This is a genomic window from Microbulbifer sp. THAF38 (assembly GCF_009363535.1).
In the GTDB taxonomy this organism is placed as follows: Bacteria; Pseudomonadota; Gammaproteobacteria; order Pseudomonadales; family Cellvibrionaceae; genus Microbulbifer.
Window position 1 is genome coordinate 862094 of the sequence record NZ_CP045369.1, and the last position, 230686, is coordinate 1092779.

Genomic DNA, 230686 nt, shown 5'->3' on the forward strand with positions numbered 1-230686 from the left:
ACATTGGTCGCCAGTGGCGACCAATGTCTGTTGGTGGACTGCGGCTTTACCATCAAAGAAACCGAGCGACGCATGTCGCGGCTCGGTATGTCTCCCGCTGATCTCGCGGCAATACTGGTAACCCACGAGCACAGCGATCACCTTTCCGGTGTCGCACCGCTTGCGCGCAGGTATGGCCTGCCGGTGTATCTGACCCCCGGAACTCTTCGCGCCCGTGATATCGGCAAGTTGCCGCAAGTGCATCTGATCGAAGGGCATCAGCCATTTGTGCTCGCAGATATTCAGATAACACCGGTAGCTGTGCCTCACGATGCCAGAGAGGCCGCACAGTATGTATTTCGCAGTCGCGGCAGCAGTCTGGGCCTATTGACGGATCTCGGCACCGTAACTCCCCATGTTGAATCCCATTTTGCCGGTTGCGATGCACTGGTCCTGGAAGCCAACCACGATCCGCAGATGCTGGCCCAGGGGCCATATCCCCCCTCTCTGAAGCGACGTGTGGGCGGTGCCTACGGACACCTGAGTAACCAGCAGGCTGCAGGATTTCTTCAGCGTGTGGGCTATGAACAGCTACAACATCTGGTGGTTGCCCACATTAGTGAAAAAAATAATACCCTAGAGCTCGCTCGCTCGGCATTGGCAGAGATGGTGGAGAGTGTCGAGAACTGCATTTTTGCCTGTCAACAGGATGGCTTTGACTGGCTTACCGTTGAAGCTCGAGGCTAATGGGCCCTAGCGTATTAACTTAATTACCTCTCGATAATAGCGATAATTTTTTGCTCAACAGCGCCACCATAAGCGCTGATGACTTTGTAAGGACAGGGGCAGTATGGAAACCTTACTCGTATATTTAGTGGTGGGGGCTGCGGCTGGCACGATCGCCGGCCTGTTTGGAGTCGGTGGTGGTTTAATCATCGTACCGGCCCTGGTATTGGTTTTTACCGCAATGGGGATCTCCCCGGATATCCTCACTCACATGGCGGTGGGAACATCTCTTGCAACGATCATTATCACCTCTATCAGCTCCGTGCGCGCGCACAATAAGAAGGGCGCGGTGGATTGGCGCTTATTTTGGGTGATGACTCCTGGAATCCTTCTCGGCTCCTGGCTTGGAGGGGTGACAGCGGAGTGGCTACCCGGTGCCTGGCTGCAACTGTTAATTGGCGTCTTCGCAATCATTATGGCCATTCGCATGTGGCTGAGTGGCTTACGGCACAACGGGGTGGAAGAGGGGGAAGGCAATCTACCTGCTGCACCCATAATGACTATATCTGGTGCGGGGATTGGTTGGGTTTCGGCAATCTTCGGTATAGGTGGTGGCTCCCTCACAGTGCCATTTCTTTCCCGTTGCAAAGTGCGAATGCAGCGGGCAGTGGCCACATCTGCAGCTTGCGGCTTACCCATTGCTATAGCGGGGGCTCTGAGTTTTGCGGTGCAGGGTTGGAATAATACTCTGCTGCCGCAATGGAGCAGTGGCTTTATCTACTGGCCTGCCTTTTTAGGTATTGTGGTGACCAGCACGATTTTCGCCCGACTCGGTGCCAACCTTGCCCACCGCCTCCCGGCAAAGTGGTTGAAGCATGGATTTGCGGTGTTGCTTTGTGTCATTGGTGGACGTTTTATTTGGCTGAATAGTGGCTTATTGGCCCTGTAAAGTTTGGCCTGTATGTTTTGTCCGCTTTCCGGCTTGGCCTCATAGGGATAGCTAAACTGAAGCAACATGGAAATGTTGTTTGTTTACCTATTACTCGGTGCTATAGCGGGTACGGCAGCGGGTCTCCTGGGGATTGGCGGGGGGCTGATCATCGTCCCGGCGCTGGTGCTGATTTTTTCCGCGATAGGTATATCTCCCGAAGTACTGACCCATATGGCTGTGGGCACCTCTCTGGCAACCATTATCATCACTTCAATAAGTTCGGTTTGGGCTCATAACAAAAAGGGCGCCGTGGATTGGCATCTATTTTGGGTGATGACTCCAGGAATACTTTTGGGGTCTTGGCTGGGGGGCGTGACTGCGGATCTGTTGCCGGGTGCCTGGTTACAGCTGTTGATCGGTGTCTTCGCCATAGTTATGGCTGCACGAATGGGCTTGAGCAGCTTGCGCCCCACCTCTCAACAGGAGACTGATGATCACTTACCTGGTTCGTTGCCCTTGATCAGTTCAGCGGGATTCATCGGATGGCTCGCAGCCATTTTTGGTATTGGCGGAGGGGCACTGGTAGTTCCTTATCTATCGCACTTCGGTGTCAAAATGCAGCGTGCGGTGGGTACCTCCGCGGCTTTTGGTCTGCCTATTGCTCTTTCAGGTTCGCTGAGTTTTGTTGTGCAGGGGTGGGGCAATAAGTTATTGCCGCATTGGAGTAGTGGCTATATCTACTGGCCGGCCTTCCTTGGGATTGTTCTTACCAGTGTACTCTTTGCCAAGTTTGGAGCGAACCTGGCTCACAGAATTTCCGCTAAACGACTGAAGCTGTGCTTTGCCATATTGCTCTGCATTATCGGGATTCGTTTTATTTGGCAAAACTTCAATCTGTTAGTGGGGCTGAGCTAGAGCTACTTCCGAACTTATTAGTGCTCGATGGGTGACGAAGAGGGCTTCTTCATTGATTGGTGTTTGAGGGGGGGGATATCAGAAATAAAAAAGCCACTGTAAAAGCAGTGGCTTTTTGTTGTGATGATGGTTTCCCTTAGCGGATACCGCACATACCTTTTTTCAGCAGCGGTGAGATAACAATCATCAGTACACCGACACCAAGGCCCCACCACATCAGGTACTCATACAGGTTGGTATAAGTTGTCAGGGTAGAAGCGAGATCGGTGCCACCTTCCTGAGGGACAGCGGCCATCTTACCGATACGGGTAGCTACAGTTTCAGACAGTGCTGTCGCCAGGAACCAGGTACCCATGCTCACACTCACCACCTTGCCGATGGACAGCTTGGTAACCGCGGAGAGGCCAACAGGAGAAAGGCAAAGCTCACCAGAGGTGTGCAGTAGGTAGGCGAGTACCAGCCAGATCATCGCTACTTTTCCAGCCTCTGTGGGGTAAGCGGCACCCAGTACCAGAGCGCCGAAGCCCAGGCCAGCTTGGATAATACCCAGCCCGAATTTTACCGGCGTGCTCGGTTCCCAGCCGCGCTTGCCCAACCAAACCCACAGGGAGGCGAAAGGAATGGCCAGCAGCATGATAAAGCCTGCGTTGAGCGAGCCAAACATGGAAGCGCGCACTTCACCGTCACCAATAGAGCGGTCCAGTACACGGTCTGCATACAGGGTCATAGAACCTGCGGACTGCTCGAACAACGCCCAGAAAACGATGGTAGAGGTAATGAGGACCATGAGTACTACGGTGCGGGAGAATTCCTCACTATAGTGGCGAACAAAGCCGTAACCAATGAAGGCTACCAGCGCGAGCAACATGCCACCCAGCCATAGATCTTCCCCACTGAAGGCCCAGATCAGACCGAGGCCGGCAGTCAGAGCGGCCATACCGATAGCGATAAAATCTGTGCCCTTACTATCTTTGTACAGCATGGAGAATAGGATCAGGCCGACGATGGCGACGATCAGGAGGCTGTTCTGAGCGAGGTGAACCATCGGCTCACTTTGTACTAGGAACCATACTAAGCCTAGGGAGAGAATGCCGCCCAGATAGACTGCCCACTCCTTGTTGATGGGGCCGAAGGCTTTTTCTTTAAGCACTTCAGGACGGCTGGGTTCTGCCAGGCCATCCAGATATTTCTGTCCCCAAAGAAAGGTGATCAGGCCGAAGACCATACCGATACCGGCGAGGCCAAAACCGTAACCCCAGCCGTAGGTTTCACCCAGCCAACCGCACAGCAAAGTGGCGAGGAAGGAGCCCACATTGATGCCCATATAGAAGATGGTAAAACCTGCGTCGCGACGGGAATCATTTTTAGGGTAGAGCTGACCGACAATGGTGGAAATATTGGGCTTTAGGAAGCCAACCCCCACAGTAATCAGTGCCAGGGCCATAAAGAAGACTTTGAGGGCTACCACATCCTGAATAATGACGTTTTCAGTGAGGGTAGTGCCTGCCGCAATCACGCTGCCATCATTCAAAGTAATGGCTTCGGAAAGAACTGTGCCTGCTGCATAGGAGATAGCCTGATGGCCTTCCACAGCCATTAACAAGTGGCCGAGACATAGCAGGACACCACCAAATAGTACCGCCTTGCGCATACCCAGGTAGCGGTCGGCCAGTAGGCCACCGATCAGAGGCAGGGCGTATACCAGGCCGGCATAGGCGCCGAGTACGTCGTAACCCGCACTATCGGTAAAAAGGTGATACTTGGTGAGGTAGAGCAGGAGCAAGTACTTCATCCCATAGAAGGAGAATCGCTCCCACAGCTCTGTAGCAAAACAGATATAGAGCCCTTTCGGGTGGCCGAGCAATTCGCCCGAGCTCGGAGAGGCCGCCGTGGTGACGTCCGCGACATTAGAAGACATAGAAGTTCCTCTGTCTGTAATAGTTATTGGGGAACCTCCGCCAGCCGCTCACTCGAAAAGGACGAGATCGAACAGACTGCTCCAAGAGCTTCCAGTACAACGGGCAGAGTTTACCAGCTGTCTAAATTCCAGGCGAACCGTTGTGGAACAATTTAGAGAAATGGTAATCAGGTGCTTCCATTGGGGGCTGATAAGTGGTAAATCCTGTATAAACAAGAATTTCAAGGGGAAAATAACAATGAAAGCCCCATTGTTGCTAAGTCTGTTCCTGTTGTTGAGTGCTTGCGCCAGCTTGCCACCCGATGAACATCGGCCAATTAGCCTTGAAGACGCCCTGAGCGGTGAGGTTTTACTCGGCAGATCCGTTACTCTGGAGGAATTGCCCCAAGAAGACCTCCTGGGATTAGATTCCGATTTGCGGGCCTACCTGCAGGAATTGGCTCCCAAGGCCAGTCCGCAAAGCCGCTTAGCGGCATTGATTCGGGCCTTTGAGCAACGAGACTTTACCGTCGAGTACGATGAGAGTAGCACCCTAACGGCTATGGAAACCTATCGCCAGGCGCGCGGCAACTGCCTGGCTTTCACTCTGATGATGGTAGCGATGGCCAGGGAATTGGGGGCTGAGGCTTCCTTTAATCAGGTGGAAGTACCTCCCGTTTGGAGTCACGATGAGCCCGAGACCTTTATCGTTTACCGCCATGTGAATATGGTATCGGAAAGCTCTCGCGGTCGCCGCGTAGTCGATTTCAATCTTGCAGCCTATGACCCCGCCTACGATCAGCATATCCTGGATGACACAACGGCCTTTGCTCTCTACTACAGTAATCGCGGGGTTGAGTTAATGCGTGAAGGAGAGAGAGAGCAGGCCTTTTTATATTTGCGCAAGGCTCTGGAGCTACGTCCGCAGAGAAGCGATTTATGGGCCAATTTGGGGGCTATGTACAGCCACTTCGGTTTTTTAACCGAGGCGCAGCAGAGTTACCAGCAAGCCCTGCATTTAAAAAGCAGCAACCTCGTTGCAATCAGTAATCTGGAGCGGCTTTACCGACACAACGGCCTGCAAGCACTTGCCGATGAATACGCCAAGCGTGCCCGCTACCACCGGGAACGCAATCCCTATTTTCTCTTCTACCAAGCGCGAGATGCCTATGAGCAGGGAGACTTCAAGCGGGCCGAACGCCGCTTGCGCAAGGCTGTAATGCGCCACGAAGGCGATCATCGCTTCCACTTCTTACTCGGGTTGACCAGATATCAGCTTGGGGAAATGTCGGCATCAAGGGAGAGCTTTGAAGAGGCCTTCTCGCTGGTGAGGAACTCTTCTACTGCTAATGCTTATGAGAGGAAGTTGAAGCTGTTATTTGAGGGAGGGTAACCGTTGCCAGCCTAATCGGTGACCAACAACCTTGCTATACGGAAAGTATGCTTAGTCGCGATAGTCAATATAAGACTTTTATCATGGTAAGCATTTTTTTTTTGTTTTGGGTGATTTTTTATTGAGGGAATGGAGAGCTGGCTCGTTCTGTCTAGTGTTGGGAGCTGAAGTAGCCATGGGGGTGGTTGCTTCATGAGTAAACTCAAACCTATCTAGTAGGCAGATAGCCCTACCTTAGAGAGAGACAAAACAATGAAAAGGAATATCCTTTCGTCTGCAATCAAGACAGCACTTGGAGTATCTGTAGTCCTTGGGGCAACCGGCCAAGCTTTTGCCCAGCAAGCCGCGGATGCAAACGACGCAACCCTAGTTGAAGAAGTGGTGGTAACGGGTTCGCGCATTACCCGATCCAATCTGGAAGCTTCTACGCCGATTACAACCGTAAACTCTGAGAATATCGAATTCTCTGGCATGGTAAACAGCGCCGATGTGTTGCGTAGCCTGCCTGCGGCTGGTGTATCAGGTATTACTGGCAACAGTTCAAATTTTGCAACTGCTAACGGCGGTGTTAACACTGTTAACCTGCGTAACCTCGGCGAAGATCGTACTCTTGTTCTGGTCAATGGTCGTCGCTATGTTTCTGGTGTGGCCGGTACCTCTGCTGTCGACTGGAATACCATTCCCACTGAGTTGATTGAGCGCGTAGAGGTTATCACTGGTGGTGCTTCAGCAATCTATGGTTCCGATGCCTTAGCGGGTGTGATCAACGTTATCCTCAAAGATGATTTTGAGGGCGTTAGCATCACTTCCTCTCATGGCGAAACCGTAGAGTTTGGTGATGATAAAACAGACCGCTTCAATCTTACTGCGGGCAGTAATTTTGCGGACGGCAAAGGTAACGCCGTAGTCTCTCTGACTTACACCGATCAAAAAGGTATCTTGGCTCGAGACCGTAAGAATACTAAGGTGGATGATCTCGCGCTTTGTTATTTCACCGGCGAAACTGCCGATTGTGATAAAGAACAAGAGCCCTACTACTCTTCCTACTCTGAAAATGGGCGTTTCTTCCTGCCCTCAAATGATAAGGTGAACTGGACTGTAGACAACGGCGAAGTGGTCGATTGGGATGGTGATAAGTACGGATTCAACCGTCAGCAGTTCCGCCGCTACTCAGTACCTACTGAGCGCTATCTGATCAGCTCTAATCTGTCCTATGATCTTAGTGACTCTCTGGAGTTGTTTGTTGAGACCTCCTTTGCGCGCACTGAAACCCAGACCGAAATAGAACCGTATCCGTTTGATGCTCAGGACGCTCTAAATATCGACGGCATACATATTGACAATCCTTATATGCCTGCAGAGCTGCGTAATCTTGCGGTTGCAGCAGAGGATGAGTATGTTTCCTTCGTTCGACGTACTACCGAGTTGGATCAGCGTGGATCCTATGCTGAGCGTCAGACTTTCCGTGGCTTAATCGGCCTGCGTGGTGAGATTAATGACTGGAACTGGGATGCCTACTTTGGTCAGGGCCAGATGCAAGATAGCCAGCGCAGCACTGGGCAGATTAACGTTTCCAACTTCCGCAATGCCTTAAATGCGGAGCTGGATGTAGAGAACAACCTGATCGTTTGTGCGGACGAATCTGCAAGAAAAGAAGGTTGTGTGCCGATCAATGTGTTTGGTTATGGCTCTATCTCTCCAGAGGCTGCTGAATATGTAAGCGCTGTATCTATGCGCGACCAGAGCACCAAGCAAACCATCGGTGGTATTAATATTAGTGGTGAGTTGCTGGAGCTCCCTTCTGGTCCTTTGAGCCTGGCTGCAGGTCTTGAGTATAGAGATGAGTATGCAGCAGATTTGCCTGATGCCCTCACTCGTTCAGGGCAGAATGGTGGTAATAGGGCGCCGGCTACAGAAGGCGGCTTTGATGCAACTGAGCTGTACGTGGAAATGGAAGCCCCGATCCTCTCGGGTCTGCCTGGGATCCAAGAGTTGAGTGTAGGCGCGGCGTATCGCTTTTCTGATTACGATACTGTAGGTAGCACCGATGCTTATACCGCTCGTGTTTCCTGGATTATTAATGACGACCTGCGTGTTCGTGGTCAATATGCCCGAGCGATGCGGGCACCTAATGTAAATGAGCTGTTTGGTGCTGGTGGTGAAACTTTCCGCACCATTAAAGACCCCTGTGATGGCGTAACAGCTGATGCTACGGGTACTGTTGCTGAAAACTGCCTTGCCGTTCCCGAGATTGCTGCTCGCGTTGCCGAAGTAGGTGTTTTCGAGCTAAGCCAGCCTGAGATTCAGGGAACCGGTGGTTTCGTTGGTGTTGGCTCTGAAGACCTTGAAGCTGAGACTTCAGACAGTTATACCCTTGGTGTGGTTTTTGATCGTGATCTGGGAATCGGTAGCCTGAGTGTTTCCGTTGACTGGTTTGATATTGAGATCGAAAATCTGATTGACACTGTTGCAAGACAGTCTTCCTTGGATTTCTGCTACCAATCAACTACAGGTCCTAACGAGTTCTGCGGAAATATCGATCGTGACTCTGAAGGTGCGGCTAATCAGTTGGGTGAGCTTGTTGGTGTAAACTCAAAGTTCCTCAACGAAGGTACCCTTGAAACCGAAGGTGTTGATGTTCAGGTTCAATGGGGTATGGAACTCGGGGCAGGCCAATTAGACTTGTCTCTGAATTATGCTCATGTTCTTGAGTTTACTGAGACTAAGTTTGGTGTTGAGGAAGAGCTTGTAGGTGAAGTTGGCTACTCTGAGAATAAATGGATTGCAACTGCCAATTACTCCCTGGATCGCTTAATGGTTCAGTGGGAGACTAACTTCATCGGCGATGCTGTACCTAGTAATAGCGATGAGTTCTTCAAGTTTGATGTTGGTAGCTTCGTAACTCATGATCTCTACGCTTCCTATCAGTTTACAGATAGCATCAGTGCAAACCTGGGTATTAACAATATCCTGGATGAAGAGGCTCCTGTAATTCTGTCTGGTGTTCCAAGCAATATTACTGGCCACGATACTGCGTCTGATGTTTATAACGATATTGGTCGTAGTGCATTCGTGGGTGTACGCATGGATTTCTAATAATCCTTGATAGACTCACCTAATAAAAGCGGGCCGCAAGGCCCGCTTTTTAGTTTGTTTAATTTTATTTTCCCTCCTTCTTTAAACCTCTTGGTTTCAAGCCGCCTCTTTACCCTCTAAAGATTGAAGGCATTCATAATTATCGGTTGTTTAATGGGGCTTCTAGCTCCCCCTTCCAATTGCTTGTTATTAATTGACTGCTCTCTTTATATTTATTAGTGTCTTTTTTGCCATATGTGTCTTTTTTTATTTTGAGGTATAGCCGATATTATTGAGGTTTTTTAGGGTTAAAACGTTTTAGAGTTTGTTGGGAATAAAGTGACTACTTGGGGGTAGTAACTTTCTACATAGTCAATAAAGACAACAGACAATAAATCCAACGATCTCTAGAGAGGATTGACAATGAAAAAGAGCCTTCTATCAGTGGCTGTGAAAGGAGCTATAGGTTTCACTGCAGCTGCGATCATGGTTCCTGCCATGCCTGCTTTTGCTCAGCAAGATGCGGAAATGGTTGAAGAGGTTACAGTGACCGGGTCGCGGATTGAGCGTGCCAATGATGTAAGTGTCAGCCCTGTTACTACGGTGAGCGCCGAAGATCTCAAAGCAACTGGCATCGTTCGTGTTGAGGACCTAATTAACGATTTGCCACAAGTTGCCGCCACACAAACGGCAGGGCAGGCGAATGGGGCGACGGGTACTGCAACCGTGTCTCTGCGTGGCCTTGGCGCTGAACGTACTCTGGTTTTGATCGATGGCCGCAGAATGCCGGCAGGCTCTCCTCTTGAGGATGGCTCAGGTGCAGACCTTAACCAAATTCCAGGGGCTTTGGTTGAGCGCGTTGAAGTTCTGACCGGTGGCTCGTCTGCGACCTATGGATCAGATGCAATCGCAGGTGTTGTCAACTTCATCATGAAAGATGATTTTGAAGGTGTTCGCTTCGAAACACAGACTAGTGTTTATCAGCATAACAATGACAATAGCGGAATGCAGCGTCTGGTGGAGTCAAATGGCTTCGATGTAGCAGATGGCAATGTTACCGATGGTGAAACTAACGATTTTTCATTGATCATGGGTGCAAACCTGGACAATGGGCGCGGTAACGTTACGGCGTATGCGAACTATCGTAAGATTGACGCCGTTCTTCAATCCGATCGCGATTATAGTGGTTGTAGCCTCAAGGGCAATGCCGATAACTTCGAGTGTGGCGGTTCCTCCACTGTACCCTGGGGGCGTTTTACTGACTTTGGATCAAATAAGGGCGATACAACTGAAGGCTTTGATTACAGTCTCGATGGTAATGGCGGACTTACGGAATTTAGCCAGCTATATAACTATGGCCCATTAAATTATTTCCAGCGGCCGGATGAACGTTGGACAATGGGTGCTTTCGGCCATTATGAAATTAATGATCATGCAGAAGCTTATGCACAGCTGATGTATACCGATGATCGGACCGTTGCGCAAATTGCCCCTTCCGGTGCTTTCTTTGTTACGAGCGACCTTTACTGCGGTAACCCGCTACTCTCAGATGAGCAATTTGAAGCCTTCTGCGGTGTTTATGGCCTTACAGAAGATAATTACGTACGCGATTTAACTGTTGTAAATACAGATGATAAGACTGGCGTACAGACTAAAACGCCAGGTGCTCTCTACATTGGTCGTCGAAATGTAGAAGGTGGCCCTCGCCAGGACGATATGCGCCACACTTCCTTCCGTGGGGTATTCGGTTTACGTGGCGATATTAATGATAACTGGAACTACGACGTATATTACCAATTCTCAGAGGTAAGCTTGGAGCAGACTTATTACAATGATATGTCTGTAACTAATATTCGCCGAGCGCTGGATGTTCGCACTGATGATCGAGTTAACGAGGATGGCGAACCAGTTGCTGAAACCTACGGCCAACCAGTATGTCAGTCCGTTATTGATGGGTCAGATCCCAACTGTGTGCCCTGGAACGTTTTTGCTGAGGATGGCGTAACCCAAGAGGCCATCGACTACTTGGTACTTCCTCTTTACGCGCGTGGCACAACTGACCAGGAGATTCTTTCAGGCTATGTAACCGGCGATTTGACCGATTATGGTTGGAAACTGCCAACAGCGGAGAATGGTATTGCGGTTGTTATGGGGCTTGAAAGCCGTCGCGAAACCCTAAACTATTCACCGGATATGGGCTATCAGAATGGTGAAGGTGCTGGTCAAGGTGGCCCGACCTTACCTGTAGATGGTTCACTGAGCGTCAAAGAAATTTTTGGTGAAATGAATGTTCCTCTCGTTAGTGGCATGCCGGGTGCCGAATACTTAGGCTTGGAATTGGCCTATCGCTATTCTGATTATTCAACTGACGAGCAAACTAATACCTACAAAGTTGCTGCTGATTGGCAGCCAATTGATGACCTCAAACTCCGTGCTAGTTTCCAGTCAGCTGTTCGTCATGCCAACATCCAAGAATTATTTCGCGCACAGTCTATTCAGTTATTCGATATGGACTACGATCCATGTGGTTCACGCACAAAGTCAGATGGTACCGTAGTTGGCCCAACTGCTACCCTAGAGCAGTGTATGAATAGCGGTATTACTGCTGCAACTTTTGGTAATGCGATCGACTCTCCCGCTGGCCAGTACAATTATATTGGTGGTGGTAATTCTGAGCTATCTCCAGAAGAGTCTGAGACCTTCTCACTTGGTTTTGTGTACTCTCCGACTTTTGTTGAAGGTCTAACTCTTAGCATTGACTACTTCAACATTACTGTTGATGAGGCTATTGATTACATTAAGCCAGAGACCATCCTTGATAAGTGTCTCGAGAGTGGTGACGAAATGTTCTGTGGAGCGATCAACCGTGGGGGCAATGGAAACCTGTGGATTGGTACTGCGTCGATTACCGCTGTTGATGTAAATATTGGCTACTTTGAAACTGAAGGTTTCGACATCAATGCTAATTATGGCTTCGATGTTGGTAGCTATGGCGCCGTGGACATGAACTTCATCGCAACCTACTTGACTAAGTGGGATCAGCAGGAGTTCGACGGTCAGCCTACCGAAGAGTGTGCGGGCTACTGGAATGGCTCATGTGGTACACCAACACCTGATTTCGTTAGCACGCTGAGAGCTACTTGGTCCACTCCTTGGAATGTAGATATCAATGGAAGCTGGCGTCATATTGGTGGTGTCACAGATTTAGGTGAGAATAATGCAGACTTTGATTCAATTAATTACTTCGACCTCTCTGCCGCCTGGGTAGCTTCTGATAACGTAACTATCCGTAGTGGTATCAATAATGTCTTTGATAAAGAGCCGCCACTAACTGCTGATGCTGGTTCCAGTATTTTTGGCAACGGAAATACATTCCCTGGAATCTATGACGCCCTGGGTCGTTATGCTTTCTTAGGCTTGACCGTAGACTTCTAAATATCTTTATTTAGATAACTGATGTCAAAAAGGCGCGACTAAATGTCGCGCCTTTTTTATGGGTAAATAATTAGTTACTTTAAAAAACGCTTGAGGTTTAAAGGCGTTAAGTACTCTAAATAATTGTTGCTCCGATTCACAGAAGATAAATAAATTGGCTCTCTTACCTGCCAAATACTTGCCGTCTTTACATGGTTTCTTCGTTGGAAAAACTCTAAACAATTGGGGTCCCAACATAACCCCAGAAAATTAAGCGCGCTGCCAATTGCAGTCCTGGGATTGGTCACTAAGTCTTCATACTGTATTTGATACAAATCACCAGGAAATAAGCTCTCCCAATATTTCATCAATCGTATATGCTCCGAATAAAAATGGGCAATTTGCTCAAGATCGAAGGAGTAATTCAGGTTTTTATTGAGTTGCTGGAAGTATATGGATATGGCGTTGTCAAGTAGATTGCGTCTTGTCCAAATTATCTTGGATTTTGGGAATGCTGTTTTTATTAGTCCAATGTGAAGAAAGTTTTCCGGTCTTTTATCGATAATAAATTGCTCGCCGGAGACTATCCCTCCAATTTCTTCAAAGTAATCTTTAGAAATTTTAGTGAAATAGTTACTATCCTTTTTGAGTACCGACTGTGGGTAGCCTCCTCTCATTTCTTCGATTTTTCTTACAACAAAATCTCTCTCGCCAGTAGATAAAATACAACTATGGCCGCATAGCATTTGTTCTAGAAGAGTTGATCCGGAGCGAAGCATTCCGCAAATAAAGATTGGAGTAGATTTATTTTGGCTGTGACGTACTGTAAACCATTCCTTAGAGAATGTGTTTATTAAGTCGTCAGTTAATTTTTCTTGCTCTATAGGGTTGTAATAGATTGTTCTCTTTCTTCCTATATTGTTAGCTTGGCTAATACAAGAAAACGCTTTACTAAAGAGCTGGCAGTCGTCATATAGTTTCCCTAGAGCAAAGTATAATTCTTCATTCTCTGCGTCACTCAAATTCTGGCTGTTTAATAAAACAGATATGTTTTTAATGCGAGTATCTGATTGATTTTTCGCGGTATACATATGGGCCATTCTAGCAAGGGCTAGACTGTTTTTGCTGTCTATTGATAGTACTTCTTGATAAAGGGGAATAGCCTTTTTCTTTTCTCCGGACTCTTCATATATGCCTGCAAGATTTAATAGGGCTGGTGTATGCATTCCGTTCAGTTCTAGAGCTTTCTGGAAGCTCTCTATTGCTTTGTTTTCCTCTCTTAATTCGGAGTAGATAACACCAATATTTGTATAGACTTCTTCTTGAGCCGAGATATCTTTATTAAGGGATTTTTGATATGTTCTCAGTGACTTTTTAAGATCTCCTGACAACTTTAAATTATATGCTAAATTGAAATAGATATCGGGTGAGCACTCTGGTTCATTTTCGATATATTTTTCGAGCGACCTTATAGCTTTGTCAGTCTCGCCTAAAGACTCGGATAAATTATAAAGCTCAAGCCAATAAAGAGGTTCCTCTTTTGATTCTAATGCCAGTGATTCTAGGTGGTTAATTGCTTTGTGAGCTTTACCTGCCCTTAGGTTTATTTGGTAAAGTTCTTTTAAGATAAGAGATTTTTCATTCTTACTGATGGAAGGTGTTAGCAACAATTCCTGCAATTTTTTTTCGGCGATTGAGAACTGATGCTGACTTGCGAGCTTTCTAGTCTCCTGGACTTTTTGTAGAAAAAATTCTTTCATGAAAAAATATGAAATAATAAAAAGCGCCTTCAAAATAAGGCGCCTTGAGGAAATTAAACAAAGTTATCTATTCAATCCAAAAGTGGATTGTTACCCTCCTTCTGGATTGCCAAGCACTCCTTTTCGGTTCTGCTTGCTAAGCATTTTCGAAGACTCATGTGACATTTTTTTCCACTCTTCAGCTGACATACATGTCTTTTGCTTAAATCGTGACCCTGTGATTGCTCGAGATTTACAGATTAATTGATTGCTAGTGTCTTCAGTTAAATTGCGCTGTGAGGTCTGAGCTGACTCATTGCCGGTAGTGTTTACCTGCTGCTTATAGCTTGAATCATTTGCGCAGCCGGTTAGTAATCCAAGCCCCAAAGCAGAGATAAATAGCCCTTTGTATTTCATACGATATATCCACTTATCGAAGATCAATCCATCCATCACCTTCATAAAAGGTGAATGTAATAATGTTACCTTTTGTTAAATCAAATATCATCCAATGGCTGACAGAAATATAAGGTAAGAGGGTATTTTCTTAATACAAGCTGATATTTAATTGTTGCGGATTATCCCAAGATGGTCATAAAGAGCTGACGCGTCCCTTTAATTTTTTGTCATTCACTAGCAACCTAGTGGAAGCACTGGCTGATTGTACAAAAAGTCTTGGGTTAGATGAATTCTAGATTGCCTACCAGAGGAGAAGGTTTAACCTGTTTGTTCTTCAATTACTGGTTAGGGTAAAGTGTGACCATCCAGTCAGTTTTTTGGCGGTTTATCTTGCTAAGAAAGGAGGTAGTGATAAATGTGGCTAGTATGTCATTTCACCAAGCTATCATGCTTCAGTGATTAGATCCTAGATTGCCAACATAAGTGACACACGTTTACCCGCCAAAAATTCCAGCGGGCTCAAGTAATTTAGTACTTTCCTAGGTCGAGTATTGATTCGAAACACTGCGTCATCAATACGGCTTTTTGGTATCTTGCCAATTTCCACTCCTTTTGGGAAGAAGCGCCTCAAAAGGCCATTAGTGTTTTCGTTCAGCCCGCGTTCCCAAGAGTGGTAAGGTTTCGCAAAATATATTCTGCATCCTAGCTTCTGCGCAATCGATTGATGACCTGCAAATTCTCCTCCATTATCGAAGGTGATGGTTTTACAGATGGCCTGATATGGCTTCAACATCTGCTTGATCGCCCGGCTCACTGTTTTCTTGCTCTTATTTGGGACTCTGCGAGTGAGCAATAATTTGGAAACTCGTTCAACCAGTGTCACCAGATAGCCATCTTGACCATAAACTGTATCGCCTTCCCAGTGACCGATCTCAGTGTTTTCATCGACAATCGCAGGTCTTTGATCAATATCTATGCGCTCTGGAATAAGCTTTACGCCTGCCTCGGAACCTGCCCGTTTCTGATAAGGTTTGGCTTTCCTTGGCAGACGTGACCTCCAGTTAAGTCGACTGACCCAGCGGTAAATTGTTGAACAACTAACCGTTTTCGCACACCTCTCAAGCTGCATTCGCCCAGCGATTTGTTCAGGACTTGCATTTTTCAGCTGGTGGTCGATTTGTACCTGCATGGCAAAGTCGAGCTTGGTATGTTTAATAGCTCCGTGCCGTCGTTGCAGTGCCTGACGGTGGGCACTCTCGGCACAGTAAGGGCTGTAACGACCAAGCTCACGAGAGATAGTCTTATTGGATCTATTGAGGCGTAGTCCAATGGCTCGGGCTGAATAGTTCTGCCCATTAAGGACCTCAATCTGGTATCGTTCTTTCAAGGTCAGCTGGTTGGTACGGGTTCCCATGAGGTTCCTGGCTTGTTTGTGTGGAAGCTTACTAGCCTACAACCAGCTGGCCTCCTTCGCTATCGCCAAGTGTGTCGGTTATTGTGAGAATCTAGGGATAAGTTCCTTCGGTAACTGTAGCATTAAAAACCGTAAATCATCCCCACTTAAAAATCTCCTGGCCTAAGCGCTGATAACCCTTTCGTATGTTGAGGCTCTCCCGCCTCTTTGTCTCTCCCCCCATATGAGCTGTGAGCCCTCTTGTTGGCTGTGAAAAAATTGAGATAAAAATTTTTTATCAATAAAAAGCCTAGTTAAGCAAAAAAACTGTATTTCTGCCCCATCTACCAAAATCTAGAGGCTAAATTGTTCGATATTTGCCCAACTTTATCATTGGTGCAGGTTCCCCAACCTTCTCCTGCTGGACAAATATTAGTCAACAATAGTTCCAAAATTCATATTATTCATTTAAAGTCAGTTTAGACAGGTTGTCAATTATGTAATCAAAAGCCACAAAAGCACCTTAAGTATAAAAAGGTTCCACTATGATCAAGACCAAACTGAGCGTTGCCATTGCAGCACTGGGCACCATCGCCAGCTCTGGCGTTTTCGCCCAGGAATCTATTCCCGGACCAGAGGTTGAGGAAGTAGTTGTTACCGGTTCCCGCATTGCGCGTGACCCTCTATCCACTACTGGCCCAATCACTTTGGTTGACTCTGAAGCTATCCAGCGTTCCGGTGTGGGTACCATTGATGAGCTGCTTAACCAGCTTCCATCCATGGGTACTACCGGTATCAATGCCAACGACAACAATGGCGGTGCTGGTCTGTCATTTGTGGACCTGCGTAACCTAGGTTCTGCACGTACCTTGGTACTGGTTAATGGCCGTCGCTTTGTATCCTCCAGCTCTGGCGTAAGCTCTGCAGTGGATATGAACAATATCCCGGTAGATATGATCGACCGTATCGAAGTTCTGACCGATGGCGCCTCCGCCGTATATGGTTCTGACGCGGTAGCCGGCGTAATCAACGTGGTCATGAAAGATTCTTTCGATGGGGTTCGCATAAATGCCCGCGCTGGCGCGACCGAAGCTGGCGGCGGCGAGAATGGTGAGCTGTCCATTACCTTTGGTAAGGAATTCGATCGCGGCCAATTCATTGGTAACGTTACCCACAGTCAGCGTGACGAAATCACTTACAAAGACCGTGATTGGGCAGGACTGCAGAGCTCTATGTCCTCTACCGGTAATATCTTCACCAACTACGGAGCATTCAGTGTCGGTGAGGATGGAAAGACACTTGGGGATTATTCTAGCTATGACATTGGCCAGTATATGTGGCTGTCAGGCGCTATGGAACGTACCAGCCTCACCGGTAGCGGTACTTTCTCTATCAATGACTACATCGAGTTTTACGGTGAAGGTTCTTACACCCTAAAAACCACCAACCAACAACTGGCCGCTCAGCCAATGTATGCGGGTAATGGTTTTAATCTCACTGCCGACCATCTGTCCGATGAGGTTCAATCGCAACTGTCTGAAGCTTGGCAGGAAGCAGAAGATGCCTACCAGATAGAGCTCGCTGCATATAACGCCGCATTGGCAGAGTGGGAATCCCAAGGCAGCCCTAAAGACCTTGAACCTTCCAAGCCAGTAGCGACTCACGGAGACACATGGCAGGACGGTTTATCTGATGTCCGCCTGCGCCCAGTTTCAGGTGGCACCCGTGACTATGAGCAGAAGACCGAAACCTACCGTCTTCTCGGCGGTCTACGCGGTGACCTGGCGAATGGCTGGGGCTGGGATACCTTCCTGAGCTACGGCAAAAATGAAGGTGAAAACACCACTAACAATTCCTACAATAAAACCCTGCTCCAGCAAGTGCTTGATGGAAACAGCGGCATTGCTGAAGAGAACATTCAGTTCCTTGGTGGTATGAGCGATGAGGTCATCGACTACATCAGCTATACCGACCGCGAAGATAATGAGTATGAAATGCTCAACTTCGGTGCCAGCCTGACCGGCGACATTGAAGCCATTCAGTTCCAGGGCGGCGCATTGGGTTTTGCCTCAGGCATTGAGTACCGTAAAGAGTCTGGTGAGTTCACCCCAAGCGAAGAGACGCAAAGTGGTGCAACTTTCGGTAACCAGCAGGATGCCACTTCTGGCGATTTCGCTGTAACAGAGGTATTCGCAGAGTTTAACCTGCCAATCCTGGCAGGCCTTAAGTTCGCGGAAGAACTGTCCCTTGACGCGGCGATACGTTATTCGGATTACGACACCTTTGGCGGCCAAGCTACATATAAGCTCGGTGCTGTATATGCGCTAACAGAAAACCTGCGTTTCCGCGGCAGTGTTTCTACTGCATTCCGCGCTCCAGGTATCTACGAGCTGTACAGTGGTACTGCCCAGAGCTACAGCTATCTGATCGACCCATGTGATACCAGCAGCAACAATACTGCGGGGCAAGGTAGTAACTGTGATATGGTCAGCGCCGGCTTCAGCCAAGCTGGTTCCCAGGTACCCACCAATATTGGTGGTAACCAAGACCTGCAGCCGGAAAAATCCAAAAGCTACACTGCTGGCATCGTTTGGACTCCGAGCTTCACCGAAGATCTGTCCATCACCTTGGATTACTTCGATATCCGAATTAAGGACGCTATCACTTCTGCCGATACACAGAAGATTTTGGACGATTGTTACCGCGATGGTATCAGCTCAGCCTGTGAACTGGTTCGCCGTGGCGACAGCGAGCAGATTGAGTACCTGGAAGGTTCCCTGCAAAACATTGGCGAAATTAATACCAAAGGTCTCGACCTGGATATAGTGCAGAACTTCCACTACGACACCGGCAAACTGGCTCTGCGCGCTCAGGCAACCCACCTGCTGGAGTACGAGGAATTTAACTCTGAAACTGGCGAAACTTCTGACTATGTAGACTACATAGGAACAAGTAGCAGTGCCTATACCAAATGGCGCGGCCTGGCCAGCGCAACCTGGTATGCTGACAACTGGGACTTCGGTGCCGACGTACAGTACATCGGTGATGGTCACAGCCCTTATGTAAATGTCCCCTCCCACACCTACCTGAATTTGAAGGCGGGTTGGGATGTGAACGAATCCATGCGCTTAACCGCTGGTATCGACAATGTGACCGACCGTGACCCGTCTTACACTTCAACCTATGACGATGTAAACGGCACTTACGACTTCCAGGGCCGCTATGCCTGGGCTGGAGTTACTTATCAGTTTTAGAAGCTTTCATAAATTTGAATAATCCGGGGGCTATTCAGCCCCCCTTTTTTTTCTAAATTTTTTCTTCAGCGCAATGCACAATTAGCAGTTATTTCATGTGACTAAATGAAAAAAAGCACTATAAAAGGATAAGAGACTATGTCATCCAATTACAAACGGCTGTTATTTTCCTTTTATATTGAAGGCCTCTCAATTTTCTAGCGACGGGAATACCTTCTGAACTTTCTAGCATCCTGCGTTGAGGCTCTTTTTTCTATTCTTCCTGTGCGGACAGATAAGGTCAACTCCCCAACTCAACAGGCTGTCTCGAAGGGGGGCTGAATCCTTAGCCCTGTCATATATTGAGCAATGAATCTTTGTGCTTTTATACAGTATATCAAGTAATTTTTGTAAGGAATTTATGGAAAGGCTGACGTAATGGAGTATCCTCGTGATCGGCTGCCATCGCCCACTTTGAGCCCCTATCTGGTTTGGGTTTCCCAATTTTATCCCCCTTTTGTTTACTGGTAAAAATCTGTCATTAAATAAGATCTCCTTCTGATCAAGAAAGGGTTGTTGGTCTAGTTACTCCAGAAAATTTATTTACGATCGCAGCCAAACTACGTTTTCCTCCCCCAGTTGAAGCATTTTTCAGCAAGTACTAAGTGATGGATAGTGAGAAGAAATATATTTCGGTCGTGTTCCAGAGCAGAAAACCCTTAAGGCGCCTTTAAAACATGCTCTATTATTGCTGGCCTTTTGGCCTCCTACTCCTCGTTTGGGACCGGAAATGCAAGGATCGATCAAAGCCCATTGATCCATGATTAATTTAGATTTGAATTGGCTCATAACTGCTGGTTTTTTTATGTGCAGCTGTGTGCGAGAGTGGCCGATTTCAAATTGTGGAGCAGCTCTAACAGTTCTGTAATTACTTCTGGGAGTGAGCGGCTTTTATAGGGTTGTAAATATGGTGCCGTTAGTTCTCGTTATTTAGGTAGTATTTCATCTGTGTTTCTCTTGGTTAGTAGAGAATCTGACACTATCAGTTGAGCCCTTCATTACCAATTGTACTTATTATCCGAAATCAAATAATATTAATTTTTGGTGGTTTCTTTTTAATAAGCTGTGTAATTTTAGAAGCTGTATTTCATTACATATAGGTTGCTACGACCCTCCCATATTTGTGTTGTCATTAACTTTCTTGCTTGAATTGCAATGATGATTTTTCGCTCCTAAACAAGTAGTAAGCACCATTTGGGTTTTTAGTGAAGGTTGAGGAGTAAATATATTAAGGTGATATCTGGGGTTGGATGGATACACATATACTTGTGGCTGATTTACTAAAGAACTTTACAGTCTAAGTGAAAAACTACTGTACCAATACCTTCCAGTCAGATCGTAAGAACGATAGTCATAATTATTCTCTGCTGCTGTTATAGCGAGAGGAGGGGGGATGTTAAGCAGGTTGTTGACCCCAATTGCGAGTCGAAACCTACCTGAAGGGTTGAAAGAGAGTTGTGCATCGTGGCTAAACCAACTGTTTATATCGTGAGTCACGATTTTATCGTTGTGAGCGAAGGTTTCTTCTGTGCCGCCGACAAAGTGTACGGTATAGCCGGCCTTCCACTGGTTGTTACTCCAATAAATACCCGCATTGGCTTTAAACTCTGGCAGTGAGCCTGCGCCGCCGGTTGTGGTATCTACAAAAGTGCCTGCCAACTCTTCTTCAGGTAGTCCGGGGGCTCCTTGGTTTAGGTAGTTCAACATATGGCTTAAGTTCATTGCCAAGTTGAGCTGCCCAAAATCATCCATGGGTAGCTCATAACGGAGCGAGATATCATAGCCGCGGATAGTTCTGCGGCCTTTATTGATTCTTGTGGCGAGAATCTTAGTGATTTCACCGCGCTCATCTCTGAGTACTCTGTCACTGAATAGCCCGGCATAGGCATTCTGTTCAACCAGGAACTGTGGGTTACTGCCAATAACATCTTCCTGCTGGATGTTAAAAATTTCGAGTGCAGCGCTTAACCCCTCTATTTGTTCCGGCGTCCAGGCTAGGCCGGCGGTAAGGGTTTTTGAGGTTTCAGGCGTGAGGTTGGGGTTGCCCCCAAACTCGGTAAGATATTGGATTCGCGCATTATCGGTTTGGGAGGAGCAGCCAGTAAGGCTGGCTGAGCTGTTACTTGTACAGGGGTCAAAGATAAACACCTGACTTTGGTAGCCCTGTTGGTACATGTCGGTAAGGGTGGGGGCCCTGAAGCCGCTGGCGTAGCTAATCCTTAGATTTATGTCATCTAAAATCTGCCAGCGGATAGCGAGCTTGGGGTTGTAAGTATTGCCAAAGTCACTATAGCTGGATAAGCGGATTGCTCCGTCTAGCCAGAGTTTTTCTTCCTGGATTGGGATTGAGACTTCCGCAAAGGTTTCTTTAATAGTACGTGAGCCTTGGGTTGCGCCTGGGGCGTGCCCTCCAATATAGGAAAGGCCGTCCAGGTCATTAGAGTCGCTGGTCAGGGCCTCATGCCTAAGCTCAAATCCTATCGCGGCTAAAATTTCTCCGGATCGGTTTTCCCCTAGGGTTCCGTCTGAGATAAAGGTGAGGGATTCCATTCGCGTGCGACTGTTAGTTCTGCTTACCCCTCGAATAAATTCCAGCTGTTCTTGATCAATACTGCCGCTGGGGCCGAGCAGGCTTATAGGAATACAGCCATTGCTAGTATTACAGCTAGCAGGTCCCTTCAGGCCCTGGGAGAGTGCTAGAGGGTTTATAAGATTGCTGAGCTTTTCAGATTTTTCTGTTCTCTGAAGAGAGGTGTTAAGTTCCCAGTGCCAAAGGTTGCGAACTCCTTTGATTCCTGCGTTAAGCCTCCAGGAAGTGGTGCGATTTTCTTGGATGCGTGGGCCCAGTTCCGTAACGCGCCTCCTAACATCTGTAATTGTTTGGTTGAAAGGATTGTAAATATTGTCTGCCGCTATTGTCAGATCACCGTTATCGAAACGAGTGAAGACTGGGGAGGGCGCCTTGGTCGATTCTCCAGAGGCGTGTAGGCCCATCACTTCCGTATATATCAGGGTGTTATCTGAGAGGTCGAAGTCGGCAGATAGGTACGCGGAGTTACTTTGGAGTGGGGTGACGGCGGAGGTATAGTCGTTGTAATCGTAGCGGTCTTCCAGGGACCAGTCCCGATAATCCCTGGGGGTTGTAGCTGTTAAAGTTGTGCTGCTATCAAGGGCGATAAACCCCTCGGGAATGGCTGACGAACGCTTATCTGTGCCGCCAAAATTACGGCTGTCAGCGGACTCTGACAAACTGCGGTCGCGGCTCATTATTGAGCCTTGCTTGTATTGCGCAAGGCTGAGCATTACATGGCTGCGTTCACCATGTCTTCCCCAGGTTAAATTGTGTGATTCAGTCTCACGATCACCGGCTTCTGACTGCCCGTAGTAGCTATCTATCGATAAGCCTTCGAAGTCCTTGCGAAGGATGATGTTGATAACTCCAGCAATAGCATCCGAACCATAAACCGCAGAAGCGCCATCTTTTAAGATCTCTACGCGCTCGACCAGGGAGAGGGGAATCGTGTTGAGGTCGGTGGCCTCTCCATTATATCCATCGCCAATAATGCGGCGGCCATTAATTAACACCAGGGTATTACTGGCGGGGAGATAGCGAAGAGAAACTATGGCTGTTCCGTCATCCTCCTGGCTTACCGAAGTGCTGGTGGAGTTTCCGGATACTGCCGGCAGAAATTTGAGCATATCGGCGACAGTTTGCGCTCCAGTGAGTTCAAGTTGCTCTCTGCTGATTCTGTCGATGGGGGCGTAGCCATCTAGCTGGTAATGTCGCAAATGACTGCCGGTGAGGCTTTGCCCGGTAACCGTGATCTCTTCAGGAGGCGAGCTGAATTGTTGTTCAGCTTTAGGAGTTGAGTTCTTATCCGGGATAACCGCATAAGAGGTTGGGCCTATACGATGATAAGAGAATGGGAGGTCTTTTAATAATTGCTCAATCGTTGCTTCAAACTGACCCTGCTCGGTGTTTAGTGTCTGCTTGGGTAGTTTAAATAAGGAAGCTGAGGAGGTTTGTACCAAAATAGAGATTTGGCAGTGTCTTCCCAGGAAGATAAGGGCCTCAGGCAGAGAGCTTGCGGGAAGTTCGATGCTGGGCTTTGGGCACAGTGCGCTAGCTGCGCTATTTGCCGATAGCAGAAGTGCTAAAAAGGTTGTAACCCAGTGCCTTGCCGTCAAGAGGTTGCCCATTTTTATTGCGTTCAGAGCACAAAATTTCGCTGAACGGTTGTATCTATTGTTTTTGCGGGCGGGGAAGTGGTTATTTGCTCAATAATCGACCGCCATTTGGGACGGTTATAACCTAGTTGTGCTTGGGAGACAAGATAGTCAGGTTGTTATTGCTGTGATCTTGCTGAAGATCTAAGGCAGTGGTAATGGCTTCTAGTGTGTTATCTGGGTCGGATACGGCAAATGTGCCGGACACTAAACGGCTCTCAACTTGTGGGGCAGCGACGACCGGAACGGCTAGATAGCGGTTGAGCTCTTGCAGGGCTTCTTTAAGGGGGGTTTTCTCAAATACTAGGATGCCTCGGGTCCAGTCTGTTGCCTGTTCTGGTGAGGTGTGCTGGATTTGGGTGAGGCCCAGGGTAGATACGCTGACCTTTTGGTTTTTGACGAGGGTGACGGACTCGGGTGTTAGGCCGGGTGTTTTTTCCGCTTCACTGACGGAGACCTTGCCTTCTGTCACCGATACCCGGGTATTCTCCGGGTTCAGCTCCACATTAAATTCGGTTCCCAAGACGCGAATATTTGCACTGCCGGCGGCCACTGTAAATGGACGAGCAGTCTGGCGGGCCACGTCAAAAAAGGCCTCTCCACGAAGAAGCTGTGTCTGCCTCTCTTTGCGGCTAAAGTTCACGCGGAGTTCACTATTGGAGTTCAGTTTTATTTCAGACCCATCTGCAAGGCTAACAGTGCGAATCTCGCCTAACTGCGTTGTATATATTTGTTGGTCAATTTTGCCGTTGCCTAACCATTGCAGGCCTATCCAGACGGCGAGAAAAGCGCCGCAGCTAGCGAGCCCACCGCCAATAAGCCATTGTGGCAGGCCCCAATTAGCACTCATAGCACTCTGTGCTTTTCTCGATTTCCGCGCTTCTCTCGATTTCTGCGTTTCTCGACTATTTTGGGGTGGGGAACTCGGTACACTCTCGGGGAAGAGCTGATCGACTGGCATATGGGCGAGAGCACCCAGGTCGCCCCAGAGTTCTACCACCTCATCGAAAGCTTGGCGATGGGCTTCCGTGGCTGCCAGCCAAGTTGCGAATTCGCGCTTTTCCGCGTTACTCATAGCCTCTGAGCGTAAACGGGCAACCCAAGCACAGGCCTGGTCCAGGCACTCATCGCTTGTGTGATGTTGGGGGTTGCTGTTCATACTTGCTCTAGTAGTTAGGAGTTAAATAGTGCTTTAAGAGTGGGACTCTCGTCTCAAAATTTAAGGTATCTTACTCAAATTTGACCGACTTATACGATACTGGCGAGTGTAAAGGGCTTCCTACGAAATAATTGCAATACCAGGGCTCTCTTTGGCAGCAAATAATTCTGAAAGTGCCTCGCTTTACAGGTTTGGCCGGATCTTTAAGTTCGCTCTTGCACACTGAGACGGCTGAGGAGGAGCCCCCCTCAACAAAAAATGATGGGCTTATGGAGTGGCATTATGAGCTCTAGGAGCTGGGGTCTACTTTGCGCCTGCAGGCTTTTAGGGCCTGTAGAATATATTTCTCAACGCTGCTTACTGAGATATTCATTTCATGGGCAATCTCGCTGTAAGAGAGTCCACGCGTTCTGTGTAGTAGGAAAGCCTGTCGACACTTCAGTGGCAATTTGTCCATTGCCTCGTAGATGGACTGCAGTTGTTGGCGTGCAGCCAGCACCCGCTCTGGAGATTGGTGGTCGGCGTGATCATCGCTATGAGACTCGCCCTCCAGCGAGGCTTGCTGGTTGAGGTACTCCATATGCAACTTGCCCCGGCGCAATTGATCTACCGCGAGGTTGTTGGCGATTTGGTAGAGATAGGCGCGGGGATTCTCCAGCTCCTTTTCATCGCTGAGCTTTTGCAGGCGCAGGTAGGCGTGTTGGGCAATATCCTCGGCATCGTCTGGACTTTTGACAATGCGTGCGACAAAGCGCACCAAGGCTTGGCCGTGCTCGGCAAACAGCCTCTCCAGAAGCGTCTTCCTGGCTTTATTCATTGCGTATTGCGTTCCCCGTCCCAGGCTCGCTTTATCATTGTGAATTGTTTGTTCTTAGTGCGAGCTGGCGCAGTTATATCACAAGGATGGCTTGGGCTTCGAGTGGCGCGAAACGATCTCTTGGGGTGATAGCTTTCTATCCGCTATGCCTCGTCGCCTATGCCGGTATAATGGCGCCCGCGCCAAGAGCGCGTGAGATATAAGTTGGCAGAGGTGTGTCGAGCACCGGAGACTGGATGAGCTATCAAGTACTGGCACGTAAATGGCGCCCGCGTCTTTTTAAAGAGATGGTGGGGCAGGAGCACGTGCTTCAGGCACTGATCAATGCCTTGGATAACGGCCGGCTGCACCACGCCTACCTGTTTGCCGGCACTCGGGGAGTGGGGAAGACCACAATTGCCCGAATTCTGGCCAAATGCCTGAACTGCGAGGAGGGTGTCAGCTCTGAGCCCTGCGGGCAGTGCAATGCCTGCAATGAGATAGCCGATGGCCGTTTTGTCGACCTGATCGAGGTGGATGCGGCATCCCGTACCAAGGTGGAGGATACCCGCGAATTGCTGGAGAACGTCCAGTATGCTCCGACCAGAGGGCGCTACAAAGTCTATCTGATCGACGAAGTGCATATGCTCTCCAACAGCTCCTTCAACGCTCTGCTGAAGACTCTGGAAGAGCCGCCTCCCCATGTGAAATTCCTGCTGGCTACCACAGACCCGCAAAAGCTGCCGGTAACCGTGCTGTCCCGCTGTCTGCAGTTCAAGCTCAAGAATATGAGCCCCGAGCGGATTGTCGAGCATCTGCGCTTTGTACTGGGTGAGGAACAGGTGCCATTTGAAGAGGAGGCGCTCTGGCAGCTGGGCCGTGCGGCCGATGGCAGTATGCGCGATGGTATGAGCCTCACTGACCAGGCTATCGCTTTTGGCGGTGGCAAAATCAGCGAGGCCGAAGTGCGTGGCATGCTCGGCAGCATTGATACCGGCTTGGTGTGGAAGCTACTAAAGGCCCTGGCAGATGAAGATGCGGCGGGGCTGTTTGCCGCTGTCGCTGAGCTGTCCCAACAGGCCCCGGACTTTGGTGCCACCCTGGCGGAGCTCTCCGATAATCTGCACCGTCTGGCGGTCGCCCAAATTTTACCCCAGTCGGTGGATAACGCCCTGGGCGATGCCGAGCGACTGCGGGAACTTGCCGGTCGAATAGCCCCGGAGAATATACAGCTCTACTATCAAATGGCCCTGCATGCCCGCCGCGACCTCCCCCTGGCCCCAGATCCGCGCAGTGGCTTTGAGATGGCGCTACTGCGTATGCTGGCTTTCCGTCCGCAGGGCGTAGCGACAATTCCAAGGGCCGAATTGCCTGAAACGGCTGCTAGTGCGGAAGCTCAGACAGCTCCTAGAGAGCAGGCGCCGCAAGCGCCTATCGAACAGGAGAATATTAGCGAAAAAAAGTCTGAAACTGTGTCTCAGCACTCCGAGAGTGCTGTGGCTGTGAAGACACCAGAGTCTCAGGCTGAAGAGGTTGCGGTCGAGCCATATGAAAGCCCCGTTCAGAGTCCAGGATTGGACAGCGGGTATACGCCGCCTACATCTGAAGAGCTTGAGCCCCAGCAGTCTCAATACCATGCGGAGCAGGCCAGCGAGATTGCGATGGATACCCAGACGGCAATAGCTGAGCGGCCGCTAGAGGCTCCCAGTGCTCAGCCCTCAAGCTCGCGAGAGGGGGTACTGGCTGAACTTCGCCAGCGCGTTGCGGAAGTGGAAGCCTCTCCCCCTGCGATAGAAAATCCGGCCCCTACGAGAACAGAAGCGGTTGCTAAGGTTGCTGAAACATCGCCGGCACGCCTTGATGCACTTACACCAGGCAGTTGGCCGGCACTCTATAAGCAGCTGGGCGTCAGCGGCATATTGCACTCGATCGCGCAGCATCTGGAGCTAGTGGGGCGCCAGGACAATATACTTTCCTTTACCCTGGACGAATCTTTTAGCAGTCTCTATGACGAGGTGCATCAGCGGCGTCTGGGGGATTTGCTGGGAGACTTTTTCCAGCAGCCAGTTATTGCACAGATTCAGGTGGGGCAGGTACAGGGCAGTACGCCGGCGCGTTTGGCTGCGGCGACTCGCGATGCGCGCCTAGCAGCAGCTCGGGATGCCCTTACCTCAGACCCTCTGGTTCAGGAGCTTCAGTCCGAGTTGGGGGCTGAGTTAGTGTCAGATACCGTCGAGTCCCTGGCGAAGGCGGATTGATAGAAATTTCGATTGCTCGGTGTCTAACCGGGCTCACACATAATAGAGATAGAGGTTACCTATGAAAGGTTTGGGCGATCTGATGCAACAGGCCCAGAAAATGCAGGCCGACATGCAGGAAAAAATGCAGAAGGTACAGCAGGAGTTAAATGAGCTACGCGTGTGCGGTGAATCCGGCGCGGGTATGGTCAAGGTCACCATGAATGGCCGGCACGACGTTATCTCTGTGGAAATCGACCCTTCATTGCTTTCCGAAGACAAAGAGATGCTGGAAGATCTTTTGGCAGCGGCGGTGAATGATGCTGTGCGCCGAGCTGAGGAAAAGGCCCAGGAGTTACAAAAGCAGCAGGTGGGTAACCTCGCTTCCGGCATGAATCTGCCGGAAGGCTTCAAGTTTCCATTTTAAGGGGCAGAGCCCGGTTGTTTAGCCTTATATGTTTAGTCCCCTAATCGAAGAGTTGATTCGCGCGCTGCGCTGCCTGCCCAGTGTGGGCCCTAAATCGGCACAGCGCATGGCGATGTATCTGCTGGAAAAGGATCGCGACGCTGCAGAGCTACTGGCGCGCAGTTTGGCCCAGGCGGTGGAGAAAGTTGGCCGCTGTCAGCAGTGCCGTACGCTGACCGAAGAAGCCGTGTGCACCCTGTGCAACAACAGTCGCCGCGAACAAACCTCTCTCTGTGTCGTCGAAACTCCGGCTGATGTATTGGCGATTGAGCAGGCCGGTAACTACCATGGCCGCTACTTTGTGTTGCATGGTCACCTGTCCCCGATCGATGGTATCGGCCCTGCGGATCTTGGTATGGATCTGCTGGAGCGCAGATTGGCCAGTGAGTCGTTACAGGAGTTGATCGTCGCCACCAATCCCACAGTAGAGGGGGAGGCGACAGCCCAGTATATCGCCGAGCGCGCCAAAGCGCAGGGAGTGACTGTCAGTCGTATCGCCCATGGCGTTCCCATCGGTGGTGAGCTGGAATATATCGACGGCGGTACCCTGGCACACGCCTTTAATAGCCGCACCGCCTTCTTCCCCCCAGCAGAGTAATCCCGATGGTTGAAATAGATACCACTCCGCGCTGGGTGGACTCCTGCGAGCAGTTGGCGGCTTTGTGCGCGCAGTGGCGACAGCAGCGTGCGGTGGCACTGGATACCGAGTTTATGCGCAGTCGCACCTTTTATCCTCAGCCCGCCCTGGTGCAGGTTGGGGATGGTCGGCACTGCTACCTCATCGATAATCTCGCCATTGAAGACCTGCAGCCGTTGCGTGATCTGCTGCTGGATACAGCTGTTACAAAAATTATGCACAGCTGCAGCGAGGATTTGGAAACTCTGGAGCGTCTGCTGGGGGTGATCCCCGAGCCCATTTTTGATACTCAGATCGCCGCGGCGATTAGTGGTATGGGGGCGGGCCTCGGTTACGCCGCCACCGTGCGCGAACTGTTAAATATTGAACTGCCGAAGAGCGAGACCCGCTCCGATTGGTTGCAGCGCCCTCTCAGTGATGCGCAGAAAACTTATGCCGCACTCGATGTGGCCTGGCTGCCAGTTCTCTATGGTGCCTTGCTGAAGCGCCTGCAGGAGCAGGGGCGGGAGTCTTGGTTGGTCGAGGATTGCGCAACGCTGGTAGAGACTGCGCGAAGCCCACAATCCCCTGAACTTTATTACCAGAAAGTGAAGGGGGCCTGGCGTCTGCGTGGCAAACAGCTGGCTGTGTTACAGGACCTCTGCACCTGGCGGGAGTGTGAGGCGCGAGCCCGAAATATGCCGCGCAACCACCTGCTCAAGGAAAATCTCTGTATGACTCTGGCCCAACAGCTGCCGCGGCATAAAGGTGCCTTGAGCCAAGTCGGCCTCGAGGGGCGCGCACTGCGAGAGCATGGCGATACGCTGTTGCAGTTAATTGCCCAGGCCCTGGAGCGCAGCGACTTGCCGACGCGTTTGCCGCAACCGCTCAACCGGCAACAGGGGGAGCTGTTGAAGTCACTGCGTAAGGAAGTTGCCAGTATTGCGGAGTGCGAAAAGCTGCCTGCAGAAATCCTGATCCGCAAAAAAGAGTTGGAAGCCCTGGTTCTTGCCCCTGATCCCCAATTGCAGGGGCGTCTCTGTGGTTGGCGCGCCGATGTGGTGGGCCGTCCCCTGCTTAAAGTTCTGCGACATCTGCGCAAAGAGGAAATGAAGTGAAAGTTCTGTGTGATATTTATCGCAGCCCTAATAAAGAAGAAATGTATTTGTACGTCGATAAGCGTGAGGGGACTGCGCGGGTGCCTAAGAATCTATTGGAATTGTTCGGCAGCCCTCAGCATGTCACCACTATGCTGATGACTCCAGAGCGCAAGTTGGCGCGTGCAAATGCCGACAAGGTCCTGCAAGAGATGCGTGTGCAGGGTTACTATTTGCAGATGCCACCGATAGCCGATTCTGAAATGCGCGAGATCGCAATAAAGAACAGCAAACTGCAACGCTGAGTCAGATTTATGGCACAACTGCCTTTTTGGCGGCGTAAAACACTGGAGCAGATGACCGAATCCGAATGGGAGGCACTCTGCGATGGCTGTGGACGCTGCTGCCTGCACAGCCTGGAAGATGAGGAGACCGGTGAATTCTACAGCACCAATGTCGCCTGCCGTCTGCTGGATACAGATTCCTGTCGCTGTAGTCAGTACCAGCGGCGCAAGGAATTGGTGCCCGGATGTGTTCAGTTGCGGGTGCAGGATATAGGCCAATACACCTGGCTGCCGACTACCTGTGCCTATCGTCGCCTGGCTGAGGGGCAGCCACTACCCGAGTGGCATCCGCTTGTCAGCGGCGATAGGCAGTCTGTACATAAAGCGGGTATGTCTGTACGTGGCAGTGTTATCAGCGAGGAGCTGGTTCACCCGGATGATATGGAAGAACATATCGTCACTTGGGTGGAGGCCGGTTAAGCCGCCGAGGCTTTGCCATTGCTTCCTGCCCCGGGCGGGAAATATAGAGTAAATAAAAAATGTCTGAAGATTTTCAAATTGCCTGGTTTGTTTATGCCGGTTCGACCCTGGTGTTGCTGGCTGCTGGTTGGTGGTTTATGCGCAACTGGCGCTGGAGTTGGTTGCGCCGGGCCTTTTTGCTGGTATTGGCTGCGGTATTCCTGGTGCCGGTAAAAATACCGGTGGCCGAATCAGTAGCTATGCCTGTATTACCTCTGTATCTCTACCAACTATTATTTGAAGAAAATGGAGCAGCGCCGGAAGTGACCGCAAACCTGGTGTTTGCCGCGGGCGGTGCTTTGGCGGTAATGGTCGTGTGGGGGCTGGTTTCACTGCTATTTAAGTTTCGTCGCGAGCGCCGCCGTCGTTTCGATGAAGACCCATACTTCAACGAACAGTAATGGGATTTTGCATCCAATCCTCTCTAGAATCCTGGGCCTGTCGCCACTAGGCCCACGCCCTTTATTCACCTGGTTATCAAAGGCGTTACTTCCTTTCTCTAGCATCTCTATTGACGGTGACAGCTGCTATATCTATTAAGCTGCTTCCGTGCTTGGCGCGAGGCCAGACGAACCGGCTTAATGATCACAGCCCAATAAACAAACCCACCGCCGGAAAATGATGATTTGTACTTTTCCCAGGGTTTTTAACTGTTCGTTGGAATGGGTTGTTTATTGGTATGCCGGATTCACTACAGATAATGCTTATATAAAGTGCCCTTGGCGTGGATTTCCGCCCATATTCATGGCGCAGGCTGCCAGATGGCTGAGGAACCCTGATGCTCGACCACCTGCTGATTCTCACTGCGGTAATGCTGGTATCGGGCATTCTCGGTGGGCTGGTGAATTATTATCAAATGCTGTTTACGGAGGAGGATCCGGCCGGTCTCGCCCGCTGCCTGATTATGGGGTTGTGTGGTGCCTTGATGGTGCCGATTTTCCTGAAATTTACCCAGAGTGATCTGTTGATCGAAATTCAAGGCGACCCCTCGCGCCTATTGATCTTTACCGGCTACTGCCTACTTGCCGCTATCGCCTCCCGTATGTTCGTGTTTAATGCTGCGCGCCGCCAACTGCGCGATGCCAGTATCGCCCGCGCCCGGGTGGAAAACCTGGAGCAGGAACTGCGCACCATGCAGCTGGAAATGATGCCCTTACTAGAGCATGAGATAGAAGGGGATCTGGAGCAGGGGCCGGCACTGGATTTCAATCAGATTCGCAAGTTAGACGACAATGCTCTGCAGGTACTCAACCTGCTTAATGGCGGCGAGTGTGTGTTTCGCTCCCTGAGTGGCATGGTGCAGGATAGCGGTATGGAGACCAATTCAATCGCCCGCGCCCTCAACAGCCTGTTGGTGCTGGAAATGGTGGGCAAAATCCACAGTCACCTGGGCATTCGCTGGTATATCACCGGTAAGGGGCGTCAGGTAGTACACCGCCGCAGTACCCAGATGGCTTGATGCCCGACTGTTAATCCCCCTTCTAGTGCCTACTCGGGCTGGTCATCCAATTTGATCGTTCCCGCCTCGCCACTCGCCCCGTTGTTCAATTATCATTCGCTAAATCTGAAGATAGCGTGATGACAGGATTGGAGTAAGCATGAAATTTACCGGTACCGATAGCTATGTAGCTACCGAAGACCTGCAAATGGCGGTTAACGCAGCCGTCACCTTACAGCGCCCCCTGCTGATCAAAGGCGAGCCGGGCACCGGCAAAACGCTGCTCGCGGAACAGGTTGCCGAGAGCCTCGGGCTGAAGTTGATCCAATGGCATATCAAGTCCACTACCAAGGCCCAGCAGGGACTCTACGAGTACGATGCGGTATCACGCCTGCGGGACTCCCAGCTGGGAGTGGATAAGGTTCACGATATCGCCAATTACATCAAGCGCGGCAAACTGTGGGAAGCCTTTGCCGCGGAAGAGCGTGTGGTGTTATTGATTGATGAGATCGACAAAGCGGATATCGAATTCCCCAACGATCTGCTGGTGGAACTGGACCGCATGGAATTCTTCGTTTATGAAACTGGAGAAACCATTAAGGCCAAACACCGCCCCATTGTCATTATTACCTCGAATAACGAAAAAGAGCTGCCGGATGCCTTTTTGCGCCGCTGCTTCTTCCATTACATCAGCTTCCCCGATCGCGATACTATGCGCAAAATTGTCGATGTTCATTACCCTGAGATTAAAGGGCAGCTGGTCGCGGAAGCCATGGATATCTTTTTCCAATTGCGCGAAGTGCCGGGTTTGAAGAAAAAGCCCTCCACCTCTGAGCTGATTGATTGGTTAAAGCTGTTGATGGCCGACGATATTCCCGAGGAAGTGCTCAAAGATCGCGATAACAGCAGCGCCATTCCTCCGCTTTATGGGGCCTTGCTGAAGAATGAGCAGGATGTCCACATGCTTGAACGCCTGGCATTTATGGCGCGCCGCGACAACCGCTGAGTGGGTGTGTTGCCTTTCATCAGGGGTAAATGAGTGCCCCTGATGATATTCCGCTCGGTATGGCCGAGTATCTTTTTCCCTGTGCTGACCGCGAATTACTATGCTGATTGGCTTTTTCCTGAATTTACGCCGTTATAAATTACCGGTATCCATTACCGAACTACTAGCTCTGCTTGAGGCTTTGCAGCAGCGCCTGGTGTTTACTGACATGGAGGAATTTTATTTTCTCGCTCGTGTCTGCCTGGTGAAGGATGAAAAACATTTCGATAAATTCGACCGCGCTTTTGAGGCTTATTTTAAAGACTTGGAAACCCTGGACGACATCGTCGAGCAAATGATCCCGGAAGATTGGCTCAGGGCGGAATTTCTCAAGCAGTTAAGCGAAGAAGAAAAGGCCAAAGTCCAAAGCCTCGGTGGTTTGGAAAAGTTGCTGGAGGAGTTTAAAAAGCGCCTCGAAGAGCAGAAAAAGCGTCACAGTGGCGGCAACCGCTGGATAGGCACCGGTGGCACCAGCCCCTTCGGTAATAGCGGCTATCACCCGGGGGGTATTCGGGTGGGAGGAAAGGGGCGCAATCGCTCGGCATCCAAGGTTTGGGAAAAGCGCCAGTTCAAAAACCTGGATGACAGTATCAGCCTGGGAACCCGCAATATCCAAGTGGCCCTGCGCAAGTTGCGTAAATTTGCCCGCACTGGCGCGGCGGAAGAGTTGGACCTGAATAACACCATTTCCTCCACCGCGCGCAATGCAGGCTTGTTGGATATCAAGATGGTGCCCGAGCGACACAACGCAATAAAAGTGCTGATCTTTTTCGATGTGGGCGGTTCCATGGACCCCTATGTGCGGGTGTGTGAAGAACTATTCTCTGCTTGTCGCTCGGAATTTAAGCATCTTGAGTATTTTTATTTCCACAATTTTGTCTATGAGCATGTGTGGAAAGATAACCAGCGGCGCTATAGCGAGAATACGTCTCTGTTGGAAGTACTGCGCACCTATGGCAAGGACTACAAGGTAATCTTTGTCGGCGACGCTTCCATGGCACCCTACGAAATTACCAGTCGCTTTGGTAGTGTCGAGCATATGAATGAAGAACCCGGGGCAGCCTGGATGGAACGTATCACCGATACTTACCACAATCTGATCTGGCTAAACCCAATTGATGAGGAGTATTGGCAGTATACGCCCAGTATAGGTATGACCCAGCGTCTAGTAGATGGCCATATGTATCCGATGACCCTTGAGGGATTGGATCGGGCGATTTCCTATTTAGTCAAAGGCCGCTAATAGCCGGGTTGATGAAGGTTCCTTGCAAGAAACTCTAGTCTGAGGGATTTTAGCCAAGGAATTATCTGCAGGCGGCACGCTTTTGTGCCGCCTAATCACTTTAGGGTTAATAAAGTATTATTTTTTATTACCACTAAAGTGTTTTGGGGGCGTTCCCTCGTGATCCGCGGTGATGCTGATTTCTTCTCTGGTGGTTTCTCCCACCGTGACATGCACCTCTTCGGCACCGTGCATCCAATCCACCAGCTTTTCTCGAATCAAATACAAAATAAAACCAGCCACGATGGCCGTGAGTGCGACACCGCCGAAAGTGGCGAGTGGACCGGAAACGCCCACTAATTTACCGATTTCTGCCGCCCCCTTATTGGCGATGCCGATAAACGCAAACCACAAACCCATCATTAGGGATAAGTAGCGTAGGGGAGATAATTTAGTTACGACAGAAAGCCCGATAGGCGATAGACACAACTCACCAATGGTGTGAAAAATATAGGCAAAGACCAACCACCAGATACTCGCTTTGATAGTCTCGGAATCGCCGATTTGTAGTGCCGCGCCGCACATGGATAGAAAACCGATCCCGAGAAATACTAACCCCAAACTGAATTTAGCCGGTGAACTTGGTTCGCGGTCGCCCATACCCACCCAGATACTGGCCATAATCGGTGCGAGGATAATAATAAATAGTGGATTGACCATCTGCAGCCAGCTAGCGGGAATCTCCCAGCCAAAGATATTCAGGTCGGTGCGGTATTTGGCAAACAGGTTCATTGACCCGGCGGCTTGCTCAAAGCCTGCCCAAAAAACCACGATAAACACACCCAGAACCAGAATGACTTTAATGCGATCCCGCTCTTCCTGTGTGAGTGGACGATGTTTACTCTCTTCCTCGTCTTTTTTATTTTTCAGTTCCAGATGAGCGGAGGGTTCTACACCTATTTCTCCCAAGTAGCGTTTGGCTTGGGTCATTTGCAGAATCAGGCCCAGCAGCATACCAATGCCTGCAACAATAAAGGCGAGCTGGTAGTCCACCTTCTCCCCAATCCAGCCTACAACCAAATAACCGAGAATAGAGCCCAGGTTGATGCCCATATAGAAAATGGTAAATGCAGTATCGCGGCGATGGTCCCCCTCCTCGTAGAGGTCTCCGACCATAGTGGAGATATTCGGTTTGAAGAAACCATTACCGATAATGAGCAGGGCCAACCCCAGCCACAGCAAATAAATCTCACTACCATTTGGTAGCCAGGCGTGAGGAAAGCCCAGGGAGAATTGCCCCAGCATCATCAGGGTGCCGCCGAACATAATGCAGCGGCGCTGGCCCCAGCGGTTGTCCGCCATCCAGCCGCCGATAATCGGAGTCAGATAGACCAGCATGGCGTACCAGCCCAAGTAGCTCAGGGCTTTGGACTGCAATTCAGTATCGGTGAGCTGTTCCCAGCCAAATACTGCGGCAGTGGCGGCGGAGGTCAGGTAGAAGACAAAAATACCGCGCATGCCATAGTAGCTGAGACGCTCCCACATCTCGGTGCCAAACAGCAGGAATAACCCTTTGGGGTGGCCAAACAGCTGTCCTGCGCTGGCGGGGGGCTTGGGTTTGATCTCTTGCATAGTACTGCCCGCAAGGTGTGACCCGGAGACGTTGTGCTGCCACCAAGGGCAGTGCGCCTGTGAATATAGTCGCTATCTGGACCAGTATAGTTGAGCGCCACCAAGGGATTTTCAGCCCTGTGGCAAAGTGGGGGTATAATCCCGCGTTTGCCACTTCTGTACGAATCATGAGTCACACCGAAGCAGAAAAAAGCCTGGGCGCTCTGCAGGCCCGTATCTCCAGTTGCATGGGGCGGGACCGCTACCATTTGCATCGAACCCTTAAGAACGTGCGTCGGCGCCAGAAGGAGGGCAAGCCGGTCGATCGTATGCTGGCCCAGCTGGAGCAGCAGTTACAGGCGTCTGAGGCGCTAGCGGAAGAGCGCCGGCGGAAGCTGCCGGAAGTGCAGTGGCCTGAGGCCTTGCCGGTGGTGGCGCGGCGTGAGGAAATCGCCGAGCTGATCGAAAAGCACCAGGTTGTCGTTATCGCCGGTGAAACCGGCTCCGGTAAAACCACCCAATTGCCAAAAATCTGTCTCACCCTGGGGCGGGGTATCTATGGCCAGATTGGCCACACCCAGCCGCGCAGGATTGCCGCACGCACAGTGGCCAATCGTATCGCTGAGGAATTGCAGCAGTCCCTGGGGGAATCTGTCGGTTACCAGGTTCGCTTTACCGATCACAGCACCGAGCATACCCATGTCAAATTGATGACCGATGGTATTTTGCTGGCTGAAATTCAGCGCGACCCCCTGTTGAATAAATACGACACGCTGATTATTGATGAGGCCCACGAACGCAGTCTCAATATCGATTTCCTGCTGGGTTATTTAAAAACCATTCTGCCCAAGCGCCCGGATTTAAAGCTGATAATTACCTCGGCCACTATCGACCTGGAAAAGTTCTCCAGGCACTTTAATGATGCGCCGATTATTGAAGTTTCCGGCCGCACCTATCCTGTGGATATTCACTATCGCCCAGCGGCCGACAGTGATGCAGACCTCAGCGAACAGGTTGTCGCTGCAGTGGAAGAGTTGCTGCACGAGGAGAAATCCAGCAGTCGGCGCGGCGGGGACATACTGGTATTTATGAGTGGCGAGCGGGAGATCCGCGAGTGTGCCAAAGCCCTGCGGGATGCGCAGATTGCCCAGTTGGAAGTACTGCCCCTGTATGCGCGCTTGAGTCTGGCAGAACAGGCCAAGGTCTTTCACGGTCATAAAGGCCGCCGTATTGTGCTTGCCACCAATGTGGCGGAAACCTCTATTACGGTGCCGGGCATTCGCTATGTGATCGACCCGGGTACAGCGCGCGTCAGCCGCTACAGTTATCGCAGTAAAATCCAGCGCCTGCCGATAGAACCGGTTTCCCAGGCCAGTGCCAACCAGCGTGCCGGCCGCTGTGGTCGTGTCAGCGCCGGTGTTTGTGTGCGCTTATATGAAGAGCGGGATTTTGAGCAACGCCCGGAATTTACCGATGCGGAAATCCTACGTACGAACTTGGCTGCGGTAATCCTGCAAATGTTGCAGCTGCGAATCGGCGATATTAGGGAGTTTCCCTTTGTCGATCCGCCCGATCCGCGCCTGATCAATGACGGCTATAAGTTATTGCAGGAATTACAGGCGGTGGATGACCAGGGCAGGGTGACCAAACTGGGCCGCGCATTGTCCCGCCTGCCGCTGGACCCACGATTGAGCCGAATGTTGCTGGCCGGAGCGGATAATGGCTGTGCGCGTGAATTATTAATTATTGTCGCCGCCCTGGCCGTGCAAGACCCGCGTGAGCGCCCGGCGGAGAAGCGCCAGGCCGCCGATGAAAAACACCGCCAGTGGCAGCATGAACAGTCCGATTTTCTGTCCTTTGTACAGTTGTGGGATGCCTTCGAAATCCAGCGTCAGGAGCTGAGCCAAAACCAGCTGCGTAAGTGGTGCCAGAAAAACTTCCTCTCCTGGCTGCGTATGCGTGAGTGGAGAGATATCCACCACCAATTGCGCGTAGCTTGCCGGGATCTTGAAGTTAAAGAAAATAAAGAACCGGCAGAGTATGAGGCGATTCATCGAGGCATAGTCGTGGGCTTGCTCGGTAATATTGGCGTTCGCGACGAAAACAAGGAATTTATCGGTTGCCGCAATCGCCGCTTCCATATTTTCCCTGGCTCTGGTCAATTTAAAAAGCCGCCGCGCTGGGTGGTTGCTGCCCAGTTATTGGAAACCAGCCGTCTGTTCGCCCACACCGTTGCGAAAATAGAGCCTGACTGGGTAATGGCTGCTTCCCAGCACCTGGTAAAACGCAATTATTTTGAGCCCCACTACGATGCTCGCTCCGGGCAAGTGATGGCTTTTGAAAAGGTTTCTCTGTACGGCCTGGTGCTGGTGGAAAAACGACGCATCCCCTACGGTAAGCTGGACCCGCAAACCGCACGGGAAGTCTTTATTCGCCAGGCATTGGTGGAACAGCGTTATCGCGGCAAGGGCCGTTTTTATAAACACTACACCGACCTGCTGAAGTCCCTGGAGGAGTTGGAAGCCAAGTCCCGCCGCCGGGATATTTTGGTGGACGACGAAGTGGTTTACCGCTTTTTCGATGAGCGGGTCCCCGCGGATATCGTCAACCTCGCCGGGTTTGAGCACTGGCGCAAGAAAGCCGAAGCCAGCGATCCACAGCTGCTGTTTATACCCCGTGAATTGTTGATGCAGCAGAGTGCGGATCATGTGGGCGAAGCGCAATTCCCCGATGAGTTACAGGCGGGCGGTATTATTTACCCGCTCAGCTATCACTTCGAACCGGGCAGTGTGGATGACGGTGTCAGTATCCAGGTACCGGTTGCGGCGCTGCACCAGGTGCCCGCCGCTCGACTTTCCTGGCTGGTGCCTGGAATTCTGCGGGATAAATGTATCGCCCTAATAAAAGCCCTACCCAAACAGTGGCGCAAATACTTTGTGCCGGTACCGGCGGCTGTGGATAAGGCCCTACCGCGACTGCGCGCAGACAATACTCCGCTATGGCAGTCGCTGGCCCTGGAGTTGCAGCGTCAGACCGCCCAGCAGCTGCCTGAAGATGCCTGGCAATCAGCGGAACAATCCCTGGAAGATTTCTACCGCTTCAATATCCAGGTTTTGGATGAGTCGGGTAAGTTGCTGGACCAGGATCGCGATCTCTCAATATTACAGGCGCGCTATCGCGACCGGGTGCAGCAGGGACTGGCGGATGCGGGCGATAGCTTCGAGCGGGATGAGATTACCAGTTGGGATTTTGGTGAGCTGCCGGAAACCCACACCCTCGACCAGGGAGGGCTCAAGGTACGTGCCTATCCAGCATTGGTGGAGGGCAAAGAGAGCGTTTCCCTGAAGTTGCTGGACAATCCCGCCGAAGCGCGGCGTTTGAGTCGTGCCGGAATTTGCCGTTTGGCCCTGTTGCACCTGCCTGAGAAAGTGAAATATCTGCGTAAGGAGTTATTGCGCGGCAAGGAGTTGGGGCTCTCCGCCGCAGATCTGGGGCGTCGCGAGGAAGTGGCAGACGATATTTTGTTGGCCGCTGCGCGCGAGGTCTTCTGGCCGCAGGAAAACTGGCCACGCAGCGAAGCTGAGTTTCTGTCAGCACTGGAGAAAGAGGGTGACTTGGTGGGCGTGGCCCAGGAGATTGGCGACCTCTTGGTCAAAGCTTTGGGTCAATTGGTCCCCCTGCGCAAGCAGATCAAACAGCAGAAGAACCTGGCGGTCGCTATGGCCGTGGGGGATATCCAACAGCAGCTGGCCGGGCTCTTCTACCGGGGAGTCTTATTCGATACACCGCTGCAATGGCTGCGCCAATATAGCCGCTATCTGAAGGCAATCGCCGTGCGTCTGGAAAAGGCGGCGCTCGATCCAAACCGCGACCGCAAGCTGCAAGTGGAATACCACAAGGTCGCCGAATCGTTCGATGACCAGATAGAGAGGTTCTCAAGGAGAGAGTTGGCGTCAGAGCCCGCTCTGGTGGAGTACCGCTGGATGCTGGAGGAATTCCGTGTCAGCTTGTTTGCACAGACGCTAAAGACCCTGATGCCAGTCTCGGCCAAGCGTCTAAGCAAGGTCTGGACAGAGATTGATGGCAAGGAACTGTTTACTTGACTAGTGCCTGTGAGTAGAGCCTGGGCACAGTTCACAAAAAACTTTGTCGTCTTGTGTAATATTTCCCTCACTGGTCCGACAGATCAATGAAGGTCGTCAAAGTCGCAGTGCGCTACCGAGTGCACTTTGGCTGTGGGCCGGTATTCACAATACGACGGTTTCTCGCTGCGCTTCATTATACTGTCGCGGGACATAGAAAAAGTCTTATAGAGTTTTATTACACAGGGTATTAGTTAGGAGATTTTTTATGAACAAGAAACATCTTTCCCCGGTAGCAGCTGCCGTTGGTGCAGCCTTTATTGCAACTGCGGCCATGAATGTGTCTGCGGCTAACAGTACTGCGAATCCTTTTGCTGCTGAAGACCTGACCTCTGGCTACAACCTGGCACTGGCCGATCACGGTCACGATAACAAGGATGAAGAGGGTAAGAAAAAAGAAGGCAAGTGCGGCGAAGGTAAGTGCGGCGAAGGCAAGAAAAAGGAAGGTAAATGCGGCGAAGGGAAATGTGGCGAAGGCAAGAAAAAAGAAGGTAAGTGCGGCGAAGGCAAGAAAAAAGAAGGCAGTTGCGGTAGCTAATATTCCGCTGCACGAGATTGGGGCGGCGCTGCCGAAAAAGGCCGCCCCAAATACTTTCCATGACCAATAGAGGCAAATAGCGGTGCGCAATTATCCAGTGGAGGGTGCCGGTCTCGGACTGCGCCGCTCTATGATGGGAGAAGAGTTTTCGCCGGACAAGGTGGATTTTTTTGAGGTGGCGCCGGAAAATTGGATCGGTGTCGGCGGGCGGCTTGGCCGCTGGTTTCGCCAACTCAGCGAACGCTATCCTTTTATTTTGCACGGTTTGTCTCTGTCTATTGGCTCTTCTGATCCGCTGGATATGGAGCTGCTCGCCTCAATCAAGCAGTTTATTCGCGATCACAATATCCGTTCCTACAGCGAGCATCTGAGCTACTGCTCGGATCAGGGCCATCTCTACGATTTATTGCCTATCCCCTTTACTGAAGAAGCGGTGATGTATGTCGCCGAACGAATTCGCATTGTGCAGGATACGCTCGAACAGCGTATTGCCATGGAAAATGTTTCCTATTATGCGGCGCCGGGCCAGGAGATGAGCGAGCTGGCATTTTTACAGGCGGTCCTGCAAGAGGCGGACTGCGATCTACTGCTCGACGTCAATAATATTTATGTGAATTCAATCAACCATCGCTATGACCCCCTGGAATTCTTGCGCGGACTACCCTCGGAGCGAATGCGCTATGTGCATGTGGCGGGGCATTTCGATGAGGCGGATGACCTGAAAGTGGATACGCACGGCGCTGATGTGATTGATCCGGTGTGGCAGCTGTTAGATAAAGCCTATGAAATACACGGTGTTATGCCCACCCTGCTGGAACGCGACTTTAATATCCCACCCCTGCCGCAATTGCTTGAGGAAGTGGAACAGATCAAGGGCATCCAGGCCAACCATCAAGTAGAAGAGAGCTATGTCCTCAGTCGCCGATAAGACAGCCGGGTTTCAGGGTTTACAACGGGCATTTGCCAAACATTTGCGCGCCCCTGAAGATGTCGAGGCGCCAAAAGATATTGAGGATCGGCGCGTTGCCATCTACCGGGACCTGATTTATAACAATATCGAATCTTTTATTGCCGGTGGTTTTCCCATACTGCGCAGCCTCTATAGCGATGAGCGCTGGTACGACATGGTGCGAGATTTTATTCAACACCATACCGCCAAAAGTCCCTACTTTTTGCAGATCAGCGAGGAGTTCCTCACTTACCTGCAACAGGAACGGGCGCAGCGTGAAGGGGACCCAGCGTTCCTGTTAGAACTGGCTCACTATGAGTGGGTGGAGCTGGCGCTCGATGTCAGTACCGAAGAGATTCCCACGGGGTTGGATCGCCAGGGAGATCTGCTGACCTCTGTACCGGTGGTATCACCGCTGGTTTGGAGTCTCAGTTACCGCTTTCCTGTGCACCGTATCGGTCCCGCTTATCAGCCCCAAGAGCCGCCTGAATCCCCCACCTTTTTACTGGTTTATCGCGACCTCGGCGATGACGTCAGTTTTATGGAAATCAATGCGGTAACCGCGCGTTTATTGCAGCTGGCTTCTGCGGGGGAAGCCACCGGAGAACAACTGTTGGCGCAGATCTCTGATGAGCTGCCCCAAGTCGATAGCGAAGCGCTTTATGGCTTCGGTCTTGAGCTACTGCAAAAGCTGCTGGATAAAGGTGTTATCGCAGGTCTTCGCTCCCTGGCGTGAGAATAGCTCGGCTAGCCCGTGGATTTTTGGCGTAAATTACCTTTCTGTGACAGCCTGTGCTTGCCTGAAACTGCGCCATCTTTGATGAATCCCAGCTGCTATGCTGCCGAGGGTGGTTTACATTTTGTGGGGGCGTTAGAATCCCTGACCTTGAAATTTGATAAATAAGAGGAGCAGGGTTTTGCTAGGACGCAGAGATTTATCGCCCTGGTTGATGGCCGCAATGCTGGCCATTTCCCCAATGGGCGCAATGGCGACACAGGACCCGTTTGGAGACGCGGTCACCCCCTCGGTCCAACCTGAGGCGGTTGAACAGAATGGTACTGCTACCGGTGACACTAATGGATCACTGGTTGATGAATATGGCTTTGATCCCGCCGAAGAGTTTGGTGGTGAGGAAGGAGAAGACTTCTCCCTGCGAGACCCCTGGGAGGGATTTAACCGCGCGATATTCAGCTTCAATGATGGTGCGGATCGCTATGTCCTAAAACCGGCGGCTGTCAGTTATCGGCAGATTACCCCGATTTTTATGCAGCAGGGTGTTAGCAATTTCTTCAGCAACCTGGGTGAAGTGACGAATACTTTTAACGGGGTGTTGCAAGGCAAGTGGGGCCAAGCGGGCAATGACGCCGGCCGTCTTTTGATTAACACCACGATCGGTATTGCGGGTCTTTTCGATGTTGCCAAGCACATGGGCTTGGAAAAGGGCGACGGTGAGGACTTTGGTCAGACCTTGGCAGTTTGGGGTGTGCCTTCCGGGCCTTATCTGGTGCTGCCGCTGTTGGGCCCCTCTACCGTGCGGGATACGCCGGCCAAGGTTGTGGATTACTACACCAATCCACTGAATTATGTTGAGCACGACCCCACGCGCTATACCCTTAGAGCCACCGATATTATCCAGAGCCGCGCCAGCCTGTTGCAGGCGGAATCCCTACTGCAGGGTGATCGCTATGTCCTGCTGCGCGATGCCTATCTGCAGCGCCGCGACTTCTTAATCGTGGATGGTGAAGTGGATGTGGATACAGAGACTGAAGCCGCCGAAGCCATCGACCAGGGTGAAGTCGAAGAGTCTAGTGATTACTGAGCACCAGCGAGTAAAACACCTCCCTCCAAGAGCCTGCCATGGCCGGCCCCAGTAGCCTGTTACTGACCGATGATGAGCGCTCCCGCAACTTTTTGCGTGGAGCGCTTTCGCGTCAGGGGCTCTCGGTTGCAATAGCCGATAGCGGCCAGCAGGGCATAGAGCAATTCTCTCCCGAACTCTTTCAACTGGTCGTTGTAGACCTGCTCCTGCCCGATATGGATGGGCTGGAGGTGTTGCGCATAATCAAACAGCGATCCCCTGGTACTGCGGTTGTGATGATCGCGGAGAAGGGGGAGTTACATGAAGTGCTGCAGGCTATGCGTCTGGGCGCCTGCGATTATCTGATCAAACCCATTCAGCAGGCCGTACTGATCGACAAAGTCATCTGCCGTATCACCGGTGAAGAAAACCTCGCCCAGCAGAATCTCGAGTACCGCAAAACCCTAGAGCAACGCAACAGCGAACTGCGCGATCATGTGGAAATACTGCGCCGGGACCAGGAAGCCGGTCGCCTGTTACAACAACACCTGTTGCCCCGCAGCCCTTTCTTTTATCCCGGCGGTGTCGAGGCCGCTTACCGTTTGGTTCCCTCCCTCTATCTGAGCGGCGACTTTGTGGATTACGGTCTGTTTGGGGAGCGTTTTGTCGCGTTTTACCTGGTGGATGTCTCCGGGCATGGCGTGTCCTCCGCGCTGGTTACAGCGCTGATAAAAAACAGTGTGATGCACCGTTTGCGCGAACGCCCGCTGTTCGCCCAGCTGGAATCCCTGGGGGCGGATCTGCTGGAAGTTCTGGAGCTTATTAACCGCGAGCTGTTATCCACTGGCATGGGTAAGCACGCCAGCATGTTTATTGGTGTGGTGGATACCGCCGCTAGCCAGTTGCACTATGCGGTTGCCGGGCAAATCCCCATGCCGGCGCTCGCCAGTGCCGCTGGCGCCGATTGGCTGCCGGGCAAGGGGCGACCACTGGGGATTTTTAAACAGGGTGATTGGCAGGTAATGCGTGCGGAACTGCCTTCCAGCTGGCGGCTGGTGGCCTGTTCCGATGGTGTATTGGAATTGCTCGAAGGGGATTTACTGCAAAAAGAGGCGCAGCTACTAGCGCTTATCGACACAACTGGGGGTGAGCTGAAGGCACTGTGCGAAGGCCTGAAAGTAGATACTTTTGGCGCATTACCCGACGATATTACAATTCTTACCCTGGCCCATGGTTAGCGGTGTGAATTTGTCGACTAAATAGTCGAATTTCGTGCCTTAGCACTCTTGTCAGTCCGCACGGTCAGGAGTAAGCTCCGCCCACTTTATGCACAAAGATGCAGAGGCGGCAAAACCGTCACAAGCGTCTTTGCTCTACCAGTGAACTATCGCCATCCATGCGCACTTTCATCCTCTGAGTGTGTTCGGGTGAGCCAGGGGTTGTTATGCAGTCCGGGCAAATTATGGTTGGAGCCCACCAGGGCGTTTACATCATTAAATTGATGGGCGATGTTCGCCTCAACCTATGCACCTCGTTCGATAGCTTTATCGACAATATGTTTGCACGCAATGACTTTGCCGGTGTGGCCTTCGATCTACACGGTGCGGAAGGTGTCGATAGTACGACCCTCGGCCTGATGGCCAAGATCGCGATTCGCGCTCAGGAGCGCGGCTGCCAAAAGCCCCTGGTTTTCGTTACAGACAAAGGTATTCAACACCTATTGGATGCAATGGGTTTCGATTCCCTGATGGAAATCAGTGATGAGAAGCGCGATTTCTCTGTGGAGACCAAGCCGCTGGTGTGTAAAACCCCGGATGAGTGTGCCGCGCGGGAGAAGGTGCTGGAGGCCCACCGGGTACTGATGAGCATGAACGAGCAGAATGCGGAAACCTTCCGCGATCTGGTGCATTCGCTGGAGCGGGAGTGCAGCTCCTACGGCAAGCCCTCCGCACACCTGCACTGAAATTCAACGCACAGCCTCCACTCGAAAGCCGCCGATTTCCCAACCCCCGCCATTCAGCTGTCCCGCATATCCCTTGCTTCTGCCCGTGCGCGGGTAAACAGCCCATGGGGAAGATAAATTAATTCGGAAACCCGGCGGATCAGATGCTCTTCAAAAGCTTCGATCACATCGTCGGAAAAAGCCACCTGCCACATCTGCCGAACCAGCAGGTATTTGTCTCGCTCGCTGAATTGATCGTTGACTGCCTGAGTGAACTCAAACAGGGAAGTGGCCCGCTCCCTTTGGCCAATGGCCTCATCGATAATCTCTGCCGCCTCAGGGTTGCTCAACGCGTAGTGTTGGCACAGCAATTCAATCAGCGTGTCGCGCTCGCGTGGGTCGAGCTTTTGGTCGACGGTGGCCACCTCAACCAGCAAGGCGGCACTGATCATGCGCACGTCTTTTTCATCGTGCATTTCTACATCGGCATTGTTGCCAATCTGTTCGAATAGCTTACGGATTTGTTGCAGCATCAGTTTCCCGGCGTCCCATAACTTGGCTCTGTAGCAGCATTTCGAGCCGCTCCTGATCTTTGACAAAATTGCGGATACCCTCGGCCAGCTTCTCTGTGGCCATGGCATCGCTGTTGAGTTGGTAGCGGAAGGCCGCTTCGCTGAGTCGCCCCTCTGGACGCGGCAGCGGCTCGTTGACTGTGGGGAGTCCACCGACCAACAGCCCCTCGCTGTCTTCCAGAGACTGCAGCAGCTGCGGGCTGATGGTCAGGCGATCACAACCCGCCAGCGCTTCAATTTCCGCCGTGTTGCGGAAGCTGGCACCCATCACAATGGTGTTGTAGTCCCGCGACTTGTAGTAATGGTAGATATTGCGCACGGACAGTACGCCGGGGTCTTCCTCGCCACTGAAGGCCTTTCGGTCCCCGTTGGCCAGGTGCCAGTCCAGAATACGTCCCACAAAGGGGGAGATCAGGGTTACGCCAGCCTCGGCGCAGGCAATGGCCTGGCTCAGGCAGAACAGCAGGGTGAGATTACAGTGAATGCCCTCCTGCTCCAGTATTTCTGCAGCGGCTATCCCCTCCCAGGTGGCGGCGATTTTAATCAGTACCCGCTCACGGGCTATCCCCTCGCGTTCATACAGGGCCACAAGGTGTCTGGCATAGTCAATGGTGCTGCGGGTATCGAAGGACAGGCGCGCATCCACCTCTGTGGACACCACCCCGGGGATCAGCTGCAGTATTTCGCTGCCGATACTGACCGCCAGTTTGATCGCCGCCAGGCGTGCCGTTTCCGAGGGATTGGCGCCGCCCTGGTGGTTAACCGCCCAGTCCAGCGACTCTCTGATCAGGCCCTTGTACTGGGGCAGCTGGGCAGCCTTGTAGAGTAGAGAGGGGTTGGTGGTGGCGTCCTGAGGGCGATAGCGGCGGATGGCTTCGATATCGCCAGTATCTGCCACTACCTGGCTGCGCTGTTTGAGTTGTTCCAGTTTATTCATTGCGATTCCCTCGATGATTATTGGCTTCCCTTTCTCTGAAACACTAGCCTTCCAACTTAAGCCGCCTGGGTGACCAGCGACAAGGCTTCTTCTACAACCTCTGGCCCCGCGTTTTTCTTGTGGGCATTTTCACTGAGATGGCGGCGGAAACGGCGTGCTCCGGGCAGGCCCTGGAAGAGCCCGAGCATATGCCGGGTAATATGGTTGAGGCGCTGACCGCCCGACAGCTCCCGCTCGATATAGGGCAGCATCTGCTCGACGACTTCCGTCGCGTCGGGCCCTTCACTCTCCCCGAACAACACGCTGTCCACCTGGGCAAGAAGCGCTGGAGTCTGGTAGGCGGCACGACCCAGCATAACACCATCAACGCACTGCAGATGTTGCAGGCACTCCTCCAGGGAGTTAATGCCACCATTAATGATGATTTGCAGCTGTGGATAATCCTGTTTCAGCTGGTAAACCATGTCGTAGTTGAGCGGGGGAATCTCCCGGTTTTCCTTGGGGCTTAGGCCCTGCAGCCAGGCCTTGCGCGCATGGACGATAAAGGTCTCAGTGCCGATCGCTGCCTGTGTCTCCACAAAGCGGGTCAGGCCCGGATAGTCCTCCATATCGTCAATGCCGATACGGTGTTTGACCGTAACAGGAATCGATACCGCCTCGCGCATAGCGCTGAGGCCCGCCGCCACGATATCGGGCTCCGCCATCAGGCAGGCGCCAAAGCGCCCGGACTGCACACGGTCACTGGGGCAGCCACAGTTGAGGTTGATTTCCGCATAACCCCACTCCTGGGCAATCCGCGCACACTCCGCCAACTCCCGGGGATCGCTACCGCCCAGTTGCAGGGCAACAGGGTGCTCGGCGGCGTCGAATTGCAGATGGCGCTGACGATCACCGTGCAGGATCGCCCCGGTGGTTACCATTTCGGTATACAGGCGAGCGCGCTTGCTCAACAGGCGCCACATATAGCGGCAGTGACGGTCACTCCAATCGAGTAGTGGCGCGGTACAGAAGCGGTGGGGGCTGTAATCGGACATAAACTGCGGTGTAAAAAAGAGTCATAAAATCAGAGTAGCCGCCCATTATATGGGATGTAAAACCGAGACCCTAAGGAGACTTTTCAGGGCCTTGTGAAACTTCGCTTGCGAGGTGGTTTTTTTCGCTTGCGAGGTGGTTTTTATAGGGGGCGTTAAAGATTGCGCTCGCGCTCAGAAGTGCTGGTGGCCTTGCTGCTTGAAGAGGTGTTTTGGCGGGGAGGGCCTTTATCCTGCAGAGTGGCTTGCAGCTTTTTGGCCAGTTTGCGTGCGGTGGCGCGGTAGCTGGTGAGCTTGCCCCCGGCGACGGCCAGAATGCGCGGCTTGCGCTCATTGTCACAGCAAATCATCGACTCCCGCGACCGGGCAAATGGGCTCTTCTCCGCTTCTGGCAAAACTCGCAAGCCGGCAAAGCTCTCGCAAATATCCTCCGCCTGTAAACCGCGGGTCTGGAAAAAATGCTGCTGCACGGTGCGCAGCAGGTAAGCCTCCTCTTCTACGGTGGGCACTACCTCCCGTGGATCGCCGAAGAAAGGGCGCTCTGTAGTGCCCACCAGGGTCTTGTCCTGCCAGGGCATGACGAACACCGCGCGGTGGTCCTCGGCTTCCACATAGAAGATCTTGTTACCCAGGGACAGTGGCAGCAGTATGTGGGTGCCTGCCACAAGGTCGATGGGAGGGAGGGGCACTGGGGGTGAACAGCGTGCATTGGTGGTGGCTACCCAGGGCCCGCTGCAATTGACCAGCGCGCGGGTGTGTAGCGTATTCAGCTTGCCATCGGCCACGTAATCAACCCGCACACCCTCATCGGTGACTTCCGCTCCTACCAGGCTGCCGGGGCAGATGATTTGTGCGCCGTGAGCAATTGCCGAGGCAACCACATCGCGGGTCAGTGCGGCGTCGTCTGTTTGCGCATCGTAGTAGCGAAACACCGCGAGTAGATCTTCCCGCTTGAGGCCTGGCAGGGTAGCCCACTCCGCTTTGGATAAAGCGCGAAAACGCGAGGCCTCACTGCCGATACCGGAAAGCAGTGCATAGAGGCTGAGCCCCAACCTCACCATCCATGGCGGCCGCTTGCTGTGACGGTAGACCGGAATATAAAAGGGCACCATGCGCACTAACTGGGGTTTATTTTCCAACAGCCAGCTGCGTTCGCGCAGGCACTCGTAAACCAAGCGGAACTGCCCGCTCTCCAAATAGCGCAAGCCGCCGTGGATCAGCTTTGAGGAACGCGAAGAGGTGGCTGCGGCGATACCCAGCTGCTCCAGTATCACTACCGAGTGGTGTTCCTTGGCCAGGGCCTCAGCGGTACCCGCGCCAAGTATTCCCGCGCCAACTACCAGGACATCAAAATCCGTAGACATCACTCGCTTCCCGAGAGCGCATCAACAGCGGCAGGTTGCCGGTGAGGATATGGTGCGCTCCCCGCTTGCGCCAGAGTACGGCCTCTTCGGCGGAATTGATTTCGTAGACCACCCATTGCCAGGGGCCCGGTGGTAACTCCTCACAGTCGATAAAGCTATCGCGGATCAGCAGAAACTCCGGGGCCAGAGTGACAATATCCGCAGACAGGCAGCGCGGCACACTGCTGATCTGCAGGGCCACCCTGTGCCAGCCCATATTGCGGGCAGCCCGGAGGCTACGGCAATCCTGGGTAAGCAGGGCGAAGGACTCGCGCTCATTGCGCATTTGCTCCAACAGCTTCTTTACTGCGGCGGTAAAACCCAAATTGGCGATATTGGCTGCGGAGATGCCCACAAACCAATCCAGGTGCCGGTGGCAACTGGCCCAATCCACCACCTGTATAAAGGAATCGATGGCCAGGCGGCTGAGCTGGGAATCCCTCAGGTCGTGAAAGTAGTGCTCGCGCCTGTCATTGGGGAGCGGCAGGGTATCTTTGTGATAGCACCAGGGGGTGCCATCCAGGCTAAAGCGGACATCGCACTGAATGGCACAGGCGCCCAGGTTATGGGCAGCCTCAAAGGCGGCGATGGTATTCTCCGGGTGGCGGGTTTTGTCGCCACGGTGCGCGATTAGCATGTGAGTCAAATCCGGAAAGCAGGCGTTATTGTCGGCTGGATATAGGCGCTTTGGCGCTCTGTAACCCAAAGGTCAATGGCCCAGGGTGGAATCGGGTCTTACAGGAAAAATAGACGGTGGAGAGGGCGTTGCAAGTGGAGTGCCGAGGAAAATTGGATACGCATTGAGCCTTGGAAATCCGTGATTGACGGGAGCCCGGCTGGCAGCGCTAACTTCCATAGCTAAAATTAGAAGGTATCGCTCTTTTGTTGTCTGTACGGATGGTGTTTGCCGTACTGTAAAGAGGTATGTACCGCCTATGAGCAGTTTCAGATTGGGCGCGGTTTTGCTTTTTGGCTGGTTGGCTGGTGTTTTTATCGTGCACCCTGCAGCTGCCAGTAGTTCAGCTTCTGCGACGGCGCAGATTACGCTAGTTTTTTCGCCGAATGCGACTTTGCGACAGGCGGAGCGGGGTACTCACCGCGAGTTATGCTTGCGAAATCTCCCGGCTAAGCACATCAGTGTGACAGCCCTGGCGCAGGATTTCAGTAGGGGGCAGCAGGCACTAGATTTTGGGGCTAAACGGTGTCTGACTGAGGGGGATATCAAAGGAGTTTCAGAGTTGATAATCAGCGCAGAATAACTATCTTGCTCATGTGCCTGTTTTAAAAGAAGTAACCAACATTTCACCAGTGTAAAATGTCGGGTTTAGAATAAGCGTCTCTCAAAATACTCGGTCACTTATGAAAAAACTATTCATTGCATTTGTATTGCTGATTGCCCAGCCGGTAATGGCTGCCATGTCTGTGGATAAAATTGTCCTCTATTTGGAGGATGGTCCCAGCTCAAGGGATGATGTCGTAGTCAGTAACCCAGATGAAGAAACTCTTTATGTACAGACGGAAATTTTTCGTGTGGATAATCCCGGCAGGGAAAATGAAGAGAGAATTCGGGTGATCAATCCCGATGAATTCAAACTCCTGGTGAGCCCATCGAAAGCCGTGTTAGCTCCAGGAGAGAGAAAGCGCTTTCGCCTGATGGCGCTCGATCGCAACCTGGAGGAAGAGAAAGTCTACCGCGTGACTTTCAAGCCGGTTGTCGGCGAAATTAAGACAGAGCAAACCGCACTGAAAATTCTTGTGGCTTACCAGGCGCTGGTTTTTGTCCAGCCAAAAGGCGGAGCCTACAAAGTTGGGTTGGAAGAAGAAAACGGCTCTTATCGTCTCACCAATAACGGCAATATTAATGTTGAGGTGGTGGAAGTTCGCCATTGCTTTGCCGAAGGGGAGTGCGAAAAGCTCGAAACCTCAGGCAGGCTCTATGCCGGTACCAGTATTGAAGTGGCGGATGTGCCAGCCAATGGCGAGCTGGAAGTGTTACTACGCGGCCAAAACAGCGAAAAAATCCGCTTTCCACTGAAGGGATAAATCTAATGGGAGGCAGTGAGGCATAAGATTCTGGCCTTACTGCTTCTTTTTATTTTGTTTGTTGCTCTAAAATAATTCTTAAGAGTGGTTCTTTAAGAGCGTTTTTCAGCTTCTAGCAATCAGTCATTGGCTGGTAACGGTTACCGTTAGGACATCTGAAAAGTAGGTGCCTCTGGCATGTTCCCAGCTGCCGGCGGGGATAGTTACAAACAGCCTGGCATTGTCCGTTAGGCACCGTCCGGGGGCTCTGTTTGGAAGGGTGCCCCGAGCTTGCTCAACACTCAGTGTTCTGGCACCAAGAGTTTGATTCATATCGTCGGTAAAGGAGGCTGCATAGGGCAGACTCTCCATTGCACCATTGAGCTGAAACATTTTTGCTCCTCTGGCGCCTGAAGTAATTCCATTTCTACTCGTTAAATTAACCAGATAGTTACTAAAGCCTACCCCATCGATACAGAAATCTTCGTAGCCGGTAATATCCTGCCCAGAAGAAAAGCTTGCATTAGTAATCTGAATATTTCTGAGGTTTCTGATACTGATACTAGGTTCAACTTCCATTTCAATATCAAAATTCACTGTTTGAGATTCGGTACTTTGTGAATTGATATATTGCATCACTTCCATCTGGAAGTTGCCATAGTAAAAGTTGGACGTGATTGCACTGGCAGGGTTGATATTCACGCTTAGGAAATTACTCAAATCGTTGAGGCTGCCTGGATACTGCTTACTGAATATATCCGGGCGTAAAGGGGTAGGCACACTGTTCCTTGAGGAGAAAGAAAGGGATATATCCAGTGGTTCCCCTGTGTCGGAAAACAATTGAAACTTTCTGCCGATCTCGGGGATAACTCTTATAGCAAAGGGCTGGGCATGACCGTTTCGATTGCTGCGGAGCGTGAAATCCACTTCTTTCTTATATGCTTCATAGTTGACAGTATGGCGCCCCTGTAGATCGCAGGTGCGCAAATAAATGTCCCCGGTACAGGCCGCCAACGAAAAATTGGGTTGCACCATGGTGAATCCCGCAGTCAATATTGCCAGGTAAAGTGGCTTGGGGGTAGGGAACTTTTTATTGCTTTTCATTGTTTTTGCTGACTTCAAAGGCTGGGAGACAGTAGGCGTCTGATTGCTGTAGCGTCCCTAAGTTGATCCAGTTTTCCCCGGAATCCTCGACTTCAACACTAATACTGCAGTTAAGCCATTTGACCTCCAGGGTAGATTGACCCTCCATCTCAATAGGGACTTCCAATTGAAAGACACCAAATTTATCCGTTGTGACTTCATGCTCACCGATAGAAACAAGCGTCTCAGGGATGCCGTTACCAAAAGAAGTTAACCTTCCCATAATGACGTAGAGTGATTGAATGCTGTAGGTGCTCTCGGAAACATTTCCCGGGTACAGAGTGATAAACTGGCTTTTTTCCTTGAACTCAAAAAAACCATCATCCAGTGGTCGCAAGGTGATATCGTAGCTGTGGTATGGGAGTAAGTTGATGACCGATTTCTTGCCCCCTTTTGCGTAACCGTGGCGGGAACCATCCACAAGCACTTCAAAATCATTATTTTCGCTGCCATTTATATCGACAATAATAGCACTTTCATAAGCCCGTTCTCCTCCCCAGGCAATCTGCTTGCCAGTGGCAATAATGTTTGTACTAAAGCTACCCAGAAAGTTGGTGGTGCGATTGCTGCCATCCTTACTGTAATTTACCGCCGAGTTGATAAACCCCTGGCGGCCGGAAAGACGGGTGCGGCTTTCCAGGTAATAGCCATCATCAGTATTTTCAACCCCCAGGGCTTGTTCCACTTCCGCAGACCATAGTTCCCTATCGTTCCAGCGGCTTTCAAAACTCAATCTATGTGGGGTTTCTATTTGATCGTTACCGAATTCTCTAAGGGCCGTGGCAGAGTGTTGCCATTGGTCAGCGTAGTACCTGAGCTGAAAATCGATGCTTGAATAGGTTTCATCGCCTGACTTGTTGTAAGAAAATATGACATCGCCGAACCAGTTTCTTTTTCTGATCAGTGAGCGTCTATAGGCCAGCGTGGTAAATTTACTGATGTTATTTGAGTAGGGCCCACCGGGAAGATTGTCAGAATAAATTGCCGTTGTTCGGCTTCTTTCGTTGTATCGAAGTGAGAGGCTGCCGCCAAAAACTGCACTTTGCATACCGATAATTTTCTGGGAAAAATTATTGCGCAGTAGTGGGTATTCATCCTGAGGGTATAGATGCTTATTTCCATACAGCTTGCTAATGGAGGCATTTAAGGTGACGAAGGGGAGTTCGAGTAGCCCTTCCATTTTATAGCCTTTTTGTCCTCCCCGGCCTAGCAAAAAATTCGGGGAGAGTTCCAGCCGACTCCCTATCCAGCGTGCGCCCAGTTCCAGGGATTGCTGGTTTTCCGTGGCAGAAATAGTACTGAAAAGCGCGATATTGTCAGAGACCCTGCGGCCCAAATAGGCCTGTACAAGACCTTCGTTATAATAATCTGGCAGGCCGCGATGGCTGCCTGATTCTGTGGGCATCCCGGCGAGTAGGCTCCAATGCCACTCTCCCGGTGCGGGCAGATAGAAATCTTTAGCAAAAAATTCGGTGAAACTGGTAAGAAGGCGGCCCGACTCATCAAACGTGCGCACTTCAATCTCATAGGCCCCACCGGGAAGACCTGATGTATCGAGCAGCCGGTTGCCAGCATCCAGTAACTCGGAGTGAACCAGGCGGTTTTCCCGGTAAACCTCTACCCGACCGCGCACCGGCATATTAATTTCCACCTGCGCGCCTTCCTGGTAGGAGAGGTCCGTACGGGTTAACCTGGAGTTGCGGAACTCCACACCGAAAACTGATCGTGAGGTATTGAAATAGCCGAAATTGCCTTGGGGTTGAAAGAGTCCTGCAGAATAGTGCTTACCACGAAAATCTTTGGCCCAATACAGGTTGCTAACCTGGTAGCCCTGTTCATCTGAATAGTGCCACTGGCTGCGAACTGCCTTCTCACCAAATCCAATAATCGTATTGCCATTAAAAGTTGTGCGGTAGCTATTGTCAGTTTCGTCAGAATAATTGCCAGCCCAGGCCGCACCCAGGTTTTGTATCAAGGAAAACCCGCTGCTCGAGGGCGGTAAGTAGGGGTCGGAAATTGCCACCTGTTGCGGCAATAGATCTGGCGCGAAAAAAGCATCTACACGATAAAGGTCGTTGTTGTAGATAACAGCAAAATCCTTAGGGGTCAGAAATCCACAGTCGTCTTGTGCAGCGTTTTGGCAAATTCGATCTGAATTTTTACTCTGGGGTTGTTGAAGAAGTTGTTCCACCCGCTCCGGATTTAGGGGGAGTGGTAGTAATTTCAAGACTGCGGATGGGTCATGAAATTCGATAAAAGTGGGATGCACAGTAATTTGCACGGCACCAATCATCTGGCCGCCATAGAAGAGGTCGGCCACAACCATCTGTGGTTTGGTGAGATCCTCAAAACCCGCCGGTACATTGGTTGTTTTGGGGTTGATCGACTCTTCCGAGTGAACTACTACCTGCCAGGCTAATACAGGCAATAACAACCAGCGAAATTTTCTGGCGGGTTTTTTTCTTACCATAAAGGACTATTACCAGAATTGGGGATTGGTTTCTTGATTAGTTATTCTGACGTTACTGTGATTGTTAAGGTGTCAGTATATTCGGTGCCACTTAGAACCCTAGCGTTCTCCCAGTCCGCATTTAAAATCGTCACCTCGAAAGTAGAATTTTCCGGCACACCATTTCCATTGCAGTTACCTGGATCTTGGATGGCTTGTCCGGCCAAGGCGGTTCCCTCGGTAGTGGGAGTAAAGCCCCCATTGGTTACATTTTCAAAGCCGACTTGATAGGGAATGTTTATAGTGCCATCCGTTAGTATGTATTCGTTAGTGCCATTCTCGCTCTCAAAGAGAATTTCGAAAGTGGAGAATCCAATGCCACGAATACAAAAAGATTCCCAATCAACGGCATTCTCGCCTGAATCCGGGTCGGTAATGACGAGATCTTCGAAACCGTTAATACTAATAGTAGGGGTAAACCTCAATGTTACTTCAGTATCGGCGCTTTCGTTGACAGCCAGTGCTATTGGGGTTCCGAGAGGAAGTAGGAGGGCCATCGTCATGGGGGCGACACGGCGTAATAAAATGCGGTTCATTATTGATATCCTTTAACCAAGTGTGAAGAGAACAGCTTATAGTTGACTTTGCGGTTAAAAGAATAGGAAAGATTGCCCATTAGGCCAGTGGAGAATAGTGAAAACCTCTTAATTTTTTCGTGAAAATACACCAAGAACTTTGAGATGTTTTTTGTGGCAGGCGTGTGGAAGACGTGTGACTGGAGTGTGGCCGGTAACGCGTATTAAATTGCGGTTATCTAAGAGTTTTTATTTGTAAAAGCGATTTATTTGTCATTCAAATGCCGGCGTATATTTTTTTGCTGAAATTTAAAGTGAGTTGAAAAAAAGCGCTGGAATTAACCATTAGCCAGCGGAATATTATGGATTATATAGTTTATTGTTGTGCCAGATACTTAAACCTGAGGGGTTCACTTGGATAAATAACCTGTCACTGGCTACTAACCGTGACGGTTAATACATCGGTATAAATGGGCTCCCCGGCCTGCTCCCAGTCTGAGGGGGCAACTGAGATAGTCACTCTGGCGTTGTCGCTGATACAGGCTTCATTGGATTGCCTTACAAAAGACCCCGGTATATCGCCCTGGTTATTCGGGCTCTTGGCGTTACTGCCATTTAAATCATCGGAGAAGCTGACCGAATAAGCCATGCGCTCAGCGGCGCCTTTAAGGGCATAAGGGGAAATCCCGCTTCCTCCAGTACTGCCATTGCCGCTGGAAAGATTGACTGTATAGCGGTCGAAACCAATGCCTCCAATACAGAAATCCTCCTGCCCCTCAATCGCCTGACCAAAAGAGATGCCCGAATTACTCAGGTCAATATCCCCCAGATTGCGAATGACAATATTGGGCTCCACCTCCAAAACAATATCAAAGTCTACGGTTTCGCTACCGGTCAAGAAGACAAGGAAGTATTGCTCCAGGGTGAGCTGGAAACTTCCGGTGTATTGGTTGGAAGAGGGAGTCTTGGTGTTGTCAATTTCCACTAAAAGGGCGGCGTTGGTATCGTTGCTACTGCCGTTAAAAGGGCCTGCGAGATTATTGAGGGTGAGCGACTGTGCATCGCTATTGCTGGGGTCTAAGGTAAAGGCAATATCCAGGGTATCGCCATTGTCGGCAGTCAGTGTAAAGGTGTTACCACTCAGAGGCGCAAGCTCGGCATAGTAAGTGTAAGCGCGGCCACCGAATGAACTGCGGCTGCGCAAGGTAAAGGCAATCTCCTTGGTATTGGATTGGTAATTCAGATTGTGTGTACCGCCAAGGTTACAGGTGCGTAAGTTGTCATTACTGGAGCAACTTTGGGCCTGGGCCGGCATATGGCAAGAAAGAAAAAGAAAACCCAGCCACAGGAGTTTGCCGAGAAGGTCTTTAACGTTGTGCACCGATTACCTCCGCGGTGTATTCCATTTGGCAGTTTGCCTCGGATTGCTCAATGGTACCGATATTCAGCCAGTTCTCTCCGGAAGACTGAAGAGTTATGGGAGCACGGCACAAATCCCAGGTTAATTCCTGGGAGCGCAGGCTTTTCTGGTTTGTATGGATTTCCAGCTGGAATACACCGTACTGGTCGGTAATGGTACTGTGTTCGCCGATGGAAAGCCGGGTGTTTGCTAAGCCCTCTCCCATATCGGTAAGGCGCCCCAAAATGAGCCGCTGTTGCTCTATCTGATAGGTTGTAGAGTTCACATTGCCGGGGTACAGGGTAAAGGTTTCGCTCTGCTCGCGGTAATCGAAGAAACCGTTATCCAATGGGCGCAGGGAGAGGTCATAACTTTTAAAAGCGGGTAAGTTGATGACAGACTTTTCACCGCCTTTGGCATAACCGCGTCGGGTGCCGTCCACTAACACTTCAAAATCCTGCTGATCACTCCCATCAATTTCAATAATGACTGCGCTTTCCAATGTGCGCTCGCCGCCCCAGGCGAGGGTATTCCCCGTTGCAATCAAATTGGTGCTGAAACCGCCCAGGTAATTGAAAGCCTTGCCGGTGTTATCGCTATTAAAACCCAGGGTGCTGTTTAAATAACCGAAATGACCGGCGAGATAGCTGCGACTCTCTAAGTAGCGAGTCTGTGTACTTTTCTCCGCGGAAAGCTGTTGCTCAAATTCCGCGGCCCATAAGTCTCTATCGTGCCAGCGTGTTTGCAGGGCCAACCGCTGTTCGCGACCACTGTGGTTGCTGCGTTCACTATGTAGATTTGCACTGTGTTGCCAGTGTTTGGAGCGCCTCCGGAATTCTACCTCCAGGCCGGTGTATTGTTGTTCATCGGCCTCACTGTAGGAGAGGGTCGCGCTGCCGAGCCACTTTGCGCTTTTGAAAATATTGCGCTTAAACGAGAGTGTGGTGAGTTTGCGTGCACTTTCCAGCCGATCGGCCTGCTCTCCGGGCAGTAAATAGTAGGAGCTATCCCGCTCGCGCAAACGCAAAGCCAGTTGCCCCCCAAATAGACTACTCTGCACAGCCAGGCTGCGCTGTGAATAACCGTTGGGCAACAGCTGCAGGCTGTTCGGCTCATTAAATACCCTGGCGTTATCCAGCCTGGTATCAATGGCGCTCAGTGTGGCGAAAGGCGTTTTCAACAGTGCTTGAACCCTGTGGCCACTGCGCCCATCGTCGCTGGTCACTAGGCTCGGTGAAATTTCAAAATAACGCCCTACCCAGCGGGTGCCGACTTCATAAAGTTGTTGCTCTTGGGTTGAACTCGTCGTTGCAAAGAGCCCCAGATTACTGGTGAGCCGGCGGGCAATAGACCCTTGCACCAGCATGTCATCGTAGCGCTCGGGTAGCGTTTGCGTATTACTAAAGGTCTTTGCTGGCTGGCCCGCGTGAAAACTCCAGGACCACTCCCCAGGAGCGGGCAGCAGGGAATCCTTGGTAAAAAATTCCGTGTGACGGTGCAATGCCCGGCCCATCTCATCAAAGGTGCGCACCTCGATTTCGTAGGCGCCGTGGGGCAGGGTGCTGGTATTAAGCAGGCGGTTACCGGCCTCCAGCATTTCCGTGTGAATCAGTCGCTTATCCCGATAAATTTCCACGCGCCCGCGCACCGGCATATTGATTTCAAGCAGCGCGCCCTGCCGGTGTTTGGTGTCTGTGCGACTGAGCTGTGAGCTGCGTAATTCCAGTCCATATAGTGTGTTTTGGCTACCGAAATAGTGCCAGCCACCCTGGGGTTGTAATAAACCAATCGAGTAGGCTTTTCCGCGGTAATCCCTGGACCAATGCAGCGCACTAATTTGGTTGTGCTGCTCTGTGGCGGCGGACCAGCGGGCGTGCAGGGCGCTCTCGCCAAAGCTGACGATAGTATTACCATTTAAAGTTGCGCTGTGGCTGTTGCCACCGAGATCACTTTCCACCCCACTCCAGGTGCCGTTGAGGTTTTGCACAATGGAAAACGCACTGGTAGATGCAGGGAGATAGGGGTCAGTAATGGCCGCCTCTTGCGGCAGCAAGTCTGCGGAAAAAAACAGGTCGAGCCGATAGCGGCTCTCGTCGTAAATCACTGCTACTTTTTCGGGCAGCAGGTAGCCACAGTGTTTTTGCCTGGCCGAGCGACATACATACTGCGAATTTTTGGGCAAGGGTTTGCTGATTGCTGCCAGTACCGCCTCTCTATCCAGTAATGCTGGCAGCAGCGGGAGTAATAATTCGGGCTGGTCGAAATGAATATGGGTGGGGTCAGCGGTAATCTGCGCTGCGCCTATATAGCGGCCACCATAGTAGAGATCCGCCAGCAACTGCTGCGGTTCAGTTAGCGTATCAAAACCTTCCGGTGCAGAGGTTTCCAGCAGAAAAGTGGCTGCTGTGGCTGCAAAGGTATTGGCGTGAATGGCTTGCGCCAGGCAAAAAGCCAGCGCATGCCATCGATTAAGACTTCCTGCCATAAACTGCAATCGGTTTGGCTGGAAATCCTATCCGGCCACGCCAAAAAATTATTCAGAAGCGACGGTGATCAGCAGGGTATCGGTATAGTCGGTACCATTGAGGACGTCGCTGGTCTGCCAATCGCCATTGGCAACAGTGATCTGGAATCTGGCGTTGTCAGAACCACTGCAGGAGGCGGCGTTGCGCGTTTGCCCGGTGACTGCCTGACCTGCGTTGACCGCGGTAAAGGTTCCGCTGGTGCTGTTATCAAAGCCTACGCTGTAAGGCACTTCAAGGCCTGCGCCGTCTGTCAGGGTGAATGCTGGATCGTTGTTGTCATCATCGCTTTCGAAGGTAATGCTGAACGTGGGGAAGCCAAAACCGCCAATACAAAAATCTTCGCTGGCAACCGCATCGGAACCCAGCGCGGGATCGGTAATTGAAACATCACCAACTGCAGCAATTTCAATAGTCGGGGTAAAGCTAAGAGTGATATCACTGCTGGCGCTATCTTGAGCCGCCATGGTGGCTGCCGAGGTGCTGAAAAGGATGCCTGCTGCGACGGCAGAGACCAGTGAACGAACTACATTTTTGTGCATGGCGTATCTTCCTGAGCCGTTGGTTATCGTTCTGTGAAAAGCTGCTCGCGAAGATCCTGCACGGGTCAGGGGTACTGCGTTAGTCAAGCTATTCCGTCTTTATGGCGGAAATGATACTTTTTTTGTGATTTAAGTCACGCCATTTGTGGGGATTTTTTGGTTTGTGGCGTCTAAAAGATCTTCTTCATGGCTTTTCTACGCCTGTGCCCAAGGCCCGGCCAGCGCTATAATCCCGCGCCTTAAGTGTCCTTTATTCACCTTCAATCAGGTTTGTCATGACCGTAAGAACCCGAATCGCACCGTCTCCAACCGGTGATCCCCACGTTGGTACTGCTTATATCGCCCTGTTTAATCAGTGTTTTGCCCGCGCCCAGGGTGGCCAGTTTGTGTTGCGTATCGAAGATACCGATCAACAGCGCAGCACCCCGGAATCCGAGCAGGCGATTCTCGATAGCCTGCGCTGGTTGGGATTGGACTGGCAGGAAGGGCCGGATGTCGGCGGTCCACACGGTCCTTATCGGCAGAGCGAACGCGGTGATATTTACAAAACTCACTGTGATGAACTGGTGCAGAAGGGGCATGCCTTCCACTGCTACCGCACTGCCGAAGAATTGGAGCAACTGCGCGAAGAGCTGCGCGAGGCCGGCCGCACTTCACTGAAGCCCAGCGACCTGGCATTGCCGGAAGAAGAGGTGGAAAAGCGCCGTGCCGCCGGTGAACCCTACGTCGTACGCATGAATGTGCCGGAGAGTGGTACCTGCGTGGTGGAAGATCTGCTACGCGGCTCTATTGAGATCGACTGGGCTCAAGTGGATGCGCAAATTCTGCTCAAGTCCGATGGTATGCCCACTTACCACTTGGCCAACGTAGTGGACGATCACCTGATGGAGATCACCCATGTGCTGCGTGGCGAAGAGTGGATTAACTCGGCGCCCAAACACAAACTATTGTACGAATATTTTGGTTGGGAAATGCCGGTGCTCTGCCACCTGCCGCTGCTGCGCAATCCGGACAAAACCAAACTGTCCAAGCGCAAGAATCCTACCTCGATTCTTTATTACCAGCGCGCCGGCTTTATGCCTGAAGCGCTGCTCAACTATTTGGGCCGTATGGGCTGGTCCATGCCGGATGAGCGCGAGAAGTTTTCTTTAGAGGAAATGCTCGAGCACTTCGATATCCACCGCGTTTCCCTGGGCGGCCCGGTGTTCGATGTGGAAAAACTATCCTGGCTGAATGGCCTGTGGATTCGCGAACTGGAAAACGAACAGCTCGCCGATCGCCTCATCGACTGGATGTTTAACCGCGAGAATCTGCTCAAAGTACTGCCCCATGCCCGCGAGCGTATGGAGACCTTTGGGGACTTCGCACCGCTGGTGAGCTTCCTCGCCGCAGGCAAGCTGCCGCTCACCGAAGAGAGCTTCAGCGGCAACAAGCTGGAATTGGAAGAGCAGAAGAAGTTACTGCAATTCACCCTGTGGCGCCTGGAAGCCCTGCGCACCTGGGATCGCGATAGCATCTTCCAGGGTGTGAAGTCCCTGGCCACGGCCATGGAGATCAAGCTCAAAGACTTCAACGCGCCCCTGTTTGTCGCCATCAGTGGCACCACCGCCTCCTTCTCCGTAATGGACGCCATGGTACTGCTGGGCCCCGACCTCAGCCGCGCCCGCCTGCGCCAGGCCATCGACGCCCTGGGCGGTGCCGGAAAGAAAGTCCTCAAACGCTGGGAAAAGGAGTACGCCTCACTCCCCTAAGCGCTTTACAGCCCCCGGCAGGGGGCTGTGCCGGTCCGGCTGTAACTAATTGATTAAAAAGTTATTTTTTCTGTTGACAGGCGCCTAAACCTTGCTAAAATGCGCCTCGCTTTCAACGGAAACGTTAAGCAAAAAGGATTTGGGGCTATAGCTCAGCTGGGAGAGCGCAACACTGGCAGTGTTGAGGTCAGCGGTTCGATCCCGCTTAGCTCCACCAAATTATCGTTGTAAATCAACGACCTAGAAACCCGCTCAAGTAGCGGGTTTTTTTGTGCCTGAAATTTAAGTCCCTATTAAGTCCAAAACTCGGTTAGAACAAAAAGTGGGTAATTTTTTGCGTGTGACCCCTGAGTCGGCATAAGGTTAGTCAGCTTTATCGTTAATTGCCAGGCTCGTGCTTGCGGTGTAGAGTCGTTCAGTTAAATTCTACAAAAAGAATAAAAGGCGTACTTTCGACATGGATGCAGTTGCATACGCGGATGGGGATCACTGTGTCAGGTGGAGTGGAATTGGCTTTGCCTATGGTGAAGAGTTTGAGCAATTTTTGCACGGCCCTGCGGCGAGTCGATTAAACGATAAGGAATGCTGAAAAATTCAGTAGCCTTATTAAGGCCGCTATACCCTGGGGCGTAATAGAGATTGGAGCTTAGGCATATATACAAGGTTATACCTAAGCTAATTATTATTGGCGTCGTTAATGCTGCCTAGAATAGAGGTAGCTTTGTGAGCTTCTTATCTGTTTATCTGTCGCCACAGAATCGATACTCCGCTTATCAATTGGCTTCCAAAAATAGAATACTCCTCATTTTGATAATTGATGTCCAGTTGGTTAATAGTCAGAGGAGTAGTGGAGGGTAATTAAAGGTCTTAAGTATATCGTCCTCTTTTCCATAACTGATAGATACTCTCAATAGTCCTCTGCACATGCAGCTGCCACTCCATAGGGAGCTGTGAATAAAGTTTCGCTATTAGCGGAGGAAAGGAAATTTCCAAAAGTGGTGCAGGTTCTCCACCCCATACACTTCCGCCAAAGTAATCCCCACCGCCTCACACCAGGCCGGTAGTTACTCCGCCGCTAACTTCTGTTTGCCTGTTTCCATTTTCGAAACTTGAGATGGTGCCAGCCCCAGCTGCTTGGCCAACTGTGCGATCGTCATCCCCTTCAATTTCCGTGTATTGCGCAGGCATTTGCCCAGGTGTCCCGGCCTCAAATATCTAGCCATATTAGGTACTCCCGTAATAGCAAATTTTCGATTTTCGAAACAAAACTGCATTTTGCATTGCTAAATTAGAAATAAGTCAGAATACCCGTTTGTAAGCTGATAAATAGTTAGTAGTTTCCCGGTGTTTGTCGCCAAAAGACCGAATAAAACACTGCAGACCTTTGCGGCTAAAAGTCGCCGGGGCGCTTGCCTCTGGTGGTTAGGGTTTGTCGTTCCTACAAGTAGAGCATGCCTTTAACCGCTCACGTTCAACAACTTCACCACGTCAATAACCTATGTGCCGGCCTGGAATGGGTGTCCCGATCAGATGGCAGTAGCGGCTGGCAGGTCGTAGATTACTGGAGATACTAACGTGGATCTGACGGGGGTGGTTATGCAAATGCTAAGCGCGCTGAATGGGGTTTATTGAGATAATTAAGCCACCTAGCTTGATTCGACCATCAAGGATCAAAAGCACCATCATGTATCCACAGGGAAAAAGTTACTAACCTTTTGACTTTTATGGAGTTTGCAAATAGATATATAGTAGCGAAAATCACGGGATATGATGCGGCTGCAATAAATCCACTTATGCACGCTGGTGCCAATTGTCAGTAAGCTAATGTTTCTATAGGATTTTTTTGAATCGTTGCTGAATGAAGCCTATGGATATAGTGGTGGGTGATATATTACAGCTGCTTTTGAATACACTGTTAGGTGCCCAGAGGAATTATGAGTGTAAATCTAGAAAAGCACCGAAGAATGGAATTGCGGAAGGCTACGGGAACCCGTGTTATTAATCCGCCTGAGCCGGTTCCAATCTATCGTGGTCCCGAATATTTGGTGGCTCATGCATGCTTCAATTGCCGAAAAAGTTACAAAAGACCTGTTGAGTGCTCTGGTAAAAAGGCAGCTCGATGTCACCCTTGTCCAGATTGTGGCGAATGTATGCATGAGATGGGGCGTAGCTTTAAGGCACCAAAGGCAGGTGATAAGAGGCAGTGGCGTAAGGTGCAAATTCTATTCGCTGCGGGGTTCCGGTTTATCAGATGCGGTTCCCATGAGGGCGCCAAGCTACCTGCCGAGCTAAGTGAACTAGAAGGTTTCTTAATCAATAATCGAGTACACCCGCTAAAGGTAGCAGCACCTAACAAGCTAATGTTGCCGGACGGTTACCGCGGTGCGGCAACCGCCGCAAATTAGAGCGTTAAATGGTCTTTATGAACAACATATACGAAGCCCCCAAGAGTGACATACTCGAAGACAGTTCGCTAAGTAAGCATTCAAAGTCCGTAGTATGGATTCTCGTATGTTTTTGCGTTTACGAGTTTTGTGCGTGGTTTTTAGTGCCTTTTTTAAACGGTGCAGTTGCCAACGCATTGGTTTTCACGGGAATAGACTACTGGTCGTTGCGCTTGGTATTTGACCTGGTTCATTCACTAATTTTGTTTGTATTGTGCGTTATCGTCTTTTCTAAGCTGTCACGTCGAAGGCCTGTTGTGTTGGCGACCACCACTGCACTTATTGGGTTTGGTGTCTTTATTACGGAGCTTGGTGGTTTTGATTGTTTAGGAAACTGCGGACTGCCACTGTGGTATGACATGGCTGGGTTCGTTAAGTACCCAGTATTCGCTGCCGTCGCACTTCTGATTTCAAAGCCATTTAACAAAGCAAGTCACTAACTCGTCGCTGCGCTGCTCGAGGGCAAAGGCCACAACGCGGCGAGCCGCTGGCCTTTGCCGGTGCTTGCGGCGTTATCAGTCCGATTGGGTCCGTATGAAAATAGAACTTGAAGAATACAATCCAGAATGGGAGAGCTCATTTGAGAAAGAAAAGGTATTTCTCAAGGATAAACTTGGCGGGTGGCTATTTGGATCAATTGAGCACGTTGGAAGCACGTCTGTAGCGGGTATGTTGGCTAAGCCAATAGTAGATATCATGTTTGGAGTTAAAGATCTTGAAAGTACTAAAGGAGCCATTCAAGTTCTTTCAGATAATGGCTATTGCTATTATCCGTATAAAGCTGAAGTCATGCACTGGTTTTGCAAGCCTACTCCAGATCATCGGACACATCATTTACACTTGATTCCCTACAAAAGTGAGCTTTGGATACAGCGCATAAAGTTTAGAAATATACTGAGAAACGACAAAAATATAGCAAAAGAGTATAGCCTTCTAAAGCAAGTGCTTGCCAAAGAATTGGCATATGACAGAGAGTCATATACCGAAGGTAAGTGGCCCTTTATAAAACGTGTGCTATCGACCCACTACTAACCAGGAGTTGCACCGGACCGTCAATGTTATGCATATTTGTGTTGGTTACTTCGCTATTGTTTTTACACAGGGAAGCACAGCTTTATTCGAAGGTGCGCTGGGCTTTACACATTATGAACAAAGCAATTTTATCCACAGTAACTTTTGCCATATACAGCGTAAATAATTTAGTATTCGCTTGCACCAAGGAAAGCCCATCTATAGAAGACCTGTCTTCCAAGGAAGGTTTGTAAATTGTTGGGCCGTTACTAGTTTCTGAAATTTTGAGACGCATATAGAAAAGGCGTAAAGAATTGGGGTTAAATCCCATATTAGAATCCAAATTTATTTCAGGCACCAAGAAAAAGAAAAAATTTGGTGATAATATCTATTTCTTTAAAGAGTCACTCCGTGGTTATAATATGGCTGGTTCTACCTTAGAGAGAAGTGGTTGTGCCATTGAATTTTTGCCAAGCTCGGTGAGCTAGAGAAGTTTAACAAGTACATGCGGGCCTTTGGCTTTTCGCGGGATGGCTTATGCTACGCTTAAGCCGCCCCTGTTGTAGTCATTATGTATACCCAAGGAGGGTAAGTTGCGTAATTTTATTTACATATTCCTAGCTTCGATCAATGTTATTAGCTGCGTTACGGTTCCTGCACCCTCAGATAAACAGACCGCACGTTGTGAAATTTCAACAAACCGCCTAACCCTCAAAGTTGTTGACCTTGCTGAGGCTACCGACAGCTACTACTCCCTTGAGGGGCTCATAGCTTCACCAATATTGGTTCCTACAACAGCAATTTTGTCTGGTGCATATGTACTAGCACATAATACTTACCGCTTGGGCGAGGAGAAGATTGTCTGTGGATAAACATAACAAGTAGCTTAAATTCGTTCCGGCCACAAAAAATGTGGCCTCTACCGGACTTGCTAACGCCCGCCGTTTAGCGAGACGTAATGCTTCTAATTAGGGTGTGGGTATAAATGTACGTCAAAAGAATAGTAAGGTCTCTATTTAATATTATTACGTGGGCCTGGTTTTTAATTCATGGTACGTTTTCCGCCCACGCCTTTGTTTTCTCACAGAATGTTAGAGATAGGGTTTATGTAATTGAAGCCCCTTTGGTGTATAAAGTACTTAATCCAGTCGCAGGAGATTCGCTAGGATTTACACTCCCTTTCGTTGGCGTTGCGTATATAAATAAGCAAGCTGTTCAGGATGCCGATACTCCATTACCTGGCGTTATCTCGCATGAAGCAAAACATATTGAGCAATTCTGGCAGTTAGGAATTCATCATTTCGGAATAGAGAAGTGGAAGCTCGAAGGTATGGCTGAATATGTCCGCGGAGATTCAACTATTAGTCTTTGCGCCTCTGGGGTAGAGGGGCTCCATGATCGTATAAAGTATCGAGATTATCATATTGCCGTAAAATACCTAATTGAGGTTGAGGGTCTAAGTGAAGATCAAATATACAACTACTCCGATTATCCTTTAGGGGTGGCATCGGATTGGATTAATGCTGAAATTTGCAAAAAAGCATAACAAGTGGCTATGGTCCCTTGTTAAGTATTTAAGACATTTTCTCATTCCAGTAATTGTTGTTTTTTACCATCGTATTGAGGCTGGTAAGTTGCTTCCTCATACATGTGATAAGGGCTACTTTTTTTGGTTTACCAGCAGCGACCAGGCGCTCATACATTGGCTTTAATTTAGGGTGGCATTTTATTGCTGACACCATAGAAACAAACAAAACCGTGCGTACACGATGTCGCCCACCTCGAATATAACGTTTACCCTGGAAGCTACCGCTATCACGATTCACGGGGCGATACCCACAATTGCCGAAATCTCTTTGCGGTTCAAATTGCCCAGCTCAGGAAGTTCGCTCATTAGCGTGTAAGCCAGTACATTGCCGACTCCTTTAGCGCTTAATAAGAGATCGCGTTTTTGTCGCCACTCGGCAACACTGTTAACAAGTTTATCAAGTTGCTTATCGATCCCTTCTAGCTCTTTCTTGATGGCTTTTAAGATAGCCTGAATGGGCTTATGAACAGACTTAGGCATTCTCTTGAGACGATTCTTTTGCATTGTGCTCATTTCTAAGCACTGGTTCCTGACCGTCAGCAAATCACTGATATTTCTGAGTTTTTCTGGTTTGATTGATGACAAACTTGGCTTCATAGCTTCACCAAAATGTGCGATATCAATTGCATCTAGCTTATCTGTTTTGGCGAGCCGCCTCGCTGACTTTGCAAAGTTTCTTACTTGCGAAGGATTGCAAACAACTATCGGCAGCCCCGCTTTATGAGCAGCACAGACGAATTCTAATTCTAGTCTTCCTGTGGACTCGATTAATACTCTTTGAGGTTTAAGCGGTTGTAGTTGTTTGATGGTGTCTTTAACACCTTCTTTGTTATTGGTAACACTAAAGAACTGGCCAGTAGGTCTCACATAAATATCGAGTTGTTTCTGCTGGTATCGATACTGACATTGATCTCTTGAGGTTCCATAAGATAAGCTATCTCCGCCTTGCTATTCGGGCTCGAGGCCCACATGACTATTCGAGTTATGCCTAGTGAGTGTCTGTCACGTTCATACTTGTTATCGGTCTTTATGAACCGGCTTAGCAGCGAACTGAGACAAACAAGGCCTTCGGTGGCCGCCGAAGGTGGGTCTCAATTTACCCGTTAGCGAAAAGGATTTTCAACATCAGAATCAGACAAGAACAACCATACAAGGCGTTGCAGCAGGAGGTCCAAAGCTGTGCGCTTTTTGTGGTCGTTGCGCTTATACCACAAAGTCCACCCAACTTTGGCCGCGGCTGAACGCGGCGTTATGGCAGGAGACAAGAATGAAGATATTTATAATAATTTTTGCAGCGCTTGTAACTGCATGTAGCGGAATTACATTCAATACAAACTTGAGATCGTATGCAAAAGATAGGGTGATAACCACTGCGGTAAAAGAGTACTCGCCCATTGAAATTTCTAAGTATGATGCTGTGATATTAGGTTTTGTTGACACTTCATATTGCCAAGAGCGCATAGATGAACCAAAGCCGAACAAGCGTGCTTTGGTAAACGATCTAAAAGTAAGAGCTCATAGCTTAGGAGGTAATGGCGTCGTTGTAGAGGCTTGTGGTAAAGCCTCAAGTGGAATATGCAATCAGTACATGGAGTGTCGAGGTGTTGCATACTTTGTACCTGAGCGACAGAGCAGACCATAATAATACGCTACAAGGCGACGGCTTACTTTGTGTGGTGACTGCATTCCCATTTTCGTGCAATAAAGCGCACATAGCAAGCCGCCCCTGAGCATGGCGTTGTCAGTAAAATTATTAGATATCTCGTCTTACTAATTCTTTTTTGCAGTGCATCCGTGAATGCCATTAACGTTGAGCAATAGTAAATGACTGTCCTTCATTGGCAAGAGATTACTTAGGTGTTGTTTTTAGTCCTAAACCGAGAAAGAAAGGCTGGTACTACGTTGCTAAAGGGAATGCAATGGATATATGCCCAAAGTTAATGAATGGAGTTCGCATAGTTGATTATAAAGAGGGTTACTGTAAAAACTATAAGCCAATTCACCTTAAAGAATGTGAGTATTTGAAGATTTTTATTGTCAAAGATTACATCAATAGTAGACTTCATAACAAGTTACGGCAGGTTGTTCCTGCCCTTCGGGCGAAACCTTGAAACCTTCCCCCATGGAGTAGACGCCTACCTTTTGAATATGGTAGGTGTTAATTGTGGAGGGGGTGGTTAATGCGTCAGTGCGCTATCATCGGGGAGAGAGAGGATTGTGGCTGGAGAACAGCTGTTTTCCTTTAAAATTTAGTAACTTACATTTTTGTGTGCTGAGGATTGGCAGTGTTGTGTTGTGGTCAAGTCTAACCGGACACCTCTTTAAGCACATTTTTCAAATTCGATAGGGGTTATATACTCCAGTGATGAATGTATCCTGCGTGAGTTGTAATAAGCAATATAGGCCCTCACATCGGCTATCGCATCTTCCCTTGTCGGATAGATATTTCCCGTCAGCCATTCTCGTTTTAGGCTGCTAAAAAAGCGTTCAGTCGGTGCATTGTCCCAACAATTTCCCTTGCGGCTCATTGAGCACACCATACCATGCTGTTTCAACTGCGCTTGGTAGGTATGGCTGGCATACTGACTGCCTCGATCAGAGTGGTGTAGAAGACCCTTTGGCGGTGTACGCAAATTAACAGCCATCATCAATGCACGACTTACCAGGGCCGTTTCCATCTGGCGATCTAGATGCCAACCAACAATCCTACGTGAATAGAGATCAATCACTACCGCCAAATACAGCCAGCCCTGTGCAGTCCAGATGTACGTGATATCAGTAGTCCAAACTTGATTTTTAACACTTGGTGAGAACTCCCTATTCAAAAGGTTTTCCGCGGTAGGTAGTTGGTGTTTGCTGTCTGTCGTCAGTGTAAATCGCTTCTTGCGTTTTACTCTCAAACCTAGCTTTTTCATTAGTTTGCGGACACGATAGCGACCAATTTTAAAGCCTTCTTTGCGTAACAGTTTCATTAACCGACGGCTTCCGAGACTCTGTCGAGATTCAGAAAATAAGGCCTTCAAACGATGGCATAGTTTCCATGTCTGGCTATCTATTGAGCTATTACTACGCTGATACCACCCGTAATAGCTACTCTTATTTACCTGCATCACTCGGCAGAGTGTCCTAACTGGAAAGCTGCCTTGCTGTTCTTTAATAAAGTTGTACTTTACTTCATTTCTTTCGCAAAGAAAGCGCTGGCCTTTTTTAGGATTTCTTTCTCCATCCGCAACTGCTTGTTTTCGCGTCGTAACCGGTCCAATTCTGCGCGCTCGCCGACATCCAGCCTTTCTCCGCTCTCTTCCTGCTTCAGCTCTTTTATCCAGCGTCGCAGATTGTTGGCAGTGGTTCCTACAGCCTCTGTGGCTTTAGAAATAGAATATCCCTGCTCAGAGACCAGGGCTACGGCGTCTTTCTTGAACTCCGGCTTGAATTGCCGGCGTGTACCTTTCGTTGTCATACATCACCTCGCTTGGTGTTTTTACCATCTTAGCGAAGTGTCCGGAAGTATTAGACCACTACATTGAGGTCAGAGGGTTCGATCCCGCTTAGCTCCACCAAATTTTCCTTGTCTATCAAAGGTTGCGAGAAAAAACTCACAGCTTCTTACCAAGTAAATACAAACTCGCAAGAAAGAAAAAAGGGCCTTTAGGCCCTTTTTTTCGCCTGAATTTTATCCTTTCAAAACCCCTATCTCATTTGATTCTTTACTCACGGCGGATGTTGAGTTTGCCATGCTTGACCTATCCATAGAGTTACTCTCTGTACCCTAACCTAAAAAGAAGAATCAAAAGCAATGGTAATTTCTTAAGCTGAATTCCCAGGCGCGGCTAATGAGTTTGCCAAACTGTTGGTGCGTTTTTAAATTAAAACTTAGATGACTGGCGGCGAGACTGCCCGTTGTGCTTCGGATTTATTAATTGTTTTGCGAAGGTGTTCACCTTGCAAGTGTTTCTCAAAGTTCAGCTCGCAAATATCAGCGCGGCGCATGGTGGTTAGCATGCTGATACCCATAGCAACCTGTAGCGCTTCATAACCTAATTCCCCTGTCTTTTCATAAATGGTCCAGTAAGCTTCCAGAGTTAAGCGTTGACGCTTTTTAACGAGCTTTCCTTTTTCCAGCAGGCGGGGGCGATCATCGGCAGTGGCAAACGGGTTGCTTTCGAGTTTGCACAAGCCTTCAGTCATTAAGAAATTAAAGAATTTATTAAATTCTGCGCGGCGTGCATGCTGCTGATGAAAGGTAAGGGATTCCCGCCACTTGCGCAGATCCGCTAGCTTTGCTTTGTGCACTGGGATGGATTCAAAGTCCTCGCCAAAGGGCTTTAGGGCGTTACAGTGATTGCGCCAGTAGTTTTCTCTATGGCGTGGGTCCGGGTAGAGGTTGTCCGGCAATGCTATGTCGCTCACCATACGGGGTTTTTTTGGTCTGGCCATTTCCTTGCTCGACTACTGCTTTATCTGTTCTCAGTCCTTGCCTCTTTGAGTGAATTCTTGCTGCCTATAAACTACTCTGATCGGTTTGTTCTCATCCGCAGAATGGAAAATTTTTGTTTTTGACCCATCCATGCCACTGGCATTAGTGCCCTCTTCATCGATTTCCTAAATGCACTCAATGTGAATGTTGGTGATTTTTGGGTTGTATAACTGGAGCTGCAGGACGTAAGTGGTGCTGGGCCGCCGCTCACCATCACCCTAGGATTGGTTCGAAGATATCAACTCCCTAGCTTTTCTAATGTGGTAAGTCTCGAGCGCATCTCATCAATCAGATACTGACCTATGAAGAAATGGTTAAACTCTTGCTGTCCAGAGCTCCCAGAGTGTATTGGTACTTTTGTTCCAAGTATCGATCTCATCACTTTTTCATCTATTTATTATTGGTAGCTTTACTTCTAGAGGAGCAGTATGAGAGGAGCTGTAGGGAGGCGATAGTCTAGGGCATGGCTTAGAGTTATCGGTTAGAGACCTCCTGGGGGGCTTCTTAATATTTCCGTGCTGCTTTTGGCTTCCAAAGTGGTTCGCTATCAAGGGCATAGATGTTACAGAATTATTTAGAGGCACCCTAGATATGCTTTCAGGCTAAATCTTTATGAGCCTATTGGTATATATCGCTGAGTGCTGTATGAAATAAATGCAAAGCGTATGAAGAATATACTAAACGTGGTCATTGATTGACCCGACTATTACTAGTTTATTAGTAGAGTTGATGTGTGAGTGTTTACTTAAGCAGTTTTGGATGATCACCTTATATAAACCTCGTTTTATCTATTGGTGTCAGGCACTAGGCATTCGTTGAGAGTGGCATTCAATCTGTGTAAGTTTAGTGGTTAAGTGAAGACTAGAATTGGGTGAGGTGTACGTAATGGCGCGTAATTAATTTGGTATGACGAAATTTGGTGGCTGCGATAGGATGCTGCGCTGGTCAATTAGGCCGCTGGCGTATTCAGGAAGAGTCATCTTCTCTCTCTGTGAGCTAAGGTGCTCGCACAGCAAAAATGAGTGAAGCTCAAATAAGCACCACTCGGCTAAGTGAAGTAATTCCTTCCAAGTAGGTCTGAGTTAATTATCCCAGTTCCAGGCATGTGCTAAAAGAGAACTGGCTCACAATTGTCCAAGAAAAAGCTGCTATGGGTCCAACAACTTCACGCTCTGTCTGGCAGATCCAGCGAGATGTGATCTTCGCGTTACTTGTGCGCGAGATGAAAACTCGATTCGGTAAGTGGAAGCTGGGTTATGCCTGGGTGTTGCTAGAGCCGGCCATGCATATCATGGTTTTGGCAACACTCTTCAGCTTCCTAGGGAGGGAATTCTACCCGGGGATCCCCACAGTGCTCTTTATGCTCGCTGGTATAGCCCCATTTTTATTCTTTTCCCACTGCTTTAGTAAATCTATGGCAGCGGTGGACTCCAACCGCGGTCTATTCAACTATCGCCAGCTGCGCCCCTTTGATGCGGTTATGAGCCGGGTAATGTTGGAATTTGCTGTCTATCTGATAAGCCTGATCGCGCTACTGGGAATATTAGCTTGGGTGGGTATATCCGCGACTTTTAATAATTTTCTGCTACTGATTGCGGTGAATCTTCTCTACCTGTGTTTCTGTTTTGGTATGAGTTTGGCGCTCTGTGTAGCCGGTGCCAAATACCCGGAGGCGGGCAAGTTTGGACCACTGATTCTGCGACCGCTGTACTTTATGTCAGGTGTGTTCTTTTCTTTGGAGCAGGTACCTGAGCAATACCATCCGTATCTCGCATGGAATCCTTTGCTGCATGTCATTGAGCTTACTCGTGAGGGGCTGTTTAGCAGTTACCACGGCATGTTTGCCAACCTGCCATACCTGACATTCAGTTCATTGGCAATGCTTGGCTTTGGTCTATTGGTTTACCGCAGCCAGTGGCGAGACTTGGTGCGCAGCAAATGATCGAATTGCGTAACCTGACCAAGTCATTCCGCACACCGAATGGTCGCAAGGTGTTGTTCAAAGATGTCAATGCCGTTTTCCCGGAAGGTAAGAATATTGGCATTCTCGGAAGAAATGGTGCCGGTAAGTCAACCCTGTTGCGAATTATGGGCGGGATCGATTATCCAGATTATGGGCGGGTTATTACCAACGAGCGTATATCTTGGCCCATGGGGCTTGCTAGCGGTTTTCAGGGCAGTATGACTGGCCGTGAGAATGCCGAGTTTATTTGTGGTATTCATGGCATCTGGGGAAGGAGCCGGCAGGCAGTATTGGATAGGGTCCAGGACTTTGCCGAGATTGGTGATTACTTCAATGCGCCGGTAAAGAGCTACTCCTCCGGCATGCGTTCCCGCCTAGCGTTCGGTCTGAGCATCGCCGTGGATTTCGATTGCTATCTAGTGGATGAGGTGATGTCCGTTGGTGATGCGCACTTTAAGCATAAGTGTGAACAGGTTATCGCCGAAAAGCGTAAATCAGCCAAATTTATTATTGTTGCTCACGCCATGCCGCAACTGAAAAAGAATTGTGATGTCGGTATTTACCTCGGCCCGGAAGGATTACAGATTTTCGATACCGTAGATGAGGCTATTGAACTTTATCAGCAAGGGATACCCAAGGCCAAGGTGCAACAACAGAATAGAGCCGAACAGGCACTTAAGGCATAAGTCAAAATGGAAACAAATACGCAACCTGTCTCAGAGCAAAAAGCTAAGCCCAATAGTGGCGCACTAAAAAGAACGGCTGAGGTTGTAAAAGGTATGTTTGCAGGCTTTGCTGCGAATGAACCACCATCGGAACCTGGCCATTCGGGTATTCGCGCATGGCGTGGATTACTACTGTGTGTTGGCTTACCCCTGCTTTTGGTATCCGCCTATTACCTTTTCTTTGTTTCGGATCGTTATGTGAGTAGCACTCAGCTGATTGTGAAAGATAATGGCTCGAGTCAAGGAATGTCATCTTCCCTTGGCTTCCTTTTGCCAGGTGTAGGGGCCGACAATCAAGATGCTTTCCTAGTAGTTAACTATATTCAGTCCTTGGATATGGCTGTATATCTGGATAAGACATTGCAGTTGAGTAGCTACTACAAGAGCGATCGCTACGATATCTTCTCTCGCCTTGACTCCAATGCTACCCAGGAGGACTACCTGGAATACTATCGTGAGCATATCGCCATTGGTCACGATGAGTCGACGGGTATTATCACAATAGAGATACAGGCTTTTGAGCCTGAGTTCGCGCGCAGTCTGGTTGAGACTGTTACCCAGAAATCTGAAGATTTTGTCAATGCTATCAGCAATCAACTTGCTGACAAGCAGGTAGCTTTTGTGCGCAGTGAGCTCGAGTTGGCTCAAAGTAAATTGCGTGCCTCTAAGCAGGAAATTCTCGATTTCCAAAACCGTAACAAAGTTGTAAGCCCACAAGAGCTAACAAAGGGGATCAGCGGAATTATTCAGGGGCTCGAAGCCAAGCTTGCCGAGCTGCGCGCCAAACTGACGGCGGCCAAAACCTATCTAAATCCCGACTCTTCTCAGGTTGTCTCAATGCAGGCTGAAATCAGCGCGCTGGAAGAGCAAATAGCCGCAGAAAAGGAACGCTTGGTTGGTGTTTCAGATGCACAGGGGGAGCAGCGTCTTAACAGCCTGAGTGCGCATTTCCAGAATTTAGAATTGAACCTTCAGTTTGCCACCGATGCCTACGCAGCATCACTAAAAGCATTAGAAACTGCCCGAATGGAAGCCTCAGGCAGACTTAAACACTTGATGGTTGTAAGCCAGCCTTCTTTAGCGGAGAAAGCAGAATACCCGCGTAAGCTTTATAACCTAACCAGCTTAGCCATTATTCTGCTACTGATCTATGGCATTGTGAAAATGTTGATATCCAGTATTCGCGACCACAGGATTTAATCCTTTTCTTGCTTGCGAGTGTAAGACTGGTGAGCAAGGAGATAAGTGGCTGCCTAAAAGCGCTAGTTACCCAGATAATGCAAGGCAAAGTCTGGATATTAAAAACAGAGACTCAAAAGAAAAGATCGAAAAAATGATCGTGAGAAAACTTAAAACCCTTGGGGTATTACTTGGTTTATTGTCTGGTGTTGCGCTGCCGAATGCTCAAGCTCTGGAAACTCAGCTATTGGAAAAGAATGATTCTACTGAGCTTCCTCAGCCAAGTGCGCCGGTCTTTGGTCAGTCTCTGTTTCAGGGGGCCTTCAAAGATCAACCGTTTAGTGGCTTCAACCCAGATTATCGCATAACCGTCGGCGATCAAATTAACTTGCAACTGTGGGGTGCCTATAGCTTTAGTGCAACTCTTGCGGTGGACCCACAGGGTAATATTTTTGTACCGGAAGTGGGGCCAGTACATGTGGCCGGCGTAAAAAATGGCGAACTCAATGACTTTGTATTACGCCATGTAAAAGGTGTATTCAAGAAAAATGTACGAGCCTACGCAAACCTGGAGGCCAGCCAACCGGTCAAAGTATTTGTAACGGGTTATGTCAAAAATCCAGGGCTATTTAATGGCTTTTCATCAGACTCCATTCTCTATTATCTCGATAGTGCGGGCGGTATAGATCATAAAAGTGGAAGCTTTATAGATGTGAAAGTAATGCGTGGTGATCAGCTACTGCAAACGGTCAATCTATATAATTTTCTTACCGACGGCAGCATGCCCGCATTGCAGCTACGCAATGGTGATGCCATTGTTGTTGGGGCGCGTAATGGAGCCGTTTCAATCGAAGGCGCGGTGCAACAGGCTGCGCAGATAGAATTTACCGGCCCTTACACTCAGTTAGGGGAAATGCTACTGGTCGCCAAGCCGGACCCCCAGGCTAACTTTGCCCGTATTACTCAGGTAATTGATGATCAGCAGCAAGCCAGCTATCTGCCATTGGCAGAAGCCCTGAATACCGCGTTATACCCAGGCGCTAGAGTCGAATTAGTTCGGGATAACGATATCAAGTCCATATCCGTAAGTGTGAGCGGTGAGCTGGATGGACCCGCAAGCTATGTACTCCCCTACGGCGCTACGCTTGAAGATCTACTGTCACAGCTCGAGTTTCGCGGTAATGCTGATCAGTCTGCAGTGCAGTTATACCGAAAAAGCGTGGCTAAGAAGCAGCGCGCTGCACTAGAGCGCTCCCTAGACGCTTTGCAAATGGAAGTACTTACCCGCCAACCAAACACTGAGCTGGAAAAAGGGGCTCAGTCGGAAAACGCCGCCATGATTCAAAAGTTCATTGCTGAGGCTCGAAAAGCACAACCTCGAGGACAGGTGGTACTGGCTAATAACCCCAAGGCCGGAGATATGTTGCTGGAGGATGGTGATAGGTTAGTGGTACCACTTAGGAACTCCACGGTTTCAGTGGTGGGTGAAGTGATATTTCCAACTTCACTGGTATTTAATGAACGCCATACATTGGAAGACTACATTGAAATGGCTGGCGGTTTCTCCAATAGCGCGAATCAAGATGAATTAGTAATTCTACATTTAGATGGCACCATCAGTCGGGTTAAAGAGAGCAAGTTCGATAATCGTCTGAAAGATACTCTGCGCCCTGGTGATGAAATTATGGTGATGCCAGAGGTGCGCTCTAGTGAGTTGCAGGTGACTAAAGATGTCACAGAAATTCTTTACCGTATTGCCGTAGGCACAGCGGCAGTACTGTCTTTCTAAGGGTACCGGGTAATACTTCTTCTCCAGATCTTTGAATATAAAAGTTTTGGAGATGCTGGAAATAGTGGGCGACTCATTGAGCTCCAAGGAGAAAAAGATGATTACAAAGGGAAGTTCAACCAGAAAAGGAATTATTCTGGCGGGTGGTTCCGGTACGCGTCTATACCCCCTTACCAAGGGGGTTAGCAAGCAGTTGATGGGGGTATACGACAAGCCAATGATTTACTACCCGCTAACAACACTCATGCTGGCGGGTATCCAGGACATACTGATCATCACCACACCAGAAGAGCAGTATCTTTACCAGCGCCTACTGGAAGACGGCTCTCAATGGGGGGTTAACATCAGCTATGCGATACAGCCGAGCCCAGATGGCCTCGCGCAAGCTTTTATCATTGGTCGTGAGCATGTGGGTAACAATAAGAGCGCTCTGGTATTGGGTGATAATATTTTTTATACCCAGCACTTTAGTCAGATATTACAGCGTGCAGATGCGAATGAAGAGGGAGCGACAGTCTTTGGCTATCGCGTCGCCGACGCAAGGGCCTATGGCGTTGTAGAGTTTGATAGGGAAGGCAAAGCCGTTAGCTTAGAAGAGAAACCAGCTCAACCAAGATCTAACTACGCGGTAACTGGCTTGTATTTCTATGATAAGCAAGTCTGTGATTTGGCAAGAGAAGTTCAACCAAGCCCCCGCGGTGAGTTGGAGATCACCGATATTAACAATATCTACCTTGAGCGAGATCAATTGAATGTTGAATTATTGGGCCGTGGCAGCGCTTGGCTGGATACCGGAACCCATGACAACCTGCTTGAGGCTGCACATTTTGTTCAGACTATGGAGCGTCGCCAGGGGCTGAAAATTGCCTGCCCGGAAGAAGTGGCTTACCGCAAGGGCTTTATCTGTGCTGAACAGCTGGAAAAGCAGGCTCAACCGCTGTTAAAGAGCGGCTATGGTGAATACCTAATGAATTTGTTGTTGGAATCTGGGGAAGCACCTCCTTTCACTCAGCAGCGTTTGGCCGCTGCTCTTTGAATGAATAGAAAACCCTTCGTTCCACTTTTTGAAGAAAGAAGAAAAGAAGCAGTATGAAAGTAATAGAAACCGCTATCCCCGACGTGAAAATCCTGGAACCAAAAGTCTTTGGTGACGAGCGTGGTTTCTTTTTCGAATCCTATCGGCAGGATTTATTTAACCGTGAATGTGCAGAAAGGATCTTTGTCCAAGATAACCATAGTAAGTCTACCCAGGGAATTCTTCGTGGGCTGCACTACCAAACTCAGCAAACCCAAGGCAAGTTGGTACGTGTAACGAAAGGCGAAGTTTTTGATGTGGCGGTAGATTTAAGAAAAAGCTCCCCAACTTTTGGTCAATGGGTAGGAGTCACCCTCTCGGCAGAAAATAATCGACAGCTTTGGGTCCCGGAAGGCTTTGCTCACGGTTTCTACGTCACTAGTGCCGAAGCGGAGTTCGTCTATAAGTGCACTGATTACTATGCGCCAGAGTATGAGCATTCCATTCGCTGGGATGATCCAGAACTGGCGATTGAATGGCCTTTGGTAGATGGAAAAGCACCTCAACTCTCTACTAAAGATACCGCGGGAAAAAGCCTAAAAGAGGCTATTCCTTTCCCTTAGGACCTGCAGCAGAAAATCCTAGATCACAATATTCGGCTCAAGAGTTTTTTCCTGACATAAAAAGCTTGTGAATCAGTTAAGCAAGCTTGTAGTTTCAGTCAGAGATGTCAAAACACTAGCTAGTGCCTCCTAATTCAATGTGAATAAGTCAATGAAAATTTTAGTAACTGGTAAAGATGGCCAGCTGGCACAAGAGCTGCAAAAACGTATTCCGGCTGGTATAGAGCTGATAGCACTAGACAGAAACGATCTAGATATCACGAGTGCGGATCAGGTCATACAGGCAATGACTCACTATAAGCCCGCCGCAATTATTAATGCGGCTGCCTATACCGCGGTGGACAAGGCGGAATCAGAGAAAGCGCAAGCCTACGCTGTTAATGCCACAGGCCCGGAAAATTTGGCTAAAGCCTGCCGGGAGATGGGGATACGTTTGATTCATATCTCCACAGATTTTGTATTTGATGGCCAGAGTTCTACACCCTATCAGCCGCAAGATGTGGTTCGTCCATTAGGGGTATATGGAGAAAGTAAGGCTGCTGGTGAAGCAGCCGTGCAAAGCATATTACCCCAAGCGGTTATTCTGCGCACTGCCTGGGTTTATAGCGCCCATGGAGCCAATTTTACCAATACTATGCTTCGCCTTATGAACGAGCGAGACGAGCTGGGGGTTGTAGCTGATCAGATAGGAACTCCTACAAGTACTCAAACACTGGCCGAAACTATCTTCATGGTAGTTAGCAATCCTGAAATAAGTGGTATTTATCACTGTACGGATGCTGGTACCGCCAGTTGGTATGATTTTGCCGTGGCTATCTATGAAGAGGCCAAGGATCTTGGTCTGTTGGTCGATGAGGTAAATGTAAAAATACGGCCAATAGGCACTGCCGACTATCCTACTCCTGCGGCAAGGCCAGCATATAGTGTTTTGGATAAGTCAAGCTTGGTGATGGATTTGAATTTTGAATTACAACACTGGCGCCAGGTATTACGCCGAGTTTTACAAGAAAAGGCTGGCTCTTAAAGAAGGACCCCACAATCATTCCAGAGTGTTAGCGTGCATCTAGAATTATTATCGAATAGGTGTCGGCAAGGCACATAGACTGAATAGAAATAGAAAGCATTGAGGGGCTAAGGGTATATCTTTGTAAAGGTATGGCTTTAGTATCCAACTCTACAAAAGTAATGGCAGAAACAAATGAGTAACTTGCTGGTAACCGGTGGCGCCGGTTTTATAGGTGCAAATTTTATCCACTACTGGATGAAAACTTACCCCCAAGACAAAGTAATAGTTCTGGATGCATTAACTTACGCCGGTAATAGAACTAATCTGGAACCAGTATCGGAAAATAGCAACTTCTATTTTTGTCAGGGAAATATTTGCGATACATCTCTGGTAGAAACCCTTCTTAAAGAGTATAGAATAGACACGTTGGTGCACTTCGCAGCAGAAAGCCATGTAGACAGGTCCATCAGTGGCCCAGATGCCTTTATTGAAACCAATATTATCGGTACCCATAGCCTACTCAAGGCGGCAAAAAAAATCTGGTTGGACGAGGGAGTCAACAAAGACAACCACCGCTTTCACCATGTTTCCACAGATGAAGTTTACGGAACTCTGAGCCCTGAGGATCCCGCATTTAGCGAGACTACACCCTACGCTCCCAATAGCCCATACGCGGCTAGTAAGGCTGCTTCAGATCATTTAGTACGAGCTTATCACCACACTTATGGGCTAAATATTACTACGAGTAATTGCTCCAATAATTATGGCCCTTATCACTTTCCAGAAAAACTGATACCCCTGGTTATCACTAATATTCTACAAAATAAACCATTGCCAATTTATGGTGATGGCCAGCAAGTTCGCGACTGGTTGTATGTAGAGGACCATGCGCGAGGTATTGATTTGGTAATCAAAAAAGGACAATTGGGAGAGTGTTACAACATAGGCGGTATTAATGAAAGGGCAAATATCGATATCGTTCAGTTGATTTGTGAGCGGATGAACTCTGAATTTGCCGAAAATCCGGACCTCGCTGAGAAGTACCCCAAAGCGGTATCTGCAATAGCAGGGAAAGCACAGAGTCTTATAACCTTTGTAAAGGATAGGGCCGGGCATGATCGTCGCTATGCCATAGATCCTCAAAAATCCAATTCTGAACTTGATTATCAACCACGGGAGAGTTTTGCAACCGGTATTCGTAAAACACTGCGATGGTATCTAGAGAACGACGGCTGGTGGCAGGCTGTGATGGATGGTAGTTATCGACAGTGGATAGAGCAGCAATACTGCAACGCTGAGAGAGTGTGAAGATAGATTATGGGAATTAATATAAGAAAGCGTTTTAAGGCTGTTCTAGATACGGCGGAAAAAACTTTTTCAGAACAAGTGCAAGTATGGGTAGACATTTGTGGTGTTGTCGGTGGAAAGCATCTTTTGATCCAGGGGTGGGCCTTTCACCCCGAACATGAATCCCTGGATTTTCACCTAGAATATATTGGTAGCGAAGAAGAGTCCGATACTCAGAATATTGAGGATATTAAATATTACACTCTTCGAACCACTAGGCTAGATGTAAATAAACATTTCAACTTCGAAGGTGATAGCTGCTGGGGTTACAGCTTATTGGTTGAGTGGCCCTATGATAGAGCAGTGGATAACAAATTACTGTGCATGACCGTAAGTGCAAACGGCCAGGCCAAAGAGATAGAGCTAAAACCTTTTATAGAGTTAAGTGGTGAAGCGTTATTTGGCCACTGTATGACATGGCGCACCGGAGAAAAGGCAGAATTGCTTAGTGCCATGTTTGAGAGCATGGGCAATAAGGTTTTTGAGATCCCAGGCTTAAAGAAACTGGAGGAGGGACAGCTCAAGACCCTGGTCGACTGGCATTGGGACAGTATCTTAGCAGTACCCGGCCATGGACTGTTTCTTTCTGGATGGCTGCTTGATGGTCAGCGGGATCTGGCAAGTTTAGTGTTGCGGACTACAGATGGTAGCTATAGCAAAAATTTACTTGAGGAATCTGCACGCTTTGCACGCGTAGATGTATTAGAGGCTTTTCCTGGCAGAGCTGAACCTAATTATAAAGCGGGCTTTTTTACTTGGGTTCCTATGCCTCACCTTATAGAGAGAGCTGGATTGGAGCTGCTGTTCTTCACTAAAGAAGGTCACCTGGGCGTTGTTCCGCTTCAGCAGACTAATATTCGCGAGGATATTACCCAGGCTAGTCAGCAAGTATTGGTGAACTTCAATGTAGATGGCAGGGAATACCGGGACAATATGCGTAAACATATTGGTCCGGCATTGTCAGCGCTCTGGGTTAATCGACGCTTTCTTCTAGAGGAACCAAAAGTAGAAGTATTACAGTTCGGCCAAAAAGTAAAAGAACCCAAGCGAAGTGTCATAGTGCCACTGTATGGACGCTATGATTTCCTGCTACATCAGATAGCTCAATTTACAGAAGATACCGATTTTGCCGAGACAGAGCTGATTTACGTTCTAGATGACCCTCGTCTCTATGATGCATTTATACCTTTTTGCTATGACACCAGTAAGTTGTTCCCAGTAAACTTTAAGGTGATATATGGTGGCCGTAACTTAGGTTACGCAGGAGCTAATAATCTCGGTGCGCGTTATGCCAGCGCAGATAAATTAGTGCTACTTAATTCAGATATTATCCCCAGTAGCAGCGGCTGGATTTCACGAATTGAACAACAAGCATCTTCACTGGAAGATGTTGGTGTGGTTGCACCAAAGTTGGTTTTTGATGATGGCACAATCCAACATGTGGGAATGACTTTTTCCAAAAGTGCACAATTTGGTAATTTGTGGCTGAATGAACATCCGGGTAAGGGAAATCCAGAGTGGCTGGTAGATATTGATTCTGTTATGGAATCACCAGCAGTGACAGGCGCTTGCATGTTTATTAGCAAAGCCTTGTATGATTTGGTGGGTGGCCTGGATGAAACCTATGTACTCGGTGATTTTGAAGATTCTGATCTCTGTCTGCAGTTGAGGAAGGCGGGCTACCGTCACTATGTACTTACCGATGAAAAGCTCTACCACCTGGAGCGTATGTCACAAAATCTGTTCGAGAACCGTGACTGGAAATTTAAGATCACTCTATATAATGCCTGGCAACACACAGAGCGCTGGGGAAGCCTGATTGAACAGCTGGTTCGTTAAGGAATTATCGATGACTGAACACAGAATACTGATTGTTTCCCACGGTCACCCCGATCATAGCAAGGGTGGTGCAGAAGTGGCTGCCTATAATCTGTTTAAGGAATATGAACGACTGGGCTTGGATACAGTTTTTCTGGCACGAAGCGACCAGCCTTCCCATGGGGGTTCCGCCTTTTCTACGATTAATTCGGACAAGGAAATTCTATTTCATACCCATATGTCCGACTTTTTCCTATTCCAGTCTGGCTGTAAAAAGCATGTATGGCAGGAATTTCGTGCACTACTTGAACGCTACAAACCCACGGTAATACATTTTCATCACTACATACATATGGGGTTGGAGTTAATACGTGAGGTAAGGAATACACTGCCGAATGCACGTATTGTTGTAACCTTGCATGAGTACTTGGCCATCTGTGCTAATAACGGCCAAATGGTTAAACCGGGTAAGCAGATGAAGCTCTGCTATAAGTCATCTCCTACCGACTGCGCACGCTGTTTCCCCGAACGTTCTGCTGCGGACTTCTTTCTGCGAGAAAAATATATCAAATCCATTTTCAATTTAGTGGATATGTTTGTCTCCCCTAGCTATTTTCTGATCGAGCGCTATAAAGCTTGGGGGATTCCCGAGGAAAAAATGGTGATGATTGAAAATGGTCAGCCGGAGATTGAAGCACCAGCAGCGCGCCAGCTAACAGAAGGGGAGGGCCGCGGCCGTTTTGCTTTCTTTGGCCAGATCAATCCATTCAAAGGTGTGGACGTGCTGCTGGAGGCCTTTAGGCTATTGCCAGAAGATATTCAAAAGAAGGTGCATCTTGATATTCATGGTGCAAACCTGGAGGGGCAAACAGAGGCGTTTCAGGAAAAAATCCATGGTCTGCTGGAAGACCTCGGTGATTTGGTTACTTTACACGGCTCCTATGAGTCTCATGAGATCGGTCGCCTGATGGAGCAGGCTGACTGGGTGATTATTCCTTCGGTATGGTGGGAGAACTCACCGATGGTAATTCAGGAAGCCTTTAACCACGGTCGCCCGTTGATCGGAAGTGATATTGGTGGAATGCAGGAAAAAATATTAGATGGAGTTACTGGAATTCATTTCAGAAATCGCAGTAGTATCGCATTATCAAGAGAAATTGTTAAAGCGTCTTTAGATTCTAAGCTAAGCCTTGCAAAAAATATTGTAAAACCACTCACTATTTTTCTATGCGCAGAAATGCACTTAAATGAAGTTTATGGGAGTTAACTTGAAAACCATATATTTGCATATAGGCCATGAAAAGACTGGTACTACTTCCATTCAAAACTTTTTAGCGGAAAATAGATCGGCTCTTGATAGTGAGGGTTTTATATATCCAGAGATCGGATTTCAAAATGAAGTTCATTCATCATTAGTTAACTCAATACATAGTTTGGATAATGGTAGGGAGCTTGAATTTGCTCCTCCAGGATATGGTGATCCAGATAAAGAGTGGGGTGAATTGATCAAGCTAAAAAACTGCGATGTCGAAAATGTGATTCTAAGTTCAGAGCACTTTATATCTCGTCTTAGAGTTAACGGAATTAATTTTGTAAAAAGTTTTTTTGAAAAAAATTTCCAAGAATATAAGATTAAGATCGTAGTTTTTTTAAGGAGACAGGATGACTGCTTTACTTCAAGGCTTAGTACTTTGGCTAAAGCGGGTGCATCTCAGCCTTATGATTTTTGGTTAAAAGAAGTGTTAAACAAAGGTGTTTACTACGATTACAGTAAACTTCTGAGGCCTTGGGTTGACGCCTTTGGAAAAGATTCCATAGTCCTTTCTCCATATAGGAGGGATGTAAATGTTGTTCAAGAATTTTGCAATTTGATTGGGTTTTCTTGTGATGACATTCCAAGCCCGGAAAGAAAAAACTCTTCTTGGGACCCTCTGACGACAGAGATTGCATTTATTATTAATAATTTATGTAAAGACATGAAGCCTTTCGAGAAAAGAAAAAGATTGAATCATGTCAACAAGATTATATTGGGAAAAAACATCAATAATGGAATCTTATCCAGAAAATTGATCTCTAGTGATCTGGCAAGAAATATTCTTTCCGTTTACGAGGATTCAAATTTATATATCTCCAAAGAATTCTGTTCTGGCAATGATATATTTTGTGCTGAAGTTAATAATGAGGATTATTATGGTGAATTTGGTTCATTATCTCATGATGACGCCATTAAAATAATCTTCAAATCTCTGCTCTAGCATCAGTTAACATGAAAATATATTCAATCTAAGCTTGGAATTAAAATGACAATTTTGTGTGTTTCGACTGCTAGTGGTGATGCAAATTTATTAAGGCAGCAAATACTTACATATAATAAATGTTTCGATGGCGATGTTTTCCATATCGTGCACCTGAGTAATGAGTTTAATGATCGACTGGATGTAAATCCAATAATAAAGAAGTCAATTCTAGATCTTGGAAATATTCATCTCTTTAATAGGGTGAAAACAGCATATGGTGTGATATTTCATGCAATGCTTCAGTGTGTTTTTGAGGCTATAAGGCTGGGTGTGCAGTTTGATTATGTTTTATTTCATACAAGCTCTGATCTAATGGTTGGCAGTGGGGTTAATAAATACATAAGGAAGTTTGACATAGGTGCAGCTAAGCCACATTTCATGGCTCGGAATGGATTCTGGTATGATAAGGCAGTAAATTACAAAAAATCAGAATTGCTATTGACTGCATTAGACTCGGATAAGCGTTATAAGGCTAGAGCTGAAGGGTGTTTTTTCAGGAGAGATATATTTTTTGAATTAATATATCCTCTGTTAACATACTACGGCACCATTGAGTTTGACGAGCTTGCTTCGCACCCTGTCGAAGAAGTGGAGTTTGCATGGGCAATAGAATTTTATTGTGCAAGAAACAATGTAAAGCGTGTCGATAACTTGGTTAAAAACTTGGAAGGGCATAAAAGGATCGCATGTGTGAAAGATGTTGACTCTATTGTACATGAAGATGGAGTTTTTGGCCTGAAGAGATTTAGTTCCAATAGGTTTGATGCAGCTCGAACCCGAGTTTTTGAGTTGTTAGGTTTGGATAAAGATGACTTATGAAGTTTTTAATGAAATTAACTTTTTGATAATTAGTAATTAATAAGTTTTTTTAACTGAATTGACAGGATTCTTCACTTCAGTGATTTGGGTGTATTTGGGTTCGGAATGAAAAATTATATTAGGAAGAGTTTCTGTAAGGGGGGAAGGTAGATGATGATACTAGATTGCACGCTAAGAGATGGCGGGTATTATAATAGCTGGGATTTTGATCCCAATATCGTAAATTCTTACCTCGCTTCCATGTCACAGGCAAAAGTGGATTTTGTAGAGTTAGGGTTACGGTCATTCCCAAAGAACGGTTTTTTGGGCCCTTTTGCATATACAACAGAATTGTTTCTCGAGAGCTTAGAATTGCCTGATGGCCCGGTTTACGGAGTCATGGTTGATGCAAAGACAATTCTTTCTGCCGAGATTCCAGTGATTGAAGCTATCGATAAACTTTTTATCAATAAAGTCGATAGCAAAATTGGTCTGGTTCGAGTAGCGGCTCATTTTAATGAGGTTGAGGCGTCAGGCGAGATTGTTAAGGCTTTGAAGGAAAAAGGATATATAGTTGGTTTCAATCTTATGCAGGCTGGCGGTAAACCTTGCGATGTAATCGCCGAAAAGGCGGAGTTAGCAGTCAGTTGGGGTTGCTTGGATGTTCTCTACTTTGCCGACTCGCTTGGGAATATGGATAGCGATGAGGTATTCAGGATTATCACCGCATTGAGGCGGCATTGGGATGGTGAGCTCGGCATACATACCCACAACAATATGGGGAAGGCGCTGGATAATACGATTGCAGCCCATAACAAAGGCGTTACTTGGTTGGATGCAACGGTCACAGGGATGGGCCGAGGTGCCGGTAATGCTCAAACGGAAAATCTGTTGGCAGTGCTGAACAAAACCAATGCGCCATATGCTCCAAAGCCGGTTTATGATTTGGTCGTCAGGCATTTTGGCCTGATGCAAAAGGAATACGGTTGGGGAAGTAATCTTCTTTATTTTCTTGGTGCACAGAATGATGTACATCCAACCTATGTACAAAATTTATTGTCAGATGAGCGATATGGTCCAGACGAAATTGTAGGAGCGATCGATTATCTAAGTAGTGCAAATGCCTCCTCTTACGATGGCAAGATACTCGAACAAGCGCTGCAATTGAGTGCAATTAGCAATGAAGTGGGCGGGTCGGATACGTTGTTGAATGCGTTTTCCGGTCGTGAAGTTCTTATTGTCGGTAGTGGCAATAGTGTTAACCGGTACAACTCTGGAATATCCGATTATATCCGAGATAGAAAGCCTGTCGTATTGGTGATCAATCTAAATGGCGATATAGATGAGGATTTGGTTGATTATATCGTTATCTCCCATAACTCTAAATTCCTTGCAGATAAAGAAAAGTATCAAAATTCTGATAAACCAATAATTCTTCCACGTCAACGCTTCTCTCCTGAAGATATGGAGGTTTTAAATCCTTATTCAGAAATTATCGATTATGGGTTACAGGTTGAGAGTGGGATTTTCGACTATTCCGAAACACATTGTGTAATTCCGCTAGAGTTGACTGCGGGCTATGCGCTTTCGATTGCTCTTATTGGTGGTGCTAAGGCAATAAGCCTAGTCGGATTTGATGGTTACGACAAAGGAGATAAGCGGCAACAGGAGATGATCGATTTAATGATGGCTGTGCATGACAAGCACAGTGATGACATTATTTTATCATTGACACCGACTACTTATCCTATAAGCGAAGGATCTATTTATGCACCATCTATTTGAATATGATCTTTATATATTCGACTGTGATGGCGTAATTCTGGATTCAAATGCATTGAAAATTCAGGCGATGGATCGGGCTTTGACCGGATATTCTGAGAGTGAAATATCCAGTTCCCTGGATTATTTTGCTAAGAACTTTGGAAAGTCACGCTATCATCACGTAGAGTTTTTTTTACGTAATGTGATCAAAGTTTCTGAGAGTGATTTTTCAGATCGCTATAGCCAGGTATTAAATCTATATGCAAGAGCTTGTGAAAAATTGTATCTTTCAGCAGCCATTTGTGACGGATTTATTGAGTTTATTTCAAACCTTGGGATGCCATGTTATGTGGCTAGCGGCTCAGATCAAGATGAACTCCGGCAAGTGTTTGCCAAGAGAAAATTGAGTAAATATTTTATAGATATACTCGGTTCTCCAGAAAAAAAGGCCAATAATGTAAGAAAAATATTATCCGAATCAAAGGGCAAGGCTCTGATGATTGGTGATTCTTTAAGTGATCTAGAAGCTGCTAGAGAATGTGAAATCGATTTCCTTTTTGTATCGAAATATTCGGCATCACCTGAAGCCGTAAGATCATCAAGCTTATTTTCGGAAACTGAGGAAATTTTGTCTTTTTCGAGCTTGACCAGTTAATTTGGTAGTTTATAAATGAATTATGCAGTAATAATACCTGCGCGCTATAAGTCAACAAGACTGCCAGGTAAACCTCTCCTTGACATCTTGGGTAAGCCTATGATTCGTCGTGTTTGGGAGCAGTGTGTATCGGCGGTGGGAGAGGAAAAGGTCTATGTCGCTACGGATGATGACAGGATTTCAACTTGCTGTCGTGAATTTACCGATAATGTCGTGATGACAAGCGACAACTGCAAGACTGGCACTGATAGGGTTTTTGAAGCAGCAAGAATAATAGGACATTTAGACTTTGTAGTTAATGTGCAAGGAGATGAGCCTTTAATAAACCCTGATGAAATCTCGTGCATCATTGAAAAGTATATGGAGTGCCCTGGAACTATCGTAAATGGTATGGCCAGAATTGGCTCAGAGAATGAGTATATTAGCAATACGGTTCCAAAGGTCGTTTTTAGAGCGGATGGTCGACTTTTATATATGAGCCGCGCTGCCATACCTTCCAATAAGTCGGGCAAATTTAATACTGCTTGGAAACAAATTTGTATATATGCATTCCCGATGAATGCTTTGTCTGAATTTGCTTTGAAGGAAGAGAAAACTTTCTTTGAGAACGAAGAGGATATAGAAATTCTCAGATTTTTAGAGATGGGATACGATGTGACAATGGTTGAAGTCGAGGGAAATAGTATCGCTGTAGATACACCTGATGATGCAGTAAGGGTTATCGAAATATTGACAAATAACCCGACTTGCATTGTTTAGGTTTATTGGCTGCCAAATATTTTTTGGCAGAGTTTTAACTCAATTTTTAGGTTGCCCATGAAGGCTGTTATACCTGTTGCAGGGCTAGGGACAAGGATGCTGCCTGCGACTAAAGCTATCCCCAAAGAAATGCTGCCTATCGTCGATAAACCACTTATTCAGTATGTGGTCAATGAAGCGATTGCGGCTGGTATAAAACATATTGTACTGGTTACTCACTCCAGTAAGAATTCTATCGAAAATCATTTTGACACCAGTTTTGAGTTGGAGGCGACCCTAGAGGCCAGGGTCAAGCGTCAGCTGCTGGATGAGGTGCGATCCATCTGCCCGAAAGACGTTACCATCATGCACGTGCGGCAGGGTGAGGCGAAAGGCCTGGGGCATGCGATCCTATGTGCCCAACCAGTGGTCGGAGATGAGGACTTTGCGGTGCTACTGCCGGATGTCATTATCGATGATGCAGCCTCAGATCTTAGTCGCGATAATTTAGCGCAAATGTTATTTCGGTTCGATCAAACCGGTGTTAGTCAGGTGATGGTGGAACCGGTGCCGCAGGAAAAGGTACATCAATACGGGGTAGCGGATTGCCAGGGGGCTACATTATCCCCAAATACCTCGCAGCCAATGACGGCTATCGTGGAAAAACCACCAGTGGAAGAAGCACCATCAAATATGGCTGTGGTTGGGCGCTATGTATTATCACGCAAGCTATGGCCACTGCTTGAACAGACATTACCGAGTGCCGGTAATGAAATACAGCTCACTGATGCTATTGCCGATTTGATAGCCCAGGAAAGCGTCGAAGCCTACCGTATGGTCGGCAAAAGCCATGATTGTGGTTCTAAGCTGGGATATTTAAAGGCAAATGTTGAGTATGGCTTACGCCATCCAAATTTAGCTAAGGAATACCGAGCTTATTTAAACACGTTGATGCTATCTGAGAGCAGGGTTTCCAATGGTAAGCTCAAAATTTCACAAGAAGCTGTAGCATGATGGAGACTGAGTAGCAATGGTTAGAAAAGTATTGGTTACCGGGGGCGCTGGCTACATAGGCTCCCACACCTTGGTGGCATTGCAAGAAGCAGGTTTTGAGGCTGTCGTCATTGACAGCCTGTGCAATAGCTCCGAAATAGCTTTACAGCGGGTACAAAGGATTACCGGTAAACCCGTGAGATTTTATCCTGGTGATATCAGAGATCGCAGACTGCTAGATCAAATACTTACTGAGAATAAGATTCATTCAGTGATTCACTTTGCTGGGTTGAAAGCTGTAGGAGAGTCTTCGCAGAAGCCGATCGACTACTACCAGAGTAATGTCGCTGGTAGCCTGGTATTGCTAGAGGCTATGCAGGAAGCTGGAGTCAAGCGATTGGTTTTCAGCTCTTCGGCTACCGTTTATGGCAGTGAGGCTCCGGTGCCCTACGTGGAAACTCTGCAAACTGGAAACACCAGTAACCCATATGGCACCAGTAAATGGATGGTGGAGCAGATATTGCAGGATGCCGCCGCTGCGAACCAAGAGCTTTCTGTGGCACTCCTTCGGTATTTTAACCCTGTTGGGGCCCATCCCTCGGGACTGATCGGGGAAGACCCTCAGGGAATACCTAACAATCTGTTGCCGTATATCGCTCAGGTCGCGGTGGGAAAGCGCAAAGAGCTGTCGATATTTGGTGATGATTATCCCACATCAGATGGTACCTGCTTGAGGGATTACCTGCATGTGATGGATTTAGCAATAGGGCATGTTCGAGCCCTGGAATGGATAGAAGATAAAGTAGGCACAGAGGCATTCAACCTAGGAACAGGTAGGGGAATCTCCGTTCTCGAAATAGTTCGTGCCTTTGAACAGGCCTCTGGCGTACCAATACCCTATACAGTAGCGCCACGCCGTGCAGGCGATCTGCCAGCCTTTTGGGCTGATGCCTCCAAGGCAAAGAGCGAATTAGGATGGGTTGCAGATTTAGGGCTGGAGCAAATGATGGTAGATACATGGCGTTGGCAAAGGGAAAATCCGCAAGGTTATAACGCTACCCACTCTGAGAGTTAGCTAGTAGTCCCAAAGAGAGTATTTACCATTTGGCGTCAAGTAGAGAGATGGTAAGAGAAGGCGTAAAATAATTACCACTTGCCAAACTGATTTTGTAGTAGGAAATCATATCTGGATGTGGCTAATCTGGGCAGAGTATGTGCACCTATTTATGTAGAATACTCGATCCATGAAAAGAGAATAACTAGTCGCTTAGATTATAAACAAGATAAGTATTTTACGAGGATTTTGTTAATTTCCTCTATATGATTACAACGATATTAGGATATGAATAAAGAATAGATAGTACTAATCCATGGCTTTTGCCCGTTTGTGGATGAGCTTGACAAGCTTAACTTAAATAGATAGTGGTATGATATTTTGAGTCCAATTGTGTTTGTGCATATCCCAAAAACTGCGGGTACCAGTTTTCGTTTGGGGGCTGATTCTTTTTTTGGGAAAGAAAATGTCTGTCGAGACTATGGGGAAAAGGCAGTAGAAACCAGTACGATTGTCAGAGAATGGATTTCTAGTGACAAAGATGGATGGTTATTTGCAAGAGACTTTGAAAAGCAGGGCTACCAATTTCTTACAGGGCATTTTCATGCGGCAAAATACATAAGTATTTTTGATGCTAGTAGAATGATCACTTTTCTGCGAGATCCAATACAGAGGATTGCCTCCGAATATAATCATTTTGTGAGGAATAATGGTTATGAGGGGAGTTTTGAAGACTTTTTCCGAAGCCCTCAAAATGTTAATCGTCAGCTACGTCTCGTGGGTAAGAATAACTGGGCCGAGTTTGGGTTTATTGGGTTTGTAGATGCTTATCAGGACTCCTTAAAGTTACTCAATAGAAAATTTGAAATTGATATTCCTCAACTGCATGAAAACGTTGCAGAAAGTGAAGTAGTTAAACCACAACAGCTAACAAAAGACCAAATAGAAGAGTTACAAATTCTTAATGCAGAGGAGTTGGAATTTTTCAGCAGTGCTCGAGCGCAGTTTGACTGGCGTCTTCGCCTTGCGTGCGCTGATGAAAGCTATGTGTCAGGTTGTGTGACTCATGTTGAAATGGGAAAGCTAAGAGGTTGGGCAATCTCCGAGGATATTAATAACGCAGTATTAATTCAGGTCAAAGTTGATAATGAGATTATTGGGGAATGTAAAGCTAATGAATTTCGCCCCTATTGTAGGGCACGTGGGCTTGGTCGGGCGGGCTTTATAGGCTTTTCGTTTGAGTTTTCTAGAGAAATAAATGTTGGCTCTGTAGAGTGTGTTGTGGCTAACACACAGCAGCCTCTATTAAATGTATATAGTTGATGGTTTCATTGCTTAAGAAATAAAAGATGATAATCTGATTTTATGTGAACTTGAGAGTAAGGTTTTCTTGGCGCCTACCTAGTAGAATTTTGGCTCATAAAATATAAATTCATGGTGAGGCTTCTATGATAAAATGTTTTAAAAAATATTTTACTAGAGATACGATTTTAATCATATAGTAAGCTACTATGAAATTTTCAAATTTTTGTAGGATGGGTGTACATGAGTGCACCTTGAAATCAAGACGCTATTATTTTGATAATCTAAACCCAGCGTATTTGAAAGCGACGAGTAATTTGACCCTAGGAGTAAAGAGGTTGTCATTTCTGGGTTAGATTAAATCGCTATGAGGTTAACCCCCGTTCTGGCGATTGTCTCAAGTTTGGATTGCGAATAATAGATTTAAAACTATTTTTATAAAGTTTTTTTACCAAATTGGTCTTGTAGGTTGTGTTGAAGTTTTTAAAGTCTTTGTTTCATATTAATTTATCCCCAAGGCTAAAACCTGAAGTGGCAATTGAATGCGTTGATGATGCAAAGACAGTTTTTGACTGGTGCTCCAAGGGGAGTGATCCTCAATTTTTACTAAAAAATCATACCCTCAATGCCGGTTGGTATATGGTGGAAATTGAACTTAGACATGACCAACCTTGCGCAGATTCAAAAATATACGTTGATTACGGTGAGGGATTTAATGAGGATGATAGTTTTTCTATACCGATAAAATTTGGAAGAATTACTAAGCGCCTTATTTATCTATCATCTCCAGTGCAGGCACTGCGTTTTGACCCGCTGGAGACTGCTGGGATGTTTACCATTCGGCATTTTCATTTTGTTAAACTTTTTCCTTTTTTTGCAAAAGATAGACTATCTCAGCGTCTAGTTAACATGCATTTTAAATTTCGTAATATGAGTAAGGAAAGTGCCTTAAAGCATATTTATGAAGAGTCCAATAAGAAAGGATGTGGCTGGCAAGAATTAGCATTAAATTACTATGAAAAAACTTTTATTAAGAAGCGCCAGGTGAGAGATTATGCTGAGTGGATAGAAAAGGTTGAAATTAATAATCTAAAATCCCGAAAATATTATAATGAAGAGGTAGGGAGGGATGTTCAACCTCTTATCTCAATTATTCTACCTACATTCAATTCAAATATTGATTTATTGAAGGAGTGCATTGAATCCGTAATTAATCAAACTTATGGAAAATGGCAATTATGTATCGCCGATGATGCTTCCCAGAGCTCAATGGTAAGAGATTGTTTGAAAAAGTATCAAGAGTTAGATCCCCGTATTTATGTAGATTACCGGAAAAACAATGGACATATTTCTGCTGCTAGTAACAGCGCTTTATCATTGGTAAAAGGTGACTATATTGCCCTGTTGGATCATGATGATATCTTGGCACCAAAAGCACTTCAAAGAGTTGCAGAAGAAATTGTACAAAACCCGCAGGCTTTGCTGCTATACAGTGATGAAGATAAAGTTGACAAATATGGCGAACGTTATGACCCCCACCTTAAGCCAAGTTGGAATCCAGACCTGCTACTTTCACAGAATTATATCTGCCATCTAACCATAATTAAAACACAATTAGTGAGTCAAGTTGGCGGTTATCGAATTGGTGTTGAAGGCAGCCAGGATCATGATTTATTGCTGCGCTGTATGCCATACCTTGAGTCCAATAATGTGGTGCATATCCCTGAGGTACTCTACCACTGGAGAGCTATTAGTGGATCTACAGCACAAGAGAGTAGCGCCAAGAATTATGCCGCTACAGCGGGCTTGAAAGCCGTTTCCGATTACCTGAAACGTGAAGACCTAAGTGCAACAGCCGAGCCCGGAACTGTACCAAATAGCTATCGGGTTCGTTGGTCCATTCCCGAGCCAGCTCCGTTAGTGAGTCTTCTAGTCCCAACAAGAGACGGCATTGATATCCTTAAGCCATGTATTGAGGCTATTCTTTCCAAAACCAACTACTCTAATTTTGAATTGATCATTTTAGACAACCAAAGTCGCTGTAAAGAAACATTGCGTTTTCTTGAAGAGGTTACAAGCTCCGATTCACGGGTATCTGTCCATCGTTGGGATCATCCATTTAATTATTCAGCTATTAATAATTATGGAGTGGGCATAGCAAAAGGTGAAATTATTGGATTGATAAATAATGATATAGAGCCGATTAATGTCCTTTGGTTGACGGAGATGGTAAGTCAGGCAATGAGACCTGAAATTGGCTGTGTAGGAGCTAAACTTTACTACCCAAATGATACGATTCAGCACGGTGGTGTTATCTTGGGTATTGGTGGAGTTGCTGGGCATTCTCACAAATATTTTTGCCGTAATGATTATGGTTACTTTTCTCGGCTGCATTTGGTGCAGAACCTTTCTGCAGTAACAGCTGCGTGCCTTCTATTACGTAAAGAAGTATTTGAACAAGTGGGAGGCCTGGACGAAAAAAACCTAGCGGTAGCCTTCAACGATGTAGATCTTTGCCTAAAAGTACGTGAAGAGGGTTATCGAAATCTTTGGACACCATATGCTGAGCTTTACCATCATGAGTCCGTATCTCGGGGTGCTGACAATACTGTTTCTAAGCGTCGTCGTGCGCAAAGAGAAGCGGAATATATGCGTAGCCGGTGGGGTGAACAGTTAGATTCAGACCCTGCTTATAATCCCAATCTAACTTTGGTGCATGAAGATTTTTCATTAGCATGAGGAAGATACCGCAGAGATCGTACACGAAAATTATTCTTTTGCGGTATAACTTATTACCTCTTTAAAGTCCTTTTCCTTTGTAGAATACTATTGGATAAGGCTGTTAGTGTTTTCGTTGCTCCCTCTTTCCCAGAATGGAAATGGGAGCAAAATAAATATCGGTATATAAACCCTTTACAATTCTTTCATGACCAAAGAATCCAAGACCATTGTTGAAGGTATTTGTGTTGAGTTCCTCTTTGAAGCTCATCATATGACTAATTACTGCTTCATCCAACAAGTATGATCTTTTACTTGTGAATCGAACAATAACCGCAAAAAACGTCTTACGTTCGACCATAGTCAACAAAGCTCCGCCTCGCCCCTAGCCTATAACGGTATTACCTTCCTTGTCGCCAATCCTATTCATGCTGTCTAGTACGGCTGGTAGATCATTTAGTACACTTTGTTTTTGATCTTTCTTTGTCGATTATTCTTAGCGTACCGCTTGCGACAGGGTTTAGGTGCAATCCTAAGATACTTGTATAAGCCTCCACCATTTATTTGATCTCAATAAATCAGAGGGTAAATCATCTCGTGATGGAGCGATAACCCCGAATGTCTCTCTAAATAGTTGACTGTCTGTAGGGCTTAACTCTTTCAAAGCTAGGGTGTCTATTTTCATCAGACGATATAGGTCACTTTATCTGAAGTTTACTATTGCCGGCGCCTCAGATCCGCAAGGTTATGTATTTCCCAATAGGATATCCTTGTAAACCGGTATCGAGATGTAGCTTTATACAGATCATCGAGAGCGTATTTTCAAAAATTCTGTAATTGCTCTCTGGGAGTGTTAGATTTTTATCGATCTGTAAATCTAGTATCTTTTCTTAAGTTCCTATTAATAGAAGCTCACCAGTGTTTATATATTTAGTTCAAAGGTGTTTTTTGTGCCAACGTCCTAGATACAAATCAAATTAGATCTTAATGATGACCCTCCCTATATAAGATGAAGGTACAGATTAAGACTGGTTAAGAGAGTGTAATAAAATCCATAAATAGTACTTGTGTTAGGATATGGTCTTGCCGATGTTAGGCTAATGGATAATTTTCGCGACACAGTGCGATTGAAATAAAATTTTACAGAGGAATAGTGCGTCAATTTATTTTTGAGGTGGTATTTTCAGGAAGATTAGCTATAAATAAATGTAAGTTTAGCATTGTTCTCAATAACAAGATTTTTTTATCATTTATAATCAATAAACTCCTACTATGAGACCTTCACCTACAAGAACAATTTGGCAAATACAAAGAGATGTAATTTACGCCTTGCTTGTACGTGAGATGAAAACTCGCTTTGGTAAATGGCGCTTAGGGTATGCATGGGCACTCCTTGAGCCAGCTCTACATATTATGATGCTGGCTGCAATCTTCAATTTTCTTAAAAGGGATTTTTATCCAGGTATTCCAACAACACTATTTATGCTTGGTGGTATCGCACCATTCTTATTTTTTAGTCATTGCTTTTATAAAGGAATTGCTGCTGTGGCTTCAAATAGAGGACTATTCAACTATCGTCAGTTACGTCCTTTTGATGCTGTGCTCAGCCGTGTATTGTTAGAGTTTTCTATCTACATATTGTGTATGATTACACTACTGATACTTCTAGCATGGTTTGGAATCAGAGTCGAATTCGGTGATTTTCTACTACTTGTAGAAGTTAATATTCTGTTCTTTTTTTTCTGTTTTGGCTTGAGCTTAGCATTATGTGTTGCTGGCGAACGGTATCCAGAGCTATCAAAAATACTACCATTAATTGTCCGGCCTTTATATTTTGTTTCAGGAGTTTTTTTCTCGTTAGAGCAGATACCAGTTGAATATCATCCATATTTAATCTGGAATCCTTTAGTGCATGTAATTGAGTTAACTCGAGAAGGGCTTTATGCAAATTATGATGGAAAGTTTTCAAATTTTAATTACTATATATTTACTTCAATAGGCACGCTTACCCTGGGGTTATTGATATATCGTGCACATTGGCGTGATTTGATTCGAAGCCAATGATAAAGCTTGAAAATATAACCAAGTCATTTCGTTCACACAGTGAACGAAATATCCTTTTTGAAAATGTCAATGTTGTTTTTCCTGAAGGAAAAAATATAGGAATTCTGGGTCGAAATGGTGCGGGTAAGTCCACACTATTAAGAATAATTGGTGGTATTGATTACCCAGACTCAGGTCGAGTAATAACAGATCAAAGAATATCCTGGCCTATGGCTCTTTCAGGTGGCTTTCAAGGAAGTATGACTGGAAGAGAAAATGTAGCATTTGTTTGTGGAATTCATGGTATTTGGGGTAATAAGAAGAATAAGGTGATGGATTTGGTTAGAGAATTTTCTGAAATTGGTAACTACTTTGATGCTCCAATTAAGAATTATTCTTCAGGTATGCGCTCACGTCTGGCTTTTGGTCTCAGTATCGCTGTAGATTTTGATGTGTATCTGGTAGATGAAGTGATGTCTGTAGGTGATGTGCACTTTAGAAGTAAATGTGAAGAGATAATCTCTGAAAAACGAAAGTCATCTAGCTTCATAATAGTGGCTCATGCAATGCCAACTTTAAGGAATAATTGTGATGCAGGTATATATATCGAGAAAGGAAAGGTAAGAATCTGCCAATCAGTTGAAAAGGCTATCTCCCTATATCAAAAGGGAGTGCCTGAGCCGTAAATAAATGTTAATAAATTAACAAACGTACTGACTATATGAACTATGAATATAGATGTTAAAAATAATATCGTGTACAGTGAAACCATTAAACATAGATTTGGTTTTAGTCTGTCAAAACTGAGAGAGTTTTTAAAAAAAAATATATTTTTGTTAAATAAAAAAAATATATTTTCCAGAAGTTTATTTATCATAAAAAGCTATACTTTCCTTTTTTTTGTTCTATTACCTTTACTGCTTGTTGGTACGTATTATATTTTTTGGGTTTCTGAACGCTATGTGAGCTATACACAAATAATAGTAAAAGATACGGCCTCTTCTCAGGTTTCTTCTTCAGCAATGGGTTTTTTAATACCAGGTATGGGTATTGATAACCAAGATGCTTTTTTAGTAGTGAATTATATCCAATCTTTAGATATGGCTCTTTATCTCGATAAAGAATTAGCATTATCAGAGTACTACCAGAGTAACACCCACGATATATTTTCTCGATTGGGAAAGGATGCAACACAAGAAGAATATTTAAAGTATTACCGAAATCATATATCTGTAAGGTACGATGAAACTACCGGAATAATCGCAATTGAAATACAGGCTTTTGATCCAACATTTGCGCATAAACTCGTCGAAACAATAACTTCAAAATCTGAGAGTTTTGTAAATTCAGTAAGTAATCAACTTGCTGAAAAGCAGGTGACATTTGTTGAAAATGAAGTTGAACTTGCACAGAGTAAGCTGCGGTTTACTAAGCAAGAAATTCTTGATTTCCAAAACAATAATAATGTAGTTAGCCCAGAGGAATTAACAAAAGGAATAACTAGTATTATTCAGGGGCTAGAGGCCCGCCTGGCTGAAGAGAGAGCAAAACTTACAGCAGCTAAAAGTTATTTAAATGCGAATTCATCACAGATAATATCGATGCAAGCAGAAATTGGAGCTTTGGAAAAACAAATTGAGCTTGAGAAAGTTAGATTAGTTGGCATCGGTGATGAAAAAGGAGAGCAACGTCTTAATACTTTAGGGGCTCACTTTCAAAATTTAGAATTAGATTTACAGTTTGCAACAGATGCCTACGCAGCCTCTCTAAAGGCATTAGAAACTGCACGTATGGAAGCTTCTGGAAAGTTAAAGCACTTGATGATAGTTACTCAGCCCTCCCTTGCTGAGGAGCCTGAATATCCACACAAACTCTATAATATGATTAGTCTAATGATAATACTATTATTCTTGTATGGTATTGGAAAAATGCTGAATGCCAGTATTCGAGATCATCGGATATGAATTATGCCTTGAATTGCAAAAATCTCTGCTCAAGAAATAAATTTCTATTTAAAAATATTTTAGGTGTGATTAGTACCATGAATAGTATAAAAGTAATAAAAAAAGGGGTGCATCTTTGTCTGTTGGGAATACTGGTTTTTAGTGAGGCATTTGCTTTGGAGACTCAACAGATAGATGAAATTGATTCTACCGTCCAAGCGAATAAAAAAATAATACCAGTGTTTGGTCAATCTCTTTTTAGTGGATCTTTTAAAGATCAGCCATTTAGTGGTTTCAATCCAGATTATAGAATTACCATTGGTGATCAGATCAATTTACAGCTTTGGGGTGCTTATAGTTTTAGTGCAACCTTGCTTGTAGATCCCAAAGGTAACATTTTTGTTCCAGAAGTTGGACCTGTACATGTTGCTGGAATCAAGAATGGTGAATTGAATGATTTTGTCCTTCGTCATGTGAAACGCGTCTTTAAGAATAATGTGCAAGCATATGCAAATCTTGAGGCCAGCCAGCCGGTTAAGGTGTTTGTAACTGGCTATGTGAATAATCCTGGCCTCTATAATGGGTTTAGCTCAGATTCAATTCTTTATTATTTGGATAGTGCTGATGGTATAGATCCACAGAGTGGAAGTTTTGTGGATATAAAAGTGATGCGTAATGGCGAGTTAATACAGCGGATTAATTTATATAATTTTATAGTGGAAGGTGTAATGCCTGCTCTACAACTACGAAGTGGTGATGTGATAGTGGTCGGCGCTCGTAAAGGTTCCGTTTCTGTTGAGGGAGCCGTTCAGCAGGCAGCACAGATGGAATTTACTGGACCATATACTCAGCTTGGTGAGATGCTGCTTGTAAGTAAACCTGATCCACAGGCAAATTTTGCTCGTATAACCCAGGTCGTGGATGGCGTTCAAGAAGCAATTTATTTATCTTTGAATGAGGCAATGACTACTCAGTTATATCCTGGAGCCCATGTTGAGTTGGTTCGTGATAATGATGTGCATTCTATCTCAATACAGGTTTCTGGTGAGCTGGATGGTCCCGCAACCTACGTTTTACCATACGGTTCCACATTGGAAGATTTATTAGATAAGTTGCGATTTCGTGAAAATGCTGATAGAAACTCTATTCAGCTTTATCGTGAAAGTGTTGCAGAGAAGCAGAGTGCAGCACTTAATAGATCTTTGGATGCGCTACAGATGGAGGTTTTAACGCGGCAACCCAATACTGATATGGAAAAAAATGCACAAAAAGATAACGCCTTAATGATACAAAAATTTATTAAACAAGCTCGAGAAGTAAGTCCCAGGGGACAGGTTGTAATTGCAAATAATCCTAATGCAACTGAGATGATATTAGAGGATGGGGATCAATTAGTGGTACCCTTGAAGTCGTCAACGGTATCTGTTGTGGGAGAAGTAATCTTCCCAACCTCTCTCGTGTATAACAAAAAGCTCACCTTGGATGACTATATAGAGCTGGCAGGTGGTTTTGCGAATAATGCTAATCGAGATGAGCTAGTCATCTTACATCTTGATGGCACAATAAGTCGTATAGATGATAAAGATTTTGATAATCGACTTGGAGATCGTCTACGACCCGGCGATGAAATTATGGTAATGCCTAAGATACGCTCAAGTGAACTACAAGTCACAAAAGATGTTACCGAAATTCTTTACCGCATCGCTGTTGGAGCAGCGGCGGTTCTTTCTTTCTAGAAATTTGAAAGATATCAATATAAGGCGTTCTATATATCTAATATTATTAGGATTAATATTTGTGATAGTTGAAAGGATATTTAGTTTGTTGATTAATACCTGATCTTTATAGCAACTCACTAAAACCTAAATCTAATAGGAGGAATTGTGAGTACGACTGATACTGAGCGTAGAGGTATTATATTAGCAGGTGGAACTGGCTCGCGACTGTATCCACTGACAAAGGGTGTGTGCAAACAATTGATGCCAGTATACGATAAACCAATGATTTATTACCCGCTAACAACATTAATGTTAGCAGGAATTCGAGAAATTCTGATTATTACTACTCCACAGGATCAGTACTTATTCCAAGCGTTAATGGGAGATGGCTCGCAGTGGGGATTAAACTTAAATTTCGCAGTACAGTCATCCCCGAAAGGAATTGCTGAGGCATTTATTATCGGGCGTAGTCATATTGAAAATCATCCTAGCGCTTTGATTTTGGGTGATAATATCTTCTATGCACACCAATTTAGTGATCTATTAAACAGAGCTAACGCAAGATATCAAGGAACTACGATATTTGGTTACCGAGTTGCTGACCCCAGTGCATATGGTGTAGCTGAATTAAACAAAAATGGAAAAGTCATCAGTGTTGAAGAAAAACCAGTAGAACCTAAATCAAATTATGCAATCACTGGTTTGTACTTATACGATGATCAAGTCTGTGAGCTAGTTAGAGAAATTAAGCCAAGCAGTCGTGGGGAGCTAGAAATTACTGACCTAAACAAAATTTATCTTGATCGTGGCGAGCTAAATATTGAATTAATGGGGCGCGGGTCTGCATGGCTAGATACCGGTACTCATGATAACTTGCTTGCAGCCGCACATTTTGTACAAACTATTGAACGCCGACAAGGGCTTAAAATTGCATGCCCAGAAGAAGTAGCTTTCCGTAAGGGATTTATTTCTGCTGATCAACTTAAGAGTCAAGCTAGGCTATTAATGAAGAGTGGTTACGGCGAGTATTTGATGAGGCTGCTGGATGAATCTTTGAGAGATCATGCATTTGGTCGTTAAAGACTAGATTACATAGTAAAACTGAAATTATTCACATAGAAGATATTATATAAGAGAGTTGACTGGATGTTTTCTAAGGCAAAGAGAAAATTGATATATTAAATTACTTTTAGTAACTTTAGTCTAAGTATTTCATTTTCCGAGCTTGGCTAAAAGTTTTAAATCAACGTTTGCCCCGGAATACTTTAGGCTTAATATATAAAATTAATGAAATGCAAAAAAATGGCACGTTTTTAATTGGACATTAAGCGTTCAAACTGATCTACTAAAGAGTCACACATCGGCAAAGAAACATCAAATATATACGTTGCACTAGGACTTTTGATTTGTATCTAGAATGTAGATGATAAATCAATAAATAACAGCATTAAATGATACAATGAAAATGCTATAAAAATATGGTTGTCTATACCGTAATTTCATAGAAAACAAAAGTTTTACTGTTAAATCAATTCAAGATTAATATTAGATGTCTACACATGCTGCCATAGATGATTAGTATAAAGGGTGTTGGCCTTGTAGAAAAATGATTTGCTGTATATTTATCAAGAGGTTTTATCAAAGGTTATTGCATTGTTCACTGTAATAATTTTGAAATGTGCTTTTGCCAGGTTAATTTATGATGGGCTTAATAAGCCTTAATCGAATTTAGTTCTCATTTTCTATCAATAATTCTTGGTATTAATATAATGGATGAGAAGTATCAAGTTCAGTTACTGAAGGAATCACCGCTCTTTGATGCTGATTGGTATAGATCTCAGCATTCTGACGTAGTAGGTATTAAGCTTACACCTGAACAACATTATCTTCGGTATGGTTGGCGAATGGGAAGAAGCCCCTCGGCATTATTTTGTGGTGTTAGTTACCTAGAAAAATATCCTGATGTAGTTCAAAGTAACGAAAATCCTCTCGTTCACTATTTACGTTTTGGCAGACGTGAAGGTAGAGAAATCAAGTCAGTCAAACAAATTAGAAATAATATAAAAAAAGATATAGGTGTGGATTTAGGGAAACTGTTTTCACCTGACAGTGAAGAAGCACAATTTGAATTAAATATCCCCTTGATTAATCAACTAAAAGAAACTCAACATCTTCTTGAAAAATATGTTCGGCGTTGTCATGAACTAGAATATCAAATTATAGATGAGAAGTTATAAGTTTTCTTTATGTAAAGGAATACGTAAATGAAAGTACTTATTGTATTTGGGACACGACCTGAAGCCATAAAAATGGCTCCGCTGGCTTTGAAGCTTAATAGTGATGCTAGATTTAATGTGAAGGTATGTGTTACAGCACAACACAGGGAAATGTTAGATCAGGTACTAAATCTATTTGAATTGAGTCCTGATTATGATCTAAATCTGATGAGACCTGGACAAGATCTGACAGATTTAAGTACAGATATCTTGAAGGGTATGCGTAAGATATTGGAAGTAGCAAAGCCAGATATTGTGCTGGTACATGGTGATACTACAACAACTTTTGCAACTACTTTATCTGCTTATTACCAACAAATTCCTGTCGGGCATGTAGAAGCAGGATTACGCACAGGTAATTTATATTCCCCCTGGCCAGAAGAAGCAAATCGAAGACTTACTGGATCTCTAGCAGCTCTTCATTTTTCTCCAACAGAAACATCGAAGAAAAATTTGCTAAATGAAGGGATTAGTAAAGATAAAATATTTGTGACCGGTAATACGGTAATTGACGCACTAATGCAGATTGTAAATAAACTTGATACAGATCAATCGGCTTTTAATAAAATACATGAAAAACTGAAATTTATTGATGAAAATAGAAAGATAATTTTAGTAACCGGACATAGGCGAGAAAGCTTTGGTGGAGGATTTGAACGTATATGCCAAGCATTAGCATTAACAGCAAATACACATCCTAATTGTCAAATAATATATCCGGTTCATCTGAACCCTAACGTGCGTGAGCCTGTTAATCGGTTATTAAAAAACATTAGGAATATATGCTTAATTGACCCTTTGGAATACCTGCCATTTGTTTATCTCATGAATAAATCGAATATTATTCTGACCGATTCTGGTGGTATTCAAGAAGAAGCTCCTTCATTGGGTAAGCCAGTACTTGTGATGAGGAACACCACTGAGCGTCCTGAAGCTGTTGAAGCTGGAACTGTAAAACTGGTCGGAACCAAGATTGATACAATTACTAAAGAAATCACAACACTACTTACTGATAGTGCAGAATATAAAAAAATGAGTTTTTCCCACAATCCATATGGTGATGGTGAGGCATCTAACAGAATTCTGAAAGCATTAGTCGATTACCAGAAATAAATAAACATAGAGTGAGAGAAAAAGATTTGAGACTTTTTACAGGTTAGTGATAAGTATTTATATAAGGATATTTATGAAATTCGAAACTATTTCAATCATTGGGTTGGGTTATATTGGGTTGCCAACAGCTGCAGTAATCGCTTCAAGACGCAAGAAAGTAATCGGTGTAGATGTAAACCAGTATGCAGTGGATACCATCAATAGTGGTCATATCCATATTGTTGAGCCTGAATTAGATATGATTGTACATGCAGCAGTGACAGAAGGATATTTACAAGCTAAGAATAAGCCGCAACCAGCAGATGCATTTATGATTGCAGTCCCAACCCCCTTTATATCGGATAAAGAAAGCAGACATCATAAGGCAGACCTTAGTTATATTCATGCGGCTTCTAAAGCTTTGGCTCCAGTGTTAAAAGCTGGTGATCTAGTAGTACTTGAGTCTACTTCTCCTGTGGGAACTACAGAGAAAATGTCTGCATGGCTTGCAGATGCCCGTCCCGACTTAACCTTCCCTCAGACACATGGGGAGGATTCGGACATCCGAATAGCCCACTGTCCAGAACGTGTACTACCAGGATATGTGGTTCGAGAGCTAGTGGAAAATGATCGTGTAATCGGTGGTATGACAAAAAAATGTTCTGAATCGGCAAAGGCGCTATACCAAATTTTTGTGGAGGGTGAATGCTTTGTAACCTCGGCAAGAACGGCTGAAATGACTAAGCTTACCGAGAATAGTTTTCGGGATGTGAATATTGCTTTTGCAAACGAATTATCAATAATCTGCCAGAAGTTAGATATAAATGTCTGGGAGTTAATTTCCCTTTCAAATCGTCATCCAAGGGTAAGTATTCTTCAGCCTGGAGCTGGGGTTGGTGGTCATTGTATTGCGGTGGACCCATGGTTTATTGTGGATTCCTGCCCTAAGGAGACACGATTGATAAGGGCTGCGCGTGAGGTAAATGATCATAAACCCAAGTGGGTGTTACATCAGGTTAATAATTCTATAGAGCGGATACTAGGGGAAAACCCTGGATATACTAGTCGTGATATTACTGTTGCTTGCTTGGGGATTTCTTTTAAGCCTAATATTGATGACCTTAGGGAAAGCCCTGCGCTGAATATAGCAAACGCCATTGTGGATTTTGGGTGCCAGGTACAGATTGTGGAACCTAATGTAAAATCCCTACCTAAAGCTCTGAACCATTCTAATGTTGATCTAGTCCCTATAAATCTATCATTAGATAAAGCAGATATAGTTTGTATTCTGGTCAAGCATGACGAATTTTTTGAACAAACAAATATTCTAGCCAACAAACAAAATGTTATCGATGCTGTAGGACTTCTAAGTTGACTCCAGGGTAGACGAATTTACTACATTTATCATTTTTTTAACCGTGGGCAGAATTTGATATGGATGTATTGTTAAAGCATGTTGAAGATCTTATCGATTATTCAATAAATGAGACGTATATCCCAGTACATGAAAGGATAGCCTACATGGTTAGTCATGGTCAAAGCTATGCGAGTAATGGGTATTCAGTTAGAACACAAGTTATCGCCAAAGCATTAAATGATAACGGTTTGGAAACATTATGTTTTGTTAGGCCAGGTAGGCCTTGGGAGCTGGGTGTAAAAAAAGGTTCAATACCGCCAGAAAAAGTAGTTAGCGGTGTTAGGTATATCCATAGCCGGTGGCAAAATGACCTATCTCCCATTGAAGAAAGAAGTCACCTAGAAGCTTGTGTGGCTCGTTTTATGGATTTATTTAAAATATATAGACCTTCGGCTGTATTGGCTGCTTCTGATTATATCATTGGGTTACCAGCATGGATTGCAGCTAAACGTCTAGGGTTACCATTTTATAATGAGGTTAGGGGCTTCTGGGAACTTTCTAAAGCTACAAGGAAAGCAGGCTATCATAATTCTCTAGATTTCAAAACAGAAATTGAGCGCAATACCTATGTAGGAATGCAGGCATTAAAGGTATTTACGCTCAGTGAGAGAATGAAAGTAGAGCTGGTTTCCCGAGGATTAGATCCACATAAAATATCAATCATACCTAATGGAATTGGTGAGCAACCAAAGACGATGGGTATGGATTCAAATTTTAGGGAGAGATTGGGCATAAATTTGAATGATAAAGTAGTGGGTTATATTGGTAGCTTCGCCCCTCATGAAGGGCTAGATACTCTTATTGATGCCTGTACTAAGTTGAATGAGCTGGGCAAGAGGTTTAAATTGTTACTAGTAGGAGATTACCAGCCATTAAATGAAGCGATATGCTCACAGAAGAAAATAGCTAATGAGCCTTGGCTTATACAAACCGGTCGAGTACCGCATGAGGAGATTGCTAAATATTACTCATTGATTGATACAGTGGTAATTCCGCGAAAAAAATTACCGGTATGCGAATTAGTTTCGCCAATAAAATTAGCTGAAGCCATGTCTTATGGTAAGAGAATAGTTGTTTCAGATGTTGCTCCTCTGCTAGAAATTTCAAAGAAGAATGAAGAAATTATTGTGTTTGAAGCAGGGAATTCTAAGAGCTTAATGAGCTGTATCTTACGATCTCTGAACACTTCTTCTATCAATACTTATAAATTTCCAACAATGAAGGAGTATGTAAGAGTACTAATTGATGAGTTACGAAATGAATATATAAATCCACCTTTGCCCAAAGGTTACTTAGATAAAGCAACAAAACCGATAAATACCCAAAGTCTTATAAAACAAAATAATTGCATTGAAGAATTGGTTACTGAATCATGTGATTCTGATGTAAGGATTAACCAAACAGCTTATATAGACAACAATAAAGTTAATTATTCAGATAAGCAAGTGTCACAATCTGACATTGTTAAGTATAAAATACTAAATCATGAAATTAATTTTGAACCAAAAAAATATGAATTGAATTCTTCTGATAAACTGCTACTTTTAAAGGAACAAAAATTTAAGCTGAAAAATAATTGTAAAAAGAATATAGCTGAAATAAAAATTAATGTTTCTGGATCGGTTTTAGAATTATCGGCTGCAGTTTTTTATCGACTAAAAAGCAATCAGACGACCAGGAAGGCAGTAGTATTACTTGACTTCATAGATAAATCAGGGAGTAAGATAAGCAATATTCCAGGGCTAGGAGTTTCTGCTGCATTCAATCAACATTTTCGTTATTTGAACTCTAATAATAAAACATCCCCTGATGAATTTAAAGATATAGTAAAATTAAAAATTCCTGATAGTGTGGAAAAAATCTCTATCGACCTTTCCAGTCTGGGTCTCAAGCCTGATGAGTATATAGATATAAGAATTCATGGACGTTGTTACATTAAAAAGGGTAAAGAAAAGGAAAAATTAGATTTAGTCCGACATCAGCGTTTGCCTCCTGCTATTGTATCCGACCCTTTTCGAAAGCGCTCTATTTCTGACTTAATAGTTGCATGTGTACTTGATGAATTTTCAGCTGAATGTCTCTCCCATGAAGTTAAGCTGATTGCCCTGACACAGGAGCATTGGCAGACCCAATTGGAGTCAAACCCTCCTGATTTTCTTTTGATCGAAAGCTGCTGGAAGGGAAATGATGGAAATTGGGGAACAATTACAAAAGGTAGTGGTGGTGGAAAAAAATTAAGTGGTTTACTAAGACATTGTAATAAAAAAGGTATTCCCACTGTATTCTGGAATAAGGAAGACCCTCCACACTATGATAAATTTGGGCCTATAGCGAAATTCTTTGATTTAGTTCTCACCACAGATGTAAACATGGTGCCATATTACAAAAGAGATTATGGAATTGATGCCTTTCCTTTATCATTCGCTGCGCAGCCAAAAATCCATAACCCAATCCCATATATTAATCGACTAGAAAAAGCGGTATTTGCTGGTTCCTATTACAGCGATAAACCCAAACGATGTGAAGACTTCAATCATATTCTTGAACAGCTTGAAAAAGCGAGCATCGATTACGATATTTATGATCGTAATTATAATAAAAATATAGAAAAATTTACTTTCCCAAAAAAATACAAAAAAAATATTCTAGGAAACCTCATACCTTCAGAGGTATGGAAAGCACATAAAGGCTATAAGTATCAAGTAAATATGAATTCAGTCCAGGACTCTGAAACCATGTTTGCTCGTCGTGTATATGAATCACTAGCATCTGGAACGCCGGTAATCAGTAATTCTTCTATTGGCGTAGAAAAATTATTTGGTGATGTAGTTATTTTATCAAATGGTAGGCAATCCATAGTAAACCAGCTGAAAGATCTGGAAGAATCACCTGCAGATTATCGTGATTTAGCGCGCCGCGGAGTTAGAATGGTGATGCGAGAGCATACCTATGGCCATCGTATTCAGAAACTCTGTGAGTTAATTGGCATTCAAGTAGAAGTAGCCCTTCCTAAAGCAATATTAACTGTTAAGGCCAATAATGAAGGTGATGTTAGCAGAGCCAAAGAGGTGTTTTTCAGTCAAACTGCGCCAAACAAACATTTATTCATTGAACTTGATAATTTTGATTCTTCTTATAGGTGGTTAAATTCATCTTCCTCATCTATTACCTATGCAATGGAATTTGCACAAAAATTCTACAAGGATGACAAGCAATTTTATGGTGGTGAAAAGGTACTTAGTTATAATCTAAATGAAAAATTACCGGCAGAAGCTTTAGAAGATTTTATATATTGGGGGGAGATATAAGTTATGAGAAAAAAAGTTTTATTATTATCCTGGCATTTTCCACCATATAAAAGCTCTTCTGCTTTCAATCTATTCAAGCGTCTAAAAGATACTGGCTATGAATACGATGTTTTGCAAATTCAGAGAAAAGATAAGCCAGATAATGAGATAATGTTTCGGTACGCTTCTAGCCGTTTCACCCGGTATGAAATTCAAGTTCCTTCAGAAAATGCACGAGATCCTGAAGCTCGAGCTCACTTCGTAGAAAAAGTTTTAGATATCTATAACTGTCTCAAAGAGCATAATCATTATTCAGTAATGGTCTCGCACTCTCATGAGTTTGTTTCGCATATTGCTGCAATGCGGATTAAGAAGAGCGATCCTCAGTTATCCTGGGTAGCTTCATTTGGAGACCCAATTGCTGCAAATCCGTATAACGATTGCTACAAGTTTCCAATGTTAGATGAAGATATCCGAGCAGAAGAGCAGGTACTTCAAATAGCTGATCGTATAATTGTTACAAATGCATATCAGCAGGAAATTGTTTCTACTACACAAAGAATACCATTAGAGAAAAGCAAGTTCTATATACTACCACATTGCTTTGATGAGCGTATGTATCATAGGGAACCCCAAGGCTGTAGAAGCGATTACAGCGAACCAAAAATTTTCCGATTTAGACATGTTGGTATGTTGTATAAATATAAACGAACCTCATTACCATTTATTTTGGGAGCACAACGTTTGCTTCAAATCCATCCAGAGCTTAAGGGCTGCTTTACACTGGAATTTTATGGTGCTAATGATCAATTTATTAAGTCTGCATCAACCTATGGATTAGAATCTATTGTTAGCTTCAAAGGCACACTTAACTATTTAGAAAGCTTGAAAGTGATGACTAATGCTGACTGTTTGTTATTACGTGATGCAGATTTCAGTGATCAAGGGTTATTAAATAGTCCATTTTATCCAGGGAAATTAGCTGATTACCTTGGCGCCAAAAGGCCAATTTTGGCTGTTACTATGGCTAAGGGCTGTGTCCCGGATATGCTCTCCAGGCTAGGGGGCATATCATTAACAGAAGATGATGTAGACGGTATTGCCGACGCTATGTATCGCGCAATAAAGGGAAAGATTACTATCGATCATAAAGAAGCTGAATACTACTCACATAAAAATACTATCAGAAGAGCGAAACAGGCACTTACATTAGATCAGGGTAAAAGAACAATTCTCATCGCCGGACATGATTTGAAATTCGCTAAATTTATTATTGAGAAGATTAACCAGCGAAAAGATTTACATTTATTAATCGATGACTGGAATGGACATGATAAACATGACGAAGAGAAAAGTTTGGCTCTTCTAAATAATGCTGACGTTGTATTTTGCGAGTGGGGATTGGGAAATATAGTATGGTATTCAAAAAATATTAAAAGAGGCCAAAAACTTATTGTTAGGATTCATGCTCAAGAGATAAAAACCCGCCATTTAGATCGTTGCAATCATGAGAAAATTGATAATTATATATTTGTTTCACCGTATTACTTTGAAATGATGATTGCAGAATTTTCTCTTAAGCGGGAAAAGTGCAAAATGATATTTAATATGGTTGATACGGATATTCTTAATAAACCAAAGGTTGAAAGCTCGAAATATAATTTGGGAATGATTGGCGATGTTCCTCAGTCTAAAAGATTAGATCGTGCATTAGACATCTTTGAAAAATTATATAAAGAAAATAATCGTTACAAACTTTTTGTAAAAGGTAAGCGACCAGAAGACTACGCCTGGATGCATTCAAAAGAAAAGAGGGGAGAACTGTCTTACTTTGAAAATCAATATGAAAGGATAACTAAAAACGGATGGAAAAAAAATGTGATCTTTGAAGGGTTTGGTCCAATTGAAGAATGGCTTCAGAAAATTGGGCATATACTATCTGTTAGCGATAATGAGAGTTTTCATTTGTCAGTAGCTGAAGGGATGGCGTCTGGAGCGCTACCTTCAATTTTAAACTGGCCGGGCAGTGAGTATATTTATCCTTCGAAATATATTTCAACTTCAATCTCTACAGCTTTTGAAAAAGTAACCAATATAGATAGCTCAACCACTTCAGAAGTCAAACAATTTTCAAAAAGATTTTGTAAAGATGCGAATACAGACAAAATATTAGCACTGCTGTGAGATTTTAAGATGAAGCTAAATTTCTTTAATGCAGAAAAAATAATAAGATTAACACCTTTTACAAAAGATACTATTTCTATAGCAGATCAAATTCTAGAAAATAATGTAAAAATTTTTCCTACGTTGCCTAACGTACAAGTATCTGATATGAATAATTTATGGTGGATTCGTTTTTCGTCAGCACAATCAACATATTCACTATATATCTACGCTTTCTACCCAGTATCATATTTACTAAATGCCTATGAGCTTACAAAAAAAGAGATTTATCTTGATAAAGCGATGAGTTTAGTTGAAAGTTTTTTTTGTTGGTCCCTAGAAAAGAATAAAAAAATCAACAAAAAAATGAAAGGTATATTACTTGGAGATCATGCGTTCTCAAATAGAACACAATCTCTTTGCTATTTGATAGTGTGTTTAGTTTACTCCAAAAGAACTATTCCTGATTATATAATAAATTTACTTTTATATAATGGTGAATATTTAGCGGATATAAAGAATTACAGCCATTATAATCATGGATTAATGATGGATCTTGCACTACTTGGGTTACTTAATACTTTTGATGGGCTTAATATTGAGTACCCAACCCATTTTAAAAAAAATTTGATTTCACGATTAAGCTATTCAATTTCGAGAGACCTGACTAAAGATGGTGTACATATAGAAAATAGTCCTGGTTATCACTTTTGGCTACTAAGTTTTTTGAAAAAAGTTATTGATCCCCTATCAATTCTAGATAGGTCTCTACATCAAAAAGCCACAAAAGTTTTAACAAAAGCTTCAACATACGCGAAGCTTATATCCAGACCTAATGGTACTGTTCCTGCTATTGGGGATACCCATGCTGGATTAAAATACAAGCCCTCAAAAGGTCTTCGGAGTCAATTTCTTAAATATGCCAATAAGGTGATATTCAGAGATATGAATGATGAGGTATGGGCCTACTTTAGTTCTGGATATAAAACTCATGTACATAAACATGGTGATAATGGTGTTTTCAATCTTTATTATAAGGGAAGAGATATTTTAATAGATCCTGGATTTTTGAATTATGAAAAATCAGAAAATTCTCTTAAAATTAGAAACACTGCTTTTCATAACACGGTGAGACCAAAGGGAGAAGATCAAAAAATCAGGACAGTAGATCTTTCTCTAGATAATATAGATTACTCAAAAAATATAAGCGATTCAAAAATTTTAGGGTATAGAAATTTAGGTGATATTGAAGTTTCCCTTGCTAAGATAGCTGATTATGATTCATGTTTTATTATAAGAATGATAATCTGGCTGAGACCAAATTTTTTTCTAATTTATGATAAAGCAGAAGGAAAGACTCATGGATTGGAACAGTTCTTTCATATAGGCTCGAGCATAACTCCTATACCAAGTGGAAGTAAAGTGAATTTATTAAATTCAAATGGAGTTAACATTTGTCAAATAGAGCAGTTTAAATTCCAAGATGGGAAAGTCTGTACCACACCATCCGAAGCTAGAATAAAATCAGGTTTCTTTGCAAAAAAATTTAACGAAAAAGAAAATAGTAATCGTATTTTTTATGAGACAAACGATAATTATTTCTTGACGTCTATACAGCTGGGTGATGAGAAGTTGAAAATAGATGCACATGCTGATGTTACTCTTAAAGTTGAAATAGAATCATCAATTAAAAAAATTAAGCTTGACCTTAATAATATTAAGTCAAAAATAATTTCATCATAAAGTTAAAAACTTGTTAGGAATTTTAAGATGATTAATTCTCCTCCAGTAATTATTTTTGGTAATCCAAGAAGTGGTACTCGTATGTGCGCAAATATATTAAATCTTCACCCTGATATTTGTATAACAGATGAATTCTATAATGTGCAGATGCTATCAAATTTCGCTAATAGGCAAATTGCAAGTTTTATTGAAAATAGAGTTGATCCGGGAACTATTGCTCTGAGAAAAGAACTATTAGTTAAGAGTTATTGGATCTTCCGCTCAAATATAAAACAAGTCGAAAAATCGTTTACCTCAAAAATTGTTGGTAACAAAACACCACGGAGTGAGAATTTCTTTGATCTTTATGAAGAAATATTCTCAGTAAACAAGCCAATATATATATATTGTGCACGCAACGCATACGATGCATTAAGAAGCATAAAAAACCTAAAAAATATTCTATGGGGCAATCTTCCTTTTGAGGAAATATTTGAGAATTATAAGAAAAGTTATCGCATTTATACAAAAATTAAAAAATCTTACCCTATAAGAACTTTTGAAATAAATGTTAATATGTATAATGAGAAAAATGCATTTGTTCATTATAAGCAAATTTTCGACATGCTGGGCGTGGATTACGATGATGAATTCATCGAAAAAGTAAATTCTTTGGCACCACAAAATACTTTACAGCGTGTGAAAGCGATTACCAAAGATGAATCACCTATTAAAGAGCTAACTGCTGAGGAAATGAAGCTTATATCGAGCTGTAAAGAATACGCAAAAATCAAGGAGTCTTGGTCGTTTGCAAGCTAGACATTAATTATTAATTTAGATGCTAATCTAGAATAGAAAATTATAAATCAGAAATGAATAAAATAAGATCAATAGCTTGTTATTATTATTTTTTATTGTGCTTATTCAGTACTAACTCCTCATTAAGCAGTTTGTTTTTGATTGATTTCGTTCACATTTTTTGCGGGGAGAGGGTATGTTATTATCTAACCCATTAATTTTTGATAAGTTATATTGCTTTCTTGCTGAGTTACCTATTATTTCTAGTTCTTTTTCAACTTCAATCTCCCTTAATGATTGTCAAAACATAAATGTAAAAAAAACTAAATCATTAAGTAATACATATTTCGAGGAATCAGTCAGACTTAACTCCTCTGTTTTACTAGGTCAATATAAAACTTTTATTGGTGCCCATTCTTATGTAGGTGAAGGCGGATATTTAAAGCAAAGTTTTATTGGACGTTATTGTTCGATTGGGAGACGAGTAACAATTGGTGCTGGCTCACATGAAATGACCAACTTGACTACTTATCCTGGACTTTCAAAAAAAAATCCAACTAATCCAGTAATTTTAGAGAATGATGTTTGGGTGGGGGATGGTGTAGTTATATTACCAGGTGTTAGAGTTCAGACAGGTGCTGTCATTGGTGCAAACTCAGTTGTTACTAAAGACGTTGAGGCTTTTAGTGTGATAGCTGGAGCACCTGCAAGGCATATTAGATATCGTATCGATCCTTCTTTATTTGATTTTATTAAGACAAGCAATTGGTGGGAGTATCCAAAAGATATTTTATCAGAGACTAAAAATTTAGAATTGATTGATCGATTGCATGTCCTCAAAGCATTTCCAAAAGAAAAATACAAAAAGTATGGGACTTATAGTTTAATATAGGTTCAGATCTCTCATTAATGTGTATAGGAGAGTCGAATTTTAAATATTTCTTATTAGCTTTTAAAAAAATTGCTCCTTTATCAGCCACTTTTCAAGCAGTGCGGTTAATTTGATTAAAAAAAACTAATTATAAATATATGTAAGTAGAAATATCAAAAATTCTCTTAATTAGTGACTATTAGTATAAATGATAGATAAATTTTGTGAAAATTTTATTAATATCAGCTTGTTTTAATTTATCTATCAAGATAGGAAATACCTAAAAGTCAAAAATGTTGACAAAATTGGATATAATATTGCGTAGTTCTTAAGTAGATATTTTTGCTTGGATAAATTTAGTTGATCATTGGTATAATGCTTTCCTTAGAAAAAATATTTTTTGTAGCAAGATAAAGATGATCTACCGTAGGTAGACATAACTGAACATAAAATCTGAAATGAGATTCTTACTGGCTATGACTAATAATGTATCTGATGATTCCACCAATCAACTTGAGCAGCTAGAATGTAAGATTTTACAGACTTGTAAAGAAAATTCTAATAAGCTCACACGGGACTTAATTACTGTTCAGAATCGTGTATATGCCCAACTTGAAAGTCTTAGCTGGCTTCAGAAACGCTTATCTATCAAAGGACAACTTCCCCCACTGCGGGGTTGGGCGGCATCACCAGATGTTCTACTAAGGTTGCATACCCATATCATGAGTTCTCGCCCCACTATTGTAGTTGAACTCGGTAGCGGTGCTTCTACATTAGTGATTGCTGATGCATTACGCCAAAACGGTAAAGGTAAATTGATATCTATTGAACATAGTGAATATTATGGGTCCCTGACATTATCATCTCTTCAAGTTGAGTATTTACAGTCTTGGGTAGATCTAAGAATTGGAGATTTAGAACTCTGGGAAGGTGAGCATCTGAATTCTGATGATTCTGATAAGCCACCACGCTGGTATCCACTATCGATTCTCGAAGGGATTGATAATGTTGATCTGCTTTGGGTAGATGGCCCCCCTGGAGCTACTTGTTTATATAGTCGCTATCCTGCCTTACCAGCATTATTTAACCGTCTTTCACGGAAAGCTGAAGTTTGGATGGATGATACTATCCGTAAGGAAGAAAAGAATATTTGTGAGCGCTGGGCGCAAGACTATGATTTTGAGCTGGAGTATCATCCGCTGGAAAAAGGACTTGGAAGGATGATAAGGCCTAATAACAAAAATACATCCATTGATTCATCGTCAAAAGAGGAATTCACTGATCAAGATGACGTGTTTACACGTGTCTTGGGCCTGAGCTTTCCGTTACAAGAGAACGATCATGATATAGGCTAGCAAATTATCTGATGTTATTTATACCCATGGAGTACTGTGAATTGACATCAAATCATTCATATACCCTATTTTAACAATAGACTTTTTGGGGGGCTATTACTTAGAATAGCTTAAACTAATCCTTAGTGTCTATTAACTATCTCTATCAAAATAAGGCACATTAGTACAAATTGAACCGCTGTCTAGATAATAGGATCTTTCGATAGCATATTTTTGCCATATTATATCATTTTGTCTGTTTGTTCGATTTTTATATTCTATTTAAATCTAATAAATATAAGAATGAATTATTGTTTTCCTAGCCTGTTTTTATTTCTTAATTAAAAAAATACAATTTATGTTTTTCTGAATGAAGTTTTCTTCAGCCCTAAATTCGAAAGTGTGAACTTTGAAATTTGTTATTAATAAATATACTAGAAACTATCACTATCTGCGATACTTTAAAACTTAACCTTTATGGTATGTCAATAGGGATAAAAATTCAATTAATATGTACCCCTTTCAAAGGAGGTCAGCAGTACCATGTAAATACTATATTCACGATAAAAATCATACAACAAGCCACTCAAGAAGATGGATCTATGATCTATAGCATTAATGATGTATAAATTGGGTTGTTGAAATACAATTAAGAATTAAATTCATATACTGTTTATGTCTTCAGCGGAATCCAATAAGATTTTCAGATTTGGGATCCAGAAAGAGCGATAAAATTAAAATATTTATGATACCTAATAAGTTAAATTAGGATTATAAAATTACTATCTCAGGGGAATTGGATACTTCTTAAAGCGCTGTCGAAGTCGGATAGGTGACAAGTTTAGATTAGGTTTAAGTGTGAGAAAAGTAGCAATTTCAAGAATTGATAGTCTGTCTGAGGTTTAAAAGTATTTTCGGAGAGCCTTGTACCAACGTATTCAAGGAGGTTACGGATAGTCGCACAGCTAGATTGTACGAAGTTGAGATTATCAATTCACGCTTTCCAAATGTAAGTTTTGAGCAATATTATAAACTTTCATTATTGATAACTTAAGCATATAGTTAAAGTTATTTAAAAATATTTAAATAGTAAAAACATGTGAGTATGGCATTTAATAACACTGACTGACCTTAATTTTATTAAATTTTTTGAATAAATTGAATTTACAAGTGAAATAGTTATCGATAAAGGGATAGACGAAAATGCAATCAGACTTGGCAATAAAACCTGCAATTAATTCACTTGCTCAGAGCTCTATGTTTTGGAAGCCTGACTATCTTCGCTCTTCACTTTGGTTAGAGCATGTTCCTTTTTTGTTTTGGCTTATAGAGGCACATCAACCTAGGACTGCAATAACTTTGGGAATAGAGTCTGGGGTTGCGCACTTTGCATTATGCCAAGCTATTCAGCGTCTTCGGCTGGACACCCGTTGCTATGCTACTTGTATAGGGAAAAGTGAGGATTCCTCTACTTCTGATGACCAGATAAGAATGTATCATGAGAAGAATTTTGATAGTTTTTCCTACCTACTTGATAGTTCGTCTATGAAGACTGGCGGGCAGTTTGAGGATTCAAGTGTTGATTTGCTGTTATTGAACGCCTTTCATGAGGATGATTTTGAAGGCTTAATGGCTCGATGGACCCCCAAAATATCGAGCTATGGCTTAATACTTATACCTGGTATTTCCCGGCGTTCTCAGGAAAATGTAAATTATAAAGCTTTTGAATTTCTGGCAAAAGATAACCCCTCCTTTGCTTTTCATCACGGAGATGGATTAGGGGCTATCTCTTTGGGTAGAGATTTGAATCCATTACTTTCAAATCTATTTGAGCAGGGAGAGTCAAATTCAGCATTACAGGTTGTCAAGGATGTTTTTGCTCGTTTAGGCCGCACATGTAAAGACGCTCTGAAGGCGAATGAATATCTAGAAAAAGCAGAAGTGCTTAAGGTAAATCTTGCTGATCAGAAAAGTAAATTAGAGCGATTAGGAGCAGACTATGAAAATACTCGCTTACAATTGGAATCTAAGCGAAGGGAACTAGTTAATTTTAATAATCGCATGGATCAAGCATTGGAGCGGCATGCACAAGAACGTGGCCAACTAGCCGAACGAGTTAGTATCTTGCAGGAGTTTCGTGATGAACTCAAGTCTGAAGTTTCCCAGCTTCGTTCAAGGCTTGATGAACAATACCGGCAAATGGATAACCGAAACCAACAGCTTTTGCAGCTACAAGAAGCAGGTTTGGAGTTAAGACAGGAATTGATGAATTATCAGATGCGCTCAAAATCAAGTGCAGATGAGTTGGCCAGAACACAAGAAGAGCACCAGAACCTAAAGGAACTTTATAATGATAAATTGAAGGATAGTACTGAGCTTTCTAGTCGATGCGTAGAGCTGGAGAAGCAGTTAACTACACATAGTGAAATCGTAAAAAAACTGCAGGATGATAAAGATAGAATTATTGAGGAGAATCGAGCACATGCTGAGAATGTAAAGAATCTTGGAAAAAAAATAAAATTATTAGAATCTGAAAATGAACAAAAGCGAGAATCAGAAGATAAAAATAGACAAGAACTTTTAACGCTTAAGAAGAAGTTGAAAGAAGCACAAGACACGATTATCAAAAGGGATGAGGCACTAGATACTCAGAGAGCTCTTAACGATGGATTAAAGTCTGCGTTGGCTGATAAGGAGCAACATAGGAAACAAAAAGATGCTCTTGCTAAACAACTCGAACAAAAAATAAATGAACTTGAAATTAACTCAAAAAGCTATATTGAAGAAAAATCTGGTCTTGAAAAGCAAGTAGAATTTTTGCAGAACACGCAGCAGCAGTTAGAGCAAGCACAGGCACGAATTAAAAAATTGGAAAATAATATATCAGAGGTCACGTGCAGATCTGAAATTCTTACTTTAAAAAACGGACAGATGCAAGAACAAGTTCAATCGCTTCGAGAAAAGGAGAAAAATTGGAGACTAGAAAAAGATAACATAAAGGTCCTTGAGGAATATCTTTCGAATTCACAAGTTGAACTTGAGAAAGCTACACTTGAGAAAAATAAGTTAGAGAAAAAAGTAAAACAGTTTGATGAGAAAGAAAAAAAATGGATCTTAGAGAAAGATCATATTAATAACCTGGAAAAAAATTTATCACAACTAAGAAAAAACAATGAGAAGATTGCGCTGGAGAAAAACCAGCTTGAGCAGCAGATAAAGATTCTACAGGAAGAGCAGAAGACATCAAGACATGTACAAGAACATGTGAAAAATCTTGAAATTGAAGTTGAAAAATCCGAACGTAAGTTGGAGAGCTCTAATTTAGTTAAGAATCAACTTGAAGAGCAAGTACAGGTTTTGCTTGAGGATCAGAAAAATTTACAGAATGCATATGAAAAAATTAGTAAGCAGGAAGGAGATATTCTAAAGCTAGCTCGTAAGTCGAAGAGTACGGAATTAGAAAAAAATAAGTTAGAAGAGGAAATACAAGTTCTTCTTAAGAAACAACATCAGTTCCAATTGAGGGAAGAACACATAGGACAGCTTGAGCAAAACCTTGAAAAACTTGAAAATGATTTACACGTTGCCAACCTAGAAAAACAAAACAAAGAAGAGAAATTACAAGCACTTCTTGAGGAGCAGCAGAACTGGACGAAGGCAGAAGTTCATATCAAAAAACTAGAGCAATCTCTAGTCGACTTACAAGACAAATCCGAGAAAGATGCAGATGATAAAAGAAAGCTTAAAGATAGAATAGAAACCCTCAGGGAAAAATATCAGCAATTGCGTGAAGTGGAAGTGAATTATAATAAATTGGAAAAGGATTTTTCTAATCTTGAACGAAAATATGAAAGTATCGATATAAAAAATAATCAGCTTGAGGGCCAGGTTCAAGTTTTTCAGAAAGAGCAAAGTGAATGGAAAAAAATAAAAAAATATACAAATGATTTAGAATCAAATTTTAATAATCTTAAAAAAAGTTATGAGACTATAAGTTCAGAAAAAAAATCTCTCGAAGAGCAATTGCGCACTTTGTTGGCGAAGCAGGAGCAATGGCATCAAGTTGAACTTAATGCTAATAAATTAAAACAAGATTTTGTTGGGTTGCAACGTAATCATGAGACAATAATCAAAGAAAAGAATGAAATCGAACGGCGTTTTCAGGCATTAGAGGCGGATAAAAAAAATTGGAAACAGGATAAAATCCATGCAAAAAAACTAGAATCTGATCTTGTTAGGCTCAATCAGAACTTGGAGAAAACTGCAACGATTGAAAGAGAGCTTGATGAGTGGGTGCAGGCATTCGAGGATGAAGAGAAGAAGTGGGAATGCTCACAAAAATATGCAAATCAATTAGAGCAAAAGCTTATTGATCTTGAACAAAAATATGAAAGTTCAGCTTCTGAGAAAATGAAGCTTTATGAGAGGGTAGAAATTCTTGAGGATAAAGAGAGACAGTTGAAGCAGGTACAAAGCCATAATAACGATCTGAAGCATAACCTTGCAGAGAACATGAGTAAGTCTGATCGTTTAGAGAGAGAAAACCATGACCTAGAAAAATATATTGAAAAACTAAAAGTCGATTGGCATCAATTACAAGAAACTAATAACCGGCTTAGTCATGAAATAGAAAACCTCAAGCTTAAACTTGATCAGGCAGTTAATAATAAAGTTATACTTGAAGATCGATTGCATACTCAGGAAGAGGCGTTAATAATTAATAAAAAAGTTATTGAAAAAAATAATAAAGAGATGGCCTCTCTTAAAAAATTGCTAAATAACGCAGAGGTACAAACGGCTGAATTAAAGTCACAAAATGCAGAAAATCTACGCATCTTAACTGATAAAATTCAACTGTCGGAGACAACTATTTCTGCTTTAGAGGATCAATTACAAACTCAAGAAAGTAAGCTTGAACAACTTAGAGAATCTAAAGAGAATCAAGAGAAAACTGTTAATATCTTGCAGGCAGACCTCGCAAAAAAAGACTCGCAGCTAAAAACAAGTCAGGAGCGCTCCCAGCAGCTTGAGAAATCAATAAATTCTTATGTTGATGAACTGCGGAAGGTGGAGAAGACAAAACAGGGTTTAGATAAAAAACAAGAGGATCTGAATTCTCACTGTCAAAAACTTAAAAAATCTTTACAGCTTATCGAGACGGAGCGCGATGAACTTCTGCAAGCGAAACAGAGGTTACAAATCCAAGTTCAATCTTTGAAATCTGAACTTACTGATACTAAACATTCAGTTGATGAGCGCTTTAAAGAATTGACTTTAATGACTCGTTTATTAGAGGAGAAAGAAGAACAACTGACATCTCTACGCATGGAAGTAGCAGGTGATTCGGTGGGAGCAGCAGAGAAAAACCATCAGCCTGTTAAAAAAAAGGTACTTCAGGTCAGCTTACCATTCGGTAAGCATACTAAAAAGATTCGTAAAGAGAAAAAGGAACTGGATCAGATCCATCGTTCAGGTTTATTTGATGCGGAATGGTATCTGAACTCTTACCCCGATGTGGCTAAGAATGAGGATTCATCTCATGATCCCGCTTTACATTACTTGAAACTCGGTGCTTTTGAAGGACGTAATCCTAGCCCAGACTTCGACAGTCAATGGTATCTAGATACTAATCCGGATGTAAAAGATAGTGGTTTCAATCCACTGGTGCATTATATCTCCATGGGTAAGGAGGAAGGCCGTCAACCTCTTCCATGCTGAGATAATGTAAAAATTGTGCTGAATATAAAACGTATATGTCGCAGGCTTGTGGAGATGATCCTGAGAGTTACTCCTTTAGGCTGCGACTATCCATCACAGGTCTCTGACCACTTCGATTCTCACTGGTATTTACAGACTTATCCAGACGTTGCCGATGCTGGAGTCAATCCGTGGGCACACTATATCAAACATGGTCGTTTTGAAGGTAGACGTCCATTTCTCAATCGCGCTGTCGTTTGGGAATACCATCTTTGGCGTGGTGGAGATAAGTTACTCCTACCTCGGCTCAAACAACTAGCGGATTCTTCAAATGAAATTTGCCAGGAGCGATTTTACGCAGCATGGGCTATTGCGCGTTGGTATGCTGCAATTGATGATTGGTCGAAAGTTTTGGTTTCTCTATCATCGTTTCGATGTGCAGATAGTCCTGATCCCTCACATGCGGGTCCTTTCTTACTTTTATTTGAAGCAGCACTACACTGTAAGCAACAGACGATAGTTCAGAAATCACTTTCAATATTAGCCCAGCGGTTTTCAGGGCAGGTTGATATTCTATTGGCAGAGGTCAATCTACTCTCACAGAGTAAAGCTAACCATACCTCTGATAGAAAAATGAATTGTTTGCTTTTAAAAGCTATCAATCGAGTCTTTATACCTAATGGGCTGTGTTATTTATCTGGCGAGGATAATAAAACACTAAGTTTAGATTCTCTCCATCCTGCAGAGCATTTGCCTGTTGTGGGAGATGAAAGATCGCCAAGAGTTTCAGTAATTCTTCCCACTTACAATTCTGAGAAAACTCTGAAAACGTCACTTCGTTCTTTATGCGATCAGTCTTGGCGGAACCTAGAAATTTTGGTTGTGGACGACGCTAGTAAAGACACCAGCTGGCAATTTCTTGAAAATTTTGTGCGAAGTATTCACTTGCGACCAGGTTTGGAAATACGGATATTGCGCCATGAAGAAAATCAAGGAGCCTATGCGGCCCGGAATACTGCCCTGAAGATAGCCAGTGGTGATCTAATTACCACGCATGATAGTGATGATTGGTCTCATCCTCAAAAGATTGAATACCAAGTTAAAGCTTTATTATCTGATCCATTTAAAGTAGGTTGCACTTCACATTGGGTGCGTACCACCAATGATCTACATTTCTCACACTGGAGATTAGAGGATAGCTGGGTATATCGTAATGTCTCTTCATTGATGTTTCGCCGCTCTGTATTTGAAGTATTAGGTTATTGGGATAGGGTTACTGTGAATGGGGACACTGAGTACTACTATCGTATTCTTCATGCTTTTGGGGAAAATGCTTTAACTGAAGTCTTACCGGGTGTGCCGCTTAGTTTTGGTCGTATTAGTAAAGGTTCATTAAGTAGATGTAGTGAAACAAGTCTTTTTACACGATTTAATGGTATTCGAAAATATTATGAAGATGCTGCTAAGCGATGGCACAGAGCGGCAAAATCGGTAGAAGATCTTTATTTACCAGAAAATCCGAAATTTCGACGGTTTATCGCGCCAGCACCAATTTGTCCTGATGAAAAGCCTGTTGAGAATCCTAATCCTTCCGACCTGGTTCAGCAGTCACGCTATTTTGATGTAGCTTGGTATTTAGAGCAATACCCAGACTTGCAAGATACATCAGTAGATCTGTTTGAGCACTATTGGTTAACTGGTTTTTTAGAGGGGAGGGATCCAGGCCCAGAGTTCAGTACCTCTGGATATGGATACCATTATCCAGAGGCTAGATCAGATAATCTGCCTAGTCTTTATCATTACCTTACTGTGGGCAAAGAGAAAGGATTAAAACCTACTCCAGAAATAACTGGAACGCAGATACCTCGGTCGGGCTCATTAAATTTGTTAGTTTGTGCGCACCAGGTTGACAGCAATTTATTTGGCGCTGAACGCAGCCTGTTAGATGTATTAACCGTCTTGAATGAGTTAGAAGTCAATTTGATAGTAACATTACCAAATGCTTTGAACTCTAAATATGTAGAAAACATAAAGTCTCTAGCAAGTGTTGTAAAAATTTTACCATATGGTTGGTGGAATTCTGGCCGTCCTCCCTGTCAGCGAACCTTAGAACAGTTTAAGAAGTTAGTAAAAAAATACGATATTCAAGCAGTGTATGCTAATACGCTAGTGCTTGATGAGCCACTACTTGCGGCTCGAGCTTTAGAGATACCTACTATAATTCATGTTCGTGAACTTCCTTTTCACGATGATGCTCTCTGTAAGGCATTGGGAGCTAGTGCTCAATTAATTACCGAGCGTGTTAGGGTTTTGGCCGATATTACGTTAGTTAACTCTCGTATCGTGGAAAAGGAAATAGCCGCACCAAATTCTGTTGTAGTACCAAATATAGTAGATGTAACTCGATATAAATCGAATTCTCAGACATTGGAGACTAAAAATACTCCTATTTGTATAGCGTTGATTAGTAATAACTTGCCAAAAAAAGGTTTGGCAGATTTTGTTAATTTAGCAAAAATACTTGAGCAACGTGCTATACCAGTTATTTGTAAACTGATTGGACCAGAGAATGAGCATATAAGGTATGTACGATCTCAACAGCAAACTGGCGAAATTGCAAAGTGTATTGAATTTATAGGATATATTGCTAACCCAGATGAAGCTTTAGCCAGCGTCGATATAGTTGTTAACCTATCGCATTTTCAAGAATCATTCGGGCGCACGATACTGGAAGCTATGGCTGCAGCACGGCCAGTGGTAGTTTACGACTGGGGGGCACTCTCTGAGCTAGTTGTAGACGGTGAGACTGGTTATCTTGTTCCATTTGGTGAAATTGAAATGGTCGCAAGACGAGTGATACAGCTTATTTATGATAAAGAATTGCGAGTTCAAATGGGGCAGGCCGGTCGACAGCATGCTGCTGAAAACTATAGTTTCAAAAAAATGCTCGGGCGCTTCAGAAATATTTTACAGAAAATTGAGCACCTCTCATCGTTTTCGGAAAAAGTATAATAAAACAATGTGCCTTGAGTTATAAAACGATCTTGTATTCAAAAAGAGGTGATTTCTTTCCGATCCGTTAGGAGGGTTTATGATAGGGATTATTCACTTGGTTATTTTAAAGTTAGTGAACACTTAGCATGAGAATTTTAATTTATGGGTTGAGTAAGTCGGGCACCACGATATTGCATACCATGGTAAAAGCTTCTCTGGAGAATCACCTGGGGACAGGAATCCAAGAAGTCTTTGAGCCCTTTGAAATTTTTGAGGAATCCGATGGGGTTAGGTATGCTAAAGAAGGTATTAGCTCCAATATAAAATCTAGTAAAAATGAGATTGTTAAGGCCTTATTAGATTCTGGCATTACCCCTCAAAAGGTTTTATCGTTTCAGAAATATTTTGATAAAAAGATATTTATCGTCAGAGATCCCCGCGATAGGTTTGTTAGCCAGATTTTCTATCGTTGGCATTGGGTCCACAGACCAGATAAGGAAAAATTTATTCGAACACTTAGGCTTGTCAAGTACAAAGAAGATAACCCTAAAGACATTCCCTGTATATTTTTATTTAATCAGAATCCTAATTTCTATCCAGCCTTTTCAAAAAAGATGCTAGATACCTATGACAGAGTTATGAAATTTCTCGGAAGAGCAAGCCAGGACTGGTTTATTTTGAAATATGAAGATCTAATTGATGGGAATGTTGAGAAATTAGAAGAATATCTCTCATTCCCTATTAGGAAGAATGTGTCAGTTAACAAAAATTATAAAGGAGTTGTCAGAAGCAAGGCCCATGGAAACTGGAGAAAATGGTATTCTCAGGAAGATGTAGTTTTTTTCAAGCCAATATTTAAGAAATACATAAAATATCTGAAATATGATAGCTCTGACTGGAAACTAGAGTATCCTGAATATCTACCGAAGGCTCATGGGTCTGAGTACATGTTACGAATTTTCCCAGAGGGAAAAGCGGAGTTAAAAGCTATCCCTGAGACTTTAAGAATTAGTGCCGAGAACCGCAATATTGGGATAGGGTTACGAGATCGTTTTTCAAAAATATTTAGAGCGATTAAACTAAAATAAACATATTGATGGCTACAAATTCATTTCTTGTATTTAGGTTGTAGTTTTTGGAGCAACAGCACCTTGGCAATCAAAATAAAAAATGAGGACTTATGGAGTTATATATGAGTGGTAAGCGTTCAGGGATCACTGTTCCTCATTTAACTAGATACGATTTGCGTCCATTGCTGCGTCCACTTAAAGGGTTGAAAGCTGAGACTGGCAAAGATGGCTATATTACATGGACTTCGACTACCAGCCAATCAAAATTTTGCATTGCAAATAACAGCTTTTCTCGGGGCTGGTATATGGTAGAAGTATTACTGGATTCTGATCAAAGTTATTTGGATGCGGCTTTTATCCTTCAACATAAGGGTGGACGAAAATCCCAGAAGCTTCGTTTGCCAATTCGTAATGGCCGAATGTCTAAGAGACTTCTTTGGTTTGCTAGAGGAGGTGAGGTACTTCAATTCTCACCCTCACAATCCGTATGTAAATTTACCATTCGTCACTTAACTCTAGTCAGAGTGTCTTTAATTTTCGCTCGAGATAGAATGCGTTCTCGATTAAAGTCTCGTAAATTAAGAGTGCCGTTTAGAATAACGAATCGTTGGGCCTATTATGATGCTACTTTTCGACCTGCTGGAGTTAAGGTCTCTTATCGGGACTGGGTTAAAAAAATAGAGCCTACTTTCTGGCCCGAGTTAGTTGAAAATTATTATAGTATAAGTTTCTCTATTATAATGCCAATTATTAATACAGATACATTGGACGCTATAAAAGATGCAGTCGATTCAGTTTGTGCTCAAATACACCGAAATTGGAAACTTTTTATCCTCTCATCTGCTACTTGCAATAAAGATATCTATTTCTGGCTTAATGAACTTGTCTGTTCTGACAACAGAATAGAGCTGATTGGTTGTTATGAACTTAGCAATGAGTTCTCAAATCTAATTGATGCTGATAGCTATCATCTGCTATGTCCGCCAAGGGCTGTACTCGCCCCCAAAGCATTATCATGTTTTCAGTATGTTTTACAGAGTAATCCTCAAGCGAAAGTTATCTATAGTGATGAGGATAAACTGAGTGAGTCTGGGAGACGGTGCTTACCTAACTTTAAATCAGCATGGAATCCTGATCTTTTTTTTTCTGATAATTATATCGGTGAGTTTGTTCTTTTTGCCCCGAGCTTGTTAGAGCAGTCCAACTTCACTGAATTCAATCTTGAACAGGCTTGGGATTACTCGCTATTCCTTCAGGTATTACGTAAGTTAAAGCATCCTTCGCGAGAAATTATTCATATACCGAGAATTCTTTTTCATAGGCAAAGCTTCCAAGATCCCGCAACTTATGTTAAGAGCAGTCAGCGTGTACTGCAAAAATATTTTAATGAGACTGAGTGTTCGGATGTCTCAGTACATGTTGAAAATAATTATAGAGTATTACAAGTATGCTGGCCTTTAAAGATGGAAGAGCCTCTGGTTTCTCTTTTAATTCCTACGCGGGATATGTTGCCCATACTTCGACAATGTATTGATAGTATTCTTGAGAAGACTGCCTATCAAAACTATGAGATTCTGGTTCTAGATAATCAGAGTGTTAAGCCTGAAACACTTAATTATTTATCTCATTTGAAGAAGTTACCCAATGTGAGAGTGATTAAGTATGATGCTCCTTTCAATTACTCGGCGATTAATAATTTCGGCGTCCAGCATACTCGTGGAGACATTATTGGTCTAATTAATAATGATATTGAGGTGATCTCACCCAACTGGCTTAAGGAAATGGTCACGCATGCAATAAGGCCAGATATCGGTTGTGTGGGTGCCAAGCTATATTATAGCGATGGCCGTATCCAGCATGCTGGTGTTGTGGTTGGCCTGGGTAGTTTAGCGGGGCATGTCCATAAATTCTACCATCGCCATGAGGAAGGTTATATGAATCGCCTGAAGTGCACACAGAATTTTTCGGCAGTCACAGCTGCTTGCATGTTGGTACGTAAGAGCATATATGAAAAAGTTGGAGGACTAGACGAAAAAAATTTTGAAGTAGCTTTTAATGATGTTGATTTTTGCCTGAAGGTAAAAGAAGCTGGCTATCGAAACTTGTGGACACCTTGGGCTGAAATGTACCACCATGAATCAATTAGCCGTGGTATTGATAATACACCTGAAAAGCGGGCCAGGTTTGACAGGGAGGCGATTAACTTAAAGACCAGGTGGTCAACTCATGAGAGAAGGGATCCTTACTACAGCCCATTTCTGACTCATACCAGGGAAGATTTTACTTTGGGGTTAAATGAGGAAGCAAAAGCCCCTCTATGGCGCTGATTGTTTATATGACTTGGCTGCTTGATTACAGACTGGTCAGTATAGCAAGCTCAAAGCTAACTAATACTAAACTCATGGGCCCCATACCTTGGGTATCGGCTTTATCCGTATTGGATTTCATTATTGCTTTTATTTTATGCTAAATCGTTACATATTTAGCACTTTATGAGAGTCGCTTGGACTTAAGCTAAGAGCCAGCCTTTTGGGCTTAGAATTCTCCATGGAAATCTAACTGGCCGATAACCATTTGATTTACCTAGCTTGTGTAAGACCTATCTCCATCCATATAGGAGGAGATCAAAATATAGCCAATCCGCTCATAACTGTTTAGACGATCCTCACTCCTTGCTTAGATCTATATAAAGATGTTGATTCGTTACCTCCTAGTTTCATCTCACTTACCTCCGTGCCAAGCTTTTTTAACCAACCACTCATGAGCATGAAGTAAGCCTTCCTTTATTTACTCTTGCTGATAGCTTGGGGTATGGGCATCAGATTTAGTATAGTTTGCCTTCTTTAGAGAGATATTTTAGGTGTAGCACCTACTATGGTAACCAAAGCGGCCCCCCGAACTTTATGACTTTTTCTCAAATCTTTGTTGCTGGCACTTTTGTTCTGGTTATCTTCACCCTGATTTTTACTCGTGTACGTCCCTCTTTGGTCTTTGCCTCGGCTGCATCTGTTTGTTTTTTGACCGGTTTGGTCCCAGTTGAGTCGGTATTGCAAAAAGCCGTCAATCCCGGGCTGGTTACTTTGGTTGTTCTACTATTGATCTCAATTGGGTTGGAGAAGGCTCGCTGGCTAAGAGCGATATCCGATGGATTGATTGGAGGAAGTTTGAAAACCAGCCTGCTCAGGCTTACAAGTGCTACTGCCTTAAGTTCGGCTTTTTTGAATAATACGGCTATTGTTGCGGCCCTGGCATCTAGCGTTAAGGCCCAGCGGCGGCACCCTTCAGGTAAGCTGCTATTACCGCTGTCCTATGCGGCCATTCTTGGTGGAACCTTAACCTTGATTGGAACTTCCACAAACTTGATCGTGAATAGCTTTGTGTTGGATAGGGGCATGGGATCTTTAGATTTTTTTGCCTTTCTTCCTATTGGCAGCGCTGCAGTCCTGGTCGGGCTGGTGGTATTACTGCTCTGTAATCGCCTGCTTCCCGAGGTGGGCGCTGTTGAGGAGGAAGCGGCACAGTATTTGCTGGAAGCCGAAGTTATTGAAGACTCGCCCTTGGATGGCCGTAGCGTAGAACAAAATAACTTGCGTCAGCTCGAAACACTCTACTTGATAGAGATTGTTCGCGGAGGGCAGAGTATCAGTCCTGTTGCTCCCACAGAATTAATTCGCAGCGGCGATAAGCTCATTTTCAGCGGGGATGTGCGTGATCTGCAAAGGCTCCAGTCTATTGAGGGATTGCATTTGTTCGCATTGGATGATGATGCCCTACATATGGATCTCACAGAGGTCGTACTGACCCCGAACTCTAGTATCACCGGTGAGACACTGAAAAGCTGCCAGTTTCGGACTCGGTTCGATGCAGCGGTGGTAGCAATGCGTCGGGGCGGGGAGCGCCTGTCCGGCAAGCTGGGGGAGATACAGCTTCAACCAGGCGATGCCCTCCTCTTAGCGGTTGGCCAGGACTTTAAGCACCATCGTAATATCGATAAGAACTTCTACGTGATCAGCGGAACTGATGTACAGCGCCAACTTTCCAGTAGGAACAGCTGGCTGCTAGGGCTGGGTTTTGCCAGTGTGGTGACGGGCTCGGCTCTGGGGCTCTTCTCCCTTTTAAAGGGGTTGGTGGTATTACTAGGCTTCATGGTGATACTGAATATCGTCACCACTTCTGAACTCCAACGGCGCTTTCCTTTCCAAATTTGGATCATTATTGCCAGTGCATTAGTTTTAGCCGAAGCTTTTTCTGGCAGCGGACTCGCTGATAGCCTCGCACGTTCAATGCGAGATTCCCTTCAAGGCGCTGGACCATTGGCTGGAGTTATTGGCATTTTTTTATTGACGCTATTACTAACAGAATTGATGACCAATAATGCCGCTGCGGCACTCACATTCCCATTAGCCTGGAGCTTGGCTGATAGTTTCGGTGTTAGCTGGATGCCGTTTGTGATGGCTGTAGCTTATGGAGCCAGTGCAAGTTTTTTGACCCCCTTTGGTTATCAGACCAATTTAATCGTTCAAAACTTAGGTGGTTATCACTTGCGCGATTTTCTACGTGCAGGTTTACCCTTGACAATTGCCTACTCATTAACGGTCCTAATATTATTACCAGTCGTATTTCCTTTTGAGTGATGACTGTAAATTTTTCTGACTTGTTGGAGTATGAATGGAAGTAATCAACCGCTGGATCATTGTAGAGGAGGGGCCAAACCCCTCGACAGATTACTTCGTAATTCCTTATCTGAAAAATTTGGGTGTGAGTGTCAAGCGCCTGACTTTTACCGATCTACCCTCGGTTGATGAACTCGATGGAGCTCAGGTTATTTTTGTACGCTATGTTTCTCACGCCTGGCAATCTCTGATACAACAGAATTTGAAAAAGGTATCTGGCGTTTCAGTATTTCTAGATGATGATTTATTTGATTGGTCAGCATTCTCCGGGATGCCACTCCGCTATCAGATTAAAATACTACGCTATAGCTGGTCTAAGCAGCGCTGGTTAAAAGCCATTGGGGCAAAATTATTGGTCTCAACTCCATTTCTACAGAGAAAATATCGTCACTTGTCTCCTCAACTATTGTCAGCTGAGCCTCTGGATTTGGGTGCAAAGCGTCCACTTTCTATTTTCTATCATGGATCGGCATCTCACAGTGAGGATATTAACTGGCTTTATCCCATCATCAGACAGGTACTAGAAGAGAATCAAAACCTGGATTTTGAAATTATTGGGGATAAGCGAGTAAACCGTCTATTTCGGGGTGTGCCGAGAGTGCAAGTAATACACCCTATGAAGTGGACAACTTACTTGTCCATGATACAGCGATCAGGCCGCTCTATAGGATTAGCTCCATTGTTGGATAGACCTTTTAATAGGGCAAGATCCCACACCAAATTTTTTGACATTACGCAGGCTGGTGCAGTAGGGATTTATGCGGAAGGGGATATTTACGGAAGAATAGTCCGACACCAGGAAAATGGAATCCTGTTGCCAATGCAGCCATTGGCCTGGGTAGAAAGTATTTTACAGTTGGCAGCTGATGATGTACTTAGAGAAAAGTTATTGCGCGGAGCACAAGAATGTCTGTAGTTGGGCACTGTTCCCTGGGGCTCCGCAGAATGCGTATTTTGGAGCCGTTGCTTGGTACTAAGTGCCAATATGTACTTTCAAGACCCAATGAAGCTATTAATCATATGGTGGGCTGGGGGCTTAAGAATTCGGCGATTAAGGCACAGAGAATTGCCTCACGGGCTGGGCTTTCTTATTTCTGTATAGAGGATGGTTTTTTACGCTCCTTGGGTCTAGGGGTGGAGGGGGCTCAAGCCCATAGTTTGGTAGTGGATTATACTGGCATTTACTATGACGCCTCCCGTCCCAGTGACCTTGAAAACTTGATTAAAACCAGTGGCTTTACTGCCGAAGAACTAAGTCGAGCAGAAAAAGGGCTTGGGCTCCTGCGAACCCATCGGTTGTGTAAATATAACAAGTCATTTGATACACCCTTGGAAATAGCAGACAATCGCTCGGCAGTTCTGGTGGTAGATCAGACTTATGGTGATACATCGATAAGGGCAGGATTAGCCTCTGAAAGTCATTTTCATCAAATGTTGCGAAGTGCTATTTCAGAAAATCCTGGGGCTGAAATAATTGTCAAAATTCATCCGGATGTTATTTCTGGTAAAAAACGCGGTTATTTACAGGCGCTTGCAGAGCAAGAAGGCTGTAAAGTTATCGGACAGGATATATCCCCCTGGTCGATGTTCGATCGTGTTGATAAAGTCTATGTAGTGACCAGTCAACTGGGCTTTGATGCGCTGATTGCTGGTAAAGAGGTACATTGTTTCGGCGTTCCCTTCTATTCTGGCTGGGGGCTTACAAAAGATCGCCAGTCTGTTGCTAGGCGTAATGTAAAACGAACACTGACAGAAATTTTCTGTGCGGCCTATCTTCGCTATTGCCGCTATATAAATCCTTACACGAACCGTAAATGCGAATTTGAGGATGCACTGGCTCTGATAGTCGAACAAAAAAGACAGTGGGAGCGTTTTCAAGGTACTTGGGTAGGTGTCGGGTTTTCGCCTTGGAAGCGTAGGTTTATTCCTAATTTTTTAGGGAGTAAGTCTAGAGTTGCTTTTTCGAGGTCTCTCAATAAGAGGCCTAAGGCCAGTCCTGGCGCTAATATTTTAGTATGGGCCAGCCGGGTTAACGACTCTCTGGTTGAGCAATGTCAACAAGCTCAATTGAATTTGTGGCGTATTGAAGATGGTTTTTTACGCTCGGTAGGCTTGGGCGCTGATTTAGTTACTCCAAGTTCTCTGGTGTTGGATTCCAGTGGAATCTACTTTGATGCCCATAATCCGAGTGATCTGGAAACTCTCTTAAATAGTACTAAATACTCACCAGCTATTTTGGCCCAGGCCAGAAAATTAAGGCAACAGTTGGTAAAGAATAGGGTGACCAAATATAATCTTGGTCGAGCAAAATTGTCCTGTGAGTTAAATCTGCCCAAGGATAAAAAGATAATTTTAATCCCTGGTCAAGTGGAGAGCGATGCCTCTATTGCCTGTGGCTCACCGGTATTCAAAAATAATTTATCCTTGCTGCAACAGGTGAGGGCGAAGCATCCTGATGCTCATATCATCTATAAACCCCATCCAGATGTTGTTTGTGGTGCACGAAACGGGGAAGTGCCAGCAGTTGCTGGATCTCTGTATGACACTTTGATTGAGAGGGGGGAAATCTCCCTGTTGCTGGATAAGGTTGATGAAGTGCATACCATGAGTTCACTATGTGGTTTTGAGGCTTTGTTGAGAGAAATCAAGGTAGTAACTTATGGGCTGCCATTTTATGCAGGATGGGGGCTTACAGAAGATACACTCCTTATTGATAGAGAGCTCAAGGCATTCGATCTTCAATCTTTCAAGCTTCGGCGGCAGAGAGAGCTTAAACTGGATCAGCTAGTAGCTGGCGTACTGCTTCTTTACCCCGTATATGTGGACCCCAGAAGCGGTGAATTTATCAATGCGGAAACTACCATCGAGATTTTACAGCAATCCCGCAAGGTTGGTCGAAAAGAGAGCGTTTTTTTAAAGGTATTTAGTTGGTATCGAAGTCAGTTCTTAAAATATTAAACAGTGGCACATCTTATGTTATCGATTTTTTTGTCATTGTTGTTTTAATGGGTGTTAATGAATCTTCGAATACTTGAAACCAAGATAGATAGTTCTGAACCATTTATTTATTAATGTTGTGGCGAAAATAGCCTGTTTGAAACAGACTTTTGCTGGGGGGCAAGCATGCGGCGTTCTGTAATTGGAATAACCTGGAAGGTCCCGAAGTGGATATTTGAGTTGTTGAGCTGGGGTAAGAGTTTTAAGAATAACCCTATATTAGGAAACTATTTTTTGAATCGCTGTGGATTACATGTAACTCGAGTTATTCTGGCACACTTGCTTTTTCGGTTTCGTTTATTGCTGTTATCTCCTTTGGTCTCTTCAGAGGATCGAAGTGAATTCAATCGTAATGGCTATTTGCTTAAAAAAAACTTTCTTTCGCACGAGGATTTTGAGCGTCTATCCCAAGAACTGCTTGAGCTGAATGCCCCAGTAAGGGAGGTCATCGAAGGGACCACTATTACCCAGCGAGTTTTTATGGATTCAGAGGTGAGAAATACAGCACCGAATTTCCAAAAATTATACACACATAAAAGTTTGGATCGATTGATGCGCTACTGCTCCTCAAAGAATCGGCCACCACTCTTTTACATCGAAAATCTGTACAATCACGCAAATGTTACCCCACGCCCAGACCCGCAACGGGATTTACATGCAGATACCTTCCATCCTTGTGTTAAGGCATGGTTATATATGGATGAGTCGTCAGATGATAATGGTTCATTCGTCTATGCCCCCGGCTCCCATCGATTGACATGGAAGCGCCTCAAGTGGGAATACCGGCAGAGTCTGGAGGCTTGTAAGAGAGGTTCTGACCGTGCCCCAGGGCGTTACTGGGATGGCTCATTTCGTGTTAGTAAAGAGGATCTGGCTAAAATGGGGTATAAAGTAAAGAAGTTATCTGTTCCGAAAAATACCCTTTTAATTGGCAATGTTTACGGTTTTCACTGCCGTGGTCGTGCACTACGAAAGTCACACCGAATGACAGTTTGGATGCAGGCTCGGGATAACCCTTTTAATCCTTTGTTTACCCCTTTTCCAAAATCCACCGCGTGGCTGTTTGAGCGGGTATGGAAGAAAGCTTTAATGAAGATTGATCGCCAGAAGACTGAGGGGGGAGAGCAGAGGAATTACTTTGGAGCCCTTACTCGTGCAGAATGTTCCAAAGTCTCCGAAATAGTTGGATCTGATTAATCTCGAATGAAATGGGGAAAAATTAGTTTTATAAAGAGCTTTCACCCGTATCTCACAGTAAAAGATAGGGGACATTAACTAGAAGATAATAAAGTCACAGCACATTCTGCCTGTACGCTGTTGCGTTACTTGTTGATAATTTAACCAGTTAAGCTAAGGTCTAGCTTTCAGCTTTCCTGGTGTAATCGCTTGTCGTGGCATTATTTCCTATGCCATCTAGAATGGCGGACTGTGAAGTGTGCCATACTCCCTTCCTGGAGCAATCCTATAGAGCCTTCTGCTCTGCTATATAAAGCGAAGGCTGATGTTGTTCTGTAGGTTCCTTATAAAGTCTGCCCCTTATCCCATTACTGGAATAAATTTTGAGTTTGTACCAGTTTGCTTGGAGGTTCGCTAAGGACTTGATTCAAAAACCAAGCGCACAAAGTTGTCTCTAAAGTTGGCTTTTCAGGGCATCGCCTAATGGATAAATTTACAGTAAGGTATTTTGATGGCCACTTTAAGCATCTAAATTAGCGCCTACACCTCCAATGTTTGTTTTCTATTTGGAAATTTATGGGGTACTGAAACGGTCAGATTGGTTTTTGTGTGATGTATGCCAATACGGTTTAATTTGTGGTTTGTAGATAGTGAGTTTCTGGTTGTCCCTATAATGTTTCTTCATCAAGTTTCAATGCACCCATTAGGGTGATTCTGGAGTAGGCCTATTCATGTCTGTGGCAGTATTTCTACAGGGACCGCATGGCCCATTTTTTGCCAGGCTGGCAAAACGCCTCTCTCAGCTTGGTGTTGTCACCCATAAGATCAACTTTAATGGGGGGGATCGCTTCTTTGGCTGGGGAAACGCCCAGGTGGATTTCACTGGTCGAGAAGTAGACTGGCCGGCCTTTTTCCGTCGTTATCTTTCTGAGCATAAGGTTGATACAGTTTTTGCCTATGGTGACTGCCGTAGACTCCATGAGAGCGCAAAGAAAGTATGCCAATCCATGGGCGTCGCCTTTATCGTTTTTGAGGAAGGCTATCTGCGCCCCGACTTTGTCACTATGGAGTGGGGCGGGGTTAATGCTTTTTCCTCTACCAACTGGTCCAGGCAGGCAATACATCAATATCTACCGAGAGGTCGTACCCCTGCGTCGCCTGTTGGTCATACTTTTTGGCGACGAGCGTACTTTGCGTCTGCATATTATGTGGCGATGCGACTTGCTCAAGCAGAGTTTTCCAGTTATCGCCATCACCGGAATCGCAGTTGGCTAAAGGAAGGTGTTTGCTGGCTTAGAAGCTTTTATCGTAAAGGGCTTTATAAGATTACAGAGCGAGGCCTTATCCGACAGCTGACGGAAGAGTTCAGTGGTCGCTTTTACCTGTTTCCTTTGCAGACCTGTGATGATTTTCAGCTGCGTAAACATTCCGACTTGCTCTCGATTGAGAATGCAATAGATGTTGTATGTAAATCTTTTGCCCGAAACGCTCCTGAAGATACAGTCATTGTTATCAAGCATCACCCCATGGATCGAGGCTTTTGCCATTATCAAAAGCTGATTAGTGTATTAGAGGCCCGCTATCAGATTAGTGGGCGGGTCATTTATTGTCATGACCTGCACCTTCCCACTTTGTTGGATCATGCAAAGGGAGTCGTAACAATCAATAGCACTGTGGGGATATCCGCGTTGCTTCACAAGGTACCTACCAAGGTACTGGGGCGCTCTTTATATGACTTGCCGGGTTTGACACATCAGGGCAGCCTCTCCAATTTTTGGCAGCAGCCAGAACCGGTGGATACCGCCTTTTTCCGGCGCTTTCATACTTATCTATATGAGCGTACACAAGTGGATGGTAGTTTCTCCCGGGGTATCACATCTACCGTGGATGGCGTCTGTGACCGTTTTCAGGAAATGGGTGTAAAGGGTTCTATTTTGCCTGTATCAAAGCCTGCTGGAACCGATGCCAAGACTGACGCCAAGTGATTTTTTCACTTGGCCACTATCCCTTCCAGGTCTTTTCTCTTCTATATTCACCCTCTAGGTATGCTATGAGCTTCTAGTCGGTATGGCGCCCTCGAGGGTCTGCTTAAAAAACAGGCTGATCTGGAACGCCTAACCTGTTAGACTGCGCGACCTTTTGACCCACCGCTCCGGTCCCACGACAGGGACTTTGGCTTCAAGTGAATTCCGAAATGACCGATACCCCAAAACCGGCCGGCTTCGACCAGCTGGGCCTGCCGCCTGAAATCCTTACTGCCATTGAAAAACTAGGCTATGAGACCCCCTCTCCGATTCAGGCACAGACAATCCCCTCCCTGTTGGAGAACCGCGATGTGCTGGGCCAGGCCCAGACCGGCACCGGCAAAACTGCCGCCTTCGCACTGCCATTACTGTCCAAATTGGACCTGAAAGACCGCCGCCCGCAAGCTTTGGTACTGGCGCCGACTCGCGAATTGGCTATCCAGGTGGCCGAGGCCTGCCAGGCCTATGCCGCCAACCTGAAAGGCTTCCATGTAGCCCCGATCTACGGTGGTGCCGACTATCGTGGACAGATTCAACAATTGAAGCGTGGCGTGCAGCTGGTGGTGGGTACCCCCGGCCGAGTGATGGACCATATGCGCCGCGGCTCCCTGGACCTCTCCAACCTGCGCACCCTGGTGCTGGATGAAGCCGATGAAATGCTGCGTATGGGCTTTATCGACGATGTTCAGTGGGTATTGGAGCAGATTCCTGAAGAACGCCAGATTGCGCTGTTCTCCGCCACCATGCCTAAAGAGATTGCTCGGATAGCTCGAGAACACCTGCAGGAGCCGGTTGAAGTTAAAATCCGCGTCAAGCAGGAGACGGCAGAGACTATCCGTCAGCGCTACTGGCCTGTGGGCGGTTTGCACAAACTGGATGCTCTTACCCGTATCCTTGAAGCGGAGCCGGTGGATGCCACGATTATTTTTGTGCGCACCAAAAACAGCACCGTTGAGTTGGCCGATAAGTTAGCGGCCCGCGGTTTTGCCAGTGCCGCCCTGAACGGCGATATGGCGCAGAACCTGCGTGAGCAGGTGATTGACAAGCTGAAGAAGGGCAAGCTCGATATCGTTGTCGCCACCGATGTGGCAGCGCGCGGCCTGGATGTGAAGCGTATCAGCCATGTGATCAACTACGACATTCCTTACGATACTGAGGCTTATATTCACCGTATCGGCCGTACCGGTCGCGCCGGTCGCGAGGGCGATGCCATCTTGTTTGTGGCACCGCGCGAGCGTCGCATGCTGCGCGTTATTGAGAAGGCCACTAAGAAGCCCATTGAAAAGCTGGATTTACCCAGCGCAGAAATGGTCAACAGTGCCCGTATGCAACGCTTCCGCGAGCGTATTACTGCGACCCTGGAAGGCCAGACAGACTTGGCACCTTACCGCCTGCTGGTGGAGGAATTCCTCGCCCAGAATGAAGTGGATCCGTTGGATGTCGCCGCCGCTTTGGCTTCTATGGCCCAGGGTGACCAGCCGCTGCTGGTCAAGGAGCAGGAACCGAAACCGCGCAGGGAAAGGGAGCGCCGCGACCGGGATGACGAATTTGAAGGTCGTCGCCGCAAGAAAGATAGTTATGAAAAAGACCGCAAGATGCCGTCACCGGATGAGGGCTTAGAACGTTTCCGTATCGAGGTTGGGCGCGAGCACGGTGTGCGCCCAGGCAGTATCGTCGGTGCCATTGCCAACGAGGTGGATCTGGAAAGCTCCTATATCGGCCGTATCGAGATCTACGGGGATTTCACTACGGTTGATCTCCCGGAAGGTATGCCCAAGGAAATACTCCAACACCTGAAGAAGGTGCGGGTGGCCGGTAAGCCGATGAAGATTTCCCGTTTCGATGAGGACGCGGTCAAGCCGAGAGGGAAACCCAAGGGTAAGCCAAAGGGTAAGCCACAGGGCAAACCTAAGGGCAAGCCCAAGTTCAAACGGGATAATGGCGGGGAGTAATCTTTTCCCAGCAAATATCGAAAGTAAAAAACGGCGCTTTAAGCGCCGTTTTTTTATTCCACTAGGCTAGGGCAGCTGTTCTTAGCGCTGGGGTAGCATGCGGGTCAGGGTACTGTCGCGCATTACAAAATGGTGCCAGAGTGCGGCAGCGATATGCAGTCCCACCAATATCAATAGTGCCGGCCACAGAACATCCTTGTGCAGGAAAGCGAGCTGCTTGCCCAGGTCCGAATTTTCAGCCAGTAAGCGCGGTAGGGCAAAAAGGCCAAAAAACTCTGTATCTCTACCGAACAACTGGCGCATTGCGATACCGGAAACGGGCATCGCCAGCAGCACCAGATAGAGTGCGCCGTGGGTGAGGCTGGACAAGGCTTTTTGCCAGGTGTTGCCCTGGATCTGTGGGCGCTTGTGGCGTGCCCTCCAGTAGAGGCGGATGGCCAGCAGCATCAGGACGCCCACGCCGAGGGAGAAGTGCAGACGCATAAACCAGCCGCGCATGGGGTCGCCGCGCTCAAAAAACTCGTGCAACTCCACGGCGCCCCATACCGCTAATAGTAGAATCACAAATAGCCAATGCAGGCCCTTACTCACTGAATTCCAGCGATCACTCGTTGTGGACATAGAACATCTCCTGTAAAGCAGCACCCAGAGCGGGCGATTAATGACGGCGGGCGTGTGCACCCGCTCCAGTTATCTGTTGCTGATAGTAGTGGCTAGCCCGCTTAACTCGCCGCACGAATCCCGTTTAGATGGGTAAAACAGGTATCCCGGGCGGTCTGCAGAAAGTCAGTGGCATAGGCTTGCTCCAGCGTCTCCTCGCGCACGGCGGCATACAGAGTGCTCCAAAGCCCCTTTTCTCCCAGGCGCAGCTGCGCCACAAATCCTTTTTGCAGATATTCGTACAGGGCCCAGTTGGGCAGAGCGCAGACACCGCGTCCACTGGCCACCAGCTGCACCATCATAACCGTCAACTCCGCCGTGCGCACACCTGCAGGCTCGACGCCGGCGGGCTCGAGGAAATTCTGGAAAATATCCAGACGCTCCCGCTCCACCGGGTAAGTGATCTGTACCTCTCCGGCCAACTCCCCGGGAGTCACCCAGCGGCGCTTGGCATCATCTTGCAATAGTGGGTGTTTGCGGCTGAGTGCCAGGCACATCTCAAAGCTGAAGAGTGGCTGATAGTGGATGCCTTTCAAATCCCGGTCTGGATTAGAGGTGACTACTAGATCCAAGTCACCGCGGGTAAGGGCTGGCAGCGGTGCGAAGTGAAAGCCACTGCAGAGGTCCAGCTCCACCTCGGGCCAGTCATCGCGATAAGTATTCAAAGCCGGCATCAACCACTGGTAACAGCTGTGGCATTCGATGGCGATATTCAAGCGCCCCGACTGGCCGGAGGCCAGCCGTGCCAAGTCTCGCTGGGCTAGAGCCGCGCGCGGCAATATGTCATCGGCCAGCTGCAGCAGGCGCAATCCGGCGCTGGTAAAGCGCAGCGGGCGAGACTTGCGCACAAATAGTGGCAGGTTGTGGCGCTCCTCCATTTCCCGGAACAGGTGGGAGAGGGCCGATTGGGTCAGGTGTAGATGCTCAGCGGCGCGCACCAGGCTGCCAGTCTCACGCAGAACAGAGAGGGCGCGCAGATGGCGCATTTCTATCATCATTAAAATTATTCATGTTTATGGCAAAAAATATGAAATTGATTGAATAACACTGCGGGCACACAATCAAGTCCTAAGCCTCACAAGTGGTGAAGCCACTATCGGTAGATACAGACAGCATCGACATGTGTGGGCAGGAAATAAGGGCTTGGCCCTCTCACAGGAACGGACTTGGGAAAGTAGAAAATGGTGCAAACGCATGTCCTCGGTTATCCGCGCATCGGCGCCGATCGCGAACTAAAGAAAGCTCAGGAAGCCTATTGGCGCGGTGAAATATCTCAGCAGCGGCTATTGGAGGTTGGTGAGAGTATTCGCCGGGAGAACTGGCAGGCCCAGGCGAGTGAGGGGCTCAATTTAGTGACGGTTGGCGATTTTGCCTGGTATGACCAGGTGCTCAATCATTCGCTGATGTTTGGTGTGGTTGCTGAGCGCTTTGCCGAAGGGGCTGCGAGCAATAAATTGGACCAGTACTTTCGCCTGGCCCGCGGCCGCGCGCCCTCCGGCCAACCGGTTGCGGCGAGTGCCATGACCAAGTGGTTCGATACCAATTACCACTATTTAGTGCCAGAGCTTCACGAGAAGCAAGCTTTTACCCTGGATAGTAATTGGTTGCTGGAAGAAATACGTGAAGCACAATCCCTGGGTTATAAGGCCAAGCCGGTGGTTCTCGGGCCGCTCACTTACCTCTGGTTGGGGCGGGGTGTTGATAATGCCTTGGATTTACTCGCCAACTTATTGCCCTGCTATACCGAGCTGTTTTCCCAGCTCGAAAGCCTGGGGGTGGATTGGGTGCAAATTGATGAGCCGATTCTCGGTCTGGACCTGCCAGAGCAGTGGCGTAGTGCGTTTCACGATGTGTATGCCCAACTCAACCAGACGGCAGATTTGCAATCGTTGCTGACGACCTATTATTCCCCGCTGCGGGAAAACCTGCAGTTGGCTTTTTCCCTGCCGGTAGCGGGAGTACACATTGACTGCGTACGGGCGCCAGAGGAGTTTGCGCAAGCCGCGCAGTTGCTTGGGGAAGATCAGGTACTTTCCGCGGGGGTACTGAATGGCCGCAATGTTTGGCGAGCGGATTTGCAGAAGTGGCACTCACAGCTGAAGCCTCTGGCGGATCGTTTGGGCGAGCGCCTATGGGTTTCGGCCAGCTGCTCACTACTGCACAGCCCGGTGGACTTGGATACCGAAACATCGTTGCCGGCTGAGCAAAAACAAAAGCTTGCCTTCAGTCGCCAGAAGTTAGCGGAGTTGGCCCAGTTGCAAAAACTATTGGCCGAGCCAGTTCCATCAACGGCAATTCCTGTAGAGAATCCTATCGCCGTCAACTCCGTCACTGAACGCTTACAGGACAGCTGGCGTGCACAGCGCTATCAAGAGCGCGCGGTACTGCAGGAAAAACGCTGGCAGTTACCACTGTTGCCGACCACCACGATCGGTTCTTTCCCACAAACGGACCTATTGCGCAAGGTACGCCGCCAGCATCGCAGCGGTGAGATCAGTGAGTCGGATTACACCGAGCATTTGCGTGCGGAGATTGCCGAGGCGATCCGCCGCCAGGAAATTCTTGGCTTGGACGTGTTGGTACACGGTGAGGCCGAGCGCAACGATATGGTGGAGTATTTTGGCGAGCAACTGCTGGGGTTTGTGCATACTGGCAATGGTTGGGTACAGAGCTATGGGTCTCGCTGTGTAAAACCGCCCATTATTTTCGGTGACATCTCCCGTCCACAGGCTATGACCGTGGAGTGGAGCCGCTATGCTCAGAGCCTGACCCAAAGGCCGGTAAAAGGCATGCTCACAGGTCCAGTGACGATTCTCAACTGGTCCTTCCCTCGTGAGGACATCCACCGAAGTGAAAGTTGCTTGCAGATTGCCGAGGCATTACGCCAGGAAGTATTGGATCTTGAGAATGCGGGTATAGGAATCATTCAGATTGATGAGCCGGCTCTGCGCGAGGGGGTTCCCCTGCGGGAATCCGAGCATGCCGATTATTTTGCCTGGGCGGTGGGTTGTTTCCGCTATACCTGTAGCGAGGTAAAAGCGGAAACCCAGATTCACACTCATATGTGTTACAGCAATTTCAATGCGATTATGGAGGCGATTGTCTCCATGGATGCGGATGTGATTACTATCGAATCCGCCCGTTCTGACCTGCGCCTGCTCAGTACTTTTGCTGATAGGAACGGCGGTTACCTCAATGAGATTGGGCCGGGAATTTACGATATCCACTCGCCTAATGTGCCTGAGCGGGAGGAGCTGGTTGAGCGTCTGAAGAAAATTGCCGAAGTGGTGCCGATACAGCGGCTTTGGGTGAACCCAGATTGTGGCTTAAAAACCCGCAGCTGGGCCGAAGTGGGCTCCTCCCTACTGAACATGGTGGAAGCGGCGCGCACTGTGCGCAGCGAGTTGGCCTAATATTTGGTTGATAAAAAAACCGGCAGTCTTTTGGACTGCCGGTTTTTACTTTTCTTTTTTTGCTTGCCGCTTTGCCTTTTTATTCAGACTTGGCTGCAATGGTAGTCGTACCATTTAATTCAAATGGCACCGAGGGATGAAATGGCTTGATGCCCAGAGCTTGATACAGTTCATCGGGGCGATAGAGATTTTGCCCTTCAATAACCAATGCGGTGCGACGCAATGCACTGATATCTTCCAACGGATTACCCTCTAGCAAAACCAGATCTGCATTTTTACCCACGGTGATGCTGCCGGTATATTGATCGACTCCCATTACCTGGGCGGGTACTAGTGTGGCGGTACGCAGTACATCCATTGCGGGAATACCGGATTTGGCATAAAGCTCCAATTCGCGTAACAGGGTAAATCCAGGAATACCATCGGAACCCGCTACCATGGTCACCTTGTGCTCATGCAGTTTACGCATCATTTTCAGCAGGGCATCGGCGGAGAGGTCGTAGTCATCCCGGTGTTCCGGTTTTACATCCAGCTCGGCACCGACAAATGAGCGCTGGATATTCACCGGTAAATGGTCGGCAATATCTTCAAACTCCGGATCTACTTTGCCAGGTTGGCGCAGCAACATAGAGCTAAATACGGTAGTCGTGGCATCTACCACTGTGCCTTTTTCAGCGAGTTTATCCAGGAATTTACCAACCTCTGCACTTTCCAAGTCCAGCTCGTGGGCATGTTCACCAATTTCGGTAAAACGCAGTTTTTTACGGGTGTCGATCTTGCCCATAAAATTGAGGAACAGCATGTTGATATGCTGGATTTCATCAAAGCCGGCATCCACCGCTTCCTCTGCGGTCATAAAGGCGGGGATATGCCCGGATAAGCGCATGCCGTTTTCGTGGATATGTTTGGCTAAAGGAGCGATCCATTCGGGTTCCATGGAGCTGTAGGTTTTTATCTGCTGGTAGCCGTGCTCCGCGTACCACTCGACAATTTCCTTGGCTTCTTCCAGGCTATCTGCCGTTTTACCCATGCGCATGGCATTTTCACTTTCCCGGTCCATAAAGCCCGCACGGAACAGGTCACCGCCGATAATCTGTTCGGACTCATACAGGCCGGATATGCGCATAATATTTTCGTGGGTATTACCGATATCACGCATATTAATAATACCGGCGGCCATATTCAGGGCACCATCGGTGGATGACAGATGTGCGTGCATATCTCACAGCCCGGGAATCAGGGTATGGCCCTTGGCATCGATACGGGTGGCGTTTTGGGCTTTGATTGGGCGGCGGCTAATCTTGGTGATTTTGCCGTTTTCCACCAGTAGGTGGCGACGCTTGCGCAGTTTGCTCGCTTCTACATCCACCAGATTAACGTTGCTAATCAGGATCGGCTGGGCGGAGGTATGGGTGTGCTTTTCGGCGATATCCAGTAAAAACTGGTCGGAAGCGGCAACTTGGCGTTCTTTGAGTTGTTGCAGGTGGGATTTATCCCAGCCTTTGCGTAGTATGGCGAACCAGCCTCCTTCATCGGCGGCAAACAGATCACCGGATTCATCGTACCAGGCCAGGTTTGGAGTAAAACCCAGGCCACTCACACCGTAGAGATGCACGGTTTTTTTCTCATCGCCCTGCTCAAGAGTGAGCTGATCCAGTTTGTGTAGCTGGGCTTGTCCTTGGGGTAGCAAGCCTATGCTGTGATCCTTATCGGCAAGTAGCGCTTTTACCAGCTGGGTTTGTACGGCCAGGGTCGAGTTTTTGGGAATATAAAATTGCGCTTCGGAAGTTTTTGCACTGCCGTGTTCATCGGTGCCCTGCCAAGTGGCCACAGCATCTTTCAGTGTAAATTCTTCATTGACTGGCACGCCAAAGGGGCTGATACCTTCAATGTGGACCTGCTAGGGCATTTTGGCAGCGCCGATCGTGAAGCTCTCCTTTAGGTTGAGTCGGCGGTTATTCCAACCTAGCTTTAATTCCCCGGAAATTTTCGAGCCCTTTTGTTCGATTACCTCGCTGCTGGCGATACCCCCTTTATCGTAAAAGATATATTCGATCGATTTTGCATAGGCGCAATTGGCAGTGGCGAATACCGCTGCGGCGACCAGTGTTGCTAGCCTGGACTTTTTCATAGGGCGAACCTTTCTTGTTGTTTTTGCGCAGGGGAGGTTGGCTGTTTTTTTCTATTCAGGCAAGAGATAGCAGTACAGAGGGTGATCGCTTTTGGAGTAATTTCGGCAGAAGGATGAATCAGGGCGACAGGGCGTTGGGGTAAACCTCAGTGGTTTTTTATTTTACTTGTTAAGGGTGTGGGAAATCTTGAGGAGGTTTGGCAACCTGGAAGACAACAAAGCCTGCCAGATTGCCTTGCTCTTGGCGAGAGTGAGTTAGAGTATCATTTAACTATGGCATTAATGCTCCGCTTCGCAGGCGCGGGTGAGGTTCTCGTTTCCTTCGGCACCCACCACAATATTGTCCTCAATACGCACGCCGCCGTAGGGGCGGAACTCTTCAACCTTATTCCAATTAACTTCACTGGCAAGGGAGGAGGCTTTCAATTCCGCCAGCAGACTATCGATAAAGTAGAGCCCCGGCTCAATCGTAAATACTTGGTTTTCTTCAATAGTGCGGCTGGTGCGTAGGAAAGGGTACTCCGCAGGTGGGGGTGTGGTACCGCCATCGGGGCCACTCTGGTGACCACCCACATCATGGACCTGCAGGCCGAGGAAATGGCCCAGACCATGAGGCATAAATGGCCGGGTTAACCCGGACTCCACCGCACTCTCGGCAGAAGTCTTGATGATTTTGAACTGGGCCAGCAGCTCGCCGACTTTCAGATGGCACTGGCGGTGTAGATCCGGGTAGGGCAGGCCGGGCTTAAGGCCGTCCACCAGTTGCAGCTGCTTTTCATCCATCGCTGCCACCAGCTGAGCGAACTCGCTGTCGGCATAGCTATAAGTGCGGGTGATATCCGCACAATAGCCATTGCAATCGGCCCCGGCGTCTATCAGAAAGGTCTTTAACTCTGTGCCGGGCAGGCGTTGGGTGGAGAGGTGCGTGTAGTGCAGTATCGCCGCGTGTTCATTGAGGGCCACGATATTGCCGTAGGGCATGGTGTTCTCGCCCTGGCCGGTAGCACTCAAGTAGGCCTGGTTGATCTCGAACTCGCTGGCACCGCTGCGAAAAGCCAGCTCGGCAGCTCGGTGCCCTGCTACCGCAATGCGATTGGCCTCGCGCAGGCAGGCGACTTCATAGGGGCTCTTGTAAGCGCGCGCCCAATGTAGACGGTTAATCAGGGTTTCGGGGTTGATCTCGCCGAGTGGCCAGTCCTGGAATCTGTCGGCCTCGCCAATGAAGGCGGCGTTATCCGTGTTTAGGAATTCCCTGGCATCTGCTGGCTTACTCAACAGCTCGATATCGTAGAGCTCACTCCAGAAGGTCTGTGGCGCGGGCGGGACATAGTGCCAGAAGTCCACCGGGCGGTAGAACAATAGCTTGGGCTTCTGCCCACGCCTGTAGATCACCCAGCTGTTGGGGTTGTCGGTGACCGGTACCAGGGCCTTGAACTGGGGATTGACCTTAAAAGGGTAGGAGTTGTCATCCAGAAACTGCATCCTGGGTGCACTGCTGAATACATTCAGGGTATCGAAGCCGCAGGACTCCAATATTTCATCGTAGCGGCGGCACAGGGTGGCCATATGATCTGCGTAAAGGTTTTTATCCATGTTCTCCCCGGAATGGATCGCTGAATCAATTAGACGGCATAGTGTATAGTCTGAACTCTGGATATTTGGCCTGAAATTCGACCATGGAAAAGAAGATACTGCTAACCGACTGCCCTGATGATAAGGGTCTGATCGCGAAGATTACCAATATTTGCTACAAGCACCAGCTCAATATCGTCAAGAATGATGAGTTTGTGGACCGCGCAGAAGGCCGCTTTTTTATGCGCACCGCCCTCGAAGGCATCTTCAATGACACGACCTTCCTGGAAGACTTGGATATGGCCCTGCCACAGGGGGCCGAGCGGCGCCTGGTATCCACCGAACGCAAGCGCCTGGTGCTGATGGTGACACGAGAATCCCATTGCCTGGGGGACATCCTCATGAAGTGCTATTCGGGCGCACTGGATGTAGAGATCGCCGCGGTGATTGGCAACCATCCAGACCTGGGTGGGTTGGTGGAGAAGTTTGATATTCCCTTTCACTGTGTACCGGCACAAGACCTGAAGCGCAGTGAGCACGAGGAAAAAGTGGCTGCCCTGGTAGATGACTACAATCCGGATTACCTGGTACTGGCCAAGTATATGCGGGTACTCACCCCAGAGTTTGTCGCCCGTTATGCTGGTCGAATTATCAATATTCACCACTCCTTCCTGCCGGCCTTTATCGGGGCCAAACCCTATCAGCAGGCCTATGAGCGCGGTGTGAAAATTATCGGTGCTACCGCTCACTTCGTGACCGATGATCTGGATGAGGGGCCGATTATTGAGCAGGATGTAATACATGTGGATCATGCCTATTCGGCGGAGTCCATGGCGGATGCGGGCCGCGATGTGGAAAAGTTGGTTTTGTCCCGTGCACTGCAGTTACTGTTGCAGGAGCGGGTATTTATCCATGGCAATAAAACCGTGGTATTCAAATAATTGATAAAATCTCCTGAGGCTAATAGCCTTTTGTGGAAGCTTTTTTATGAGCCAAGAGGGCTTGCTGTGCTGAATAAAAATAAATTCAACTCCCCATTTTCCCCAATACGGCTATTTGGGGGATTGGCAATTGCCCTGATATTGACAGGTTGTACCAGTAACAGCCCGATACCAGGAATGAAGGAATCCTTTGAGACAGAAGTTGCTCCCAATGGCGCCAAGCGTTTTACTTTTACGTTGAAGGGAAAGCAACGCGATATCCCTGCGCCAGTCGTGGCAGGCTCCAGTGCTCAGTCCCGTATGCCGAGAGGGCCAGTGGAGAGCGGTGGCCCTTCAAGTCGTCGGGTAGAAGCCTACTTTGATTGGGCTCTAGAACAGAAGTTGATGGAAACCGGTTTCTGCGAGCGTGGTTATTTTGAAATTGAGCGAATTATCTCCCCATATGGGGGAGAAGTGCGGGGTGAGTGTCGAGAGGGGGCATTTTGATACTTTTAGTGTCTTGATTAGAAAAACTTATTGAGTTTGTTAGTTTTTAAGAGGTTAGTCAGTAGGCTCAGCTATATTCCAGTTTTATACAAAATGTAAATAAGAATAATGAAGTATCAATCAGTCTTGGAACAGGTCTCTACGCAGCAGATCATTGCGGTGTTTGACCTTATATCAGATATTATTTTCTGGGTAAAAGATGAATCCGGCTATGTGGTGCATTGTAACCGGGAATTTATTGAGCATGTCGGTTGCAGGTCATTACATCAGGTAGTTGGCCGTTCAGATATGGATTTTTCTCCTTCTTATCTCGCTAAAAACTATATACGTGACGACAAAAGGGTGATGTCAGGAGAGACGATTACAGATCGTCTGGAATTAAATATTGGTAAAACAGGTGAGTTAGTTTGGTTTACGACATCAAAGCGCCCATTGAAGAGTGCCAATGGAGAAATCATAGGAACCTATGGTGTAGCTCGAGACCTTAAAGAGACGGTTAAGACTCTCTCTAGAATGGATAAACTTAAAAGGCCAGTTGAATACATAAAAAATAACTATAGTCAGCCAATTGCGGTTGAAGATTTGGCAGAGGTTGCGAGTTTATCGGTTAGTGCATTAGAGCGGCGTTTCAAAAAATATCTGGATAAAACACCCATGCAATTCGTACGGGAAGTCAGATTAGAGAACTCTCGTCGTATGTTGGTGGAAACACAAAGCCCAATATCTGAAATTGCTTATCGGGTTGGCTTTACATCTCATAGTTACTTCAGTAGACACTTCAAAGGCATGTTTGGACAGCTTCCAGCAAATTATCGCAGTGAAGTTCAGTCGAATATATAAAAACCGAACAAGCTGAGTGTCCTCAGCAACTTTAAAGAAAGTAGTACGCTAACTTCCCCCGATGAGTTGATAGCCGCCCATTTCATTCATTTCTGGAAATTCTAGACCCGAGTTTGACTTAGGGTTTTATTCCTTAAAATAGGTAGTTAGTCGATTCATTTTTGGCTTTCAGCGACTGCTTGTTTTTTCTTAAAAATCTAAAACGCCGATTTTGTTTCATTAGTATCCCAGTATTGATTACCTCCTCATCAAAGTTTTTTTTTAGGGTTTTAGTGCTCAACAAATGAACTGTCTTTTTGGAGTTTAGGGTCCCCGGACAGTTTTACGCCAGCCCTTTGAAAGGGGCTGGCATTTTTTGAACCGGTGAGAGAAAAAACAGAAAGTTGGGATGCTATGAAAATAATGAAGAAGAATAGCCGAAAAAGGGTTAATACCTGGAGCAGAGGTTTCACGCAGAAGTCTATGGTTACTGCTATCTCGCTGGTCGTAAGTAGTATGGCGATCGCGGAAGATACTTCGGACTCTGATGAGAGAATTGAAGAAGTTCAAGTCATTGGAATTCTTGAGAGTGCTACCAAAAACCTTGAAATCAAACGGGATTCCCTTGCTGTAGTAGATGCTATTACTGCAGAAGATATTGGTAAGTTCCCCGATAAAAATGTAGCTGATTCTCTCCAGCGCGTGCCTGGTGTCACTATTGATCGCAGTGGTGGTGAAGGTAGCACGGTTAGTATTCGGGGAACCAGCTCAGAGTGGACTCTCACCCAGTTAAATGGAAATTACATTGCTACTTCCGGTAGTGGAGCTCCCTCTAGAAATTTTAACTACTTATTACTTCCCTCCAGTATGATCAGTAGGGCAGAGGTTTATAAAAGCCCCGAGACAAGAATTGATGAAGGTGGTGTCGGTGGTACCGTTATCCTACATAGCCACAAACCTCTTGAACTTGATGCTGGACAAGGTGTAATTACCACAGAGGCGACTTATTCAGATACTACCGAAGAGTGGGACCCACAATATAATGCTTTCTACTCCTGGAAAAATGAGAGCGAAACTTTTGGTATTTTAGTGGGGTACACCAGCCAGGACCGTGGCGTAACCGGAGTTACCAATTATGCAAGTGGCTGGCGTTTGCACTCAGATACTGATGAAAATGCAGATTTGTCAGCTCTTGTTGATCAGACCACAGAAGAAGTTTTCAACAATGTGTGGGCGCCCACGCAGGTAAGTATTCACAACTCTAAGGAAGACCGAACCCGTGATGGATACCAGCTTGCCGCACAGTGGCGACCCACTGAACGCCTGGAATTTGGTTTTGCTTATTTCGGTTCCAAGCTTGGCTATGACACTAATACTCAAAGCCTGACATTTGCGGAATGGAATGATCATGACGATGCATACTATGGCATTGAAGTGGATGGAGATACAGTCGTCACCTATGGTTTTAACGACAATGGTGACCTTAATGAAAATAACTGGGGCGATGGAGATGTCAATGGCGGTGTAGACCTATACCGTGGTTTGATGTCTCCCCAGTTGACAGGCTATACCCGCAAGGGTGAATCGGAATCTAATACCTATGATTTTGAAGTTATCTATGAAGGGGATTTTTATACCGCGGCTATAAATGTTGGGCATACAGAAGCAGAGGGGGGAACTTCTGAACTCACATACGCTAATATGGATGCTCGTTATGGTTCAGTGGATAGCTGGCTTTGGTCAATTGCAGATGGTAAGCCGAGTTATGAAGTTTCCACAGATCTTACAAAAGATACTGAAGCTTATCCTTATTATGACTGGTTTGGCTCAGATGCTACGGAAAATAGCGATGAAGAGAGTTACTATCAGCTAGATTTGGCATTTGATACTAACTGGGGAATTGTTAATAAGTTTTATGTGGGCACAAAGTATAGGGATCATGAGGCTAGATCCTATAGAGATATCTATCGCTGGGATGACGAGACTGATGATAATGGCGGTTACCGAGGTTGGTTACCTGGCGATCAATGGTTCCACAATCCTGATTACCACCCAGATACTTCAACTCTAATTAGCGATAAGGTAGTTGATAATAGTGCTGGTAATACAGGTGCCATTGATTATCTGGCATTTGATACCGATGCCTTGATGGACTATGTGCGTGGAAACTTCAACCTCACTGTTATGCCAGTACTATCTGGCACTTATACAATTGATGAAGAAATATTCTCTACCTATGCCCAAGCTGATTTTATATGGCGAGACTTCCGCGGAAACTTGGGGGTTCGCTATGTCAGCACAAAATTATCTACTGAAACGTATGATGATATTACTGGAATGGAATCGGATGAAGTTATTGCTAACTCCCGCAGTAATACCACAAAAGAATTTTTGCCAAGTTTGAATGTTGCCTGGGATCTAACTGATGATCTGGTAATACGATTTACAGCCTCTAAAGCCATGTCAAGGGTGAGTTATGCTTATCTGGGGCAGGCTGAAACTTATGGTCCACCAGTTCATATTATTTCTCCGGATGAGTGGACGGGGCGAGGAAGTGGCACCTTTGCCAATACGGATCTGGAGGCCATGATCTCCAAGCAGTTGGACCTGGGCCTAGAGTGGTATTACGCCGATGGTTCTGCATTGGGTGTAACTTTATTTGGCAAGGATATTGACAATCTGCCAATCCAAGTAACTGAAATTGTTGAGCGTGAGCACGATTGTTGTAATGGCCCTATTGAAGTGGAAATGAAGGGGCAGATAGGAGGAGGAAACGCAACTTCTAGAGGGGTGGAGTTGTTTGCCCAGCATGCTTTCGAAAGTGGCTTCGGTTTTATGGCCAACTATACATTCACCGATACCGGCACTTCCACCATCATTCTTGCTAATGCGTCAATCGAAGCTGAGATACCTGGTACCGCGAGACACCAATATAATTTATCTGCATTTTATGAGAATGAAAATTTCGGTGCTCGTGTCTCCTATAATTGGGTGGATGACAGGGTTACAAGTTTGCATCGTGGGTATGCGGTATACGATAAGGACTACGGACAGTTGGATCTGAATGCAACCTATACCTTCACTGATAACTTTAATATCTCTGCCTCTATTATCAATTTAACTGAAGAAGTGGCGGAGGGATATTGGAAACAGGAAAATCGGATGACATACAACAACTACTCTGGGCGCCGATTTTATATTGGTGCAAACTATAAATTCTAACACCTCGTTGATCGCAGTGTTGGGTGTAGAGCAAACGCACTACACCATTTTTTGATTTTAGATGTTAGATTGTAAAATTCACATAACAACATAATAAAAAATGAGCATAGATATGAAACAACCAACACTTAGAGCAATGCAAGCTGCTTGTGCCACCTTTTTATTTCAGGCTGGTGCCTACGCAGGTATTGAAGTGGTCAGTTCAGGCGTATGTCCTTCTGATGCTACCAAAGTAAGCTATTCTGAAGCGCTTAATTATCCTGATGAATTTTGTGGTCTTCTCAATAGTGGTGATCTTGTCGGTCTATCAGGAGGGGCTTCAATAGAGCACCTGGGTGACAATTGCCAATTGACGGACAATGAAAGTCGACAAATGTCCAAGACATTATGTAAGTCTGAACCTTCAGCACCACATGTTGTTAGTGGAAGCAGTTGTTCGTCCGATGCAGACCCGGTTACCTATCTTGAGGCACAAATTTATAAAGATGAGCTGTGCTCTGTTCTGGGAGATTGGGAAATTGCAAGCCTTGCCGGTAATGCCTCCATGGATGGCAGTGGCTATGGGTGTGGTTCACGCAAGAATGAAATACGTCAGCTGGGCTCCACCCTGTGTAAATCTGATATTCCTCAAGAAAGTGGATCTGCTCCCAAAGTTGCTTACGTAGAAGTTAATAGTAATAACCTGGGCAATGCAGGCTGCTTTACAGAGAGTGATGGCAGCCAGTTGTTTGATATAGCTGTGATCTTCGCGGCAAATATTAATTATGATGGTCAGAAAGCTGTACTGCATTTTAATGACCAAGTGTCGGACTTGCTCAATAACAATTTGAGTACAGTGCAAGACTTGCAAGACAAGGGTACGAAAGTAGTACTCAGCGTTCTCGGAAATCACCAAAATGCAGGTTGGTCTTGTTTTGCCAATGAGCAATCCGCAGATGACTTTGCTCAGCAGCTGAAAGATGCAGTCGATCAATATGGTCTGGATGGTATTGATATTGATGATGAGTACTCACAGTGCAGCCAAACCTATTCTGACTCCCTGGTAAAAGTGACTAGTGCATTGCGAGAGAAAATGCCAAATAAAATCATTTCCAAAGCACTTTGGAGTGATACCGATACTTTTCAGGCTGAATGGAACGGCAAGAAACTGGGCGATCAACTCACTTATGGCTGGGAGATGAGCTACTGGTTGGGCTCAAGCTGCACCTCACGAGTTCAGAAGTACCTAAACTTGGGGGTCGATAGATCCAAGTTGGGTGTTGGCGCTTCTACTGTGTTGAATAGCGATTCCACTGCAAGTGCATTAGCTTCCTGTAATGAAAATAATAATCTGGGTGGCGGCACTATGATTTTTAATGTGACTAAAGATTCTAGTAGCTACCTTTCTACAGTGTGGCCAGGTACTTCAGAGATCCCGAATTGCCTTAAGTAGTTAAAAATTCCCCGTGGAATCTTGTGTGACCTGCTGAAGCGGGGATGTGCTAAAGCTAACTACCCAGTACAGGTGGGAATGTCTGTATTATTACTGTTTTTATGGGGACATCCTATACAGCTATGGGTAGTAAGTGGTGTGGATATATTTGTTTAGCTTAATATGCTTCAGGGTGGTTTGAAGCCACCCTGAAGAAAAGCTTTATAATAGTTTTTCTAAGGGTATACCTGTTTCCTTTTCAATCACTTTATATTCCTCTTTAAGGAACTCTAGGAATTGAGTCAGCTGTAAGTGGTGCTCCTCATAATCTGTCTTGTCGCCTATGGTCTCACTTCTTAAAAGGCCTTCTTGATACAAAACGGCATCTCTAACAGCAGAAATTAGTAGTGGTGCCCAGGTATTAGGTACTTCCATTATATAGCTTCCTTAATTAAGGATTTTTCTAGTATTTTTAACTTATTCTTAAATTGATTCAGAGGCATGTCGTAGGCTGGGGCTATCGTATAGTGTGTTGCCTCAAATCTGGTGTTATATTCATCTTTTACAATTGCAATTCCTTCTGGCAAAACTGTCCCTGCAGGAATTTTGTAGTACTCCCAGTTTTTACCTTTTGGTAAGCCTGGTTTATCAAAAGTGCTGAGTCCCCTGGGGCGATCCTTTATGCAAACCCACTCTGTCCCATCGCGGTATTCTATGGTGATATCTGCTGGTCTAGGACGTCCGTTAGACAGAATGAAACCTTTTTCTATAAAGTCGAAGACACCTTGGTCTGATTTTTTGTTCAGAGCTCTCCATAGATCTATGGGTGTTTGACCGTCAGAGTAAGAGTCTGCTTTTCCCTTCGCAATTAATATTTCTTTTAAAACTTTAATGCTCACTTTCACCTCCGATGTTGAAAGCTTGGGGCGATTAGAAAGTTTGGCTAAATTTTTGCCAAAACGTACTAATACCGTTTCTTTGTTGTTAGGCGCCGCCTATGTGAGGATTTTTAATTAAGTTAACGTAGAATAATATTGTTGGAAGGTGATGGTTGCAAATACGTAGCTATACAGGAAGAGAGAGTTTGTGCCAGTTCGATAATAGTATTGTGGGTCGAATAAAAAAGCGGGCATAAAGCCCGCTTTTAAATCCACCTGTGAGAGTGTTGGATCTTACTCAGCGTAGCTCTCAATCGGTGGGCAGGAGCAGATCAGGTTGCGGTCACCGTAGACGTTGTCGATACGGTTAGCAGCCGGCCACACCTTGTGCTCTTTTAACCACGCCGCCGGGCGCGCAGCGATATCGCGGGAGTAGCTGTGGGTCCACTCATCGCTCATCACGTCCTCAAGGGTGTGAGGGGCATTGTGCAGCGGGTTGTCTTCAGGGGTGTATTTACCGCTGGTGACATCTTCCACTTCCTGGCGAATTGTTGCCATAGCCTCGATAAAGCGATCCAGTTCACCCTTGGATTCACTTTCGGTAGGCTCGATCATCAGGGTGCCGGCTACCGGGAAGGACATGGTGGGGGAGTGGAAGCCGAAGTCCATCAGGCGCTTGGCGATATCCTCTTCAGTGATGCCGCTGGCTTCCTTAAGTGGGCGCAGATCTACCAGGCACTCGTGGGCAACAAAGCCATTGGTGCCGGTGTAGAGCAGGGAGTAGTGCTCACCCAGCTTCTTGGCCACGTAGTTGGCGTTCAGGATCGCCATTTCGGTCGCCTGTTTCATGCCCTGCTTGCCCATCATACGGATATACATCCAACTGATCGGCAGGATGCTGGCGGAGCCCCAGGGAGCGGCGGAGATGGTGCCGTTATCCAGCTTGGTTTCCGGAACTTCAGTCACTGGATGGGCTGCCAGGTAAGGCTTCAGGTGTTCGCCAACAGCGATCGGGCCCATGCCGGGGCCGCCACCACCGTGGGGAATACAGAAAGTTTTGTGCAGGTTCAGGTGGGATACATCACCACCGAACTGGCCCGGAGCTGCCACGCCAATCAGGGCGTTCATGTTGGCGCCATCAATATAAACCTGTCCACCAACCTGGTGCACAAGGTCGCAAACTTCACGGATGCCTTCCTCGAATACCCCGTGGGTGGATGGGTAGGTCACCATCAGCGCGGCAACACGGTCGCCGTGCTCTTCGATTTTGGCTTTCAGGTCTTCGATATCCACATTGCCTTTATCATCACAAGCAACCACAACCACTTTCATGCTCACCATCATGGCGGAAGCCGGGTTGGTACCGTGGGCCGAGGCGGGAATCAGGCAGATATCGCGCTGGGTCTCGCCCTTCGCTTCGAAGTATTTCTTGATGGCAACCAGGCCAGCGTATTCGCCCTGGGAACCGGCATTGGGCTGCAGGCTCACCGCATCGTAACCGGTACAGGCAGACAGCATCTGCTGCAGCTGGCGGAACATTTCCGCGTAGCCTTCCGCTTGGTCTACTGGTGCGAAGGGGTGCAGTTTGCCGAACTCTGGCCAGGTGACCGGGATCATCTCCGCGGTGGCGTTCAGCTTCATGGTGCAGGAGCCCAGGGGAATCATTGAGTGATTCAGGGCGATATCCTTGGCTTCCAGAGACTTGAGATAGCGCAGCATCTCGGTCTCGGAGTGGTAGGTGTTGAACACCGGGTGGGTCAGGAATTTAGTATCGCGCGCTAGGGCGGCGGGTACACCCAGGGAGCCCTTGCTGGCAATTTCGCTGTCCAGAGTATGCAGATCGATGCTGTGTTCGGTGCCGATAAAGGCATTGATCAGGTCGGACACATCCTGCAGGGTGGCGGTCTCACTCAGGCTTACACCCAGGGCGTCTTCACCAATTTTACGCAGGTTGATTTCAGCGGCCAGGGCGCGCTGGTAAATCTCTTCCTGTTTGGCGCCAACGGTGATATTCAGGGTATCGAACCAGCTGTCGTGGGCCAGGTTAAAGCCTTCCTGCTGCAGGGCGGAAGCGAGAATGTCTGCCAGGCGCTGAATGCGGGCAGCGATGGTTTTCAGGCCTTCAGGGCCGTGGTAAATCGCATAGAAAGCGCTCATTACCGCCAACAGCACCTGGGAAGTACAGATGTTGGAGTTGGCTTTCTCGCGGCGAATATGCTGTTCGCGGGTTTGCATGGCCATGCGCAGGGCACGCTTGCCTTTGCTGTCTACGGAAACACCGATAATACGACCTGGTGCGGAGCGCTTGTAAGCTTCGCGGAAGGCGAAGAAACCGGCGTGGGGACCACCGTAGCCCATGGGGATGCCGAAGCGTTGGTTACAGCCAACAACTACGTCTGCGCCCATATCACCCGGTGCTCGGAGGGCTACCAGGCTCATCAGATCAGCGGCCACGGTTACCAGGGCGTTGGCTTCGTGTACTTTGGCAATAATGTCAGTTAGGTCACGTACGCGGCCGGTGCTGCCGGGGTATTGCAGCAGGGCACCGAACAGCTCGGCGGGGATATCTTTTTCCACATCGCCTACAACTACTTCGAAGCCGAAGTGCTCGGCGCGGGTTTTAACTACGGCGATGGTCTGCGGGTGGCAGTCCTGGTCCACAAAGTAGACGTTGGATTTGTTGCGTTTGACCTGGCGCTTACACATGGCCATGGCTTCAGCTGCTGCGGTACCTTCATCCAGCATGGAGGCATTGGCCAGCTCCATACCGGTGAGGTCCATAATCATTTGCTGGAAGTTCAGCAGGCCTTCCAGGCGGCCCTGGGCAATTTCCGGCTGGTAAGGGGTATAGGCGGTGTACCAACCCGGGTTCTCCAGCACATTGCGCAGGATTACATTGGGGGTAATGGTGTCGTGGTAACCCATACCAATAAAGGTGCGGTAGATCTTGTTGCGCGCCGCGATATCTTTCAGCTCCGCGAGGGCCTCAACTTCATTGATCGCATCGGCCAGATCCAGCTCATCAGTCTTGCGAATGGCTTCGGGCACGGTTTTCTCGATCAGCTCGTCGAGGCTGGCAACTCCGAGGGTTTCCAGCATGGCCTCTACCTGTTTGGCATCGGGGCCAATATGGCGATGGATAAAGGCGTCGTGTTGTTCCAACTGCTGCAGCGATGGTTGGGTCATAAACTTCGTTCCTGTAGTCGCAGGGAGTCGTCGCGGTGCGCTCGCGGTTAAAAATAGCACCTGGCCTCGATACCGCTTTTCCTGTGGAAAGCCTCGGGCCTCCGCGTAGCGGATAGGCGAGGGTAACGCTTGGGAGAAACGGTTTGCTGGCAGCCCCAGTGTTGCAATACGGAACCAGAGGGGAAGCCGGGCCATAGCGGCAGGCGCGCATCTTAGCAACCGTTGCGGGTGTCGGCAATCTGCGGGATTTGAACGAGGAAACTGCTAAATTTGGGGGTAAAAAGTGGGTTAAATCCTGTGAGATGGGGGTTGGGGCGATTTTGTTCTACCCGGGACAGAGCAGACTTGGCGAAAGGTGTCATCTGAGAGTTTAAATGGCCTCGAAAGTGGAACAGGTTGGCTATAGAAGCTTTGATAGATTTAGGAACCCTCTGAAAAGTCCACAAGAGCACTGCAGAATAGTCAAAAGGTTCCTATGCACTAACAATCTCTTTGTTAGTGCTGTTTAGCTCGACATCTAGCTCCCTTCCGCGCAGAATTAAAACGATCACGCAGACGCTCAATCATCACTGTACGAGCAGCGTCATGGTTGATGCCCATAACCACATTCACTTCTAAGCCTTTGCCGTTTTCTGTAAAGGTGGTTTTACCTACGGTGGGGTCGAAGGTGATGGGGTCATAAGGCGTCATGCTGTCGGCCAGGCCGGCATTTAGCTGGTCAACCTCAATAAACCCGGGTACCAGATCCATCTCCAGAGTTTCAGGCTCCAACAGCACCAGTGCGGCGATAATGTCCCACAGGCGAATAACGGCATCCATGGCGAAGTCGCCGTTACCCTGGAAATCTCCACCTTCAAACTCGCGAATGGAACTGAGCAGTTGGGAGGTGTAGCAGGCTTCCGGAGTCGCGCGGCGTTCGGCCAGGGCTTCGATGGTGTTGCCCTGTACCTTGGCCATGTCGGTAGAGTTGGTGGGTACCAAATAGGTTTCAATATCATTTTCACTCAAGGCGTCAAAGGCCCACTGGGCACTTAGCGGGTCGAGCAGAATATTGAATTCCTGGTGGGTGCTGAAGTCGCTTTCACAGCCGAAGCTTGGGTGAGAAAAAATATTCCCGCCCAAGTTGCGGGATTTATCGCCGAAGCAAGCAGCCTCGTGATTTGCGGTGAAGGGTTCGTAATTTTCAAAGCCGCCGCCCATCATTATCACACGGTCAATTTTAGCCAGCTGTTCTTCATTGGCCTTGCCGAGTACACGGGCCAGGGTGGTCAGTTTGCCGGTATTGAAAACGACTGGAGACTGCTCCAGGTTATCCAGCGTTTCCAGGATAATGTCTTCAGCCAGCTCAAAGTTGAAAGAAACACCATTATTGCCCTGATAGCGATAGTGATCCTGTTTTGCGCGGGGGATTAGGTGGTCAGTTCCGTATAAGGTGGAGCCGTTATCGCGCCAGGGGCCGGGTACATACTGGCCATAAAGGTTAATGCCCATGGCATTACGGCGCTCCAAATTCCATGTGCCGGTGCTGAAATCGGAGGAGTTGGGCAGCTGGTAATCATCGCGGCCAGCTACAGCTTTGTCGTCATTTACCGGAGTGCTGGAGGCCTTACCGTTAGCCCCATAAGCGACCTCCTCAGTGGCAAAGTAGGCACCACGTATCACTTTGGTATCGTTGTTACCCAACCACTCAAGGATGTTGTAAACCGTGTTGGCTCCGTGCGCTACAGTATTGAAGGAGTCTTCCACCACTGCCAGTTCCAGGGTGTAGCGCGGGTCTTTGGCAATCAGCATCAATGCTACGGCATCGTCAAAGTTATTGAAGTCGCCGATCCAGATAATCGGTTGGGCATCTTCATTTTTGGTTGCTTGGTGCAGGCGCTTTCCATGGCGGCCATTGTCCGCATGGCAGGAGGCCAGGGTTGCAAAGCTACCCAGAATCAGGGCTCCGGCAGATAGCCAACGTTTTAATTTCATCTATATTTCCCTAAGGTTGGAGTGTCTTAAATTGGCGATTTCACGACTCCTCCCTGAGTCGATAAATGGCCACTCCTGTAATAACTGCCATTAACGCTTGTTAGCTATAAATAGTGCTCAATTACAAAAGTTAATGCCGGCGTAAACGCCGGCACAGGTACATCCCTATACCATTTGTTTTCTTTTATTGGTTTTCTATTAGATTTTAATTCTGGATAAAAGATTTCAGGTTGCGTGCCAGTTGCTGAGGCAATGGTTCGGTCCCTTTGATGCCCAGGTTTGTTAAGCGTGATTTATCCAGCTGACAATTGTAGGGGCGCGGTACTGAAAAATTGGGTTTGCTATCTGCGCTGATATGGTCAGTACTCAATTCGCACACTTTGGCAATAATATGCGCGAGTTCAAAGCGGGTGCAGGCGGTGTCGCCGCTCCACTGGTAGATTCCTTCAAACTGGGTGCCACCGCGGATTTTCAACAGGCATTGCTCCAATACTTCTGCCACTTCCTCCACACTGGTGGGAAAGCGAATTGCCCAGTGATCCAGTGTGACCGGCTTTTGTTCTCGCAGCGTCTCTAATAGGGCGGTAATACCAGATTCCTCCAGGTAGGCGACGGGTCCAAACAGCCAGGGTAATCTTAAAACCCAATGGTTACCGTTTTTCAGTACCGCTTCCTCTCCTGCCAACTTGCTTCGACCGTAGAAATTCACGGGATTGGGTGTGTCATCGGAAGTGTAGGGTGGGGCAGTACCATCAAAGACATAGTCGGTGCTGATATACACCAACTGAGCATTGATTTCGCTACAGTACTTTGCCAATAACTCAGTACTGCCGACATTGAGTTGCCAGGCGGTATCTGGATTGTCGGCACAGCGGTCTGGCCAGCGCTCGGCGGCACAGTGGATTACCACATCCGGCCTAATTTCCCGCAGAGAAGCTTTGACTGCGCTGCTATCCGATAAGTCCAGGCGAATTAAGTTTTCGCCTGCGCGAGAAAAAGCGGTCCCGGTTGCGGAAAAAGTAGGGCTGTTGGAAAGTTGCTTTAATACACTACGGCCCAGCAGGCCGGAGGCGCCGGTAATCAGGATTTTCACGGGTTACTTTCCTTCGATTAGGCCGGTGGGGAAGAGGTGGCCTATATGGGGCAATGGATGGTGCGGGATGGTTTGGCGGGAGGCTGTGGAAGCCTGCTCACCAGAGAGCCGCCCGGCCAGCCTGCCTGCATATTTGCTGGAGGTATGGCCGGGCAGGAACAATTTACATTTGCTCCATGACTTCAATACCGAGCAAGCCGAGGCCAGTCGCGATAGTGCTGGCCACCAGGTTACACAGCTGCAGACGGCTGTGCTTCTGTTCTTCACTTACCCCTTCTTTCAGTACCGGGCAGGCTTCGTAGAAGCTCATATAAGTGCTGGCCAGCTCGTACAAATAGGTACAGAGCACGTGTGGGAAGGTGTCTTTGGCTACCTGATCGAGGACTTCGCCAAACTGGCTCAGTTTTACTGCCAGTGCGCGCTCTTGGGGGCTTTCCAGATGAATATCGCCCTTGAGTTCACTCGCCTCAATACCGGCCTTGCGGAAAATACTGCGTACGCGGGTATAGGCATACTGTAGGTAGGGGGCCGTATTACCTTCAAAGCTGAGCATGGATTCCCAGCTGAAGATGTAATCGTTAGTGCGGGTCTTGCTCAAGTCTGCATATTTCACCGCGCCGATGCCCACCTTGCGGGCGATTTCCGCACAGGTTTGTGCATCCAGCTCTGGGTTTTTCTCGGCTACCAGTTTCTCTGCGCGCTCTACGGCTTCATCCAGCAGGGCGGCCAGTTTTACCGTACCGCCGGTACGGGTTTTAAATGGTTTGCCGTCGTCGCCCATCATGGTGCCAAAGGTACAATGTTCCAGGCCTACTGCTTCCGCTACGAACCCCGCTTTGCGGGAGGCCACAAAGGTCTGTTGCAGGTGCAGAGATTGGCGGGCATCCACTACGTAGAGAATACGGTCTGCGTTGAGCTGGTTGGCGCGGTAGCGGATGGCAGCTAGGTCGGTGGTAGCGTATAGGTAACCACCGCCCTTCTTCTGGATAATCATCGGGCTGGGGTTGCCCTCTTTATCAGCCATTTCTTCCAGGAACACCACGATAGCCCCCTGATCTTCGACGGCGATGCCGCGGTCTAGCAGCTCTTTAACCAGTACTGGTAAATCGTCGTTGTAGCGGCTTTCGGCATAAATATCTCCAGGCTGAAGAGTGACATTGAGCTTGGAGTAGATCTCTTCACAGTGGCTGATAGAAATATCGATAAACTGTTTCCACAGTTTCAGGCACTGCTCATCGCCACCCTGCAGTTTCACAACATAGTCACGGGCGCGATCGGCAAAACCCTCCTCCTCATCGAAACGTACCTTGGCTTCGCGGTAAAAGACTTCCAGGTCGGCCAGGGCCACTTCCGCATCGTTGTCTGCCAGCTTGTCGGAGAGGTGCGCCAGCAACATGCCGAACTGAGTACCCCAGTCGCCCACATGGTTTTGGCGAACCACCTTGTGGCCCTGGAACTCCAACAGGCGCGCAAGGGCATCACCGATAATGGTGGTGCGCAAATGGCCCACGTGCATTTCTTTGGCCAAGTTGGGGGAGGAGTAGTCGATAACTACGGTCTTGGGCTCTTCAACAGAGGCAATATTGAGGCGCTTGTCGCCTTGGGCAGCTAACAGCTGTTGGCTCAGCCACTGTTCACTTAGATGGATGTTTAAGAAGCCAGGACCGGCGATCTCTACCTTTTCGATCATATCGCCCTTGTCCAGCTGCTCAAGGATCTTGCTGGCCAGCTCACGCGGGTTGGTGCCCAGTCGCTTTGCAGCGCCCATAGCGCCATTGGCCTGGTAGTCGCCAAATCCGGCTTTCTTCGCAGGTGCCACAATCGGGCCGCATTCTTCGGGGATACCGGCGGCAAGCATGGCGGCCTGGAATTTGTCGGAGAGGAGTTGGCGAATATTCATAGAGGGTTATAGCTGTCTTAAATTCGTGGAAACGCCGAATTTTAATGGGCGGTGGCGGCTTTGCAACCAGCGTTCACTGGAGAGCGACTCAAATCTGGGTTCAGGTGTCCAGATGGCGTGGTGCTCAGTGGTATGATGCCGCCAAATTATGGAGGTACCGTGAGTTCTACCACACTTTATTGGCACGATTATGAAACCTGGGGCACAGACCCGGGTGCCGACAAACCGGCGCAGTTTGCCGGTATCAGGACCGACGAAGCGCTGAATATCGTCGGCGAGCCATTGATGATTTACTGTCGCCCTTCAGCGGACTGCCTGCCGCAGCCTATGGCGAGTCTGGTGACCGGCATCAGCCCGCAAAAGGCCCTGGCCAATGGTGTACCGGAAATTGAATTTATCCAGCGTATCCTCGCCGAGCTGGGTGCGCCCGGTACCTGTGGTGTGGGCTACAACAGTTTGCGCTTTGACGACGAAGTAACCCGCTACACCCTGTACCGCAACCTGCTCGACCCCTATGAGCGCGAGTGGCGCTCCGGTAATAGCCGCTGGGACATTATCGACATGGTGCGCCTCACTTACGCTCTGCGCCCCGAGGGTATCCAGTGGCCGACACGCGAAGACGGTGCGCCGTCTTTCCGCCTGGAAGAACTGACCGCTGCCAATGGAATTTCCCACGAGGGCGCTCATGATGCACTCTCTGATGTCCACGCTACGATTGATATGGCGCGGCTGATCCGCAAGCAGCAACCGAAGCTTTACGATTATGTTTTCCGCCTGCGCCGCAAGCAGGAAGCCGCCAAGATGATCGATATGCGCGAGCGCCGCCCGCTGTTGCATATCTCCGGCAAGATCTCTGCCAATCATGGGCACTTAACTTATGTGATGCCACTGGCCAGCCATCCGGTGAATCGCAATGCTGTGATTGTTGCCAATTTGGCGATGGACCCCGAGCCTTTACTCAACCTGGATGCGGATACGCTGCGTGAGCGCCTCTATACCGCTCGCGATCAGCTGGGTGAAAGCGAACTGCCGGTTGGGCTGAAACTGGTGCACTTGAACAAGTGCCCGATATTGGCCCCAGCCAATATGCTCGACGATAAACGCGCCAGTGAACTGGGCATCGACCGGGCGGTTTGCGAAGCCAACTGGCAGAAGTTGAAAAGCGTTGATCTGACCGAGAAACTGCACAACGTTTTTCTGGATCGGGAGTTTCCCCAGAAAGATGTAGAGGCGGATCTCTACGGCGGTTTCCTCAGCGATGCCGATCGCGATATCTGCCGTGAGCTGCACCGCGGCTTGGCAGCCCGAGGGCCCGAAGCCCTGGCTGGCGAAGTGCCATTCAGCGATAAGCGCCTACCCGAGTTATTGTTTCGCATGCGTGCGCGCAACTTCCCTGAGACCCTATCGGACGAGGAGCATCAGCGCTGGCAGATCTGGTGTTTCCAGCGGTTAACCGATCCCACCGCAGGGGCCTCTATCACCCTCGAAGATTACTTCCGCCAGCTGTCCGAACTGCGAGTACAGCATCCGGAGCGGATATCGCTGATTACCGAGCTGGAAAACTGGGGCGATAGTCTGCTCGCCTAATGTGTTGAATCGCGCCAGCGGCCATTCTTTCACTGGGTTCTATTGCGGTGCCCGAGTAGAATGCCGCTCGCGAATACCCGCGCCCACAAGGCGCAATCACTGGAGTAACCATGGACTTTATCGGAGCCAATATTCTGTCCGTCAGCCAGTTCGAACGTGCCGATATAGAGCGCGTATTCGATGTGGCTGACGCCATGACCCCTTACGCCCAGCGTGAAAAAGTTACACGCGTGTTGGAGGGAGCGATTCTCGGCAATATGTTTATGGAGCCGAGCACCCGTACCCGCTTGAGTTTTGGGGCTGCTTTTAACCTGCTGGGTGGCACGGTTCGGGAAACTGTGGGGATTACCGCCAGCGCTATGGCCAAGGGCGAATCCCTCTACGATACGGCGCGGGTACTGTCGGGCTACAGCGATGTGATTTGTATGCGCCACCCGCAGGAGGGCTCGGTGGCGGAGTTCGCCGCAGCGAGTCGCGTGCCGGTGGTCAATGGCGGTGATGGCGCTAATGAGCACCCCACCCAGGCGCTGTTAGATCTCTACACTATTCGCAAAGAACTGGCCGCCCATGGCCGCACCCTGGATGATTTCCGCATTGCCATGATTGGCGATCTCAAACACGGTCGCACCGTACACTCCCTGTGCAAGCTGCTGTGCTTATTTGGCAGGGTGCATATCACTCTAGTCTCCCCACCGGAGCTGGCAATGCCCGACGCGATTGTGGAGAAGCTGCGCGAGGTGGGGCACGAGGTGACGGTCACCGACCAGCTGGAATCCTCGATCGCCCATGTAGATATCGTCTACTCCACCCGTATCCAGGAAGAGCGCTTTGCCTCCCAGGATGAGGCCAACCGCTACCGTGGGCGTTTCCGCCTAAACCGGGCGATATTTACCCGCTATGCAGAGCCCAATACGGTGATTATGCACCCTCTGCCGAGGGATTCACGCGCAGAGGCCAACGAGCTGGATATTGATTTGAATGAACATCCGAGCCTGGCAATTTTCCGCCAGACCGATAATGGTCTATTGGTGCGTATGGCTCTGTTCGCCCTATTACTTGGAGTGGAAAACCAGGTAGATAAATACGCCCGTGAAGTGCATTGGCACAGCCGCCGCAACCCGGTTTAACGTCACTTTCCTTGTTTTCAGATAACGCCGCTTTTTTCTGTTAATCTGATTGAGTTACCCCGGCCAGAAATACAATAGCTGGCCTGGGTTTCTCCGCAATCGCATCAGGGAAAGATGCATGTCGAATCAGATATCGTCAGCGGTATTCTTGCGCGGCGCGCTCATCCTGACGCTGCTCCTTGTCGTTTTGATCTCGAAAAGTGCCGCGCAGGAAGATGCTTCCCCCCATGTGGCGCTGTTGTCTATTGATGGTGCCATAGGCCCGGCCACAACCGATTATTTTAAGCGCGCCACTGAGAATGCTGGCGCGCGCGGTGCCGAGTTAATTATTGTGCATATCGATACTCCTGGCGGTCTCGATGCAGCGTCCCGGGATATTATCCAACATATCCTTTCCTCCCCCATTCCTATTACTACCTATGTGTATCCCTCGGGTGCCCGTGCAGCCAGTGCCGGCACCTATATCCTCTATGCCAGCCAGATAGCGGCAATGGCCCCGGCTACAACACTAGGGGCCGCCACGCCAGTGCAAATAGGCGGGCCCCCAGGAACGCCACCCCCTGGTGGTAATCCAAAAGAGAACGACCAAAAAGAGGAGACAGAAGAGGCGAATAAAGAGGACGAAGAAAGTGAAGAGGAGGACAAAAAGGAGAAACCATTATCCGGCACTGCTATGGAGCGCAAGATGGTGAATGATTCCGTTGCTTTTATTCGAGGTTTAGCACAACGCAATGGACGCAATGCGGAGTGGGCGGAGAAAGCCGTTCGTGAAGCGGCAACTCTGACTGCCTCGGAAGCGCTGGAGATGAATGTTGTCGATATCGTTGCCAAGAATGACGAGGATTTATTAAAGCAGCTGGCCGGGCGCAAAGTTTCTCTCGACTCCGGCGATATTACTATTTCGGCGGAGATTGCCCAGCTCCCCATCGAAAATTACGAGCCGGATTGGCGCAATGAATTACTGGCCCTGATTACCAATCCCCAGGTGGCTTATATTCTTTTATTAATTGGTATTTACGGCCTGATTTTCGAGGGATATAGCCCCGGCGCTTTTGTACCCGGCATCGTGGGGGTTATTTGCCTGTTATTGGCCTTCTATGCTTTGCAGGTTTTGCCGATTAATTATGCCGGATTGGCGCTGATTATCGTTGGAGCGCTTTTGATTGTGGCGGAAGTCTTTATGCCCAGTTTTGGCGCCCTGGGAATTGGTGGAATTATTGCGTTGGTGATTGGCTCGGTGATGCTGATAGACACCGACGTACCGGGTATGCAAGTGTCGCGAAAATTGATCGCAGCGATTGCCGGCGTAAGCGGTGTTTTTCTTTTGGGTCTTTTAATGGCGGTGGGCAGGAGTTTGCGCAAACCGCGGCTTGCCTCCGATCAGGCCCTGGTGGGACGAGTGGCGGTGGTGAGCAATGTGAGCAAAGAAGAGGTGCTTGTGCACCTCGATGGAGAAATTTGGCGGGCACGTTGTGAGACGCCACTGGAGCCGGGGCAGCGTGTGCGCATTATCGCTCAGCGCGGTTTGCTGCTCTATGTGGAGCCGGGCTAGCTTTAGCTTGGCAATTGGTTGTTATTAGGTGGGCCGATAGGCTCGATAAATTTTGCTGGTGGTGACAGGGAGAGAGTAGCATGGTCAGTTATTTTATTGGGCTGTTAGTACTCGCGCTAGTGCTACTGCTGATGTATGCCATCCGTATTTTGCGGGAATATGAGCGTGCGGTGGTTTTTTTTCTGGGGCGCTTTCAGACGGTGAAAGGACCCGGCCTGATTATCATCATCCCAATTATTCAAACTATGGAGCGGGTGGATTTGCGAACCGTAGTGATGGATGTTCCCACGCAGGATGTGATCAGTCGCGATAACGTTTCGGTAAAAGTGAATGCGGTGGTTTATTACCGGGTTGTTAATTCACAGTCAGCGATTATCAATGTTGAATTTTATCATGAAGCTGTCAGTCAACTGGCCCAGACGACGCTTCGATCTGTACTGGGTAAGCATGAGTTAGATGAGATGCTTTCCGAGCGGGACAAACTCAATGTGGATATTCAAAAGATCCTCGATGAGCAGACCGATGCCTGGGGAGTGAAGGTCACTAATGTCGAAATTAAACATATCGACCTGGATGAGAGTATGGTGCGTGCCATTGCCCAGCAGGCCGAAGCTGAGCGGGCACGGCGAGCCAAGGTGATCCACGCAGAAGGCGAAGCGCAGGCGGCCTTAAAATTAACGGAAGCGGCCAATCAGCTATCGCAAAATGCCAACGCGATTACTTTGCGCTACATGCAGACCATGATTGATATCGCCGGAGCAAATAATAGCTCAACGATTGTATTTCCCTTGCCGCTGGATTTGATTGAGCCTTTGTTGAAGCGCGGTGCTGAGGCACAAAAATAAGAAAGCGCATTTTTCTGGGAAACGGAACTAAAAAGGCCGCATTGGGATGCGGCCTTTTTAGTGGGGCTCTTGGCAAATTGTCTTATAAGAGCTTTTCCATTAAAGAGCGGGTAGAACTATCCCAATCCTCAGGCGCATGTTCTTCTGCGGCTTTATATATCTTTCCGCTTAACTGTTTGCCTAGCTCTACACCCCACTGGTCAAATGGGTTAACTCCCAAAAGGCAACCGCCTGTGAAAACCTTGTGCTCGTAAAGTGCTAACAGTGCGCCCAGGTGATGAGGATCTAACTTTTCCAGGATGAGGGTATTACTCGGGCGATTACCGGGGATGGCTTTGTGCGGAGCCAACGCATGGGCCTCGCGGTGGGTATAGCCGGCATCTTCCAGTTCCTGGCGTGCCTCGTGAATGGATTTGCCGCGCAATAGAGCCTGGCTTTGGCTGATACAGCAGGCCAGTAGCCATCGGTGTTGCTCATGCAGCTCGGAGGTAGGCTGCTTGATAGCGATAAAATCCGCAGGAATCAGATCGGTACCCTGGTGCAATAGCTGATGGAAGGAGTGCTGCCCATTGGTGCCTTCGGTGCCCCAGATCACACTGCCGCTGGGGTACTCCAGGGGTTTCCCCTCTTTGTCTACGCTTTTGCCCAGGCTTTCCATATCCAATTGTTGCATCCAGGCGGGAAACTTAGACAGGCGCTGAGCGTAGGGCAGAATCACCTGGCTGCCGGCACCCCAGCACTGGCGATACCAGAACTGAATAAGCGCCAGCAATACCGGCAGATTTTCCTCCAGTGGGACATTGGAAAAATGGGTGTCCATGCCATGAGCACCGGCAAGAAGTTCCTCATAAACCTCATAGCCACAGGCCAGGATGATCGGCAGGCCAATTGCAGACCACAGAGAGTAGCGACCACCCACCCAGTCCCATATGGGAAAAATATTTTCCGGGGCGATGCCAAAGTCTTGTGCTGCAACAATATTGCTGCTGACCGCTACAAAGTGCTGGGACAATTGTTTTTCATTGGCGCCAGAGGCCAAAATCCAGCGGCGCGCGCTTAAGGCATTCTCTCGGGTTTCCAGGGTGGAGAAAGACTTGGAGGCAACAATAAAAAGTGTCTCCTCCGGGTTGAGATCTTGGATAGTACCGCTCAGGTCTGCACCATCAATATTTGCTACGAAATGTACGCTAATACCTGGTTTGTGCCATGAGCCCAGAGCCTCGACCACCATACGAGGACCGAGATCGGAGCCGCCGATACCGATATTCACGATATGGCGAATGGGTTTGCCACTAAACCCCAGCCATTTTTCTTTGTGGATATTATCCGCAAACCGTTGCATCTGGGCGCGACAATCGGCCACGGCGCGCTCATGCTCGGTTTTGGGCGTTCCCTGGAAGCGCAGCGCAGTGTGTAGTGCTGGGCGGTGCTCGGTATTGTTGACATTGGCACCCTTAAATAAGGCTGCAATCTGGCGGCTCAATTCCTGCTCTTCAGCATACTCGAGCAGCAGCTGCAATGTCTCTTGACGCAAGTGATTTTTGCTGAAGTCCAGATAGATGCCGGCCGCCTCGCAGCTGAAACTGGTTGTGCGCTGAGGGTCGGTGGCGAAAAGCTCACGTAAAGACCATTTTTGTTGTTCGAAATGAGATTGTAATTGTTGAATTGCTGAGGAGCGGCTCAGAGTTAAAGTTTCACTTGTCATGGTGGTCGTTAATTAACTCTCTTGTGAGAAATTTTTATTGCGGTGTTTGCAAGCTTATCGACACTTGCTGGTAAAAGGTTGGCAATGCTAACGCATTACCTTCGCTGGACCAGTGCCCGAGACGGTACAGTCTATTACAGAAAATGCGATTTCGGTAAGAATGGGTGCCCCAAAAAAACAAATGCCGCTCGTGAAAGCGGCATTTGGTGGTGATTCATACTAAATAATGCTTTGTTCCTTATGTGTCTATCAGTGCAGATTTAGTCAAAACCTCATTTAGTATGAATCACCACGCTGTTCTGCTTGAAATGATTTTACTTCACCACTTTCATGCAGCGTACTCTATCAGAAGCCATCCAGCAGTCAGCATCTGCGGGGCAGGCCATGGAAGTTGGAATTTGTTCAGCGCCGGGTGGGCAGTAAGCTGGCGGTGCCGGAGGGCTACAGCAACCTGCTAGAACCAGTGCACTGATAATACCGATTAAGTACTTGGCTGGAGTGAAATTCATCCCCTAACTCCTTTCCGTTGATGTTAGCCATTAGCATAGCCAATAAAACGTCACCTGTTGGTCAGCTTTGCAAAATGTGTTTTACAAAGATGCCGCCTAATTGAGTGTAATAGGCGCAGAGAGAAAAATACTGTCAGGAGGGAATTCGGGAAGAAGATGGCGCCAGTTTATGAATTTTCTCCTGTAAAAATCGGGGTTTTTCTTTGGGTTGATGTGCAGTGTGCCGAAGTTTTGAGTGATTTCTTTAAATAACTTTGCTTTTATTTTTTTAAATTAAATTTTAATTGGCTGATGTATTTCTTGAGCCATATATTTTAGGTGGCTTTTTCTGGGTTGGGTAAGAACACTTAAAAAAATGGCAGCTTATTACTTTGGGAATAAGTGAGTTGCTTGTTTGGTAAAGGGCGGCAGCACTATTGGCTGCCTGGAGATGATCAGTAGTGAATAAAAGGAAAAAGTTTGGCGTTGAAACAGGTGGGAACCTAGCTGCTTCAACGTCGAGTAAGCAACCTTAATGGATGGGCTTCGGACCGTGGAGGAAATTTCCAAAAGCCTGGGCCAGGGTTTCATCACGTGCGGGGTCGCGTAATGTGCTTAGCAGAGAGGCTCGCACTTGGGGGAGGAACATCAGGTCAGAGAGCAATAAATTGAATGTGCTTTGGTTGTTACTCTGTGCCAGAGCATTGAGCCAGAGCTGGGCTAGTGGCTGATCTTCCAGGTCCAGGGGGCAGCGGCTGCCGATGGCGGCGAGCAGCTCGACGGATTTAACCGAGATGGGTGGAACCGAGGTAGATCGAATATCGCTTGACGACGGTTGCAGTTGCAGTGCCTCTAGCAGTTCTTTTAGCAGAGAGTGGCGTAGGCCTAGCGCTGGCGAATTGGAAATGCCCCGCACCGCGGCGGCGATCAGGGTGAAGTCAGGGGTATCTTGGGTGTCAATATTCAATGACTCGCGTGCGCGAATGGCGATTACTTCCACCAGTTGGTGATCGATCGCTTCATTTTCCAGGCAGTGGCAAAGGTTGATAAAAACCGGTGCGGCAATATGTGGAATTTGGCGCAGCAGCAGTTCTTTCTGTGGCTCCCAGCGGGTAGCCAAGTCAGCGATGCCCTGTAGCCCGAGATTGTCCCAGCGGGAACTTTGAGGGTCACTGAAGTAATCGAGCACCGCTGCATAGTGCGTGCTGGGTGTCTGTTTTAATAGTTTTGCGGTATAGGCGTGGAATGCCGCCTGACGCTCGTTAGAGGGTGTGAAGAGCAGGCCGCTTTGCTGCAGTAGCTGATCGAGTTGTACCGCAGATTCGGAAGCGGGCGCCTGTTCGAGTTCCTGGGCTAGGGCGCGCAGCAAGCCATCGCGGGCCTGCAATTGCAGTTTACCCTGCTCATCGAGAGGAAAGCGCAGAAACCATACAGCGGGTTCACCACCTTCAGCGGGCTGCAATAAGAGCCCGCTCCAGGCCTGGCGCAAATAGGGATAAGGCCAGGCTTTTTGCCCCGCCTCGAAAGCCTCGGCTGTGGACTTTGTCACAGGCTGGAGACGCCGGCCCAGATCGAACCAGCGTAATTTAAAGTCCGCCTCTTCGATCAGGGCGCTCAGGGTACCGCTTTCACTCATGACAGCTTTGTAGATTTCCTTCTTTGCTGGGGGATGCTGTGGCCGCCACTGAGATTGGCATCTGCTTAAAGTGCAACCAGCCGTAGGCGATGGCCAGCAGTGGGCAGATGATATTGAACAGGGCGTAGGGTAGGTAGGAGAAGGTATAAACGCCAAGGGTAGCCGTCATATAGGCCCCACAGGTATTCCAGGGAATCAACACCGAGGTGATGGTGCCGGAGTCCTCCAGGGTGCGGGACAGATTCAGGCCGTGCAGGCCCTTCTCTTCAAAGGCTTCCCGGAACATGCGGCCCGGAATAATAATCGCCATATACTGGTCGCCAGCGGCGGCATTCATGCCGAAACAGGTGAATACCGTGGAAGTCACCAGGCCGCCCACAGTTTTAATACGCGTCAGGGTCCAGTTGACGATCACCTGTAGGAAACCGGCACGCTCCATGGCGCCACCGAAGGCCATGGCGGAGGTGATCAGCCACACGGTATTGAGCATGCTGCTCATACCGCCTTTCGAGAGGAGTGCAGCGACACTCTCATTCGTAGAGGTGGATTTATAGCCATCGAACAGGCTGTACCAAGCGCCTTTGAGGGCGGCCAATGCCCCCTCACCGCCACCCAGGCGACGAGCGGTTTCCGGTTCGAAAATCAGCGCGATGGCACAGCCAACCAGGGAGCCGATAATCAGGGTCGGAAAGGCGGGAACCTTGCGCCAGGCCATTGCCAGTAGCAAGATCAGAGGCAGTAGGCTGATCAGTGAGATTTTAAACTCGCTCTTCAGTGCGCCTAGCAAGGATTCAATGTCTGAGGCTGAAGAGGTGCTGGTTTCTGAAGTAAAGCCGAGGAAAGCAAACACCCCCAGGGCGATCACGAAGGCTGGAATCGCGGTCGACATCATATGGCGGATATGTTGGAACAGATCGTTGGATGTTACCGCCGCAGCCACATTGGTGGTGTCAGACAGCGGTGACATCTTGTCGCCAAAGTAGGCGCCGGAAATGACCGCGCCAGCAGTGATTTCCGGGGACAAGCCGAGAGCGGCGGCAATCCCCATCAGGGCCACACCCAGGGTGCCGGCGGTGGTCCAGCTGGAGCCGATACTGAGGCCTACCACGGCACAAATAATACAGCTGGCGGCGTAGAACCACTGGGGCGAGAGTATTTGTACCCCGTAATAAATCATCGATGGCACCGTGCCGGCTAATATCCAACTGCCAATCAAAGCACCCACGGCCAGTAGTATTAGAATTGCGCCGAATACCAGGCCGATACCGTGCAGCATACCGCCTTCCATATCGCTCCAGCTGTGGCCGTTCTTCATGCCCATCAGCGCAACCACGCAGGCACATAACAACAGTGCGATTTGGTTGGGGCCGTAGGAGGAGTCGGCGCCGTAGAAATACACTGACAGCGACAAGAGAGCGATCAGGATCCCCAGGGGGATCAGCGCGTCCAGCAGGCTGGGCGTGCGCGGTTCATTAGTGGGGGTGGCTTGAGACAAGGTGGACTCCTGCTTGGCTGCGTGGCTTGTGCCGTATTCGTTATCTTTGTTTTTGCCGTCGGCGGCGGTTGACCTTCCTATTCTCCCGGCTTGGGGCGGTGAAGTCTACTTTGAATGGCGAATAGGGCAGGGGGATCTTTTAGCTGACTGAGCGGACTAAACATACTTTCATCACTTCGGTCAGCCATCTGGTCAAGTGAGGTGCTAGCAGTTCGGCGAGGCTTCCGGTATGTTCTGCGCCGATTTCTTATCCCGGTCGCTATGAGGCCGCAAAAATACAATGAGCCCGGATCGCCTCTGGTTAGTAAGTCCGGCAGGTAGTGATGTCATGAGAGCAAGTGAGTTAGACCCCGCTCAATTTGAGGATATGCGCCCCTATCGCGATGATGAAGTGCGCGCTGTATTGGATCGGCTGATTGCCGACCCGGAAATGTCCCACGCCGTAGCGCATTTCCTGATTCCCAAGCTGGCGCGCCTGGAGGGCCCCCTGGCTTGGTTGGTGCGTCAGTTCCTGCGTTTTGAGTTCCGCAAGGTGCACGATGTACGCGGTGTGCAGGATGTTGTAGAGAAGTACATCGACAAGGTGGTGAGGCGCACCACCGCCGGGCTGACGATTTCCGGGCTGGATACCCTGCCGCGGGACCGCGCCTGCTTGTTTGTGAGCAATCACCGGGATATCGCTATGGACCCGGCTTTCGCCATTGTGTCCATGTATAAAGAGGGGCACGAAACTTCCCGTATCGCCATTGGCGACAACCTGCTGAGCAAGCAGTTTGCCAGCGATATTATGAAGCTCAACAAATGCTTTACGGTCAAGCGCAGCTCCGGCAGTCGTCGTGAAAAGCTACAGGCCGCCATGGAGTTGTCCAACTATATCTACCACTCCATTGTGAATGACAATGAGCACGTTTGGATCGCGCAGCGCTCCGGGCGTGCGAAGGACGGCATGGATCGCACCAACCCGGCTCTGGCGGCCATGTTCGCGATGACCAAGGATCGGGATATGTCCTTTGCCGACTTCTGGCGCAAGCTGCACATAGTGCCGCTGTCTATCTCTTACGAATGGGACCCCTGCGATGCCCAGAAGGCCAAGGAGCTCTACATCACAGAGCACAAGGAAGAGTACAAGAAAGCCAAAAACGAGGATCTGGCCTCCATCGGCAAAGGTGTGATTGGTTTCAAAGGGCGGGTGCATACCGCATTTGGTACACCTATTGAAGCCGACTTCAATGACGTCAACAGCCTTGCCGAGGAGATCGATCGGCAGATCGTTGGCAATTACACTCTGCATCCCACCAATCTAATCGCCTACGAGATGATCTACGGTGAAGTGTCCGGGTTGCCGGTGGGCTATCCACACAAGCCCTGGGACGCCAGCGAACATCGGGAAACCCGCGAGAAGTTTGAAGCGCGCATGGCCAAGATCGATGAGCGCTGGCGGGAAAAGGCCATCCAGGCTTACGCCAATCCGGTGGTTTCCCGCCTGGCGTTTGAATGATCACTGTTGGGGGTGCTTTGTCCTAGCGGTGCTGGTGGCGAGCGGGCGCTTAGTGGATAATAACGCCCCCTGCGCCACCCACTAGCGAATAGATTCTCCCCTGTGCTCAACGACAAACACAAAAGCGCCATCCAGGCTGCCTACAGCCAGTTCTTGTCCAACCGTGGTCTCAAGGCCCGCTACGGGCAAAAACTGATGGTGGCGGCCATTGCCCGCACTCTAGGTTCGATTGCACAGAATGCCAGTGGTGAGCGCGACAGCGATAAAACCGATGGCGAGCATATTTGTGTAGTAGAAGCCGGCACGGGCACCGGCAAAACGGTTTCCTATTTACTCGCCGCCATTCCCCTGGCCCAGGCCCAGGATAAAACCCTGGTGATCTCCACCGCTACCGTGGCCCTGCAGGAGCAGATTATCCACAAAGACCTGCCGGAGGTGTTACGCCACAGTGGTCTCAACTTTGAGTTCGCTTTGGCCAAAGGACGTGGCCGCTACCTGTGTCTGTCCAAATTGGATCAGCTGCTCTCCAGTTTCTCCTCCAGCGGTACCGGCCTCTCCCTGGGGCTCTATGAAGACGAGCTCCCCCAGGTGGGGGAAGACAGTGTTGCCCTTTATCAGAAAATGACTGACAGCCTGGCCTCTGGCCGCTGGGATGGCGACCGCGATAACTGGCCGGAGACGATTGAGGTTGATGACTGGAGCCGGGTAACGACAGATCACCGCCAGTGCAGTGGCCGTCGCTGTCCCCATGTAACCAATTGCAGTTTTTTCCGTGCGCGGGAGAGTCTGGGTAAGACTCAGGTGATTGTTGCCAACCACGACCTGCTGTTGGCGGATCTGGCTCTGGGTGGCGGTGCCATATTGCCGCCGCCAGAAGAGACGATTTATGTGCTCGACGAGGCCCACCACCTGCCGGACAAAGCCCTCAATCACTTCTCCCACCACAGCCGCGTCGGGGCCTCTACCGGTTGGCTGGACCAGGCCAATAAGGCCCTGGGGCAGATGCTCGGTGAGATTGGCGATGGCGCCGAGCTGGATCGCTGTGGTGAACAGCTGCCGGCGGTGCTCACCTCCGCCAAGCAGGGCTTGGAGCAGATGTGGCCGCTAATCGAAGAGCTGTGCGAATTCGAGGATGAGCGCGGCAATACCACTCGCCATCGCTTCGAGGGCGGCGTGGTGCCGGATTCCATGATGCGGTTAGCGGAAAAGCTGCGCGAGGATTTCGACGAGCTGGAAAGCCTGTTTGGCAAAATGCTGCAAACCGCTCAGCGCATGCTTGAGGACGCCCACTCGCCGGTGCCCATTGTGGACTTGGAGCGCTGGTACCCACAACTCGGCAGCTGGTATGGGCGTGCCGAGGCCAATTTGATGCTCTGGGCTAACTATGCCCGCGCCGACGCGGATGGCGCTCTGCCACAGGCGCGCTGGGTCACTCTGGTAGATTGGGGTGGTTCGACAGATTTCGAAGTGTGCTGCTCGCCAATCCTGGCTGGCAAGACCCTGGAGTACAGCTTATGGCGTCGCTGTTACGGTGCGGTGCTTACCTCTGCGACCCTCACCGCACTGGGCAAATTTGATCGCCTGCGCATGCGTGCCGGCACTCCGGAAAATGCCAGCTACCAGGTAGTACCCAGTCCCTTCGACTTTTCCCGTGCCACCTTGCAGGTACCTGCCAGCGCAGTGGATGCGGGCAATGCGGACCAGCATACTGATGCGGTGATCGATGCCTTGCCGGAGCTGCTCAAGGATTCCGGCGGCTCGCTGGTGCTGTTTTCCTCACGCCGGCAAATGGAGACCGTCTACGAGGCGTTGCCGGGTACCTGGCGCAATCGAATCCTGATGCAGGGGCAGCAATCCCGTCAGCAGTTACTCGATTCTCACCGTGAAATCGTCGATGGTGGTGGAAGCAGTGTGCTGTTTGGTCTCGCCAGCTTCGCCGAGGGACTCGATCTCCCGGGGGATTACTGCAAACATGTGGTAATTGCCAAGTTGCCCTTTGCGGTGCCCGATGACCCTATTGAGGCGGCCCTGGCGGAATGGATTGAGGCCAAGGGCGGCAATCCGTTTATGCAGATCACGGTACCGGATGCGGCCCTGAAATTGGTGCAGGCCTGCGGTCGCCTGCTGCGAGCGGAAGGGGATAGCGGCACGGTGACATTATTGGATCGCCGGGTGGTGAGCCGTCGCTACGGCCAGGCCATTCTCAATTCACTGCCGCCGTTTAACCGTCGTATCGAATAACCTCTTTAAGTAGGCCCCGTTTTCGACTCTCGGCCTGGCGTGCCTGCCAGGGGGGCTGGAATCACACACCGTCGCTAAGGCGGTCCCAGGTATTGGATTTATGCAAGCTATTTACTTTGAAGTCGCCGATCAACTGTTGCAGCTCGAGGCGGAGTTGCGTCGCATGGCCCTGTGGCAGGAGGAAGCCCCAACGGCGGAAGCCCTGGCCAGTACTGAACCTTTCTGTGTCGACACCCTGACTCTGCCCCAATGGCTGCAGTTCATTTTCCTGCCGCGTATGCGCCAGCTGATTGAGGGGGAGATGCCGCTACCGCAACAGTGCGGTATAGCGCCGATTGCTGAGGAGTTTTTTAAAGACCGCGGTGGTGCCGAGACCCTGGTAATCATCCTTAAGGGCATCGACGAGCGCTTACAGCGCGGTTGAGTACCTCTGTCCGGCGCCTACCCGCAGGGCGCCGAGGCTTCTTTTCGGCTATCTTCAAATACCTCCCAACCGGTAACGATTCACGCCTAGCAACCGAATTCTCAAGATCTGGCGCGTGTCACATTGTCGCGCTTGCATCGCTCGACGGTAGGAACATCCCTGTTCACCGGGCTCTTTCATAGGCTAATATCGACTTTTTGTTTGCGTGGGGAGGAATTTCTGCGCTTGCAACCGTGAACGCTGCGCAGACGGCGTGGTCGGATTTGAATGCTAATGGGGCAAGAGGTAATTGTTAGGATGCAGAAATTTTCCCTTCTGTGGTTATTGGTGGTGGTCCAGTTACTAGTGGGCTGCAAGTCGCTGATGTATCCCGAACAGAACCAGCAGGGGGCTGAGCCAATTGCTGCGCAACCGGGACAACCTCAGGGAGAAATGCTTCAGTGCCCGGAGCCTGTAGAGGTGATTTGTGCGGAGCCTGAGGTCAGGGTTGTTGAGAAGGTCGTCGAACGAACTGTTGAAAAAGTAGTCGAAGTGCCCGTCGCCAAAGATAAACTGGTTCTCGGAGCGGTAGAGGAAATCTCCATCGAACCCTTAGGCTTGGTTATTGAGTCTGTTGTGGATACCGGTGCACCGACAACCACCTTGCGCGCGCAGACTTTGACTCGCTTCGAGCGCGACGGTGAAGACTGGATCAGAATCGAACTGGCACTGCCGGAAGTAGATGGCAAAGCCAAAACCTCTTCCATAGAGCTGCCTATTCAGCGCCATATCCGCGCGAACCGTGTTGGCTTTCCGAGCCAGCGTCGCCCGGTTGTGGAAATGAACCTGACCGTGGGTGAGGTTACTCACATGGTTGAGGTCAGCCTGACCGATGAGGGTGGCAACGATATTATGATGGTGCTGGGGCGCAACTTCCTCAAGGATGCTGCGGTTGTCGATGTGAGCCGGCGCAATATCCAGGGACAACCTCGGGTGTTCGGGAATAAATAGACCGCTTATTGCATATACAGTTAGGTTCCCTTTGGAACCATAGATTTACGGGGAAGGGCGAATGTCGCCGCGCGTTCAAGTTTATGTTATTGCGGCATTGCTCGCATTGATCGGAGCGGGTCTCACCGCTTACAAACATTTTGAATTGGGTTTTCCACTGTTGCCGGGTGAATACCGCACCGTGTGGACTATCGAAGCCAAGGTGGGCTTCGTTGCCGAAGGCGGTCCGGTCAAAGCGGCGTTAACGCTACCCCGCGAGCAGCGCAATATGGAAATTCTTGGGGAAACTTTCAGTTCCTCCGGTTTTGGCTTTTTCATCGCCCGGGAAAATGATGAGTATCGGGCGGTGTGGACGCGTCGCTCCGCCGAAGGCTCCCAGTCCCTGTTCTACCGCCTCGATGTCTACCAGACGCCCGGTGCGGCGTTGGAGCAGCCTCTGAACCTCAGCACTGAGGTGAAGAAACCCTTCCTCGGTGCGCGTGAGCAGGAAGCCGTGCGACTGGCTATCGATTCCTTGGTGAAGCAGGCCCGCGAACGCTCCTCCGATGTGGAGTCCTTTACTACCCAGTTGCTATTTGAGTTGAATGACGATGGCAACCAGGACCGCAACCTGGTTTTCCGCCACTACGCCGATAAATCCCTGGTGGATGTGGCTCTGCTGATGCTCGCCACCGCCGATATTCCTGCCCACCGCATCCGCGGTCTTTATTTAGAGGACGACCGCCGCCGCCTCGATCCAGAGGACCTGCTTGAGGTGTATGACGGCCAGCGCTGGATTGTGTTTGAACCCACTAGTGGCCTGCCTGGCATTCCCGACAATTTCTTTATCTGGCAGCGCGGCGGCAAGAGCCTGCTCGATCTGGAGGGTGGCCGCAATTCGCAGGTGACCTTCTCGGTGATTTCCAACGACGTGCCCGCACGGGATGTTTCTATGCGCAGCACGCTGGGTGAGAAAGAGGCGCTGGTGGATTTCTCCATCTACAGCTTGCCTATCGAGCAGCAGAGCATTTTTAAATTGATCCTGCTGGTGCCGGTGGGTGCTCTGGTGGTGGTACTGTTGCGTATCTTTGTTGGGCTGCGCACCTCCGGTACTTTCATGCCGGTATTGTTGGCGATTGCTTTCATTGAAACTCAGCTGTTTACCGGCCTGGCAATTTTCGTTTTGATCTTGGTGCTCGGCCTGTGGGTGCGCTTCTACCTGAGTCGGCTTAATTTGCTCCTTGTGTCGAGGATCGCCGCCGTGGTGGTCACGGTGGTGTTGATTATGGGAGTGATCAGTGTGGTCAGTTATAAGCTCGGCATCGAGCAGGCGCTGACGGTGACCTTCTTCCCGATGATTATTCTGGCCTGGACCATTGAGCGCATGTCCATCGTGTGGGAGGAAGATGGTCCCTACGAGGTAGTTGTGCAAGCCGGCGGCAGCCTGTTGGTGGCAGTGCTGGCCTGGTGGGTGATGACTAACCGCTATGTGGAGCACTGGACCTTTAATTTCCCAGAACTGCTGCTGGTACTGCTGGCCTTTATCCTGATTGTGGGCAACTACACCGGCTATCGCCTCAGCGAGCTGATGCGTTTCCGGCCGTTGGTCAAGTAGGGGATAGCGATGCTGCAGTTCTCATTCAAGCACATCATCAACAAGGTCCGCGGCGGTATCGTTTCGCCGCTGGCCTTGAACAGGATGGGCATTCTCGGCATGAATGCACGCAACATTAACTACATTGCGCGCTACAACGACCGGGAAAAATTCCCCATTGTCGATGACAAGCTCAATACCAAACGTGCGGCCAAGCGCGCGGGAATCCCGGTGCCGGAGTTGATCGCGGCTTTCGAAACCCCGGCCAGCCGCAAGCGTGTGATGGAAGTGATTGATCCCCTGTGGAAGTTTGTGATCAAGCCAGCGCGTGGTTCCGGGGGAAAAGGCATCCTGGTCATTGCCGGGCGCGAAGGGGAGAAGTACAAGAAGATTTCCGGCTCTCAAATTGAAGCTCTGGATATCTTGCGCCATGTTAACAATATCCACAGTGGCCTCTACAGTCTCGGCGGTAAGCCCGACCGGGTGATGGTGGAAGCGTTGGTGGATTTCGATCCCATCTTCCAGGATTACTCTTTTGAGGGGGTGCCGGATATTCGTGTAATCGTATTCCGTGGTTACCCGGTTATGGCGATGTTGCGCTGCTCCACTCATAGCTCCGATGGCAAGGCCAATTTGCACCAGGGGGCTGTGGGGGTGGGTATTGACCTGGCCACGGGCAAAAGCTGCCACGCGGTTCAGCGCGGCTTGCGTATCCAGCGCCACCCGGATACGCAGATGTCTTTCGGTGAGTTGAAGGTCCCCGGTTGGTACGATCTAGTGCGCTTAGCGGCAAGCTGCTACGAAATGACCGGCCTCGGTTATCTCGGCTGCGATATCGTTCTGGATCGCGAGCGCGGTCCGCTGCTGCTCGAAGCCAATGCTCGTCCAGGCCTCGCCATTCAGGTGGCTAACGGCGTCGGTTTGCGCCAGCGCCTGCGTTTTATCGAGGGGCTGGACGAGGAAATGCACGAGAAAAAAGTCGACGAGCGGGTGGCATTTTCCATGCGTGAATTCGCCGCGGAAAAAACCCTTTAATCTATTCGGCTGCGCACATTCGCTACCAGTTTTATTCTCTTCACGAGCGGTGTGTCAGGAGGAGGCAGCTGAATCCGACTGGCACTGCTTGATCAGCCTGCTCAGGCGCCGGCTTTGCATTTTCAAGCTGAATTCCAGCTCTTTAATCTTGCTTTGAAGAGCCAGTGAGCGCCACTTTTCTGCGATTCGATCCCCGCGGCAGTGGGCGCGCTGTAACTGCAGGTTTTTCCAGTTTTCCAGTGCCCTGGCAAACTGTATGGCCTCGTTCTCCAATAGCTTTAACCAGTCCTCCCTGTGCGCGCTACCCCCGAGCTTTTCCTTCGCCTGGCTGAACTGCACTGCCAGCTTGGCTTTTTGTATCTGCACCGCAGGAGGAGTTTTCAGATCGCGGGTAATGCCAACCCAGCTCAGCAGCTTGATCAGCCACTTGGTCGGGTCGTATTGGTACCAGTGGATACCATTGCGGTAGTCGGTCTGAAAGGCGTGGTGATAGTTGTGGTACCCCTCGCCGAATACAAACAGGTTGAGAAAGAGATTATCCCTTGCACTGATATCGTTTTTATAAGGGCGCTTGCCCCACATGTGGGCGAGGGAGTTCACCAGAAAAGTAGTGTGATGGTTGACTACGATACGCAGTATTCCCGCGAGCAAAAGCATACCTATCAAGTCTCCGGTGAGGAGCCCCAGTACGATGGGAATACCCAGATTCATGGAGAGGGTGATGGGGATATAGTGATTGTGTTGCCACATCACGATCTTGTCCCGCTTCAGGTCCTCGACATTTTTGTAATCGAGATGACTACTCGGGTACTCGTGCATCATCCAGTCGATATGGGAAAACCAAAAGCCGCGCATCGCTGAGTAGGGGTCGCGATCATTGTCGTCAATATGCCGGTGGTGTAAGCGGTGGGCGGCACACCAGGTCAGGGTAGAGTTTTGCAGGGCAGCAGCGCTGAATAAGGCAAAGAACAGGCGTAGCGACCAATGCGCTTTGTAGCTCCTGTGGGACCAGAGCCGGTGATTGCCCGCTGTCACCGAGAGACTGCACAGTGCGGCTAATAGAGCGAAGGCGAGCCACTGGTACCAGTGATATCCAACCATCAGCCCGTAGATGGGCACGGCGGTCAGGGCCAGGAAGCCTGTACTGGCAAACAGCACTGTGGGGACCCAAAAGCATTTGCGTTTGGTTGTGGATGTCGACGAAGCGTTATTCATATTTCGAGCCTGTCTGTGAAACGGTCTCGGGGAAGCCCCCTTATTTGGGTGGCGCAGTTTTTCTTTTAAGGTACTTAGCGGTGTATTCCTGGGAGTAGTTCCCGGTTACAAACATAACGGTACTCACATAACGGTACTCACATAACGGTACTTACATAACGGTACTCAGAGAATATAGATAATTATTGGGAGGAGGCGCAGAGGGTTCTTGGTGGCCAGCAATCAAGCCTTCCCCCTTGTGGCGCCTCGTCAATCTGGTGGAGTTACGGCAGCTAACTGAGCCAGATCTAAAGCCCGACCTAGCCTGCCGTTGCGGGGCTCAGGGGTAGCTGGCGCATCATGAGTCGCAGGCGCTCGCTCTGCATTTTTAGCCTGAATTTCAGCTCGCGAATTTGTGTTTGAATAGTTGCCAGTTTCCATCTTCCCGAGGCGTTATCTGGGGCTATGGCGCGACGCTGGGTCATCAGTGCTTGCCAGCGATCGAATATTTCACAGAAATCCTGGCGCTCTCGCTGTAATAGTTCGCGCCAGTATTCCTGATCCTGTGTCGCTAGTTTCTCCAGTTGCTGTTCGGCCCGTTCAATTTCCACCTCCTGAGTTGCTCTATAAATCTGTAGCTTTGTGGCAGCTCTCAGCTGCCAGGTGATGCCGAGCCAGCTGAGGCTTTTTATCAGCCATTTGGTCGGATCGTAGGCAAACCAACCAACGCCGTTGCGATAGTCCGCGGGAAAGGCATGATGGTAATTGTGATAGCCCTCGCCAAAAGCAAAGACATTGATAATAGGGTTGTCCCGAGCCGAAATATCGCCCTTAAATTTTCTTTTGCCCCAGCGGTGCCCGAAAGAGTTGAGGGCAAAAGCGGCATGGTGATTGACCACCATACGCAACACGCCCGCCAGTAAGAACATGGCGATAATATCGCCGGTAATCAGACCGAGGATCAGGCAGATCGCAAAGTTCATACCGATGGCGATCGGCAGATAGTGACGGTGCTGCCACATCACAATTTTGTCCCGCTGAAGGTCTTTGACATTGTCATAGGTTTTCCTGCCTGATGGATATTCGTGCATCATCCAATCCAGGTGTGAAAACCAGAGCCCCCGCTTAGAGGAGTGGGGGTCCAGGTCATTATTGTCGGTATAGCGGTGGTGCAGCCGGTGTGCCGAACACCAGTTCAAAGTGGTGTTTTGTAGGGTTGCAGCGCTGAAAAGGGCAAACCATAAGCGAAGCATCCAGTGGGCTTTGTAAGTTCTGTGGGTCCATAAGCGGTGGTTACCGGCGGAGATAGAAATGCCGCACAGCCCGGTAATGATTAGGAAGGCGAGCCATTGCTGCCAGGAGTAGCCATATTCGAGCCCATACAGAGGCACGGCAGTCAACGCAAGGAAGCCCGTGCTGGCGAAGAGAAGTGTAGGTGCCCAATAACGTTTTCTTTTCACCGTATTGCTTGCCGAAACTGTACCCATCCGCTCTACCCCGGAGATCAGCAGCACATTGAGTATTGGCTGTTACAAAGCCCTTCACCCTAAGGGGGGAGATTTGGCGCTGAATAACATCCCAGTGAAAATTGTGGCACAAATTTATTGGTTGGCCTGAATAGCGCAAGTTCACAAGTCTCCTTAGGAAAACAAGTGTTGGCACATAGTGCCTCTTTTTGGTGCGATAAATAGGATTGTTGGCACTTGTTGGGTCACCTTGCCGGGGTTAACCATGGAGAGAGGGGGCAGCTCTTACTATATCCGGCAAAAAACTTGGCACACCGATTGCAGTATTAGAAATGTACGGGACGCATGACCCGTACTTCGGGGAGTTTGCATGGGGTTATGGCAAACCGTTTCCACTGAGAAACTTCCCGTTTTCTCTCATCATCGCTGATTACGGCCCCGCACTGCGGGGTCTTTTTTTCCTCTCTCTGTTTTCCCTCACGCTCACGTCTGAAAAAAATTTTATTTTTGTGACTCTGTGTGGAATTCTGATTGGCACTAATGCCTGGTAAATAGACGCCCCATTCGCGCCTAGGTATAAAGGCCCCCTTTGTTTTGCCTGCAATGCCAACGAATCGAGTTAAGCGTGTCCGAACCTCAAAACCCCGTCCCGCCCCATCACCCCTTCCTGCTGTCCACTCCGGAAGAGCTGCACTCCCTGGGTGCACTGGAGCTTGCCCATCAAACTGGTCGCCTGCAGGGGCTGATGATGGATGTGGATTCTGGCTTGTGGGAATGGCACTTGAACAGCGGTGCCCAGCGCGCCCAGGGGGATATCTGGCACCTGTTCGCCGACAGTGCCGACCGGGCCCTTCAGGCCCTGTGGTCCGGCACCGAGTTGCACCCGGTTCACTCCGATGAGCGCCACCGTATTCTCTCACTGCGCCACCGAATCGCCAGTCAGGGGGGGTATTTCGATCTCGCCTTCCGCGCCTATGACATCACCGGCCAGCTGCGCTGGCTGCGTTTTTGTGGGCGGGCGACCACCAGTGCTGACGGCAGCGAGGTGATCACCATAGGCACTTGTGCCGACTACAGCGAGGCTCTGTCCCAGCGCTACCTGTCGAGCCTGCCCAGCGAGCGGCCACTGCAGGCGCTTTCCGGGGTTGGGGACGGCTTGTGGGAGTGGGATTTACGCGCCGATGAAATGGTTCTCGACGACGCCTGCTGGGGAATTCTCGGTTACGAGGTGAGCCCCATACGCAGTATCGGGCGCTCTGCCGCCGAGCAGTGGAAGGCGCGCATCCTTACAGAGGATATAGCCAGAGTGGAACAATCCATGCTGGACCATGTGCGCGACCGCCTGCCCCTGGATGTGGAGTTCCGCTTGTGGCGCTCTGATGGCAGCCTGGTGTGGGTGCGTTGCCGCGGCAAGGCGCAGCTTGACAGTCGCGGCCAGCCGGTGCGAGTACTCGGGATTTTGCAGGATGTCAGTGCCAGCCGTGAGACCCAGGCGCGCCTGGAGCGGGAGTTGCACCAGCAGCGTGAGGAAAATGCCCACCGCGCCGATCTTTTATTCAGCCTGAGCCACGAGTTGCGCACCCCACTCAACGCCATTTTGGGATACAGCCAAATGGTGGAACTGGATCAGAGTCTGAACTCCGATCAACGCCAGCGCCTTGGGGAGATCCGCCGAGCGGGTCAACACCTATTGCACCTAGTGGGGGATGTACTGGAGCTCGCCCGTATCGATAGTCGGCGGCTCGGCCCCTCAATGGAATCGGTGCGCCCGGTGGAATTGGTGGCCGAATGTAAACGCCTGCTGGAACCTCTGGCAGAGACCCGCCGGGTCAGCCTGGTTTACGAGCCCCTCGGCTGGGAGTCCGCCTATATCTGCGCGGACCCTGTGCGCTACAAGCAAGTGGTGCTAAACCTTGCCGGCAACGCGGTGAAATACAATCGGGACAATGGCAGGGTCATTATTAACTTCACTCCCCAGGCGGAGGGATGGCTGCGCCTGAGTATTCTCGATACTGGCAAGGGAATTCCGCCGGAGCGGCGCAGTGAGGTGTTCGAACCCTTCAATCGGTTGGGAGAAGAGAAGGGCCATATCGAAGGCACCGGTGTAGGTTTGGCAATCGCCAGGCGCCTCACCGAGGCTATGGGCGGGCGTATCGACTTTGACAGTCAGGAGGGGCAGGGCTCGGTTTTCTGGATTGAGTTCCCCATGATCGACGCGCCCGATGCCCTGATGAGTTTTTCCGCCCATCCACAGGAACCGCCGAAGCTGCCGGAAGGGCGACTGCTGCTTGTGGATAACCGCCCGGCTGCGGCGGATCAGCTCAGGGAGATGCTGAAGGAGACTCCCCAGATTCAATGCCTGGTTGCCACCGATGTAGTGGAGGCCATTTTTATCGCGCGAACCCAACGCCCCGATGTGCTGCTGTTTCACAGTGAGGTACCGGGTATGTCTGCCGCCGACCTACTGTCCATTTTGCAGGAGGATATCGCCACCAGGGCTATGCGCTTTGTATTGGTTGGTGAAAAACCGAATGGGGAGAGCTACCTGGTTCTGCCGTCAGAGTTTGATTTTATGCAGTTATCCCGTGTGCTGGCGGAAACCCTTGGGCGGTCTGGGAGGTCGGTTTAATTCAAGAACAGGGAAGAGCTGGCCCGACGACAGCCGGGCCAGTGAGCGGGTAGGAATTAGCGCACAGAACCCAGGTGCTTGCCTACGATCTGCAGCAGTGGCTTGAAGACCTTGGGGGTGGCGCACACCAGGTGTCCGGAATCCAGGTAGTCCTCACCACCGCGGAAATCGCTGATCAGGCCACCGGCCTCTTTGACCAACAGGGAGCCTGCCGCGATATCCCAGGTATTCAGGTACATCTCCCAGAAGCCGTCAAAGCGCCCGGCCGCTACATAGGCCAGATCCAGTGCGGCGGCGCCGGGGCGGCGGATGCCGGCGGTCTGCCCGGCGATCTCTTTCAAAGCGCCCAGGTAGGGGTCGATATTTTCCAGAGCTGGGCCATTGAAGGGTAGGCCGGTGCCAATCAGTGCACCGCGCAAACCCTGGCGTGGGGAAACGCGGATGCGACGGCCGTTCAGGGCCGCGCCGCGGCCGCGGCTCGCGGTAAATTCTTCACGCTTAATGGGGTCGAGTACCACCGCGTGCTCGATGCGGCCGCGATAGCGACAGGCAATAGATACCGCAAACTGGGGTACGCCGTGGATAAAGTTGGTGGTGCCGTCGAGGGGGTCGATAATCCACTCGTAGTCGGGCTCAGCGCCTTCGATCAGGCCGCTCTCTTCAGCGCGGATGCTGTGCTTGGGGTAGGCCTTGCGCAGGTGGTAAATAATTTCCTGTTCGCTAGCCTTGTCCACTTCTGTGACGAAATCGTTGCGCGTTTTTTCCTCGAATTTCATCAGGTCGCCGCGCTCCCAGGCCCGTTCGATCAATTCTCCGGCCTTGCGCGCCGCGCGCAGGGCAATATTTAGCATGGGTTCCATAACTATTCCGCACTAAGTGGTTGAAGTGGTTAAAAAGCAGACCGCGGGTTAACCGCAGCGGACGCGATTGTATGGATTCCCGTTCCTTTTTGCTACACTCGCGCGCCCCCATGACACCGAATTATTACTTTCAGTATGGCCAAGCCCCCTTTAGACACGACTCCGCTCAGCGCGCTCGACAATGTGCGCGTGGTTCTGGTTAACAGCGCCCACCCCGGAAATATCGGTGGTGCCGCGCGCGCCCTGAAGAATATGGGCTTGAGCCAGCTCTATCTGGTGGCGCCGCGGGAATTCCCTGCGGCCAATGCCGTGTGGCGCGCTGCCGGTGCCGCGGAGCTGCTGGATAGCGCCGTGGTGGTGGATACTTTGGAAGAAGCGGTGGCAGATTGCGGCTTGGTGGTGGCCACCAGCGCCCGCGAGCGGCGCATTCCCTGGCCCCTGCTGACGCCGCGCCAGTGCGGCGAGCGGGCAGTGGCCGAGGCCTCCAGCCACCCGGTGGCACTGGTGTTTGGCCGAGAAGATCGCGGCCTCACTAATGAAGAGCTGCAGGCGTGCAATTACCATGTGCATATTCCCGCCAACCCGGAGTACAGCTCTCTCAATTTAGCCACCGCCGTGCAGGTACTGACCTATGAAGTACGCATGGCGGCGCTGGAGGCGGAAAAAGGCGAGCCTGTGAGCTATGCCGACTGGGACCGCCCTCCGGCTAAAGCCAGCGACATGGAGCTCTATTTCGATCACCTGCAGCAGGCGCTGGGCGAGCTCGGCTTTATCGACCCAGATAATCCCCGCCAGACCATGACCCGTTTGCGCCGACTGTATAGCCGTGTGCGCCCGGATGATATGGAGCTGGGCATCCTGCGCGGCATGCTCACCGCCATTCAGAACTATATCCACCGATCTGGTGGTAAGGGTCGTCCCGACTAGCCGGTTGAGTACCCGAGTACTTTGCTCGGTTATATACTTGACTAAGGTGCTGGGTTATTTCATACTCGCGCCCCGATCGGAAAAGGCTGTACATCAGTTGGGAGCTGGTATGCGTTTAACAACCAAAGGCCGCTATGCGGTAACCGCCATGCTGGATCTGGCGTTGCATGCAGAGCGTGGGCCGATCAGCTTGGCAGATATTTCCAAACGGCAGGGCATCTCTCTGTCCTACCTGGAACAGTTATTTTCCCGCCTGCGGCAGTCTGGGCTGGTGTCCAGTGTGCGCGGTCCCGGCGGCGGATACCGCCTGGCCCGGGATGGCGAAGAGATTTTTGTGGCTCAAATTATTGATGCGGTCAACGAATCGGTGGATGCCACCAGCTGTGGCGGCAACGCCGATTGCGCCAATGGCGAGCAGTGTCTGACCCATTACCTCTGGTCCGATTTAAGCGACCAGATTCACGGTTTCCTGAGCGGTATCAGCCTGGCCAATCTGGTGTCGCGCGCCGAGGTGCAGGAAGTGGCGCGCCGCCAGGATATGCGCGAAGCACCGGAACAGCGGGTCGCCGTACTCGGCGGTCTGTAAATATCGGCCACGGTTGTGGCCAAAGCGGAATATTTGAGAATTATTGAGCGGAAACGGTATGACTATGAAGCTTCCCATCTACCTGGATTATTCAGCTACCTGTCCGGTTGACCCGCGTGTCGCTGCAAAGATGGCAGAGCAGCTGACGATGGAAGGCAACTTCGGTAACCCGGCTTCCCGGTCCCACCTATACGGCTGGAAGGCCGAGGAAGCGGTGGAAAATGCCCGCCGCCAGGTGGCCGAACTGATTAATGCCGATCCCCGCGAGATCGTCTGGACCAGTGGTGCCACCGAGTCAGACAACTTGGCGATCAAAGGTGCGGCGCACTTCTACCAGGGTCGTGGCAAGCACATCATCACCTCCAAGATCGAGCACAAAGCAGTGCTGGACACCTGTCGCCAGCTGGAGCGTGAAGGCTTCGAGGTCACCTACCTGAATCCCCGTGAAGACGGCATTGTTACCCCGCAACAGGTTGAGGAAGCACTGCGTGAGGACACTATTTTGGTGAGCCTGATGCACGTGAACAACGAGATCGGTGTGATCAACGACATCGCCGCAATCGGCGAATTGTGCCGTTCGCGCAAAGTGATCTTCCATGTGGATGCGGCGCAGAGCGCGGGCAAGCTGCCCATCGACCTGCAGGAGATGAAGGTCGATTTGATGTCCTTCTCCGCCCACAAGATTTACGGCCCCAAAGGCATTGGCGCCCTGTATGTTCGCCGCAAACCCCGCGTGCGACTGGAAGCACAGATGCACGGCGGTGGCCACGAGCGCGGTATGCGTTCCGGTACCCTGCCCACCCACCAAATTGTGGGTATGGGTGAAGCTTTCCGCATTGCCAAAGAAGAAATGGTGCAAGAAGGCGAGCGTTTGGTGTCCCTGCGCAATCGTTTCTGGGATCAGATCAAAGATATGGAAGAAGTCCATATCAACGGTTCCGCCGAACAGCGCGTTCCGGGCAACTTGAATGTCAGCTTTGCCTTTGTAGAGGGTGAGAGCCTGATTATGTCCCTGCGTGACCTGGCGATTTCCTCCGGCTCCGCCTGTACCTCTGCGAGCCTGGAACCCAGCTACGTGCTGCGCGCCTTGGGCGTAAACGATGAGCTGGCACACAGCTCACTGCGTTTCAGCTTCGGCCGCTTCACCAGCGAGCAGGATGTGGATACCGCAGCGGCCGCCGTGCGCAAGGCGGTGGAGAAACTGCGTGAATTATCGCCGCTTTGGGATATGTACAAAGACGGTGTCGACCTGAACAAGATTGAATGGGCCGCTCACTAAGCGCGCGCATGAGTTAGGAGAAAAGTCATGGCCTATAGCGATAAAGTAATTGACCACTACGAACACCCCCGCAACGTCGGACGTATGGACGACAAGGCGAACAACGTGGGCACCGGCATGGTGGGTGCGCCCGCCTGTGGTGACGTGATGCGCCTGCAGATTCAGGTGAACGATGCGGGTGTGATTGAAGATGCCAAGTTCAAAACCTACGGTTGCGGCTCTGCCATCGCCTCCAGCTCGCTGCTCACCGAATGGGTAAAAGGCAAGACCATCGATGAGGCGGAGCAGATCAAAAATACTGCCATCGCCGAAGAGCTGGCCCTGCCGCCGGTGAAGATTCACTGTTCCGTGCTGGCGGAAGATGCGATCAAGGCCGCTGTGCGCAATATCCGTGAAAAGCGCGGTGAGTCTGCCGAAGCCGCTGACGCGCAGGAATCCGCCGCAGGTTAACCATCGGGCCCCGAGCCCAATAGTAGTGAAGGTATTGTTTTGGCTATTACCATGACCGAGGCCGCTCAGGCTCATATTAAGAGTCAGCTGGCCAAGCGCGGCACAGGTATCGGTATTCGTGTGGGTGTGAAGACCGCCGGGTGCTCAGGCCTTGCCTACGTACTGGAATTTGTCGATTCGGCAGAGGCCGAAGACGTGGTGTTCGAGCAGGATGATGTAAAGCTGATCGTGGACCCCAAGAGCCTGGTTTACCTGGACGGTACCCAGCTCGATTTCGTCAAGGAAGGGCTCAACGAGGGCTTTACCTTCACCAACCCCAACGTTAAGAATGAGTGTGGCTGCGGCGAGAGTTTTCACGTCTGAGTGTGGCCCGCTACAGAGAGGCCGGGTGCACTGTGCATACCGGCCTTTTTATTGGCCCGGCAATTGCCGGGTGGGGCGCCGCCGCCCAGTTTTTAAGGCCCAGTGCCGGCAGGTGAACTGAGATGGCAACCAACCTGACCCATTTCGAAATATTCGGGCTAGAGCCCGCCTTTGAGCTCGATCGCAGCGCCCTGGCCGCGCGCTATCGGGAATTACAGCGGGAATTCCACCCGGACAAATACGCCTCCAAATCCGAGCGCGAACAGCTGCTCGCTATCCAGATGGCCGCGCAGATCAATGAAGCCCACACGGTTCTTCGCGATCCAGTACAGCGCGCCGCCTACCTGCTCAAACTCGCTGGAGTGGAAGTGCCGCCGGAGCAGACCACCGCCGATACAGAATTCCTGATGCAGCAAATGCTGCTGCGCGAGCGTCTCGAAGAAGTGCGCGAACAGCCAAATCCCGCCGTCGCCCTGGAGGAACTTGCCGATGAGGTCGATGGCCTCTACCGGGGTGAACAGCGGCAATTTGCCGAGACCTATGCCGCAGGCAAGTTCAGCGAAGCCGAGGACTCCCTGCGCAAGCAGCAGTTTCTGGTGAAGCTGCAATCGCAGGTGGAAGAGCTGGAAGCCGATTTGTTCGGCGATTAAACAATCGCTATCAGAAAATAAACCGGGATCTGGCGCAGGCAGTGCCAGTGCGATAAATCCCGCTGACAGAAGAGATAAGTAATGGCATTACTGCAGATTTCTGAACCGGGACAGAGCCCCGACCCCCATCAGCGCAAATACGCGGTGGGCATCGACCTGGGCACCACCAACTCGCTGGTGGCCACGGTGCGCAGCGGCTCGGCAGAAGCCATTGCTGCAGAGGATGGCAGTGTCATTCTGCCCTCGGCGGTGCATTACAGCCGTGAGGGTATCACTGTTGGCGCCGAGGCCCGCGCCCGCGCCGCTGCGGATCCCTACAACACCATGCTATCGATCAAGCGTTTGATGGGCCGCGGTGTGGCGGATGTGAAAAGCCTGGGTGAGCAGCTGCCTTACCATTTTTCCGACAGTAATGGCGGCATGCCCACTATCGAAACCGCTGCCGGACCGGTCAATCCGGTGCAGGTGTCTGCGGAAATTCTCAAAAAGCTGGCCCAGCGCGGCCGCGATGCACTTTACGGCAAAGCCGGCGGGGAGCTCGACGGCGCGGTGATCACCGTGCCGGCCTACTTTGACGACGCCCAGCGCCAGGCCACCAAAGATGCGGCCAAGCTGGCCGGTCTCAAGGTACTGCGCCTACTCAACGAGCCCACTGCGGCGGCGGTGGCCTACGGCCTCGACCGGGGAGAAGAGGGCGTGATCGCCGTTTATGACCTGGGCGGTGGCACCTTTGATATTTCTATTCTGCGTCTGTCCCGCGGCGTTTTCGAAGTAATGGCCACCGGCGGCGACACCGCACTGGGTGGTGATGACTTTGACCGCATTATCGCTGCTTGGATTGCCGAGCAGGCGGGCCTCGGCACCGACCTGGATGCGTCCGCCCAGCGGCGGTTGCTGGATAGCGCCTGTGCCGCCAAGGAAGCCCTGGCCAATGTTGAACAGGTAGAGCTTCACCATGGGGACTGGACCGGTGTGCTCGATCGGGAAGCCATGGCTTCACTGTTGGACCCTCTAATCGACAAGACCCTGCGCGCCTGTAAGCGCGCCCTGCGCGATGCGGATATCGGCGTGGATGAAGTACAGGAAGTCGTTCTGGTGGGCGGTTCCACTCGTACGCTGCGGGTGCGGGAACGGGTTGAAGACTATTTTGGCCGGGCGCCCCACGCGGAGATCGATCCGGATCAAGTGGTGGCAATTGGTGCCGCCCTGCAGGCCGATGTGCTCGTGGGCAACAAGTCCGATGACGACCTGCTGCTGCTGGATGTAATCCCCCTGTCTCTGGGACTCGAGACCATGGGTGGGCTTACCGAGAAGTTGATCGCGCGCAATACCACTATTCCGGTGTCTAAAGCCCAGGAGTTCACCACTTTTAAAGATGGCCAAACTGCTATGGCGATTCACGTGGTGCAGGGTGAGCGGGAGCTGGTCAGCGACTGTCGCTCGCTAGCGCGCTTCGAATTGCGCGGTATTCCCGCAATGGTGGCGGGTGCTGCCCATATCCGCGTGACATTCCAAGTGGATGCAGATGGCCTGCTTTCTGTGACCGCCATGGAAAAGAGCAGTGGCGTCAGCGCGGATATCGTGGTGAAACCTTCCTACGGCCTGGAGGATAAGGACATTGCGCGCATGCTGCAGGAATCCTATACCCATGCCGCCGAGGATATCGCCCTGCGCGCCCTGCGCGAGGCCCAGGTAGAAGCGGAACGGACCCTGGAGAGCCTGCTGGTTGCCCTGCGTGAAAACGGTGCCCAGTTGCTGGAAGAGCATGAGTTGAGCGAGCTGGAACACGCCATGGAAGCTCTGCGGCTGGCTCACAATGCCGGCGACGCAGAGGAGATCCGCCTGCGTATGGAGGCCCTAAACAAATTGTCTGAGCCTTTCGCTGCACGGCGTATGGACGCTTCGATTAAGCGCGCTATGCGCGGTCACAGCCTGGACGAATTTGATAAATAAGCGGTGGGCGCCCAGCCTGCACAACCTGCGGCCGGGGCTTGCCCCCGTCGGATTGAGACCATAGAGAGTCAGTACCCATGCCGAAGATAGTATTTTTACCCCACCCGGAAATGTGCCCCGAGGGTAAAGTGGTGGAAGCGGAGAGCGGCGTCAGTGTGATCGATGCGGCCTTGGCCAATGACATCGAGATAGAGCACGCCTGTGAAAAAGCCTGTGCCTGCACTACATGTCACGTCATCGTGCGCGAAGGCTTCTACTCCCTGGAGGAGCCCGATGAACTGGAAGAGGATCTACTGGACAAGGCCTGGGGTCTGGAGCCAGAGTCGCGCCTGTCTTGTCAGGCGATCGTTGAAGATGAAGACCTGGTTGTAGAAATTCCCAAGTACACCATCAACCAAGTGTCGGAAAAGCACTGAGCACAGCGGTATTGAGGAAGCTGAATCAATGAAGTGGACTGATATTCACGATATTGCGATCGAGCTCTGTGATAGGCACGAAGATGTAGACCCGCTCACGGTCAATTTTGTCGATCTGCGCAATTGGGTAATGGCGTTGCCGGAATTTGACGATGACCCCAGCCGTTGTGGCGAGAAGATTCTGGAGGCTATTCAGGCCGCCTGGATTGAAGAGTGCGACTAGCCAGACCGGTTTTAAGGGGGTATTGGTATTGGAGTACAAAAGTCGATCAATACCCCGTATAATCCGCCGGCCGCGAAAAGCGGTGATTAAAAATTGAGTACCCCCGGTGGGTATGAAAGGAATATCACGGAAGAGCAACTGAGCAGGTTGCTCTTTCTGTATGTAAGTTCAGTTACGAAAAATCAATTTGGAGATAACCATGGCCCTGGAGCGTACCCTTTCTATCATTAAGCCGGACGCAGTAGCCAAGAATGTAATCGGTGAAATCGAGAGCCGTTTCGAGAAAGCTGGCCTGAGCATCGTTGCTATGAAGATGGCGCACCTGTCCCGCGAGAAAGCCGAAGGTTTTTACGCTGAGCACAAAGAGCGTCCTTTCTTCAAAGACCTGGTTGACTTCATGACTTCCGGTCCGGTTGTTGTACAGGTTCTGGAAGGCGAAAACGCTATCCTGGCTAACCGCGAGCTGATGGGCGCGACCAACCCGAAAGAAGCTGCTGCCGGCACCATCCGCGCCGACTTCGCTGAAAGCATCGACGCCAACGCCGTACACGGTTCCGACTCTGCAGAGTCAGCTGCCCGCGAAGTAAGCTACTTCTTCGCTGACGACGAAATCTGCCCGCGCGCTTAATTCGCGCCCTGAATCGCACCGGCCCGTCCGGACCGGTGCAACTCTTCCCCCGAGGTGAACTGAATGACCACAGAGAAAACCAACCTGCTCGGCCTTTCTGTCGAAAAGCTGGCCGCCTTTTTTGAATCATTGGGCGAGAAGCGCTTCCGCGCGGTTCAGGTTTTAAAGTGGATTCACCAGAATGGGGTTGATGACTTTGCTGAGATGACTAATGTCAGCAAGGCCCTGCGCCTGAAGCTGGCGGAAGTGGCCGAAGTTCGCGCGCCAAAAGTATTGGGGCAATGGGACTCCGCCGACGGCACGCGCAAATGGTTGATTGAAGTCGAAGGTGGCAATGCCATCGAGACCGTCTATATCCCCGATGGGGATCGTGGCACTCTGTGTGTCTCCTCCCAGGTGGGCTGCTCCCTGGATTGCAGCTTCTGCGCCACCGGCAAACAGGGTTTCAACCGCGATCTGACTGCGGCAGAAATCATCGGGCAGGTGTGGATTGCCTGTAAATCTTTTGGCCAGTTAGAGCCGAAAGGTCCGCGCAAAGTCACCAACGTGGTGATGATGGGCATGGGTGAGCCGTTGCTCAACTTCGACAATGTGGTCGATGCCATGAACCTGATGATGGAAGACAATGCCTACGGTATCTCCAAGCGCCGTGTGACCCTGTCGACTTCGGGTGTGGTACCGGCACTGGACCGCCTCGCCGATGTCACTGATGTGAGTCTGGCAATTTCCCTGCACGCGCCCAATGATGAGTTGCGCAACGAATTGGTGCCGATCAACAAAAAATATCCCATCGCCGTCTTGTTGGATTCTGCCAAGCGCTATATCGAGCGTATGCCGGATACGCACCGCAAGATGACGATCGAGTACACGCTAATGCGTGAGATCAACGACCGCCCGGAGCACGCTGAGCAATTGGCGGAGCTGCTGAAAGAGATTCCGGTGAAAATTAACCTGATTCCCTTTAACCCGTTTGAGCTGTCCGACTATCAGCGAGTGAGCAATAACGCACTGCGTCGCTTCCAGCAGATACTGCTTGATAAGGGTTATACGGTTACCGTGCGCACTACCCGCGGCGACGATATCGATGCGGCCTGTGGCCAATTGGCCGGAAGTGTGAATGACCGCACCCGCCGCTCCGAGCGCTACCGCAACGCCGAACGCCCGGTGCGTATTGTCGGCTGATTGTTTGATACTGATTGTTCTACTCAGCCCGGAAGTCTTGATTAGCTGATCGCTATTACATGTCCGGGCTGTCTTGGTAACTTCTATCATTTGCGTACTTTTCACTTGTGGCGTTGGCAGAAGAACCTATTTTCAACTTTTTAGTTTCCCTGAAAGTATTTGTGATCGCACCTTGCTTGCGTCTTGGTGAAGCACAATTTTTTCTTTTTGGTGTCAACCAAACTCCCTGATACGGCGTTAACAGTCCAGAATTTTAAAAATCGAAAGAAAGGACTGTTTTAATTTATGCAAGTTCAGATACTGGATACAAAAGTTTTTTCCAGGGAGCTTTTGCGGCTCTTTTTCCTCATGCTCTTTTTATCGTTGGCTGGATGTGATTCAGGGGCATCAGGAGGTGGCGACAATCCAGCTCCAGATGCCGTACAGAATGACTCTGATTCTGGCACTGATTCAGAGTCTGATTCCGAGCCAGAACCAGAGCCTGAACCTGAACCAGAGGCTGAGGAGGGTAGTGCGCCCAATGAATTGATTGGCCATGCCTATTCTGGAACCAGCATCGGTCTTGCTTGGGAGCGGGATGGTGAAACCTATTTTATCTATCGAAATGGCGAAAAGATTGCACAAACCAGCAACAGTTTTTTCGTCGATCACGATCTTTCGGTGGATACTGAATATGTTTATTCGGTAAACACAGCTGATACTGCCAGCGAAATAGAAGCTTCCCGGGTTGCCGTTAAAACGTTAGTCAACAATACGAATGCGGGGCTAAATAACGGCACAGAAGACGATGTCTTAAATGAGCGCATATCCACTTTTGCCGAGTGTAAAAATGCCTCCAGTGCGCTTGATCTACTCGAAGAGGACTTGGATAACTGCCTGGCAGCTATGCTCGAACTCAATCGTATGGCTTCCCTTGTTGAGGATATACGCGCTTTTGCTGCACGTGTTCGCAGCGAACAGGAACCAGTCATGGTGGAGCTGGGTATGCGGCTGTTTCACAATAAATCCTTAAGTGCTAACCAAGATGCCTCTTGTTCATCCTGCCATCATCCCGCAATAGGCTGTGGTGGCGACAACTTGTCGATGCCGGTCGGGGTTAATGCGATAGATGTTGCTCTGCTGGGCCCCGGGCGCTCTGATGGCGTTAATGAAGTGCCTTTGGTCCCCAGGAACGCTCAGCCGATTTGTAATGCTTCTTTATGGTCTCGCGGTCTGTTCTGGGACAACCGGGTTTCAATGAGTCCTAATGGAGTTCTTCGCACGGACTCGAGAGATGTCACGAATAATACCGCCGCTGCCGTGGGTTCTGGGTCTCTGGCATTACTGATGGCACAGGCACACTTCCCCGTTACAGCTCCGCCAGAAATGGGGGATATTATCGACTTTGGCTACGATGATACTGTCGATGAGAACTTTACCGCTTACCGCGAAGATATTTTGGCAGCTAACCTGGATATTGAAGCCTGGGCACCGCTATTTATTTCTGCATTTGGTGATGGTGAGATTAATTTCAGTCGTATCGCCCAGGCCATTGCCGCTTATGAAGCAGTACAGATATTTATCGACAATCCATTTTTTGCCTATGTCGAAGGCAATTTGCAAGCGCTTAGTACTGAAGAAAAACGTGGCGCTATCACATTTATGTCAAGAGATGCTGGCTGTACTTTTTGTCATAAAGGAGCCTTCTTCACCTCCGAGGCACTGATGGCTGCCAACTATCCGCAGATCGGAATAGGTACTGACGAGAGTGGAAGCGGAGCGGATTTGGGCGGAGAGGGTTCCTTGGGTTTTGGAGCCTTCCGCGCTCCCACCTTGTTAAATGTGGCAATTACGGGCCCCTGGGGGCATAACGGGCAGTTTGCTAGCTTGAGAAGGAATGTTGAGCATTACAGGGATCAGGGAGCCTCAATTGCCAGCTACTTTGCCAATAATGAGATGTGTGATCTTGAGCAGTTTAAAGATTTACAGGATTGCCCCAGTAAAGTGGCCCCTAATGGCCTGGCCCTGTCCCAGGATATTCTTGCAGAAAATGATGGCGGTGGTGTTAATCGCCTGACCGATGATGAGATTGATCTTGTTGTAACATTCCTGGATACCCTTACCGACCCAAATGCGGCAAATAGCAGCTCGAATGAGATCCAGTTCCTGATCCCTCCCAGAGACGGTGGCCCAGATGGCAAACAATTGGATGCTAAAAACCGGAGTGGGGATAATCTATAGACTTCAGTTTGATCCATAGCATAGCCCTATGAATGGCTAGAAATAATTGGAAATAAAATGATGGGCATAATAGGGGTTGCTGATTTTTGACTTCTTTGTGCCCTCCTCTGTGATAGCAGCAGGCTTTGCGTATTTAATATTTCTGCTTAGGTCACAGCTGAGGTGGGGCTGCCAAGTGGTTGGCTTTGTCACTGTGCCTTTTGCCTCTTTTATATCCTGAGGTAATTCACACTATCTCATTTCACTCGCCGAGTGTAAGTGCTTTGCGACTCTCTCAACAGAATTCGCAGGGTTAAGGCTTTAGGCTCGTTATTTTTATGCCCGGCGAAATTGTCAGGAATCGGAGAGCTCTGGGAGTATTAGCTTTTGGTGCCGTCTAGGGCACTAGTTTACCCATTGCCTGTCCAGAGTTTCTCTAACGATTTTAATGGGCAGGGTCGATCAGGTTTTATGAAATCACAAAGCAAAAATTCAATTGTGCCGGTCATGGCATTGCTACGATTGCTGCTCTTGCCACTATTTTTGCTGGCGGTAGGCTGTAGTTCCGGTTCTTCCGATAGCGATGACAGCACCAGCTCGGAAACCGTAGAAGGCAATACTGGTTCTGGTGGCGATACAGAGACGGGTGATGATACGGTCGATGACGGGGATACGGATACAGACACCGGCACAGGAAGCGGGCAGGGCACTGCCCCGCAGGAGCTGATCGCCAATGCCTTTTCCGGAACCAGTATCGGCCTCTCCTGGCAGCGTGATGGAGCGACCTATGCCATCTATCGCGGTGGGGAAAAAATTGCCGAGACCAGTAACAGCTATTACGTAGATCAGGGGCTTTTAGTTAATACCGCTTATAGCTACTCGATAACCAGTGGCGATTTGGGCAGCGATAGTGAGACGGCACAGGTCACTGCGAAAACACTAGTCAACAACACCAATAGCGGCCTAAGTAATGGTGCGGTTGCGGCACCGGTCCTCGATCGCCTGGTGAACATTAACGAATGCAAAAATGTTCGCAGCGCATTGAATTTATTGGATGAAGATCTGGATACCTGCCTGGCAGCCATGCTGGAATTGAACAATATGGCCGGGCATTTAGAGGATATGCGTGCTTTTGCCGCCAGGGTGCGAAGTGAACAAGACCCTGCCATGCTCGAGCTGGGTATGCGCCTGTTCTACAGTCAATCCCTCAGTGCCAATGGTGACGTGGCCTGTGCCTCCTGCCACCACGCCGCTATCGGCTGTGGCGGTGATAATCTCTCCATGCCCGTGGGTGTGAATCCGCTAGACCCTGCATTGGTTGGCCCTGGCCGCTCTGATGGTATCAATGAGGTACCCATAGTGCCCAGAAATGCCCAGCCTATTTGTAATGTGGCATTGTGGAGTAGCGGGCTCTTCTGGGATAACCGGGTGGCTCTCACTGATCGTGGATTACGCACCGACTCACGGGATGTCAGTCTCAATACTGAAGCGGCGGTGGGCACTGGCACCTTGGCGTTGATGATGGCGCAGGCGCATTTTCCGGTAACCAATCCTGCGGAGATGGGCGATGTCACACAGTTTGGTTACGATGGCACTACTGACAGCGGCAATACGAATTACCGCGAGGACATCATAGCGGCCAATCTGGAGCGGGAATCCTGGAGTGCACTGTTCAGTGCGGCCTTTGGTGATAACCAGATTACTTTCAGTCGCATAGCCCAGGCCATAGCGGCCTTTGAAGCGGTACAGCTTTTTATCGATAACCCCTTCTTCGATTATGTGGATGGCGATGTGAATGCGCTCGATAGTGATGAGAAGCGCGGAGCCATTACTTTTATGTCGGGGAATTCCGGCTGTACCAATTGCCATGCGGGTGCATTTTTTACTACGGAAGGACCGCGACCTGCGAACTATCCACAAATTGGTATTGGCACCGATGAAAATGGCAGCGGCGCGGATCTAGGTGCGAACGGTGCTGGTGCTTTTCGCCCACCAACACTATTAAATGTCGCGCTCACTGGCCCTTGGGGGCACAGTGGTCAATTTGCGACTTTGCGCAGAAATGTTGAGCACTATCGCGATCGCGCTGCATCGGTTAACCAGTACTACACCAATAGCGAAATGTGCGATTTGGCACAGTTTCAGGAATTAGTAGATTGCGCCAATAAAGTGGCCCCTAATGGCCCCGCGCTCTCTCAGGCGATTCTCGCGGCTACTGGCGGGGATGCGGGTAATAATCTCAGCGATGCCGAGATTGATCTGGTAGTGCGCTTTCTCGAGACACTGACGGACCCGGATGCCGCCAATGCGGCATCCAATCCCGTCCAGGCCCTGATCCCTCCCCGCGACGGCGGCCCAGATGGCAAACAGCTTGACGCTAAAGATGGCGCCGGTAACGAGCTCTAATGGCGGCATAAACCCCTTCATCCTTGGAGAGCCTTTGATTCCCCGGAGAGCTGGTCGCTCTCCGGGTTTTCTTATAGCAGCGTGTTTCGATTTTTTTTCGCTACATAAAGGAGGCGCTGTCGAGCCAATTGGAATTTATTAGGTGTATACAGCTGAAACTGGCAGTACTTTGCGGCACTATATGAGGGGGGAAAGCGGGGTTAAACCGGGCTGATGATGGGGTAACTGAGTGAATATGGGGGCAGTTTTGCCGCAAAAAGGTTCACGAAGCTGTTTTGTTACCTACTCCACCCCAGTTTGTTGATCGATAGTGATCAATCATTGCGACCCCGCTTGATGGATAGATGAAAAATAAATGTACAGGTGATGTCGTGTCTGCAAAATCTTTTGGCCTGCCGTTTCTTGGCCTGATTCTCACTGTGTTACTGGGGGGATGTGTGACTACTGGCTTGCCAGAGCGCCAGGAGGTGAACCTGGATAAGGCACTGGAAACTCACGTTCAGCTGGGAATTCGCTACCTGCAGAGTGGAGATAACCGTGAGCAGGCTCGCCGTCACTTTAACAAGGCCTTGGAGTTGGGTCCTAAAGACCCGCTGGCTCACCACGGCCTGGCCCTGCTGTACCAGACTGATGGTGAATTAACGGTGGCAGAGTCCCACTTTAAAAAAGCCCTGCGCTACAGCGATGACTTCTCGATGGCGCGCACCAATTATGGGGTTTTCCTGTACCAGCAGGAGCGCTACGAGGACGCTTTGGAGCAGTTCCACCACGCCTCCAATGACCTGACCTATAATCGCCGCTTCTTTGCCCTGGTGAACTACGGCCGCACCGCCAATCGCCTGGGGATGGTGGAGGAGGCCGAACGGGCCTACACGCGCGCCCTCGCCCTGAATAGTAATCTGCCCGTTGCCCTATTGGAGTTGGCAGATCTCAAATATGATGCCGGCGATTATGTCAAGGCTAAGCAGTACCTGGACCAGTACAGCGAAAATTACCGTCAAACACCGCAATCTTTATGGTTGGGGATTCGTATTGAGAAGGTGTTTGGCAATCGCGACAAGGAGCTGAGTTATGCTCTTGCGCTGAAAAATTTGTACCCGTACTCTGCGGAAACACTGAAATATCAGGAGTTGAGTGGTAATGACGGATAGTAATTCCGTGCACCGCGACAGCGGCCAAACTGAATCCAATACGCAGGTTTCTCCCGGTGCGCTGTTGCTCGCCGCGCGCGAGGCGGCAGGACTCTCCCGTGAGGAGCTTTCTCGGCGCCTGTGTATTATCGATAACACTGTCGAGTGGCTGGAAACAGATCTCTACGAGCGCCAGCCGGAAGCGGTTTATGCGCGGGGTTATATCCGCAATATCTGCCGCGAGCTGAGTATTGACTCCACAACGGTACTCGCGGCCTACGATGCTGCGCGCCCGAAGCCGCAAGCGCGCAGAGAGTCACGCCGGATCGAGATCAGAGCCGATTCCCTGCGCCCGGCGAGCAAGCGCGGCCACGGTTTGTTGGCGCTACTGCCGCTGGTGGCGGCAGGCGCTGTGTTCTGGTGGCTCTATGATGGTCCGGTAAATATTCCCGGTCTGCAGACACCAACAGAACAATCAGCAGAACAAAATAGACCCCTTGCCGAAGCGACTGAGCCATCCGTTACCTCCAGCGAAAGTGAATTTTCGGGGCCGAGTTCGACTGAGCTGCAGGTTGCCGCGGCACCGGAGCAACAGCCTCAGCTCGCCGTGGAAGAAATGGTGGAGGAAGCTCAGGCTCCCGAGCCAAATGCGCCTTCTGAGTTAGAGTCTGAGCCCAGCGAGCAAACTGCAGAAGCGGCAGCGCAGCTTCCCGCGGCGGTGGCGCAGCTGGATGAGCAGTTGCAGGGAGCCCTGCGTCTCAGTTTCGATGAGGATGCCTGGGTTGAAGTGAAGGATGCCGAGGGCGTAGTGCTGCTTGCCGGCGTGCAGCAAGCGGGTACTTCCAAGAGCCTGGATGGGCGCGCTCCCTTTGAAGTGATGCTCGGCAATGCTCGCGGAACCAGGGTGGTTTACCGCGAGCAAACCATCGAAAGTGACCCTATCGGCAGCCGCCGCACCCGCCGCCTGATTGTGGGCAATTAAAGGATCTTCGCCGTTTGGGTGCGAACTCTGTAGGTTTGCGCCCAATCTCTCTATAATCTCCCCCTCGATTTTTTAGCAGCAATACTGCCAGGTCAGCCCTATGCAATTTGAATCTCCCATTGTCCGCCGCAAGTCGCGCCAGATCATGGTGGGTAATGTACCGGTCGGTGGCGATGCGCCGATCTCGGTGCAGAGCATGACCAATACCGAAACCTGTGACGTGGCCGCCACGGTGGACCAAATCCAGCGATTGGAAAAAGCCGGTGCGGATATCGTGCGGGTCTCGGTGCCCAGCATGGAGGCCGCCGAGGCTTTCGGGGAAATTAAAAAACAGGTGAATGTCCCGCTGGTGGCGGATATCCACTTCGACTATCGCATCGCCCTGCGCGTGGCCGATCTGGGCGTGGATTGCCTGCGCATCAACCCCGGTAATATCGGCCGCGAGAAACGTATCCGCGCGGTGGTGGATAAGGCCCGCGATCTGAATATTCCGATTCGTATCGGTGTGAATGCGGGCTCCCTGGAAAAAGACCTGCAGAAAAAATACGGTGAGCCCACCCCGGATGCACTGGTGGAATCGGCCCTGCGCCACGTTGAGATTCTCGATAGCCTGAACTTTCAGGATTTCAAGGTGAGCGTGAAGGCCTCGGATATCTTTATGGCTACCGCCGCCTATCGCAAACTGGCCCAGCAGATTGAACAGCCTCTGCACCTGGGGATTACCGAGGCCGGTGGCCTGCGTGCCGGCACGGTCAAATCCGCAATTGGCCTCGGTGCCCTGCTGCTCGACGGCATTGGCGATACCCTGCGGGTCTCCCTAGCTGCAGATCCGGTGGAAGAGGTAAAGGTGGGTTGGGACCTGCTCAAGAGCCTGCGTCTGCGCAGTAAAGGAATCAACTTTATCGCCTGTCCCAGCTGCTCCCGCCAGAATTTCGATGTGGTAAAAACCATGAACGAGCTGGAGACGCGCTTGGAAGACGTCACGACACCGTTGGATGTGGCGGTGATCGGTTGTATCGTCAATGGTCCCGGCGAAGCGAAGGAGGCGGATATCGGCCTCACCGGCGGCACCCCAAGCCACGCGGTCTATGTAGACGGCCAGCCGGACCGCAAATTCAAGAATGAGAACCTGGTGGATGATTTGGAACGCCTGATTCGTGAGAAGGCCGCAGCCAAGGCCGAGCGCGAGGCGGATATCATTGCCAAGGCGTAACGGGCACGCCCCTTGCACCGTACCTGAATCGTCGATTTAAGAAATTTAGAAATTTAAGGAACAGCGTTGAAACAACTTCGCGCAATTCGCGGCATGAACGACCTGCTGCCGGAACAGTCACCGACTTGGCAGTATGTGGAAGCCACTCTCAGTGAACTCTTTGCCCGCTACGGCTACAGTGAAATCCGCACGCCCATCCTGGAGGCAACCCAGCTGTTCAGTCGCGCCGTGGGCGAGGCTACCGATATTGTCGAAAAGGAAATGTACACCTTTGAGGACAAGAGCGGGGACAGTGTTACTCTGCGCCCGGAAGGTACTGCCGGCACCGTGCGCGCGGCGATCCAGAGTAACCTGCTGAATCAGCCCCAGCGCCTGTGGTATTTCGGCCCCATGTTCCGCTACGAACGCCCGCAAAAAGGCCGCCTGCGTCAGTTTCACCAGTTTGGTGTGGAAGTGTTCGGCATTGAAGGGCCGGATATCGATGCGGAAATCCTGATTATGACCGCGCGCCTGTGGCGCCAGCTGGGCCTTGCTGATCACGTTACCCTGCAGTTGAACAGCCTGGGCAACTCCGACAGCCGTGCGGCTTACCGCGAGGCCCTGGTGGCCTATCTCAGCGAGCGCCGCGAGCAGCTGGATGAGGATAGCCAGCGCCGCCTGGAGCGCAATCCCCTGCGTATTCTCGATAGTAAAAATGCGCAAACCCAGGAACTGCTCGCCGACGCCCCCTGTCTACTGGATTTCCTTGATGAGGAATCCGCCGCCCATTTCGCCCAACTGCGCGAAATGCTGGATGCGGCGGGGGTGAAATATGAGATCAACTCTAAGTTGGTGCGCGGTCTCGACTACTACGGCAAAACCGTTTTCGAGTGGGTGACCGACAGCCTCGGCGCCCAGGGCACTGTCTGTGCCGGTGGCCGCTACGATGGTCTGGTAGAGCAGATGGGTGGAAAATCCACTCCCGCAGTGGGCTTTGGCCTGGGTGCCGAGCGCCTGGTGCTGATGTTGGAAACCCTTGAAGTCTTGCCGGGGAGCCTGGCGCAACAGGTAGATGCCTACCTGGTGGCGGTGGGTGATGTACAATCAGCCGCCCTGGCCGCCGCCGAGCAATTGCGCGACGAGTTGCCTTGGCTGCGCCTGCAGGCACACTGCGGAGGCGGTAGCTTTAAGAGCCAAATGAAGAAAGCGGATAAAAGCGGTGCCGATTACGCACTGATTATCGGCGAGGATGAGGCTGCTAACGGTCAGATTACAGTGAAGTATCTGCGCTCCGACCAACAGCAACAGACCCTCGCGCTCACAGAGCTGGCGGCATTGCTGCAGAGCTGATTCAAATACTCAGGGTGGCGGAGGCCCCCGCCAGGATAGTTAGAAAACCACAGGAAAGGCGATTTACCCAATGTCTGAGCATCTTACCGAACAAGAACAAATAGAAACGCTGAAGCGCTGGTGGGCGGAAAACGGCAGGGGCATTGTAACCGGCGTGGTCCTGGCTCTGGTCGGCTACTTCGGCTATCAGTGGTGGCAGGGTGACCAGCGCGCTAAGGCCGAGGCGGCATCCGACCTGTACCAGGGATTTATTGAAGCGGTTTCCGCCAATAACAGCCAGCCCGACAACAAGCAGCTGACTACCGCGAAAACCCTCGCCGAGCAGCTGAAAAACGAATACGGCAGCCGTATCTATGCCAGTCAGGCCTCTCTGCGCCTGGCCGCTATCGCCGCCGACAAGAATGATCTGGAAGCCGCACAGACACAACTGCAATGGGTCCTCGACAACACCAAAGAGGAAGCTCTGGAGTTACTGGCCAAGCGCCGCCTGGCCACTGTGATTGCCGCCCGCGGCAACCCGGACGAAGCGCTGAAACTGATCGAGGGCAATGTGCCTCCGGCCTTTGCTGCCCTCTATTCCGAGACCCGCGGCGATATCCTCAGACAGAAAGGCGATGATGCGGGTGCCCGCAGTGCCTATGAGCAGGCTTTATCCGAGTTGTTGCCGGAACAGGCGGGCAGCACACAGCTGCTGCGCCTCAAAGTGGAAAGCCTGGCGGTGGCCTCTGGCGAGGAACAGGAACAGGAACAGAAACCAAGCGAACCAGCACCTGAGGGAGACGAGTGATGGGATTTCTCAATCGCGCTGTGGGGCGCACGGCAGCAGTTGCCCTGGCGGTAGCCCTGGGTGCCTGCGCCTCCAACGAGAGCAAGGAAGATGTCGAGCCGGTGGAGCTGGTGGATTTCGCCCCTAGCGTCCAGCTGCGCGAAGTCTGGTCGGCAGATGTGGGCAGTATCGACGAGAAGCGTTATGCCATGCTGCAACCTGGGTTGGCAGACGGCAAACTGGTCGCCGCCAGTAGCGATGGTGAGGTGACCGCCTTCGATCGCAGCAGTGGCAGACCCCAGTGGGAAACCGACCTGGATATTGAATTGAGCGGTGGCGTCGGTGTTGGCCTCGGCCTCGCCGTAGTAGTGGACTATCGCGGTCGCGCAATAGCCCTGGATCTGAACAACGGCGCCCAGCTGTGGAAGTACCAAGTTTCCGGTGAAGTGGTCTCCGCGCCGGCGGTTGGCTCCGGGGTTGTGGTCCTGCAAACCGTGGACGGCAAGCTGGTGGGGCTCAATGCCAGCAACGGCGAAGAACTGTGGAGCCACAACACCACCTTGCCGGTACTGACTTTACGCGGCACCGCGGCGCCGGTGATCAGCGGCGGCCTGGTGGTCGCCGGTCTCGACAACGGCAAATTGATCGCCCTGGATGCCCGCGATGGCATTCCCCGCTGGGAGCAGCGCGTTGCCATACCGCAGGGCTCCGCCGAACTGGAGCGAGTTGTGGACATCGATGGCTCGCCGGTAGTGCGCGGCGATCTGGTGTTTGCCGCTAGCTATCAGGGCCGGGTTGTTGCCCTGTCCAAAGAAAATGGTCGCGGCCTTTGGGCGCGCGATGCCTCCACCCATCACGCGGTAGCTGTGGGAGGTGGCAATGTTTACCTCAGTGGTGCCTCGGGTAGTGTGTACGCTTACAATGTGGGCGCCGGCCAGATTGCCTGGAGTAACAACGAATTGCTGCGCCGCGAGTTGAGTGGCCCAGCGTACTTCCAGGACGTTGTGGTTGTCGGTGACCTGGAAGGTTATCTGCATGTACTCGACCCCAATTCCGGCCAGTTTATCGGCCGAGAAGAGGTCGATAATGACGCGATCCGTATCCCCATGCTGGTGGATGGCGACCTGCTATTTGTCCTGTCTGACGACGGCAAGCTGGTTGCTCTAACCCTCGCTCGGGGTTAATCGCGCAAGATTGCTGCGGCGGACAGGCAGTCCGCCATGGGGCACAAAGCCCGCAAAAGGAGCCTGCTTCGCAGGTGAATTGAAATCGCCCGCCTTGTGCGGGCGTTTGTATTTATTTATTAGGCTAAAGCCAGAATTCTATGCTGCCAGTTATCGCCCTGGTCGGGCGCCCCAACGTGGGCAAATCCACACTGTTTAATCGTCTTACCAAGAGCCGCGACGCCTTGGTGGCCAACTACGCCGGTTTGACTCGCGACCGCAAGTACGGCGAGGCCGAAATCGACGGACGCAAGGTGCTCCTTGTCGACACCGGCGGTATTACCGGCGGGGAAGAGGGCATGGATGCGGCTATGGCGCAGCAGTCCATGCAGGCTATCGAAGAGGCGGATATCGTGCTGTTCCTGGTGGACAGCCGCGATGGTCTGACACCGGCAGATGAAATGATCGCCGACCAGCTGCGCACCCGCTCAAAGTCCACCTTTTTGGTGGCCAACAAGGTCGATGGGGTCAACCCGGATATCGCTCTGGCGCCTTTCTACGAGCTGGGCATTGGTGAACTGTTCCCCACCACGGCCACCCATGGCCGCGGTGTGCGCAGCCTGATGCAGCGCGTGGTGGAAGACCTGCCGGAGCCTGCGGCAGAAGAAGAGCCTGAAGAGGCCACCGGAATCAAGATCGCTATCGTCGGGCGCCCCAACGTGGGTAAATCTACCCTGGTCAACCGCCTGTTGGGCGAGGACCGTGTAGTGGTTTACGACCAGCCCGGCACTACCCGCGACAGTGTCTACATCAATTACGAGCGCGATGAAAAGCCTTACACATTGATCGATACCGCAGGTATCCGCCGACGCAAGAACATTAAGGAATCGGTGGAGAAGTTCTCCATCGTCAAAACCCTGCAGGCGGTGGAAGACGCCAATGTGGTGGTGCTGGTGATCGATGCTCGCGAGGGTCTGGTAGATCAGGATATGCACCTGATGGGCAGTGTGATCCAGGCGGGGCGCGCGCTGGTAGTGGCGTTAAACAAGTGGGATGGCCTGGAGGCGGAGCACCGCGACTATGTCAAAGCGGAGCTGGAGCGCCGTCTGCGCTTTGTTGAATTTGCCGATGTGCATTTTATCTCCGCGCTGCATGGCACTGGTGTTGGCCATTTGTACGAGTCTATCGAGGCTGCCTATCAGAGTGCCACAGATAAGCTTTCCACCAATCACCTCACGCGCATCCTGCAGTGGGCGGTAAGTGAGCACCAACCACCTCTGGTGCACGGACACCGTATCAAACTGCGTTACGCACACGCCGGTGGTCAGAACCCGCCGGTAATCGTGATTCACGGCAACCAGACCGAACAGGTACCGGGGCACTATGTGCGTTACCTGGAAAAGACTTTCCGCAAGGCTTTGGAATTGCACGGAACACCGGTGAAGATCGAATTCCGCACTGGTGACAACCCTTATGCGGGTAAGAAAAACAAACTGAGTGATCGCCAGAAGGCCAAGAAGCGCCGCCTGATGAAGTTTGTGAAAAAGAAAAAATAAAGCTTTATCCGCCAGCAAGCCAGAGTGTCGCCAATTCCCCCCTAGTGTTGCATTGCGGGGGGGACTTTACGGGTTAATATCCTTAACGGTTGATCGCGGCCCGACCGGGATCAGGGAAGACACCTAAGGAGATGGCGATGCTGGAGCTTAAAAATCCTGCGCTGTTGCGCACCCAGTCCTATATCAATGGCCAGTGGATCGATGCCGATTCCGGCGCCACTTTCGATGTCAAAGATCCGGCCACCGGTAAGGTGGTCGCCAGCGTAGCCGATCTTGGCGCTGCGGAAACCCGCCGCGCTATCGAGGCGGCCAGTGCCGCTTGGTCTGATTGGGCCGCCACTACCGTCAAGGAGCGGGCCAAGTTGCTGCGGCGCTGGTACAACCTGGTGATTGAAAACACCGAGGACCTAGCCAGAATTCTCACCGCCGAACAGGGTAAACCTCTTTCCGAGGCCCGCACTGAAATTGTCTATGGCGCCAACTATATCGAGTGGTTTGCGGAAGAGGCCAAACGCGTTTATGGGGATGTCATAGCCCCACCTGCCAACGACCGCCGCATTGTAGTGATCAAGCAGCCCGTAGGGGTCACCTGCTCGATTACACCGTGGAATTTCCCCAACGCCATGATTGCCCGCAAGATGGCACCGGCTCTGGCTGCCGGTTGTCCGTTTATCGCCAAGCCGGCTCAAGAAACGCCGCTATCTGCCCTGGCGCTCGCGGTATTGGCGGAGGAAGCGGGTATCCCTGCTGGTATTTTCAGTATTGTCGCAGGGTCATCGGCCAAGGATATTGGTGCCGAGATGACCAAAAACCCCCTGGTACGTAAGTTTACCTTCACCGGTTCCACGGCCGTGGGCAAGCAGCTGCAGGCCCAGTGCGCAGAAACCATGAAGAAAACTTCTATGGAGCTGGGTGGCAATGCGCCGTTTATTGTCTTTGACGATGCGGACTTAGATGAAGCAGTGAAAGGCGCCATCGTCTGCAAGTACCGCAATGCGGGGCAAACCTGTGTCTGCGCCAATCGGATCTTTGTTCAGGAAGGGGTGTATGAGGCCTTCGCAGAAAAATTTGCCAAGGCGGTGAATGAATTGACGATGGGCAACGGCTTCGAGGAGGGAACAGATATTGGCCCCATGATTACCATCAAGGCGGTAGAAAAGGTAGAGGAGTTAGTGGAAGACGCCCTGCAAAAAGGTGCGAAAACCCTAGTGTCTGGCGGCCCTGGCTCTATGGGAGACCAGTTTTATGCCCCCATAATATTGGGCGATGCCACAGAGAAGATGAATCTGTTCAAAGAGGAAATCTTTGGTCCGGTAGCACCCCTGTTCAAGTTTTCCACAGAAGAAGAGGTGATTCGTATGGCCAACGATACTGAGTTCGGTCTCGCCTCCTATTTTTACTCCCGTGATATCGGCCGGATCTTCCGGGTATCAGAAGCTTTGGAATATGGCATGGTAGGGGTTAATGAAGGCATCATCTCCAATGAGATGGCTCCATTTGGCGGTGTGAAAGAATCAGGACAGGGGCGGGAAGGTTCCAAATACGGTATCGAGGATTACCTGGAAATAAAATATCTGTGTATTGCAGGTATGGATAAATAACGTCTCCAACTGGTTTAAAATGCCGGGCTCATCATTGAAAATTGGTTTTCTGGAATTTCCATGGTTGTTGAGCCCATAGCCCGTGTGCACTCTTGCTTTGGTGAAAAATTTGGCGTTCCCCGGCAACCACTGCTCGCCGATGCCAGTCGGGCCAGTATCGAACTGTTACCGCCCCTGAATGTAGCGGATGCGGTAGCAGGGCTCGAGGAAAACAGCCATATCTGGGTTGTCTTTCAGTTTCACCAGGCCGCAGGTCAATGGTCCGCCAAGGTGCGCCCCCCACGACTGGGCGGCAATAAAAAACTCGGTGTACTCGCCACACGCTCCCCCTTTCGCCCCAATAATATCGGCCTTTCGGTGGTACGTTTATTGGAGGTACGAACCTCGCCAAAAGTCGAATTAATTGTTGGCGGAGCCGATCTGGTGGATGGCACGCCAGTTTTGGATATAAAGCCCTACGTACCCTATGCGGATGCCCTGCACCATGCTGAAAGTGCCTTTGCCGATGCCGCCCCGGCATTAATCCCAGTAAATATCCCTGAAAAGATCCTTCATCAGGCCAGAGCTTATGAAGATGACTGGGGCACAGATCTGCCCAGGTTAATTGAACAGGTACTGGCCCAGGACCCCAGGCCCGCCTATCAGAAAAGTGATCCACAGCGCATTTATGGTATGGCTCTGTGTGGTTTTAATTTGTGTTGGCGCTATACGGAAAATGGGATTGAGGTGGTGTCACTGGAGTCTTTGTGAAGGCTTTTTCCTCAGGGGTATAGGATTTCTTCTCTCGCTAGCGACTTCTTACTTTGGATACTGTGGTAGATAGTAGTGATATGTCACCAACATTCGAGGAAATTGCAATTTCTCGACTTGTAGCACTTGCCTGAAAATACCCAAAACCGGTAAGAGAGTGCCCCATGTCAGTAAGAGAAACGTTTAACTATCAGGGCCTGGAAGCAATTCGTGTAGGTCGTCTGAATATGGGGATCAACACGACCTTTGTCGTGTATAGGCTTAATGGCACGGTAATAGATACTGGCCCCAGCAACCAATGGAAATATGTTAAGCCGTTTATTGAGAATACACCGCTAAAACAACTATTACTTACTCACCACCACGAGGATCACAGTGGTAACGCCGGTGCTATCCAAAAGCTCACCGGCGTGCAGGCTTTTGCTCCGGACTTAACTATTGGGATATTAAAAAGGGGCTTTCGTATCCCCCCCATGCAAAAACTTTTTTGGGGAACTGCCGGAAAAGCCGAAGTGGCGCCACTACCAGAGGATATACGTATCGGCATAGAGAAAGTGCAACCTTTGTTTAGCCCAGGTCATGCCAAAGATATGACTTGCTACCTGTTGCCAGAGCGCGGCTGGTTGTTCAGTGCGGATTTATTTATCGCCAATTACTTAAAGTTTCTGCGTATCGACGAAGATATTCCCACCCTGTTAAACAGTATTAAAAATGTACTGGGCCACTCCTTCAAAGTGATTCTCTGCCCACATAGAGGGGTTGTGGAGGATGGCTGGCAGCAGTTGAACCAGAAATATGAGTACTTGCTAAATATTTCTGCAGAAGCCCAGCAGCTCGAACAGCAGGGGCTTCCTTTAGAGCAGATCACTCTGCGCTTGCTGGGAAAAGAGGGCTTGGTTAGCGTTTTAACTGGCTACAACTTTTGTAAGAGGAACCTAATTGCCTCTTGTTTAAACGTTGATTTAAATAGTATGGCCCGCTTTTAATTCTTTACTCTGTTCTTTGCTCTGCAAGAAATAAAAGAGTGGCTCTTGCTTTTACACCCTATGACTTTACCAAGTACTCAGAGAGTGAAGCGTATTCGTAGATAATTGGCTTGCATGAATTTGGTGTGATGATTTGTCAGTTGTGAGGCGGAAACTGACTTATTTATTAGCTTCTATAATAAACCGCTTGATCCGTACCCCAGCATGCTTGCGCATTACTGGATGTATTTTTTGGTAGTAGGCATCCATCACTTGCTGGGAGAATTCTTTTCTTTGTGGGTTTTGCAGGTGCCGAAATTGAGGCACCCAAGATAAGAAAAACGCTGTGAGTGTGTCTCGGGTGTCAAAGTTTTCCACATGATGAATTTCATCGATCCTGGGGAGGTAAAATCCAGCCTCCTCAATATAATTGCGCATTTCGTTCAGCGTATAGTGATTGTAGGGATTGAGAAAATTCTCAAAGTAAGGTTGCCACTGAGTACTATTTTGGAATTCGTACACCGTGTCCCAGAAATTTTCGTGGTCAACCTGGAAGCCAACCACAATTTTCCCATTTTCTTTTAAGTATTTGTAAAATCCACCCCAGACTTTTTTCTGGTCTGCCACCCAGTGCAGGCAGCTGAAAGAAAAAATAATATCGAACTGCTTTTCAAACTGAATTTCATCGGCACTCATCTGCTCGAAGGCGAGGTTGGGTACGTCGGCGTGGGCTTTGCGGGCGTGGCGAATCATATCTTCAGTGAGGTCCACACCGATAATTTTGCCATTCTTGAGGCGCTCGGCCAGATAGCGGGTAATTCTGCCATCGCCACAGCCCACATCGAGGATAGCGCTGGCCCCTTGATAGCTGCAGCGCTGGATGGCTTCCATGGCCTGTCGCCACTGCATGGAGGAGGCCTTCACATACTCTTGGGCCTGCCATTTGTCGTGTCTGGTGGATTTCTCTGAGGTCATGGCGGCATAACCCTTGGTAGTGGGACCGCTTACCAGTCTAGCCTAGATACAGTGAATAAAGTTGTTGCCCAGTAAACAGGGAGGTTCAACAGTGAAACTCAATGGTTCCTGCCACTGCCAATCGGTGCGTTTTAGTCTCCAATGTGAACAACCCTACCCATTTACCCGTTGCTACTGTTCGATTTGCCGCAAGGCAGCTGGGGGAGGGGGTTATGCCGTGAATCTGGGTGGGGACTATCAGTCGCTGGTGATTAAGGGGAAGGAGTTTATTTCAGTGTATCAGGCGGTATTGCGCGACGAATCTGGTAGCAGTACCACCAGCCCAGCACAGCGCCATTTCTGTTCTCGCTGTGGCAGTGCGCTTTGGCTGTGGGATCCCCGCTGGCCCGATCTGGTCCACCCATTTGCCTCTGCGATAGATACTGAACTGCCCATACCGCCTGAGCGTACCCATGTGATGTTGGCTTTTGCCAAAGCCTGGGTAGAGCCGGATATTAGAGCCGAGGACAAACAATTTGATGAGTATCCAGATGAGTCACTGGCAGAGTGGCATCAACGCCATAATTTATAATGAAGGGTTAAGGCTTGGGGGCTGGATAGTCAGCGGGGCGGGCCAATTGGCCGCCCTGCAGTTGGTGCTAAGTAGTAAAAGCTTGCTATGGGGCCAAGTAGAGCACCAGGTTATCCAGGAATTTCAGCAGATCGGCTTTTTCGGCATCGCTAAGGGCTTCAAATTGCTCCTTACTGGATTGTGCCTCTCCACCGTGAAAGAGAACAGCTTCTGTCATAGTGGTGGCGCGGCCATCATGCAGATAGGGTGCTGTGGAGCCTACTCCCCATAGGTTTTCGGTGAGGAATACAGAGGCTCCTACATTACCTTCATCGAACTCCTCAGCAAGGGCCCGGCCCATGTCGTGTCGTTTCAGGTCGCCATAGAGCCGCACAATCGCTCCACCATTTTCAGATTCCTCGAATTGACCCAGCGTCTGACCGGAGGGCAGCTCCTGAGGGTTATCGAGAATGTCTGTCAGCAGGTTAAATTGCAGTGAAGTGGTGGGTAGCCCGGCAATATTGCCTGCGGGATAGGTCTCATCGCGATAGCTGGCGTGCTTCGAGGGTTCATAAAATACAGGTGAGGCGACCTCCATCTCGGGGGAGTGACACGAGGCGCAGCTGATGGAAGAGAAAATTTCCTCACCATTCTGAATGCTGGCAATGTCCGCCTCACTGAGTGGTAAACCGTAGGTTTCTTTTTCTTCCTCATTCAGGGTATCAATCACGCTGTTCAGCTCAATCTTGGTGACTGGTCGCGGTTGTGCGGCATTGTAGATCGTCAATGCGGTAATATCCCCGACGCTCAGCTCATTGGTGATGGAGTCGAAGTCACTATCAGCATCGCCTACCAGTTCGGTGGCCTGCATACCAAGCTCCTGGTGCGCGGCTCCGCGAACAAAGGCCCGCACGAAACCCGTTAAGCCTTTCCACTCAAAGGGACGAACAATGAGGTCTGTATCAATACCGGCGAGATTGTCATAGTTGACATTTTCACAGGAGACGGAAATTTCTCCAAAGCTCACTCCTTTGGCTGCAATCTCCACGCTGGCACTTTCACCAGAGGCACAGCTGTCAGCGACGGCTTGATCCCTTAGGCTTTGTAATTCGGTGGTCATTTCTTCAGCCACCAGCTGCACTGCACCCATGCCGAACAGGTGAGGGGAGTTACGCTCAATGAAACCTTTTTGTTTACGCTCAGGGTCCATTCGGATCACATTGTCGTTCACACCACCACCGCCATCAGCAACGGGGACATTGTGACAGCTGATGCAGGAATCGCCGTTGGGACCTGTTGCCCGGTGGGGCAAAATATTGGCCCAGGCCATTGGGCCCCTGAGATCTGGGCGAGGGAAACTGGTGAAGCGCTTGCCGTTACCGACATTAACGCCCACTCCGTCGAGGGCGTTGTAATTTATCTCAAATAGCTCATCGCCTTCTTCGAAAGCATGAACATAGGCCTCGATAGGATCCATGGTTTCTAGTTCGGCCTGGTTAATATGGCCACCGAGATGTATTTCTACAGCACCGGCTTCCAGAATTTGTACGGTGTTAAAGATCGCACTGAAATCAAAGGGTTGTTGCCTTGGCGGTCGAGGGCCCTTTCTAGCGCTCTTGGGCACCCGATGTTTATCGTGTTTAGAACCAAAATCCGCAAGGACTGGTGGTGCAGTAAATGTTAGAGCTGATATTGCCAGGGAAATAGGCAATAAGTGTCTTTTTGAAATCATCAGCTATATCTCCCGGTACGAAATAGGGTGCGGATGGAGCAGTATTTTTTATGGAAATGCACCGGAAGAAATAACGGCAATCTATTTAGTGTCTGCCCAGACAGTCACAGGAAAAATTGCTAAATAGAACCTAGGCAAGGACCTATTCATTCTCACAAAGTGCATCTCAATAACGCTAAAATGCATCCTTGCAAGCCACTCGTGGAAAACCACTAGTGGGATTAGGCTCAAAAAAATAGGGAGATTTACCGAAAGATAGCTTTAAGAGAGAGCTAACTTTCCGTTAGAGCTAATGCCCGAAGTACGACCCCAAATATTTATTTTTGCCCATAACCCTCTGCGCATTTGCGCAGGCCTTTTGTATTTGTCTTACGTGTCTTAGTTGTCACCTCGGTCTTTGAAGTTCCCCATTTTTTGCGGAAATCAAAAAGTTGTTTTTCGGTGACAGGAAACCTAAGAGCGAAGGTATCCCTACTTGTGGTCAGACTAGTATGGGCTGCTGGTCTAAATGACAAAATGATAAAGGGTTAGTTAAGTTTTTGGTTTGCCTCGAGCTTTGAAGCAAGGTCTAGGGCAATTTTTCACTGCATCTTGCTAGGGGTTGGCGGGGGATTTGATATCAAACGTGGACGGCAATAACTATGAAAAAAGGGTTATTGCAGCTTGGATTAAAACAAGTGAAACATTATTTATCTTTGGTATTGTCATTGAGTGCCGGTTTCACTGACTGCTAGTTAGTAACCCCATCTCCTATTTTGCTTTTCACATAGGTTATTCCCGCAGTTTAAAAGAGTGCATAATCAAAAATGATTGTATGTTTCTTTATACCTTTGCTTTCTGGGTGGCATAACCAGGGTACATTGGGGAGGATACAAGGCACCTCCAGATCATCGAATGGCCTACTCTTGCTCCTCTAAAAGGCGGAGAAAACTTAAATTGGCGCCATAATCCTTCAATTGGCGTGTTAATTGTCTTTGACGCCATATATTTCGTACTACAAACAGTGAGATAGTTCTAGTAGAGATCGTTGGCTTTCTCTGGGACATAAGCTCGGATGACGCTTAGCGATTGAATTAACCAATAAGCGAATGGATTTTGCTCTTGGATCGGAGTCCCGTCTAGAGAAGTTGGTCAGCGAGCTACTTGCTGCAGAGGGATTTTTACTCGATCCAATATCATTTTTTTGTCACTAATCAATGAGGTCAGGGTGAGAAAAGTACTGGTTCTTGGCGGGGATGGATTCTGTGGGTGGCCAACATCTCTTCATCTTTCTGATGCAGGCTATGAAGTTATCATTGTTGATGATTTTTCCAGAAGGAAAACAGATATAGAGCTTGAAGTAGAGTCTCTGACCCCGATTCGGCCTTTAGGGGAGAGACTTAGGGTTTGGCAGGATGTGTCGGGCCGAAATATTCGGCATGTTGCAATTACTATCGGTAAAGAATATCACAAGCTGCTAGAGCTGTTGATTACCGAGAAACCCGACGCGATTGTGCATTTCGCAGAGCAGCGTTCAGCGCCTTATTCAATGAAATCCTCAAGTCATAGACGTTTGACGGTTAATAATAATTTGAGTGCGACTAACGATGTTCTTGCCGCAATTGTAGAAAGTAAATTGGATATACATCTTGTTCACCTGGGTACTATGGGGGTTTATGGATACGGTACTGCCGAGATGAAGATTCCGGAAGGATATCTTAAGGTACAGGTTGAAGAGGATGGTGAGTGTAGGAGTAGAGAGATACTATACCCATCTAATCCCGGGTCTATCTATCATATGACCAAAGCACAGGATCAGTTGTTGTTTGCTTTTTACAATAAAAATGATGGGTTGCGTATTACTGATTTACACCAGGGTATTGTTTGGGGAACTCAAACCTCTCAAACTCGCCGAGATCAATATCTTATCAATCGATTTGATTATGATGGGGATTATGGCACTGTACTAAATCGCTTCCTAATGCAGGCGGCGATTAACTATCCTCTAACTGTCCATGGGACTGGTGGACAGAAGCGCGCGTTTATTCACATTCAGGATACCTGTCGCTGTATTCAGTTGGCTATTGAGCATCCTCCAGAAAACCGGGATCGAGTCAAAATACTGAATCAGATGACTGAGATACACCGCGTCAGGGATTTGGCCAAGTTGATAGCAGACAAAACGGGGGTGGATATAGCCTATGTGGATAACCCAAGAAAAGAATCTGCAGAGAATGACTTATTGGCTGTTAATGATCAGTTGCTGGAGATGGGGTTGCGACCAATTACCCTAAACGAGGAACTTCTTACTGAAGTAGAGCAGGTGGCAAAAAAGTATTCCGGTCGATGTGATCAAAGAAAAATACCTTGTTTGTCAAAGTGGTAAATAGAGGGGCCGATCCATATATATGCTGTGTATTAGTATATTCATTAATACGTGATGGGGCGCGCTTCTATCTTTAGGGATGAAGGTTTTCTGGTATGAAAATATTAATTGCTACGGATACTTATCCAAAGCAGCTCAATGGTGTGTCGCGGGTTCTTGAGAAAACGATAAAAGAATTATCTACACGAGGGCATGAGATTAAGCTTTTGTCAGTGGATGACTTTAAATATATCCCTTGGCCAGGGTACCATGAAATAAGAATTGCCATATTCCCCGGATCTCGACTTGCCCGTATTGTGGATGAATTCTCCCCTGATGCCATTCATATTATGACCGAGGGACCAATTGGTATCTCAATGCGTAGGTATTGCAAAAAAAGGGGGTTAAGATTTACCACTTCCTGGCTTTCCAGATTGTCTGAGTATGTTTCCCTGCGTTATAAAATCCCAGTGAAGTGGCTGCATAAGTTATTAGTTAATTTCCATCAGGCAGCAGCACAAACGATGGTAACTACTGCAAGTATGGAGGCCGAAGCCAAGGATTTGGGGATCAACAGGATAGTGCGCTGGCGTCGGGGAGTGGAGTTAGACAAGTTCCACCCTGTTAAAACAGATATATTTGCAGGCTTGCCCAGGCCGATTCTGTTAAGCGTTGGCCGTGTTGCTGTAGAGAAATCACTGGATAGGTTTTTATCTATCAACATCCCTGGAACCAAGGTGGTGGTAGGAGATGGCCCCCAGCTAAGTGCTTTAAAGAAAACATTTCCAGAAGCTATCTATTTGGGCGTAAAAGAAGGGGATGAGCTAACAGAGTGTTATTCTGGGGCGGATGTATTTGTATTTCCGTCTCTAACAGATACTTTCGGCTTAGTGAACCTAGAGGCGCTTGCCTGCGGCCTACCAATTGCCGCTTATCCAGTTACGGGTCCAAGGGATATCATTGGTGATGCACCTGTTGGCGCTATGGATAATGATCTAAGGGTGGCAATTCAAAGAGCCCTTTCCTGTAAAGCGGATGATTGTATTGCCAGGGCAAAAACCTTTTGTTGGGATTTGGCTACTGAGGATTTTCTCAAAAATCTGGTGCCTGTCAATATGGAGCAACCATTAGTGGCTGATTATTGAGCGTGAAGAAAAAATCAACAGAATAGCTGCTATTGAAGTATTACTTATAAAGTAGATAACAAGTAAATTATGAAATAAGAATTCAGGTCAGTTTTCTTGATTTAAAAGCCCACAGTGTCCTGCTCCAGGTCAAGATTAGGCTTTTACGTGGGGAGGCCTTTTCGAAAGTTGTAAAAACATTTTGAAGTTTATGATATCGTTTTTTTCCAAAAAAGATTTTGACTGGGCGGTTAAAGCTGCGTAATTTATCACTCCCCCAATCCCCAGATCGCTATTGTCATTCCATAGAATCCTTCAATATTTTGATTCATTCCAGTTCTAAAAGAAGCCTTAAATCCTGGCTCGTTCAACAGAGTGGCTGCATCTGAGGGAGCTTTTAGCGCAGTTTACGGCATATATTTATCAGTATCTTTGATGGCACTGCGCGCAACATAAGTACAGGCCTATCGAATAAGAAAGTAATCTCGTAGATTCTCGCGATGAATTTTAGAACCTGGTTCTTCGGTATCAAAGTTACTTTTACTTCATCCAGGAGTACTGCTGGAGAGGTGAGAGATATCTTATAAACTCTATTAGGAATACTTTAAGCGACTGAAGCTAGGTGGGGCGCACCACCAGAGTGTCCTAGAATAGGGAGCTGATCCAGCTAGAGATAACTTGATAATTCCCCCATATCCTTTCCCCGATCAATCAGTATTCTACTCTTATGTGGGGATGAGATTGCGATATCTGGCTGGTCTAAGGCTATCATCTTTGTACTAAGGGCGGTGACAAGTGTGTGATCGAGATTGTGAATCTCCTTGGAATCTGAAAAAAATTTAGAATTACAGGATAACCCTTGAGGGCGCCGTATTTATCGAATGAGAGACTGCGCCTACCCCTGAGAATTAATACGGGAATAATGAGAAGGTAATAAACGACTCTATTACTGATCTAAAGTAGTTATTCGGGAGTATATTGTTGGTGGATATCTATAAATGAATTTATTCATTTTCCAGGCATAAAGCCCAAGGAAAAGTGTGTGTTAAAAATAAAGTCTGTCTTGATAATTGTCATTGGTATTTTGGCTTTTGGTTGTGGTTCCTGCATTTATGCACAGGAACAGGCTTCAGGTGAACATGTCCGAATTCGTTGGTTGGCCCCTTCTATTTTTGAGGAAAAGGTTTCAGAAAAAATTGGCTTCTACTTTGAAGTGGATCTAGGTTGGCACGTATATTGGCAAAATTCAGGAGACTCAGGTGCACCACCTCGTTTTGACATAGACGCCGAGGGCGCAAGTCTGGGGAAAATAGAATGGCCTTTTCCCACTCGTCTTAGGGTAGAGCACCTAACAAACCTGGGTTATAAGGGAAATGTTGCCTATCTTTTTGATCTGAAGCCCAAGCCAGGGGCGCAGGAAGTCTCTTTGAAGGCAGATCTGGAATGGCTTGTCTGTAAGATTGAGTGTATTCCAGGTCGCGGCACCATGACGTTATCCCGCCCCGTTGAAAAGCAGTCCAAATGGGCCCTAGAAGATCTGGAAGTTCGGAATCAGTTTGCGGAAAGAGTACCTCTTCCACAGGAAAGCAGTCCTTGGAGGCTGGACTCGCTGGCATTGCAAGGAAAAGACCGTATACGCCTGTTGGTCGAAGCTCGTACGCAAGGCCGTGCGCCACAGGTTTTCCCTTTAAATGGAAAAGTTTTCTCACCCGCCAAGCCAATAATGGAACGTGATGGTGACACCTTCGTTTATATTTTTAAGCGTCAAACTGATGTGGAAATTCCCGCAGCAGCCAGCTTTGTATTGAGTGATGGACATCGCGCCTGGGAGTTTGACGAAGTAGCGTTTAGCAGTCCCTTGCCGGCAGCAAAGTGGCGTCCACTTTGGCTGATCATACTTGCAGCTTTTGCTGGGGGAGTCATTCTAAACTTGATGCCCTGTGTTTTCCCTGTGCTTTCTATCAAGCTTTTTGGGTTGATAGGAGGAGGCTACAGCAGTGGTTCGAGATTAAGAGAGGGGCTTCTATATTCTGCAGGAGTGGTTCTCACCTTTACAGCACTTGGCCTTCTACTTTTGGTACTTCGTGCAGGGGGATCCTCAATTGGCTGGGGGTTTCAACTACAGTCACCATCTGTGGTATTGGCACTAATAGTACTGTTTTGGGTGATGGCTATGTCTTTTCATGGTGTATTTGAGTTTGGTCATCACTTAGTTAGGGTAGCGGGCCTAAGCCAAGGTGGTACCTTTGCTACAGGCGTACTTGCGGTATTTGTCGCGGCTCCCTGTACGGGACCTTTTATGGGGGTTGCTCTTGGTACCGCAACAGTTTTACCTCCCTTAGAAGCCATGCTTATTTTTGTTTGCATGGGGATCGGCCTGGCTGCGCCATTCTTGATTCTCTGTATTAGTCCTGCCCTTATGAATCGCCTCCCATCACCTGGGCCATGGATGGATAAGCTCCGTCAATTATTGGCTTTCCCCCTTTACGCTACGGTGATTTGGTTGCTCTGGGTCTTTGGGCGTATGGAAGGGGAAACAGGCTGGTTACTAGGTACCTCAATGGTACTACTGGTAACTTTTGCTCTCTTGATGATACGTAATTACTCTGGAATCGTTAGGGTAATTTCATGGGGAGTACTAATCATTAGTTTGCCAGTAGGCTTTATGCTTTTAGGGAAAGAAGAGCAGAAGTCTCTTCCCATTACTATGGGCTGGAAGAAGTATGATCCACAGTTGCTTAAGCAGGCGCAACAAGAAAAACGCTCGGTGTTTGTCGACTATACCGCAGCTTGGTGTGTAACCTGCCAAGTGAATAAGAAGCGGGTACTCGATAAAGAGAAAACATTAAAAGTGTTTCAGGAAAATGGCGTTTTACTACTTCGTGCCGATTGGACCAGAGAGGACCCTGTGATCACTGAATCTCTGGCGGCATTAGGGCGTAACTCAATACCTGTCTATGCCTGGTATCCTGCAGGCGCTAAGAGACCGCAAATATTGCCTCAGATACTGCAGGAATATATGATCATCGATTTATTCGATGAAAGTGAAGGTTCCAAGAAAGACCTAAATAAAGAAGGGAAGCCCTCTTCAAGTCGTTAGGAATTATTGGGTCTGTAAGGTTAATTCAGTCTGAATGTGAAAAATAGGTGAAGGCTGTAGTGGGTATTCACTGGTATCGAATGTCGGTAAAACTGATAGTCTTCTCCATGCTGGCTATTTTGGTAATGGCGGCGGTGGCCTACTATCAGCAACGGGACATCCCAGAAGATCTGGCGCCACCGCTGAAAGGGGAGACTTTGAATGGGAATTTAATAGACCTTAAACATATGACGACACATGGGCCGGTGCTTATTTATTTCTGGGGCTCATGGTGTCCATATTGTCGCATAGTATCTCCTAAAATATCTGAACTGGCGCGAGAATATCAGGTCTTGAGCGTCGCTATGCAGTCTGGAGATGAGGGAGTGGTTAAAGAATATATGCTTCAACATAATTTAAAGTTTCCAACAATTAATGACCCTATGGGTAGTATAAGTGGCCAGTGGGGGATCAAAGTAACGCCAACGATGATTATCGTGGGGAGTAATGGACAGATTGCTTGGGTTACCACTGGGGCTACCTCCAAGCTAGGACTAAAACTACGCATGGAGTTGACGGATTAATCTCATAAGCGTGAACGCTATCTTCTCTTCCTAAGATGTCGTGCTATTTACCCCTAGTTTCCCAGATACTTAGCCCTTCACCACTAGATATAACTATCTTAAATCTCTAGTCTTCCCAATTTATTGATTTCAGGTGACGGAGGCTTGTGTGTCGGTCATCGATTCATTTGATTACAAAGATCTCGATGCGCAGAGAGTTGGCAGGTTTGACTTTGGAATTAACACCACATTTATCGTTTATCGATTAAAAGACACCATTATTGATGCAGGGCCTAGCAATCAATGGAAATACGTCAAGTGGTTTGTGAAAAATAAACCCTTTCGTCAGCTTCTTCTAACGCATCACCATGAAGATCATAGCGGCAATGCTGGATCTATCTATAAGCTGACAGGTGTTCAGCCTCGAGCACCTAAAGCAACGATTGAAATTTTAAAGCGTGGTTTCCGTATACCACCACTTCAAAGGCTTATTTGGGGAGCACCGGGACTCGCGGAAGCTGCGGAGCTGCCAAAGAATTTACGCATAGCTGGTGAGAAGGTAATTGCTATCCCGGCTCCGGGGCATGCCAAGGATATGACCTGCTATTTGATGGAGGATCGGGGTTGGATATTCACGGCAGACCTCTATGTGGCGAGTCATCTGAAGATGTTGCGTAAGGATGAGAGCATCCCAATTCTGATGCAAAGCATACGCAAAGTGCTTCAATATAATTTTGAACTTATCTTGTGTCCCCATCGGGGTATGGTCGAAAACGGTAAGAAACGACTACAAGATAAATATGATTACTTGCTTAACTTATCGTGTTCTGCCCAGGAGTTGGGGCGACAAGGAATCTCCTTAAAAGAAATTACCCGTAGACTTTTAGGGAGGGAGAACATGATGGCTTTTCTCTCCGGTTATAATTTCAGTAAAAGAAATTTAATAGCCTCCTGTATGGCTTTGGAACCTTCCATGGATGATGAGTAGCCTGCTGGTGTTTGCACATCTCGCATTTTTTAAAGTGCAATATTCCACAGTTGGTTGTTTCTAGTTGCTACCTGGCATAAATTTATTGCTTCAAATTATCAGAATTAAGTGAGAATACGGTGGAGAAGGCGGTAAGAAGAATAGGGCTACTTGGTGGTATGAGTTGGGAGAGCACACAGCTCTACTACAAGTTGATTAATCAAGGGGTTAATCGGCAACTTGGCGGGCTGCATTCCGCAGAGATTATTTTATACAGTGTCGACTTTGCCAGGATTGAAAAGCTCCAACGAGCGAGTCAATGGGAAGAGGCTGGGCAGATGCTGGCTCAGGCGGCCCAGGCATTGGAATCCGCTGGGGCGGACTGTGTTCTTATCTGTACCAATACCATGCATAAAGTGGCCGAGCAGGTAGCGACTTCGGTGGATATCCCTCTCCTGCATATTGCAGACGCTGTGGCTGAAATTTTACTTAGGGAAGATGTTCAGAAAGTGGGACTTTTGGGTACGGCTTTCACCATGGAGCAGGATTTTTACCGTAAGTATATACAGGAAAAATATGGAATAACCCTGATTGTTCCCACTGCCCCTGATAGAGAAATAGTACATAGTGTGATCTATGAGGAGCTCTGTAAAGGAAAGATCAAAGCTTCATCAAGAGAGGAGTATCTCCGCATTATCCATTTTCTGTCCGCCCAAGGGGTGGAAGCTGTGATTCTAGGCTGTACCGAAATTGGTATGTTGGTCTCTCAGGAGGATATAGCGATTCCACTGATGGATACTACTCAAATACATGCAAATAAGGCTGTGGAGTTTGCCTTGGGCGACATATAGCTTATTTGGGGTTTTGCTAGGGGCTCACAGTAGACAGTAGGTTCTAGTGAAGCCCAGTACCCTTTAGTGGATGATGATCCCTTCAAATTTTTATTTCTTAGGACAGTCAGTTTCACTTTAGGGTAAATATCATTTATTATTCTACCTGTGCTCGATATGGATGATAATTACTTACCTCGCATCCAATTTTTTCGGTTCGATAATTTCCTTTAAGTTCGTTTTATTCCTAATATCCTCAATGTCATAAATGACATTATTTCTAGATTAGACATGATTTAAATTGTCAATATCTGTTATTTAGGTATTTTAATTTTCCATTTTTACTGGCATTTTTTACCTGTGTCACGCTTCTTGCAGTGATTAAAAATGATGATGTTCATCATTGGGATTTTCTGGCTAAATTTGTGTGTAACTCAGTGCAGGCTATCTAAAGCAGGCGCAGATTTCTCTGTATCTGGCCTCGTGCATTTGTAAGCCAACACGCTGCCGAAAATGGATCGATTAGGATTAGAAGATAAAACTAATAATTGACAGGGTAATTACATGAAAGAAAACAAGAAGCGCTGGCTAGCGGCCTGTGGCGCTCCATCGCTGTTGGCAATGGCGGTTGCTGCAGTATCCAGCCCGGCATTTGCCGAGGATGCTCTTCTGGAGGAGGTCATCACCATCGGCACTCGCGTTGAAGGACGCTCTGCGACGGATTCCTCGGCACCTATCGATATTGTCACTGGTGATGAGTTTGTGAATCAGGGGGATGGGGATCTCAACAACCTTTTGCGCAATGTGGTGCCTTCCTACAATGTGAATGCAAAGCCAATCTCCGATGCTGCCTCGATTGTACGCCCAGCCAACCTGCGTGGACTGCCGCCGGATAGCACCCTGGTATTGGTGAATGGCAAGCGTCGTCACCGTGCTTCTGTAATCTCCTTCTTGGGAAGTGGTGTATCGGATGGCGCTCAGGGCCCGGATATCTCCGCTATACCAGCCATAGCCTTGAAACAGGTGGAAGTTCTTCGCGATGGTGCAGCCGCCCAATACGGCTCTGATGCTATTGCCGGGGTCATCAACTTCCAGCTCAAAGATGCTGCCGAGGGTGGCACTGTTGAAATGAAGCATGCCACTACCGCGGAAGGTGATGGTGACCAGAGTATGGTTGCTGCTAACTTCGGCCTGCCACTGACCGATTCCGGCTTTGTCAACTTCAGCATGGAATATCGCGAACAGGATTCCACCAGTCGCAGTACCCAGCGGGATGACGCCGCACAGCTGATTGCCGATGGCAATACCCATGTTGCCAGTCCCGCGCAGATCTGGGGGCAGCCGGAAGTAAATGATGACACTAAGTTCTTTATTAACAGTGCTATTGAACTGAATGATACCGTTGAGCTATATGCCTTTGGTAACTACGCCAGCCGTTCCACAGATGGAGGATTCTATTATCGTAATCCTGAGACTCGGGCAGGCGTTTTTGCAATGGAGGTTGATTCAGATGTGGATAGTGATGGTGATGGGGAACTCGATAAAATTCTAGTTCCTTTGATCGGTGACTTAGACCCCAGTAATGGTATTGATAACTGTCAGAATGTCAGTGTATCTGAAGCCCACGATCTCGATGAGTGTTTCTCCTTTACAGAGATGTTCCCGGGTGGTTTTACCCCGCGTTTTGGTGGCGACCTGGAAGACTATTCCATGGTCTTCGGACTGCGCGGTGAGTTGGCTAATGGCATTGGCTATGATGTCAGCGCCAGTAGGGGGCGTAACGAAGTAGATTTCAATATCTACAATACCGTGAATGCTACCATGGGCCCTGATACTCCAACCAAGTTCAGCCCTGGCGGATATGCGCAAACTGAGACCAATTTTAATATTGACCTGACCAAGGCTGCGGAAGTTGCCGGCAAAACACTGTATATGGCCGGTGGTTTTGAGTGGCGCGAGGAAGAATTTCAGGTCAAAATGGGAGATGAAGCCTCCTGGACTACTGGGCCCTTGACTGAGCAGGGCTTCTTGATAGGTTCCAATGGCTTTTCTGGTTTTGGTCCGGAAGTAGCTGGTACTTTCGATCGGGACAATATTGCCCTTTACACGGACCTTGAACTGGAAATGACCGATAGCTTGCGGTTGGGTGCTGCCTCACGCTGGGAGGACTTTTCTGACTTCGGAAGTACTTTCAACTACAAGCTTTCCGCGCATTGGGCAATCAATGACATAATTGCGCTGCGCTCTACCTACAGTACCGGCTTCCGTGCGCCTACACCTGGTCAGTCTAATATCAGTAATGTGACGACGGCATTTACCGATGGTCAGTTGGCGAACCGTGGCACTATTCCTCCAACTAACCCCATCGCGGAGCTAAAGGGAGGAAAGCAACTGCAGCCAGAGGAGTCTAAGAGCTTTACCATTGGTACTATCATTGCTGCTGGCGACTGGGATATTACCCTCGATTACTTCCAAATTGCGGTGAGCGATCGTATTACCCAGTCTGCTAACCAGGAGCTGAGTGACGCTGAACGTGCTCAGCTAGTGGCAGATGGTATTAGTGGTGCTGACTCCCTTCAGTATTTCCGTTTTTACACTAACGACTTTGATACCAAGACTCGTGGTATCGACCTAGTTGCTACTTATCCACTTGGCGATGCTACCGATCTGAGCTTTGCTGCCAACTGGACAGACACAGAAGTTACCGACTTCAGTCCGGATACAATGGATGATATGCGGCTTAAGCAGCTGGAAGATGGTCTGCCAAATGTTCGTGGTAATGCAACCGTTTCTCATGCCGGTGATGGCTGGCGTGGATTGGTTCGTTTGAACTATTACGGTAGCTATTGGGAAGCGCATCTGGATGATTACAGCCTACCCATTGATGCCGGTGATGAGTGGACTGTGGATATCGAAGGTGCTTACGACTTTACAGAGTCTTTGTCCCTGATTGCTGGTGCTGAAAACCTGTTCAATAACTACCCAGATAAAAACCCCTGGTCAGGTGTTGCAGGTGCTGAGTACCCAGAAACAGCGCCTATGGGCTTTAATGGTGCACTCTATTATGTGCGTGCACAGTATGAGTTTTAAGCTTTAAGGTAAATTAGAGGGGGAGCTTTGCTCTTAGCAAACGTTCACCCTTTAGATTTTTACCTTCCATGAAAAAGCCCGCAAATTTGCGGGCTTTTTTGTTACATATCCCAGAGAGAATTAGTTGCCATAGATAGGGTAATGCGTTCTTTGTCTTGTATTTGCTTCAAATCCTCGAAGACTTCTTTTACTTCCATCGACTCAATAGCGCCATAAACGGCTTCATAGAGGCTTGAAAAATACCGATCCACTTCCCGTCCAATATTATTGACCTCTTTAATAGTTGGGGGATCACTTAGTGGTAGCTGTCGAATAAAATCGTGAGCGCTTTCTTCGTGGGTATACTGAAGCCAGGTTTGCATGACTCTTTGCTGAGCGATTTCTCCATAATTTGAAAGATTTCTCGCCATACGTTGTTCGTGTTCCAACATATGCTTTAACAGTAACTGTGTTCTGTAGTCCTCAGATTTGTCAAGTAAATTCTCGTATAAGCCAGCCATATCCAGGTGAAATTTCTCGGCATCTTGAATGATTTCAAATGCCTGCTTAAAAGTTTTCATAGATTTGCCCTTTGATACCTAGGAAATTGTTATTGGGCAGAAAATGGTCGTATCTTCTAGCGGCCATACCCTAATTAATCTTTATAGTGCATTTATCCAGTTGATCAAGATTTGAGGGAATATACCAAAGATCAATAGAGCAACTGTCAATATAAACAAGAGTAGCTGACCTGATACAGCGATTTGTACAGTTCCTGTGTTAACAGTGTCATGTGTGCTATCACGTTGAACCATAGTTAGTAGCAAGCGTAGATAGTAAAAAAGCCCCAGTGCGCTGCCGATTACTACACCTGCCAGGAGTACCCACATTTGCCCCTCTACTCCAGCAGTAAATACATAAAATTTGCCGATAAATCCGATAGTTAAAGGAATACCGGCGAGGGAAAGCAGCATAGCGGCAAAACAGCTCGCCAGCCAAGGTGAGCGCCATAAAAGGCCCTGGTAGAATGCACGTTGATAAGGGTTTTGTGCGTCTGAAAGGGGATTTTCAGGATACTCACCTTTAAGAATTTTTTCCTCAACAGAATCAGCGACTAAACCTACTACCGCAAAAGATCCCAGTGTGGTGATTATGTATGCTATCAGGTAATAAATAACTGCCTCAGTGCCAAAAGTGCTTTTACCAATGATAAAGGCCACAATCAAATAACCAATATGACCAATAGAGGAGTAGGCTAGAAGGCGTTTGATATTTGTTTGCATTAATGCCAGAAGATTGCCAACTAACATACTGGCTATAGCTGCTATAGAGAGCATATCAATTAAAACCTGACTACTGTAAAGATCCAGGATATTAAAGAATCGCAGTAGAAATCCGATTACGGCACCTTTACCTATGGTTGCTATTAAGGCTGTTGTTGGTGTTGGAGCCCCTTGATAAACATCAGGTGTCCAAATATGAAATGGAACTAGTGATAATTTAAAAGCTACAGAGATAAGGAGCAAGGTGACCCCAGTAGCAAATAAAGTAGATGTTTGGGATAGCTCGGTTATCCGTGAGGCTATGCCTATAAAATCCAGAGCGCCACTTGCACTATAAATCAGTGCGATACCAAATAGGCCCAATGCAGTGGATAAAGCAGATAGAATCAGGTATTTAATCGCCGATTCAAGGGATTGAAGTTGCTCACGCTTGGGGGATAGGTCTCCAGTCAATGAAAATCCGAGCATTGGATATAAAGAGAGACTAATAAGTTCAAGTCCAAGAAAGAAGGTAGCAAAGTGACTGGAAAAAATAAGCGTGCAGGCTCCTAACATTGCCAGCAGCAACAGGATGTAATACTCCTCAGGATAACTTCCCGAGATCCCTTTGGGATCACAGCGCAAACGCAGGTAATTAAAACCCATGATGCTAATCCCAAAGGCGGTTAAGAGTAGAAGGAGGCAGAAAAATAAAGCCGTATAGTCGACTAGAATTAATGCAGTCACCTGAATAGAGCTGGTCGCTCCAGATAGAGTGCCAGCAACCAAAAAGCAGGATGCCATGGCTAACACTAGGGTAATCATGGTGGTTGCCAATGCACCCAGATGTCCTCTCCAAAAAGATACCTGTAACAGAAGAATCACTATACCTGCACTTAGTATCAGTAGGGGCAGTATCCCAAAAAGTTCCTGAGCACTCATGGAGTTGTTTCCTCTATTGAGGTGTGTTCAAGCTTAATCGGATGAATCTGAGTAGATAATTTGTCTCGAGTGGAATTCTGAATATACAAAGCTGCTTCAATTTTTGCGGTCGATCTCTGTACGGTCTGGTCAGCAATATTGAAAATCGGCTGTGGATGCAAACCGATAAATACCAAAAGTCCGGCGAGCGTGAGCAGGGCACAGGACTCTCGTATAGTAAGATCTGTCGTTTCTTGCTCTCGAATGGGTTTTTCCAGTCTTTTATTTAGCTTACCGAAAAAGACTTTTTGCATCATCAATAGGGCATAGAGTGCAGCACCAATAAGCCCGATAGCCGCTAGGGCTGTTATCCAGTGATTGCTGCGGAAGCTCCCTACAAGCACTGTGAATTCAGCAACAAAGTTGCCGAGGCCGGGAAGGCCCAGTGATGCTACCGCAAAGAAAAGCGCAACAGCAGATAACTTTGGCAATCTGGCCCAAAGGCCACCCAGTTGCTGCATATCCCTGGTGTGGAGGCGATGTTGCAAGGTCCCAACTAGCGCAAATAAGGCTGCGGTACTCAAACCATGAGCAATCATTTGCATTACAGCCCCTTGTATAGCAATAGTGTCAAGGGCGTAAAGACCAAGCAAAACAAATCCCATGTGGCTAACACTGGAGTAGGCCACGAGTCTCTTCATGTCTCTTTGGGCAAACGCGAGCATCGCACCATAAATAATACTGATAGCTCCAATGGTCATCGCGACAGGTGCAAATTCTATTGAGCTCTCGGGAAATAAAGGTAGATTGAAGCGTAATAGGCCATAAGCACCAGTTTTAAGGAGAATAGCAGCCAAAAGGATACTGCCTGCTGTAGGTGCTTGAGTATGTGCATCGGGCAGCCAGGTATGGAAAGGTAGAGCTGGTAATTTGACTATAAAAGCAACAAAGAATCCCAGCATTAACCAGTAGGCAACTCCAGGAGAGAGGCGGGCATCTAATAGTACATTGTAATTAAAGGTTAGCTGCCCAGTGTTGGTGTAGTGAATGTAAACCAAAGCAACGATAGCAATCAACATGAGAAGGCTACTGGCTTGGGTAAAAATAAAGAACTTGATAGCGGCATAAATACGCTGCTCATATCCCCATACCGCGATAAGGAATAGCATGGGTATCAGCATGACTTCCCAAAAAAAGAAAAACAGGAAAAGATCAATAGCGGTAAAAACACCAGCAACCCCAGCCAGAGTCCAGAGGTAATTGAAATAGAAAAATCCTCTACGGAAATTTATATCGTTCCAAGTCATCAAGACCCCAAAAATTCCCATAGCCAGGGTCAGCGCCAGCATGAGAAAGCTTAAGCCATCAATGGCAAGATGGAAGTCAATTCCAAATCGGGGAATCCAAGGTATCTGTAGACTATCCCACCAGGGTTTCGTTGTCCCCACTCCGGTAGAATGAATAAATGTGGAATAGTTTGTGAGTAATAAGGCGGCGAGTAGAAGGCTGATCAAACTAATCCAACGTCCACCAGCCTTAAAATAACGCTCTGACAGCCAAGCTACTATGCCACCGGTGAACAATATAATAATGATTGTCAATAGGGTCATAAAGCCACCAGAAGTGCAAGGAATAAAATTGAGCCAATTGTAAAAGAGGTTAGGTACCAACGCACCTGTCCATTTTGAGAAGAGCTTAAAAGGGCGTTCATCTGCCGACTAGCTGCCGCGGTCCCCTTGTAGAAGCTGTCAATAATATCGTTATGGTTTATTTTGGTAAGGTACTTGAAGGGTCTAACCAGTAGATGGTCATACAACCAGTCAAAGCCCCAGCCAGAGAACCAAAATTGCATAAGGGGCGAGCGTTGTTCGCCGGCTTTCTGTTCATGCAGAAATAATCGCCAGGCGATGGTTAGGCCAATCAATGGCATTGCTATGGCAATAACTTCGATCCAAGGTGAGTGGTCTTCATCTGGGCGAACACCAAATACAGACTGTAGGGGTGGAGCTAATAAGCCACCAAATAATGCCAGCACTGCGAGAATGCAGAGAGGTATGCTCATCACAGGGGTGTTGGCATCCTTACAGTGGGCGGAAGCTATGCCTTCTCTTCCGAGAAAAACCAAAAATAATAGACGGAAGCTATAAATCCCAGTTACTAATGCTCCGAGTATACCGGCAAGCCATAAAATATTGACTCCCTGGTGGTACTCCCAAGCACTCAGCAATATATGGTCTTTACTATAGAATCCCGATGTAAAGGGGAGTGCGGCAAGGCATGCGCATCCGATAGCAAAACAGATAAAAGTTAATGGTATTTTTCTGTAGAGGCCACCCATAGAATAAACATTCTGTTCATGGTGTAGGCTTAATATCACTGAACCT

The 230686-nt window shown here is 48.2% G+C and carries 172 protein-coding genes, 1 tRNA gene and 1 pseudogene (2 of these 174 cut by a window edge); 124 read left to right on the forward strand and 50 right to left on the reverse strand.

What is annotated here, in order from left to right; genetic code table 11:
* The 3 genes from FIU95_RS03840 to FIU95_RS03850 all read left to right on the forward strand — a co-directional run.
* Positions 1-726, forward strand: the 3' portion of a protein-coding gene (locus FIU95_RS03840) for an MBL fold metallo-hydrolase (RefSeq protein WP_152451653.1). It extends 48 nt beyond the left edge of the window; 726 of the gene's 774 nt are visible here — the last part of the coding sequence; its start codon lies beyond the left edge, outside the window; the stop codon is at positions 724-726.
* 103 nt (positions 727-829) lie between these two features.
* Positions 830-1654, forward strand: coding sequence for a sulfite exporter TauE/SafE family protein (locus FIU95_RS03845; RefSeq protein ID WP_152451655.1), 825 nt, complete (start codon positions 830-832; stop codon positions 1652-1654).
* A 66-nt stretch (positions 1655-1720) separates the two neighbouring features.
* Positions 1721-2551 carry a sulfite exporter TauE/SafE family protein gene (locus tag FIU95_RS03850; protein WP_152451657.1) on the forward strand — a complete coding sequence of 277 codons (831 nt, stop codon included), beginning with the start codon at positions 1721-1723 and terminating at the stop codon, positions 2549-2551.
* A 136-nt stretch (positions 2552-2687) separates the two neighbouring features.
* On the opposite strand, the gene FIU95_RS03855 is transcribed toward FIU95_RS03850, so the two are convergent.
* Positions 2688-4469, reverse strand: coding sequence for a peptide MFS transporter (locus FIU95_RS03855; protein ID WP_152451659.1), 1782 nt, complete (start codon positions 4467-4469; stop codon positions 2688-2690).
* Positions 4470-4707: 238 nt separating this feature from the next.
* Here FIU95_RS03855 and FIU95_RS03860 point away from each other — a divergent pair, with 238 nt between their 5' ends.
* From FIU95_RS03860 to FIU95_RS03870, 3 genes are all read left to right on the forward strand, one after another.
* Positions 4708-5841 carry a tetratricopeptide repeat protein gene (locus FIU95_RS03860; RefSeq protein WP_152451660.1) on the forward strand — a complete coding sequence of 378 codons (1134 nt, stop codon included), beginning with the start codon at positions 4708-4710 and terminating at the stop codon, positions 5839-5841.
* A gap of 252 nt (positions 5842-6093) precedes the next feature.
* Positions 6094-8937, forward strand: coding sequence for a TonB-dependent siderophore receptor (locus tag FIU95_RS03865; protein ID WP_152451661.1), 2844 nt, complete (start codon positions 6094-6096; stop codon positions 8935-8937).
* 525 nt (positions 8938-9462) lie between these two features.
* Positions 9463-12351 (forward strand): TonB-dependent siderophore receptor, encoded by a 2889-nt coding sequence (locus FIU95_RS03870; RefSeq protein WP_253868836.1) that lies wholly within the window; start codon positions 9463-9465, stop codon positions 12349-12351.
* 74 nt (positions 12352-12425) lie between these two features.
* Here FIU95_RS03870 and FIU95_RS03875 read toward each other — a convergent pair whose 3' ends face one another.
* The 3 genes from FIU95_RS03875 to FIU95_RS03885 all read right to left on the reverse strand — a co-directional run bounded on the left by FIU95_RS03875 (position 12426) and on the right by FIU95_RS03885 (position 15882).
* On the reverse strand, positions 12426-14123 hold the full coding sequence (locus FIU95_RS03875; RefSeq protein WP_152451664.1) for a tetratricopeptide repeat-containing sulfotransferase family protein: 1698 nt from the start codon (positions 14121-14123) through the stop codon (positions 12426-12428).
* Positions 14124-14180: 57 nt separating this feature from the next.
* Entirely contained in the window at positions 14181-14486 is a 306-nt protein-coding gene (locus tag FIU95_RS03880) for a hypothetical protein (RefSeq protein ID WP_152451668.1), read from the reverse strand.
* A 448-nt stretch (positions 14487-14934) separates the two neighbouring features.
* Positions 14935-15882 carry an IS30 family transposase gene (locus FIU95_RS03885; RefSeq protein WP_152450975.1) on the reverse strand — a complete coding sequence of 316 codons (948 nt, stop codon included), beginning with the start codon at positions 15880-15882 and terminating at the stop codon, positions 14935-14937.
* A 524-nt stretch (positions 15883-16406) separates the two neighbouring features.
* On the opposite strand from FIU95_RS03885, the gene FIU95_RS03890 reads away from it, so the two are divergent.
* Complete coding sequence (locus FIU95_RS03890; protein ID WP_152451673.1) at positions 16407-19115, forward strand: TonB-dependent siderophore receptor; 2709 nt, start codon at positions 16407-16409, stop codon at positions 19113-19115.
* A 1329-nt stretch (positions 19116-20444) separates the two neighbouring features.
* Here FIU95_RS03890 and FIU95_RS03900 read toward each other — a convergent pair.
* From FIU95_RS03900 to FIU95_RS03910, 3 genes are all read right to left on the reverse strand, one after another.
* Positions 20445-23354: a TonB-dependent receptor gene (locus FIU95_RS03900; RefSeq protein WP_152451677.1), complete on the reverse strand. Its 2910-nt coding sequence runs from the start codon at positions 23352-23354 to the stop codon at positions 20445-20447.
* A 112-nt stretch (positions 23355-23466) separates the two neighbouring features.
* Complete coding sequence (locus FIU95_RS03905) at positions 23467-24540, reverse strand: FecR family protein (RefSeq protein ID WP_152451679.1); 1074 nt, start codon at positions 24538-24540, stop codon at positions 23467-23469.
* 289 nt (positions 24541-24829) lie between these two features.
* Positions 24830-25357 carry an RNA polymerase sigma factor gene (locus FIU95_RS03910; RefSeq protein WP_152451681.1) on the reverse strand — a complete coding sequence of 176 codons (528 nt, stop codon included), beginning with the start codon at positions 25355-25357 and terminating at the stop codon, positions 24830-24832.
* 236 nt (positions 25358-25593) lie between these two features.
* Between FIU95_RS03910 and dnaX the strand changes: the two genes are divergently transcribed.
* From dnaX to FIU95_RS03960, 10 genes are all read left to right on the forward strand, one after another.
* Positions 25594-27594, forward strand: coding sequence for a DNA polymerase III subunit gamma/tau (gene dnaX, locus FIU95_RS03915; protein ID WP_152451683.1), 2001 nt, complete (start codon positions 25594-25596; stop codon positions 27592-27594).
* Between the two features lie 61 nt (positions 27595-27655).
* Positions 27656-28000, forward strand: coding sequence for a YbaB/EbfC family nucleoid-associated protein (locus FIU95_RS03920; RefSeq protein WP_152451685.1), 345 nt, complete (start codon positions 27656-27658; stop codon positions 27998-28000).
* A gap of 28 nt (positions 28001-28028) precedes the next feature.
* Complete coding sequence (gene recR / locus FIU95_RS03925) at positions 28029-28637, forward strand: recombination mediator RecR (protein WP_152451687.1); 609 nt, start codon at positions 28029-28031, stop codon at positions 28635-28637.
* Between the two features lie 5 nt (positions 28638-28642).
* Entirely contained in the window at positions 28643-29773 is a 1131-nt protein-coding gene (gene rnd / locus FIU95_RS03930) for a ribonuclease D (RefSeq protein ID WP_152451689.1), read from the forward strand.
* Positions 29770-30057 (forward strand): YcgL domain-containing protein, encoded by a 288-nt coding sequence (locus FIU95_RS03935; protein ID WP_152451691.1) that lies wholly within the window; start codon positions 29770-29772, stop codon positions 30055-30057. Before rnd ends, FIU95_RS03935 begins: the two co-directional genes overlap by 4 nt.
* A gap of 9 nt (positions 30058-30066) precedes the next feature.
* Entirely contained in the window at positions 30067-30516 is a 450-nt protein-coding gene (locus FIU95_RS03940) for a YcgN family cysteine cluster protein (RefSeq protein WP_152451693.1), read from the forward strand.
* Positions 30517-30575: 59 nt separating this feature from the next.
* Positions 30576-30956: a hypothetical protein gene (locus FIU95_RS03945; RefSeq protein WP_152451695.1), complete on the forward strand. Its 381-nt coding sequence runs from the start codon at positions 30576-30578 to the stop codon at positions 30954-30956.
* Between the two features lie 377 nt (positions 30957-31333).
* The gene (locus tag FIU95_RS03950) at positions 31334-32014 is read left to right on the forward strand and encodes a YEATS-associated helix-containing protein (RefSeq protein WP_152451697.1); all 681 of its coding nucleotides are present in this window, start codon (positions 31334-31336) and stop codon (positions 32012-32014) included.
* A gap of 139 nt (positions 32015-32153) precedes the next feature.
* Positions 32154-32999: a MoxR family ATPase gene (locus FIU95_RS03955; RefSeq protein WP_152451699.1), complete on the forward strand. Its 846-nt coding sequence runs from the start codon at positions 32154-32156 to the stop codon at positions 32997-32999.
* 100 nt (positions 33000-33099) lie between these two features.
* Entirely contained in the window at positions 33100-34281 is a 1182-nt protein-coding gene (locus FIU95_RS03960; RefSeq protein ID WP_152451701.1) for a VWA domain-containing protein, read from the forward strand.
* A gap of 117 nt (positions 34282-34398) precedes the next feature.
* Here the strand turns inward: FIU95_RS03960 and FIU95_RS03965 are convergent, their stop codons facing one another.
* A complete protein-coding gene (locus FIU95_RS03965) occupies positions 34399-35892 on the reverse strand; it encodes a peptide MFS transporter (RefSeq protein WP_152451703.1) in 1494 nt (497 codons plus the stop codon).
* Between the two features lie 167 nt (positions 35893-36059).
* Between FIU95_RS03965 and hrpA the strand changes: the two genes are divergently transcribed.
* From hrpA to FIU95_RS04000, 7 genes are all read left to right on the forward strand, one after another.
* Positions 36060-39974 carry an ATP-dependent RNA helicase HrpA gene (gene hrpA / locus FIU95_RS03970; protein ID WP_152456102.1) on the forward strand — a complete coding sequence of 1305 codons (3915 nt, stop codon included), beginning with the start codon at positions 36060-36062 and terminating at the stop codon, positions 39972-39974.
* Between the two features lie 247 nt (positions 39975-40221).
* The gene (locus tag FIU95_RS03975; protein WP_152451705.1) at positions 40222-40551 is read left to right on the forward strand and encodes a hypothetical protein; all 330 of its coding nucleotides are present in this window, start codon (positions 40222-40224) and stop codon (positions 40549-40551) included.
* 76 nt (positions 40552-40627) lie between these two features.
* Entirely contained in the window at positions 40628-41479 is an 852-nt protein-coding gene (locus tag FIU95_RS03980; RefSeq protein ID WP_371416960.1) for a DUF692 domain-containing protein, read from the forward strand.
* A complete protein-coding gene (locus FIU95_RS03985; protein ID WP_152451709.1) occupies positions 41460-42236 on the forward strand; it encodes a DUF2063 domain-containing protein in 777 nt (258 codons plus the stop codon). The genes FIU95_RS03980 and FIU95_RS03985 overlap by 20 nt, the downstream gene beginning before the upstream one ends.
* A gap of 181 nt (positions 42237-42417) precedes the next feature.
* Complete coding sequence (locus FIU95_RS03990; RefSeq protein ID WP_253868838.1) at positions 42418-43320, forward strand: VacJ family lipoprotein; 903 nt, start codon at positions 42418-42420, stop codon at positions 43318-43320.
* Between the two features lie 38 nt (positions 43321-43358).
* Complete coding sequence (locus FIU95_RS03995) at positions 43359-44537, forward strand: PP2C family protein-serine/threonine phosphatase (RefSeq protein ID WP_152451711.1); 1179 nt, start codon at positions 43359-43361, stop codon at positions 44535-44537.
* A gap of 206 nt (positions 44538-44743) precedes the next feature.
* Positions 44744-45262 (forward strand): STAS domain-containing protein, encoded by a 519-nt coding sequence (locus FIU95_RS04000; RefSeq protein ID WP_152451713.1) that lies wholly within the window; start codon positions 44744-44746, stop codon positions 45260-45262.
* A 53-nt stretch (positions 45263-45315) separates the two neighbouring features.
* Here the strand turns inward: FIU95_RS04000 and FIU95_RS04005 are convergent, their stop codons facing one another.
* The 5 genes from FIU95_RS04005 to FIU95_RS04025 form a co-directional block, all read right to left on the reverse strand.
* Entirely contained in the window at positions 45316-45774 is a 459-nt protein-coding gene (locus tag FIU95_RS04005; RefSeq protein ID WP_152451715.1) for a TerB family tellurite resistance protein, read from the reverse strand.
* Positions 45755-46750 carry a transaldolase gene (gene tal, locus FIU95_RS04010; protein WP_152451717.1) on the reverse strand — a complete coding sequence of 332 codons (996 nt, stop codon included), beginning with the start codon at positions 46748-46750 and terminating at the stop codon, positions 45755-45757. Before tal ends, FIU95_RS04005 begins: the two co-directional genes overlap by 20 nt.
* 56 nt (positions 46751-46806) lie before the next feature.
* Positions 46807-47784: a tRNA dihydrouridine(20/20a) synthase DusA gene (gene dusA, locus FIU95_RS04015; protein WP_152451719.1), complete on the reverse strand. Its 978-nt coding sequence runs from the start codon at positions 47782-47784 to the stop codon at positions 46807-46809.
* Between the two features lie 152 nt (positions 47785-47936).
* On the reverse strand, positions 47937-49145 hold the full coding sequence (locus FIU95_RS04020) for a glycerol-3-phosphate dehydrogenase/oxidase (protein WP_152451721.1): 1209 nt from the start codon (positions 49143-49145) through the stop codon (positions 47937-47939).
* Positions 49129-49821 (reverse strand): glycerophosphodiester phosphodiesterase family protein, encoded by a 693-nt coding sequence (locus FIU95_RS04025; RefSeq protein WP_152451723.1) that lies wholly within the window; start codon positions 49819-49821, stop codon positions 49129-49131. Before FIU95_RS04025 ends, FIU95_RS04020 begins: the two co-directional genes overlap by 17 nt.
* Positions 49822-50119: 298 nt before the next feature.
* Between FIU95_RS04025 and FIU95_RS04030 the strand changes: the two genes are divergently transcribed.
* Together FIU95_RS04030 and FIU95_RS04035 are read left to right on the forward strand one after the other, a co-directional pair.
* The gene (locus tag FIU95_RS04030) at positions 50120-50443 is read left to right on the forward strand and encodes a hypothetical protein (RefSeq protein ID WP_152451725.1); all 324 of its coding nucleotides are present in this window, start codon (positions 50120-50122) and stop codon (positions 50441-50443) included.
* Positions 50444-50543: 100 nt separating this feature from the next.
* A complete protein-coding gene (locus FIU95_RS04035) occupies positions 50544-51227 on the forward strand; it encodes a molecular chaperone (protein WP_152451727.1) in 684 nt (227 codons plus the stop codon).
* A gap of 123 nt (positions 51228-51350) precedes the next feature.
* Here FIU95_RS04035 and FIU95_RS04040 read toward each other — a convergent pair whose 3' ends face one another.
* The 6 genes from FIU95_RS04040 to FIU95_RS04065 form a co-directional block, all read right to left on the reverse strand.
* Positions 51351-52310, reverse strand: a complete 960-nt coding sequence (locus FIU95_RS04040; RefSeq protein WP_152451729.1) for a hypothetical protein — start codon at positions 52308-52310, stop codon at positions 51351-51353.
* Positions 52297-54819: a TcfC E-set like domain-containing protein gene (locus tag FIU95_RS04045; RefSeq protein ID WP_152451731.1), complete on the reverse strand. Its 2523-nt coding sequence runs from the start codon at positions 54817-54819 to the stop codon at positions 52297-52299. The genes FIU95_RS04040 and FIU95_RS04045 overlap by 14 nt, the downstream gene beginning before the upstream one ends.
* Before the next feature lie 41 nt (positions 54820-54860).
* On the reverse strand, positions 54861-55394 hold the full coding sequence (locus FIU95_RS04050) for a hypothetical protein (protein WP_152451733.1): 534 nt from the start codon (positions 55392-55394) through the stop codon (positions 54861-54863).
* 409 nt (positions 55395-55803) lie between these two features.
* Entirely contained in the window at positions 55804-56754 is a 951-nt protein-coding gene (locus tag FIU95_RS04055; protein ID WP_152451735.1) for a hypothetical protein, read from the reverse strand.
* Positions 56741-59257, reverse strand: coding sequence for a TcfC E-set like domain-containing protein (locus FIU95_RS04060; protein WP_152451737.1), 2517 nt, complete (start codon positions 59255-59257; stop codon positions 56741-56743). The genes FIU95_RS04055 and FIU95_RS04060 overlap by 14 nt, the downstream gene beginning before the upstream one ends.
* Before the next feature lie 48 nt (positions 59258-59305).
* Positions 59306-59836, reverse strand: coding sequence for a hypothetical protein (locus tag FIU95_RS04065; protein WP_152451739.1), 531 nt, complete (start codon positions 59834-59836; stop codon positions 59306-59308).
* A gap of 275 nt (positions 59837-60111) precedes the next feature.
* Here FIU95_RS04065 and gltX point away from each other — a divergent pair, with 275 nt between their 5' ends.
* The 3 genes from gltX to FIU95_RS21605 all read left to right on the forward strand — a co-directional run bounded on the left by gltX (position 60112) and on the right by FIU95_RS21605 (position 62176).
* The gene (gene gltX, locus FIU95_RS04070) at positions 60112-61587 is read left to right on the forward strand and encodes a glutamate--tRNA ligase (protein ID WP_152451741.1); all 1476 of its coding nucleotides are present in this window, start codon (positions 60112-60114) and stop codon (positions 61585-61587) included.
* A 141-nt stretch (positions 61588-61728) separates the two neighbouring features.
* Positions 61729-61804, forward strand: a tRNA-Ala gene (locus FIU95_RS04075).
* 240 nt (positions 61805-62044) lie between these two features.
* Positions 62045-62176, forward strand: a complete 132-nt coding sequence (locus FIU95_RS21605; protein ID WP_256366403.1) for a hypothetical protein — start codon at positions 62045-62047, stop codon at positions 62174-62176.
* A gap of 475 nt (positions 62177-62651) precedes the next feature.
* Here FIU95_RS21605 and FIU95_RS21405 read toward each other — a convergent pair whose 3' ends face one another.
* The gene (locus FIU95_RS21405) at positions 62652-62810 is read right to left on the reverse strand and encodes a helix-turn-helix transcriptional regulator (RefSeq protein WP_253868841.1); all 159 of its coding nucleotides are present in this window, start codon (positions 62808-62810) and stop codon (positions 62652-62654) included.
* 1755 nt (positions 62811-64565) lie between these two features.
* Between FIU95_RS21405 and FIU95_RS04085 the strand changes: the two genes are divergently transcribed.
* A complete protein-coding gene (locus tag FIU95_RS04085) occupies positions 64566-65063 on the forward strand; it encodes a GrpB family protein (RefSeq protein ID WP_152451742.1) in 498 nt (165 codons plus the stop codon).
* Between the two features lie 82 nt (positions 65064-65145).
* On the opposite strand, the gene FIU95_RS04090 is transcribed toward FIU95_RS04085, so the two are convergent.
* On the reverse strand, positions 65146-65373 hold the full coding sequence (locus tag FIU95_RS04090; protein WP_152451744.1) for a hypothetical protein: 228 nt from the start codon (positions 65371-65373) through the stop codon (positions 65146-65148).
* A 262-nt stretch (positions 65374-65635) separates the two neighbouring features.
* Between FIU95_RS04090 and FIU95_RS04095 the strand changes: the two genes are divergently transcribed.
* Together FIU95_RS04095 and FIU95_RS04100 are read left to right on the forward strand one after the other, a co-directional pair.
* Complete coding sequence (locus FIU95_RS04095) at positions 65636-65914, forward strand: hypothetical protein (protein ID WP_152451746.1); 279 nt, start codon at positions 65636-65638, stop codon at positions 65912-65914.
* A 113-nt stretch (positions 65915-66027) separates the two neighbouring features.
* Positions 66028-66588 carry a hypothetical protein gene (locus FIU95_RS04100; protein ID WP_152451748.1) on the forward strand — a complete coding sequence of 187 codons (561 nt, stop codon included), beginning with the start codon at positions 66028-66030 and terminating at the stop codon, positions 66586-66588.
* A 28-nt stretch (positions 66589-66616) separates the two neighbouring features.
* On the opposite strand, the pseudogene FIU95_RS04105 reads toward FIU95_RS04100, so the two are convergent.
* Positions 66617-67556, reverse strand: a pseudogene (locus FIU95_RS04105) (IS110 family transposase).
* Positions 67557-67897: 341 nt separating this feature from the next.
* Here FIU95_RS04105 and FIU95_RS04110 point away from each other — a divergent pair.
* A complete protein-coding gene (locus FIU95_RS04110; RefSeq protein WP_152451750.1) occupies positions 67898-68272 on the forward strand; it encodes a hypothetical protein in 375 nt (124 codons plus the stop codon).
* Between the two features lie 679 nt (positions 68273-68951).
* Here the strand turns inward: FIU95_RS04110 and FIU95_RS04115 are convergent.
* A protein-coding gene (locus tag FIU95_RS04115) for an IS3 family transposase (RefSeq protein WP_152451752.1) occupies positions 68952-70090 on the reverse strand; the annotation gives its coding sequence in 2 pieces (ribosomal slippage) (positions 68952-69841 and positions 69841-70090; 1140 coding nt in all).
* 413 nt (positions 70091-70503) lie between these two features.
* Positions 70504-71067 (reverse strand): hypothetical protein, encoded by a 564-nt coding sequence (locus tag FIU95_RS04120; protein WP_152451754.1) that lies wholly within the window; start codon positions 71065-71067, stop codon positions 70504-70506.
* A 1190-nt stretch (positions 71068-72257) separates the two neighbouring features.
* Between FIU95_RS04120 and FIU95_RS04125 the strand changes: the two genes are divergently transcribed.
* From FIU95_RS04125 to FIU95_RS04215, 19 genes are all read left to right on the forward strand, one after another.
* Positions 72258-73049 carry an ABC transporter permease gene (locus tag FIU95_RS04125; protein ID WP_152451756.1) on the forward strand — a complete coding sequence of 264 codons (792 nt, stop codon included), beginning with the start codon at positions 72258-72260 and terminating at the stop codon, positions 73047-73049.
* A complete protein-coding gene (locus FIU95_RS04130) occupies positions 73046-73756 on the forward strand; it encodes an ABC transporter ATP-binding protein (protein WP_152451758.1) in 711 nt (236 codons plus the stop codon). Before FIU95_RS04125 ends, FIU95_RS04130 begins: the two co-directional genes overlap by 4 nt.
* A gap of 6 nt (positions 73757-73762) precedes the next feature.
* Entirely contained in the window at positions 73763-74995 is a 1233-nt protein-coding gene (locus FIU95_RS04135; protein WP_152451760.1) for a sugar transporter, read from the forward strand.
* A gap of 133 nt (positions 74996-75128) precedes the next feature.
* Positions 75129-76763: a polysaccharide biosynthesis/export family protein gene (locus tag FIU95_RS04140; RefSeq protein WP_152451762.1), complete on the forward strand. Its 1635-nt coding sequence runs from the start codon at positions 75129-75131 to the stop codon at positions 76761-76763.
* A gap of 97 nt (positions 76764-76860) precedes the next feature.
* Positions 76861-77799 (forward strand): glucose-1-phosphate thymidylyltransferase RfbA, encoded by a 939-nt coding sequence (gene rfbA, locus FIU95_RS04145; RefSeq protein WP_152451764.1) that lies wholly within the window; start codon positions 76861-76863, stop codon positions 77797-77799.
* A 53-nt stretch (positions 77800-77852) separates the two neighbouring features.
* Entirely contained in the window at positions 77853-78401 is a 549-nt protein-coding gene (gene rfbC / locus FIU95_RS04150; protein ID WP_152451766.1) for a dTDP-4-dehydrorhamnose 3,5-epimerase, read from the forward strand.
* Positions 78402-78552: 151 nt separating this feature from the next.
* Positions 78553-79425, forward strand: coding sequence for a dTDP-4-dehydrorhamnose reductase (rfbD, locus tag FIU95_RS04155; RefSeq protein WP_152451768.1), 873 nt, complete (start codon positions 78553-78555; stop codon positions 79423-79425).
* 174 nt (positions 79426-79599) lie between these two features.
* The gene (gene rfbB / locus FIU95_RS04160; RefSeq protein ID WP_152451770.1) at positions 79600-80715 is read left to right on the forward strand and encodes a dTDP-glucose 4,6-dehydratase; all 1116 of its coding nucleotides are present in this window, start codon (positions 79600-79602) and stop codon (positions 80713-80715) included.
* Positions 80716-80724: 9 nt separating this feature from the next.
* Positions 80725-82593 (forward strand): glycosyltransferase family 2 protein, encoded by a 1869-nt coding sequence (locus tag FIU95_RS04165; RefSeq protein ID WP_152451772.1) that lies wholly within the window; start codon positions 80725-80727, stop codon positions 82591-82593.
* A 10-nt stretch (positions 82594-82603) separates the two neighbouring features.
* Entirely contained in the window at positions 82604-83839 is a 1236-nt protein-coding gene (locus FIU95_RS04170; RefSeq protein ID WP_152451774.1) for a glycosyltransferase family 4 protein, read from the forward strand.
* Between the two features lies 1 nt (position 83840).
* Positions 83841-84827, forward strand: a complete 987-nt coding sequence (locus FIU95_RS04175; RefSeq protein WP_152451776.1) for a hypothetical protein — start codon at positions 83841-83843, stop codon at positions 84825-84827.
* Between the two features lie 45 nt (positions 84828-84872).
* Positions 84873-85688, forward strand: coding sequence for a hypothetical protein (locus tag FIU95_RS04180; protein WP_152451778.1), 816 nt, complete (start codon positions 84873-84875; stop codon positions 85686-85688).
* Between the two features lie 150 nt (positions 85689-85838).
* Complete coding sequence (locus FIU95_RS04185; RefSeq protein WP_152451780.1) at positions 85839-87452, forward strand: aldolase catalytic domain-containing protein; 1614 nt, start codon at positions 85839-85841, stop codon at positions 87450-87452.
* Positions 87436-88086 carry an HAD family hydrolase gene (locus FIU95_RS04190; RefSeq protein WP_152451782.1) on the forward strand — a complete coding sequence of 217 codons (651 nt, stop codon included), beginning with the start codon at positions 87436-87438 and terminating at the stop codon, positions 88084-88086. The genes FIU95_RS04185 and FIU95_RS04190 overlap by 17 nt, the downstream gene beginning before the upstream one ends.
* Positions 88087-88101: 15 nt before the next feature.
* A complete protein-coding gene (locus FIU95_RS04195; RefSeq protein ID WP_152451784.1) occupies positions 88102-88845 on the forward strand; it encodes a 3-deoxy-manno-octulosonate cytidylyltransferase in 744 nt (247 codons plus the stop codon).
* A gap of 57 nt (positions 88846-88902) precedes the next feature.
* Positions 88903-89838, forward strand: a complete 936-nt coding sequence (gene galU, locus FIU95_RS04200) for a UTP--glucose-1-phosphate uridylyltransferase GalU (RefSeq protein ID WP_152451786.1) — start codon at positions 88903-88905, stop codon at positions 89836-89838.
* A gap of 16 nt (positions 89839-89854) precedes the next feature.
* The gene (gene galE / locus FIU95_RS04205) at positions 89855-90892 is read left to right on the forward strand and encodes a UDP-glucose 4-epimerase GalE (RefSeq protein WP_152451788.1); all 1038 of its coding nucleotides are present in this window, start codon (positions 89855-89857) and stop codon (positions 90890-90892) included.
* A gap of 360 nt (positions 90893-91252) precedes the next feature.
* Complete coding sequence (locus FIU95_RS04210; RefSeq protein WP_172975310.1) at positions 91253-92194, forward strand: sulfotransferase family 2 domain-containing protein; 942 nt, start codon at positions 91253-91255, stop codon at positions 92192-92194.
* Positions 92195-92644: 450 nt separating this feature from the next.
* A complete protein-coding gene (locus tag FIU95_RS04215; protein ID WP_253868844.1) occupies positions 92645-94912 on the forward strand; it encodes a glycosyltransferase in 2268 nt (755 codons plus the stop codon).
* Between the two features lie 103 nt (positions 94913-95015).
* Here FIU95_RS04215 and FIU95_RS04220 read toward each other — a convergent pair whose 3' ends face one another.
* Positions 95016-95252: a hypothetical protein gene (locus FIU95_RS04220; protein ID WP_152451792.1), complete on the reverse strand. Its 237-nt coding sequence runs from the start codon at positions 95250-95252 to the stop codon at positions 95016-95018.
* Positions 95253-96163: 911 nt separating this feature from the next.
* Between FIU95_RS04220 and FIU95_RS04225 the strand changes: the two genes are divergently transcribed.
* The 24 genes from FIU95_RS04225 to FIU95_RS04340 all read left to right on the forward strand — a co-directional run bounded on the left by FIU95_RS04225 (position 96164) and on the right by FIU95_RS04340 (position 138138).
* Positions 96164-96955: an ABC transporter permease gene (locus FIU95_RS04225; protein WP_152451794.1), complete on the forward strand. Its 792-nt coding sequence runs from the start codon at positions 96164-96166 to the stop codon at positions 96953-96955.
* Positions 96952-97620 carry an ABC transporter ATP-binding protein gene (locus FIU95_RS04230; protein ID WP_152451797.1) on the forward strand — a complete coding sequence of 223 codons (669 nt, stop codon included), beginning with the start codon at positions 96952-96954 and terminating at the stop codon, positions 97618-97620. Before FIU95_RS04225 ends, FIU95_RS04230 begins: the two co-directional genes overlap by 4 nt.
* Before the next feature lie 42 nt (positions 97621-97662).
* Positions 97663-98898 carry a hypothetical protein gene (locus FIU95_RS04235; RefSeq protein WP_152451799.1) on the forward strand — a complete coding sequence of 412 codons (1236 nt, stop codon included), beginning with the start codon at positions 97663-97665 and terminating at the stop codon, positions 98896-98898.
* Positions 98895-100613, forward strand: coding sequence for an SLBB domain-containing protein (locus tag FIU95_RS04240; RefSeq protein WP_152451801.1), 1719 nt, complete (start codon positions 98895-98897; stop codon positions 100611-100613). The genes FIU95_RS04235 and FIU95_RS04240 overlap by 4 nt, the downstream gene beginning before the upstream one ends.
* A 147-nt stretch (positions 100614-100760) precedes the next feature.
* On the forward strand, positions 100761-101675 hold the full coding sequence (gene rfbA, locus FIU95_RS04245) for a glucose-1-phosphate thymidylyltransferase RfbA (protein WP_152451803.1): 915 nt from the start codon (positions 100761-100763) through the stop codon (positions 101673-101675).
* Positions 101676-102364: 689 nt separating this feature from the next.
* The gene (locus FIU95_RS04250; RefSeq protein ID WP_152451805.1) at positions 102365-102832 is read left to right on the forward strand and encodes a hypothetical protein; all 468 of its coding nucleotides are present in this window, start codon (positions 102365-102367) and stop codon (positions 102830-102832) included.
* A gap of 27 nt (positions 102833-102859) precedes the next feature.
* Positions 102860-103984 (forward strand): non-hydrolyzing UDP-N-acetylglucosamine 2-epimerase, encoded by a 1125-nt coding sequence (wecB, locus tag FIU95_RS04255; RefSeq protein WP_152451807.1) that lies wholly within the window; start codon positions 102860-102862, stop codon positions 103982-103984.
* Between the two features lie 73 nt (positions 103985-104057).
* The gene (gene wecC / locus FIU95_RS04260) at positions 104058-105338 is read left to right on the forward strand and encodes a UDP-N-acetyl-D-mannosamine dehydrogenase (protein ID WP_152451809.1); all 1281 of its coding nucleotides are present in this window, start codon (positions 104058-104060) and stop codon (positions 105336-105338) included.
* Between the two features lie 59 nt (positions 105339-105397).
* On the forward strand, positions 105398-108688 hold the full coding sequence (locus FIU95_RS04265; protein WP_152451811.1) for a glycosyltransferase: 3291 nt from the start codon (positions 105398-105400) through the stop codon (positions 108686-108688).
* A gap of 3 nt (positions 108689-108691) precedes the next feature.
* Positions 108692-110851 carry a glycosyltransferase gene (locus FIU95_RS04270; RefSeq protein WP_152451813.1) on the forward strand — a complete coding sequence of 720 codons (2160 nt, stop codon included), beginning with the start codon at positions 108692-108694 and terminating at the stop codon, positions 110849-110851.
* 9 nt (positions 110852-110860) lie between these two features.
* Entirely contained in the window at positions 110861-112573 is a 1713-nt protein-coding gene (locus tag FIU95_RS04275) for a heparinase II/III family protein (RefSeq protein ID WP_152451815.1), read from the forward strand.
* 27 nt (positions 112574-112600) lie between these two features.
* On the forward strand, positions 112601-113371 hold the full coding sequence (locus FIU95_RS04280; protein WP_152451817.1) for a sulfotransferase: 771 nt from the start codon (positions 112601-112603) through the stop codon (positions 113369-113371).
* A gap of 175 nt (positions 113372-113546) precedes the next feature.
* Entirely contained in the window at positions 113547-114242 is a 696-nt protein-coding gene (locus tag FIU95_RS04285) for a CatB-related O-acetyltransferase (RefSeq protein WP_152451819.1), read from the forward strand.
* A gap of 455 nt (positions 114243-114697) precedes the next feature.
* Positions 114698-115576: a class I SAM-dependent methyltransferase gene (locus FIU95_RS04290; protein ID WP_152451821.1), complete on the forward strand. Its 879-nt coding sequence runs from the start codon at positions 114698-114700 to the stop codon at positions 115574-115576.
* A gap of 1182 nt (positions 115577-116758) precedes the next feature.
* Complete coding sequence (locus FIU95_RS04295) at positions 116759-121273, forward strand: hypothetical protein (protein ID WP_152451823.1); 4515 nt, start codon at positions 116759-116761, stop codon at positions 121271-121273.
* Positions 121274-121327: 54 nt separating this feature from the next.
* Positions 121328-124264 carry a glycosyltransferase gene (locus FIU95_RS04300; RefSeq protein ID WP_152451825.1) on the forward strand — a complete coding sequence of 979 codons (2937 nt, stop codon included), beginning with the start codon at positions 121328-121330 and terminating at the stop codon, positions 124262-124264.
* A gap of 128 nt (positions 124265-124392) precedes the next feature.
* Entirely contained in the window at positions 124393-125334 is a 942-nt protein-coding gene (locus FIU95_RS04305; protein WP_152451827.1) for a sulfotransferase domain-containing protein, read from the forward strand.
* 104 nt (positions 125335-125438) lie between these two features.
* Positions 125439-127643, forward strand: coding sequence for a glycosyltransferase (locus FIU95_RS04310; RefSeq protein ID WP_172975311.1), 2205 nt, complete (start codon positions 125439-125441; stop codon positions 127641-127643).
* A gap of 576 nt (positions 127644-128219) precedes the next feature.
* Positions 128220-129950, forward strand: a complete 1731-nt coding sequence (locus FIU95_RS04315; protein WP_152451831.1) for an SLC13 family permease — start codon at positions 128220-128222, stop codon at positions 129948-129950.
* 34 nt (positions 129951-129984) lie between these two features.
* On the forward strand, positions 129985-130905 hold the full coding sequence (locus FIU95_RS04320) for a glycosyltransferase family 1 protein (RefSeq protein ID WP_152451833.1): 921 nt from the start codon (positions 129985-129987) through the stop codon (positions 130903-130905).
* A gap of 29 nt (positions 130906-130934) precedes the next feature.
* Positions 130935-132947, forward strand: a complete 2013-nt coding sequence (locus FIU95_RS04325) for a capsular polysaccharide biosynthesis protein (RefSeq protein WP_253868847.1) — start codon at positions 130935-130937, stop codon at positions 132945-132947.
* A 165-nt stretch (positions 132948-133112) separates the two neighbouring features.
* Positions 133113-134183, forward strand: a complete 1071-nt coding sequence (locus FIU95_RS04330; protein WP_152451837.1) for a phytanoyl-CoA dioxygenase family protein — start codon at positions 133113-133115, stop codon at positions 134181-134183.
* A 710-nt stretch (positions 134184-134893) separates the two neighbouring features.
* Positions 134894-136147 (forward strand): capsule biosynthesis protein, encoded by a 1254-nt coding sequence (locus FIU95_RS04335; RefSeq protein WP_152451839.1) that lies wholly within the window; start codon positions 134894-134896, stop codon positions 136145-136147.
* 209 nt (positions 136148-136356) lie between these two features.
* A complete protein-coding gene (locus FIU95_RS04340; protein WP_152451841.1) occupies positions 136357-138138 on the forward strand; it encodes a DEAD/DEAH box helicase in 1782 nt (593 codons plus the stop codon).
* Between the two features lie 81 nt (positions 138139-138219).
* Here the strand turns inward: FIU95_RS04340 and FIU95_RS04345 are convergent, their stop codons facing one another.
* Both FIU95_RS04345 and FIU95_RS04350 read right to left on the reverse strand, forming a co-directional pair.
* Complete coding sequence (locus FIU95_RS04345) at positions 138220-138759, reverse strand: cytochrome b (RefSeq protein WP_152451843.1); 540 nt, start codon at positions 138757-138759, stop codon at positions 138220-138222.
* A gap of 101 nt (positions 138760-138860) precedes the next feature.
* Entirely contained in the window at positions 138861-139793 is a 933-nt protein-coding gene (locus FIU95_RS04350) for a LysR family transcriptional regulator (protein WP_152456105.1), read from the reverse strand.
* Between the two features lie 186 nt (positions 139794-139979).
* On the opposite strand from FIU95_RS04350, the gene metE reads away from it, so the two are divergent.
* Positions 139980-142211, forward strand: a complete 2232-nt coding sequence (metE, locus tag FIU95_RS04355; protein WP_152451844.1) for a 5-methyltetrahydropteroyltriglutamate--homocysteine S-methyltransferase — start codon at positions 139980-139982, stop codon at positions 142209-142211.
* 79 nt (positions 142212-142290) lie between these two features.
* On the opposite strand, the gene FIU95_RS04360 is transcribed toward metE, so the two are convergent.
* From FIU95_RS04360 to pepQ, 4 genes are all read right to left on the reverse strand, one after another.
* Positions 142291-143430, reverse strand: coding sequence for an amidohydrolase family protein (locus FIU95_RS04360; RefSeq protein WP_152451846.1), 1140 nt, complete (start codon positions 143428-143430; stop codon positions 142291-142293).
* Between the two features lie 3 nt (positions 143431-143433).
* Entirely contained in the window at positions 143434-144078 is a 645-nt protein-coding gene (locus tag FIU95_RS04365; protein WP_152451848.1) for a hypothetical protein, read from the reverse strand.
* Positions 144079-144111: 33 nt separating this feature from the next.
* A complete protein-coding gene (locus FIU95_RS04370; RefSeq protein WP_152451850.1) occupies positions 144112-144342 on the reverse strand; it encodes a hypothetical protein in 231 nt (76 codons plus the stop codon).
* A 279-nt stretch (positions 144343-144621) separates the two neighbouring features.
* Positions 144622-145935: a Xaa-Pro dipeptidase gene (gene pepQ / locus FIU95_RS04375; protein WP_152451853.1), complete on the reverse strand. Its 1314-nt coding sequence runs from the start codon at positions 145933-145935 to the stop codon at positions 144622-144624.
* Positions 145936-146018: 83 nt separating this feature from the next.
* Here pepQ and purU point away from each other — a divergent pair, with 83 nt between their 5' ends.
* The 5 genes from purU (at position 146019) to FIU95_RS04400 (ending at position 152814) form a co-directional block, all read left to right on the forward strand.
* Positions 146019-146855 carry a formyltetrahydrofolate deformylase gene (purU, locus tag FIU95_RS04380; protein ID WP_152451855.1) on the forward strand — a complete coding sequence of 279 codons (837 nt, stop codon included), beginning with the start codon at positions 146019-146021 and terminating at the stop codon, positions 146853-146855.
* A gap of 177 nt (positions 146856-147032) precedes the next feature.
* Entirely contained in the window at positions 147033-147341 is a 309-nt protein-coding gene (locus tag FIU95_RS04385; RefSeq protein ID WP_172975312.1) for a hypothetical protein, read from the forward strand.
* Between the two features lie 108 nt (positions 147342-147449).
* Positions 147450-148181 (forward strand): AraC family transcriptional regulator, encoded by a 732-nt coding sequence (locus FIU95_RS04390; protein ID WP_152451859.1) that lies wholly within the window; start codon positions 147450-147452, stop codon positions 148179-148181.
* Between the two features lie 402 nt (positions 148182-148583).
* Positions 148584-151382, forward strand: coding sequence for a TonB-dependent receptor (locus FIU95_RS04395; RefSeq protein WP_172975313.1), 2799 nt, complete (start codon positions 148584-148586; stop codon positions 151380-151382).
* 112 nt (positions 151383-151494) lie between these two features.
* The gene (locus tag FIU95_RS04400; RefSeq protein ID WP_172975314.1) at positions 151495-152814 is read left to right on the forward strand and encodes a glycosyl hydrolase family 18 protein; all 1320 of its coding nucleotides are present in this window, start codon (positions 151495-151497) and stop codon (positions 152812-152814) included.
* 201 nt (positions 152815-153015) lie between these two features.
* Here the strand turns inward: FIU95_RS04400 and FIU95_RS04405 are convergent, their stop codons facing one another.
* From FIU95_RS04405 to argS, 6 genes are all read right to left on the reverse strand, one after another.
* Positions 153016-153228, reverse strand: coding sequence for a hypothetical protein (locus tag FIU95_RS04405; RefSeq protein ID WP_152451865.1), 213 nt, complete (start codon positions 153226-153228; stop codon positions 153016-153018).
* Positions 153228-153692 (reverse strand): hypothetical protein, encoded by a 465-nt coding sequence (locus FIU95_RS04410; protein ID WP_172975315.1) that lies wholly within the window; start codon positions 153690-153692, stop codon positions 153228-153230. Before FIU95_RS04410 ends, FIU95_RS04405 begins: the two co-directional genes overlap by 1 nt.
* 273 nt (positions 153693-153965) lie before the next feature.
* On the reverse strand, positions 153966-156857 hold the full coding sequence (gcvP, locus tag FIU95_RS04415) for an aminomethyl-transferring glycine dehydrogenase (protein WP_152451867.1): 2892 nt from the start codon (positions 156855-156857) through the stop codon (positions 153966-153968).
* 495 nt (positions 156858-157352) lie between these two features.
* Positions 157353-158831 (reverse strand): nucleoside hydrolase, encoded by a 1479-nt coding sequence (locus FIU95_RS04420; RefSeq protein ID WP_152451869.1) that lies wholly within the window; start codon positions 158829-158831, stop codon positions 157353-157355.
* Positions 158832-159036: 205 nt separating this feature from the next.
* Positions 159037-159924 carry an SDR family oxidoreductase gene (locus FIU95_RS04425; RefSeq protein WP_152451871.1) on the reverse strand — a complete coding sequence of 296 codons (888 nt, stop codon included), beginning with the start codon at positions 159922-159924 and terminating at the stop codon, positions 159037-159039.
* Positions 159925-160087: 163 nt separating this feature from the next.
* Positions 160088-161824, reverse strand: a complete 1737-nt coding sequence (gene argS / locus FIU95_RS04430; protein ID WP_152451873.1) for an arginine--tRNA ligase — start codon at positions 161822-161824, stop codon at positions 160088-160090.
* Positions 161825-161959: 135 nt separating this feature from the next.
* Between argS and sbcB the strand changes: the two genes are divergently transcribed.
* The 4 genes from sbcB to FIU95_RS04450 all read left to right on the forward strand — a co-directional run bounded on the left by sbcB (position 161960) and on the right by FIU95_RS04450 (position 166935).
* On the forward strand, positions 161960-163411 hold the full coding sequence (sbcB, locus tag FIU95_RS04435) for an exodeoxyribonuclease I (protein WP_172975478.1): 1452 nt from the start codon (positions 161960-161962) through the stop codon (positions 163409-163411).
* Positions 163412-163521: 110 nt separating this feature from the next.
* Positions 163522-164538 carry an aspartate carbamoyltransferase gene (locus tag FIU95_RS04440; RefSeq protein WP_152451875.1) on the forward strand — a complete coding sequence of 339 codons (1017 nt, stop codon included), beginning with the start codon at positions 163522-163524 and terminating at the stop codon, positions 164536-164538.
* Between the two features lie 118 nt (positions 164539-164656).
* Positions 164657-166090, forward strand: coding sequence for a nodulation protein NfeD (locus FIU95_RS04445; protein ID WP_152451877.1), 1434 nt, complete (start codon positions 164657-164659; stop codon positions 166088-166090).
* Between the two features lie 80 nt (positions 166091-166170).
* A complete protein-coding gene (locus FIU95_RS04450) occupies positions 166171-166935 on the forward strand; it encodes a slipin family protein (protein WP_152451879.1) in 765 nt (254 codons plus the stop codon).
* An 82-nt stretch (positions 166936-167017) separates the two neighbouring features.
* Here FIU95_RS04450 and pgi read toward each other — a convergent pair whose 3' ends face one another.
* The 4 genes from pgi to nhaC form a co-directional block, all read right to left on the reverse strand.
* Entirely contained in the window at positions 167018-168640 is a 1623-nt protein-coding gene (gene pgi / locus FIU95_RS04455) for a glucose-6-phosphate isomerase (protein ID WP_152451881.1), read from the reverse strand.
* Between the two features lie 314 nt (positions 168641-168954).
* Positions 168955-169149, reverse strand: coding sequence for a hypothetical protein (locus tag FIU95_RS04460; protein ID WP_152451883.1), 195 nt, complete (start codon positions 169147-169149; stop codon positions 168955-168957).
* A 511-nt stretch (positions 169150-169660) separates the two neighbouring features.
* Entirely contained in the window at positions 169661-170764 is a 1104-nt protein-coding gene (locus FIU95_RS04465) for a DUF3549 family protein (protein WP_152451885.1), read from the reverse strand.
* Positions 170757-172259, reverse strand: a complete 1503-nt coding sequence (gene nhaC / locus FIU95_RS04470) for a Na+/H+ antiporter NhaC (RefSeq protein WP_152451887.1) — start codon at positions 172257-172259, stop codon at positions 170757-170759. Before nhaC ends, FIU95_RS04465 begins: the two co-directional genes overlap by 8 nt.
* A 328-nt stretch (positions 172260-172587) precedes the next feature.
* Here nhaC and FIU95_RS04475 point away from each other — a divergent pair, with 328 nt between their 5' ends.
* The 6 genes from FIU95_RS04475 (at position 172588) to FIU95_RS04500 (ending at position 180020) form a co-directional block, all read left to right on the forward strand.
* On the forward strand, positions 172588-173757 hold the full coding sequence (locus tag FIU95_RS04475; protein ID WP_152451889.1) for a 1-acyl-sn-glycerol-3-phosphate acyltransferase: 1170 nt from the start codon (positions 172588-172590) through the stop codon (positions 173755-173757).
* 102 nt (positions 173758-173859) lie between these two features.
* Positions 173860-175998 (forward strand): ATP-dependent DNA helicase DinG, encoded by a 2139-nt coding sequence (dinG, locus tag FIU95_RS04480; protein ID WP_152451891.1) that lies wholly within the window; start codon positions 173860-173862, stop codon positions 175996-175998.
* 100 nt (positions 175999-176098) lie between these two features.
* Positions 176099-176422, forward strand: coding sequence for a YqcC family protein (locus tag FIU95_RS04485; RefSeq protein WP_152451893.1), 324 nt, complete (start codon positions 176099-176101; stop codon positions 176420-176422).
* A gap of 297 nt (positions 176423-176719) precedes the next feature.
* Positions 176720-177412 (forward strand): RimK/LysX family protein, encoded by a 693-nt coding sequence (locus tag FIU95_RS04490; RefSeq protein ID WP_172975316.1) that lies wholly within the window; start codon positions 176720-176722, stop codon positions 177410-177412.
* Positions 177413-177473: 61 nt separating this feature from the next.
* A complete protein-coding gene (locus tag FIU95_RS04495) occupies positions 177474-179006 on the forward strand; it encodes an inactive transglutaminase family protein (RefSeq protein WP_152451897.1) in 1533 nt (510 codons plus the stop codon).
* A gap of 9 nt (positions 179007-179015) precedes the next feature.
* Positions 179016-180020, forward strand: coding sequence for an alpha-L-glutamate ligase-like protein (locus FIU95_RS04500; protein ID WP_152451899.1), 1005 nt, complete (start codon positions 179016-179018; stop codon positions 180018-180020).
* A 54-nt stretch (positions 180021-180074) separates the two neighbouring features.
* Here the strand turns inward: FIU95_RS04500 and FIU95_RS04505 are convergent, their stop codons facing one another.
* The gene (locus FIU95_RS04505) at positions 180075-181235 is read right to left on the reverse strand and encodes a fatty acid desaturase (protein WP_152451901.1); all 1161 of its coding nucleotides are present in this window, start codon (positions 181233-181235) and stop codon (positions 180075-180077) included.
* Between the two features lie 299 nt (positions 181236-181534).
* Complete coding sequence (locus tag FIU95_RS04510) at positions 181535-182701, reverse strand: fatty acid desaturase (protein WP_152451903.1); 1167 nt, start codon at positions 182699-182701, stop codon at positions 181535-181537.
* Between the two features lie 604 nt (positions 182702-183305).
* Here FIU95_RS04510 and FIU95_RS04515 point away from each other — a divergent pair.
* A complete protein-coding gene (locus FIU95_RS04515) occupies positions 183306-185309 on the forward strand; it encodes an ATP-binding protein (protein ID WP_152451905.1) in 2004 nt (667 codons plus the stop codon).
* Positions 185310-185365: 56 nt separating this feature from the next.
* On the opposite strand, the gene FIU95_RS04520 is transcribed toward FIU95_RS04515, so the two are convergent.
* On the reverse strand, positions 185366-186169 hold the full coding sequence (locus FIU95_RS04520) for an inositol monophosphatase family protein (RefSeq protein WP_152451907.1): 804 nt from the start codon (positions 186167-186169) through the stop codon (positions 185366-185368).
* A gap of 135 nt (positions 186170-186304) precedes the next feature.
* On the opposite strand from FIU95_RS04520, the gene trmJ reads away from it, so the two are divergent.
* From trmJ to FIU95_RS04635, 23 genes are all read left to right on the forward strand, one after another.
* Complete coding sequence (gene trmJ / locus FIU95_RS04525; RefSeq protein WP_152451909.1) at positions 186305-187096, forward strand: tRNA (cytosine(32)/uridine(32)-2'-O)-methyltransferase TrmJ; 792 nt, start codon at positions 186305-186307, stop codon at positions 187094-187096.
* 109 nt (positions 187097-187205) lie between these two features.
* On the forward strand, positions 187206-187682 hold the full coding sequence (gene iscR / locus FIU95_RS04530) for a Fe-S cluster assembly transcriptional regulator IscR (protein WP_152451911.1): 477 nt from the start codon (positions 187206-187208) through the stop codon (positions 187680-187682).
* A gap of 64 nt (positions 187683-187746) precedes the next feature.
* Positions 187747-188961: an IscS subfamily cysteine desulfurase gene (locus tag FIU95_RS04535; RefSeq protein ID WP_152456111.1), complete on the forward strand. Its 1215-nt coding sequence runs from the start codon at positions 187747-187749 to the stop codon at positions 188959-188961.
* A gap of 27 nt (positions 188962-188988) precedes the next feature.
* On the forward strand, positions 188989-189411 hold the full coding sequence (iscU, locus tag FIU95_RS04540) for a Fe-S cluster assembly scaffold IscU (protein WP_152451913.1): 423 nt from the start codon (positions 188989-188991) through the stop codon (positions 189409-189411).
* Between the two features lie 39 nt (positions 189412-189450).
* Positions 189451-189774 (forward strand): iron-sulfur cluster assembly protein IscA, encoded by a 324-nt coding sequence (gene iscA, locus FIU95_RS04545; protein WP_152451915.1) that lies wholly within the window; start codon positions 189451-189453, stop codon positions 189772-189774.
* 122 nt (positions 189775-189896) lie between these two features.
* On the forward strand, positions 189897-190424 hold the full coding sequence (gene hscB / locus FIU95_RS04550; RefSeq protein WP_152451917.1) for a Fe-S protein assembly co-chaperone HscB: 528 nt from the start codon (positions 189897-189899) through the stop codon (positions 190422-190424).
* An 81-nt stretch (positions 190425-190505) separates the two neighbouring features.
* The gene (gene hscA, locus FIU95_RS04555; RefSeq protein WP_152451919.1) at positions 190506-192377 is read left to right on the forward strand and encodes a Fe-S protein assembly chaperone HscA; all 1872 of its coding nucleotides are present in this window, start codon (positions 190506-190508) and stop codon (positions 192375-192377) included.
* A 77-nt stretch (positions 192378-192454) separates the two neighbouring features.
* Positions 192455-192793, forward strand: a complete 339-nt coding sequence (fdx, locus tag FIU95_RS04560) for an ISC system 2Fe-2S type ferredoxin (protein ID WP_152451921.1) — start codon at positions 192455-192457, stop codon at positions 192791-192793.
* A 28-nt stretch (positions 192794-192821) separates the two neighbouring features.
* Positions 192822-193016 carry a Fe-S cluster assembly protein IscX gene (gene iscX, locus FIU95_RS04565; RefSeq protein WP_152451923.1) on the forward strand — a complete coding sequence of 65 codons (195 nt, stop codon included), beginning with the start codon at positions 192822-192824 and terminating at the stop codon, positions 193014-193016.
* Between the two features lie 199 nt (positions 193017-193215).
* The gene (gene ndk / locus FIU95_RS04570) at positions 193216-193644 is read left to right on the forward strand and encodes a nucleoside-diphosphate kinase (RefSeq protein ID WP_152451925.1); all 429 of its coding nucleotides are present in this window, start codon (positions 193216-193218) and stop codon (positions 193642-193644) included.
* A gap of 63 nt (positions 193645-193707) precedes the next feature.
* Positions 193708-194826 (forward strand): 23S rRNA (adenine(2503)-C(2))-methyltransferase RlmN, encoded by a 1119-nt coding sequence (gene rlmN, locus FIU95_RS04575; RefSeq protein ID WP_152451927.1) that lies wholly within the window; start codon positions 193708-193710, stop codon positions 194824-194826.
* Between the two features lie 285 nt (positions 194827-195111).
* Positions 195112-197046 carry a cytochrome-c peroxidase gene (locus tag FIU95_RS04580; protein ID WP_152451929.1) on the forward strand — a complete coding sequence of 645 codons (1935 nt, stop codon included), beginning with the start codon at positions 195112-195114 and terminating at the stop codon, positions 197044-197046.
* A gap of 486 nt (positions 197047-197532) precedes the next feature.
* On the forward strand, positions 197533-199431 hold the full coding sequence (locus FIU95_RS04585; protein WP_152456113.1) for a cytochrome-c peroxidase: 1899 nt from the start codon (positions 197533-197535) through the stop codon (positions 199429-199431).
* Positions 199432-199802: 371 nt separating this feature from the next.
* Complete coding sequence (gene pilW / locus FIU95_RS04590) at positions 199803-200582, forward strand: type IV pilus biogenesis/stability protein PilW (protein ID WP_253868850.1); 780 nt, start codon at positions 199803-199805, stop codon at positions 200580-200582.
* Entirely contained in the window at positions 200572-201543 is a 972-nt protein-coding gene (locus FIU95_RS04595; protein ID WP_152451933.1) for a helix-turn-helix domain-containing protein, read from the forward strand. The genes pilW and FIU95_RS04595 overlap by 11 nt, the downstream gene beginning before the upstream one ends.
* Before the next feature lie 100 nt (positions 201544-201643).
* On the forward strand, positions 201644-202756 hold the full coding sequence (ispG, locus tag FIU95_RS04600) for a flavodoxin-dependent (E)-4-hydroxy-3-methylbut-2-enyl-diphosphate synthase (RefSeq protein WP_152451935.1): 1113 nt from the start codon (positions 201644-201646) through the stop codon (positions 202754-202756).
* Between the two features lie 66 nt (positions 202757-202822).
* On the forward strand, positions 202823-204085 hold the full coding sequence (gene hisS / locus FIU95_RS04605; protein ID WP_152451937.1) for a histidine--tRNA ligase: 1263 nt from the start codon (positions 202823-202825) through the stop codon (positions 204083-204085).
* A gap of 70 nt (positions 204086-204155) precedes the next feature.
* The gene (locus FIU95_RS04610) at positions 204156-204872 is read left to right on the forward strand and encodes a tetratricopeptide repeat protein (RefSeq protein WP_152451939.1); all 717 of its coding nucleotides are present in this window, start codon (positions 204156-204158) and stop codon (positions 204870-204872) included.
* Positions 204872-206035, forward strand: coding sequence for an outer membrane protein assembly factor BamB (gene bamB, locus FIU95_RS04615; RefSeq protein ID WP_152451941.1), 1164 nt, complete (start codon positions 204872-204874; stop codon positions 206033-206035). The genes FIU95_RS04610 and bamB overlap by 1 nt, the downstream gene beginning before the upstream one ends.
* A 140-nt stretch (positions 206036-206175) precedes the next feature.
* Positions 206176-207570 (forward strand): ribosome biogenesis GTPase Der, encoded by a 1395-nt coding sequence (gene der, locus FIU95_RS04620; protein ID WP_152451943.1) that lies wholly within the window; start codon positions 206176-206178, stop codon positions 207568-207570.
* A 137-nt stretch (positions 207571-207707) separates the two neighbouring features.
* Positions 207708-209171 (forward strand): NAD-dependent succinate-semialdehyde dehydrogenase, encoded by a 1464-nt coding sequence (locus FIU95_RS04625; protein ID WP_152451945.1) that lies wholly within the window; start codon positions 207708-207710, stop codon positions 209169-209171.
* Positions 209172-209231: 60 nt separating this feature from the next.
* Positions 209232-209921: a tRNA (N6-threonylcarbamoyladenosine(37)-N6)-methyltransferase TrmO gene (tsaA, locus tag FIU95_RS04630; protein WP_152451947.1), complete on the forward strand. Its 690-nt coding sequence runs from the start codon at positions 209232-209234 to the stop codon at positions 209919-209921.
* Positions 209922-210085: 164 nt separating this feature from the next.
* The gene (locus FIU95_RS04635; RefSeq protein WP_152451949.1) at positions 210086-210907 is read left to right on the forward strand and encodes an MBL fold metallo-hydrolase; all 822 of its coding nucleotides are present in this window, start codon (positions 210086-210088) and stop codon (positions 210905-210907) included.
* A gap of 159 nt (positions 210908-211066) precedes the next feature.
* On the opposite strand, the gene FIU95_RS04640 is transcribed toward FIU95_RS04635, so the two are convergent.
* Positions 211067-211861, reverse strand: a complete 795-nt coding sequence (locus FIU95_RS04640) for a trans-aconitate 2-methyltransferase (protein ID WP_152451951.1) — start codon at positions 211859-211861, stop codon at positions 211067-211069.
* Positions 211862-211952: 91 nt separating this feature from the next.
* Here FIU95_RS04640 and FIU95_RS04645 point away from each other — a divergent pair, with 91 nt between their 5' ends.
* Positions 211953-212432 carry a GFA family protein gene (locus FIU95_RS04645; RefSeq protein WP_152451953.1) on the forward strand — a complete coding sequence of 160 codons (480 nt, stop codon included), beginning with the start codon at positions 211953-211955 and terminating at the stop codon, positions 212430-212432.
* Between the two features lie 85 nt (positions 212433-212517).
* Here FIU95_RS04645 and FIU95_RS04650 read toward each other — a convergent pair whose 3' ends face one another.
* Positions 212518-214143 (reverse strand): di-heme oxidoredictase family protein, encoded by a 1626-nt coding sequence (locus FIU95_RS04650; RefSeq protein ID WP_152451955.1) that lies wholly within the window; start codon positions 214141-214143, stop codon positions 212518-212520.
* A 1207-nt stretch (positions 214144-215350) separates the two neighbouring features.
* Here FIU95_RS04650 and FIU95_RS04655 point away from each other — a divergent pair.
* From FIU95_RS04655 to FIU95_RS04685, 7 genes are all read left to right on the forward strand, one after another.
* Positions 215351-216508: an NAD-dependent epimerase/dehydratase family protein gene (locus FIU95_RS04655; RefSeq protein WP_152451957.1), complete on the forward strand. Its 1158-nt coding sequence runs from the start codon at positions 215351-215353 to the stop codon at positions 216506-216508.
* Positions 216509-216603: 95 nt separating this feature from the next.
* Positions 216604-217632, forward strand: coding sequence for a glycosyltransferase family 1 protein (locus tag FIU95_RS04660; RefSeq protein ID WP_152451959.1), 1029 nt, complete (start codon positions 216604-216606; stop codon positions 217630-217632).
* Between the two features lie 1021 nt (positions 217633-218653).
* The gene (locus FIU95_RS04665; protein ID WP_152451961.1) at positions 218654-220711 is read left to right on the forward strand and encodes a protein-disulfide reductase DsbD; all 2058 of its coding nucleotides are present in this window, start codon (positions 218654-218656) and stop codon (positions 220709-220711) included.
* Positions 220712-220791: 80 nt separating this feature from the next.
* Complete coding sequence (locus FIU95_RS04670) at positions 220792-221274, forward strand: protein disulfide oxidoreductase (RefSeq protein ID WP_152451964.1); 483 nt, start codon at positions 220792-220794, stop codon at positions 221272-221274.
* A gap of 148 nt (positions 221275-221422) precedes the next feature.
* On the forward strand, positions 221423-222241 hold the full coding sequence (locus tag FIU95_RS04675) for an MBL fold metallo-hydrolase (protein WP_152451966.1): 819 nt from the start codon (positions 221423-221425) through the stop codon (positions 222239-222241).
* Positions 222242-222360: 119 nt separating this feature from the next.
* A complete protein-coding gene (locus FIU95_RS04680; protein ID WP_256366406.1) occupies positions 222361-223071 on the forward strand; it encodes an aspartate/glutamate racemase family protein in 711 nt (236 codons plus the stop codon).
* A 543-nt stretch (positions 223072-223614) separates the two neighbouring features.
* Positions 223615-226140 (forward strand): TonB-dependent siderophore receptor, encoded by a 2526-nt coding sequence (locus FIU95_RS04685; RefSeq protein ID WP_152451970.1) that lies wholly within the window; start codon positions 223615-223617, stop codon positions 226138-226140.
* A gap of 101 nt (positions 226141-226241) precedes the next feature.
* Here FIU95_RS04685 and FIU95_RS04690 read toward each other — a convergent pair whose 3' ends face one another.
* The 4 genes from FIU95_RS04690 to nuoL form a co-directional block, all read right to left on the reverse strand.
* Positions 226242-226700 (reverse strand): hypothetical protein, encoded by a 459-nt coding sequence (locus FIU95_RS04690; protein ID WP_152451972.1) that lies wholly within the window; start codon positions 226698-226700, stop codon positions 226242-226244.
* A gap of 81 nt (positions 226701-226781) precedes the next feature.
* Positions 226782-228323, reverse strand: coding sequence for an NADH-quinone oxidoreductase subunit N (locus FIU95_RS04695; RefSeq protein WP_152451974.1), 1542 nt, complete (start codon positions 228321-228323; stop codon positions 226782-226784).
* Positions 228320-229912 carry an NADH-quinone oxidoreductase subunit M gene (nuoM, locus tag FIU95_RS04700; protein ID WP_152451976.1) on the reverse strand — a complete coding sequence of 531 codons (1593 nt, stop codon included), beginning with the start codon at positions 229910-229912 and terminating at the stop codon, positions 228320-228322. The genes FIU95_RS04695 and nuoM overlap by 4 nt, the downstream gene beginning before the upstream one ends.
* On the reverse strand, positions 229909-230686 hold the 3' portion of the coding sequence (gene nuoL / locus FIU95_RS04705) for an NADH-quinone oxidoreductase subunit L (RefSeq protein WP_152451978.1). Its footprint extends 1061 nt past the window's final position; 778 of the gene's 1839 nt are visible here — the last part of the coding sequence; its start codon lies beyond the right edge, outside the window — the gene reads right to left on this strand; it ends in the stop codon at positions 229909-229911. Before nuoL ends, nuoM begins: the two co-directional genes overlap by 4 nt.

What these genes read in the sequence shown, in the direction of transcription:
- FIU95_RS04140 (WP_152451762.1), top strand. Translation starts at nt 75,129, where the DNA reads ATGATCGTGAGAAAACTTAAAACCCTTGGGGTATTACTTGGTTTATTG.
- FIU95_RS04030 (WP_152451725.1), top strand. Translation starts at nt 50,120, where the DNA reads ATGAGCAGTTTCAGATTGGGCGCGGTTTTGCTTTTTGGCTGGTTGGCT.
- FIU95_RS04320 (WP_152451833.1), top strand. Translation starts at nt 129,985, where the DNA reads ATGGAAGTAATCAACCGCTGGATCATTGTAGAGGAGGGGCCAAACCCC.
- FIU95_RS04025 (WP_152451723.1), bottom strand. Translation starts at nt 49,821, where the DNA reads ATGCTAATCGCGCACCGTGGCGACAAAACCCGCCACCCGGAGAATACC.
- FIU95_RS04670 (WP_152451964.1), top strand. Translation starts at nt 220,792, where the DNA reads ATGTCGGTAAAACTGATAGTCTTCTCCATGCTGGCTATTTTGGTAATG.
- FIU95_RS21405 (WP_253868841.1), bottom strand. Translation starts at nt 62,810, where the DNA reads ATGGCTAGATATTTGAGGCCGGGACACCTGGGCAAATGCCTGCGCAAT.
- FIU95_RS04285 (WP_152451819.1), top strand. Translation starts at nt 113,547, where the DNA reads ATGTTATTATCTAACCCATTAATTTTTGATAAGTTATATTGCTTTCTT.
- argS (WP_152451873.1), bottom strand. Translation starts at nt 161,824, where the DNA reads ATGAATATTCGCCAACTCCTCTCCGACAAATTCCAGGCCGCCATGCTT.
- rnd (WP_152451689.1), top strand. Translation starts at nt 28,643, where the DNA reads ATGGTTGAAATAGATACCACTCCGCGCTGGGTGGACTCCTGCGAGCAG.
- FIU95_RS03845 (WP_152451655.1), top strand. Translation starts at nt 830, where the DNA reads ATGGAAACCTTACTCGTATATTTAGTGGTGGGGGCTGCGGCTGGCACG.
- FIU95_RS04185 (WP_152451780.1), top strand. Translation starts at nt 85,839, where the DNA reads ATGATGATACTAGATTGCACGCTAAGAGATGGCGGGTATTATAATAGC.
- hrpA (WP_152456102.1), top strand. Translation starts at nt 36,060, where the DNA reads ATGAGTCACACCGAAGCAGAAAAAAGCCTGGGCGCTCTGCAGGCCCGT.
- FIU95_RS04085 (WP_152451742.1), top strand. Translation starts at nt 64,566, where the DNA reads ATGAAAATAGAACTTGAAGAATACAATCCAGAATGGGAGAGCTCATTT.
- FIU95_RS04595 (WP_152451933.1), top strand. Translation starts at nt 200,572, where the DNA reads ATGACGGATAGTAATTCCGTGCACCGCGACAGCGGCCAAACTGAATCC.
- FIU95_RS04330 (WP_152451837.1), top strand. Translation starts at nt 133,113, where the DNA reads ATGCGGCGTTCTGTAATTGGAATAACCTGGAAGGTCCCGAAGTGGATA.
- FIU95_RS04250 (WP_152451805.1), top strand. Translation starts at nt 102,365, where the DNA reads ATGGATGAGAAGTATCAAGTTCAGTTACTGAAGGAATCACCGCTCTTT.
- FIU95_RS04135 (WP_152451760.1), top strand. Translation starts at nt 73,763, where the DNA reads ATGGAAACAAATACGCAACCTGTCTCAGAGCAAAAAGCTAAGCCCAAT.
- FIU95_RS04440 (WP_152451875.1), top strand. Translation starts at nt 163,522, where the DNA reads ATGGACTTTATCGGAGCCAATATTCTGTCCGTCAGCCAGTTCGAACGT.
- FIU95_RS04500 (WP_152451899.1), top strand. Translation starts at nt 179,016, where the DNA reads ATGCTGCAGTTCTCATTCAAGCACATCATCAACAAGGTCCGCGGCGGT.
- FIU95_RS04340 (WP_152451841.1), top strand. Translation starts at nt 136,357, where the DNA reads ATGACCGATACCCCAAAACCGGCCGGCTTCGACCAGCTGGGCCTGCCG.
- fdx (WP_152451921.1), top strand. Translation starts at nt 192,455, where the DNA reads ATGCCGAAGATAGTATTTTTACCCCACCCGGAAATGTGCCCCGAGGGT.
- FIU95_RS04485 (WP_152451893.1), top strand. Translation starts at nt 176,099, where the DNA reads ATGCAAGCTATTTACTTTGAAGTCGCCGATCAACTGTTGCAGCTCGAG.
- metE (WP_152451844.1), top strand. Translation starts at nt 139,980, where the DNA reads ATGGTGCAAACGCATGTCCTCGGTTATCCGCGCATCGGCGCCGATCGC.
- FIU95_RS04005 (WP_152451715.1), bottom strand. Translation starts at nt 45,774, where the DNA reads ATGCTGCAACAAATCCGTAAGCTATTCGAACAGATTGGCAACAATGCC.
- FIU95_RS03905 (WP_152451679.1), bottom strand. Translation starts at nt 24,540, where the DNA reads ATGAACAGCAACCCCCAACATCACACAAGCGATGAGTGCCTGGACCAG.
- FIU95_RS03910 (WP_152451681.1), bottom strand. Translation starts at nt 25,357, where the DNA reads ATGAATAAAGCCAGGAAGACGCTTCTGGAGAGGCTGTTTGCCGAGCAC.
- FIU95_RS04585 (WP_152456113.1), top strand. Translation starts at nt 197,533, where the DNA reads ATGGCATTGCTACGATTGCTGCTCTTGCCACTATTTTTGCTGGCGGTA.
- nuoM (WP_152451976.1), bottom strand. Translation starts at nt 229,912, where the DNA reads ATGACCCTATTGACAATCATTATTATATTGTTCACCGGTGGCATAGTA.
- gltX (WP_152451741.1), top strand. Translation starts at nt 60,112, where the DNA reads ATGACCGTAAGAACCCGAATCGCACCGTCTCCAACCGGTGATCCCCAC.
- FIU95_RS04390 (WP_152451859.1), top strand. Translation starts at nt 147,450, where the DNA reads ATGAAGTATCAATCAGTCTTGGAACAGGTCTCTACGCAGCAGATCATT.
- FIU95_RS04125 (WP_152451756.1), top strand. Translation starts at nt 72,258, where the DNA reads ATGGGTCCAACAACTTCACGCTCTGTCTGGCAGATCCAGCGAGATGTG.
- FIU95_RS04195 (WP_152451784.1), top strand. Translation starts at nt 88,102, where the DNA reads ATGAATTATGCAGTAATAATACCTGCGCGCTATAAGTCAACAAGACTG.
- rfbC (WP_152451766.1), top strand. Translation starts at nt 77,853, where the DNA reads ATGAAAGTAATAGAAACCGCTATCCCCGACGTGAAAATCCTGGAACCA.
- FIU95_RS04280 (WP_152451817.1), top strand. Translation starts at nt 112,601, where the DNA reads ATGATTAATTCTCCTCCAGTAATTATTTTTGGTAATCCAAGAAGTGGT.
- tsaA (WP_152451947.1), top strand. Translation starts at nt 209,232, where the DNA reads ATGGTTGTTGAGCCCATAGCCCGTGTGCACTCTTGCTTTGGTGAAAAA.
- FIU95_RS04405 (WP_152451865.1), bottom strand. Translation starts at nt 153,228, where the DNA reads ATGGAAGTACCTAATACCTGGGCACCACTACTAATTTCTGCTGTTAGA.
- rfbB (WP_152451770.1), top strand. Translation starts at nt 79,600, where the DNA reads ATGAGTAACTTGCTGGTAACCGGTGGCGCCGGTTTTATAGGTGCAAAT.
- FIU95_RS03855 (WP_152451659.1), bottom strand. Translation starts at nt 4,469, where the DNA reads ATGTCTTCTAATGTCGCGGACGTCACCACGGCGGCCTCTCCGAGCTCG.
- FIU95_RS04060 (WP_152451737.1), bottom strand. Translation starts at nt 59,257, where the DNA reads ATGGCAGGAAGTCTTAATCGATGGCATGCGCTGGCTTTTTGCCTGGCG.
- FIU95_RS04100 (WP_152451748.1), top strand. Translation starts at nt 66,028, where the DNA reads ATGTACGTCAAAAGAATAGTAAGGTCTCTATTTAATATTATTACGTGG.
- iscU (WP_152451913.1), top strand. Translation starts at nt 188,989, where the DNA reads ATGGCCTATAGCGATAAAGTAATTGACCACTACGAACACCCCCGCAAC.
- FIU95_RS03950 (WP_152451697.1), top strand. Translation starts at nt 31,334, where the DNA reads ATGCTCGACCACCTGCTGATTCTCACTGCGGTAATGCTGGTATCGGGC.
- FIU95_RS04265 (WP_152451811.1), top strand. Translation starts at nt 105,398, where the DNA reads ATGGATGTATTGTTAAAGCATGTTGAAGATCTTATCGATTATTCAATA.
- FIU95_RS04190 (WP_152451782.1), top strand. Translation starts at nt 87,436, where the DNA reads ATGCACCATCTATTTGAATATGATCTTTATATATTCGACTGTGATGGC.
- FIU95_RS04490 (WP_172975316.1), top strand. Translation starts at nt 176,720, where the DNA reads ATGCAGAAATTTTCCCTTCTGTGGTTATTGGTGGTGGTCCAGTTACTA.
- wecC (WP_152451809.1), top strand. Translation starts at nt 104,058, where the DNA reads ATGAAATTCGAAACTATTTCAATCATTGGGTTGGGTTATATTGGGTTG.
- iscR (WP_152451911.1), top strand. Translation starts at nt 187,206, where the DNA reads ATGCGTTTAACAACCAAAGGCCGCTATGCGGTAACCGCCATGCTGGAT.
- FIU95_RS03965 (WP_152451703.1), bottom strand. Translation starts at nt 35,892, where the DNA reads ATGCAAGAGATCAAACCCAAGCCCCCCGCCAGCGCAGGACAGCTGTTT.
- FIU95_RS04505 (WP_152451901.1), bottom strand. Translation starts at nt 181,235, where the DNA reads ATGAATAACGCTTCGTCGACATCCACAACCAAACGCAAATGCTTTTGG.
- FIU95_RS04220 (WP_152451792.1), bottom strand. Translation starts at nt 95,252, where the DNA reads ATGGTCGAACGTAAGACGTTTTTTGCGGTTATTGTTCGATTCACAAGT.
- iscX (WP_152451923.1), top strand. Translation starts at nt 192,822, where the DNA reads ATGAAGTGGACTGATATTCACGATATTGCGATCGAGCTCTGTGATAGG.
- FIU95_RS04270 (WP_152451813.1), top strand. Translation starts at nt 108,692, where the DNA reads ATGAGAAAAAAAGTTTTATTATTATCCTGGCATTTTCCACCATATAAA.
- tal (WP_152451717.1), bottom strand. Translation starts at nt 46,750, where the DNA reads ATGAATAAACTGGAACAACTCAAACAGCGCAGCCAGGTAGTGGCAGAT.
- pgi (WP_152451881.1), bottom strand. Translation starts at nt 168,640, where the DNA reads ATGACAAGTGAAACTTTAACTCTGAGCCGCTCCTCAGCAATTCAACAA.
- gcvP (WP_152451867.1), bottom strand. Translation starts at nt 156,857, where the DNA reads ATGACCCAACCATCGCTGCAGCAGTTGGAACAACACGACGCCTTTATC.
- FIU95_RS03945 (WP_152451695.1), top strand. Translation starts at nt 30,576, where the DNA reads ATGTCTGAAGATTTTCAAATTGCCTGGTTTGTTTATGCCGGTTCGACC.
- FIU95_RS03885 (WP_152450975.1), bottom strand. Translation starts at nt 15,882, where the DNA reads ATGGGAACCCGTACCAACCAGCTGACCTTGAAAGAACGATACCAGATT.
- dnaX (WP_152451683.1), top strand. Translation starts at nt 25,594, where the DNA reads ATGAGCTATCAAGTACTGGCACGTAAATGGCGCCCGCGTCTTTTTAAA.
- rfbA (WP_152451764.1), top strand. Translation starts at nt 76,861, where the DNA reads ATGATTACAAAGGGAAGTTCAACCAGAAAAGGAATTATTCTGGCGGGT.
- FIU95_RS04635 (WP_152451949.1), top strand. Translation starts at nt 210,086, where the DNA reads ATGTCAGTAAGAGAAACGTTTAACTATCAGGGCCTGGAAGCAATTCGT.
- FIU95_RS04420 (WP_152451869.1), bottom strand. Translation starts at nt 158,831, where the DNA reads ATGAAATTAAAACGTTGGCTATCTGCCGGAGCCCTGATTCTGGGTAGC.
- FIU95_RS04290 (WP_152451821.1), top strand. Translation starts at nt 114,698, where the DNA reads ATGACTAATAATGTATCTGATGATTCCACCAATCAACTTGAGCAGCTA.
- sbcB (WP_172975478.1), top strand. Translation starts at nt 161,960, where the DNA reads ATGCCGCCAAATTATGGAGGTACCGTGAGTTCTACCACACTTTATTGG.
- FIU95_RS04690 (WP_152451972.1), bottom strand. Translation starts at nt 226,700, where the DNA reads ATGAAAACTTTTAAGCAGGCATTTGAAATCATTCAAGATGCCGAGAAA.
- FIU95_RS04300 (WP_152451825.1), top strand. Translation starts at nt 121,328, where the DNA reads ATGATCCTGAGAGTTACTCCTTTAGGCTGCGACTATCCATCACAGGTC.
- recR (WP_152451687.1), top strand. Translation starts at nt 28,029, where the DNA reads ATGTTTAGTCCCCTAATCGAAGAGTTGATTCGCGCGCTGCGCTGCCTG.
- FIU95_RS04170 (WP_152451774.1), top strand. Translation starts at nt 82,604, where the DNA reads ATGACTGAACACAGAATACTGATTGTTTCCCACGGTCACCCCGATCAT.
- FIU95_RS04345 (WP_152451843.1), bottom strand. Translation starts at nt 138,759, where the DNA reads ATGTCCACAACGAGTGATCGCTGGAATTCAGTGAGTAAGGGCCTGCAT.
- FIU95_RS03975 (WP_152451705.1), top strand. Translation starts at nt 40,222, where the DNA reads ATGAACAAGAAACATCTTTCCCCGGTAGCAGCTGCCGTTGGTGCAGCC.
- FIU95_RS04650 (WP_152451955.1), bottom strand. Translation starts at nt 214,143, where the DNA reads ATGATTTCAAAAAGACACTTATTGCCTATTTCCCTGGCAATATCAGCT.
- FIU95_RS04400 (WP_172975314.1), top strand. Translation starts at nt 151,495, where the DNA reads ATGAAACAACCAACACTTAGAGCAATGCAAGCTGCTTGTGCCACCTTT.
- pepQ (WP_152451853.1), bottom strand. Translation starts at nt 145,935, where the DNA reads ATGGATAAAAACCTTTACGCAGATCATATGGCCACCCTGTGCCGCCGC.
- FIU95_RS03955 (WP_152451699.1), top strand. Translation starts at nt 32,154, where the DNA reads ATGAAATTTACCGGTACCGATAGCTATGTAGCTACCGAAGACCTGCAA.
- FIU95_RS04695 (WP_152451974.1), bottom strand. Translation starts at nt 228,323, where the DNA reads ATGAGTGCTCAGGAACTTTTTGGGATACTGCCCCTACTGATACTAAGT.
- FIU95_RS03865 (WP_152451661.1), top strand. Translation starts at nt 6,094, where the DNA reads ATGAAAAGGAATATCCTTTCGTCTGCAATCAAGACAGCACTTGGAGTA.
- FIU95_RS04385 (WP_172975312.1), top strand. Translation starts at nt 147,033, where the DNA reads ATGAAGGAATCCTTTGAGACAGAAGTTGCTCCCAATGGCGCCAAGCGT.
- FIU95_RS03940 (WP_152451693.1), top strand. Translation starts at nt 30,067, where the DNA reads ATGGCACAACTGCCTTTTTGGCGGCGTAAAACACTGGAGCAGATGACC.
- FIU95_RS04520 (WP_152451907.1), bottom strand. Translation starts at nt 186,169, where the DNA reads ATGGAACCCATGCTAAATATTGCCCTGCGCGCGGCGCGCAAGGCCGGA.
- FIU95_RS04445 (WP_152451877.1), top strand. Translation starts at nt 164,657, where the DNA reads ATGTCGAATCAGATATCGTCAGCGGTATTCTTGCGCGGCGCGCTCATC.
- rlmN (WP_152451927.1), top strand. Translation starts at nt 193,708, where the DNA reads ATGACCACAGAGAAAACCAACCTGCTCGGCCTTTCTGTCGAAAAGCTG.
- purU (WP_152451855.1), top strand. Translation starts at nt 146,019, where the DNA reads ATGGAAAAGAAGATACTGCTAACCGACTGCCCTGATGATAAGGGTCTG.
- rfbD (WP_152451768.1), top strand. Translation starts at nt 78,553, where the DNA reads ATGAAAATTTTAGTAACTGGTAAAGATGGCCAGCTGGCACAAGAGCTG.
- FIU95_RS04050 (WP_152451733.1), bottom strand. Translation starts at nt 55,394, where the DNA reads ATGAACCGCATTTTATTACGCCGTGTCGCCCCCATGACGATGGCCCTC.
- FIU95_RS03995 (WP_152451711.1), top strand. Translation starts at nt 43,359, where the DNA reads ATGGCCGGCCCCAGTAGCCTGTTACTGACCGATGATGAGCGCTCCCGC.
- FIU95_RS04335 (WP_152451839.1), top strand. Translation starts at nt 134,894, where the DNA reads ATGTCTGTGGCAGTATTTCTACAGGGACCGCATGGCCCATTTTTTGCC.
- FIU95_RS04130 (WP_152451758.1), top strand. Translation starts at nt 73,046, where the DNA reads ATGATCGAATTGCGTAACCTGACCAAGTCATTCCGCACACCGAATGGT.
- FIU95_RS04165 (WP_152451772.1), top strand. Translation starts at nt 80,725, where the DNA reads ATGGGAATTAATATAAGAAAGCGTTTTAAGGCTGTTCTAGATACGGCG.
- FIU95_RS04535 (WP_152456111.1), top strand. Translation starts at nt 187,747, where the DNA reads ATGAAGCTTCCCATCTACCTGGATTATTCAGCTACCTGTCCGGTTGAC.
- dusA (WP_152451719.1), bottom strand. Translation starts at nt 47,784, where the DNA reads ATGTCCGATTACAGCCCCCACCGCTTCTGTACCGCGCCACTACTCGAT.
- FIU95_RS04475 (WP_152451889.1), top strand. Translation starts at nt 172,588, where the DNA reads ATGAGAGCAAGTGAGTTAGACCCCGCTCAATTTGAGGATATGCGCCCC.
- FIU95_RS04360 (WP_152451846.1), bottom strand. Translation starts at nt 143,430, where the DNA reads ATGCACGCACATCTGTCATCCACCGATGGTGCCCTGAATATGGCCGCC.
- FIU95_RS03920 (WP_152451685.1), top strand. Translation starts at nt 27,656, where the DNA reads ATGAAAGGTTTGGGCGATCTGATGCAACAGGCCCAGAAAATGCAGGCC.
- FIU95_RS04460 (WP_152451883.1), bottom strand. Translation starts at nt 169,149, where the DNA reads ATGAATTTCACTCCAGCCAAGTACTTAATCGGTATTATCAGTGCACTG.
- bamB (WP_152451941.1), top strand. Translation starts at nt 204,872, where the DNA reads ATGGGATTTCTCAATCGCGCTGTGGGGCGCACGGCAGCAGTTGCCCTG.
- FIU95_RS03960 (WP_152451701.1), top strand. Translation starts at nt 33,100, where the DNA reads ATGCTGATTGGCTTTTTCCTGAATTTACGCCGTTATAAATTACCGGTA.
- FIU95_RS04495 (WP_152451897.1), top strand. Translation starts at nt 177,474, where the DNA reads ATGTCGCCGCGCGTTCAAGTTTATGTTATTGCGGCATTGCTCGCATTG.
- FIU95_RS03890 (WP_152451673.1), top strand. Translation starts at nt 16,407, where the DNA reads ATGATCAAGACCAAACTGAGCGTTGCCATTGCAGCACTGGGCACCATC.
- trmJ (WP_152451909.1), top strand. Translation starts at nt 186,305, where the DNA reads ATGGCCAAGCCCCCTTTAGACACGACTCCGCTCAGCGCGCTCGACAAT.
- FIU95_RS04580 (WP_152451929.1), top strand. Translation starts at nt 195,112, where the DNA reads ATGCAAGTTCAGATACTGGATACAAAAGTTTTTTCCAGGGAGCTTTTG.
- FIU95_RS04305 (WP_152451827.1), top strand. Translation starts at nt 124,393, where the DNA reads ATGAGAATTTTAATTTATGGGTTGAGTAAGTCGGGCACCACGATATTG.
- ndk (WP_152451925.1), top strand. Translation starts at nt 193,216, where the DNA reads ATGGCCCTGGAGCGTACCCTTTCTATCATTAAGCCGGACGCAGTAGCC.
- FIU95_RS04450 (WP_152451879.1), top strand. Translation starts at nt 166,171, where the DNA reads ATGGTCAGTTATTTTATTGGGCTGTTAGTACTCGCGCTAGTGCTACTG.
- FIU95_RS04325 (WP_253868847.1), top strand. Translation starts at nt 130,935, where the DNA reads ATGCGTATTTTGGAGCCGTTGCTTGGTACTAAGTGCCAATATGTACTT.
- FIU95_RS04685 (WP_152451970.1), top strand. Translation starts at nt 223,615, where the DNA reads ATGAAAGAAAACAAGAAGCGCTGGCTAGCGGCCTGTGGCGCTCCATCG.
- FIU95_RS04020 (WP_152451721.1), bottom strand. Translation starts at nt 49,145, where the DNA reads ATGTCTACGGATTTTGATGTCCTGGTAGTTGGCGCGGGAATACTTGGC.
- FIU95_RS04465 (WP_152451885.1), bottom strand. Translation starts at nt 170,764, where the DNA reads ATGAGTGAAAGCGGTACCCTGAGCGCCCTGATCGAAGAGGCGGACTTT.
- FIU95_RS04110 (WP_152451750.1), top strand. Translation starts at nt 67,898, where the DNA reads ATGAAGATATTTATAATAATTTTTGCAGCGCTTGTAACTGCATGTAGC.
- FIU95_RS04000 (WP_152451713.1), top strand. Translation starts at nt 44,744, where the DNA reads ATGCAGTCCGGGCAAATTATGGTTGGAGCCCACCAGGGCGTTTACATC.
- FIU95_RS04610 (WP_152451939.1), top strand. Translation starts at nt 204,156, where the DNA reads ATGTCTGAGCATCTTACCGAACAAGAACAAATAGAAACGCTGAAGCGC.
- FIU95_RS03985 (WP_152451709.1), top strand. Translation starts at nt 41,460, where the DNA reads ATGTCCTCAGTCGCCGATAAGACAGCCGGGTTTCAGGGTTTACAACGG.
- FIU95_RS04235 (WP_152451799.1), top strand. Translation starts at nt 97,663, where the DNA reads ATGAATATAGATGTTAAAAATAATATCGTGTACAGTGAAACCATTAAA.
- FIU95_RS04040 (WP_152451729.1), bottom strand. Translation starts at nt 52,310, where the DNA reads ATGAAAAGCAATAAAAAGTTCCCTACCCCCAAGCCACTTTACCTGGCA.
- FIU95_RS04510 (WP_152451903.1), bottom strand. Translation starts at nt 182,701, where the DNA reads ATGGGTACAGTTTCGGCAAGCAATACGGTGAAAAGAAAACGTTATTGG.
- FIU95_RS04120 (WP_152451754.1), bottom strand. Translation starts at nt 71,067, where the DNA reads ATGGCCAGACCAAAAAAACCCCGTATGGTGAGCGACATAGCATTGCCG.
- FIU95_RS04640 (WP_152451951.1), bottom strand. Translation starts at nt 211,861, where the DNA reads ATGACCTCAGAGAAATCCACCAGACACGACAAATGGCAGGCCCAAGAG.
- FIU95_RS04315 (WP_152451831.1), top strand. Translation starts at nt 128,220, where the DNA reads ATGACTTTTTCTCAAATCTTTGTTGCTGGCACTTTTGTTCTGGTTATC.
- FIU95_RS04045 (WP_152451731.1), bottom strand. Translation starts at nt 54,819, where the DNA reads ATGGTAAGAAAAAAACCCGCCAGAAAATTTCGCTGGTTGTTATTGCCT.
- FIU95_RS04350 (WP_152456105.1), bottom strand. Translation starts at nt 139,793, where the DNA reads ATGATAGAAATGCGCCATCTGCGCGCCCTCTCTGTTCTGCGTGAGACT.
- FIU95_RS03900 (WP_152451677.1), bottom strand. Translation starts at nt 23,354, where the DNA reads ATGGGCAACCTCTTGACGGCAAGGCACTGGGTTACAACCTTTTTAGCA.
- FIU95_RS04625 (WP_152451945.1), top strand. Translation starts at nt 207,708, where the DNA reads ATGCTGGAGCTTAAAAATCCTGCGCTGTTGCGCACCCAGTCCTATATC.
- FIU95_RS04035 (WP_152451727.1), top strand. Translation starts at nt 50,544, where the DNA reads ATGAAAAAACTATTCATTGCATTTGTATTGCTGATTGCCCAGCCGGTA.
- hscB (WP_152451917.1), top strand. Translation starts at nt 189,897, where the DNA reads ATGGCAACCAACCTGACCCATTTCGAAATATTCGGGCTAGAGCCCGCC.
- galU (WP_152451786.1), top strand. Translation starts at nt 88,903, where the DNA reads ATGAAGGCTGTTATACCTGTTGCAGGGCTAGGGACAAGGATGCTGCCT.
- hscA (WP_152451919.1), top strand. Translation starts at nt 190,506, where the DNA reads ATGGCATTACTGCAGATTTCTGAACCGGGACAGAGCCCCGACCCCCAT.
- FIU95_RS04225 (WP_152451794.1), top strand. Translation starts at nt 96,164, where the DNA reads ATGAGACCTTCACCTACAAGAACAATTTGGCAAATACAAAGAGATGTA.
- FIU95_RS03860 (WP_152451660.1), top strand. Translation starts at nt 4,708, where the DNA reads ATGAAAGCCCCATTGTTGCTAAGTCTGTTCCTGTTGTTGAGTGCTTGC.
- FIU95_RS03850 (WP_152451657.1), top strand. Translation starts at nt 1,721, where the DNA reads ATGGAAATGTTGTTTGTTTACCTATTACTCGGTGCTATAGCGGGTACG.
- ispG (WP_152451935.1), top strand. Translation starts at nt 201,644, where the DNA reads ATGCAATTTGAATCTCCCATTGTCCGCCGCAAGTCGCGCCAGATCATG.
- FIU95_RS04240 (WP_152451801.1), top strand. Translation starts at nt 98,895, where the DNA reads ATGAATTATGCCTTGAATTGCAAAAATCTCTGCTCAAGAAATAAATTT.
- FIU95_RS04090 (WP_152451744.1), bottom strand. Translation starts at nt 65,373, where the DNA reads ATGGGATTTAACCCCAATTCTTTACGCCTTTTCTATATGCGTCTCAAA.
- FIU95_RS04295 (WP_152451823.1), top strand. Translation starts at nt 116,759, where the DNA reads ATGCAATCAGACTTGGCAATAAAACCTGCAATTAATTCACTTGCTCAG.
- FIU95_RS04370 (WP_152451850.1), bottom strand. Translation starts at nt 144,342, where the DNA reads ATGAAAAAGTCCAGGCTAGCAACACTGGTCGCCGCAGCGGTATTCGCC.
- FIU95_RS04310 (WP_172975311.1), top strand. Translation starts at nt 125,439, where the DNA reads ATGAGTGGTAAGCGTTCAGGGATCACTGTTCCTCATTTAACTAGATAC.
- der (WP_152451943.1), top strand. Translation starts at nt 206,176, where the DNA reads ATGCTGCCAGTTATCGCCCTGGTCGGGCGCCCCAACGTGGGCAAATCC.
- FIU95_RS04395 (WP_172975313.1), top strand. Translation starts at nt 148,584, where the DNA reads ATGAAGAAGAATAGCCGAAAAAGGGTTAATACCTGGAGCAGAGGTTTC.
- FIU95_RS04275 (WP_152451815.1), top strand. Translation starts at nt 110,861, where the DNA reads ATGAAGCTAAATTTCTTTAATGCAGAAAAAATAATAAGATTAACACCT.
- FIU95_RS21605 (WP_256366403.1), top strand. Translation starts at nt 62,045, where the DNA reads ATGGATGCAGTTGCATACGCGGATGGGGATCACTGTGTCAGGTGGAGT.
- FIU95_RS03880 (WP_152451668.1), bottom strand. Translation starts at nt 14,486, where the DNA reads ATGAAATACAAAGGGCTATTTATCTCTGCTTTGGGGCTTGGATTACTA.
- FIU95_RS04660 (WP_152451959.1), top strand. Translation starts at nt 216,604, where the DNA reads ATGAAAATATTAATTGCTACGGATACTTATCCAAAGCAGCTCAATGGT.
- FIU95_RS04230 (WP_152451797.1), top strand. Translation starts at nt 96,952, where the DNA reads ATGATAAAGCTTGAAAATATAACCAAGTCATTTCGTTCACACAGTGAA.
- FIU95_RS04180 (WP_152451778.1), top strand. Translation starts at nt 84,873, where the DNA reads ATGACAATTTTGTGTGTTTCGACTGCTAGTGGTGATGCAAATTTATTA.
- galE (WP_152451788.1), top strand. Translation starts at nt 89,855, where the DNA reads ATGGTTAGAAAAGTATTGGTTACCGGGGGCGCTGGCTACATAGGCTCC.
- wecB (WP_152451807.1), top strand. Translation starts at nt 102,860, where the DNA reads ATGAAAGTACTTATTGTATTTGGGACACGACCTGAAGCCATAAAAATG.
- FIU95_RS04065 (WP_152451739.1), bottom strand. Translation starts at nt 59,836, where the DNA reads ATGCACAAAAATGTAGTTCGTTCACTGGTCTCTGCCGTCGCAGCAGGC.